Source organism: Methylobacterium aerolatum (genome assembly GCF_022179085.1).
Classification (GTDB): Bacteria; Pseudomonadota; Alphaproteobacteria; order Rhizobiales; family Beijerinckiaceae; genus Methylobacterium; species Methylobacterium aerolatum.
In genome coordinates this window covers 167,591-392,964 of the sequence record NZ_BPQE01000011.1, presented here as the reverse complement: position 1 = coordinate 392,964, position 225,374 = coordinate 167,591, and the positions used below count along the sequence as shown (strand labels likewise).

209 protein-coding genes, 2 tRNA genes and 1 pseudogene (2 of these 212 running past the window's edge) are annotated in these 225,374 nt (G+C 69.9%); 120 read left to right on the top strand and 92 right to left on the bottom strand.

Annotated elements, in window-relative coordinates; translation table 11 throughout:
* The 3 genes and pseudogenes from selB to MFF06_RS08690 all read right to left on the bottom strand — a co-directional run.
* On the bottom strand, positions 1–476 hold the beginning of the coding sequence (selB, locus tag MFF06_RS08700; RefSeq protein WP_238202911.1) for a selenocysteine-specific translation elongation factor. Its footprint begins 1,432 nt before the window's first position; only the first 476 of its 1,908 coding nucleotides appear in the window; its start codon is at positions 474–476; its stop codon lies beyond the left edge, outside the window.
* A gap of 64 nt (positions 477–540) precedes the next feature.
* Positions 541–1,917: pseudogene (locus MFF06_RS08695) on the bottom strand (ABC transporter substrate-binding protein).
* 273 nt (positions 1,918–2,190) lie between these two features.
* Positions 2,191–3,225 carry a catalase family peroxidase gene (locus MFF06_RS08690; protein WP_238202910.1) on the bottom strand — a complete coding sequence of 345 codons (1,035 nt, stop codon included), beginning with the start codon at positions 3,223–3,225 and terminating at the stop codon, positions 2,191–2,193.
* Positions 3,226–3,546: 321 nt separating this feature from the next.
* Here MFF06_RS08690 and MFF06_RS08685 point away from each other — a divergent pair, with 321 nt between their 5' ends.
* Both MFF06_RS08685 and MFF06_RS08680 read left to right on the top strand, forming a co-directional pair.
* Complete coding sequence (locus MFF06_RS08685) at positions 3,547–3,801, top strand: hypothetical protein (protein ID WP_238202908.1); 255 nt, start codon at positions 3,547–3,549, stop codon at positions 3,799–3,801.
* Positions 3,802–4,084: 283 nt separating this feature from the next.
* Entirely contained in the window at positions 4,085–5,251 is a 1,167-nt protein-coding gene (locus MFF06_RS08680; protein ID WP_238202906.1) for a YihY/virulence factor BrkB family protein, read from the top strand.
* A 4-nt stretch (positions 5,252–5,255) separates the two neighbouring features.
* Here MFF06_RS08680 and MFF06_RS08675 read toward each other — a convergent pair whose 3' ends face one another.
* Positions 5,256–6,167, bottom strand: coding sequence for a LysR family transcriptional regulator (locus MFF06_RS08675; RefSeq protein WP_238202904.1), 912 nt, complete (start codon positions 6,165–6,167; stop codon positions 5,256–5,258).
* A gap of 108 nt (positions 6,168–6,275) precedes the next feature.
* Here MFF06_RS08675 and kdgD point away from each other — a divergent pair, with 108 nt between their 5' ends.
* The 5 genes from kdgD (at position 6,276) to MFF06_RS08650 (ending at position 12,082) form a co-directional block, all read left to right on the top strand.
* On the top strand, positions 6,276–7,190 hold the full coding sequence (gene kdgD / locus MFF06_RS08670) for a 5-dehydro-4-deoxyglucarate dehydratase (RefSeq protein ID WP_238202902.1): 915 nt from the start codon (positions 6,276–6,278) through the stop codon (positions 7,188–7,190).
* A 97-nt stretch (positions 7,191–7,287) separates the two neighbouring features.
* On the top strand, positions 7,288–8,643 hold the full coding sequence (locus tag MFF06_RS08665; RefSeq protein ID WP_238202900.1) for an MFS transporter: 1,356 nt from the start codon (positions 7,288–7,290) through the stop codon (positions 8,641–8,643).
* A 120-nt stretch (positions 8,644–8,763) separates the two neighbouring features.
* Entirely contained in the window at positions 8,764–10,113 is a 1,350-nt protein-coding gene (gene gudD, locus MFF06_RS08660; RefSeq protein WP_238202898.1) for a glucarate dehydratase, read from the top strand.
* Positions 10,114–10,152: 39 nt separating this feature from the next.
* Entirely contained in the window at positions 10,153–11,730 is a 1,578-nt protein-coding gene (garD, locus tag MFF06_RS08655) for a galactarate dehydratase (protein WP_238202896.1), read from the top strand.
* A gap of 136 nt (positions 11,731–11,866) precedes the next feature.
* Positions 11,867–12,082 carry a hypothetical protein gene (locus MFF06_RS08650; RefSeq protein WP_238202894.1) on the top strand — a complete coding sequence of 72 codons (216 nt, stop codon included), beginning with the start codon at positions 11,867–11,869 and terminating at the stop codon, positions 12,080–12,082.
* Positions 12,083–12,242: 160 nt separating this feature from the next.
* On the opposite strand, the gene MFF06_RS08645 is transcribed toward MFF06_RS08650, so the two are convergent.
* From MFF06_RS08645 to aroA, 3 genes are all read right to left on the bottom strand, one after another.
* A tRNA-Lys gene (locus MFF06_RS08645) sits at positions 12,243–12,315 on the bottom strand.
* Between the two features lie 54 nt (positions 12,316–12,369).
* On the bottom strand, positions 12,370–13,008 hold the full coding sequence (gene cmk / locus MFF06_RS08640; RefSeq protein WP_238202892.1) for a (d)CMP kinase: 639 nt from the start codon (positions 13,006–13,008) through the stop codon (positions 12,370–12,372).
* A gap of 1 nt (position 13,009) precedes the next feature.
* Positions 13,010–14,359, bottom strand: a complete 1,350-nt coding sequence (gene aroA, locus MFF06_RS08635; RefSeq protein WP_238202890.1) for a 3-phosphoshikimate 1-carboxyvinyltransferase — start codon at positions 14,357–14,359, stop codon at positions 13,010–13,012.
* A 237-nt stretch (positions 14,360–14,596) separates the two neighbouring features.
* Between aroA and MFF06_RS08630 the strand changes: the two genes are divergently transcribed.
* The 4 genes from MFF06_RS08630 to MFF06_RS08615 all read left to right on the top strand — a co-directional run bounded on the left by MFF06_RS08630 (position 14,597) and on the right by MFF06_RS08615 (position 16,298).
* The gene (locus MFF06_RS08630; protein ID WP_238202889.1) at positions 14,597–14,974 is read left to right on the top strand and encodes a TIGR02300 family protein; all 378 of its coding nucleotides are present in this window, start codon (positions 14,597–14,599) and stop codon (positions 14,972–14,974) included.
* Positions 14,975–15,099: 125 nt separating this feature from the next.
* Positions 15,100–15,175 (top strand) — tRNA-Ala (locus tag MFF06_RS08625).
* Between the two features lie 182 nt (positions 15,176–15,357).
* On the top strand, positions 15,358–15,885 hold the full coding sequence (locus tag MFF06_RS08620; protein ID WP_238202888.1) for a hypothetical protein: 528 nt from the start codon (positions 15,358–15,360) through the stop codon (positions 15,883–15,885).
* A complete protein-coding gene (locus tag MFF06_RS08615; RefSeq protein ID WP_238202887.1) occupies positions 15,882–16,298 on the top strand; it encodes a DUF2147 domain-containing protein in 417 nt (138 codons plus the stop codon). Before MFF06_RS08620 ends, MFF06_RS08615 begins: the two co-directional genes overlap by 4 nt.
* A 125-nt stretch (positions 16,299–16,423) precedes the next feature.
* Here the strand turns inward: MFF06_RS08615 and alaS are convergent, their stop codons facing one another.
* A complete protein-coding gene (gene alaS, locus MFF06_RS08610; protein WP_238202886.1) occupies positions 16,424–19,087 on the bottom strand; it encodes an alanine--tRNA ligase in 2,664 nt (887 codons plus the stop codon).
* Positions 19,088–19,388: 301 nt separating this feature from the next.
* Between alaS and MFF06_RS08605 the strand changes: the two genes are divergently transcribed.
* The 4 genes from MFF06_RS08605 to MFF06_RS08590 all read left to right on the top strand — a co-directional run bounded on the left by MFF06_RS08605 (position 19,389) and on the right by MFF06_RS08590 (position 23,290).
* Positions 19,389–20,588, top strand: a complete 1,200-nt coding sequence (locus tag MFF06_RS08605; RefSeq protein ID WP_238202885.1) for a transglycosylase SLT domain-containing protein — start codon at positions 19,389–19,391, stop codon at positions 20,586–20,588.
* Between the two features lie 174 nt (positions 20,589–20,762).
* On the top strand, positions 20,763–21,305 hold the full coding sequence (locus tag MFF06_RS08600) for a response regulator (RefSeq protein WP_238202884.1): 543 nt from the start codon (positions 20,763–20,765) through the stop codon (positions 21,303–21,305).
* A 145-nt stretch (positions 21,306–21,450) separates the two neighbouring features.
* On the top strand, positions 21,451–22,371 hold the full coding sequence (locus MFF06_RS08595) for a transglutaminase family protein (RefSeq protein WP_238202882.1): 921 nt from the start codon (positions 21,451–21,453) through the stop codon (positions 22,369–22,371).
* Positions 22,372–22,471: 100 nt separating this feature from the next.
* A complete protein-coding gene (locus MFF06_RS08590) occupies positions 22,472–23,290 on the top strand; it encodes a transglutaminase-like domain-containing protein (RefSeq protein ID WP_238202880.1) in 819 nt (272 codons plus the stop codon).
* A 31-nt stretch (positions 23,291–23,321) separates the two neighbouring features.
* Here MFF06_RS08590 and MFF06_RS08585 read toward each other — a convergent pair whose 3' ends face one another.
* A complete protein-coding gene (locus tag MFF06_RS08585) occupies positions 23,322–23,915 on the bottom strand; it encodes a DUF3578 domain-containing protein (RefSeq protein ID WP_238202879.1) in 594 nt (197 codons plus the stop codon).
* A complete protein-coding gene (locus tag MFF06_RS08580; protein ID WP_238202878.1) occupies positions 23,912–25,051 on the bottom strand; it encodes an anhydro-N-acetylmuramic acid kinase in 1,140 nt (379 codons plus the stop codon). Before MFF06_RS08580 ends, MFF06_RS08585 begins: the two co-directional genes overlap by 4 nt.
* Before the next feature lie 116 nt (positions 25,052–25,167).
* Between MFF06_RS08580 and tyrS the strand changes: the two genes are divergently transcribed.
* Positions 25,168–26,436, top strand: coding sequence for a tyrosine--tRNA ligase (tyrS, locus tag MFF06_RS08575; protein ID WP_238202877.1), 1,269 nt, complete (start codon positions 25,168–25,170; stop codon positions 26,434–26,436).
* A gap of 186 nt (positions 26,437–26,622) precedes the next feature.
* On the opposite strand, the gene MFF06_RS08570 is transcribed toward tyrS, so the two are convergent.
* From MFF06_RS08570 to MFF06_RS08530, 9 genes are all read right to left on the bottom strand, one after another.
* The gene (locus MFF06_RS08570; protein ID WP_238202876.1) at positions 26,623–27,348 is read right to left on the bottom strand and encodes a hypothetical protein; all 726 of its coding nucleotides are present in this window, start codon (positions 27,346–27,348) and stop codon (positions 26,623–26,625) included.
* Positions 27,349–27,512: 164 nt separating this feature from the next.
* A complete protein-coding gene (gene tatC, locus MFF06_RS08565) occupies positions 27,513–28,313 on the bottom strand; it encodes a twin-arginine translocase subunit TatC (protein WP_238202875.1) in 801 nt (266 codons plus the stop codon).
* Positions 28,310–28,915, bottom strand: a complete 606-nt coding sequence (gene tatB / locus MFF06_RS08560; protein ID WP_238202874.1) for a Sec-independent protein translocase protein TatB — start codon at positions 28,913–28,915, stop codon at positions 28,310–28,312. Before tatB ends, tatC begins: the two co-directional genes overlap by 4 nt.
* Positions 28,916–29,010: 95 nt before the next feature.
* Positions 29,011–29,286 carry a twin-arginine translocase TatA/TatE family subunit gene (locus MFF06_RS08555; protein ID WP_238202872.1) on the bottom strand — a complete coding sequence of 92 codons (276 nt, stop codon included), beginning with the start codon at positions 29,284–29,286 and terminating at the stop codon, positions 29,011–29,013.
* Positions 29,287–29,439: 153 nt separating this feature from the next.
* Positions 29,440–30,447, bottom strand: a complete 1,008-nt coding sequence (gene nagZ, locus MFF06_RS08550) for a beta-N-acetylhexosaminidase (protein ID WP_238202871.1) — start codon at positions 30,445–30,447, stop codon at positions 29,440–29,442.
* 194 nt (positions 30,448–30,641) lie between these two features.
* On the bottom strand, positions 30,642–32,012 hold the full coding sequence (locus MFF06_RS08545) for an SPOR domain-containing protein (RefSeq protein WP_238202869.1): 1,371 nt from the start codon (positions 32,010–32,012) through the stop codon (positions 30,642–30,644).
* A 51-nt stretch (positions 32,013–32,063) separates the two neighbouring features.
* Complete coding sequence (argS, locus tag MFF06_RS08540; RefSeq protein ID WP_238202867.1) at positions 32,064–33,815, bottom strand: arginine--tRNA ligase; 1,752 nt, start codon at positions 33,813–33,815, stop codon at positions 32,064–32,066.
* Positions 33,816–34,102: 287 nt separating this feature from the next.
* On the bottom strand, positions 34,103–34,390 hold the full coding sequence (locus MFF06_RS08535) for a hypothetical protein (protein ID WP_238202865.1): 288 nt from the start codon (positions 34,388–34,390) through the stop codon (positions 34,103–34,105).
* 230 nt (positions 34,391–34,620) lie between these two features.
* Entirely contained in the window at positions 34,621–35,961 is a 1,341-nt protein-coding gene (locus MFF06_RS08530) for a glutamate--tRNA ligase (protein ID WP_238202864.1), read from the bottom strand.
* Positions 35,962–36,148: 187 nt separating this feature from the next.
* On the opposite strand from MFF06_RS08530, the gene MFF06_RS08525 reads away from it, so the two are divergent.
* The gene (locus MFF06_RS08525; protein ID WP_238202863.1) at positions 36,149–37,411 is read left to right on the top strand and encodes an NAD(P)/FAD-dependent oxidoreductase; all 1,263 of its coding nucleotides are present in this window, start codon (positions 36,149–36,151) and stop codon (positions 37,409–37,411) included.
* Between the two features lie 269 nt (positions 37,412–37,680).
* Here the strand turns inward: MFF06_RS08525 and MFF06_RS08520 are convergent, their stop codons facing one another.
* The 6 genes from MFF06_RS08520 to MFF06_RS08495 form a co-directional block, all read right to left on the bottom strand.
* Positions 37,681–38,157 carry a hypothetical protein gene (locus MFF06_RS08520; RefSeq protein ID WP_238202862.1) on the bottom strand — a complete coding sequence of 159 codons (477 nt, stop codon included), beginning with the start codon at positions 38,155–38,157 and terminating at the stop codon, positions 37,681–37,683.
* Positions 38,154–38,552 (bottom strand): collagen-like protein, encoded by a 399-nt coding sequence (locus MFF06_RS08515; RefSeq protein WP_238203104.1) that lies wholly within the window; start codon positions 38,550–38,552, stop codon positions 38,154–38,156. Before MFF06_RS08515 ends, MFF06_RS08520 begins: the two co-directional genes overlap by 4 nt.
* A 62-nt stretch (positions 38,553–38,614) precedes the next feature.
* Positions 38,615–39,034 carry an RNA polymerase-binding protein DksA gene (gene dksA, locus MFF06_RS08510; RefSeq protein WP_238202861.1) on the bottom strand — a complete coding sequence of 140 codons (420 nt, stop codon included), beginning with the start codon at positions 39,032–39,034 and terminating at the stop codon, positions 38,615–38,617.
* Positions 39,035–39,211: 177 nt separating this feature from the next.
* Positions 39,212–40,585 carry an MBOAT family O-acyltransferase gene (locus tag MFF06_RS08505; RefSeq protein WP_238202860.1) on the bottom strand — a complete coding sequence of 458 codons (1,374 nt, stop codon included), beginning with the start codon at positions 40,583–40,585 and terminating at the stop codon, positions 39,212–39,214.
* Positions 40,586–40,685: 100 nt separating this feature from the next.
* Positions 40,686–40,850 (bottom strand): Flp family type IVb pilin, encoded by a 165-nt coding sequence (locus MFF06_RS08500; RefSeq protein ID WP_238202859.1) that lies wholly within the window; start codon positions 40,848–40,850, stop codon positions 40,686–40,688.
* Between the two features lie 323 nt (positions 40,851–41,173).
* Complete coding sequence (locus tag MFF06_RS08495) at positions 41,174–42,418, bottom strand: Hsp70 family protein (protein WP_238202858.1); 1,245 nt, start codon at positions 42,416–42,418, stop codon at positions 41,174–41,176.
* A gap of 131 nt (positions 42,419–42,549) precedes the next feature.
* On the opposite strand from MFF06_RS08495, the gene MFF06_RS08490 reads away from it, so the two are divergent.
* On the top strand, positions 42,550–44,040 hold the full coding sequence (locus MFF06_RS08490) for a helicase HerA domain-containing protein (RefSeq protein WP_238202856.1): 1,491 nt from the start codon (positions 42,550–42,552) through the stop codon (positions 44,038–44,040).
* Positions 44,041–44,249: 209 nt separating this feature from the next.
* On the opposite strand, the gene MFF06_RS08485 is transcribed toward MFF06_RS08490, so the two are convergent.
* Complete coding sequence (locus MFF06_RS08485) at positions 44,250–44,678, bottom strand: flagellar assembly protein FliX (RefSeq protein WP_238202855.1); 429 nt, start codon at positions 44,676–44,678, stop codon at positions 44,250–44,252.
* 219 nt (positions 44,679–44,897) lie between these two features.
* Between MFF06_RS08485 and MFF06_RS08480 the strand changes: the two genes are divergently transcribed.
* From MFF06_RS08480 to MFF06_RS08470, 3 genes are read left to right on the top strand one after another with little or no spacing between them, the layout of a single operon-like run.
* Positions 44,898–46,037 carry a flagellar basal body P-ring protein FlgI gene (locus tag MFF06_RS08480; protein WP_370876629.1) on the top strand — a complete coding sequence of 380 codons (1,140 nt, stop codon included), beginning with the start codon at positions 44,898–44,900 and terminating at the stop codon, positions 46,035–46,037.
* A 10-nt stretch (positions 46,038–46,047) separates the two neighbouring features.
* On the top strand, positions 46,048–46,404 hold the full coding sequence (locus MFF06_RS08475) for a rod-binding protein (protein ID WP_238202853.1): 357 nt from the start codon (positions 46,048–46,050) through the stop codon (positions 46,402–46,404).
* Positions 46,391–46,861 carry a hypothetical protein gene (locus MFF06_RS08470; protein ID WP_238202851.1) on the top strand — a complete coding sequence of 157 codons (471 nt, stop codon included), beginning with the start codon at positions 46,391–46,393 and terminating at the stop codon, positions 46,859–46,861. Before MFF06_RS08475 ends, MFF06_RS08470 begins: the two co-directional genes overlap by 14 nt.
* A 179-nt stretch (positions 46,862–47,040) precedes the next feature.
* On the opposite strand, the gene MFF06_RS08465 is transcribed toward MFF06_RS08470, so the two are convergent.
* The 4 genes from MFF06_RS08465 to MFF06_RS08450 all read right to left on the bottom strand — a co-directional run bounded on the left by MFF06_RS08465 (position 47,041) and on the right by MFF06_RS08450 (position 52,361).
* Positions 47,041–47,301 (bottom strand): hypothetical protein, encoded by a 261-nt coding sequence (locus MFF06_RS08465; RefSeq protein WP_238202849.1) that lies wholly within the window; start codon positions 47,299–47,301, stop codon positions 47,041–47,043.
* A 207-nt stretch (positions 47,302–47,508) separates the two neighbouring features.
* Positions 47,509–49,053 (bottom strand): flagellin family protein, encoded by a 1,545-nt coding sequence (locus MFF06_RS08460; RefSeq protein ID WP_238202847.1) that lies wholly within the window; start codon positions 49,051–49,053, stop codon positions 47,509–47,511.
* On the bottom strand, positions 49,053–50,930 hold the full coding sequence (gene flgK / locus MFF06_RS08455) for a flagellar hook-associated protein FlgK (protein ID WP_238202845.1): 1,878 nt from the start codon (positions 50,928–50,930) through the stop codon (positions 49,053–49,055). The genes MFF06_RS08460 and flgK overlap by 1 nt, the downstream gene beginning before the upstream one ends.
* Positions 50,931–50,984: 54 nt before the next feature.
* Positions 50,985–52,361: a flagellar hook protein FlgE gene (locus tag MFF06_RS08450; protein WP_238202843.1), complete on the bottom strand. Its 1,377-nt coding sequence runs from the start codon at positions 52,359–52,361 to the stop codon at positions 50,985–50,987.
* 285 nt (positions 52,362–52,646) lie between these two features.
* Between MFF06_RS08450 and MFF06_RS08445 the strand changes: the two genes are divergently transcribed.
* Positions 52,647–53,114 carry a BLUF domain-containing protein gene (locus tag MFF06_RS08445; protein ID WP_238202841.1) on the top strand — a complete coding sequence of 156 codons (468 nt, stop codon included), beginning with the start codon at positions 52,647–52,649 and terminating at the stop codon, positions 53,112–53,114.
* Between the two features lie 6 nt (positions 53,115–53,120).
* Positions 53,121–53,582, top strand: a complete 462-nt coding sequence (locus MFF06_RS08440; RefSeq protein WP_238202839.1) for a response regulator — start codon at positions 53,121–53,123, stop codon at positions 53,580–53,582.
* Positions 53,583–53,649: 67 nt separating this feature from the next.
* On the opposite strand, the gene MFF06_RS08435 is transcribed toward MFF06_RS08440, so the two are convergent.
* A complete protein-coding gene (locus MFF06_RS08435) occupies positions 53,650–55,263 on the bottom strand; it encodes a peptide chain release factor 3 (RefSeq protein ID WP_238202837.1) in 1,614 nt (537 codons plus the stop codon).
* A gap of 182 nt (positions 55,264–55,445) precedes the next feature.
* Here MFF06_RS08435 and MFF06_RS08430 point away from each other — a divergent pair, with 182 nt between their 5' ends.
* Positions 55,446–56,978: a DUF1800 domain-containing protein gene (locus tag MFF06_RS08430; protein WP_238202836.1), complete on the top strand. Its 1,533-nt coding sequence runs from the start codon at positions 55,446–55,448 to the stop codon at positions 56,976–56,978.
* Positions 56,975–58,144, top strand: a complete 1,170-nt coding sequence (locus MFF06_RS08425) for a DUF1501 domain-containing protein (RefSeq protein ID WP_238202835.1) — start codon at positions 56,975–56,977, stop codon at positions 58,142–58,144. Before MFF06_RS08430 ends, MFF06_RS08425 begins: the two co-directional genes overlap by 4 nt.
* 114 nt (positions 58,145–58,258) lie before the next feature.
* Here MFF06_RS08425 and MFF06_RS08420 read toward each other — a convergent pair whose 3' ends face one another.
* A complete protein-coding gene (locus tag MFF06_RS08420) occupies positions 58,259–59,305 on the bottom strand; it encodes a threonine aldolase family protein (protein ID WP_238202834.1) in 1,047 nt (348 codons plus the stop codon).
* Positions 59,306–59,575: 270 nt separating this feature from the next.
* On the opposite strand from MFF06_RS08420, the gene rpsU reads away from it, so the two are divergent.
* Positions 59,576–59,908: a 30S ribosomal protein S21 gene (rpsU, locus tag MFF06_RS08415; protein ID WP_238202833.1), complete on the top strand. Its 333-nt coding sequence runs from the start codon at positions 59,576–59,578 to the stop codon at positions 59,906–59,908.
* A gap of 493 nt (positions 59,909–60,401) precedes the next feature.
* Here rpsU and MFF06_RS08410 read toward each other — a convergent pair whose 3' ends face one another.
* Complete coding sequence (locus MFF06_RS08410; RefSeq protein ID WP_238202832.1) at positions 60,402–61,418, bottom strand: hypothetical protein; 1,017 nt, start codon at positions 61,416–61,418, stop codon at positions 60,402–60,404.
* Positions 61,419–61,764: 346 nt separating this feature from the next.
* On the opposite strand from MFF06_RS08410, the gene MFF06_RS08405 reads away from it, so the two are divergent.
* From MFF06_RS08405 to MFF06_RS08385, 5 genes are all read left to right on the top strand, one after another.
* Complete coding sequence (locus tag MFF06_RS08405) at positions 61,765–63,171, top strand: ATP-binding protein (RefSeq protein WP_238203083.1); 1,407 nt, start codon at positions 61,765–61,767, stop codon at positions 63,169–63,171.
* Positions 63,168–63,842: a response regulator gene (locus MFF06_RS08400; RefSeq protein WP_238202831.1), complete on the top strand. Its 675-nt coding sequence runs from the start codon at positions 63,168–63,170 to the stop codon at positions 63,840–63,842. Before MFF06_RS08405 ends, MFF06_RS08400 begins: the two co-directional genes overlap by 4 nt.
* A gap of 112 nt (positions 63,843–63,954) precedes the next feature.
* On the top strand, positions 63,955–64,425 hold the full coding sequence (locus MFF06_RS08395) for a tellurite resistance TerB family protein (RefSeq protein ID WP_238202829.1): 471 nt from the start codon (positions 63,955–63,957) through the stop codon (positions 64,423–64,425).
* Entirely contained in the window at positions 64,422–64,820 is a 399-nt protein-coding gene (locus tag MFF06_RS08390) for a CidA/LrgA family protein (protein ID WP_238202827.1), read from the top strand. Before MFF06_RS08395 ends, MFF06_RS08390 begins: the two co-directional genes overlap by 4 nt.
* A 3-nt stretch (positions 64,821–64,823) precedes the next feature.
* Positions 64,824–65,540 carry an LrgB family protein gene (locus tag MFF06_RS08385; protein ID WP_238202825.1) on the top strand — a complete coding sequence of 239 codons (717 nt, stop codon included), beginning with the start codon at positions 64,824–64,826 and terminating at the stop codon, positions 65,538–65,540.
* Positions 65,541–65,546: 6 nt separating this feature from the next.
* Here the strand turns inward: MFF06_RS08385 and MFF06_RS08380 are convergent, their stop codons facing one another.
* Positions 65,547–66,644 carry an NAD(P)/FAD-dependent oxidoreductase gene (locus tag MFF06_RS08380; RefSeq protein ID WP_238202823.1) on the bottom strand — a complete coding sequence of 366 codons (1,098 nt, stop codon included), beginning with the start codon at positions 66,642–66,644 and terminating at the stop codon, positions 65,547–65,549.
* A gap of 365 nt (positions 66,645–67,009) precedes the next feature.
* Between MFF06_RS08380 and MFF06_RS08375 the strand changes: the two genes are divergently transcribed.
* The 3 genes from MFF06_RS08375 to MFF06_RS08365 all read left to right on the top strand — a co-directional run bounded on the left by MFF06_RS08375 (position 67,010) and on the right by MFF06_RS08365 (position 69,452).
* Positions 67,010–67,456, top strand: coding sequence for a Ros/MucR family transcriptional regulator (locus tag MFF06_RS08375; protein ID WP_238202821.1), 447 nt, complete (start codon positions 67,010–67,012; stop codon positions 67,454–67,456).
* 531 nt (positions 67,457–67,987) lie between these two features.
* Complete coding sequence (locus tag MFF06_RS08370; RefSeq protein ID WP_306421657.1) at positions 67,988–69,142, top strand: GGDEF domain-containing protein; 1,155 nt, start codon at positions 67,988–67,990, stop codon at positions 69,140–69,142.
* A gap of 103 nt (positions 69,143–69,245) precedes the next feature.
* Positions 69,246–69,452, top strand: a complete 207-nt coding sequence (locus MFF06_RS08365) for a SlyX family protein (protein WP_238202819.1) — start codon at positions 69,246–69,248, stop codon at positions 69,450–69,452.
* Between the two features lie 61 nt (positions 69,453–69,513).
* Here MFF06_RS08365 and MFF06_RS08360 read toward each other — a convergent pair whose 3' ends face one another.
* On the bottom strand, positions 69,514–70,302 hold the full coding sequence (locus MFF06_RS08360) for a class II glutamine amidotransferase (protein WP_238202817.1): 789 nt from the start codon (positions 70,300–70,302) through the stop codon (positions 69,514–69,516).
* 346 nt (positions 70,303–70,648) lie between these two features.
* On the opposite strand from MFF06_RS08360, the gene MFF06_RS08355 reads away from it, so the two are divergent.
* Entirely contained in the window at positions 70,649–71,026 is a 378-nt protein-coding gene (locus MFF06_RS08355; RefSeq protein ID WP_238202815.1) for a response regulator, read from the top strand.
* A gap of 30 nt (positions 71,027–71,056) precedes the next feature.
* On the opposite strand, the gene MFF06_RS08350 is transcribed toward MFF06_RS08355, so the two are convergent.
* The 4 genes from MFF06_RS08350 to MFF06_RS08335 form a co-directional block, all read right to left on the bottom strand.
* Complete coding sequence (locus tag MFF06_RS08350) at positions 71,057–72,781, bottom strand: DEAD/DEAH box helicase (RefSeq protein WP_238202813.1); 1,725 nt, start codon at positions 72,779–72,781, stop codon at positions 71,057–71,059.
* A gap of 231 nt (positions 72,782–73,012) precedes the next feature.
* Positions 73,013–73,249, bottom strand: coding sequence for a DUF6894 family protein (locus tag MFF06_RS08345; RefSeq protein ID WP_238202811.1), 237 nt, complete (start codon positions 73,247–73,249; stop codon positions 73,013–73,015).
* Between the two features lie 480 nt (positions 73,250–73,729).
* Positions 73,730–74,494, bottom strand: coding sequence for an FAD-binding oxidoreductase (locus MFF06_RS08340; protein ID WP_370876628.1), 765 nt, complete (start codon positions 74,492–74,494; stop codon positions 73,730–73,732).
* The gene (locus MFF06_RS08335; RefSeq protein ID WP_238202806.1) at positions 74,454–75,059 is read right to left on the bottom strand and encodes a sulfite oxidase-like oxidoreductase; all 606 of its coding nucleotides are present in this window, start codon (positions 75,057–75,059) and stop codon (positions 74,454–74,456) included. Before MFF06_RS08335 ends, MFF06_RS08340 begins: the two co-directional genes overlap by 41 nt.
* Positions 75,060–75,246: 187 nt before the next feature.
* Between MFF06_RS08335 and MFF06_RS08330 the strand changes: the two genes are divergently transcribed.
* Positions 75,247–75,555 (top strand): hypothetical protein, encoded by a 309-nt coding sequence (locus MFF06_RS08330; protein WP_238202804.1) that lies wholly within the window; start codon positions 75,247–75,249, stop codon positions 75,553–75,555.
* A gap of 57 nt (positions 75,556–75,612) precedes the next feature.
* On the opposite strand, the gene MFF06_RS08325 is transcribed toward MFF06_RS08330, so the two are convergent.
* From MFF06_RS08325 to MFF06_RS08315, 3 genes are all read right to left on the bottom strand, one after another.
* A complete protein-coding gene (locus MFF06_RS08325) occupies positions 75,613–76,557 on the bottom strand; it encodes a DMT family transporter (RefSeq protein ID WP_283207257.1) in 945 nt (314 codons plus the stop codon).
* The gene (gene infA / locus MFF06_RS08320) at positions 76,554–76,829 is read right to left on the bottom strand and encodes a translation initiation factor IF-1 (protein ID WP_012320343.1); all 276 of its coding nucleotides are present in this window, start codon (positions 76,827–76,829) and stop codon (positions 76,554–76,556) included. Before infA ends, MFF06_RS08325 begins: the two co-directional genes overlap by 4 nt.
* Before the next feature lie 191 nt (positions 76,830–77,020).
* On the bottom strand, positions 77,021–78,187 hold the full coding sequence (locus MFF06_RS08315) for a branched-chain amino acid ABC transporter substrate-binding protein (protein ID WP_238202802.1): 1,167 nt from the start codon (positions 78,185–78,187) through the stop codon (positions 77,021–77,023).
* 161 nt (positions 78,188–78,348) lie between these two features.
* Between MFF06_RS08315 and MFF06_RS08310 the strand changes: the two genes are divergently transcribed.
* The 3 genes from MFF06_RS08310 (at position 78,349) to MFF06_RS08300 (ending at position 82,972) form a co-directional block, all read left to right on the top strand.
* Positions 78,349–79,554, top strand: coding sequence for an amino acid aminotransferase (locus MFF06_RS08310; RefSeq protein ID WP_238202801.1), 1,206 nt, complete (start codon positions 78,349–78,351; stop codon positions 79,552–79,554).
* Positions 79,555–79,802: 248 nt separating this feature from the next.
* On the top strand, positions 79,803–81,434 hold the full coding sequence (locus MFF06_RS08305; protein ID WP_238202800.1) for an ABC1 kinase family protein: 1,632 nt from the start codon (positions 79,803–79,805) through the stop codon (positions 81,432–81,434).
* Positions 81,435–81,706: 272 nt separating this feature from the next.
* Positions 81,707–82,972 (top strand): sensor histidine kinase, encoded by a 1,266-nt coding sequence (locus tag MFF06_RS08300; protein ID WP_238202799.1) that lies wholly within the window; start codon positions 81,707–81,709, stop codon positions 82,970–82,972.
* Positions 82,973–83,238: 266 nt separating this feature from the next.
* Here the strand turns inward: MFF06_RS08300 and MFF06_RS08295 are convergent, their stop codons facing one another.
* On the bottom strand, positions 83,239–83,559 hold the full coding sequence (locus MFF06_RS08295; RefSeq protein ID WP_238202798.1) for an Hpt domain-containing protein: 321 nt from the start codon (positions 83,557–83,559) through the stop codon (positions 83,239–83,241).
* Positions 83,560–83,694: 135 nt separating this feature from the next.
* Between MFF06_RS08295 and MFF06_RS08290 the strand changes: the two genes are divergently transcribed.
* The 6 genes from MFF06_RS08290 (at position 83,695) to MFF06_RS08265 (ending at position 91,521) form a co-directional block, all read left to right on the top strand.
* Positions 83,695–85,152: a sensor histidine kinase gene (locus MFF06_RS08290; RefSeq protein ID WP_238202797.1), complete on the top strand. Its 1,458-nt coding sequence runs from the start codon at positions 83,695–83,697 to the stop codon at positions 85,150–85,152.
* Positions 85,137–86,513, top strand: a complete 1,377-nt coding sequence (locus MFF06_RS08285) for a sigma-54-dependent transcriptional regulator (protein WP_238202796.1) — start codon at positions 85,137–85,139, stop codon at positions 86,511–86,513. Before MFF06_RS08290 ends, MFF06_RS08285 begins: the two co-directional genes overlap by 16 nt.
* Before the next feature lie 136 nt (positions 86,514–86,649).
* The gene (locus MFF06_RS08280) at positions 86,650–87,978 is read left to right on the top strand and encodes an MFS transporter (protein ID WP_238202794.1); all 1,329 of its coding nucleotides are present in this window, start codon (positions 86,650–86,652) and stop codon (positions 87,976–87,978) included.
* A gap of 19 nt (positions 87,979–87,997) precedes the next feature.
* Positions 87,998–89,254, top strand: a complete 1,257-nt coding sequence (locus MFF06_RS08275; protein ID WP_238202792.1) for a metallophosphoesterase family protein — start codon at positions 87,998–88,000, stop codon at positions 89,252–89,254.
* Between the two features lie 40 nt (positions 89,255–89,294).
* Positions 89,295–90,560: an arsenic transporter gene (locus tag MFF06_RS08270; protein WP_238202791.1), complete on the top strand. Its 1,266-nt coding sequence runs from the start codon at positions 89,295–89,297 to the stop codon at positions 90,558–90,560.
* 37 nt (positions 90,561–90,597) lie between these two features.
* Complete coding sequence (locus tag MFF06_RS08265; RefSeq protein WP_238202789.1) at positions 90,598–91,521, top strand: DMT family transporter; 924 nt, start codon at positions 90,598–90,600, stop codon at positions 91,519–91,521.
* Between the two features lie 12 nt (positions 91,522–91,533).
* Here the strand turns inward: MFF06_RS08265 and MFF06_RS08260 are convergent, their stop codons facing one another.
* Positions 91,534–91,740, bottom strand: coding sequence for a hypothetical protein (locus MFF06_RS08260; RefSeq protein WP_238202787.1), 207 nt, complete (start codon positions 91,738–91,740; stop codon positions 91,534–91,536).
* Positions 91,741–91,901: 161 nt separating this feature from the next.
* On the opposite strand from MFF06_RS08260, the gene MFF06_RS08255 reads away from it, so the two are divergent.
* From MFF06_RS08255 to eda, 3 genes are all read left to right on the top strand, one after another.
* Complete coding sequence (locus MFF06_RS08255; protein WP_238202785.1) at positions 91,902–93,107, top strand: type II asparaginase; 1,206 nt, start codon at positions 91,902–91,904, stop codon at positions 93,105–93,107.
* A 286-nt stretch (positions 93,108–93,393) separates the two neighbouring features.
* Positions 93,394–95,217: a phosphogluconate dehydratase gene (gene edd, locus MFF06_RS08250; protein ID WP_238202784.1), complete on the top strand. Its 1,824-nt coding sequence runs from the start codon at positions 93,394–93,396 to the stop codon at positions 95,215–95,217.
* A 98-nt stretch (positions 95,218–95,315) separates the two neighbouring features.
* Entirely contained in the window at positions 95,316–95,939 is a 624-nt protein-coding gene (gene eda, locus MFF06_RS08245; RefSeq protein ID WP_238202782.1) for a bifunctional 4-hydroxy-2-oxoglutarate aldolase/2-dehydro-3-deoxy-phosphogluconate aldolase, read from the top strand.
* 67 nt (positions 95,940–96,006) lie between these two features.
* Here eda and MFF06_RS08240 read toward each other — a convergent pair whose 3' ends face one another.
* From MFF06_RS08240 to MFF06_RS08230, 3 genes are all read right to left on the bottom strand, one after another.
* On the bottom strand, positions 96,007–98,115 hold the full coding sequence (locus tag MFF06_RS08240) for an ABC transporter ATP-binding protein/permease (protein ID WP_238202780.1): 2,109 nt from the start codon (positions 98,113–98,115) through the stop codon (positions 96,007–96,009).
* Between the two features lie 192 nt (positions 98,116–98,307).
* A complete protein-coding gene (locus MFF06_RS08235) occupies positions 98,308–99,819 on the bottom strand; it encodes an NAD(P)/FAD-dependent oxidoreductase (protein ID WP_238202778.1) in 1,512 nt (503 codons plus the stop codon).
* A gap of 94 nt (positions 99,820–99,913) precedes the next feature.
* The gene (locus tag MFF06_RS08230; protein ID WP_238202776.1) at positions 99,914–101,128 is read right to left on the bottom strand and encodes a glycosyltransferase family 87 protein; all 1,215 of its coding nucleotides are present in this window, start codon (positions 101,126–101,128) and stop codon (positions 99,914–99,916) included.
* Between the two features lie 143 nt (positions 101,129–101,271).
* Here MFF06_RS08230 and MFF06_RS08225 point away from each other — a divergent pair, with 143 nt between their 5' ends.
* On the top strand, positions 101,272–103,047 hold the full coding sequence (locus MFF06_RS08225; RefSeq protein ID WP_238202774.1) for a hypothetical protein: 1,776 nt from the start codon (positions 101,272–101,274) through the stop codon (positions 103,045–103,047).
* A 57-nt stretch (positions 103,048–103,104) separates the two neighbouring features.
* Here MFF06_RS08225 and MFF06_RS08220 read toward each other — a convergent pair whose 3' ends face one another.
* The 8 genes from MFF06_RS08220 to MFF06_RS08185 form a co-directional block, all read right to left on the bottom strand.
* Positions 103,105–104,334, bottom strand: a complete 1,230-nt coding sequence (locus tag MFF06_RS08220) for a molybdopterin molybdotransferase MoeA (RefSeq protein WP_238202773.1) — start codon at positions 104,332–104,334, stop codon at positions 103,105–103,107.
* 10 nt (positions 104,335–104,344) lie between these two features.
* Positions 104,345–104,830, bottom strand: a complete 486-nt coding sequence (gene moaC / locus MFF06_RS08215; protein ID WP_238202771.1) for a cyclic pyranopterin monophosphate synthase MoaC — start codon at positions 104,828–104,830, stop codon at positions 104,345–104,347.
* 13 nt (positions 104,831–104,843) lie between these two features.
* Positions 104,844–105,710 (bottom strand): indole-3-glycerol phosphate synthase TrpC, encoded by an 867-nt coding sequence (gene trpC / locus MFF06_RS08210; RefSeq protein ID WP_238202770.1) that lies wholly within the window; start codon positions 105,708–105,710, stop codon positions 104,844–104,846.
* A complete protein-coding gene (gene trpD / locus MFF06_RS08205; protein WP_238202769.1) occupies positions 105,707–106,744 on the bottom strand; it encodes an anthranilate phosphoribosyltransferase in 1,038 nt (345 codons plus the stop codon). Before trpD ends, trpC begins: the two co-directional genes overlap by 4 nt.
* Before the next feature lie 30 nt (positions 106,745–106,774).
* Positions 106,775–107,389, bottom strand: coding sequence for an anthranilate synthase component II (locus MFF06_RS08200; protein WP_238202767.1), 615 nt, complete (start codon positions 107,387–107,389; stop codon positions 106,775–106,777).
* A 226-nt stretch (positions 107,390–107,615) separates the two neighbouring features.
* Positions 107,616–107,891: a CsbD family protein gene (locus MFF06_RS08195; RefSeq protein ID WP_306421656.1), complete on the bottom strand. Its 276-nt coding sequence runs from the start codon at positions 107,889–107,891 to the stop codon at positions 107,616–107,618.
* 269 nt (positions 107,892–108,160) lie between these two features.
* Positions 108,161–109,681 carry an anthranilate synthase component I gene (gene trpE / locus MFF06_RS08190; RefSeq protein ID WP_238202765.1) on the bottom strand — a complete coding sequence of 507 codons (1,521 nt, stop codon included), beginning with the start codon at positions 109,679–109,681 and terminating at the stop codon, positions 108,161–108,163.
* Positions 109,681–111,582 (bottom strand): peptidylprolyl isomerase, encoded by a 1,902-nt coding sequence (locus tag MFF06_RS08185; RefSeq protein ID WP_238202763.1) that lies wholly within the window; start codon positions 111,580–111,582, stop codon positions 109,681–109,683. Before MFF06_RS08185 ends, trpE begins: the two co-directional genes overlap by 1 nt.
* A 218-nt stretch (positions 111,583–111,800) precedes the next feature.
* Here MFF06_RS08185 and tpiA point away from each other — a divergent pair, with 218 nt between their 5' ends.
* The 6 genes from tpiA (at position 111,801) to MFF06_RS08155 (ending at position 118,163) form a co-directional block, all read left to right on the top strand.
* Positions 111,801–112,562, top strand: a complete 762-nt coding sequence (gene tpiA, locus MFF06_RS08180; RefSeq protein ID WP_238203077.1) for a triose-phosphate isomerase — start codon at positions 111,801–111,803, stop codon at positions 112,560–112,562.
* Positions 112,563–112,787: 225 nt separating this feature from the next.
* Positions 112,788–113,696 carry a polyphosphate kinase 2 gene (gene ppk2, locus MFF06_RS08175; RefSeq protein WP_238202761.1) on the top strand — a complete coding sequence of 303 codons (909 nt, stop codon included), beginning with the start codon at positions 112,788–112,790 and terminating at the stop codon, positions 113,694–113,696.
* A 180-nt stretch (positions 113,697–113,876) separates the two neighbouring features.
* Positions 113,877–114,299, top strand: coding sequence for a preprotein translocase subunit SecG (gene secG / locus MFF06_RS08170; protein ID WP_238202759.1), 423 nt, complete (start codon positions 113,877–113,879; stop codon positions 114,297–114,299).
* Between the two features lie 168 nt (positions 114,300–114,467).
* Positions 114,468–116,096: a CTP synthase gene (pyrG, locus tag MFF06_RS08165; RefSeq protein ID WP_238202757.1), complete on the top strand. Its 1,629-nt coding sequence runs from the start codon at positions 114,468–114,470 to the stop codon at positions 116,094–116,096.
* A gap of 53 nt (positions 116,097–116,149) precedes the next feature.
* On the top strand, positions 116,150–116,602 hold the full coding sequence (locus tag MFF06_RS08160; RefSeq protein ID WP_238202755.1) for a DNA polymerase III subunit chi: 453 nt from the start codon (positions 116,150–116,152) through the stop codon (positions 116,600–116,602).
* A gap of 7 nt (positions 116,603–116,609) precedes the next feature.
* Complete coding sequence (locus MFF06_RS08155) at positions 116,610–118,163, top strand: S10 family peptidase (protein WP_370876627.1); 1,554 nt, start codon at positions 116,610–116,612, stop codon at positions 118,161–118,163.
* 46 nt (positions 118,164–118,209) lie between these two features.
* On the opposite strand, the gene MFF06_RS08150 is transcribed toward MFF06_RS08155, so the two are convergent.
* The gene (locus MFF06_RS08150; protein WP_238202753.1) at positions 118,210–119,451 is read right to left on the bottom strand and encodes a lytic murein transglycosylase; all 1,242 of its coding nucleotides are present in this window, start codon (positions 119,449–119,451) and stop codon (positions 118,210–118,212) included.
* 124 nt (positions 119,452–119,575) lie between these two features.
* On the opposite strand from MFF06_RS08150, the gene MFF06_RS08145 reads away from it, so the two are divergent.
* Together MFF06_RS08145 and MFF06_RS08140 are read left to right on the top strand one after the other, a co-directional pair.
* Positions 119,576–120,091, top strand: a complete 516-nt coding sequence (locus MFF06_RS08145; protein ID WP_238202751.1) for an SRPBCC family protein — start codon at positions 119,576–119,578, stop codon at positions 120,089–120,091.
* A gap of 78 nt (positions 120,092–120,169) precedes the next feature.
* Positions 120,170–120,298: a TFIIS helical bundle-like domain containing protein gene (locus MFF06_RS08140; protein WP_238202749.1), complete on the top strand. Its 129-nt coding sequence runs from the start codon at positions 120,170–120,172 to the stop codon at positions 120,296–120,298.
* 159 nt (positions 120,299–120,457) lie between these two features.
* Here the strand turns inward: MFF06_RS08140 and MFF06_RS08135 are convergent, their stop codons facing one another.
* Complete coding sequence (locus MFF06_RS08135; protein ID WP_238202747.1) at positions 120,458–121,648, bottom strand: patatin-like phospholipase family protein; 1,191 nt, start codon at positions 121,646–121,648, stop codon at positions 120,458–120,460.
* 330 nt (positions 121,649–121,978) lie between these two features.
* Between MFF06_RS08135 and MFF06_RS08130 the strand changes: the two genes are divergently transcribed.
* From MFF06_RS08130 to MFF06_RS08110, 5 genes are all read left to right on the top strand, one after another.
* Entirely contained in the window at positions 121,979–122,509 is a 531-nt protein-coding gene (locus MFF06_RS08130; RefSeq protein ID WP_238202745.1) for a GcrA family cell cycle regulator, read from the top strand.
* A 669-nt stretch (positions 122,510–123,178) separates the two neighbouring features.
* Entirely contained in the window at positions 123,179–124,153 is a 975-nt protein-coding gene (cysK, locus tag MFF06_RS08125) for a cysteine synthase A (RefSeq protein WP_238202743.1), read from the top strand.
* Positions 124,154–124,257: 104 nt separating this feature from the next.
* A complete protein-coding gene (locus MFF06_RS08120) occupies positions 124,258–124,584 on the top strand; it encodes a hypothetical protein (RefSeq protein ID WP_238202742.1) in 327 nt (108 codons plus the stop codon).
* A complete protein-coding gene (locus MFF06_RS08115) occupies positions 124,584–124,895 on the top strand; it encodes a hypothetical protein (RefSeq protein ID WP_238202741.1) in 312 nt (103 codons plus the stop codon). The genes MFF06_RS08120 and MFF06_RS08115 overlap by 1 nt, the downstream gene beginning before the upstream one ends.
* Positions 124,892–125,038, top strand: a complete 147-nt coding sequence (locus tag MFF06_RS08110; RefSeq protein ID WP_238202740.1) for a hypothetical protein — start codon at positions 124,892–124,894, stop codon at positions 125,036–125,038. The genes MFF06_RS08115 and MFF06_RS08110 overlap by 4 nt, the downstream gene beginning before the upstream one ends.
* A gap of 234 nt (positions 125,039–125,272) precedes the next feature.
* Here MFF06_RS08110 and typA read toward each other — a convergent pair whose 3' ends face one another.
* Positions 125,273–127,099 (bottom strand): translational GTPase TypA, encoded by a 1,827-nt coding sequence (gene typA / locus MFF06_RS08105; RefSeq protein ID WP_238202739.1) that lies wholly within the window; start codon positions 127,097–127,099, stop codon positions 125,273–125,275.
* A gap of 278 nt (positions 127,100–127,377) precedes the next feature.
* On the opposite strand from typA, the gene MFF06_RS08100 reads away from it, so the two are divergent.
* Positions 127,378–130,023: an ABC transporter transmembrane domain-containing protein gene (locus MFF06_RS08100; protein ID WP_238202738.1), complete on the top strand. Its 2,646-nt coding sequence runs from the start codon at positions 127,378–127,380 to the stop codon at positions 130,021–130,023.
* 74 nt (positions 130,024–130,097) lie between these two features.
* Positions 130,098–131,507 (top strand): cytochrome P450, encoded by a 1,410-nt coding sequence (locus tag MFF06_RS08095; protein ID WP_238202737.1) that lies wholly within the window; start codon positions 130,098–130,100, stop codon positions 131,505–131,507.
* 167 nt (positions 131,508–131,674) lie between these two features.
* On the opposite strand, the gene minE is transcribed toward MFF06_RS08095, so the two are convergent.
* The 3 genes from minE to minC (MFF06_RS08080) are packed head-to-tail and all read right to left on the bottom strand — an operon-like array spanning position 131,675 to position 133,546.
* Positions 131,675–131,995, bottom strand: coding sequence for a cell division topological specificity factor MinE (gene minE, locus MFF06_RS08090; protein WP_238202736.1), 321 nt, complete (start codon positions 131,993–131,995; stop codon positions 131,675–131,677).
* On the bottom strand, positions 131,992–132,804 hold the full coding sequence (gene minD, locus MFF06_RS08085; RefSeq protein WP_238202735.1) for a septum site-determining protein MinD: 813 nt from the start codon (positions 132,802–132,804) through the stop codon (positions 131,992–131,994). Before minD ends, minE begins: the two co-directional genes overlap by 4 nt.
* Before the next feature lie 13 nt (positions 132,805–132,817).
* Positions 132,818–133,546, bottom strand: coding sequence for a septum site-determining protein MinC (minC, locus tag MFF06_RS08080; protein WP_238202733.1), 729 nt, complete (start codon positions 133,544–133,546; stop codon positions 132,818–132,820).
* 326 nt (positions 133,547–133,872) lie between these two features.
* On the opposite strand from minC (MFF06_RS08080), the gene MFF06_RS08075 reads away from it, so the two are divergent.
* From MFF06_RS08075 to MFF06_RS08065, 3 genes are all read left to right on the top strand, one after another.
* On the top strand, positions 133,873–134,718 hold the full coding sequence (locus tag MFF06_RS08075) for a formate/nitrite transporter family protein (protein WP_238202731.1): 846 nt from the start codon (positions 133,873–133,875) through the stop codon (positions 134,716–134,718).
* Positions 134,719–134,832: 114 nt separating this feature from the next.
* Positions 134,833–136,563: a bifunctional protein-serine/threonine kinase/phosphatase gene (locus MFF06_RS08070; RefSeq protein ID WP_238202729.1), complete on the top strand. Its 1,731-nt coding sequence runs from the start codon at positions 134,833–134,835 to the stop codon at positions 136,561–136,563.
* A gap of 180 nt (positions 136,564–136,743) precedes the next feature.
* The gene (locus MFF06_RS08065; protein WP_238202727.1) at positions 136,744–137,841 is read left to right on the top strand and encodes a hypothetical protein; all 1,098 of its coding nucleotides are present in this window, start codon (positions 136,744–136,746) and stop codon (positions 137,839–137,841) included.
* 141 nt (positions 137,842–137,982) lie between these two features.
* Here MFF06_RS08065 and minC (MFF06_RS08060) read toward each other — a convergent pair whose 3' ends face one another.
* Positions 137,983–138,699, bottom strand: a complete 717-nt coding sequence (gene minC, locus MFF06_RS08060; protein WP_238203073.1) for a septum site-determining protein MinC — start codon at positions 138,697–138,699, stop codon at positions 137,983–137,985.
* A 158-nt stretch (positions 138,700–138,857) separates the two neighbouring features.
* On the opposite strand from minC (MFF06_RS08060), the gene addA reads away from it, so the two are divergent.
* From addA to MFF06_RS08010, 10 genes are all read left to right on the top strand, one after another.
* Positions 138,858–142,352, top strand: coding sequence for a double-strand break repair helicase AddA (addA, locus tag MFF06_RS08055; protein ID WP_238202724.1), 3,495 nt, complete (start codon positions 138,858–138,860; stop codon positions 142,350–142,352).
* 177 nt (positions 142,353–142,529) lie between these two features.
* Positions 142,530–142,859, top strand: a complete 330-nt coding sequence (gene trxA / locus MFF06_RS08050) for a thioredoxin (protein ID WP_238202722.1) — start codon at positions 142,530–142,532, stop codon at positions 142,857–142,859.
* A 226-nt stretch (positions 142,860–143,085) separates the two neighbouring features.
* Positions 143,086–144,240, top strand: a complete 1,155-nt coding sequence (rseP, locus tag MFF06_RS08045) for an RIP metalloprotease RseP (RefSeq protein WP_238202720.1) — start codon at positions 143,086–143,088, stop codon at positions 144,238–144,240.
* Between the two features lie 414 nt (positions 144,241–144,654).
* Positions 144,655–147,219 carry an outer membrane protein assembly factor BamA gene (gene bamA, locus MFF06_RS08040; protein ID WP_238202718.1) on the top strand — a complete coding sequence of 855 codons (2,565 nt, stop codon included), beginning with the start codon at positions 144,655–144,657 and terminating at the stop codon, positions 147,217–147,219.
* A 359-nt stretch (positions 147,220–147,578) separates the two neighbouring features.
* Entirely contained in the window at positions 147,579–148,664 is a 1,086-nt protein-coding gene (lpxD, locus tag MFF06_RS08035; RefSeq protein ID WP_238202715.1) for a UDP-3-O-(3-hydroxymyristoyl)glucosamine N-acyltransferase, read from the top strand.
* Between the two features lie 148 nt (positions 148,665–148,812).
* Positions 148,813–149,277, top strand: a complete 465-nt coding sequence (fabZ, locus tag MFF06_RS08030; RefSeq protein WP_238202713.1) for a 3-hydroxyacyl-ACP dehydratase FabZ — start codon at positions 148,813–148,815, stop codon at positions 149,275–149,277.
* Positions 149,278–149,281: 4 nt separating this feature from the next.
* Positions 149,282–150,100, top strand: coding sequence for an acyl-ACP--UDP-N-acetylglucosamine O-acyltransferase (lpxA, locus tag MFF06_RS08025; protein WP_238202711.1), 819 nt, complete (start codon positions 149,282–149,284; stop codon positions 150,098–150,100).
* Positions 150,101–150,111: 11 nt separating this feature from the next.
* Complete coding sequence (locus MFF06_RS08020) at positions 150,112–150,975, top strand: LpxI family protein (RefSeq protein ID WP_238202708.1); 864 nt, start codon at positions 150,112–150,114, stop codon at positions 150,973–150,975.
* Positions 150,972–152,147, top strand: a complete 1,176-nt coding sequence (gene lpxB / locus MFF06_RS08015) for a lipid-A-disaccharide synthase (RefSeq protein WP_238202706.1) — start codon at positions 150,972–150,974, stop codon at positions 152,145–152,147. The genes MFF06_RS08020 and lpxB overlap by 4 nt, the downstream gene beginning before the upstream one ends.
* Positions 152,148–152,382: 235 nt before the next feature.
* Positions 152,383–152,826 carry a hypothetical protein gene (locus MFF06_RS08010; RefSeq protein WP_370876636.1) on the top strand — a complete coding sequence of 148 codons (444 nt, stop codon included), beginning with the start codon at positions 152,383–152,385 and terminating at the stop codon, positions 152,824–152,826.
* A gap of 6 nt (positions 152,827–152,832) precedes the next feature.
* On the opposite strand, the gene MFF06_RS08005 is transcribed toward MFF06_RS08010, so the two are convergent.
* Entirely contained in the window at positions 152,833–153,048 is a 216-nt protein-coding gene (locus MFF06_RS08005; RefSeq protein WP_238202704.1) for a hypothetical protein, read from the bottom strand.
* A gap of 189 nt (positions 153,049–153,237) precedes the next feature.
* Here MFF06_RS08005 and fae point away from each other — a divergent pair, with 189 nt between their 5' ends.
* Positions 153,238–153,777 (top strand): formaldehyde-activating enzyme, encoded by a 540-nt coding sequence (gene fae / locus MFF06_RS08000; protein ID WP_238202703.1) that lies wholly within the window; start codon positions 153,238–153,240, stop codon positions 153,775–153,777.
* 132 nt (positions 153,778–153,909) lie between these two features.
* Here fae and MFF06_RS07995 read toward each other — a convergent pair whose 3' ends face one another.
* Entirely contained in the window at positions 153,910–155,070 is a 1,161-nt protein-coding gene (locus MFF06_RS07995; RefSeq protein ID WP_238202701.1) for an alanine racemase, read from the bottom strand.
* A gap of 219 nt (positions 155,071–155,289) precedes the next feature.
* Here MFF06_RS07995 and MFF06_RS07990 point away from each other — a divergent pair, with 219 nt between their 5' ends.
* The 7 genes from MFF06_RS07990 (at position 155,290) to mutL (ending at position 162,604) form a co-directional block, all read left to right on the top strand.
* Positions 155,290–156,009 (top strand): ABC transporter ATP-binding protein, encoded by a 720-nt coding sequence (locus MFF06_RS07990; protein ID WP_370876625.1) that lies wholly within the window; start codon positions 155,290–155,292, stop codon positions 156,007–156,009.
* Positions 156,002–156,742 carry an ABC transporter ATP-binding protein gene (locus MFF06_RS07985; protein WP_238202698.1) on the top strand — a complete coding sequence of 247 codons (741 nt, stop codon included), beginning with the start codon at positions 156,002–156,004 and terminating at the stop codon, positions 156,740–156,742. Before MFF06_RS07990 ends, MFF06_RS07985 begins: the two co-directional genes overlap by 8 nt.
* A gap of 70 nt (positions 156,743–156,812) precedes the next feature.
* Complete coding sequence (locus MFF06_RS07980; RefSeq protein ID WP_238202696.1) at positions 156,813–158,033, top strand: ABC transporter substrate-binding protein; 1,221 nt, start codon at positions 156,813–156,815, stop codon at positions 158,031–158,033.
* A gap of 26 nt (positions 158,034–158,059) precedes the next feature.
* Positions 158,060–158,947, top strand: a complete 888-nt coding sequence (locus MFF06_RS07975) for a branched-chain amino acid ABC transporter permease (protein WP_238202695.1) — start codon at positions 158,060–158,062, stop codon at positions 158,945–158,947.
* A 20-nt stretch (positions 158,948–158,967) separates the two neighbouring features.
* The gene (locus tag MFF06_RS07970) at positions 158,968–159,954 is read left to right on the top strand and encodes a branched-chain amino acid ABC transporter permease (RefSeq protein ID WP_238202693.1); all 987 of its coding nucleotides are present in this window, start codon (positions 158,968–158,970) and stop codon (positions 159,952–159,954) included.
* Between the two features lie 296 nt (positions 159,955–160,250).
* The gene (locus tag MFF06_RS07965; protein ID WP_238202691.1) at positions 160,251–160,607 is read left to right on the top strand and encodes a hypothetical protein; all 357 of its coding nucleotides are present in this window, start codon (positions 160,251–160,253) and stop codon (positions 160,605–160,607) included.
* A 71-nt stretch (positions 160,608–160,678) separates the two neighbouring features.
* Positions 160,679–162,604 carry a DNA mismatch repair endonuclease MutL gene (gene mutL / locus MFF06_RS07960; RefSeq protein WP_238202690.1) on the top strand — a complete coding sequence of 642 codons (1,926 nt, stop codon included), beginning with the start codon at positions 160,679–160,681 and terminating at the stop codon, positions 162,602–162,604.
* A 310-nt stretch (positions 162,605–162,914) separates the two neighbouring features.
* On the opposite strand, the gene MFF06_RS07955 is transcribed toward mutL, so the two are convergent.
* A complete protein-coding gene (locus MFF06_RS07955) occupies positions 162,915–163,292 on the bottom strand; it encodes a 4a-hydroxytetrahydrobiopterin dehydratase (protein ID WP_238202688.1) in 378 nt (125 codons plus the stop codon).
* 304 nt (positions 163,293–163,596) lie between these two features.
* Here MFF06_RS07955 and MFF06_RS07950 point away from each other — a divergent pair, with 304 nt between their 5' ends.
* From MFF06_RS07950 to MFF06_RS07940, 3 genes are read left to right on the top strand one after another with little or no spacing between them, the layout of a single operon-like run.
* Positions 163,597–164,583 (top strand): ABC transporter substrate-binding protein, encoded by a 987-nt coding sequence (locus MFF06_RS07950; RefSeq protein ID WP_238202686.1) that lies wholly within the window; start codon positions 163,597–163,599, stop codon positions 164,581–164,583.
* Between the two features lie 21 nt (positions 164,584–164,604).
* Positions 164,605–165,348: an ABC transporter permease gene (locus tag MFF06_RS07945; RefSeq protein ID WP_238202685.1), complete on the top strand. Its 744-nt coding sequence runs from the start codon at positions 164,605–164,607 to the stop codon at positions 165,346–165,348.
* Positions 165,329–166,105 carry an ABC transporter ATP-binding protein gene (locus MFF06_RS07940; protein WP_238202683.1) on the top strand — a complete coding sequence of 259 codons (777 nt, stop codon included), beginning with the start codon at positions 165,329–165,331 and terminating at the stop codon, positions 166,103–166,105. The genes MFF06_RS07945 and MFF06_RS07940 overlap by 20 nt, the downstream gene beginning before the upstream one ends.
* 16 nt (positions 166,106–166,121) lie before the next feature.
* Here MFF06_RS07940 and MFF06_RS07935 read toward each other — a convergent pair whose 3' ends face one another.
* The gene (locus tag MFF06_RS07935; protein ID WP_306421655.1) at positions 166,122–168,014 is read right to left on the bottom strand and encodes an aq_1923 C-terminal domain; all 1,893 of its coding nucleotides are present in this window, start codon (positions 168,012–168,014) and stop codon (positions 166,122–166,124) included.
* Positions 168,015–168,208: 194 nt separating this feature from the next.
* Positions 168,209–168,535 (bottom strand): HesB/IscA family protein, encoded by a 327-nt coding sequence (locus tag MFF06_RS07930; protein ID WP_238202678.1) that lies wholly within the window; start codon positions 168,533–168,535, stop codon positions 168,209–168,211.
* A 202-nt stretch (positions 168,536–168,737) separates the two neighbouring features.
* Between MFF06_RS07930 and MFF06_RS07925 the strand changes: the two genes are divergently transcribed.
* The 4 genes from MFF06_RS07925 to MFF06_RS07910 all read left to right on the top strand — a co-directional run bounded on the left by MFF06_RS07925 (position 168,738) and on the right by MFF06_RS07910 (position 173,327).
* Positions 168,738–169,997: a deoxyguanosinetriphosphate triphosphohydrolase gene (locus tag MFF06_RS07925; protein WP_238202676.1), complete on the top strand. Its 1,260-nt coding sequence runs from the start codon at positions 168,738–168,740 to the stop codon at positions 169,995–169,997.
* A gap of 198 nt (positions 169,998–170,195) precedes the next feature.
* On the top strand, positions 170,196–171,038 hold the full coding sequence (trpA, locus tag MFF06_RS07920; protein ID WP_238202673.1) for a tryptophan synthase subunit alpha: 843 nt from the start codon (positions 170,196–170,198) through the stop codon (positions 171,036–171,038).
* Positions 171,039–171,095: 57 nt separating this feature from the next.
* A complete protein-coding gene (gene accD, locus MFF06_RS07915) occupies positions 171,096–171,995 on the top strand; it encodes an acetyl-CoA carboxylase, carboxyltransferase subunit beta (protein ID WP_238202671.1) in 900 nt (299 codons plus the stop codon).
* Positions 171,996–172,001: 6 nt separating this feature from the next.
* Positions 172,002–173,327: a bifunctional folylpolyglutamate synthase/dihydrofolate synthase gene (locus MFF06_RS07910; RefSeq protein ID WP_238202669.1), complete on the top strand. Its 1,326-nt coding sequence runs from the start codon at positions 172,002–172,004 to the stop codon at positions 173,325–173,327.
* Positions 173,328–173,365: 38 nt separating this feature from the next.
* On the opposite strand, the gene dxr is transcribed toward MFF06_RS07910, so the two are convergent.
* The 6 genes from dxr to MFF06_RS07880 form a co-directional block, all read right to left on the bottom strand.
* Positions 173,366–174,544 (bottom strand): 1-deoxy-D-xylulose-5-phosphate reductoisomerase, encoded by a 1,179-nt coding sequence (gene dxr / locus MFF06_RS07905; RefSeq protein WP_238202667.1) that lies wholly within the window; start codon positions 174,542–174,544, stop codon positions 173,366–173,368.
* 18 nt (positions 174,545–174,562) lie between these two features.
* Positions 174,563–175,444: a phosphatidate cytidylyltransferase gene (locus MFF06_RS07900; protein ID WP_238202665.1), complete on the bottom strand. Its 882-nt coding sequence runs from the start codon at positions 175,442–175,444 to the stop codon at positions 174,563–174,565.
* A 7-nt stretch (positions 175,445–175,451) separates the two neighbouring features.
* Positions 175,452–176,015: a ribosome recycling factor gene (gene frr / locus MFF06_RS07895; protein WP_238202663.1), complete on the bottom strand. Its 564-nt coding sequence runs from the start codon at positions 176,013–176,015 to the stop codon at positions 175,452–175,454.
* A gap of 549 nt (positions 176,016–176,564) precedes the next feature.
* Complete coding sequence (gene pyrH, locus MFF06_RS07890) at positions 176,565–177,287, bottom strand: UMP kinase (protein ID WP_238202661.1); 723 nt, start codon at positions 177,285–177,287, stop codon at positions 176,565–176,567.
* Between the two features lie 707 nt (positions 177,288–177,994).
* Positions 177,995–178,921 carry a translation elongation factor Ts gene (tsf, locus tag MFF06_RS07885; protein ID WP_238202659.1) on the bottom strand — a complete coding sequence of 309 codons (927 nt, stop codon included), beginning with the start codon at positions 178,919–178,921 and terminating at the stop codon, positions 177,995–177,997.
* A 127-nt stretch (positions 178,922–179,048) separates the two neighbouring features.
* On the bottom strand, positions 179,049–180,119 hold the full coding sequence (locus MFF06_RS07880; protein ID WP_238202657.1) for a 30S ribosomal protein S2: 1,071 nt from the start codon (positions 180,117–180,119) through the stop codon (positions 179,049–179,051).
* 241 nt (positions 180,120–180,360) lie between these two features.
* Between MFF06_RS07880 and MFF06_RS07875 the strand changes: the two genes are divergently transcribed.
* The gene (locus MFF06_RS07875) at positions 180,361–180,618 is read left to right on the top strand and encodes a CCDC90 family protein (protein WP_238202655.1); all 258 of its coding nucleotides are present in this window, start codon (positions 180,361–180,363) and stop codon (positions 180,616–180,618) included.
* On the opposite strand, the gene MFF06_RS07870 is transcribed toward MFF06_RS07875, so the two are convergent.
* The 7 genes from MFF06_RS07870 to MFF06_RS07840 all read right to left on the bottom strand — a co-directional run bounded on the left by MFF06_RS07870 (position 180,602) and on the right by MFF06_RS07840 (position 186,431).
* Positions 180,602–181,360 carry a pseudouridine synthase gene (locus tag MFF06_RS07870; protein WP_238202653.1) on the bottom strand — a complete coding sequence of 253 codons (759 nt, stop codon included), beginning with the start codon at positions 181,358–181,360 and terminating at the stop codon, positions 180,602–180,604. The two genes, MFF06_RS07875 and MFF06_RS07870, sit on opposite strands and share 17 nt — an antisense overlap.
* Complete coding sequence (locus tag MFF06_RS07865; protein ID WP_238202651.1) at positions 181,357–182,262, bottom strand: class I SAM-dependent methyltransferase; 906 nt, start codon at positions 182,260–182,262, stop codon at positions 181,357–181,359. The genes MFF06_RS07870 and MFF06_RS07865 overlap by 4 nt, the downstream gene beginning before the upstream one ends.
* Positions 182,263–182,577: 315 nt before the next feature.
* Entirely contained in the window at positions 182,578–183,567 is a 990-nt protein-coding gene (era, locus tag MFF06_RS07860; RefSeq protein WP_238202650.1) for a GTPase Era, read from the bottom strand.
* Entirely contained in the window at positions 183,564–184,331 is a 768-nt protein-coding gene (rnc, locus tag MFF06_RS07855; protein ID WP_238202649.1) for a ribonuclease III, read from the bottom strand. Before rnc ends, era begins: the two co-directional genes overlap by 4 nt.
* Positions 184,328–185,113: a signal peptidase I gene (gene lepB, locus MFF06_RS07850; RefSeq protein WP_238202648.1), complete on the bottom strand. Its 786-nt coding sequence runs from the start codon at positions 185,111–185,113 to the stop codon at positions 184,328–184,330. Before lepB ends, rnc begins: the two co-directional genes overlap by 4 nt.
* A gap of 165 nt (positions 185,114–185,278) precedes the next feature.
* On the bottom strand, positions 185,279–185,677 hold the full coding sequence (gene acpS / locus MFF06_RS07845; RefSeq protein ID WP_238202647.1) for a holo-ACP synthase: 399 nt from the start codon (positions 185,675–185,677) through the stop codon (positions 185,279–185,281).
* Positions 185,678–185,684: 7 nt separating this feature from the next.
* Positions 185,685–186,431 carry a pyridoxine 5'-phosphate synthase gene (locus MFF06_RS07840; protein WP_238202645.1) on the bottom strand — a complete coding sequence of 249 codons (747 nt, stop codon included), beginning with the start codon at positions 186,429–186,431 and terminating at the stop codon, positions 185,685–185,687.
* A gap of 343 nt (positions 186,432–186,774) precedes the next feature.
* Between MFF06_RS07840 and rpsF the strand changes: the two genes are divergently transcribed.
* From rpsF to MFF06_RS07790, 10 genes are all read left to right on the top strand, one after another.
* Positions 186,775–187,182, top strand: a complete 408-nt coding sequence (gene rpsF, locus MFF06_RS07835; RefSeq protein ID WP_238202643.1) for a 30S ribosomal protein S6 — start codon at positions 186,775–186,777, stop codon at positions 187,180–187,182.
* A gap of 2 nt (positions 187,183–187,184) precedes the next feature.
* Complete coding sequence (rpsR, locus tag MFF06_RS07830) at positions 187,185–187,436, top strand: 30S ribosomal protein S18 (protein ID WP_066921788.1); 252 nt, start codon at positions 187,185–187,187, stop codon at positions 187,434–187,436.
* 130 nt (positions 187,437–187,566) lie between these two features.
* Complete coding sequence (locus MFF06_RS07825) at positions 187,567–188,646, top strand: DUF2232 domain-containing protein (RefSeq protein WP_238202641.1); 1,080 nt, start codon at positions 187,567–187,569, stop codon at positions 188,644–188,646.
* Positions 188,647–188,688: 42 nt separating this feature from the next.
* Complete coding sequence (rplI, locus tag MFF06_RS07820; protein ID WP_238202639.1) at positions 188,689–189,261, top strand: 50S ribosomal protein L9; 573 nt, start codon at positions 188,689–188,691, stop codon at positions 189,259–189,261.
* Between the two features lie 239 nt (positions 189,262–189,500).
* The gene (locus MFF06_RS07815; RefSeq protein ID WP_238202637.1) at positions 189,501–190,988 is read left to right on the top strand and encodes a replicative DNA helicase; all 1,488 of its coding nucleotides are present in this window, start codon (positions 189,501–189,503) and stop codon (positions 190,986–190,988) included.
* Between the two features lie 294 nt (positions 190,989–191,282).
* Entirely contained in the window at positions 191,283–191,732 is a 450-nt protein-coding gene (locus MFF06_RS07810; RefSeq protein WP_238202635.1) for a cupin domain-containing protein, read from the top strand.
* A 10-nt stretch (positions 191,733–191,742) separates the two neighbouring features.
* A complete protein-coding gene (locus MFF06_RS07805; RefSeq protein WP_238202633.1) occupies positions 191,743–192,645 on the top strand; it encodes an SMP-30/gluconolactonase/LRE family protein in 903 nt (300 codons plus the stop codon).
* The gene (locus MFF06_RS07800) at positions 192,642–193,550 is read left to right on the top strand and encodes a VOC family protein (RefSeq protein WP_238202631.1); all 909 of its coding nucleotides are present in this window, start codon (positions 192,642–192,644) and stop codon (positions 193,548–193,550) included. The genes MFF06_RS07805 and MFF06_RS07800 overlap by 4 nt, the downstream gene beginning before the upstream one ends.
* An 85-nt stretch (positions 193,551–193,635) precedes the next feature.
* The gene (gene lgt / locus MFF06_RS07795) at positions 193,636–194,532 is read left to right on the top strand and encodes a prolipoprotein diacylglyceryl transferase (protein WP_238202630.1); all 897 of its coding nucleotides are present in this window, start codon (positions 193,636–193,638) and stop codon (positions 194,530–194,532) included.
* 19 nt (positions 194,533–194,551) lie between these two features.
* Positions 194,552–195,625 (top strand): class I SAM-dependent methyltransferase, encoded by a 1,074-nt coding sequence (locus tag MFF06_RS07790; protein WP_238202629.1) that lies wholly within the window; start codon positions 194,552–194,554, stop codon positions 195,623–195,625.
* 68 nt (positions 195,626–195,693) lie between these two features.
* Here the strand turns inward: MFF06_RS07790 and MFF06_RS07785 are convergent, their stop codons facing one another.
* Positions 195,694–195,879 (bottom strand): hypothetical protein, encoded by a 186-nt coding sequence (locus tag MFF06_RS07785; protein ID WP_238202628.1) that lies wholly within the window; start codon positions 195,877–195,879, stop codon positions 195,694–195,696.
* 134 nt (positions 195,880–196,013) lie between these two features.
* On the opposite strand from MFF06_RS07785, the gene pgeF reads away from it, so the two are divergent.
* The 3 genes from pgeF (at position 196,014) to MFF06_RS07770 (ending at position 198,906) form a co-directional block, all read left to right on the top strand.
* Positions 196,014–196,796 carry a peptidoglycan editing factor PgeF gene (gene pgeF, locus MFF06_RS07780; RefSeq protein ID WP_238202627.1) on the top strand — a complete coding sequence of 261 codons (783 nt, stop codon included), beginning with the start codon at positions 196,014–196,016 and terminating at the stop codon, positions 196,794–196,796.
* Positions 196,797–197,040: 244 nt separating this feature from the next.
* On the top strand, positions 197,041–197,958 hold the full coding sequence (locus MFF06_RS07775; protein ID WP_238202626.1) for an outer membrane protein: 918 nt from the start codon (positions 197,041–197,043) through the stop codon (positions 197,956–197,958).
* 189 nt (positions 197,959–198,147) lie between these two features.
* Positions 198,148–198,906 (top strand): DUF2076 domain-containing protein, encoded by a 759-nt coding sequence (locus tag MFF06_RS07770; protein ID WP_238202625.1) that lies wholly within the window; start codon positions 198,148–198,150, stop codon positions 198,904–198,906.
* A 95-nt stretch (positions 198,907–199,001) separates the two neighbouring features.
* On the opposite strand, the gene MFF06_RS07765 is transcribed toward MFF06_RS07770, so the two are convergent.
* Positions 199,002–199,820 (bottom strand): L,D-transpeptidase, encoded by an 819-nt coding sequence (locus MFF06_RS07765; RefSeq protein ID WP_238202623.1) that lies wholly within the window; start codon positions 199,818–199,820, stop codon positions 199,002–199,004.
* Between the two features lie 247 nt (positions 199,821–200,067).
* Between MFF06_RS07765 and MFF06_RS07760 the strand changes: the two genes are divergently transcribed.
* Positions 200,068–200,772, top strand: coding sequence for a protein phosphatase CheZ (locus tag MFF06_RS07760; protein ID WP_238202621.1), 705 nt, complete (start codon positions 200,068–200,070; stop codon positions 200,770–200,772).
* Positions 200,773–201,151: 379 nt separating this feature from the next.
* Here the strand turns inward: MFF06_RS07760 and MFF06_RS07755 are convergent, their stop codons facing one another.
* The gene (locus tag MFF06_RS07755; RefSeq protein ID WP_370876624.1) at positions 201,152–203,170 is read right to left on the bottom strand and encodes an ATP-binding protein; all 2,019 of its coding nucleotides are present in this window, start codon (positions 203,168–203,170) and stop codon (positions 201,152–201,154) included.
* A 181-nt stretch (positions 203,171–203,351) separates the two neighbouring features.
* Between MFF06_RS07755 and MFF06_RS07750 the strand changes: the two genes are divergently transcribed.
* From MFF06_RS07750 to MFF06_RS07715, 8 genes are all read left to right on the top strand, one after another.
* Positions 203,352–204,995 carry an FAD-dependent oxidoreductase gene (locus MFF06_RS07750; protein WP_238202619.1) on the top strand — a complete coding sequence of 548 codons (1,644 nt, stop codon included), beginning with the start codon at positions 203,352–203,354 and terminating at the stop codon, positions 204,993–204,995.
* 170 nt (positions 204,996–205,165) lie between these two features.
* On the top strand, positions 205,166–206,122 hold the full coding sequence (locus MFF06_RS07745; RefSeq protein WP_238202617.1) for a LysR family transcriptional regulator: 957 nt from the start codon (positions 205,166–205,168) through the stop codon (positions 206,120–206,122).
* A 197-nt stretch (positions 206,123–206,319) separates the two neighbouring features.
* On the top strand, positions 206,320–207,972 hold the full coding sequence (locus MFF06_RS07740) for an acetolactate synthase large subunit (RefSeq protein WP_238202615.1): 1,653 nt from the start codon (positions 206,320–206,322) through the stop codon (positions 207,970–207,972).
* 112 nt (positions 207,973–208,084) lie between these two features.
* Positions 208,085–209,269 (top strand): iron-containing alcohol dehydrogenase, encoded by a 1,185-nt coding sequence (locus MFF06_RS07735; RefSeq protein WP_238202614.1) that lies wholly within the window; start codon positions 208,085–208,087, stop codon positions 209,267–209,269.
* Positions 209,270–209,504: 235 nt separating this feature from the next.
* Complete coding sequence (locus MFF06_RS07730; RefSeq protein WP_238202612.1) at positions 209,505–210,326, top strand: poly(R)-hydroxyalkanoic acid synthase subunit PhaE; 822 nt, start codon at positions 209,505–209,507, stop codon at positions 210,324–210,326.
* Positions 210,327–210,384: 58 nt separating this feature from the next.
* Entirely contained in the window at positions 210,385–211,455 is a 1,071-nt protein-coding gene (phaC, locus tag MFF06_RS07725; RefSeq protein WP_370876635.1) for a class III poly(R)-hydroxyalkanoic acid synthase subunit PhaC, read from the top strand.
* 10 nt (positions 211,456–211,465) lie between these two features.
* Positions 211,466–213,463, top strand: coding sequence for an acyl CoA:acetate/3-ketoacid CoA transferase (locus MFF06_RS07720; protein WP_238203066.1), 1,998 nt, complete (start codon positions 211,466–211,468; stop codon positions 213,461–213,463).
* Complete coding sequence (locus tag MFF06_RS07715) at positions 213,456–214,931, top strand: NAD-dependent succinate-semialdehyde dehydrogenase (RefSeq protein ID WP_238202608.1); 1,476 nt, start codon at positions 213,456–213,458, stop codon at positions 214,929–214,931. Before MFF06_RS07720 ends, MFF06_RS07715 begins: the two co-directional genes overlap by 8 nt.
* A 144-nt stretch (positions 214,932–215,075) precedes the next feature.
* Here MFF06_RS07715 and MFF06_RS07710 read toward each other — a convergent pair whose 3' ends face one another.
* Positions 215,076–215,354 (bottom strand): hypothetical protein, encoded by a 279-nt coding sequence (locus tag MFF06_RS07710; RefSeq protein ID WP_238202606.1) that lies wholly within the window; start codon positions 215,352–215,354, stop codon positions 215,076–215,078.
* A gap of 264 nt (positions 215,355–215,618) precedes the next feature.
* Between MFF06_RS07710 and MFF06_RS07705 the strand changes: the two genes are divergently transcribed.
* Positions 215,619–216,590 (top strand): NUDIX hydrolase, encoded by a 972-nt coding sequence (locus tag MFF06_RS07705; RefSeq protein ID WP_238203064.1) that lies wholly within the window; start codon positions 215,619–215,621, stop codon positions 216,588–216,590.
* Between the two features lie 114 nt (positions 216,591–216,704).
* On the opposite strand, the gene panB is transcribed toward MFF06_RS07705, so the two are convergent.
* The 4 genes from panB to MFF06_RS07685 all read right to left on the bottom strand — a co-directional run bounded on the left by panB (position 216,705) and on the right by MFF06_RS07685 (position 220,135).
* Positions 216,705–217,523, bottom strand: coding sequence for a 3-methyl-2-oxobutanoate hydroxymethyltransferase (panB, locus tag MFF06_RS07700; protein WP_238202605.1), 819 nt, complete (start codon positions 217,521–217,523; stop codon positions 216,705–216,707).
* Positions 217,524–217,689: 166 nt separating this feature from the next.
* Positions 217,690–218,283, bottom strand: a complete 594-nt coding sequence (locus tag MFF06_RS07695; RefSeq protein ID WP_238202603.1) for a rhodanese-like domain-containing protein — start codon at positions 218,281–218,283, stop codon at positions 217,690–217,692.
* Between the two features lie 2 nt (positions 218,284–218,285).
* The gene (locus MFF06_RS07690) at positions 218,286–219,113 is read right to left on the bottom strand and encodes a quinoprotein dehydrogenase-associated SoxYZ-like carrier (protein WP_238202601.1); all 828 of its coding nucleotides are present in this window, start codon (positions 219,111–219,113) and stop codon (positions 218,286–218,288) included.
* A 41-nt stretch (positions 219,114–219,154) separates the two neighbouring features.
* A complete protein-coding gene (locus tag MFF06_RS07685; RefSeq protein WP_238202599.1) occupies positions 219,155–220,135 on the bottom strand; it encodes a quinoprotein relay system zinc metallohydrolase 2 in 981 nt (326 codons plus the stop codon).
* Positions 220,136–220,254: 119 nt separating this feature from the next.
* Between MFF06_RS07685 and MFF06_RS07680 the strand changes: the two genes are divergently transcribed.
* Complete coding sequence (locus MFF06_RS07680; RefSeq protein WP_238202597.1) at positions 220,255–220,833, top strand: TetR/AcrR family transcriptional regulator; 579 nt, start codon at positions 220,255–220,257, stop codon at positions 220,831–220,833.
* Here the strand turns inward: MFF06_RS07680 and queC are convergent.
* The 3 genes from queC to cobT all read right to left on the bottom strand — a co-directional run bounded on the left by queC (position 220,808) and on the right by cobT (position 223,056).
* On the bottom strand, positions 220,808–221,536 hold the full coding sequence (gene queC / locus MFF06_RS07675; protein ID WP_238202596.1) for a 7-cyano-7-deazaguanine synthase QueC: 729 nt from the start codon (positions 221,534–221,536) through the stop codon (positions 220,808–220,810). The two genes, MFF06_RS07680 and queC, sit on opposite strands and share 26 nt — an antisense overlap.
* A complete protein-coding gene (queD, locus tag MFF06_RS07670) occupies positions 221,526–221,882 on the bottom strand; it encodes a 6-carboxytetrahydropterin synthase QueD (RefSeq protein ID WP_238202594.1) in 357 nt (118 codons plus the stop codon). The genes queC and queD overlap by 11 nt, the downstream gene beginning before the upstream one ends.
* Before the next feature lie 157 nt (positions 221,883–222,039).
* Positions 222,040–223,056: a nicotinate-nucleotide--dimethylbenzimidazole phosphoribosyltransferase gene (cobT, locus tag MFF06_RS07665; protein WP_238202592.1), complete on the bottom strand. Its 1,017-nt coding sequence runs from the start codon at positions 223,054–223,056 to the stop codon at positions 222,040–222,042.
* Between the two features lie 107 nt (positions 223,057–223,163).
* On the opposite strand from cobT, the gene cobS reads away from it, so the two are divergent.
* Genes cobS through MFF06_RS07650 form a run of 3 tightly spaced genes read left to right on the top strand, consistent with a single transcriptional unit; the run spans position 223,164 to position 224,948 of the window.
* Positions 223,164–223,988 carry an adenosylcobinamide-GDP ribazoletransferase gene (cobS, locus tag MFF06_RS07660; protein WP_238202590.1) on the top strand — a complete coding sequence of 275 codons (825 nt, stop codon included), beginning with the start codon at positions 223,164–223,166 and terminating at the stop codon, positions 223,986–223,988.
* 58 nt (positions 223,989–224,046) lie between these two features.
* Positions 224,047–224,256 carry a DUF1289 domain-containing protein gene (locus MFF06_RS07655; RefSeq protein WP_238202588.1) on the top strand — a complete coding sequence of 70 codons (210 nt, stop codon included), beginning with the start codon at positions 224,047–224,049 and terminating at the stop codon, positions 224,254–224,256.
* On the top strand, positions 224,253–224,948 hold the full coding sequence (locus MFF06_RS07650; RefSeq protein ID WP_238202586.1) for a retropepsin-like aspartic protease family protein: 696 nt from the start codon (positions 224,253–224,255) through the stop codon (positions 224,946–224,948). The genes MFF06_RS07655 and MFF06_RS07650 overlap by 4 nt, the downstream gene beginning before the upstream one ends.
* A 53-nt stretch (positions 224,949–225,001) precedes the next feature.
* Here the strand turns inward: MFF06_RS07650 and dusA are convergent, their stop codons facing one another.
* On the bottom strand, positions 225,002–225,374 hold the 3' end of the coding sequence (dusA, locus tag MFF06_RS07645) for a tRNA dihydrouridine(20/20a) synthase DusA (protein WP_283207253.1). 659 nt of this gene lie beyond the right edge of the window; the window shows 373 of its 1,032 coding nt (coding positions 660–1,032); its start codon lies beyond the right edge, outside the window — the gene reads right to left on this strand; it ends in the stop codon at positions 225,002–225,004.

The window sequence follows — 225,374 nt, the reverse complement described above, 5'->3', positions numbered from 1 at the left end:
CGCTCCGCGATGGCGGCGATGCCGGCGCCGGTCAGTGCGGAGCAGGTGAGGATCGGCGCCGTGGCGAGGCCGGACCCCGCGAGTTCGCCGCGGATCTCCGCCTCGACGGCGGCGAGGCGCGCGCCTTCCACGCGGTCGCTCTTGGTGATCGCGACGAGGCCCCGGCGCAGGCCGAGGAGGTCGAGGATGGCAATGTGCTCGCGGGTCTGGGGCATGACGCCGTCATCGGCCGCGACGACGATCAGGGCGAAGCCGACGCCCGTCGCCCCGGCGACCATGGTGCGGACGAGCCGTTCGTGGCCGGGCACGTCCACGAAGCCGAGGCGGTGAGCGCCGAACCGCGCGTAGGCGAAGCCGAGATCGACGGTGATGCCCCGGGCCTTCTCCTCCGGCAACCGGTCGGCGTCGATGCCGGTGAGAGCCTTCACCAGGGAGGTCTTGCCGTGATCGATATGGCCGGCGGTCGCGACGATCATGCGGGCCTTCCGGCGCTCATGGATGGGGATGCGCGGCGCGGGATGTCCCGCGCCGCGCATTGCTTCAACCCTTGATGCGGGTCTCGGCGAGTTCCGACATGCAGGTGTCGTAGGGCGTGAAGTCCACGCGGTTCGACACCGCGAAGAGGGTGAACGGCGAATACAGGAACAAGGCCTTGGCCTTGTCCTGCAGGTAGCGTTCGACCTCCCGCACCACCTCTTCGGTCTGCGGCTCCAGCGGCGTGTGCAGGAGCTTGTCGTAGAGGGCATCGAACTCCGGATCCTCCGGGCCCTGACGCAGGGTTGCGTCCTTGCCGAAGAATTCCCGGTGCACGCAGGCGACCGGATATTGCGGCGTCCAGTCGAAGTACCACTCGAGCTTGACGTCGAACTCCTCCGGCGGCTCCTCCTTCGCGCTGACGAAGCGGACCCCGAGGCCGACCTTCGACAGGCATTGGCCGATAGCCTCGACCACGCCCTTCCAGGCCGGAGACGCGACGAACACGAGATCCCGCCCGCTCACGCCCGCCGCCTCCAGAGCCCGCTTGGCGGCCTCGGGATCGTGCGGGAACGGTGTCATGCCGGGATCCGCGCCGTAGCGGCCGGGCTGGATGAAGGCCGGGATCACCGTGCCGTAACCGTGCGCGCCGTGATCGAGCACGAACTGTCGGTCGATGGCGAGGTTGAGCGCCTTGCGGGCCTCCGGGTTGCGCCAGGGCGAATCCGGACGGTTCTCGTTAAAGACGCCCGTCAGGATCGTCTTCGCCTTCTTCGTCTGGATGCGGCCGTGCTCGCTCGCCGGGAAGGCGTGCGCTTCGGCCGGCGTCAGATCGAACACCACATCGACCCGGCCGTCACCGGCCGCCACCGACTTGATGCCCTCGTCCTTGCCGATCACGTTGTCGTAGACGATCCGCACCGTCGGCTTGCGGGCGGGATTCCAGTAGGTCTCGTTCGGCTCCATGACCACGCGGTCGGAGCGGGATTCGATCAGCGAGACGCCTTCGGTGAGCACGAACGGGCCAGTCCCCCACGGACCAGGCGCGTCGATCACTCACCAATGGCCTTCGGCCGATCCCGTCTTGGGATCCACGAAGCCCCACTCGTTCCAGAAGCGGGTGGAGGGCAGGTGCATCCCCCGGAGCTTCATGAGGGCGGCGGAGTCGCCGCCGGGGAAGCGCATGCGGATGGTGCGGTCGTCGACCGCCTCGCAGGTGACGTCCCGGGCGAAGTTCAGGAAGGCGCCCGGCGGGTGCGGGTTGGTCCACTCCTGAACCTTGTCGAAGCCGAGCTTGAACATGCCGGCGTTGAAGGGCTCGCCGTCCTGGTACACGGCCTCGCGCATCGTGAGTTCGAGCGTCTCGCCGTCAAGCCAGCGCCAGCTCTCGGCCAAACTCGGCTGGCCGATCCCGTCGTGATCGACGCGGTTGGCCTCTTCCATCGTATTCCAGGTGATGGACAGCCAGTTCACGGGCGATGGATCGACCACCGTCACCGTGTTGTGGGCTCCCCAGGGCTGACCGCCCCCGGGATCGCCCGTCGTCTTCGCCGTCATACGCGCTCCTCCATCGATGACCCGCATGGCGTGCGGGTCCGGCCGCCCTGAATGGGTGCCGGCGCGTGAAGGATAGTGCGCAAGCGCGTTGCCTCCAATCGAGTTCGCGGCCACGCGGGCCGCGAAACGACGCAGGCGCCCGGACGGATCGCCCGACCGCTACTGGGTGCGGCGGCCGAAGGAGACGGCGTAAGCCTGGACGCGGGCATCGATTAGCGGATCGTCCGAGACCTCGATCCCGTCGGTCAGGGCGTTCGGCATGAACAGCAACGCCTTCTCGGCCTCGGCACTGTCGGGCACGGCCTTGGTGATGCTCAGGGTGCCGAGGTCGAGGGTCTTGCGGCTGTCCGGCCAGGGCTTCGTGGCATCGTTGGTCGGGTCGCCCGGCTCGGCGAGTTGCGCCAGGACCTTAAACTTCGCTGGCGCCTTGGCGACGCGCGGGCCGATCTCGTCCATGAGGTAGTTCGCATCGCGCTTGGCGGCCTCGGCCTCGGGCAGAAGCTCCTCGCCGTCGACCGGCACGAACTTGAAGCGGAAGGGCTGGCGCTTGCCGTCCTTGTCCACGAGGATGAAGGCATTGACGCCGTTATAGGTCTGGCGGGCGAGGCTCGTCGGCGTCTTGGCGGTGCCGCCCGCCGTCGCGGCGGCCGGATGCGTGGCGACGAACCGCTCCAGCGGCGTGGGCTTCGCGGCATCCGGCCCGCTCTCGGACACCGCCTTCAGGAGATCGCGGAACTCCTCACCGGTGGCGACGGGGAAGTAGGCCAACGAGTTCACGACGACGTCCATGTCCGAACCGTCGGCCAGCTTGAACTTCAGGGCCATGCCGTGGGGGTTGGCGTTCTTCGCGCCGTCCGCGATGGTGGGCACGCCGGTCGCGTCGGAGAAGCGGATCGTCACCGGCACGGCCGGGCCCTGGAACAGCGAAGCCTTGCTCACCGCCGCCGCCTCCGGTGACGGGGTGAAGCTGCCCTCCAGCACCGCGCCCTTGGCGTGGTTGGCACGCTTGCCGGCATGCTTGCCGAACAGCTTGTTCATCACGTCGATGGTCTGCTCGGCCGTGGAGGCGTCCTGAGCGAGGACCGGTTGACCGAAGGCCCAGGCCAGCGCGGCGCCCGCGACGAGGGTGCGTCCGTAACGTGAGATCAAGGGTCGTTCCTTTCCCCGGTGAAGCGCGACAGGGCTACCGGGCATCCCTGCGCAGGGGAATGACCCGGGGGTGCGACAATCCTGCACGGATGAGTGGACCCGCCGTCGTGGCTGTCACGCAATCGTCGGGCCAGACTGTGACAACGGAATGTCGCTCGAAACAAGATGGCGGGCGCAGTCCGACGGACCGTGGACTGACAAGGCACTGCCCGTTGCATCCAAGCTCCATGTCCTGTGCCCGAAACGACTTGAGCACGACGATCGACGGTGCGTCCGCCGTCCTCCCCGTCGTCATGCGACCGTTGCCGGGCTCCCGGTGAGTCCACGGCCTAGCATCGGCGGGCCTGTGCGGTTATCAGCACCGGCATGGCCAAACGTGTGAAGTCGCTCCCCCAGGAGCGCGGGACGATCCTGTTCGATGTCCTCTTCGAGGACGGGAGCCGCGCCTCGAACCGGCGCATCCCCATGGAGCTCCTCGGCGGGCTGGATGGCGACGTCCCCGCCCACGAATTCATCGCGCAGCAGGAGGCCGAGATCGCCGAGAAGGCCGGGCGCCCGCCGCGGGTGATCCAGAGCCTGACCCGCTCCGCCAAGCCCGAGCCCAAGCAGCCGCGAAGCTGATCCGTCGCCGCGCGCATCCCCCGCGCGGCCGGTGAAGTCGCTGTTCGGATGATGTGACGTCGAGCCCCGGCGCGGCGGCCGATGATGCTTTGCGTTCGCCGACGCCGAGCATGCGGCGCACTGTGTCCGGCCAGTGAACGAACCTCCCTTTGTCAGGTTGGACCTTCGGCATCGTGTCGATGGCGAAACCGGCCGCCCTGGGGCGAGGGCGTCGGGCACGTTGCCGGGCTCCGTCGCGTGGCGACCACGGCGGGCGGTCATGTCACCTGTTCGGGAGAGCGCGATGATTTCCCCTCGACCCGATCGCGGATCGACCGAAACGCGCGCCGGGCGCGGCTCCCTCATTTGGACCCTCGCCATGGCCACGGCGCTCGTCGGGATCGTTGCCCTGCCGAGGCGCTCCGGCCCTCCGGTTCGGTCCCCGATGGGCGATGACGGGGGCGGCGAGGCGCGGCGAAGCTCCCCCTCCCACGGCGGAGCCGAGGCCCGTGCGGTCGCCGCCGCGCAGGCCGAGCGCGGGCGCCGGGCGAGGCGCCCCGCCGAGATCCCGGCGAAGGGCTGGAAGGACATCGCCCTGCGCACCTACCGCGATATCGGCGAGAACCGGATCCCGCTGGTGGCGGCCGGCGTGACCTTCTTCGCGCTGCTCGCGATCTTCCCGGCCATCGCCGCCCTCGTCTCGGTCTATGGCCTCATGGCCGATGCCTCGACCATCAACGAGCAACTGGGCAGCCTGCAGGGGATCCTGCCCCAAGGCGCCCTCGACATCCTGGGCGACCAAGTGAAGGCGCTGAACGAGAAGGGCGACGCGACGCTGGGCGTCAGCCTCCTCATCGGCGTGGCGCTCTCGGTGTGGAGCGCCAACGGCGGCATGAAGCACGTCTTCGATGCCCTGAACCTCGTCTACGACGAACGGGAGACGCGGGGCTTCGTGAAGCTCAACCTGATCACCCTGGCCTGCACCGCCGGGGCGCTGGCCTTCCTGATCCTGGCGCTCGCCGTCGTGGTCGTGCTGCCCATCGTCTTCGAAACCCTCGGCATCGCCGGCGAGGCGCGGTGGCTGGCATGGCTGCGCTGGCCCGCACTTCTCCTCGCGGTGCTCGCCGGGTTGGCGGTCCTCTACCGCTACGGACCGAGCCGGGACGCCCCGCGCTGGCACTGGGTGACCTGGGGCAGCGCCATCGCCGCCGTCCTCTGGATTGGCGGGTCCCTGCTGTTCTCGTGGTACGTCGCCCACTTCGGCAGCTACAACAAAACCTACGGGTCGCTCGGCGCCGCCATCGGCTTCATGACCTGGATCTGGATCTCGACGATCATCGTCCTGCTCGGCGCCCAGGTGAACGCCGAGATGGAGCACCAGACTTCCGAGGATACCACCGTCGGCACGCCCCGGCCGCTGGGAAGCCGAGGCGCAACCATGGCCGACACCGTGGGCGCGGCGGCGGAATAGGCGATCATCGGTCCGGCGATCGGTCGCCGGAGACGATGGCCGCCTTGAAGGTCGGCAGGCACGGGTTCGCGTTGTCCCGGCGCCAGGCCAGCAGGAGCTGGGGCCTCGATGCCTCCGGCGCCGCCAGGGGGCGCAGGGCCACGGCCGACAGGCTGATCCCCCGCGCGCTGTCGGGCACGACGGCGATGCCGATTCCCGCGCCGACGAGGGCGAGCATGGCGTGGAGCTGGTTCACCCGCTGCACCACCCGCGGCCGGATGCCGGCCGTGGCGAAGAGGTCGTCCAGCAGATCGATGAAGTAGCGGCCACCGCGCGGCGACCACGTGACGAGCGCCTCGCCGTCGAGGTCGGCGAGGCTCGGAGCCCTGCCCAGCGCCAGGGAATGGTCGCGGGGAACCGCCAGCAGCAGGTGCTCCTGCGCCAGGATGTTCGTTGCGAGCGGCGTCTTGGGATCGAGGAGCGCCGCCGTCGGCCGGAGAATCCCGACATCGATCCGGTTTTCCTCAAGGGCCTGGATCTGCTCGTCCGATACCATCTCTTCCAGCACGAGGTCGATCTCGGGCAGGGACGCACGGGTCAGGGAGACGATGCGGGGAAGCGCCCGGTAGGCCGACGAGGCGGTGAAGCCGAGGCGTATCGTCCCGCTCTCACCCCGCGCGGCACGGCGGGTCAGCCGGGCGGCGCTCTCCGCCGCCGCGATCACCCGGTACGCCTCCGTAAGGAACGTGCGTCCGGCGGGCGTCAGGCGCACGGCGCGGGTGGTGCGCTCCAACAGGCTCACGCCCAGCGTCTGCTCCAGCATCTGGATCTGACGCGAGAGGGGAGACTGCGTGAGGTTGAGCCGTGCCGCCGCCCGGCCGAAATGCATTTCCTCGGCGACGGCAACGAAACTGCGTGCGTGCCCCAGGTCGAACATTGATGCAGGATTGAGGATAATCCAGCCAAAATCAACGTTGGACGCATGGAAAGGGCGGTCCTATCCCGGATGCAACGCCGAAACGGCTGACGTCAGGGAGAGAAGCAGATGTCGCGGATGACCCCCGTGGAGATGGCGCGGACGCTCGGCTCCGGACTCCTGTCTTTCCCCGTCACGCATTTCAACGACGATTTCAGCGTCAACGAAGCGGCCTACCGCGACAACCTCTCCCGCCTCGCCGACTACAAGGTCTCCGGCCTCTTCGCCGCCGGCGGTACGGGCGAATTCTTCTCGTTGACCCCCGCCGAGATCGACCGCGTCGTCCGGGCCTGTGTCGAGGAAACCCGCGGCCGCACGCCGGTCATCGCCCCGGCGGGCCAGGGGACGGCGATGGCCCTCGACCTCGCCAAGGCCGCCGAAGCGGCGGGGGCCGACGGCATCCTGCTGCTGCCCCCGTACCTCGTGGGCTCGGAGCAGGCTGGCCTCGCGGCCCACGTCGAGGCGGTGTGCAAGGCGACCTCGCTTGGCGTCATCGTCTACAACCGCGCCAACGCGCAGCTCAACGAGACGACCCTGGCGGGCCTCTGCGAGCGCAACCCGAATCTCGTCGGCTTCAAGGACGGCGTCGGCGACGTGGAGCTGATGACCCGGGTCTATGCCGGCCTCGGCGACCGTCTCACCTATGTCGGCGGCCTGCCGACCGCCGAGACCTTCGCCCTCCCCTACCTTGAGATGGGCGTCACCACCTATTCCTCGGCGATCTTCAACTTCCTCCCCGAGTGGGCGCTCTCGTTCTACGACTCGGTGCGCCGCCGCGACCGCGACGCGGTCTACCGGGAACTGCGCGACTTCGTGCTGCCCTACATCGCGATCCGCAACCGGAAGCGCGGCTATGCGGTCTCGATCGTGAAGGCGGGCATGACCGCCGTCGGCCGCCATGCCGGCCCCGTCCGCCCGCCGCTGACCACCTTCGACGAGGCCGAACTCGCGGAGCTGAAGGCCCTGATCGGCCACCGCCGCTGACGTCCCGTCCGGTCCGACGACACGAACCGCCGAGCCAACGGCGGCACGATCGACCGCCCGGATTCAACCGGGCGGCGCTCAATCTGGGAGAACGACCATGAGTGCCTCCACGAGCGGCACGACGAGCGTCGCGCTCGCCGGTGCCGACACGTCCCGCCGCACCCGCGTCCGCCTGCTCATCGTGCTGATGCTGTTCGCGGCCACCACGATCAACTACGCCGACCGCGCCACCATCTCCATCGCCGGGCCGGACATGGCCAAGGAGCTCGGTCTCTCGCCGGTCCAGATGGGATACGTCTTCTCGGCCTTCGCGTGGTCCTACGTTCTGGCGCAGATTCCCGGCGGCTGGCTGCTCGACCGCTTCGGCGTGAAGTCCGTTTACGCCGCCGCCATCGCCCTGTGGTCGGGCTTCACGCTGGTGCAGGGAGCCGTGGGCTTCTTCACGGGCTTCACCGCCGTGGCGATGCTGTTCGCGCTGCGTCTCGCGGTGGGGCTCACTGAGGCGCCGGTCTTCCCCGCCAACGCCCGCATCGTGGCCGCGTGGTTCCCCACCAAGGAGCGCGGGATGGCCTCGGCCTTCTTCAACTCCGCCCAGTATTTCGCGACCGTGCTGTTCACGCCGCTGATGGCCTGGATCGTCCACAAGTTCGGCTGGCACCACGTCTTCACCAGCATGGGCCTGCTGGGCATCGCCTTCGCCGTGCTCTGGCTCCAGGTCATCGACGGGCCCAGGACGCATGCCTCGGTGAACGAGGCCGAGCGGGACTACATCGCGGCCGGCGGCGCCCTGCTGGAGATGGACGGGCGGAAAGGCGGGCAGCAGGCGAATACCGGCAAGACCCTGCGCGAGCTGCTCTCCAACCGGATGCTGCTCGGCATCTATATCGGTCAGTACTGCATCACGGTGCTGACCTACTTCTTCCTGACGTGGTTCCCGGTGTACCTCGTGAAAGAGCGTGGCCTCTCGATCCTCCAGGCCGGTTTCGCGGCGGTGCTGCCGGCGCTCTGCGGCTTCATCGGCGGCATCCTCGGCGGCGTGATTTCCGACATGCTTCTCCGTCGGGGCTTCTCCCTGACGGCCGCCCGCAAGATCCCGATCGTCGGCGGAATGCTGCTGTCGATGAGCATCATCGGCTGCAACTACGTGCAGGCGGACGCCGTGGTCGTCGGGCTGATGGCGCTGGCCTTCTTCGGCAAGGGCATCGGCGCGCTTGGCTGGGCGGTGGTGTCCGACACCTCGCCCAAGGAGAGCGGCGGCCTGTCCGGCGGCCTGTTCAACACCTTCGGCAACACCGCCGGCATCACCACGCCCATCGCCATCGGCTACATCGTCCAGACGACGGGGTCGTTCAACGGCGCCCTGATCTTCGTGGGCCTGAACGCCCTGGTGGCCTGCTTCTGCTACCTCGTGGTGGTCGGTGAGATCCGCCGCGTCGAACTGAAGAGCGTCTGACGCGCCCCCGGGCCGGCGCCCGACGCCGGCCCGGCTCCGCCTCCCCCATCCCCGCGCGCGCCGCGCGTCCGGCCGATCCCGGTCGCGGGATCACCGCCCCCCTCACCGCAGGAGGATGCCATGTCGTCCGATACCCGCCACGCCAGCCGCAACACGCCGACCGTCGTCGAGATGAGGGTCGTGCCGGTGGCCGGCCACGACAGCATGCTGCTCAACCTCTCCGGCGCCCACGGTCCGTTCTTCACCCGCAACCTCGTGGCGCTGACGGACTCGACCGGCGCCACCGGCCTCGGCGAGGTCCCCGGCGGAGAGGGCATCCGCAAGACCCTGGAGGACGCCCGCGACCTCGTCGTGGGCCAGCCCCTCGGCGCGTGGAACGCGGTGCTCAACGCCATGCGTACCCACTTCGCCGACCGGGATTCCGGCGGGCGCGGCCTCCAGACCTTCGACCTGCGCACCACCATCCACGCCGTCACGGCGGTGGAATCAGCCTTCCTCGACCTGCTGGGCCAGTTCCTGAACGTGCCGGTGGCTGCGCTCCTCGGCGAGGGCCAGCAGCGCGACGCGGTCGAGATGCTGGGCTACCTGTTCTACGTGGGCGACCGCCGCAAGACCGACCTCGGCTATCGCGAGCCGACCGCCCGCGACGGCTGGTTCCGGCTGCGCGACGAGGAGGCCCTCACCCCCGAGGCGGTGGCCCGGCTCGCGGAGGCGGCCTACGAGCAGTACGGCTTCAACGACTTCAAGCTGAAGGGCGGCGTCCTGCGCGGCGAGGAGGAAATCGCCGCCGTCACGGCGATCCACGAGCGCTTCCCGCAGGCCCGGGTCACCCTCGATCCGAACGGCGCGTGGTCGCTCGCCGAGGCGATCCGCCTGTGCAAGGGACAGGGCCATGTGCTGGCCTATGCCGAGGACCCCTGCGGCGCCGAAGGGGGCTTCTCCGGCCGCGAGATCATGGCCGAGTTCCGCCGGGCCACGGGCCTGCCGACCGCCACCAACATGATCGCCACCGACTGGCGGCAGATGAACCACGCGATCCAGCTCGGCGCCGTCGATATCCCCCTCGCCGACCCGCATTTCTGGACGATGGCCGGCTCCGTGCGTGTCGCGCAGCTCTGCCGGGACCATGGCCTGACCTGGGGCTCGCACTCGAACAACCATTTCGACGTGTCGCTCGCCATGTTCACCCATGTCGCCGCCGCCGCGCCGGGCCGTGTCACCGCCATCGACACCCACTGGATCTGGCAGGACGGCGAGCGTCTCACCAGGGAGCCGCTGGCGATTCGCGGCGGGCTCGTGACGGTACCGGAGAGGCCCGGCCTCGGCATCGAGCTCGATTGGGGGGCCGTCGAGGAGGCGAATGCCCTCTACCGCACCCACGGGCTCGGTGCCCGCGACGACGCGGCGGCGATGCAGTTCCTGATCCCGAACTGGACCTTCGACAACAGGAAGCCCTGCCTCGTCCGCTGAGCCGCATCCGCCCCCCGCCGTCCGACCCGGAGCCACAGCATGATCCTCAGCGCAGCCAAGCCCGTCGGCGGTGAGCGCGTCGCTCCGCCGGACTCACCCCGGACGATCCGCCTCCATGCCGAGGACAACGTGGCCATCGTGGTGAACGCCTTCGGCCTGCCGGCGGGTACCGCCTTCCCCGACGGGCCGACGCTCACCGAGTTCGTGCCCCAGGGCCACAAGGTGGCCCTGGAGGACATCCCGCGCGGTGGCCATGTCCGCCGGTACGGCGAGGTGGTGGGAATCGCGCTCCGCGACATCCCGCGGGGCTCATGGGTCGAGGAATCCTGCGTCGAGACGCCGACCGCGCCCGCCCTTGACGCCCTGGAGAAGGCGACGCGGGTGCCCGCGCCGCTGCCGCCCCTGGAGGGCTACACCTTCGAGGGCTTTCGCAACCCGGACGGCAGCGTCGGCACCAAGAACATCCTGGCGATCTCGACCAGCGTGCAATGCGTGACCGGCACCCTCGACGTGGCGATCCGCCGGATCCGGCAGGAGTTGCTCCCCCGCTATCCGAACGTGGACGACGTGATCGGCCTGACCCACGCCTACGGATGCGGCGTCGCGATCAACGCGCCCGAGGCGGTCATCCCCATCCGCACCCTCCAGAGCCTCGCCCGGAACCCGAACTTCGGCGGCGAGGTCATGGTCATCGGCCTCGGCTGCGAAAAACTCGTCTCCGAGCGCCTCGTGCCTCAGGGCGAGGGCGCGGCGGAAGACAGCGTCGTGCGGCTTCAGGACGAGCGGCACGAGGGCTTCGGCAGCATGATCGCCAGCATCATGACCATGGCCGAGGCCCGATTGGAGGTGCTGAACAGCCGGACGCGGGAGACCTGCCCCGCCTCCGAACTCGTGGTCGGCCTGCAATGCGGCGGCAGCGACGCCTTCTCGGGCGTGACCGCCAACCCGGCGCTCGGCTTCGCCGCCGACCTGCTCGTGCGCTGCGGCGCCACCGTGCTGTTCTCCGAGGTGACGGAGGTCCGCGACGCGATCCACCTCCTCACGCCGCGTGCGGCGACGCCCGCGGTGGCCGACGCCCTGATCCGCGAGATGGCGTGGTACGACGCCTATCTGGAGAAGGGCGGAGCGGACCGGCGCGCCAACCCCTCGCCGGGCAACAAGAAGGGCGGCCTCAACAACATCGTCGAGAAAGCCCTCGGCTCGGTCGCGAAGTCCGGGACCAGCGCCATCACCGGCGTCCTCGCTCCGGGCGAACGCGTGAAGGAGCGGGGCCTGATCTTCGCCGCCACGCCCGCGAGCGACTTCGTCTGCGGCACGCTGCAGCTCGCCTCCGGCATCACTGTGCAGGTGTTCTCCACCGGGCGCGGCACGCCCTACGGCCTCGCCCAGGCCCCCGTGATCAAAGTCGCCACCCGGACCGAACTCAGCCGGCGCTGGTCGGACCTGATCGACCTCGACGCCGGCCGCATCGCCACCGGCGACGCGAGCATCGAGGAGATGGGATGGGAGCTGTTCCTCCTCATCCTCGACGTCGCCAGCGGTCGCAGGCAGCCGTGGTCCGACCGCTGGGGTCTCTACAACGACCTCACGCTCTTCAACCCGGCGCCGATCACCTGAGATGACGCCCCGGCGATAACAACACTCAGCGACTGTCAAAAATTTTTGACAGAAGCCGTGTCATAAACTTTCAACACGCCTAGCTGCACGGCATCGTTCGGCGCCCGAGGGGCCGATGGGGGAGCGATGCCAGCCCATGATCGACGGCTTCACCAAGGCGCAGACGATGACCGACATCGCCTCGGTCATCGAGCGCGCCCGGCGCGAAGGGCGCGACCTCGCCACGGCCCTGCGGATCGCGCGGGCCACGCTGACCTACCTCAGCGGCCCGAATCCCACCGCCGACCAGCGCGCCGCCCTGCGCGACTTCGATCAGAGCATGGCCGCGATCGCGGCGGACGAGAAAGTCTGACCCGGCAATCGCCGACACAGGCGGCCGGCAAGCACGGATTCGTCAACGAGAGGCGAGTTCGTGAGCGTTTTCCGGGTTTGCGGGCTGGCTGAACTGCTCCGCTCCCGCTCGCGACGACGGCGCGGCGGTGGCGATCCGGCAGCGTTGGGAAAGGCTCAAGTGAGCGCGCTGGGACTCGAACCCAGGACCTACAGATTAAAAGTCCGTTGCTCTACCAACTGAGCTACGCGCTCGCGACACCCGCTGCGGGGTCGGCCGCACCGCAATAGGGGAGGCCGTCCGGGGGGTCAACCGACGGCGAGGCGGGCGCGCTCGATGATCGCACGGGCCTGGGCGAAGGCGGCGGCCGCATCGAGTTCGGTGGTGTCGAGTTGCACCGCATCGTCGGCCATCTTCAGGGGAGCCGCGCTGCGCGAGGAGTCGCGCGCATCGCGGGCCTCGATGTCGGCCAGGATGCCTTCGAGGGTCGCGGCCTCGCCGCGTCCGGCCAGCTCCCGGTGGCGGCGGCGGGCGCGCTCCAGGGCGGAGGCGGTGATGAACAGCTTCACGTCCGCCGCCGGGCAGACCACCGTGCCGATGTCCCGCCCATCGAGGACGGCCCCGGACGGGTCCGAGGCGAAGCGGCGCTGCCACGCGAGCAGGGCGGCCCGGACCTCCGGCACGGAGGAGACCCGCGACGCGGCTTCCCCCATGGCCCTGTCGCGCAGGCGCGGATCGGAAAGGCTCGCCGAGTCGAGGGTTTCGGCCGCGCGGGTGGCGGCGGCATGGTCGCCGAGGTCGATTCCCGCCTCCACGAGGGCGAAGGCCACGGCGCGGTAGAGCAGGCCGGTGTCGAGGTGCGGCAGGCCGTAATGGTCGGCGAGCTTGCGGGCGAGGGTTCCCTTGCCGGAGGCAGCAGGGCCGTCGATGGCGATGACGAGGGGCATGTCAGGCTCCGATCCGGCCGCCGAGGGCGCGCATCGTCGGCAGGAAGGAGGGGAAGCTCGTGGCGATCATCGCGCCGTCATCGATCCGCACCGCCTCGCGGCTGGCGAGGCCCAGGACGAGGAAGGACATGGCGATGCGGTGATCGAGGTGGGTGGCGACCGTCCCGCCGCCACGCGGGGCCGTGCCGTCGCCCTCGACCACCAAGTCGTCGCCCTCGATCCGGTGCGGGATGCCGTTCTCGGACAGGCCCGCCGCCACGGCAGCGAGGCGGTCCGATTCCTTCACCCGCAATTCGTGCAGGCCGTTCATCCGGGTGGTGCCCTCCGCGAAGGAGGCCGCCACGGCGAGGATCGGGTACTCGTCGATCATCGCCGGCGCCCGCTCGGCGGGAACATCGACGCCCGTGAGGCGGCTCGCCCGGACGCGCAGGTCGGCCACCGTCTCGCCGCCCTCCTCCCGTTCGTTGAGGCGCTCGATCGATGCGCCCATCTCCAGCAGCGTCGTGATGAGCCCCGTGCGCAGCGGGTTCATCATCACGCCCTCGATCGTCACGTCGGAGCCGGGGATGATCAGGGCCGCCACCAGCGGGAACGCCGCCGAGGAGGGATCGGCCGGCACGACGACATCGGTGCCGCGCAGGGTCGGCTGGCCCGTGAGCGCCACCGAGCGCCCGTGGCCCCCGGGACCGTGGGGCTCCACGCGGACCTCAGCGCCGAACAGGCGCAGCATCCGCTCCGTGTGATCGCGGGTGGCCGCCGCCTCGATCACCGTGGTGATGCCGGGGGCGTTGAGGCCGGCGAGGAGCACCGCCGACTTGATCTGCGCCGAGGCGGCCGGTGTCTCGTAGGTGATCGGAATCGCCTCGCGGGGGCCGCGGAGCGTCAAGGGCACCCGCCCGCCTTCCGCCTCGGACAGGACCTGCGTGCCCATGCGCGAGAGCGGATCGAGGATCCGGCGCATCGGCCGGGAGCGGAGCGAGGCGTCGCCGTCGAAGGTGGCCGTCACGGGTTGCCCGCCGACCACGCCCATCATCAACCGTGAGCCCGTGCCCGCATTGCCGAAATCGAGGACGTCCGCCGGATCGGTGAGGCCGCCGATGCCGACGCCGTCCACCGTCCACCGGCCTTCGCCGAGGCGCTCCACCGTGGCGCCGAGCGCCCGGGCGGCGGCGGCCGTGCGCAGGACGTCGTCACCCTCCAGCAGGCCCTCGACCCGCGTCCGTCCCTGGCTGAGAAGGCCGAGAATCATCGCCCTGTGGGAGATGGACTTGTCGCCCGGGGGGCGCAAGCGACCCCGGAGGGGCGCGCCCGGCGTCGCGGCGAGGGGCTCGGGTGTGAGGGCGTGCGACACGGGTCGGTCCGTCTTGTGTGCGGCGGTCAGCGGGCGGGGCGCAGGGGGCGTCGGCGGCGCGGTTAACACGGGCGTTCGCCGTCGTCATCCGTGCCGGTGGCCGCCTGGGCCCCGGATCGACGAAGCCGGCATCGATTTCGGCGCAACCGTCGTTTCGGCGGCTCAATTGACAGGCGCGACAGCCGCGACTAACCGAGCCGCTTCCCAAACACTGTCTCGACGACGAGGTGTCCCCCCGTGGCCCGACCGGAACTCGGCTTGAAACGCCAGTGCATGAGCTGCGGCGCGAAGTTTTACGACCTCGCCCGCGACCCCGCCACCTGCCCGAAATGCGGTGCGGTCTACCAGGCCGCCACCGGCCGCGCCGCCCCGCCCGCGCTGTCGCGCAGCACGGACGACGACGAGGACGAGACGGACGAGAAGGGCCCCGAGCTGGTCTCCCTCGATGAGGTCGAGGCCGCCGAGGACGAGGCTGATCCGACGCCGGACGACGACAGCTCCGATGACGGCGACACCAGCAGCGACGACGACACCTTCCTCGAAGAGGAGGATTCGGGTGACGACGACGTGTCTGATCTGATCGACGGCGACATCGAGAACGACGAGGAAAGCTGATCAGTCCGGTCGAGCTTCGCGAAAAAAGAGCTTGAGTCCGGCCGATGGGGCGCTTATAGAACCGCCCTCGTCGGCCGGTCGCCGGAACGACGAACCCCGCGGGTCCAGACCGCGGTGGAAGAAGTGGGGCCTTAGCTCAGCTGGGAGAGCGCTTCCATGGCATGGAAGAGGTCATCGGTTCGATCCCGTTAGGCTCCACCATTTCCCCTCCCCTTTCCGTTTTGGCGCCGCCGTCGCGCGGTGACGTCGCCGGCCGTTGCCGTCGGAGTGTCGCCCTGAGCCTCCTCGGCGCCGCCGCCCTCCTCCTTGGATCCGGCGCCGCCCGTGCGGAGGCCCCCGGCGTCCCGAAGCAGGCGGATGAGGACTCGGCCGGCATTGCCGCGATGGTGGAGGACCTCCGGGGCCGGATCGTTCGCTCGGACAGCGCCACGGCCGTGCTCGAACGCTGGTGCGCGGAAAAGGGCCTCGCGGGTCAGGCCCGGCTGGTTGCCCTGCGCGATACGTCCCTCGACAAGACGCCCACGGACGAACAGCGGGCACGCCTCGGCGTGACGCCCGGCGAGCCCGTGCGCTACCGCCATGTGCGGCTCGCCTGCGGCACGCGGGTCCTCTCGGAGGCCGACAACTGGTATGTGCCGAGCCGACTCACGCCGGAGATGAACGCAGCCCTGGATGGCACCGATACGCCCTTCGGGCGCGTGGTGCGTCCCCTTGCGCCGGTGCGCCGGGTGGTGGCCGTGCAGTCCTTCCCCCTGCCCCCGGCGCCCGCGGCGGACACACCCCTCGTGCGAGTGGATGCCGTCCTCGTGACGGGATCGGGCGCACCCTTCTGCGAAGTGGTGGAAACCTATCTCGGCGCGGCCCTTCCCGGTATCGGGGAGACCGACCAACCCAACGGAGACACGCCGTGACGCCCGCCCCGTTCCGCCTCGCCCTGCTCGCCGCGCTCATCGCTGCTCCGGCCGGCCAGACCCTTGCGGCGGGCAACGATCCGGCGGGCCTCTGGGTGACCGAAACCGGCCAGTCGAAGATCCGGATCGCGCCCTGCGGCGGCGGCTATTGCGGCACCATCGTCGCCGCACCGGGCAAGGCCCTCGACGACAAGAATCCCGATCCGGCCCAGCGCGGGCGCAGCGTGATCGGCGTGCAGATCCTCGACGCGCGCAATCCCGACAAGGATGGGTTCTCCGGATCGCTCTACAATCCGAACGACGGGAAGACCTATTCGGGTTCGATGCGCCTGAAGGATCCGACCCACCTCGAAGTGTCGGGCTGTGTCCTCGGCTTCGTCTGCAAGAGCCAGACCTGGACTCGGGGCAAGTAGCCGTCGCACCCGGTCGGTTCCCCGGCCGTCATCGCGCGCGTAGGGAACCTTGAGCCGCCACGGCCTATCAAGGCGTTCTCCGAAAGGGGCCGCCGCTCTTCAGCGGCGAGCCCCGACCCAGTCTCTCACGCCGCCTGACCCAACGCCTGCTCAATGGCGTCCAGCGCGGCCTGGGCGTTGGCGCCGTTGGGGCCGCCGGCCTGGGCCATGTCGCGGCGGCCGCCGCCGCCCTTGCCGCCCAGCGCCTCGGAGCCCGCCCGCACCAGGGCGACCGCATCGAACCGGCCGGTCAGATCCTCGGTGACGCCGACCACCAGCCCGGCCTTGCCGTCGGGCGCGACGCCGACGATGGCGACGATCCCGGAGCCGAGGCGGCTCTTGCCCTCGTCGGCGAGGCTCTTGAGATCGCGCATCTCGACCCCCTCGACCACGCGGGCCATCAGGTTGACGCCGCCGACCTCCTTCGGCGCATCGGCGTTCCCCGTAGCCCCGCCGCCCATGGCGAGCTTCTTGCGGGCCTCGGCCAGCTCACGCTCCAGGCGGCGGCGATCCTCCATCAGCGCGGCGAGGCGATCCGGCGCCTCCGTGGCGGGCGCCTTGAGGAGCCCGGCGAGGTTGGCGAGCGTCCGCGCCTCCTCGGCCCGGTGCCGGCGGGCGGCGTCGGCGGTCAAGGCCTCGATCCGGCGTACACCCGCACCGACCGCGCTCTCGCCGACGATGGTGATGGCACCGATATCGCCCGTGCGCCCCGCATGGGTGCCGCCGCAGAGCTCCACCGAGAACGCCTTGGCCCCCTCCCCGTCCGTGGGAAGGCCCATGGAGACGACGCGGACCTCGTCGCCGTACTTCTCGCCGAACAGGGCGCGGGCGCCCGAGGCGATGGCGTCGTCCACCGCCATCAGCTTGGTCACGACGGGCTCGTTCTGGAGCAGGACGGCGTTGGCGATGTCCTCGACCCGGGCGATCTCCTCGGCCTCGATCGGCTTCGGGTGGCTGATGTCGAAGCGCAGGCGCTCCGGGCTCACGAGGGAGCCCTTTTGCGCCACGTGATCGCCGAGCACCTGCCGCAGCGCCTCGTGCAGGAGGTGGGTGGCGGAGTGGTTGGCCCGGATCGCCCGGCGGCGGGCATGATCGACCTTCAGCTCCACCGGCTGGTCGAGGCGGAGGCTCCCCTCCTTCACCGTGACGGCGTGGACGAAGAGGTCGCCGAGCTTCTTCTGGGTGTCGGTGACCTGCGCCGCCAGCCCGGCGGCGGTGATCGATCCGGTGTCGCCCACCTGCCCGCCCGATTCCGCGTAGAAGGGGGTCTGGTTCACCACCGCGAAGCCGGATTGCCCGGCCTTCAGCTCGGCGGTCTCCGCGCCCTCGAACAGGAGGGCGGTGACGATGCCTTCGGCCGACTCGGTCTCGTAGCCGAGGAACTCGCTCGCGCCGACGCGCTCGCGCAGGCCGAACCAGACGGTCTCCGTGGCGGCATCGCCCGAGCCCTTCCAGGCCTCACGGGCGGCCTGCTTCTGCCGCTGCATCGCCGCCTGGAACGCCTCCGTGTCCACGCCGATACCCCGCGCCTTCAGGGCGTCCTGGGTCAGGTCGAGGGGGAACCCGTAGGTGTCGTAGAGGGTGAAGGCGGTCTCGCCGGAGAGGTTCTGCCCCGCCGTGAGGTCGCGGCTCTCCGCGTCGAGGATCGACAGGCCCCGCTCCAGGGTCCGGCGGAAGCGGGTCTCCTCGAGCTTCAGGGTTTCGGCGATCAGCCCCTCGGCCCGCATCAGTTCGGGGTAGGCTTGGCCCATCTCGCGGACCAGGGTCGGCACGAGGCGGAACATGGTGGGCTCGCGGGCACCGAGGATCTCGGCATGGCGCATCGCCCGCCGCATGATCCGGCGCAGCACGTAGCCGCGCCCCTCGTTGCCCGGCAGCACGCCGTCGGCCACGAGGAAGGCCGAGGCGCGCAGGTGGTCCGCGATCACCCGGTAGGAGGCGAGCGTGGCGGGCTCCGGCGCGCGGGACACCGCGTGCGCCACGGCCTCGATCAGCGCCTTGAACAGGTCGGTCTCGTAATTCGAAGTCACGCCCTGCAGGACGGCGGCCATCCGCTCCAGGCCCATGCCGGTGTCGATCGACGGGCGCGGCAGGGGCGAGCGCACCCCTGGCTCCGCCTGATCGTACTGCATGAACACGAGGTTCCAGAATTCGAGGAAGCGGTCGCCGTCCTCGTCGGGGCTGCCGGGCGGGCCGCCCCGCAGGGCCGAACCCTGGTCGATGAAGATCTCCGAGCACGGGCCGCAGGGCCCCGTGTCGCCCATCTGCCAGAAGTTGTCCGACGTGCCGATGCGGATGATCCGGCGGTCCGAGAACCCGGCGATCTTGCGCCACAGCCCGGCCGCGTCGTCGTCGTCCGCGTAGACAGTGACGAGCAGCTTCTCCGGCGACAGGCCGAACTCTTTGGTGATGAGGTTCCAGGCCAGCTCGATCGCGCGTTCCTTGAAGTAGTCGCCGAAGGAGAAGTTGCCGAGCATCTCGAAGAAGGTGTGGTGGCGCGCCGTGTACCCAACATTGTCGAGGTCGTTGTGCTTGCCCCCCGCGCGGACGCATTTCTGCGCCGTGGTGGCCTTGTCGTAGGGCCGCTTCTCCACACCGGTGAAGACGTTCTTGAACTGCACCATGCCGGCGTTCGTGAACATCAGGGTCGGATCGTTCTTCGGGACGAGGCCCGAGGACGGGACGACCGTGTGGCCGGCCTTGGCGAAGTAGTCGAGGAAGGTCGACCGGATCTCGTTAACGCCGCTCATCTGGCAGACTCTTCAGGCTTCTCTTGTCGCCGGGAGGGCGAACCGGGGGCCGCTCCCTCATCCGGTCCTCTTAAGGACGGAACAGGCGCGAGTCACGGCGCTATGTCGGCCCCATCCTCCGGGTCCGCAACGGGGCGTTCACCCTAACGAAGCGTTCACTCTCTTGGGCGAGTCTCGTGGCTGCCGCGAAAAGACCGTGGATTGCCCCAGGGCAGCACGAGCGCGGCCGTGTTGTCGCCACATCTGTCAAGCCACATCGAGGCCATGGGCGCCCTCCGGCGCGTGGAGATTCGGGATCACGATGCAGGGCCGCACGGTCGGATCGGCGAGGTCGGGAATCGCAATGGCCGGTGGCGCGAACCAGCGCCGGTTCGGCAAGGGCCGGAGCGACGCCGGCAGCCGCAGCGGTCCCCTGGCCGCACAGCCGATGATCGGCGCCTCCCACGGCAGCACCCCGGCCCTCGTCCGCTCCGTCCTCACGGTCACGCTCATCGCCGGGTCCCTCAGCGCCGTGCTGATCGGATCGGGGATCGACCTGCGCAAGGTCGGCCTGCCCCAGGCGGTCTCCACCGCCCAGGCCGCGACCGAGGTGCGGATGCCCGTGCCCCACATCGCCCGCGTCGCCCTCAGCGAGGACCTCGAGACCGCGCCGCTGCGCGCCTCGTCGAGCTTCGCCGCCGTCCACGACCTCGACACCGAACTGGGGTCGAGCGGTGTGGATCGCGTGTCCTACGACTTCCTGCTGTCGCAGAGCTCCACCGGCGACCCGAACGACATCCTCGAATTCGGGCCGATGAAGATTCGCCGCCACCTCGTGCAGACCATCGTGAAGGCGGCCCAGGCCGTGCAGACCGATCCGGTGCTGCTCATGGCCGTGGCGGACAAGGAATCGAGCTTCATCACCGCCGTCCAGGCCAAGACCTCCTCGGCCACCGGCCTGTACCAGTTCATCGAGCGGACGTGGCTCGGCGTCGTGCGCGACTTCGGCCCGAAATACGGCCTTGCGCGGGAAGCGGCCCTCGTGACGGCCGACGCCAACGACAAGCCCACCATCGCCGATCCGGCGGAGCGCGCCCGGGTGCTCGACCTGCGCCGCGACCCCTACCTCTCCGCCCTGATGGCCGGGGAGATGCTGAAGCGCGATGCGGCGAGCATCGCCCAGCGCATCGGCCGGGAGTTGACCCTGGGCGAGGTCTACCTCGCGCACTTCCTCGGGCCGGACGATGCCGGCGACTTCCTCGACAAGGTGGTCAACAAGCCGGCCGCCGCGGCCGCCGCCCTGCTCCCGGGCCCGGCGCGGGCCAACCGCTCCATCTTCTTCGCCGCGAACCGCTATGTCGGCCGGGGCCGCCACCGGAAGCCGGTGAGCCTGTCGGTGGCGCAGGTTCACGAGAAGTTCGAGACGATGATGCAGTCTCGCGGCTCGCGTTACCAGAACGTTCGCGCCATCTCGGGCATCATGGCCTATGCGGACGCCGATACTGCGGCCGTCGCCCAGTAAAACCGGCGCGATCAGGCGGGGAACAAGCCTTGCTGTCGCAACCCAAATGGCCCGAACGACTTAGAATCCCCGACGACTGCGCGCCAGCGCGGCAATGAACACGCGTCGGGGGATTTCTTGAGCAAGCCGGATCCTGATACGAATTCGGTGTTTACCGATACGCTGACCCCGGGGATGCCCCTCGATCAGATCGGGCAGACCCTCGCCTCCTTCTACGACGACCTGATCGCCGAGGGCGTTCCGCCACACCTCGCTGCCCTCGTGCGCCGGGTGCGCCAGGGGCAGGTCGATCCCGCTGCGGAAGGCGGACAGGCCGACCGCTTCCCCGCGGGCTCGCGGCCCGGCAACCTCGCCATCGTGGTCGAGGACGAGGAGGATGTGCGCCATCTCGCCGAGGCCTTGCTGGAGGAGACCCAGTTGGAGGTCATCGGCTGCGCCAGCGCGGAGGAAGCGCTCGACGTGCTCCAGAAGCGCGGCGGCGATGTCGCCCTGATCTTCGCCGACGTCCGGTTGGCGGGTCAGATGGACGGGCTGCAACTGGTCCGGGCCGTGGCGACCCTATGGCCGCGGACGCGGCTGGTGGTGACCTCGGGACAGGGTGTCCGCACTCCCGACCTGCCCAGGGATGCGGTGTTCATCGCCAAGCCCTGGCGCGCCGTCGACGTGCTGGTAGAAGCCGATTTGGCGACGAAGCACCCGGCGCCGCCGGTCTCCTGACCGCCTGTCGTCATCGGGCCCTTTGGCTCCCGCCGGACCCACCGCCGCGCCCGGCATGGCGTGCGATCCGCCCGGCGCCCCACCCAAGGCGCAGCCTTTGCATGGGCGGGGCACGACAACGCCGCCCGCATCGGGAAACGACCCTTTGCCCATCCTCGCCGTCCGCCACCGCACGGTCTACCGCTACAGGCGGCCTGTCTCGTTCGGTGAGCACCGGATCATGTTCCGCCCGCGGGACAGCTACGATCAGCGCCTCATCGAGGCGAGCCTGACGATCGATCCGGAACCCGCGTCCCTGCGCTGGATGTTCGACGTGTTCGGCAACTGCGTGGCGGTGGCCACCTTCCAGACCCGCGCCGACACGCTCACCTTCGACGCTCGGATCACCCTGGACCACACCCCGGAACACGCGCCGGTCTTTCCCCTCGCGCCGCACGCGGACCACTACCCCTTCGGCTATGGCGCCGAGGACATGCCCGACCTCGCCCGCTCCATCGAGCGGCAATGGGCAGATCCCCGCCACGAGGTCGATGCCTGGGCCCGCAGCTTCGTGCCCGGCGCGGGACGGATTCCGACGCAGGACCTGCTCGCCGCGATGACGAGGAGCGTGCGGGCGAACTTTACCTACGTCGCCCGCTCCGAGAAGGGCGTGCAGGAACCCCTCACGACCTTGCGCGCCAAGCGCGGCTCCTGCCGGGACTTCGCGGTGCTGATGATGGAGGGGGTTCGCGCCCTCGGCATGGCCGCGCGATTCGTCTCCGGCTACCTCTACAACCCGAGCAACGACCGCGCCCGGCACGTAGGCGGCGGCTCGACCCATGCCTGGCTTCAGGTCTACCTGCCCGGCGCAGGCTGGGTGGAGTTCGACCCCACCAACGGGATCGTCGGCAACCGCGACCTGATCCGGGTGGCGGTCGCCCGCGATCCGGCCCAGGCAGTGCCCCTCAGCGGAAGCTATTTCGGTCTGTCGAGCGACGATCTCGGCATGACGGTGGATGTCGATGTGGTGGATTTGTCCGACGAGGAGGCCCCCGTGCGACGGAACGTCCCCTACTTGCCGCGTTGATACGGACCGGTGCCGCCGCCCGCCCAGTGCTCGCGCACGGGTGGAAGCAGTCCGACTGGCACAAGTTTAGCGTCATGACGGCGAGTGGAAGGTGGGTGCAATGCGGATCAGAACCGGCTTCGACATCGCCTTCGATCTCCTTCAGCCGACACCGATGATCCTGATGCTGAGCGTGCATCCGACGCGGATGCACGACCTGCTCACTCCGCACGTCCTCACCTTCGACCCGTGGATTCCCACGCGGGAGTATCGCGACGATTTCGGCAACATCTGCCACCGCGTCATCGCACCCCAGGGCACCCTGACCGTCTCCGCCGATTTCGAGGTGAACGATTCGGGGCTGCCGGACGTGATCGAGCCGGGCGCACGGCAGATTCCCGTGCAGGACCTGCCGGATGAGGTGCTGATCTACCTCCTCGGCTCCCGCTACTGCGACACGGACAAGCTCTCGCAGACCGCTTGGTCGCTGTTCGGATCCTCGCCTGAAGGATGGGGGCGGGTCCAGGCCATCGTGGACTACGTCCACGAGCGCATCCGCTTCGATTACCAGCGCGCCGACGCCACGCGGACCGCCCATGACGGCTTCATGCAGCGCGAGGGCGTGTGCCGCGACTTCGCGCACCTCGCCATCACCTTCTGCCGCTGCATGAACATCCCGGCCCGCTACGCCACCGGCTATCTCGGCGATATCGGCGTGCCGAAGGATCCCGCGCCGATGGATTTTTCCGCGTGGTTCGAGGTCTTCCTTCAAGGGCCGCAGGGACCGGCGTGGTACACGTTCGATGCGCGGCACAACCGTCCGCGCATCGGCCGCATCGTCATGGCCAGGGGCCGGGACGCCACCGACGTCGCGATCTCCACGAACTTCGGCTACGCGCATCTCGCCCGGTTCGACGTGCATACGGACGAGGTGGTGTGACGGCGCCTGCCGCCGTCATCGCGCCGACCTCTCAGAACTCCAGCCCACCCCGCGCCTTCAACGCGCGGTAAGCGTCGATTCCCAACGCCAGGTCGCGTCGGAGGCGCCCCTCATCGCCGAGATCGGCGAGGCCGTAGCGCAGCCCCAGGATGTGGGCGACCTCGTAGCCCTCCGGCAGGTCGCCCGTCGTCCCGAGGTCGAGGGACGTGAGGGGCAGGCGGTCCGCGAAATCTCCTATGCGCTCCCGCAGGCGGTCCCCGCTCGCGCGCAGATGATTTAGGGCGCGCGGGCCGTGCTCGCGGTAGGCTGCCACCGTGCCCTGCGCGAGAGACAGATGCACCGCCTCCCGGTGCGTGGGGAAGAGATAGACGAGGTAGTAGCCCCGCGTGGCGCTGGTGGTGACGGCCGGATCGAAGATCGCGATCCAGGGGATGGCCGCCCAGTGGGCGCCGCGCCCCGGACTGCCTTTCACGAGGAACGGCCCGTCGAGGGCGGCGAGCGCCTGCCGCACCTCGTCCGGCGCTCCCTTTCGGATCACCGTGCCCAGGGGATGCCCACGCGGCGGATCGAGGCGCGCGAGGGGATATTCCTCGATGATCCGTCTGAGGGCGTAGCCGAGGCTCACGCCTCCGGCCGGGCGAGGCTGCCGCCGCCGATCGGCTCCCTGACGCCCGTGGTGGAGGGGAAAGTGATCGGAAGGTTCTTGAGCGAGCGCACGGCGAGGAAGGCGAAGGCCTGCGCCTCCAGATAGGCCGAGGACCAGCCGATGGCGTCGGCCGTCGTGATCTCGGAGCGCAGGTGGTAGTTCAACAGGCGCACCAGTTCTCCATTGCGGGCGCCGCCGCCCGCCACGATCCAGCGGGTCGGGATTTCCGGGGCGTGGTCGAGGGCGCGGGCCACCGCGCGGGCGGTGAAGGCCGTGAGCGTGGCCGCGCCGTCCTCGGTGGAGAGCTGGCCCGCCAGCTTGTGCGAGAACCAGTTCCGGTCGAGCGATTTCGGCGGCTTGCGAAAGAAGAACGGGTGCGTCAGCAGCCACGCGAGCAGCGGCTCGTCGGGGCGACCGCGCGCGGCAGTGCGGCCGCCATCGTCGAGGTTCTTGCCCTCGCGCTCCTGCATCCACTCGTCGATCAGGGCATTGCCCGGCCCGGTGTCGAAGGCGATGACGCCGCCCTTCGAATCGATCAGCGTCGCGTTGGCGACGCCGCCGATGTTGAGGATGCCCACGGGCCCGGTGAAGCCGGACGCCTCGGCCAGCGCCTTGTGGAACACCGGCACCAGGGGAGCCCCCTGCCCGCCCGCCTCCACATCGGCCCGGCGGAGGTCGGACACCACCGGGATCCCGAGCCGGTTGGCGAGGGCCTGCCCGTCACCGATCTGCACGGAGATGCGGTGGTCCGGCCGGTGGATCACCGTCTGGCCGTGGAAGCCGATGACGTCGATGTCGCCCGCCTCGAGACCATTCTCGGCGAGGAAGCGCTCCACTGCCTCGGCATGGGCCTCGGTGACGAACACCTCCGCCTCGGGCAGGCGGCCGGGGCGGTCGCCGGGCTGGACGATGGCCTCCGCATCCTTGGTGGCCACGCGCAGGAGGAGCTTCTCCTCGTCCGAATAGCCGCGATAGCCGGTGGGGCCGAGCGGTTCGAGGAAGTTGTTGTGGCTCTTGACGACATGCACGGTCTCGCCGTCGGTCTCGATCAGCGCGACATCGACCCCGTCGAGGGAGGTGCCGCTCATCAGGCCGATCGCCCGCGACATCGCCATGGAAAGCCCCCGTGTGTTTCTCGAACCGGCCTGCTAAGAGCCGGGCCGATCCCCTCTCCGGGGGGAGCTAGCACGCGGGCCGCACCCTGTCGCCCGCCCCGGACCCCGTGACATCCATGAGCGCCGACTTCACGCCCCACTCCGACTTCCTGCGGATCCTCACCGAGCGCGGCTACATCCATCAGGCCTCCGACATGGCCGGGATCGACGCCGCCGCCAAGGAAGGGCGGCTGACCACCTATGTGGGCTACGACTGCACGGCGCCCTCGCTGCATGTGGGCCACCTGCTCTCGATCATGATGCTGCATTGGCTGCAGGCCACCGGGGGCAAGCCGATCACGCTGATGGGCGGTGGGACCACGCGCGTCGGCGACCCGTCCGGCCGGGACGAGTCCCGCAAGATCCTCACCATCGAGCAGATCGACGCCAACAAGGCCGAGATCCGCAAGACCTTCGACCGGTTCCTGCGCTTCGGCGAGGGCGGCAGCGATGCCGTGATGGTCGACAATGCCGAGTGGCTGACCAAGCTCAATTACATCGAGATGCTGCGCGACATCGGCCGCCACTTCTCGGTGAACCGGATGCTGTCCATGGACAGCGTGCGCCTGCGCCTGGAACGCGACCAGGAACTGTCGTTCCTGGAGTTCAACTACATGATCCTCCAGTCCTACGACTTCGTGGAGTTGAACCGCCGCTACGGGACGATCCTGCAGATGGGCGGATCGGACCAGTGGGGCAACATCGTCAACGGCATCGACCTCGGCCGCCGCATGGGCACGCCGCAGCTCTACGCCCTGACCTGTCCCCTGCTCACGACCTCATCGGGCGCGAAGATGGGCAAGACCGCGGCCGGGGCCGTGTGGCTGAACCCGGAGATGCTGTCTCCTTACGATTACTGGCAGTTCTGGCGAAACACGGAGGATGCGGACGTCGCCCGCTTCCTGAAGCTGTTCACCCTGCTGCCGATGGACGAGATCGCCCGGCTCGCGGCCCTCGGCGGCGCCGAGATCAACGAGGCCAAGAAGGTGCTCGCCACCGAGGCGACGGCGCTGATGCACGGCCGCGAGGCGGGCGACGCCGCCGCCGAGACGGCGCGCAAGACCTTCGTGGAGGGCTCTCTGGCCGCCGACCTGCCGACCATCACCGTCCCGGCGAGCCTGCTCGAAGCAGGGCTCGGGGTCCTCACCGCCTTCGGGCCGGACCATGCCAAGCTCGTCCCCTCGACCAGCGAGGCCAGGCGGCAGATCAAGGGCGGCGGCCTGCGGGTGAACGATGTGCAGGTCACGGACGAGAAGGCGACCCTGCGCCCCTCCGACATGACGGCCGACGGGGTGATCAAGCTGTCCTTCGGCAAGAAGAAGCACGTCCTGCTGCGGGCGGAGTGACGCACCCGCGTCGTTGCGGGCGCGATCCAGGGTAGCGCCGGTTTCGGAGTTCACCGGCAGGGACATCGCGCTCCTCGTCGTTGCGAGCGTGAGCCGAAGCAATCCAGGGCAACGGGCCGTTCCCGAACGCGGCGCCTCCCTGGATTGCTCAGCGTTACTCGCAAAGACGGAGCGGCGGGGCTCGCCTCACCCCCGCCGGTGCGTGACCAGCGGGTCGCCGACGTATTCATGCGTTCCGATGTGCCCCATGCGGAACCAGGGGCAGAGATGGATCACCTTGCCCAGCGCCCGGATGTCGTCGCCGAAGGCGAGGTCCTCGCCGCGGAAGGCGTGTGCGGTGCGGCCGCCGGAGAAGAACGTTGTGAGGCCCGCGAGCGGGTTCGGCGGCGTGATCAGCCAGTCCGGATGGGCGCGGGCCAGATCCTCGAACACCTCCCGGCGGATCAGGATGAGGCCGGTGAGCGCGTGGTCGCCCACCATCACCTCGTCCGCGACGGCGAGGTCCGGCAGGATCTGCTGCACTCCGTGGACCGGCAGGAGGGCGGGATCGAGGTCGGGCTGGGCGCGGGCGACCTCGGCGATCCGGTGCCAATCGTAGATCTTCCGCGGGGCGACCGCGCTCAGCACGTCGCGCTCGCCATGCCCGAGCATCCGCATCAGATCCTCGACGCGCCAGCGCATGTCGGCGTCGATGAAGAGCAGGTGCGTCGCATTCGTCCGCTTCAGGAAGTAATCGACGGCGAGGTTGCGGGCCTGCGCGATCAGGGACGACGAGGTCGTGACAAAATGCATCTCCACTCGCCGCTGTTGCAGGGCGAGGCAGGAGCGCAGGAGGCTGTCCACGTATCCGGTCTTGACCTCGTCGCCATAGGCTGGCGTCGCGATGCAGATCGAGCGCGGTAGATATGGCATTTCCAGCATCGTCCCAACCCGGCAGACAGCTTCGACTGATACAACTGCCGGTGGAGTTCTGGACTAATCGGTGCCACTACTAAAATAGGTGGCACATAGTCCGCCGACACCTGTCCCAATGCTATACCGCAGGAAGGGTATCGGCGGATAGATCGATCGCGATCTTAGGGATCGAGCCCGTCGGCGATCCGCTGCGCCTTGCGCCGTGCCTCCACACGCGAGACCGAGAAAATCGAGGCCTCGTAGAGGAGCAGCATCGGCACGGCCAAGGACAGCTGCGAGATCACATCCGGCGGCGTCAGGATCGCGGCGGCGACGAAGACGAGGACGATGGCGTAGCGCCGCTTCTCGCGCAGGAACTTGCTGTCGATGATGCCGACCTGACCGAGCAAGGTGAGGATCACCGGCAACTGGAAGGCGAGGCCGAAGGCGAAGATCAGCGTCATGATGAGCGAGAGATACTCGTCCACCTTCGGCAGGAGCTTGATCGTCGGCTCGCCGGCGACGCCGACCTGCTGCAGCGACACCGAGAACTTGATGAGCAGCGGCATCGCCAGGAAGAACACCACCAGCGCACCGAGCAGGAAGAAGATCGGCGTGGCGACGAGGTACGGCAGGAAGGCCTTGCGCTCGTTGCGGTAGAGGCCCGGCGCCACGAAGGCGTAGATCTGCGTGGCGATCACCGGGAAGGCGAGGAAGGCCGCGCCGAACACGCTGAGCTTGATGTTGGTGAAGACCTGCTCAAGAAAGTGCGTCGCGATCAGTTCCGCGTTCTGGGCGCCCACCACGGAGACGTAGGGGTAAACTAGGATGTTGTAGATATCGCGCGCGAAGAAGAAGCAGGCGAAGAACATCACCACGAAGGCGATCAGAGATTTGATCAGCCGCGAGCGCAGTTCGATCAGGTGCTCGAGAAGCGGCGCCCGCGACGCCTCGATCTCGGCCTCGTCGGCCTCGGTGATCATTGTGCGGCGGTTCCGTTCCGGCTCGGCGCCGTGTCGGCGGCGGGCGTTCCGTAGGGGTCGTCCACCGAGCCCGGCACCGGCAGCGGCGCCTCACGCCCAGCCTGCCGTTCGGCCTTCAGGCGGGCGGTGGCATCGGCGAGGCTGCGTGGCTTGGATGCGGCGGGCTTGGAGACGGCGGGCTCGGCCGCAGGGGATGCACCCGCCGGAGCGGCGGCGGCGTCGGCCTCGGGCCAGGACGGCGCCGCGGGTGGCGGCTTGGGCGGCCCGTAGGTTTCGGCGGCTGGGGACGCGGGGCTCGCGGCTGCCGGGGTGGAGCGGCCCTCGACGGCCCCGCGCAACTCGTCGCGGATGGTCTGAACGGGATTGAAGGTCGAGGTGCCGCGCATCGTGTCGCGGATGCCGTCGACCTCCTTGCGCACCTCGTCGAGTTCCGCCTCGCGGATGGCCTCGTTGAACTGCATCTGGAACTCGCCGGCCATCCGGCGCAGCTTGGTGGTGACCTGCCCGACCGTGCGCAGCGCCTTCGGCAGGTCTTTCGGCCCGATGACGATGAGGGCGACACCGCCGATCAGCATCACCTCGCCCCAGCTCATGTCCAGCATGTCGTCGACGGTCCTGCCACGGTGGAGGTGGCCACGAGGGCCGGACTCTCACCGCCTCTACACGAGGGCGCGCCCCCTGGCTGCCCGGGAAAGGCTCAGAGCGTCTTGTTCTGGCCGCCCGGCAGATGGCTCGCCGGCACGGCGGTGCCGGGGCTGGTCTCGGCCGCGTGGGGAATGGTCCGCACCGGCTGCTGGGCGGGCGGCACGACCGGCTGGGCGGCCGTCGGCGTCTCGTCCTCGGCCATGCCCTTCTTAAAGGCTTTGATGCCCTTGGCCACGTCGCCCATCAGATCGGACACCTTACCGCGCCCGAACAGCAGCATCACGATGACCGCGACGACGACCCAGTGCCAAATGCTCATGCTACCCATGACGACCTCCTGCGCTCCGCCCGGCCCGAAGGCCACGGCCCGAGAGCGCTCCGTCCCTTGAGGAATTCACCGCGAACCTAGGGAGCGCGCCTCCCGAACACAAGCGGAAGCGCCGCGTCATCCCGGCCCGGAGGGTGAGAGGTTGGGGAAGTGTCAGGCCGCCTGGGCCAGGGCGGCGGCGAAGCGGGCGCGCGCCTCGGGAATATCGAGGGCGTCGTCGCCCCGCGCGAGATGCGAGAGCGCAGCCGCCGCGCGGCGGGCCGCCGCGCCGGTCAGCAGGGGCGTGCCCTCGCAGACGCCTTCCATCTCGGCCCGCTCGCCATTGCAGTGGAGGGCGATGTCGATCCCCGCCGCGAAGGCGGCCTCGGCCCGGCTGCGGAAGGGGCCGTCGAGGGCGTGCATCGACAGGTCGTCGGTCATCAGCAGGCCGTCGAACCCGATCTCGCCGCGGATCACCCCGGCGATGACGGCGGGCGATTGTGTCGCGGGCCGCTCGGGGTCGATGGCGGTGAAGACGACGTGGGCGCTCATCGCCATCGGCAGGTCGGCCAACGCGCGGAAGGGCGCGAAGTCGCGCGCGCGGAGCGAAGCGAGGTCCGCCTCCACCCGGGGCAGCGCCTTGTGGCTGTCGCAGGCGGCGCGGCCGTGGCCGGGCATGTGCTTCACCACCGGCAGGACGCCGCCCGCCATCAGGCCCTCGGCCACCGCCCGGCCGATTTCGACCACCGCCTCGGGGCTCGTGCCGTAGGCCCGGTCGCCGATGATGTCGTGCGAGCCCGGCGACGGCACGTCGAGGACCGGGGCGCAGTCGACGTTGATGCCGACCTCCGCGAGGTCGTGGGCGATCAGCCGCGCCCCGAGGCGGGCGATGGAGGCCGCCGCGCCGTTGAGGCGACCGAACCGCCCGCCGGCCGGATAGGACGGCCAATGGGGCGGCCCCATGCGCTGCACCCGGCCGCCCTCCTGATCGATGAGGATCGGCGCGTCGGCGCGGCCGACGCAGTCCCGCAGCGCCGCCGTCAGGGCGCGGACCTCGTCGGGCGTGCCGATGTTGCGCTTGAACAGGATGAAGCCCCAGGGCTGTGCGGCGCGGAAGAACGCCGCCTCCCCTGACGAGAGGCTGGTCCCGGCGCAGCCGAGAATCAGGGCGCGGATCGTCATCGCTCAGGCTTCCGGGGCGAATCGCATGGGGAGAGTTTCGGGCGTCGGCAGGCCGCCATCAAGGCGCAAGCCGCCCCGCGACGCCGGACGGAGCACGCCGGGCGGGACCTGTGGCCACCCGGACTCAGGATCCGGGCGGCGGAGCGGCGGCGGTCCTCGTCGGCCGCTCGCCATTTCTCAGGACAGAGGGTTCGTCAGTTCTTGGCGACGAAGCACTGGCCGCCTTCGCCCTGGAGGGCGCTGCAGAGGCTCGACGCCTCCTCCTTCGCCAATGGCCCGACGCGGACGCGGAAGATGGTCTTGCCGTTCACCTCGGCCTGACGGATCAGCTCCGGCTTGCCGGCGAGGCGGCTGTACTTGGCCTGCATCTGATGCAGGGCGGCGCGGGCGTCACCCGCCGAGTTGCGCACGCCGAGCTGGACCGAGTAGCCGCTCACCGGCGAGGTGGTGTCGATGGCCGCCGAAGTGGCTTGGGTCGTCTCCGGGCTCGCCTGGACCGGATCGTTGCCGAGGGACGCGACGCGCTGCGGCGCCTTTTTCACGGCCACCGGGGCCGGCGCAGGGGCAGCCTTGGGCTTGGCGGGAGCCTCCGCCGGGGTTTCGGTCGCGGGCATGACCGGGGTCGCCAGGGCGTCGGCCGAGCGGACCGGCTTCGCGGGCCGGGCGGGGGGCGGGGCCGCGTCGGCGGACGGCAGCACCATGGTCGGCACCGGCGACGGGGACGGCTCGGCCTCGGCGACGGGCGCGGGCGGCGGGGGCGGCGCGTCGGGCTTCACCGCGACGGTGCGGACGCGGCGGGGCTCGCCGAACGCCTCGAAGGGGCTGTTGCCGGGCGTCGTGGTGCCCTGGTTCGCGGGTGTGCCTCCGGCCGCGCGAGCCGCCTCGGCGACGTCCAGGGGCTGCTCCTCGCGGTTCACGATCTTGATCTGGCCGCTGTCCTTGCCGGTGGCGTTGCGGTCGTAGATCTGGCGGTTCTGGTCGGGGATCTCGACGCCGTCAGCCACCTTCGGGGCGACCTTCATCGGCGTCGCGTCGGCCTGGACGACCGGAACGCCGCCGCCGGAATGGCCACCCTGCATTCCCTTGTAGGTCAGCGCGCCGGTCACCGCGACGGCGACCACGGCGATACCCGCACCCACGGAGACGAGGCGGCTGCGCGGCGATTTCCGGCGCAGGGACCGGGCGTCGTCGTAGGGCTGCTCCGGCTCGGCATAGGCGAAGCCGCCCTCTCCGGCCGGGGCGGGAGCCTGATGCATGTCCCGCTCGACGGAGGCGAGGTACTGGTCGAAGGCATCGGCCGGGTTCGGCCGCACCGGCTCCTCGGCGGCGAAGCTCGGCTCCGGCCGGCGGTCCCAGCGGGCCTCCGGCTCGGGCGCGGCGCCGACGTAGTTGGCGCCGATCTCGTTGCGGGCATCGAGAAGCGCGCGGAACGGATCGTCCTGCCCCACGATCCGGGCCAGTTCCGCGAGGGGATCCCCCTTGGCACCCTGGCGCGCGGCGCCGTCGTGCCGCAGATCACGCGCAAGAGCTTCCAGATCGATCTGAGCGCGCGACGCGTTCGTCATGGCAGCTTCCTCAACCATTGGCGGACCGACCCCTCGCCGTCGCGATCCGGGCTAGCGCATCTCGTCCGGAGCGCTCACACCCAAAAGGCGGAGGCCGTCGGCCAACATGGATCGAACGGCCTCGAGGAGGGCCAACCTCGCCCACGTGGACATTCGATCGGTTGGATTAACAAACCGTAATTGCGGCAAGTCTTTGCCCTTATTCCAGAAACTATGTAGCGCCGAGGCGGATTCATAGAGATGGAAGGCGACTCGGTGGGGTTCGTGCGCCATCGCCGCCGATTCGATAATCCTCGGGTACTGCGCGAGCAGACGCATCATCTCGGCCTCGCCCGAATCGGTCAGGAGGGCGAGATCCGCCTCGGCGGCCACGGCCCGCGGCGACAGGTCGGCCCCCGGGAAGGCCTCCCGCGCCTGACGCTGCACCGACCGGGCGCGGGCGTGGGCGTACTGCACGTAGAAGACCGGGTTGTCCTTCGATTGCTCGACAACCTTGGCGAGGTCGAAATCGAGGGTCGCGTCGTTTTTGCGGAACAGCATCATGAAGCGGATCGCATCGCGACCGACCTCGTCGATCACGTCCCGGAGCGTCACGAACTCGCCGGCGCGCTTGCTCATCTTCACCGGCTCGCCGGCGCGCAGGAGCCGCACCAACTGGCACAATTTCACGTCGAGGACGGCCCTGCCGTCGCTCACGGCCTTCACCGCCGCCTGCATCCGCTTCACGTAGCCGCCGTGGTCGGCACCGAGCACGTCGATGATCTCCTCCGCGCCCCGGAGCACCTTGTCGCGGTGGTAGGCGATGTCGGCTGCGAAGTAGGTGAAGCTGCCGTCCGACTTCAGCAGCGGGCGGTCGGTGTCGTCACCGAAATCCTTGGTGCGGAACAGGGTTTGTTCCCGGTCCTCCCAATCCTCCGGCAACTGTCCCTTCGGCGGGGGCAGGCGCCCCTCGTAGACGAGGCCGCGCGTGCGCAGGTCGGCCAGCAGCGCGCCCACGGCGCCGCTGTCATGCAGCTGGCGCTCGGAGAAGAAGACGTCGTGCTGGATGCCGATGGCGGCGAGGTCGCCCCGGATCGTGTCCATCATCATGGCGACGGATACGTCCCGCACCACCGGCAGCCATTCGGCCTCCGGGCGGTCGAGGAGCGTCCGCCCATGCGATTGCGCGAGCGCCGCGCCGACGGGCTTCAGGTAGTCGCCCGGATACAGGCCCTCGCCGATGGCGAAGGGCTCGCCCAGCGCCTCCCGGTAGCGCTGGAACGCCGAGCGGGCCAGCACGTCCACCTGCGCGCCCGCGTCGTTGATGTAATATTCGCGCGTCACCTGGCGGCCGGCGGCTTCGAGCAGACTCGCCAGGGCATCACCGAACACAGCGCCACGGCCGTGCCCGACATGCATCGGCCCGGTCGGGTTTGCCGAGACGTACTCGACGTTGACCGGCCCGCCCGGCAGCGCGGCCCGCCCGAAGCCCTCGGGATCCGAGAGGGCGGCCCGGACGACCTCGTGGTAGACGCCCGGCTGCAAACGCAGGTTGATGAAGCCGGGCCCGGCCAGGGAGACCTCCGCCACGCGCGGGTCGGCACGCAGTTGCTCCGCGAGCGTCTCGCCCAAAGCCTTCGGGTTGGTCTTGGCCTCCTTGGCCAGGACCAGGGCGGCGTTGGTGGCGAGGTCGCCGTGCGAGGGGTCGCGGGGCGGCTCCACGACGACGCGGCCGAAATCCAGCCCGGCGGGCAGCGTGCCGTCCCGGGTCAGGACCTCCAGGGCCTCGCGCACACGGGCCTCGAACTGGGCGAAGATGTTCATTCCGGTCGGTCTCAAAGAGGCTTGGCCCGCCGCGCCGCGTGCGTCGGGACTGGTCATGCGGGGCAACACGGGGAGGAAGACCGCCCGGCCGTGCCATCCGCCGGAACGTCATGGCATGAGCGGCCCGGGAGGCCCGGCGTGCGCAACCGTCCCCGCCGCATAGCAAGGGCGGGCCTGCCTGTCACCGAGCGGGTGGGATCGGCCGCCCGGTACCGTCGCCGGAATCCTGCGCCGAAGCGCGCTACGGGGCCCTTGCCGGATCGCGGGGCTCGCCGCTCAGCTCGGAATCAGGCCGCCTCGGCATCGCGGCGCAGACCATGGGCCCGTCCCACGATGTCCCACAGGCGTTCACCGACGGCGAGGGCGATGGCGCGGCTGGACTCGCCCTCCGACCGGTGGCGGCACAATCCGGCGAGCACGTCGGCGAACCGCTGCTCGATCGTCGGAAGAAGCAGGTCGGCGGCCTCCGGCTCCACCGCCCTCAACACCTCCGCCAGATCGATATAGGCATCCTGCAGCAAGTGCAGCGTCAGACGCTCGACGGCGCCCTCGTCCTCCGGCGACAGATGCATCATTGCCGTTCGATCCAGCCTCCAAGGCAACGATCATCAATGTTCGATGGTTAACGACCTATTAAAATTTCAATTTAGACAGGCATCGAGAGGCCAAATGGCGTGACCGCACGGTACGATCGTTCCGAAGACAGTAAAAGGGAAGAGGGCTCTTGCCCTCAGATTGCATCGCGTCGTCGCCGTCGCCGGCGGAGACGATCCCGCGTGGTCAATCCGGTCGAATCGCGACCGCTCTACGCCTCGAGCCCCGACAAACGCGCCAGCGCCTTCTCGCGGCCGATCAGCGGGAGCAGCCCGGCGAGGTCCGGCCCGTGCTCCAGCCCGGTGAGGGCGAGGCGCAGGGGCATAAACAGGGCCTTGCCCTTGGCGCCCGTCGCCGCCTTGATCTCGCCGGTCCACGTCTTCCATGTCTGTCCGTCGAAGGGCTCCGGCGGCAGGCTGGCGCGGGCGGCCGCGGTGAAGGCCTCGTCCTCGATCCGGGGTGTGACCGGCCCCGACACGACCTTCCACCACTCGCCGGCCTGGGCCACGCGGGTCAGGTTCGCGCGCACGGCGAGCCAGAAGGCTTCGGCCTGCGCGTCCGGCACGCCGAGGGCCCGCAACCGCCCGGCCGCCTCGGCATAGGGCATGGCGTGGACGAGGCGGGCGTTCAGCCCGTCGAGTTCGGCCTCGTCGAACCGGGCGGGAGCCCGGGAAATCTCGGAGAGATCGACGAGGGACGCCAACTCGTCGAGCCCGTCCACCGCCCTGACCGCCTCGGCCGAGCCGGTGAGGACGGCCAGCGAGCGCACGGCGCCGGGCTCGAACCCCGCGTCCCGCAGCCCGCGCAGGGACAGGTGCCCGAGGCGCTTCGACAGTCCCTCCCCGTCCGCCGTGGTCAACAGGTTGTGGTGCCCGAAGATCGGCACTGCCGCTCCAAGGGCCTCGAAGATCTGCACCTGCACGCCGGTATTGGTGACGTGATCCTCGCCGCGGATGATGTGAGTGACGCCGAAGTCCTTGTCGTCCACCACGGACGGCAGGGTGTAGAGGTAGGTCCCGTCCGCGCGGATCAGGACCGGATCGGACAGCGAGGCGCAATCGACATGCGCCGGGCCGCGCACGAGGTCCTCCCAGGAGACGGTGCGCGCATCGAGCAGGAATCGCCAATGCGGACGGCGGCCCTCCGCTTCCAGGGTGGCGCGCTCCTCCGGTGAGAGCCTGAGCGCGGCGCGGTCGTAGATCGGCGGCTGGCCGCGCCCGAGCTGGCGCTTGCGCCGCCGATCGAGCTCCTCCGGCGTCTCGTAGCAGGGGTAGAGGCGGCCGGCGGCCTTCAGCTGGGCGGCGGCGGCATCGTGCTCCGCCTTCCTGTCGCTCTGCCGGGCGAACAGGTCCGGCGCGATACCCAGCCACGCCAGATCCTCAGCGATCGCCCGGGCGAACTCCTCGGTGGACCGGGCGGCATCCGTATCGTCGAGGCGCAACAGGAAGCGTCCGCCGTGGCGTCGAGCGTAGAGCGCGTTGAGCAGGGCCGGGCGGGCATTGCCGATGTGCAGGTAGCCGGTCGGCGAGGGAGCGAAGCGGACGAGGGTCATGGCGCGTCTCTAGCGCAAACCGGCGCGAATGTGCGCCGTTGCGGTGGAATTCAGAGGGGCGACTCACCAGTTCGTGCGTGCAGTGCAATAGAAAAGCGCCGTACCCCCGTTCGTAGCCCTACCCCGTGTCGCGTGAATCCGACAAAAGGCTTGCGAGGACTGTGAGCAGCGGGTTGGCATGACGGGGATGGCGGAAATCGCGGTTGTGGGGGGCGGCATGGTCGGGATCGCCTCCGCTATCGCACTGCGGGAGCGCGGTCTCGACGTGGTGCTGTGCGATCCCGGCGAGGCGCGTGCCCGCACCTCCTACGGCAATGCCGGAGTGATCAGCCGCGGTTCGATCCTGCCCATGGCCAGCCCCGCCCTCTGGAGCAAGCTCCCCGCCTACCTGCGCAACGCGGACAGGGCGCTGCGCCTCGATTATCGCCACCTGCCCCGGATCGCCCCCTACCTCGCGCATTTCCTCGCCAATGCCCGCGAATCGCGGTGGCGCGACTCGGCGAGCGCGCTGATCCCCCTGACCAGCGCCGCCTATCCCGCCCACGAACGGCTCGCGGCCAAGACGGGGACGAGCCATCGCCTCGTGCGCAACGGCTGGATCAAGGCCTACCGGACGGAGGAGGCGTTCCGGGGTGCCGCCCTTGAGCGGGAGATCCTGCGCGAGCACGGCGTGGCCTTCGATATCCTCGACGGGCACACCCTGCGTGAGCACGAGCCGGCCCTCGTCCGCCCATACGCGCGGGCCATGCTCCTGCCCGAGACGGGATCGGTCCGGGAGCCCGGCCGTCTCGTCGAGGCCTGCGAGGCCCTCTACGCGCGCATGGGCGGACAGCGGGTGCGCGCCAGCGTCAACCGGCTCTTTCCCGACGGCGACGGGTGGAGCGTCGTGCTGGACGACGGCACGTTCCGGGCGAAGAGGGTGGTGCTGGCCGCCGGCGCGGCCACGGGCGCCTTGACGAAGCCCCTGGGCTACCGCTTCGCCGTGGCCGCGGAGCGCGGCTACCATCGGCACTTCGCCCTGCGTCCCGAATCGCCGCCCCTCACCCGGCCGATCCTCGACACCGGCGCCGCCTCGATCCTGGCACCGATGGGCGAGAGCGGCATCCGGGTCCTGTCGGGGGTGGAACTGAGCGCCCGCCAGGCACCACCGGACTTCTCGCAGATCGCGGCGGCAAGCCGCGAGGCGGCGGGAACACTCGCCCTCGGCGGCCCCCTCGACAACGAGCCCTGGCTCGGCTCCCGCCCGGCGACGCCGGACGGGATGCCGGTGATCGGCTGGGCGCCGAAGCACGACGGCCTGATCTTCGCCTTCGGCCACGGCCATATCGGCCTCTCGACGGGGCCGATCACCGGGGAAATCGTCGCCGACCTCGCCACGGGGCGCCCGCCCTCCGTGCCGATCAACCCCTTTTCCGCCGACCGGCTGCTGCAATGGCCTCGTCTGGCCTAAGTCGGGGGCCAGGCGCCGGAGCCGATCCCGTCGGCTCACGCAGCACCGTCTTTGCGAGCGACAGCGAAGCAATCCAGGGCAGCGGGACGCCTCCGAACGGTGCGCGTCCCGGGATTGCTTCGCTGTCGCTCGCAAAGACGACGTGAGACTCATTGACGGGCGTGGCTTAACCCTTTGGCCACGGCTCTCGGCGCCTCGCAGGCTCAAGCCGCCTGCGACCGTTCCGGGACGAGATGCCGGAGACGACGCGGACCTGCCGCCGCCGGCCGTCAGCGCCAATCGTAGGGATTGAAGCGATCTAGGGCGACCTGGACCTTGCGCAGGAATTCCGGCTGCCGCTGGAGGCTCGCCTCGCGGGCGAGGGCGCGGAGGAAGGAGCGGGGACCGTGCTCCAGGTCGCGGCCCAGGCCGTCGTAGCGGTCGGAGGGGGTCACCTGCGAAGGGTTCGACGCCACGAGATACTCGATGGCGCAGACCGGCGGATCGATGCCCAGCCGATAGCAGATCCGCACGTGCTTGAACGGCTCGCCGGGCCGGTCCTCGACCCGGAAGCCCGCGAAGGCGAAGGCGCCGCGGCTCGCCTTCTCGGCATAGGCGATGGTCGATGCCACGGTGACGTAGCCGCCGGTGACGTGCGACCTCACGAGATCCACCGCCGCCCGGTCGGAGGGCACGAAGGGCTCGGCGGCGGCCGGGACCGTGAGGGCGGCGAGGAGCGAGGCGCCGAAGGCGAGAGAGCGGATCACGGCTTCCTCATGCAGACGGCCACGGGCACCGAATCCTTGGCGGGCTTGGCGTTCAGGTCGATACAGGCCACCGTCGCCACGCCGTCCGTGAGGCTGACGGAGGGCAGGACGGCGATGCCCCGGCAATAGGCGCCGATCAACTCCTCGTCCCTGCGGCAGGCGACGTCGAGGCGGATCTGCGTGTTGAGAGCGGGGCCGGGCGGGCCCTGCTCGCCCGAAGGACCGCGCTCGCCCGCGGGGCCGCGCTGCCCCGTCGCGCCGTTGAGGCCGGCGGGCCCCTGGGGACCGGCCGGTCCCTGCTCGCCCTTCGGTCCGGGCGGCCCGGCCGGGCCGGGCTTTGTTTCGCCGCAGGCACCGAGCGCGAGGATCATGGCGACGGCCAGAAGGCGTGTCATGGTGGTGTCCGGGGGGCTCGTCGAAAGGCGCGCCGGGCGCCGGCCACGGAGGAGAGGCGCGCTCAGTCGTCGCGGTAGACGCGCTCGCGGCGTTCGTGCCGCTCCTGGGCTTCCAGGGACAGGGTGGCGATCGGCCGCGCGTCGAGGCGCTTCAGGGAGATCGGCTCGCCGGTCTCCTCGCAATAGCCGTAGGACCCGTCCTCCAGGCGCGCGAGCGCGGCGTCGATCTTGCCGGTGAGCTTGCGCTGCCGGTCCCTCGCCCGCAGCTCGATGGAACGGTCGGTCTCGGAGGAGGCCCGGTCCGCGAGATCGGGGTGGTTCTCGTTCTCGCTCTGAAGCGCGGTCAGCGTGTCCTGGGCTTCGCGCAGGATCTCGCTTTTCCAATTGAGCAACTTGCGCCGGAAATATTCGCGCTGCCGTTCATTCATGAAGGGCTCGCTTTCAGACGGGACATAGCCGTCCTCCAGTGTCACCTTCGCCATGCGTGGCCCTCACTCGTGTAGGCTGGCCGGTGTGCGGCGCGAATTGAGTGCCGTATAGTCGACGCACGTCACGGCCACAACGCGGGTGATCCGCTCCCGGCGCCGATGTCGCCGCGTGCGGCACGGGAGCCACGGTCCAGGGCCTCGAACCCGATCCGGATTCGGACATTCCACGCCTCAGAACTGGAAGTAGATGAACTCAAGGTTGGCGTCGTCGCCGATCTTGAGGAGGACCGCGACGAAGAGCACCGCCGTCGCGACGGCGAGGCTGCGGCGCGGCGGCAGGCGGTGGACCAGGGTCCAGGCCGTGGGTCCGATCGTCGCGACCGCCGCCGCGATGGCGATGGCGCGCCATTTGACCTCGCCGCCCCACGGCGCGAAGCCGAGCATCGCCTTGTAGACGTACAGCGCCGCCTCGAGACTCGGTGCCCGGAACAGCACCCAGGTCAGGAGGACGAAGGTGAAGGTGAATACCGCGCCGAGGGCAGCCGGCAGCGCGAGGCCCGCCCGCCGGGCGAGGAGCCCGGCGCCGAGGCCGAGGCCGTGCACCGCCCCCCAGGCGAGGAAGGGCAGCCCTGCCCCGTGCCACAGGCCGCCGAGCGCCATCGTCGCGAATAGGGCGCCGACCTGCCGGGGAAGGCCGTGCCGGTTCCCGCCGAGGGGGATGTAGAGGTAGTCGCGCAGGAACCGCGACAGGGTCATGTGCCAGCGCCGCCAGAAGTCCCGGAGCGAGGCCGCCCGATAGGGCGCGTCGAAATTCTGCGGCAGGACGATGCCGAACATCAGCGCGATGCCGAGCGCCATGTCCGTATAGCCCGAGAAGTCGAAGTAGATCTGGAAGGTGAAGCCGAGCGCCGCCTGCCACGCCTCGGCCACGCTGACCGCCCCGCCCCGCGCCGCCGCCTGGAAGACCGGGTTGACGTAGGCCGCCAGCGGATCGCCGAGAAACACCTTCTTCGCGAGACCGAGGGCCAGCAGCATCAGCCCGCGGGCGAACCGCTCGGCCGCATCCGGGCGGTCGGCGGGCCGTGCGTCGAACTGGTGCATCACCTCGCTCCAGCGCACGAGCGGCCCGGCGAGCACCTGCGGGAAGAAGGCGATGTAGAGCGCGTACCTCACGAGGCCGAAGGGCGGCGCCCGGCCGGCCCGGAGGTCGGCGAGGTACATGATGTGGTGAAAGGTGAAGAACGAAATCCCGAGCGGCAGGGCGAGGCCGAGCCGGGGCGCCTCGAACCCGCCGACCTCACCGACGAGGCCGAAGAGGAAATCGAGATACTTGAACAGGCCGAGGAGGGCGAGGTTGGCCACGATTGCGGCGGGCACCAGCCAGCGCACCGCCCGGCGCGTGAACGCCCGCGCGATGAGCCAGTTCACGAGGATCGAGCCCGCCAGCAGCGGCACGAAGCGCAGGTCCCACCATCCGTAGAAGACGAAGGACAGGGCGACGAGGAGTGGCAACCGCCAGCCGGGAGCCGCCCGCGCCACCGCCCCGTGCAGGATCAGCGCGGCGGGCAGGAACGCCAGGAGGAAGACGAACGAATTGAACAACATGGGGCGGCGCGGCCGGGCCGCCTGTCTCGGTGCGGCGGGCCTTGTCCGCAATCGGGGCCGCCCCGTCAATCCGGCCGGTTGCCCCGCCGCGCGGGCGAGATCAGTTCAGTTGGCTCGCAATCGAGAAGAACTTGGCATTGAGGGCAGTGCCGACCACCTGCAACGCCCCGATGATGACGGCGGCGATCAGCGCGGCAATCATGCCGTACTCGATGGCCGTGGCGCCCGCCGCGTCTTCGCGAAACCGTGAAACTATCGCACGCATGGACTTTCTCCCAAATGTCCGGCCGTCAAGGTCCCGGCAGCCCATGCAGCCTTCCTCGTCCTCGCGCGCGGAGCGAAGCAATGACGAAGGGAGTGACGAACTTTCCGGCCGGCCCCTAAGATGAGATCATCCTAGCGATGCCGGATTTCGGCTTCGCTATTGCCTTCCTCGAATTGTCTTCGTTCTCGGCAGTCCCGTGACGGATTGCGTTTCGCCCGAGATCGACCCGAAGCACGAATGGCGGCTTTCGGATCTTCACACGGGCCGCCGTCGGCGGATACCATTCCGCGTCGTCTCGAGACGCCGGATGTCTTGCCGGCCGCTCACCTGAGTGCGGCGGCGGCGATGGTCAGGCCGAGGCCGACCGAGCCGAAGGTGTCGCCCGCGACGGTGCGGGCGGCCGGCAGGGCGGCGGTGAGCGCGGCATGGAGATGCGGCAACCGAGTCGAGCCGCCGGTGAGGAACAGGGCGTCGATGGACTCGGCGTGGAGGCCCGCCTGGGCGAGACATTCCCCGATCCTCGCGGTGACGGCACGGGCGAGGCCATCGGTCTGGGCCGCGAGCGCCGGTCCGTCGAGCTGCGCGGCGAGGCCACCCTCGATGAACCCGAGGCCGATCACGGCGGCGCCCTCGTCGGACGCCTCGATCTTGGCCGCCTCCACCAGTCCGGCGAGGGCATGGCCGCGCTCCTCCTCCACCGTGGTGCGCAGGCGCCCGACGAGATCGGGCCGGGCGCAGTTCCGCAGCACGTCGTCGATCTCGCGCAGGGTCTTGCCGTCGTACAGGCGGTTGATCGCCGACCATGTAGCGAGGTCGTGGTAGTAAGCACCGGGCACTGCGAGGTCCCCGCGCTTCATGGCACTGCCCATGCCCAGGAGCGGCATCACCGTGCCGAGGCTGAGGTGCCGGTCGAAATCGGTGCCGCCGATCCGAACGCCGTCATTGGCCAGGATGTCCGCTGCCCGGTCGACGCGCGTCCGGCGTTCCGGCGACAGCCGGACGATGGAGAAGTCCGAGGTGCCGCCACCGATATCGGCGATGAGGGCGATCTCCTCGGTCGTCACCTGCCGCTCGTAATCGAGGGCGGCGGCGATGGGCTCGTACTGGAAGGCGACCTCGCGAAATCCCACCTCGTTGGCGATGGCCCGCAGGGTGTCCTCCGCCCGCCGGTCGCCCTCGGCGTCGCCGTCCACGAAATGGACCGGTCGGCCGTGCATCACCGTGTCGAAGGAGGTGCCAGCGGCCGCCTCGGCGCGCTCCTTCACGAGGGAGAGATAGCGGGCGATGACGTCGCGCAGGCGCAGGCGCTCCCGGCCCAGCGGCGTCGCCTCGTCGATGAGGGGCGTGCCGAGCACGGATTTCAGCCCGCGCATCAGGCGGCCGGGCTTGCCCGCCACGTAGGCCGCCGTCGCGGCCCGGCCGATCCGCGGCGGATGGCGGGGCTCGAAGAAGATCGCGCTCGGCACGGTGAGGTGCTCGCCCTCCAGGGGCAGGAGCACCGGGCCGCCGGCCCCGCAATGGCCGAGGGTCGTGTTCGACGTGCCGAAGTCGAGGCCGCAGGCCGCCATCGGGAAATCCGGTCCAAAATCGGGTGGGGCGTGGCGAGTACCGAAGGTCGGGCCCGCGGTCCAGCTTTAGAGCCGTGGACAGGTGCATGCCGGACCCGCCTGCGGGGCGGGACTCGTGGTAAGAGGCCGCCATGCGCTGCGACATCGATCTCGGACTGACGGGCGGAAACCCGGCACTCCTCGACCTGACCGAACTGCTCGCCACGCGGCTCCTCGTGCAGGGCAATTCGGGCTCGGGCAAATCCCATCTGCTGCGCCGCCTGCTGGAGCAGAGCGCTCCTTACGTGCAGCAGGCGGTGATCGACCCCGAGGGCGATTTCGCGAGCCTCGCCGAGCGCTACGGGCATGTGGTCGTGGAGGCGGACGGCGACGACGCGGCGCTGCAACGCGTCGCGGCCCGGGTGCGGGTGCACCGGGTCTCGGTGGTGCTGACCCTCGATGGGCTCGACGCCGACGGTCAGATGCGCGCGGCCGCCGCCTTCCTCGGCGGCCTGTTCGATGCCGAGCGGGAGCATTGGTACCCGATGCTCGTCACCGTGGACGAGGCGCAGCTCTTCGCCCCCGCCGCGGCGGGCGAGGTGTCGGACGAGGCCCGCCGCCTGTCGCTGGGAGCCATGACGAACCTGATGTGCCGGGGCCGCAAGCGCGGGCTGGCCGGCGTCATCGCCACGCAACGCCTCGCCAAGCTCGCCAAGAACGTGGCCGCCGAGGCCTCGAACTTCCTGATGGGCCGGACCTTCCTCGATATCGACATGGCCCGCGCCGCCGACCTCCTCGGCATGGAACGGCGCCAAGCCGAGACCTTTCGCGACCTGCCGCGGGGCCAGTTCGTGGGGCTCGGTCCCGCCCTGTCGCGCCGCCCCGTCACCATCGCCGTGGGCAAGACCGAAACGGTCAGCCGCGCGGCGGCCCCGGGCCTCCTGCCCCTGCCCGATCCGGTGGAGGACGCCCGCGCCCTGATCCTGACGCCCGAGCCGCGGGGCGAGGCGCCGCCGGCCCGCCGGGCGCCCCGCCCGGCGCCGGTGCAGGATGTGCTCTCGCAACTCGCCGCCTACCGTCCCCCCGCCCCCGCCGAGGAGACGGAGGAGGATGCCCTGGACCCCGCCGAGCGCGAGGCGATCATCGCCGAGGTGCTGGCCTCCGTGCTCGCCGATGCGGATGCGGGCACCTGCACGCCCGCGACCCTCTATCAGGACTTCACCGTCCGCTGCCGCATCCGGCGTGTCAGAGGCGAGGCGCTGTCCCTGCCCGAGTTCAAGCGGCGCCTCGCCGTGACGCGGGCCGAGGCCGGGGGCGAGGTCAGCGACGGATCCGGCTGGGAACGGGCGCAGGAGATTGCGGCGAGCCTGCCCGACGATCTCGCCGGGCTGTTCCTCGTGGTCGCCCGCGCGGCGATCGAGGGGGCACCCTGCCCTACCGATTCAGCCCTGGCCGAGGCCTACGGCACCAGTTCCGGCGGCCGGGCGCGGCGGATGCTGGCCTTCCTCGAAGAGCGCGGCGTCATCGTCACCCGGCGGGACCTGCGCGGCGCCCCGATCATCGCGGTGCCGGACCTCGGCGCGGAGACGGCGCCGGGCGCGCCGCAACCGGCAGCGGGCGGGTTGCGGCGGCGGACGGGGTAGGCACGCCGCCTCCGCGTCATCGCCAGCGCGGCGAAGGATCGACGTCTGCGATCCCATGATCGGACCCGCGACGCGCTCTTCTGCCTTTCAAGTGGTGAAGTGGGCGGTGCCGGATCGAACGCGGCGGTCTTTCCCGCCCCCCTTCCCCGCAGGCGGATCGTGCCCGCGCTCGAGCGAGCGACGGGCGATCCAAAGAGACAAAAAGAAATCTATCCCCGCCGCCGTGCTTCAAGCTTGGCCAGTTCCACCGCCGCGCGCAGCTCGATCTCCGCCATCAGGCCATCGAGGCGCGGGTCGCCGGAGGAGCCGGATCGCTCGGCGAGACGGCCGGCGACGGCCCGCAGATCCTGCGCGCTGACCCGCCCTCCGAGGATCGCGGCCTTCAGCCGGTCGAGACCGTCGAGGAGGTCGTGGCCCCGCTGGGCGGCGCGGCGGCGGCGCTGCTGCGGCGTCTCCGTTTCGGCCTGCAGCAGGAGCACCGCGTCGAGGCCGGCGAGCGTCGCCGGTCCGGCGGGGGCGGAAGCGTGGGCGGGGCCCTCGGCGGCGGCGTCGAGGCTGAAGCCGCGGGCCCCCTCGGTCCGGCGTCCGGCCGAGACGCCGCTGGTCGTCCGGATCGGCTGGCGGTGATCGACGCGCATCGTCTCTTCAAGGACCGGGAGGATGAGGCAACTTTCCGCCCCGCAGGGTTAAGCGGCGGTAAACGGCCCGGCAGAAGCTGCCGGGTCGGCAGGAATTGAACCGGGGGCATCCACGCCGCCCGAAACGGTTGCTGTGATTTTTCAATTACTTAGCTCTCCGTCGCTGTTGGCACGGGGCTGGCGTGGAACGGGCCGGCCCCGCCACCCAGCGAAACCGGCATGCATTCCCGTCTCACGACGTCCCGCCTCCCCGCCCTCGTCTCGGCCCTCGTCGGCGCCGTGATGGCGCTCGTCGCCCTCGGCGGCCCGGCCCTCGCCCTGTCGCGGGTGAAGGATCTCGCCTCCATCGAGGGCGTGCGCCAGAACCAGCTCGTCGGCTACGGCATCGTGGTGGGCCTCAACGGCACCGGCGATACGCTGAACAACATCCCCTTCACCAAGCAGTCGCTCCAGGCGATGCTGGAGCGCCTCGGCGTCAACACCCGCGGCGCCACGATGCGCACGCAGAACCTGGCGGCGGTGATGGTGACGGCGAACCTGCCGCCCTTCGCCTCGCAGGGCACGCGGATCGACGTCACCGTCTCGTCGCTCGGCGACGCGAAGTCCCTCCAGGGCGGCACGCTCCTCGTGACGCCGCTGCTGGGCGCCGACGGCGAGGTCTACGCGCTGGCGCAGGGCTCCATCGCCATCGCGGGCTTCTCGGCGGAGGGCGACGCGGCCAAGATCACGCGCGGCGTGCCCACCAACGGCCGCATCTCCAACGGTGCCAACATCGAGCGCGAGATCGCCTTCAAGCTGAACGATGCGCGCTCGCTCCGCCTGTCGCTGCGCAACCCGGACTTCACCACCTCGAAGCGGATCGCGGCGGCCATCAACGACTTCATGGGCGCCGATACGGCCGAGCCCACGGACCCGGCGACCGTCACGATCCAGATCCCGGCCCGCTATCACGGCAACATGATGCGCCTCATCACCGAGGTGGAGCAGTTGAAGGTGGAGCCCGATCAGGCGGCCCGCGTGGTGGTGGACGAGCGCTCCGGCATCATCGTGATGGGCCGCGACGTGCGGGTCTCCACCGTCGCCATCGCCCAGGGCAACCTCACCGTCACCATCACCGAGCAGCCCCAGGTCAGCCAGCCGGCCCCGCTCTCGAACGGGCAGACCGCCGTCGTGCCGCGCACGGGAGTGAAGGTCGATACGGGGGACGGCAACAAGCTCGCCCTGGTCAAGGAAGGCGTCAGCCTGCGCGACCTCGTCGATGGCCTCAACGCGCTGGGCGTCGGCCCCCGCGACCTGATCTCCATCCTCCAGGCCATCAAGTCCGCCGGGGCGCTCCAGGCCGACATCGAACTCATGTGAGGGGAAAGCCATGATCCAGCTAGCAGCCATCGCGGCGAGCGCCGCCATCGGGGTCGGCAAGTCCATCGCCGGCAGCGTCGCGGAAGCGACCGCCACCGGATCGGTGGGCGACGCCAAAACGGCCAAGCTCAAGAAGACCGCGACCGACTTCGAGAAGATGTTTTTGGAGAACAGCCTCGACAAGATGACCCAATCCGAAGGAACGGACGGTCCCCTCGGTGAAAACGGCACGGGCGGTGGCGTTTATCGTTCGATGTTAACGAAAGAGTATGCGAACAAGATCGTACAAAGCGGGGGAGTTGGCATCAGCGACTCGGTGTTCCGGGAGATGATGAAGATGCAGGGAGCGACGAATGTCGGCGGCTGAGCCGTTTCGCATCGTGGATCGCGCCGGCGCGGAGGCGCTGGTGTCGGGCGTCCTGTCCAGCATGACGGCCCTTCAGGCCGTGCTCGACGCGGAGGCGGACCACGTCCGCGCCGGGCGCCTGAAGGCGGGTGTCGTCGCGGCCGAGCCGAAAGCGGCGCTGGCGGCCACCTACATGCGGCAACTGGAGGCCGCGAAGTCCAACGCCGTGGCTCTCGTCCGCTTCGATCCGAAGGGCGTCGAGCACCTGCGCGGCGCCCACGGCGCCTTCACCGCCGCCCTGGAGGCGAACCAGAAGGTTCTCGCCACCGCCCGCACCGTCTGTGAGGGATTGATCCGCAACCTTGCGGACGACATCGCCAAATCCCGCGCCCCCACGGGCTACGGTGCGACGATGGCCCCCTCGCCCTATGGACGGGGTGCACGCAGCGGGCCGCTGGTGATGTCCCGCTCGCTCTGACGCCGGGTTCGGTTCGGGGAATGGACTCCCGACTCCCCACCTTCGTTGTCAGGTGGATTGGCACAGGGGAGCGGGATCGTCCCGCGCGTGGCGTATTCCAGAATTGAGTCGCAGCGCTCGCGACGACAGCGCCGCGGGTGCCCTCGCCGCTCAGCCGTCCGTCGCGGGGCCTTTCTCGCTCACGCCGCGCGGCGATCGAGCTCGCGGTGCAGCCCGTCGATGTAGGTTTCGATCTGCGTCACGAAGCCGTCCAGCGCGGGGTCGCGGCGGCGCAGGCGGGCGAGGTCGCGCAGCATCGCGTCCAGGGCGAGCCGCCGGTTCTCGGGAGGGCCGAAGCCCCCGATATGCGAATCCACGATCTGTTCCGCCAGGACGATCGCGCCGATGCGGGGCCCGGCGCCGAGCCGGCGGATCTCCGCGATGGGATCGTGGTAGGACATGGACAGGACTCACGCGATGCCGTTGACGGCATTCCAAGCATCGCCACTGACGCCGAAAAAGCGGCGACACTATGATGCAAGGAACACTAGTGTTCCTCGCCCGGAAGGTCGAGGCAGGACTTCTATCCTCCAAGAGCCATGTGCTTCCCGGCGGGCTCCACGCCGCTGTCCTTGACCTCGGCTTGCCGCAATGGCCCGAACGATGGGTCAGGAAAGGTAATTCGTGAGGGACAACTTCGAGAGCGACGCCGTGATCTGGTAGCTCGCCTGAAGCCGGTTTTGGAGTTCGAGCAGCTTCGTCGCGACCTCCTCGGTCGAGGCTTGCTCGATCCCATCGACCGTGTCCTGAAGCGTGCTTTTCTGCGACGTGTTGGTGCTGGCCGCCGAGCTCATCCGGGCCGAGGCAAGGCTCAGGTCAGTCACGATGTCCTGCACGCTGGAGCCGGTGTTGCCCGCCGCCAGAAGGGGCGCGGCCTGCGCCGCCACGGCGGCGTAGGCCGAGGACGTCGCGGAGTTCGCGGGGATGCCGAGGGCGACGGTGGCGAGGCCGGCGAGCACCGAACGGATCGGCGCCTCGTTCGCGCGGACCCCGAGCTGGACGGAGGAACTCGAACCGACCTGAATGGTCTGCGTGGCGCGGGGATCGCCGCCCGAATCGTCGCCACGGTACCAGAGCACTGTGTTGGTGGCTGTGCCGGGCGTATAGCTCGGCACTGACCCCGTGAAAGTGATGCGCTCGGGCACGACGTTGCCCTTGGCTGAACCCGTGAAGAAGTTCTGGCTGGCCCGCGCGGTGGCATTCGCTGAGAGCGCTGGCGCCGCGGTATTCTGCAGCGCTGAGCTCAGGGCGGCCGAGAGGTTCGCCGTCGTGGTGGCGACGTCGGCGCCGATGGAGAACGTCCCGGAGGCCACCGCGCCCGTCGATTTCGATGCTGTCAGGGTGACGGTGGTGCTCCCCCCGCCGGGCATGCCGAGGGTAAACGTTAGCGTGTCGCCGTCGGATGGCTGAGCCGCCACGGTGACGGTGGAGGAGGCCGGGGCCGCAAGGTTCGTCACCGGTGCGAGCGCGGCGGGATTGCTGGAGCCAACGCTTTGGATCGTGAAGCCGAAGGGACCGGCAGGCGAAACGGCCTGGGCCGTCGTGTCCTCGGTGAGCGTGACGGCGGTGCCAGTGGTGGTCTGCGTCAGGCGGCCGTTGAGACCGGTTCCGAGATCGGCCTTGACTTGATCGTCCACCAGGGTCTTCAGCCCCGCCAGCGTGTTCCCGTTAGCATCGACGGTCCCGTAGAGGATCGTGTTCGTGTCGAGGACCGGCGCGGTGGTCCCGTCGCGGCCGCCGAACAGAAAGATAATGCCGTCCGATTGGTTGAGGGCATCGATCGCGGCACTGAAATTGTTCAGCGCCGTCGCCTTCACGGCCTGCGATCCGGCGGGCGAGCTCTGCAACCCGTTCTGCAACGCCGCCGCAGCGTTCGACGCGACGGTCACGACCTGCGTCATGCTGGTGGTGGCGAGCTTGGCGCGGGTCTGGGCCGTGTCGATCACGGCGGAGTAGCCGTCGAGGGCGCTGATCGACGCCTGGGCCGAGAGCGCGGCGGATCGGCCGGTCCCGAGTCCACCATAACTCTGGGCCGTCAGGCCGGTGCCGAGCTGCGTCGTGAGGTCGTTCAGCTGCGACTTCAGCGCGAGGAGCTGGGAGGTGGAGCGGCTCGTGGCATAGCTGCCGGCCGCGAAGGGGGCGATGGTCGTCATCAGATCTGCAGCAGCTGGTTGAGCATGTCGCGGGCGGCGGTCAGGACGCGGGCATTGGCACCGTAGGCCGTCTGAAGGGCGATGAGGTTCGACATCTCCTCGTCGATGTTGACCCCGGCGCTCGACGCGAAGCGGCTCTGGGCGGTTGAGAGGGCGACCTGCTGGGTATCGTTCATGGTCGCGGCGCTGGTGGAGGCCGAGCCCTGCGCCGCGATCACGTCGCGGGCGAAACCGGTGACGCTGGTTGTGTAGGGCGCCGCGATCCCGCCGATGCCGCTGGCCGAGGAGAAGGTGTGCTGCGCCGTGGTCAGTGTATTGAAGATCGACAGGGCGCGGGCGCCCGACGCGGTGGGATCCGTCGCGCTCGCGGCCGTGAGGGGGGCCGGATTGCTGACGAGCGCCCCGTTGACCGTGATCCGCTGGGCGAATCCGGTGATCTGTGCGCCCGACTCGAGGGAGCCGGTGTAGAGCTTGTTCGTCCCGTCGGTGAACAGGGCGATCTTGGGAAAGCCCGTCGTGAAGTCGCTCGCGCTCGTGGGCGCGGTGATGGTGGCGCTCGCGCCCTTCACGGCGGTACTGGCAGTGCCGGTTAGGGTCACGCTGGCCGTGGTGCCGGTGGCCGTGAGGGTCGGAACCGCGGGGTAGCCCTTGGCCGTGGCGGCGGCCGAGAGGGCGTTGAGCGCGGTCTGGATCGCGTTGGCGTAGGTCGCGGGGCCGCCGGAGATGTCGAAGGTCTGGGCGAAGCCCGTGGAATCGTTCGTCACGGAGGGATCGACCGTGGCGGTGGGCGAGGTCGAGGCGATCAGCGAGATGTTGCGCACGCTGCCATTCGACAGGGTCACGGGAATCGTCAGCGTGTTGCCGGCCTGGATGCCCGTCAGGTCGATGGCGGCGGAGTTGGCGGTCACGGTGCCCGTCACCGTGTTGTCGGTGAGCGAGCCGGCGAGGCCGCTCGCGAGGTCGTCGAGCTGGCGTTGGGCCTGGGGTAGGGTCGTGTCGCGCAGCTCCAGGCCGGCGGCGAGGCTGCCCGAGCGGAGGGCGCCCGGCGAGCCGAGGTCGATCTTGGCACCGCCCGGCGTCGTGGCCGTGATGGTGCCCACCGTCCGCTTCGTCGGGTCCGTCGAGTAGGCGGAGGTCGCATTGAGCGTGCCGCGCCCGTCGAAGGTGAGGGACGCGGCGCTGCCCCGGTCCACCAGCGTCACGCCGGAGCCGGTCAGGACCGTCGTCGTGCCGTCGCGCTGATCGACGGTCGAGATGTCCATGTAGCTCGCGAGGCTGTTCACCGCCTGGTCGCGCTGGTCCTGAAGGTCCGCGCGGGCGGTGTCGTCCAGGGTGTTCTGGATCTTGGAATTGAGGGTCGCGATATTCTTGAGGAGGGTGCTCGCCGCCGCCGTGTCGCTGCCGAGCTGCGCTTCGACGCCCGTTCGCAGGTCCTGCACGCTTCCTGCGGCGGCGTTGATCTGGCCGGCCAGTGCGGCGGCGTTGCTGAGCACCGCGGTGCGCGCGGCGGCCGAGTTCGGGCTCGCGGAGAGCTGCTGGAGCGAGTTGGTGAAGGTGTTCAGCGTGCCGTCGAGGGCCGTCGCGCTGCCGGGCGTGCCGTAGAGCTTGTCGATCTGGCTCGTGATGTCGGCGCGGGTCGCCGTGTAGGCGGCGCCGGCCGTCTCCGAGCGAAGCTGCTTGAGGGCCGCCGCATCGAAGTTGCGCGTGACGGCGCCGACCGCCACGCCGCTGTTGCCAGGCCCGGTGGGCACCGTGTCGATGGTCCGGCGGACATAGCCCGCCGTCCCGGCATTGGCGACGTTCTGCGAGACGACGCTGATCGCCGCCTGGGTCGCCTTGAGGCCCGCCGTCGCGGTCCACAGCGCGTTGAGACTCACCGCCGGGGCCCTTTCTGCATTCAGGATGGGGTTCAGGGTGCTCGGGCGCGCCCCTTACCGGATCACGTTGAGAAGGTCGGTCATCATCGTCTGGGCAGTCGACATGACCCGCGTGTTCGCAGAGTACGCCTGCTGGGTTACGATCATCTTCGAGAATTCCGTCGCAATGTCCGTATTGGACTGCTCGTTGCTCTCGCCGACGATCGTCGCTCCCGCCAGCCCCTGGAGCGGCGAGCCGGAATCGACCGTCTGGTAGTAGTGGCCGAAGGAATCGGCCTTCAGCCCGTTGGGGTTGTTGAAGCGCGCGAAGCCGACGTTGGCGAGCGTGAGCACCGAGCCGTTGGAATACGTGCCGTTGATGGTGCCGTCCTGTCCCACCGCCACGTTCTTGAGCGTGCCGGAGGTATAGCCGTCCTGCGTGAGCGTGTTCGTCGTCGCGGCGCCGGTAGTATCGGCGTAGGCGGTCAGCGCCCCCGCGCCGATATTGAGTTTCACGTTGCCGAGATTGGTCCCGCTCACCGTGAGGGCGTTGATCGTGGTGCCACCGACCGGGCTCTGGAGCTGGCCCGCCGACGAGAAGACGAAGGGGCTACCGACATTCGTCCAGGCGCTGTTGGTCGCCGTGGTGGTCGTGTCCGCCTGATAGTAGAGGTTCCACACCGAGGTAGGGTCGGCGGCCGAGGCGTCCTGCACCTTCGCCCAGCGGGTCGCCACGGTGACCGGGGCGCCGGAGGTGGTGTAGGCGGTCACCGTCGGACCGGCGATGCTGTTGCTGACGAAGTTCGGCGCGTCGGCGACGCCGACCTGCGTCGCGGGGCCCGGCGCGGCGGGCGTCACGACCGAGGAGGCGACGGCGGGCGTGTAGAGATCGGAGCCGGTCGTCGGCGAGGAGGAGGTGATCGGCGTCGCCGGCAGGTTGGCGGCGTAGTTGATCGTCTTCGTCGGCTGGGCGGGCAGGTTCGAGTTGCTGATCTTGATCAGCCCCGTCGTCGAGGCCTGACCCGTCGTCGGATCGATGTTCTGCCCGAGCAGGTAGTCGCCCGCCCCGTTGACGAGGTAGCCGTCCTTGTCGGGGGCGAAGTCGCCCCGGCGCGTGTAGGTGGTCTGCCCGCTGATGACCGGCTGGCCGCCCGCGTCGCTGGTCTTCTGCGCGACCGTGAAGAAGCCCTGCCCGTTGATCGCCATGTTGGTGGCGACCTGGGACGAGATCACGTTGCCCTGGATTGTGTTCGTGAGCTGCGCCTGTGCCAGCACCGTGCCCGACACCTCGCGCTTGGGCGTCTGTTCGGCCATCAGGTCGATGAAGGAGGTGTCGATCCGCTTGAAGCCGGTGGTCTGCGAGTTCGCGATGTTCCCGGAGATGTTGGCGATGGCGTACGACTGAGCCTGCAGGCCGGACACGGAGGTTTGCAGGGCGGAAAAGATGTCCATGGCGAAGGGTCCCCGGGACGCAACTGCCGGAGTTGCGCAACCGGCGTGCCAAGTCTTGGCGCGCGTTTCCCTAGGAGAAGACCTCCCCAATGACTGCCGACCCGGCAGGGTTGGCCGAGCATTTATCGCGCGGACGGCAAAAATTGCCGATTATCGGTCGGCTGGGACCGCCGTTTTTGCAGTCGCGGCCGACTCCGTTTACGTGCCGTTATGCTCGCTCCGCGATGATCCGGCCCGGATCGCGGCCTTCCCTCGGAAGCCGCCCATGCATCTGGACCCAGGGTCATGCGGCCGAAGCGAACGAGCCTCGTCCATATCATTTACTTCTCGCGGCTGGCCCTCGCCTCCGATCAGGCCAAGCGGTCGGCGCAGATCGACGACATCACGCGCGTCGCGCAGAAGAAGAACGAGTTCTCGGTGATCACGAGCTTCCTCCTCATCGAGGGGAACTTCGCCGCGCAGATCATCGAGGGCGAGCGCAGTTCCGTTCAGGAAACCTTCGAGCGGATCGGGGCCGACCAGCGCCACCGGGATGTCCAGATCTGCGAATGGCGCGAGATCGCCAAGCGGGAGTTCGTGAACTCCTTCAAGTGCGCGCAACGCTCGGCGGCAAACGACACCCTCTTCGCCAAGGCCGCCCTGCTGCCGATGTTCCAGCGCGGCACGCCCAAGGCGACGGCGATCCACAGCCTTGCGACGGCCCTCCAGGCCGATGCGATGTCCCGCCAGGGCATCGACCATCTTTTCGTTTGAGGTTCCATGAGCGAGCCGACCGACCACCCGCCGATCCTCGTCGTGGACGATCAGGAGAAGCTGCTCCGCCTCGTGGTGATGCTGCTGTCGCGCATCGGCTTCCCCGACGTCGACGGCGCCTCCAGCGGAGAGGAGGCCCTGGAGAAGCTGCGCTCGCGCCGCTATGCCCTGGTGATCTCCGACCTCGACATGGAGCCGATGGACGGGCTCACGCTGCTGCGGGAGATTCGCGGCGACGACGCGCTGATGAACACGCCCTTCATCCTGACCGAGGCGTCCTTCGACTTCGAGGACATCAACCTCGCCCACCAGGCCGGGGCCGACGCCTTCATCCTGAAGCCCTTCGACATCGCGGTGCTGAAGACGAAGCTGAAGCAGGTCATCAACCGCAAGCCGCGCAAGCGCGAGGCGCCCATCGCCGCCGAATCGACCCTGTCCCAGGATTTCCCGATGCTGGGGAAGTTCTGAGGCGCCGGACACCTCTCCCGATCATCGCGAGCGTCGGCGAAGCGATGGCTTCAGCGACGCCGCGCGGTCACTCCGCCTTCTTCTGGTAGTCCTTCACGTCGGTGAAGCGGACGGCCGGGTAGCGCTCCTCCTCGTAGCGAAGCGAGAAGGCCGTCGAGGCCATGAAGACCGGCGCGCCGTCGAGGTCGCTCGCCATGGCCGAGCCGTGGCTGTCGATGAACTTGTCGAGATCGACCGCCGAATCGGACGAGACCCATCGGCAGACGGTGAAGCGCGACGTCTCGTAATCCACGGGCAGGCCGTATTCCGCCTGGAGACGCTCCTTCAGCACGTCGAGCTGGAGCGCGCCGACCACGCCGACGATGGCTTGGCTGCCGTCGTAGGGCACGAAGACCTGCACGACGCCCTCCTCGCCCATCTGCTGAAGGGCTTCCTTCAGCTTCTTGGCCTTCATCGCGTCGGTAAGCTTGATCCGGCGCAGGATTTCCGGTGCGAAGCTCGGCACGCCGCGGAACACGATGTCCTCGCCCTCGGTCAGCGTGTCGCCGATGCGGAGCGTGCCGTGGTTGGGGATACCCACCACGTCGCCGGCATAGGCCTCGTCCGCGATGGCCCTGTCCTGGGCGAAGAAGAATTGCGGCGCCGAGAGCGAGATCGGCTTGCCCGTGCGCACGAGACGCGCCTTCATCCCGCGGTTGAGCTTGCCCGAGCAGACCCGCATGAAGGCGATGCGGTCCCGGTGGTTCGGGTCCATGTTCGCCTGGATCTTGAAGACGAAGCCGGTCATCCGGCCCTCGGTGGGCTCCACCCGGCGCTTGTCCGCGTCCTGGCCGCGCGGCGGCGGAGCGACCTTGGCGAGGCCGTCGATCAGATCGCGCACGCCGAAGTTGCGGAGCGCCGAACCGAAGAAGACCGGGGTCAGGTGCCCCTCGCGGAAGGCGTCGAGGTCGAACTCCTTGAGGCCGCCCTGGGCCAATTCGACCTCCTCGCGCCACGCATCCGCAGCGCCGTTCTCGGTGAGCAGCTCGTCGAACAGGGCATCCTCGGGGCCGGAGACGGCCACGGTCCCGGCATCCTCGGCCGCGTCGAGGCGGCGGACGCGGTTCGTGCCGAGCTCATACGTCCCGGAGAAGTTGCGGCCCGAGCCGATGGGCCACGTCACCGGGGCGGCGTCGAGGGCCAGCGTCTTCTCGATCTCGTCCAGCAGATCGAACGGATCGCGGGATTCGCGGTCGAGCTTGTTGACGAAGGTGACGATGGGGATGTCGCGCAGGCGGCAGACCTCGAACAGCTTGCGCGTGCGCGCCTCGATGCCCTTCGCGGCGTCGATCACCATCACGGCCGAGTCGACCGCGGTGAGGGTCCGGTAGGTATCCTCCGAGAAATCCTCGTGGCCCGGCGTATCGAGGAGGTTGAAGACGCAATCGCCATACTCGAACGTCATCACCGAGGTGACGACGGAGATGCCGCGCTCCTTCTCGATGCCCATCCAGTCCGAACGGGTCGAGACCCGGTTGCGCTTGGCCTTGACCTCGCCCGCGAGCTGGATCGCGCCCCCGAACAGCAGCAGCTTCTCGGTGAGCGTGGTCTTGCCCGCATCCGGGTGGGAGATGATGGCGAAGGTACGCCGCCGGGCCACCGGATCGGCCGGCGGCGCCTCGGTTCGGGTCTGCATCAACATGGAAAGGTCTTCGTCGCGCCTGTGCGGTCGGAGGCCGGTGTACCCTGCCCGACCCGGGCGGCCAAGGGCGGCGGGCGGCGGGCGGCGGTGCAAACAAGCGCAATGTTCGGGACATACGGGGGACATCGTCGGACCGCACGCTCCCCAACTCCCGCCACGCCGAAGGACCGGACTTGCCAACGATGCCGAGGTCTTCAGCCCTCCGCGCCCGTGCGCTCCCCTCCTCCGTTCTCCTGTTCGCCGCCCTTTTCGCGGCGACGGCATCCGTCGCCGCGCCCTCGCCCGCCGAGGATGCGGCCTTCCTCGATGCCCTGACCTGGGGCGTCTCGCCGTCCTCCTATGCCGAGTTGCAGGCCAAGGGACGGGAGCGCTGGCTCGCCGAGCAGTTGCATCCGGCGCCCGGCTCCGCGCTGTCCCCTGCGGCGCAGGCGGCCCTCGACGCGGTGACGCCGAAGGAGTCGGTGGTGGAGCGCGCGTTCTTCTTCGACGCCCTCGGCCGGGCCGCGAACGAGGAGCCGGACCCGGAGGCCAAGAAGAACGCACGGAGCGCCATCCGCGTCTTCCTTGCGGCGGCCGGGCAGCAGGCGACATCGGCGACGGTGCTGCGCGCCCTCTACGCGCCGGAGCAGATCCGCGAACGGCTGACATGGTTCTGGTTCAACCGGTTCAACGTCCACGCCGCGAAGGGGACGATCCGGGCGGAGATCGGCGACTACGTCGATACCGCGATCCGGCCGCACGCCCTGGGGCGGTTCCGCGATCTGCTGGAGGCGACGCTGCGGCACCCCGCCATGCTTCGCTACCTCGACAACGCGTCCAACGCCGCCGGGCATCTCAACGAGAACTATGCCCGCGAGATCATGGAGTTGCACACGATGGGCGTCGGGTCCGGCTACAGCCAGGCCGATGTGGAAGCCCTGGCGCGGATCCTGACCGGCGTCGGCGTCGTGCCCCGCCGGGAGCCGCCGAACCCGAAACGCGCCCGAACGGACGGCTTCGTGCGCGACGGCCTCTTCGAGTTCAACCCGAAGCGGCACGACGACGGCGACAAGGTCTTCCTCGGGCATACGATCAAGGGGCGCGGCCTCGGGGAGGTCGAGGAGGCCCTCGACCTCATCGCCCGCAACCCCGCCACCGCCCGCAACGTGACGCGAGCCCTGGCCACCTACTTCCTCGGTCGCCCGCCGGACGACGCCCTCGCCGCCCGCCTCGCGGAGACGTTCACGCGCACCGACGGGGACATTGCGGCGGTGATGGAGGCCCTCGCGCACAGCCCCGCCTTCACGGAGGCCGCCGCCGACCGCTTTAAGGACCCGATGCGCTTCGTCTTCTCGGCCCTGCGCATGGCCTACGACGGGCGGGTGATCCGCAACACCGGCCCGGTGCTGGGCTGGCTGAACCGCCTCGGCGAGGGGCTTTTCAACCGCACGACGCCGGACGGCTACCCGATCGATCGGGCCTCCTGGTCGGGGCCGGGACAGTTGGCGGTTCGCTTCGAGATCGCCCGGCAGATCGGCGGAGGGTCCGGCGGCCTGTTCAAGCCGCCCGGCGGCGAACAGCCGGACGAGCCGGCCTTCCCGCTGCTCGCCAACGGGCTGTTCTTCTCGACCCTGGAGCCGGCGCTGGGCCCCGCGACGCGGACCGTCCTCGCGCAGGCGATCTCCCCCCAGGACTGGAACACCCTCTACCTCGCTTCGCCGGAATTCGCCCGATGAACCGTCGCGACCTCCTCGCCCTCTCCGCAGGCCTCGGCCTGTCCACCGTCGCCGGCCGCGTCTGGGCGGCGCCGAAGGCCGACGCCCGGCTCCTCGTCGTGTTCCTGCGCGGTGCCTACGATGCTGCCAACGTGGTGATCCCGACGGGCAGCGACTTCTATTACCAATCGCGCCCCACACTCGCGGTGGCCAGGACGGACGCCCTCGCCCTCGACGGCGACTGGGGCCTGCACCCTGCCCTGCGCGAGACGATCCTGCCGCTCTATGCCAAGGGGCAAGCCGCCTTCGTCCCCTTCGCCGGAACCGACGACCTCACCCGCAGCCATTTCGAGACGCAGGACACAATCGAGCTCGGCCAGACCGTGGGCGCCTCCCGCGACTACAACTCGGGCTTCATGGCGCGCCTCGCCGCCGAACTCACGCGCGTACGGCCCATTGCCTTCACCGAGCAGTTGCCCCTGATCTTCCGGGGCCACGACTCGGTCCCGAACATGAGCGTCGCCGGGGTCGGCAAACCCGGGATCGACGACCGGCAGGCCAAGCTCATCGCGCAGATGTACCGCGACACGCCCCTGGCCGGGGCGGTGGCGGAGGGCTTTCGCGTCCGCGACGAGGTCTACCACACCGTCTCGAACCACGCCGATCAGGCCGACCGGGGGGCGACCTCGGCCAAGGGCTTCGAGCTGGCCGCCCGACGGATCGGCACGCTGATGCGCGAGACCTTCAACCTCGGCTTCGTGGATGTCGGCGGCTGGGACACGCACGTCAACCAGGGCGGCGCGAGGGGATACCTCGCCGACCGCATGGGCGAGCTCGGGCGCGGTATCGCCGGGTTCGTCGAGGAGATCGGGCCCGGCTGGTCCGACACGGTGGTCGTCGTGCTCTCCGAGTTCGGGCGGACCTTCCGCGAGAACGGCAATCGCGGCACCGATCACGGGCACGGCTCGGTCTACTGGGTGCTGGGCGGCGGCGTGCAGGGCGGGCGGCTCGTGGGACCACAGGTCCGCGTCAGCGAGGCGAGCCTGTTCCAGAATCGCGACTGGCCGGTGCTCACCGACTATCGCTCCCTCCTCGCGGGGCTGATCGGCCGTCTCTACGGGCTCGACCGCAACGCCCTGCGGCGGGTCTTCCCCGGCAACGACCCGGCCAATCTCGCGCTGATCTGATCGCCGTCAAAGCCACGCCGTGCTCGCGCGCCGAGCGAAGCGGCGCAACGGACCATCGCCGACGGTCGGGTCGTGCCTGGATGACCTCGCCGCGCTGCCAAGGACGCCCGGGCGTCAGGCCGCCACGGCGGCGAGCGCGTTCAGGTCGGCGATCAACTGGTCGATGCGCTCATCCCTGGCGTCCCAGGCGAACATGAAGCGCGCCCCGCCCCCGATGAAGGTGTAGAAGCGCCACCCCCTGGACCGCAGCCCCTCGGCCATGGCCGGAGGGAGGCTGAGGAACACGGCGTTCGCCTCCACCGGGAACAGCGCGCTCACCCCCGGCAGGCCGGACACCGCCGCCGCGAAGCGGGCCGCGCAGGCATTGCCGTGCTGGGCATTGCGCAGCCACGCGCCGCTCTCCAGCATCCCGACCCACGGGGCCGAAAGGAAGCGCATCTTCGAGGCGAGCTGGCCCGCCTGCTTGCAGCGGTAGCCGAAATCCTCCGCGAGCTTGGCATCGAAGAAGACCACGGCCTCCCCGGCATGCATCCCGTTCTTGGTGCCGCCGAAGCAGAGGACATCGACCCCCGAACGCCACGTCATGTCGGCGGCGCTGCAGCCGAGGCTGGCGCAGGCGTTGGCGAAGCGCGCCCCGTCCATGTGGAGGGCGAGGCCGAGACGACGGCACTCGGCGGACAGGGCGCGAATCTCCGACAGGGTGTAGACCTGTCCGGTCTCCGTCGGCTGGGTGATCGTCACCGCCCGGGGACGCGGGAAGTGGATGTCGCTCCGGTTGGTCGCGAGGCCGCGAATCGCCTGCGGCGTCAGCTTGCCGCCCTCGGTGCGCACCGTGAGCAGTTTCGATCCGTTGGAGAAGAATTCGGGCGCGCCGCACTCGTCCGTCTCGACATGGGCCGAATCGGCGCAGAGCACGCTGTGGTAGGACTGGCACAGGGAGGCCAGGGCCAGGGCGTTCGCCGCCGTGCCGTTGAAGGCAAAGAACACTTCGCACGGCGTCTCGAACAGGGTGCGGAAGGCATCGGCCGCCCGGGTGGTCCAGGCGTCTTCGCCATAGGCCGGAGCGTGGCCGGTATTCGCCGCCGCCATCGCCTCCCACGCCTCAGGGCAGATGCCGGAGTAGTTGTCGCTGGCGAATTGCTGGGCGTCGTCGAGGCTCATCGCGGTATGGTAACACCCGGACCCGGAACTCTGCCACGATGCTTCGGTTTCATCGACGCGCATCTGCCATACGTCCCGAGAAGGGCCTGTGCCGTCTTGGAACTCGGCGGCGCTTGGTGTAGAAGCTCCACCAAGGCGCGTTCCACCCGCCGATTCGTTGACCGATCGCGAGTGTCCCTCCCGGTTTTGTCCGGGCGAGGGACTTTGTCGGTTCACGAATCGGCGCGAGGTCGCGTATCCCGTGACTTAAGGCCCAAAGGATCGATTCCGTTGCAGGTACTCGTTCGCGACAATAACGTCGACCAAGCCCTCCGCGTCCTCAAGAAGAAGATGCAGCGTGAGGGCATCTTCCGCGAGATGAAGCAGCGCAAGGCTTACGAGAAGCCCTCGGTGCGCCGCGCCCGTGAGAAGGCCGAAGCCGTCCGCCGCGCCCGCAAGCAGGCCCGCAAGACCGCGATCCGCGAGGGCCTGATCGCCGCTCCGAAGCCGAAGCCCCGCGTCGCCGGCGCCGGCCGTCGCCCCGGCCTGCCCTCTGCTTCGCAGCCGCAGGCCAGCACCAACAACGCCGGCCAGTTCTCCGGCGCTCCGGCTACCGCTGCCTAAGCGTCTTCTCTCGCCTAGTGGCGGGGAATTGATCAGTATCACGAGGCCCGGCCGCGACAGCGGCTCGGGCCTTTTGGCGTTGGCGGGTTGGAAAGTTGATGCGGGCGATCGGTACGGCGAGCTTGCGGGTCTCTGAAACCGAGACCGGCCGCCGTTCCGGCAAAACCCTCAGCAGCGCACGTCGCGGTCATCATCGGGCGCCGAGGACCTGCCGGTGTCGCTGCGGACGCAGCGATGCGATCCCGTAAACGCCTCGTCCGAAGACGCGCCTGGCCGGATGCAGTCGTTGTCGAGGACGGGAGAAACGGGGGCGATCGGCGGAGAATGGTGGCTGTTCGCCCGGCTGACGAAGACCTCTCGACTCATGGCGAGGGCAGTCAGGCAATCTCGGTGGATGCGACGTCCGAGGGTGCTCTGCGGCGCCGTCAGTGGCGTCGCCGTCCCTGTACGAACGGCGGCACCTTCCGGGCGACGAGGTCGATCCGGCGGTTCGTCAGAATGCGTTGCGAACGGCGTCGCCCAAGGCGCTGACGCTTTCCTGGATCTTCCGGCCGGCGGGGGCCAGGGACGGCAGCTTGACGCCGAGGATGCTCGTCTCCTCCGGTTCCGCCGAGGCGACGGTCGTCTTGGCGGCAGTCATCTTCGCGGCGGCCGTCTGGGTCGCCTCCGGTTGATGGGCGGGGGCCGGTTTGGCGGCGGCAGCCGTCCTGTGCGGCTTGTCGGCGGCGGACCGAGCGGGCGCCTTTTTCTCAGCCGACGCCTCCCGGATTTTCGCGGGTTCGGCCTTGGGCTTGGCCGCCTCGGCGACGGGCTTGGGTGTCTCGGACTTGACCGCTTCGGCCTTGGGGGCTTCGACCTTCGGACGCGCGGCGGCCTGTGGCAGGGTGGCCTGGGGCGGTGCGGCGTCCTCGCGGGCGCGCACGGTCTCCCGCGGCGTCACGAGGGCGGCGGTGCGGGCCGGGGCCACCGGCTTAACCGCCGGCGGCGGCGACACCACCGCCACCGGCGTGGGAACGGGGATGCGGGCCTCGGGAGGCTTGGCGTCTACGATCTTCGGCTCGGGCGCCGCGGCCTGGACGACCCCGGCATCCGCGGCCTTGGCGACGAGCGGGGCGGCGGCGCCCGGAGCGGGCTTGCTCAACCCGGCCACCGGGCCGGGGCCGCCCGACAGGGTCGCGACCTTCACCGGCTCGATCTTCGCCGCAGCCACGGGCGGCGCGGCCTCGGCGGATGGCTTGACGGCGGAGGCGGCCACCACCGGCAGCCCGTCCTTCAAGTCGGGCCATTTCGAGGCGAGCCCGCCGTCGATCACGGGCGCGGCGGCGACGGCCACGGCGGGCATCTTGGCCGGCGGAGCGAGGATGTCGCCGATCACCGACGAGGCGGCCATGGCGAAGCCTGCCAAGGCCACGACGCCGACACCGGCGATCGCCAGGGGAACCATCGACCGGCGCGGTGCGGCGCGGCGGGCGGGGCGGGTCTCGGACTCGTTCAGGGCGAACTCGGACATCGTCTGCGATCTCGTCCCGGATGAACGGGAATCGCCGGTGGAGCGAACGGCGGCTTCCTGCCCGGCGTGGACGTCCCACGCTGTCCCGGATTGATCACCAATTGGGGAGGGACAATACGGCACAATGATGTCTGCGCCGCGCAAACCAGGCTCTGATCTTGTCCGGGCAAGTGGTTTCACGGTCATCCACAACAAATAACCCGCGGTGCTTAAGGAAACGTAGTCGCCGGGTGCTGGCACCGTGAAAATAACCCTTGCCGAGTGGGCGGTTGCGGATGGACATCCCGCCCGGCCGAGCTAAGCCATATCCGTGGAGACACATTCGACTTCCCCGCCTCCGGGCGCCATCGCGGCACCGAAGCCGGCCGCCCCCTGGGCGGGCTGGTCGACCCGCGCGCGGCTCATCGCCGTCGTGCTGCTAATCGATCTGGTGGCGGCCATCGTGTCGTGTGGCGCCATCGTGTTGAACGCTCGCTCGGCCGTGCGGGTGGAGACCCGCGCGTCCCTGGCGACGGTGGAATCCCTCGTGGCGGACACGATCCGCCTCGCGGAACGTGCCCCGCCGGAGACGCTGCTCCAGACCCTCGACGTCCGCTTCCGCACCCTGCGCCATGTCCGCGTCGCCGTGATCGACATGGAGGGCAACCGCGTCGGCGCCTCGACTCCCGAGCGCCGCCCGTCCCGCGAGGCGCCGACGTGGTTCGCGGACCTGATCATGCCGCCGATCGAGCGGCACAGCCTGCCGATCGCCCTGGCCGGGCGGACCCTCGGCACGGCGCAGATCACCACCCAGCCGATGGACGAGATCGACGAGATCTGGAGCTACGCCCGCGCCCTCTCGCTGATCACCCTGCTCATCAACGCGACGATCCTGGTGGCGCTCTACCTCGCGCTGGGCCGGATCCTCGCCCCGCTGCGGCGGCTCGGATCGGCGCTGCTGCAACTGGAGCACCACGATTACACGGCCCGGCTGGAGCCGCCCAAGACCCGCGAATTGGCGGTGATCGCCGAGCGGTTCAACCGCGTGGCCTCGGCCCTCGCCAAGGTGCGCTCGGCCAACGGCCGCCTGAACCAGAAGCTGCTGACCGCGCAGGACGACGAGCGGCGGCGCACCGCGCTCGAACTCCACGACGAGTTCGGGCCGTGCCTGTTCGCGCTGGAGGCCAACGCCGCCTCCATCGCGCGGATCGCCGCAGGGGGCGGCGAGGTCGACCGGAGTCGGCTCGCCTCGCGGGCGGCGGAGATCAGCACCATCGTCGGGCAGGTCCAGGGGGTGAACCGGGAGCTGCTGAACCGATTGCGGCCGCACGGTCTCGGCCAGGCGCCGCTCGCCACCTGCCTCGATCTGCTCCTGCGCAACTTCGGGGCGCGCTATCCCGGCACGGCCTTCACCGGACGGTTCGACGGCCTGGCCAAGGGCTACGACGACCTGATCGACCTCACGGTCTTCCGATGCATCCAGGAAAGCGCCACCAACGCCGTGCGCCATGGCGGCGCGACGCAGGTGGAGGCGATCGCCGAGGAGCGTGGGGGCTCGGTCCTCGTCGAAATCTGCGACAACGGTTCGGGAATCCCGGCGAACCACTCGCTCGGCCTCGGCTTGCCGGGGATGCGGGAGCGGGTCGAGGCCCTTCAGGGCACTTTCGCCCTTGACAATGCAGGCCCCGGCACGATCGTCCGCATTGCCATCCCGGTGCCGTCCGAGCGGAGCCGGGAGATCGGCGAAGACCCGAAAGCCGCGCAGAGCGCATGAACGCCATTGCTTCCCAGATCGCGCCTGCCACGACCCGCCTGCCGGTTCTGGTGATCGACGACCATCCGATCGTGCTTCAGGGCTGCCGCCGCGTCTTGGAGGATGCCGGCGTCGAGACCATCGCCGAAGCGACGACCGTAGTGGGCGGATACCGGATCTTCCACCGGTTGCGGCCGCCGGTGGTGATTTGCGACCTCACCTTCCAGGGCAACGGGCTCGCCGGCCTCGGGCTGATCCGGCGCATCCGCGCCGTCGCGCCGGCGACGCGGATCCTCGTCTTCAGCATGCACAACGATCCGGTGATCGTGGCGCGGGCCCTGGAGGCGGGGGCCCTGGGCTACGTGCTGAAGGATCATGCCTCGGCCGAGCTCTATGATGCCTTCGAGAAGGTCCGGCACGGCGAAGTCTACCTCGACCGTCGCCTCGCCACCGAGGTGGCGATGCTGCGTGCCGACGCGCGGCGCACCCCGGAATCGCAGCTGACCCCGCGCGAGCAGCAGATTCTCGCCCGCCTCGCGCAGGGCCGCTCCTACGGCGCCATCGCGGCCGACCTGTCGGTGAGCTACAAGACCGTCACCAACGCCTGCTCGCAGATGCGCCAGAAGCTCGGTGTCCGCACCCTGGCCGAACTGATCCACGTCGCGGTCACCCACGCCCAGCGCTCGGGCTGAGCACCGCCGCGATAGATGCAGCCACGCCACGGGTCGGCGCGGGATGAGTCCGGGCGCTTGACGCGAGCTTGACGGCACCGAATGGTGCTTCGCGGAGCGCCCCGGAGCGAACATGTCCCTGATCGCACGCGTGCGTGCCTACGCGGTCGACGTCCTCGGCATCGGCTCGGCCGATCAGCGCAAGGCCGTCGATGACACCCATCTTGCGGCCACGGCACTGCTGGTGCACGTCGCCCGGGTGGACGGGATCCTGGCCTTTGCCGAGAGTGAGCGCCTCGCCCGCCTCGTGGAGGGGCACTACGCCGAGGGTCCGGCGGCCGCCCGCGACCTGATCACCCGGGCCGCCGCCGTCGACATCGAGACCCGCGACGTGGCGAGCCTCGTGGAGATGCTGCCTCACGAGGCCGACAGCGCCGAGCGGAGCGAACTCCTGGCCATGGCATGGTCGGTGGCCGCCGCCGACGGCGTGGTGGACGAGTTCGAGGAGGCGCTGGTGGAGCGCCTGGGCCGCCTCCTCGGCTTCGACGAGCCGACCATCGCCGCGGCCCGCCGCACGGGGACGGCCGACGCGCCCGCCCCATGATCGCCAGCCTCGCCCTGATCCTGCTGGCCCAACTCCTCGGGGAGGCGCTGGCCCGTGGTCTCGGCCTGCCGGTACCCGGCCCGGTGATCGGTATGGGGCTGATGGTGCTGTTCCTGGTGGCGCGGGACGCGAAGGGCGGTCATCTCGCGCGCGTCCTGCCCGCGCCCCTCACGAACGGCACCCTGGAGACGATGGCCAAGGGCCTCCTCGTCAACCTCTCGCTGCTCTTCGTCCCGGCCGGGGTGGGCGTGGTGGGGCGGCTGGACCTGATCCGCACGCAGGGGCTCAAGCTCGGGATCATCCTCATCGTCTCGACGGCGCTCTCCCTGCTAACGACGGTGCTGGTGTTCCGCGCGGTGGCGAATCTCGTCGAGCGCCGGGGCCGGAACGACTGAGCGATGACCGGCGACTTCTCCCTCTGGGTCTACCTCGCCCGGACGCCGCTCCTGTGGCTCACGGTGACGCTGACCGCCTACGTCGCCGCCGACCGCATCGCCGTCGCCACGGGAAGGCACCCCCTCGCCAACCCCGTGCTGTTCTCCGTGGTGTTCGTCGCCGCCGTCCTGGCGATCTCGGACACTCCCTATCCGACCTATTTCGAGGGCGCGCAGTTCGTCCACTTCCTCCTCGGCCCGGCGACGGTGGTCTTGGCCTTCCCGCTCTACGAGCGGCGGGCGACGGTGATGCGGGCGTTGCTGCCGATGCTCGCCGCCCTGGCGGCCGGGGCGGCCATGACCCTGCTCGTGGTCATTGTCCTGGCCCGGCTCTTCTCGCTGCCGCAACCACTGGTGGTATCACTGGCTCCGAAATCGGTGACATCGGGCGTCGCCATGGGCATCGCGGAGACGCTGGGAGGCGATCCGACGCTCACCGCCATCCTCGTGATCCTCACCGGGATCATCGGGGCGATCCTCGTCACGCCGATGATGGAGCGCCTCGGCATCACCGACATGCGCGCCCGCGGTTTCGCGGCGGGTCTCGCCGCGCACGGGATCGGCACCGCGCGGGCCTTCCAGGTGAGCGAGGTGGCGGGCACCTTCGCCGGCATCGCCATGGGACTGAACGCCTTCCTCACGGCGATCCTCGCGCCGGTGGCGCTGCACCTCCTGCGTTGAGTCGGCTCACGCCTCCAGCCGGGCGGCGATAGCGTCGGCGAGCGACAGGCTGGAGGTCAGCCCGGGGCTCTCGATGCCGAAGAGATGGACGAGCCCCGGCAGGCCGTGCTCCGCCGGGCCTTCCACACGGAAATCCCGGGCGGGTTCGCCGGGCCCGCTGAGCTTCGGTCGCAACCCGGCGTAATCGGGTTGAAGCGCGCCCTCCGGAAGGCCCGGCCAGTAGCGCCGGATCGCCTCCGCGAAGACCGGCGCGCGGCCGGGATCGACCCGGTAATCCGGCTCGTCGAGCCATTCCACGTCCGGCCCGAACCGGACACGGCCGTTGAGATCGAGGGTGAGGTGGATCCCCAGTCCGCCGTCGATCCGCGGCGCCGGATAGATCAGGCGCGAGAAGGCGGGCTTGCCGGTGCAGCCGAAGTAGTTGCCCCTGGCGATATGGAGCGTCGGCACCGCCGCGGCAGGATACCCTTCGGTGCGGGCCGCCAGATCCGGCGCGCCGAAGCCGGCGGCGTTGATCACCGCATCGACGTCCATCACGCCCGGCTCGGCACCCCCGAAGGTCGCCTGCCAGCGGTCGCCCCCGCGGGCCAGCCGCTCGATGGGCGTGCGCAGGGCGAGCGCGCCCCCGTGATCCTCGATCTCGCCGAGGATGGCCAGCATCAAGGCATGGCTGTCGACGATGCCGGTACGGGGAGAATGCAAGGCGAGGCGGCATTCGAGGTTCGGTTCGAGCCGCCGTGCCTCTTCCCGATCGAGGAGCGCGAGGTCCGGGACGCCGTTGGCCTCGCCCTTGTCGCGCAGGGCGGCGATTGCCTCCGCCTCCCCGTCATCGGCGGCGACGATCAGCTTGCCGCAGGCCCGGTGCGGGATGCCGTGGCTCGCGCAGTATGCGTAGAGCCGCCGCGCGCCTTCCACGCAATGCTGCGCCCGGAGCGATCCGGCCGGGTAGTACATTCCCGCGTGGATCACCTCCGAGGAACGGGAGGAGATGCCCGTACCGAAGGCGTCGGCCGCCTCCGCCACGATGACCGCGTGGCCCCGCAAGGCCAGCGCCCGGCCAGCGGCCAGCCCGACGATTCCCGCTCCGACGACCAGAACGTCCATCCGGCGCCCTCATCCGATCCCGTCGCCACGGCAGCGCGACGCCATCGCCGCGTCAGTAGCGCCATTGCAGCGGCGCGACCACCGTCCTTCTGAAGCAGCCGCCGAGGGTTGGAAATCGTTTCAAACCGGCTCACTTGCCAGTCTCTGGGGCTGATTGCTCCTAAAGATGAGTTCAACCGACGGTTGACGCGGTAATGCAATCATAAGTAGTATAGGCAACAAGTCAGCAGAGGGTTCGGGGATGGCGGTTCACCACCGTCGAGGGGGACCCGACGACTTGGCTGACTAGGCTGAGAAAACCTCACCACGAATCGGACAGCCGTCTCAAAGGCCCATTGTGCGATGGTGAGACCAAGGACCCATCGATGAGCCAACACCCTACCGTCGAACTCGCGACCCGTATCCTCACGGCCTATGTCAGCCGCAATCGCGTTCCCGCAAACAACCTGCCGGAATTGTTGCAGGAGATCCATCAGGCGCTGGAGCAACTGGGCAAACCGCCGGAGCGTCGGCCGCAGCGGCCGAGCGCGTCCCAGATCGCCGCGTCCATCCGGCCGGATGCCATCACGAGTTTCGAGGACGGCAAGCCCTACAAGGCCCTGCGCCGTCACCTGACCCTCCGGGGCCTGACGCCGGAGGCGTACCGGGCGAAATGGGGGCTTCCCGTCGATTACCCGATGGTCTGCGCCTCCTATAGCGCCCGGCGGTCGGAGATTTCGCGGGAGATCAGCGTCGGCCAGCAGCAGCGGGCCAAGATCGCGCCGGTCATCGCCGCCCAGGCGGCCAACGACAGCGTCCAGGCCCTGCGCTGAGACGTTGTCCGGGATTTCCGGATCCTTTCGCATTACCGTCCTTGCGAGGTCGGCGATCCGGGTTTGACTGTCACGGCAGAGGCGGAGCCGACGATGGGTTCCTCGGCAAATTCGGCACGCCGCGATCGGCCACGTCTCTCGAAGGTCGCGGAAAGGCCCTCGCCGTCCTGAGCGAGGGCCTTTCCGGCCGCGCACCGCCTTCCCCGAAGGCCCGGCCGGAACAGCGGCGCCGGTCGCGTCCCGCCCAAGGTGAAGAACGGTAAAACGTCTGTGTCGTGACTCCGGCGGCCGGCCGAGGTCTCGGCGACACAATCCGTTCGCACGCGCATTGTGAGACAGTTTTGCCGAACTATCACCCGTCCACTGGGTGAAACGACGACCCGGCCACGGAATGGTGTCCGTCTTGTCACATTTCGTAAGAAAGAGACAAATCTTTCTTCTGTCGGGAACTTAAGCTTGGCTGTGAGTCCGGTCTATGGCATGACTTGAAAGCGGCCGTCGGTCGACCATTGCTGATGAGGTCGAAACGAAGTGCCCGCCCTCGATCCCGCAACGCTTCTGATGGTGAGTTGCGCGACGACATTCCTTGTCGGACTGCAATTCCTGATCACGTGGCGGCAGATGCCCTCGCGGCGGTGCCTCCAGCTGTGGGGAATCGCGCATCTCGTCGGATCCTGCGGCTCGGTCCTGCTCGCGCTCCGCAACGTCATTCCCGACTGGATCTCGATCGGCTTCGGCAACGTGGCGATGATCACCGCTTATGGCGTGATCTGGAGCGGCGTGCGGGCCTTCGAGAGACGCGATTCCCATGTAATCCCCGCCGTTCTGGTCTCCGGGATCTGGGGCGTCCTGTGCCTGATCCCGTCCTTCTACGGCTCGATCTCCCTGAGGGTGGCCGTCGCGTCGCTCGTGGCAGGCGTCTACTGCACGGCTGGGGCCTGGGAATTCTGGCGGGGGCGCACCGAGCCGCTGCCCTCCCGTCGCTACGCGATCGGGCTGCTCGCCATCTACGCGGTCTGTTACTTCGTGAGGATCCCGGCCACCTTCATGGCGCCTCTGGCGCCGGGGCAACAGCCTCTGACATCCCATTGGGTGGCGATCCTGTGCCTTGCCGCGATGTTGTTCTCCATCGCCTCGGCCTTCACCTTCATCAACATGAACAAGGAACGGGCCGAGCGGGAGCAAAGGCTGGCGGCCCGCACCGATCCCCTCCTCGGCATCGCGAACCGGCGCGCCTTCCTCGAAACGGCGGAGGAGATGCTGCTCCGGCGGGGGGAAGCTGCCCTGCTTCTCCTCGATCTCGACCGGTTCAAGGCCGTCAACGACCGCTTCGGCCACGAGGTCGGCGACGCGGTGCTCCTCGCCTTTTGCGCCGTGGCGGAGGGTGTGCTGCCCCCATCGGCGATGTTCGGCCGGCTCGGCGGGGAGGAGTTCGGCTGCATTCTGACGGGCGCCGACGCCGTGGATGCCATGCGGGTGGCCGAGCGAATTCGCCGGACCTTCGCCCGCATCGCGATGCCGGAACTGCCCGGCCTCCAGCTGAGCGTGAGCATCGGCATCGCCCGGACTTCGGGCGGCGGCAGCGTGGATCAACTGCTGCGCCACGCCGATACCGCCCTCTACGCCGCCAAGGCCCGGGGGCGGGACCGGATCGAGGTGGCCGAGCCGGCGCTGCGGGCGGCCTGACGGGGCCGGTTGATCCGCGATCCTCCTTGAGGCACTCGCTGTCCCGAAACGACCGTCGCCCTCGCCTACAGGGCGGGCGACCGCGAAGGATCCGGATTTGCCCTTGGAAGACGCCGACCGCCTCGCCCGCCTGGAGATGCGTCTCATGGAGCAGGAGGCGACCATCGATGACCTGAACAAGGCCGTCACCGGCCAATGGCAGCAGATCGACCGGCTGACGCGCCTCGTGGCCGCGCTTCGCGATCAGGTCGAGGAAGCCGCCGCCCGCGCGGCCTCGCGCGCGCCGGAGCCTCCGCCGCCGCACTATTGAGCGCCACCCTCCTGCGTGGCCCCACCCGCACCGGCGACGGGGCGGGCGCAGCGGGACGAGATCAGGCGGCCCGCCGGGCGGCGTTGACCGGCTCGGACACGGTGACGGATCCGCCTCGCTCCGCCCGCAGGGTGCAGCCCTTCGGCACCACCTGCCACCCGTCCTTGCAACCGTCGATCGGCTCGGAGACGACGACGATCCCGCCAGGACCGGAGCGGTAGTACAGGCTGGGCGGGCGCCCGTCCGAGGCCCAACGGTAGGCCGTGAGGCTCTCGCCGTCGGTGAGCACGGCGGTGAAGCGCAGGGCCTCGGTGACGGAGGCCGCCTTCATCAGGCCGCGCACCGTCTCGATGGTGCGCGCCATGGCGCCCAGGGGATCGTCCTTCAGCCCGTTGGCCAGGGCGAGGAGGAAGATCGCCTCCGAATCCGTGCTGCCGCGCCGCTGGTCGTAGAGCTCGTCGGGAATCAGGGCTTCGAGCCGCCGCTTGATCCGGCAATAGCCGCCGATCTGGCCGTTATGCATGAAGAGGTGGCGGCCATGGGCGAAGGGATGGCAGTTCGCCCGCGCCGTCGCCGTGCCGGTGGAAGCGCGGACATGGGCGAAGAAGGTTCGCGCCCTCACCTGACCGCAGAGATTGACGAGATTCTCGTCCGACCACGCGGGCGAGATGTCACGGTACACCCCTGGCTCCGGCCGCTCGCCGTACCAGCCTATTCCGAAACCGTCCCCATTCGTCTCGGTCTTCCCCTCATCCGCATGGAGGGATTGATGCACCAGGGAATGCGTCGGCGCGCAGACGAGGTCGGAAAGAAAGACCGGCTCACCGCTATAGGCGAGAAAGCGGCACATGATCGAAGGGTCATCCTCAAGTTCGAGTGGACCGTGGTGCCTGTGACCCGCGTCGGAACTTCGTTCGCCGGCGTATCATAGGGTTGTAACCGTCGCGCCATCCTAATGAACAGTTTCTTAACTACCGGGCTCCTGCGCATATTTCAGGCGTCACGCCCGTGTGAGGGGCGGCTTGACTGCAGGGCAGGCATCGGCCTGCCGCGGAGCCGGACTCTTGTCGCGAGAGTCATGCCGGGCCAGCATGGCCGAATCGGGGAATCAGTCGCGTCGGTCGGCTTTTTTCGCCCCTCGCGAGGCTCGAACCCCCACCCCAGCCACTCAGGAGCCCACCATGGATTGCGGACGCATGGACCGTCACACACCGATCGCCCTCGTGGTCGAGGACGACGCCGCTGTCCGTGACCTCGCGACCGCCGTCCTGGAGGAGAGCGACCTCGGCGTCATCGCCTGTGAGAGCGCGGAGGATGCGCTCTCCGTGCTGGAGAGCGGCGATGTCACCGTAGCCCTGCTGTTCGCGGATGTCCGACTGCCGGGCGCCATGGACGGCATGACCCTCGCCCGCGATGTCGGCCGGCGCTGGCCGGGCACCCAGGTCGTCGTAACCTCCGGCGCGGCCCACGAGGGCGCGCTGCCGGACCGAGCCGTGTTCATGCAGAAGCCCTGGCGTGCCCTCGACGTGCTGGTCCAGGCCGAGCGCGCCACCCTGAAGGCGAAGGCGGCCTGACACCTCCGGGGGGATGGCGAGGGCGCGGGCTCAGGCCCGGCTCTGCTTGAACCCGCCCTTCCCCGCCTGCCGCCGATGGCGGTCGGCACGGGGCGATTGGGTGCCCTTGCCGCCGGGATGCCCCTTGCGCGGCGCGGGCGCCTGCTCGGCCGGAAGGGCCTCGATCTGGATCTCCGGCGAACCGTTCCGGGCGAACGCCTCGGCGAAGCGGGCGGCGGCGCTGCCGCGCACCTCGAACTTGGTCTCCCGCTCGAAGATACGGATGGCGCCGATCTCCTGCCGGTCCAAGTTGCCGCGCCGGGTGAGCAGCGGCAGCAGCCGCCGCGGATCGGCATTGTCCCGGCGCCCAAGGTTGAGGCGGAACCACACCGCCGGACCCATCGCCGCGATGGCCTCGGGGTTCAGCGGATCGTAGGGCGCCCGCTCGGGACGGGAGCGGCCCTCCCCCGGATCGGTCACGTCCTCCGGCTCAGGCAGCCGCATCCGGTAGACCCGCGCGAGGAGGCCGGCCAGTTCCTCTGCACTCTTCTGGGCCAGCAGCATCTGCGCCAGGGCCGTATCCTCTTCGGACACGGGCTCGGCGATCATCGGGTCCGTGAGCATCCGCTCCGCGTCGAGGCCGCGGATCGTGTCGGCCGAGGGCGGTCCCGACCATTCCGGCGCGACCTTGGCGATGGCGAACATCTGCTCCGCCCGGCGACGGCGCGCGTTCGGCACGAGGAGCACGGACGTCCCCTTCCGGCCCGCGCGGCCGGTACGCCCGCTGCGGTGCTGCATCACCTCGGCGTCGTGCGGCAGGTCCGCGTGGATCACGAGGCTGAGTGAAGGCAGGTCGATGCCCCGGGCCGCGACGTCGGTGGCGACGCAGACCTTCACGCGTCCGTCGCGCAGGGCCTGGAGGGCGGCGTTGCGCTCGCCCTGCCCCATCTCCCCCGACAGGCCGACCGCCGAGAAGCCGCGCTCCGTGAGGTTGGCCTGGAGGTGCCGCACCGCGTTGCGGGTGTTGCAGAACACGATGGCCGTCGGCGCGTCGGCCTCGCGCAGAAGGTTGAGCACCACGTGCTCGATCTCCCGGGGCACGACGCGGATCGCTCGGTAGGCGATATCGGCATGGCCCCGCGTCTCGCCCTTGATGGCCAGCCGCAGCGCGTCGCGCTGGTAGCGCTCGGCCAGCGCTTCGATTCCCTTCGGCAGGGTGGCGGAGAACAGGTAGGTCGAACGCTCGGCCGGCGTGGCCGAGAGGATGAACTCGATATCGTCGCGGAAGCCGAGATCGAGCATCTCGTCCGCCTCGTCGAGCACGACGGCGCGCAGGTTCGAGAGGTTCAGCACCCGCCGTTCCAGATGGTCGCGCAGGCGGCCGGGCGTGCCGACGACGATCTGCGATCCATCCATCAGCCGCCGGGCCTCGCGGCGCGGGTCCATGCCGCCGACGCAGGCCGTGACGCGCCCCTTGGCCGGTCCGTAGAGCCATTCGAGCTCGCGCTGCACCTGGAGCGCCAGTTCGCGGGTCGGCGCGATGACAAGGGCCAGCGGCGCGGCGGGCTGCGGCAGTTCCTCGCCGTCACCGATCAGCGATCCGGCCATGGCGAGGCCGTAGGCCACCGTCTTGCCCGAGCCGGTCTGGGCGGAGACGAGGAGATCGCGTCCGCCTCCGGATGCGTCCAGGACGGCGGCCTGAACCGGGGTGGGCTCGGCATAGCCGCGTTCGGCCAGGGCCCGCGCGATGGGGGCGGGCAGGGTGGGAAAAGGCACGTCTGTTCCGTTTTTCGTCGAGAGGCGCGGCGCACTCGCGCGCAGGGAGACCGATCGCGGTCGCCCGTTCACAGCACGGCCTTCGTAACGGTTGCGCGCGGACCTGACCACTCCCGGCCCGGCATGGCCCCCCCGCAGGCGACGAGGTCTTGGAGCGCCTTACGAAACTCCCGGCCACGGGGAGTTCTCCCTTCAACCTCGACGGCGCAGCGGGAGGTTTGAGAAAGGCTCTTACTCCGAGAAATCCGAATCGAAGGACATCCGCATCCGCAGAAGCACGGCCCCGTCCCCCTCGCGGACCGCCAGGACATAGTCCTGCCGGGTGGGGCCGTCGGCCATGCCCTGCGCGATGCGCGTCATGATTCGCGCCGCTTGGCTGCGCGCGGCGCCGAGATCGGGAAGGTCGTAACCCTCCCGGTCCCGGATGAAGTGAGTGCCGTCGTGAAGATCGATGAAGAAGCGTGGCACGGGCAGCGGCGGGTTGATTGATTCGGGCGCGGACCGTAGACCTACGTGGTTTCTACGCAGTTACAGAACGCTGCGCCAGCCCGTCCAATCGTCGCACCGCGCCGGTCTTCGGGCCGCCGCGACAGTCAAGCTGAGCGCGGCGTCTCAATAAGATCGACCGAAATAAGGACGAGACACCGGACCATAACGGTCGTTCACCGGCCAAGTGTAAGGACGCTCGGGTCCAGCAACGTTCGTGGTCGCTTGGTAACTGGGCTTGAAGCCCTTCATCGGGCGGACAGTCTTCGACTGACTGCCACTTCCGGCGTCGCGGGCCGAGGCCGACGCCGCGAACCCGGCGACCCCCAGCGCGACGAGTGAGATCCGAGTGAACGTTCCGATCATCGCCGTCTCCCTTTCCGGCCTGCCGGCCAGCGGGAATCGAACGGCAGGAAATGGCGGGCGGTTCCCGCCACGACGACCGTCGATGCGACGTCCCGTTCAGGCTCCGAATCGCTCCGTGCGGATGATCCCCGCCGGCACGCCAGCCGCCACGATGAGATCGGCCGTCGGACTGACGAAGCGGTTCGAGCCGCAGAGGAAGACCTTGCCCGGCGCGCCGGTCCAATCGAGGGCCGCCGCGACCAGGGCGTCATCGACCCGGCGCCCGTCGCCCTCGCGCGTGGTGCGCAGGAAGAGCGAGAAGTGCGGCTCGTCCCGGTGCCGGGCCTCCAACTCGTCGAGGGCGATAGCCTCGGCGCGGCTGCGCACGGAGAAGATCAGCGCGGCGGGAATCTCCGGCGCGACCTCCGCCCGGCGGCGCAGCATGGCGAGCAACGGCACCACGCCCGAGCCGCCCCCCGCCAGCAGCAGCGGCCCGCCATCGGGCCCGTCCCAGGAGAATGAGCCGCCGATCGGCCCGCGCATCTCCAGACGGTCGCCGACCTCGGCGGTGTCGAAGAACCAGCCCGAGACCTCGCCGTCCGGCAAACCCTCCACCAGCAGTTCGAGGGTCCCGCTGCCATCGGGCGGGGAGGCGACGGAGTAGCTGCGGCTGGCGCGGTAACCGTCCTCCGCCGTCAGGCGCACGTCGACGTGCTGGCCCGCCCGCTGGCGGTCGGCGATGGCGCAGCGCAGCCGCACGCTCTTCACCGTCGGCGTGACGGGCGCGATGGCGGCGACCTCCGCCTCGTACCAGTGGAAGACGATGGGCGCGAAGGCGGCCTCAGTCGCCGATGTAGCGCTGCTCACGCCAGGGATCTCCATACATGTGGTAGCCGCGCAACTCCCAGTAGCCCGCCGTGTCGGCCTTCGTGAAGCGAAGCCCCTTCAGCCACTTGGCGCTCTTCCAGAAGTAGAGATGCGGCACGAAGAACCGGGCCGGGCCGCCGTGGTCGGCATGAATCGGCTGGCCGTCGTAGCGCAGGGCGATCATCGCCTTGCCGTCCGTCAGGTCGGCGACGGGGATGTTGGTGGAATAGTCGTCGTAGGACTCCGCCAAGAGGTACTCCGTCGGCGCCTCGATGCCGGCATCGGTGAGGAGGTCGTCGAAGGTCACGCCCTCCCAGGTCGTGTCGAACTTCGACCACTTGGTGACGCAGTGGATGTCGCCGTGCCACGTCGTCTGCGGAAGCGCCTGCATCGCCTCCCAGGACCACGTCTTGATCGGCCGGGACCCGTCGCGGAGGGTGAATTGCCAGGTGGCGAGATCGACGGACGGGTTCGGCCCGATCTGGAGGATCGGGAAATCCTGGGTCAGGTACTGGCCGGGCGGGAGCCGCGCGCCGGTCTCCGGCGGCTGCCTGCGCCCGGTGAAGCCGCGTGTGACCATGGTGTCCCTCTTCGCTCGGGGAGGGTTTCGGGCCGAGACGGCGATCCGTCAAGCGCCGCGCGAAAACCCGGATGCTCCGGTTTCCATTGCGTGCAATCAGTATTTTGCGCGCTGCCGAACAATCGCCTGAAATCTCGCCTGTGTTAGGCTGCACGCTTCGGCGCAACGAGTCATCACGGGAAGAGACATGCGGACGACCCTCGCCATGGCCGCCATCCTCAGCGGCCTCATCACCCTCGCGCCCGCCGCCCAGGCGCGGGACGGAATCGGCCCGGCCGGTGCCGCGGCCCTCGGCGCGATCGGCGGCCTCGCGATCGGCGGGGCGATCGCCTCCTCCAACAACAACGGCTACTACCCCGGCCAGCCGGTCTACCGCGCCCCGCCGCCGCCGGTCTACGTCGAGGAAGATTACGGCCCGGTCTGCCATTTCGAGCGCCGCCGCACCGTCGATGCCTACGGCGACGTCTACATCCGCCGCGTCCGCGTCTGCGAATAAGGTCCAGCCTACTTCGTCATGGCGGAGCGGGCGGTGCGCCTCCGCTCCGCGTGCCGCTCATGCCCGCGACGATGGCGGCGGAGTTCCTGGCGGAGGAGCCGCCGGTTTCAGGCGCTCGGCGCAGGCGATGCCGCCGAGCACGAGGGCCAGCGCGGCGGCCTCCGTCGGCCCGAAGGTCTCGCCGATCAGGAGCACGGCCAGCAACGCGCCGAACACCGGCACGAGGTTGACGAACAGCCCCGCCCGGTTGGGGCCGATGGCCGCGACGCCGCGCATGTAACACAGTTGCGCGAGGAGCGAGGGGCCGAGGCCGACATAGGCGATCATGGCCCATCCCTCGGCGCTCGGCCACACGGTGCGGCCGAGCGACCATTCCACAGCCAGGGGCGGCAGGGAGGTCAGCGTGGCGGCAATCGCCATGGAGGCGAAGAACGCGAGGGCCGACATCCTCGGCCGCCTCGGCAGCAGGACCGTATAGCCCGCGAAGATCAGGCAGGCGCCGAAGACCAGCACGTCGCCGCGGTTGAAGTCGAGGTCGGTGAACACGGCCATGCGGCCATGGCTCGCGGCCAGGGCCGCCCCGGCGAGGGTCAGCACCACGCCGAGCATCTGCCCGGCCGTCACCCGCGTCCCGAAGCACAACCGGTTGATCAGGATAACCAGAACCGGAACCGCGCCCTGGAACAGGGCGAGGTTGATCGCGCCGGTATAGTTTCCGGCGGCGTAGAACAGGCAGTTGAAGGCCGTGTAGCCGAGGCCGCCCATCAGCAGGATGAACGGCCAGTTGCGGCGGATGACCGGCCACTCGGCCCGCACCGGTGCCACCGCGAGGGGCAGCAGCACGAGGCTCGCCACGAGCCAGCGCAGGGTCGTGATGGCCTGAGGCGAGACATGCCCCGGAGCCCAGCGGCTGGTCACGGCATTGCCTGCCCAGAGGAGGGCGCTGACGGTCAGAAGGCCGTAAGCGGCCGCAGCGGCGCCTCCAGGGCGCCACACCGTCAGCGACGGCGGAACTGGCCGCCGCGCACCGGAGGGCGCGGACCCGAGGAGCGCTCGTCCTTGTGGCGGAACACAAGGCGGCCCTTCTCGAGGTCGTAGGGCGACATCTCGACGGTCACCCGGTCCCCGGCCAGGGTCTTGATGCGGTTCTTCTTCATCTTGCCCGCGGTGTACGCCACGATCTCGTGGCCCTGATCGAGCTGCACGCGGTAGCGCGCATCGGGCAGGATCTCGATCACGAGACCGTCGAACTGCATCAACTCTTCTTTAGCCATACACCCTCTCCAGTCGAACCGTCCGGCAGCAGGCGTTCCGGCAAAAAAGCGTTCGACATCCCGTGTCGTCTGGAAGACACCGGGGCGCGGCAATCCAATCCGCTGACACGGATCGCGGCTCTCCGGCGATGAAGCACGGATTTAGTCCCCGCCGAAGTCTGCCGCAAGTCGCGCGGGGCACCGCACACCGTTCAATTCGGTCGCGGGCTCACCGGAAGGGCCGGCCCGGCGAAGTCGAGGCGCCCGTCCGGCTGTCGCCGCCACACCCGCAGGGCGACCACGCGGTCGTCGCTCTCGTCGCCCTGCGCGTCGAAGGCGACCGGTCCGACCAGGGTTCTGAACGGCCCCGCCCGGAGGGCTTGGGCGAGCTTGCGTCCGTCCACCCGGCCGGTGCGCGGGTCCGGTGACGCCCCGCGCTCCAGGGCCTGGGCCAGGATCTGCACCGCCGCGTAGGCGCTCGCGGCGACGGTGGCGCCCTCCGGCGTCAGGGGCTGGACCTTGCCGTTGGGTGGGACGGGCAGGCGCGGCGCCTCGGGTGGGGCGGTCATCACGGTCCCCTCCCCCGGTGCGCCCACCGTGGCGAAGGCGGGATCGAGGAGGCCGTCTCCCGCGACGAGGGTCGCGCCGAGATGCGCCTCGCGGAGGGCGCGCACCAGGGTCGCCGCATCGGGCGCCATGCCGCCGAAATACACGGCCTCGACCTTCGCCTCGGCGAGGCGGCGGACCAGGGCCGTGAGATCGACGCTGCCCCGGTCGAAGGAATCTGCCACCGCCTCGCGCTGGCCGAGGCTCCGCAGGCGCTCGGCGGCGGCGTCGGCCATGGCACGGCCGAAACCCGTGCGGTCGTTCACGACGGCGATGGGCCGGTCGGCGAAGGTTCTCGCGAGATAGTCCGCGGCGGCGCGGGCCTGCTGCGGGTCGCTCGGGCCGAGGCGGAAGAGGTTCCACAGGCCCCGCCCGGTGAGGGAGCCGTAGGTCGCGCCGGGGGTCATGAAGACGGTGCCGGAGCGGGCATAGACCGGCGCCGCCGCCGCCACGGCGGAGGATTCGAACGGGCCGACGACGAAGGCGAAATTGTCCGCCGCGAAGCGCGCCGCCACGGCGGCGGCTTGGCGCGGTTCGCCGGAATCGTCCGCGGTCGTGAGGGCGTAGCGGCGTGGCCCGGCCCGGTTGAGATCGGCGACGGCCTGCTCGGCGCCGATCCGCAGCCCCTGGCCGAAGGCGGCGTCGGGCCCCGTCAACGGTGCGGACAGGCCGATCCGCACCGGGGCGGGGACCTCGGCCGACGCTCCGCCCCGGAGGCCGACGAAGGCGACGAGGCCGAAGGTCAACGCGGTGAGAAACGCCGGGAATCGCATGGGCCGCTTGTAGCAGGCCGCTACGAAAGTCTCTCCCGGAAGTGTTCGCGATGGGGTCGCGATCCGCTGCGATCTGCGCGATAAGGCGCCGACTCGACGGATGCCGCGGCGCATCATGGTCGCCCCGGCGGGTCACGACAGACCGTTCCGGGACCAAGACAATGACCTCGCTGTTCGCCGGCATCCAGGATGCGCCCCTCGACCCGATCATGCGCCTGTTCGAGGCGTTCAATGCCGATACCCGTCCGGGCAAGCTGAACCTCGCCATCGGCGTCTATACCGATGCCGAGGGCAAGGTGCCGCGCCTGCGCGCCGTGCAGGAGGCCGAGAAGCGCTGGATCGAGAAGGGTCTGCCCAAGACCTACCGGCCGATCGAGGGCACCAAGCCGTTCCGCGACGCCGTCCAGGCCCTGCTGTTCGGGGACGGCGCGCCGATCCTCTCCCAGAACCGGGCGGCGACGCTGCAGAGCGTCGGCGGCACCGGCGCCCTCAAGATCGGCGCGGACGTGCTGGCCAAGCTCCGGCCCGGCGCGACCGTCGCGGTGAGCGACCCGACCTGGGAGAACCACCGCGCCCTGTTCACGCAGGCCGGCTTCACCGTCACCGAGTATCCCTACTTCTCGGCGGATACGGGCGGCGTCGATTACCCGGCGATGCGCGCCGCCCTCGCGGCGCTGCCGGCCGGCTCCATCGTGGTCCTGCACGCCTGCTGCCACAACCCGACCGGCGCCGACCTGACGGCGGAGGAATGGGCCGACCTCGTGCCGTTCCTGCGCGAGAAGGGGCTGATCCCCTTCCTCGACATCGCCTACCAGGGCTTCGGCATCGATCTCGACGCGGACGCGGCCCCGGTGCGGCTCCTCGCGGAATCGGGCCAGGAATTCTTCGTTGCCTCGTCCTTCTCCAAGTCGTTCTCGCTCTACGGCGAGCGCGTCGGCGCCCTGACCGTCGTCGCCTCCGACCCGGCGATGCGCGCCAAGGTCGAGGCACTGGCCAAGCGCTTGGTGCGGTGGAGCTACTCCAACCCGGTGACGCACGGCGCCGCCATCGTCGAGATCGTCCTCACCGATCCGGCCCTCAAGGCCGACTGGGTGAAGGAACTCGGCGAGATGCGAGAGCGCATCAAGGAGATGCGCGTGCGCATGGCCGACAGCCTCCATCAGCGCCACCCGGATCGGGGCTTCGAGGCGATCAAGGCGCAGAAGGGCATGTTCTCGTATACCGGCCTCAGCCCGGAGGAGGCCGTGAAGCTCCGCGAGGAGCACGAGGTCTACGCCCTGGAGACGGGTCGCATCTGCGTGGCGGCCGTCAACACCCACAACATCGACCGCGTGCTCGACGCCATCGACGGCGCCGTGAAGGGCTGAGCGGCCACTCCGGCCGTCGTTGCGAGCGAAGCGCAGCGATCCAGGGCGGCGGGCGATCCGGATGCCCCGCATCGCCGGATCGCGTCGCTGCCGCTCGCAACGACGATGAGGATAAGAGGGTTGAGCGGCTTCAGCGCCGCACCCGCCGGTTGAAAGCCCTTTCCGGCGACCCCTGCGTAAGTAGGTCCCAAAAAAGTCCTTAAGATCGGGCTGCGGTGAGGCCCCACTCCAGGAATCCCGCCAGCCTCATGCTCAAGACAGCCTTCGTTGCCGCACGCGACCGCCAGCGGCTGTCGGAGATCGCTTCGATCCTGATCGGCTTCGGGGTAACGCGCGTCGTGGACCGCCTCGGTCTGCGCGCCCTCCCCCTGCTGCCCCGGCGCCAGCCGCGGGTCGACGTGACGCGCCTGTCGGAGCCCGAGCGGATGCGCCGGGCCATCGAGGCCCTGGGGCCGACCTTCATCAAGTTCGGCCAGATCCTGGCGAGCCGCCCGGACCTGCTCTCGCCCGCCTGGACGGAGGAGCTGCAGAAGCTCCATAGCCAGGTCCCGCCCGTGCCGTGGGAGCAGATCCGCCACCAGCTGGAGCAGGACCTCGGCGGCCCGGCGGCGGAGATCTTCGCCGAATTCAACACCGAGCCCCTGGCCTCGGCCTCGATCGCGCAGGTCTACCGGGCGCGGCTGCACACGGGTGAGGACGTCATCGTCAAGGTGGTGCGGCCGAACCTGCGCAAGATCATCGAGGCGGACCTGCGCCTGATGGCGCACGGCGCCCGGATCGTGGAGGCGGAATGGCCGGACATGGCCCGCTATCAGCCCCGCGAGCAGATGCGCCACCTCGCCGACGGCCTCAACGGCGAACTCGACCTGCTCAACGAGGCCCGCAACTGCGAGCAGCTCGCGCAGATCTTCGAGGGCCGTGACGACATCGTCTTCCCCAAGATCCACTGGGAGTACTGCTCCGAGCGGGTGCTGGTGCAGGACTTCATCAACGGCATCCCGCCCAACGACGAGGCCGCCCTGGAGGCGGCCGGGATCGACAAGAAGGCGCTCGCCCAGAAGGGCACCGACGCCTTCCTGCAGATGGCCCTGATCGAGGGCCAGTTCCACGCCGACCCGCACCCCGGCAACATGCTGGCGATGTCCGGCAACCGGATCGGCTTCATCGATTTCGGCATCATCGGCCGCCTGTCCCAGCGCCGCCGCAACCAGCTCCTCGTCCTGATCGGCGCCATGCTGAAGCAGGACGCGGACGGGCTGATGGCCGTGCTGCTCGACTGGACCGGCGCGAGCAACCCCGACCTGACCAAGCTCCAGGTCTCGGCCCAGGCGTTCGTGGAGAGCCACTCGTCGATCCCGCTGAACCTCGGCCTCGTGCTCACCGACTTCATGAACATGGCCCGCGAGAACGACCTCGCCATGCCGACCGACCTCGCGATCCTGTTCAAGGGCCTCGTGACGGCGGACGGCGTGATGCGCCACCTCGACCCCAACTTCGACCTCTTCGCCGCCGCCGCGCCCACCGTGCGTGCGAGCATGCGCTCGCAATTCTCCCTCGACGGTCTCAAGCAGAAGGCCGAGGCCCTCGGCGCGGGCCTCTACGGCGCCGCCTCCGAGTTGCCGACGCTGATCCACCTGATGCTGGTGCGCCTGAAGCAGGGCCGCGTCACCGTCGAGATCGAGATCAAGGGCCTCGACAAGGTCACGCGCGGCATCGAGCGGGCGGCGGCCCGTGTCGCCGTGGCCCTCGTGGTGGCCGCCTTCGCGACGCAGCTCGCCCCGCGCCTCATCGACCTCGGAACCCCGGTCTTCGTCTCGATCGGGCTGGTCGTTTTCATCCTCGGGATCGGTTGGCTGGTTTTGCTGATGCGAAATCGGTAAATGAATACTTTAATACAGTTTCACCTCGTCGTCGCTTTGTCGCGCCCGGCAAACTGCAAAGTTAGCTTGCGGGCGTCGGACGCTATGTTACCGTTCAATACCCCTCGAATCGCGCGGATGCGGGTGCGGTCTTCGACATGAGCGGCGGATCGGTCCGCCGCCGAAGCGCGCCTCCGCTCGTCATGGCCGACGTCCGTGATCGAGTGGGGTCTGCAAGAGAGATCACCCCGTTCAAAACGGGGGATCCGGTGCGGAGGTGACGGGGGCTTCGGATGAACACGCTGAGCGCGCTGTTGGAGCCGGACGAGCGCGAGGGACGCATCCGCTACCTCGAGGCTGAGAACGCGCGGCTGCGCAACCTCCTGACCCAGGCCACGGAACTCGCCAACGTCGAACTCGAGCGGAACAAGCGCCTCGGCCGCATCGTCGAGGCGGTGCGGACGGCGGCGGAGGAGACGGCGGTCCTCTACCGCCGGGACATCGAGGACGGCGCGGCCCGCCTTGCCACCGCGGAGGAGTTGAACGCGCAGCTGCGGGCCAGCGAGGAATTCAACCGCCGGATCCTCTGGACGACGACCGACTTCATCGCGGTCCTCGATCTCGACGGGCGACTCATCACCGTGAGCGAGAACGGCCCCTCGATCCTCGGCCTCGACAGCCCGGCCGCCGCGATCGGGAAGCCATGGCCGGACTTCTGGACCTGCTTGGAGGATGCCGCCGCCATCGGGAGCAGCCTCCACGCCGCCCGGCTCGGCGCGTCGAGCCGCTTCCAGGCCCGCCTGCAGGGGCGGAGGGCGACCACGTGGTGGGACATCGCGGTCACGCCGATCCACGGGGCGGACGAGCGGCCCGAGCGTATCCTCGCCGTGGCGCGGGACATCACCGAACTGAAGCGCACCGAGGACCGGCAAACCCTGCTGATGCAGGAACTTTCCCACCGGATGAAGAACACCCTGGCCCTGGTGCAGGCCGTCGCCGCGCAGACCCTTCGGAACGCGCCCTCCCTCGACAGCGCCGCTGAGTCCCTGTCCGCCCGGCTCCAGGCCCTGGCGAAGGCGCACGACGTGCTGCTGCAGGGATCCTTCGCCAGCGCCTCCCTCGTCGCGCTGGTCGAAACCTGCGTGCAACTCCACAGCGACGGCGAGCCGGGCCGATTCCGCGTCGCGGGGCCGGATGTCACCCTCAGCCCGCACCAGGGCATGACCCTCGCCCTGATGCTGCACGAACTCGCCACCAACGCCACGAAATACGGGTCCCTCTCGACGCCCGGCGGGCATGTGGAGATCGGCTGGACCGTCTTCGACGGGCCACAGGGCCAGGGGCCGCTCCTGCGGTTCTCCTGGGAGGAGGCGAACGGCCCGCCCGTCGTCCCGCCGACCCGGACGGGTTTCGGCTCGCGCCTGATCGCGCGGACCCTCGCCCACAGCTTCGGCGGCACGGTGCGCCTGGCCTATCCCGTGACGGGCGCCGTCCTTACCTTCGAGAGCGCGCTGCAATCGATCGTGACCGGGGAGCCCGCCGCGCGGAACGCGGGCTGAGGGGCCGCCGACGCCATGGAACGGGCCGTGTCGCCCGGAACGTCCGGTCGTCGTCGCTCCTCGGAGTCCCGCCGAAAAGGCCCTGGCGGCCCATGATGCTCTTCTCGTCATTGCGAGCGAAGCGAAGCAATCCAGGGCGATGGGCCGTTTCCGAACGGGGCGCATCCCTGGATGTCTTCGCATTGCTTGCAGATGCAAGGGGGCGAAGACCTTCCGGCCGGAAACTCAGGATAGGGAGCCCGCCGCCCCGGTGCCGCGGCGGGTCTTCAGACGTTCGCCAGCGCGGCCAGAGTCTCGTCGCGGAGGCGAGCGGCCTCGCGGAGATCCGGCGCGAAGTCGCCGCCGCGTTGCGTCGCGTATTCCAGGTTGCGGCACGCCTCGCTCAATGCGTCGAAGCCGAGCATCCCCGCCATGGACACGAGGGTATGCGCTTCGCGGCCCACCTCCGTTCCGTCACGGCCCGATCCCCGCAGCGCGGTCGAGAGAAGGTCCCGGAGCCGCCCGGTCAGACGATCCAGCTTCTCGCGGCCGATCGTGGCGCCGAGTTCGTCGCGAGTCGTGGTGTTGAGGATGAGGGAACCGGACACCCAATCTCCTTCGGCGAGCGTTGACTTTAACGCCGTCACCATGCCCCGCTGACGGGATGGCGCCAAGCCGGGCGCCCCCGGTTCGACGGTCCGAAACCGGAAGCCCGGCCCAGGCAGTGGCGGTGGAAGCCTGCGGTGAGGATCGACAGTCTGCGAGCGCGCCTGCTGGCCCTCTGGATCATGCTCCTCGCCTCCTGCGCGGCGACGGCGTACCTCCTGTACGGCCTCTACACCCAATCGACGACGGTGCAGGTCGCGGAGGCCGAGGTGGCGGCGACGCGGGGCTGCCGGGCCATCATCGACAGAATGACCGGCGAGCGCGGCCGCAGAGCGCCAGAGACCTCGCCGGAGCGGGCCACGGCCCTGGCGCTGGCGGGGCTGCCCGGCGTCGAGGGCGGGGTGTGGACGGCGGCGAAGGGGCCGGTGGCCTACGCCTTCCCCACCTACGAGGGCACGGGCCCGAAGACCGACGTTCCGGCGGCGGAGCGCTCCGCCATCGAGGAGATCAACGCGGAGGCCCTGCGGGTGGAACACGCGGTGACCCTGAGGCGGCCGAGCCGCACGCAGGTGCTCGTCCTGCAGAGCTGCCCCCTGCGGGTCTACGCGCCCGACGCCACGGCCTGGACCATGCTCCGAACCCACGTGAACGAAGGGCCGGCCTATTCGCGGCTGCTCGCGGGCTTCGGCTTCCTGGCGATCACGGTCGTCGGCTCGGCGGTCTTCCTCGGGCGGTTCCTGATCGGGTTCTCGCGGCGGATCGCCCGGCTGGAGGCGGCCCTGGCCGCGCCGGTCGCGGAGACCGAGGATCTGCCGCATCTCTCGGCCACCGGCGAGCCAGAACTGGACCGCTTGGTCGATGCCCTCAACGCCGCGGGCGAACGGCTGCGGGCGGCCCATGAGCGTGCCATGGGCGCCGAACGGCTCGCCGCCGTGGGGCGGCTCGCCGCCAACCTCGCCCACGAGGTGCGCAACCCCATCGCCGCCATGCGCCTGAAGGCCGAGAACGCCCTGGCCAGCGGCGATCCCGAACGGTCCGCCACGGCGCTGCGCGCGGTCCTCGGGCAGATCGCCCGGGTCGATGCCCTGCTGCGCGACCTCCTGAACCTCACACAGCCGCGGTCCATCGCCCGGTCGCCCACACCCGTGAGCGGCCTCCTGCGCGAATGCACGCAGTTGCACGAGGATTTTGCAAGGGCGAAGGGGGTGAGCGTCGCGGTGGAACCGGGCGATCTGCCCGGGGACGACCATCCCCACCTCGACCGCGCGCAGATCGCCCGCGCCCTGGACAACCTGATCCTGAACGGCATCCAGCATTGCCCGTCCGGCGGGCGCGTCGCCGTCGCGGCGGAGCGGGTCGTCCGCGACGGGGCGCTGCTGCTCGTGCTGCGCGTGTCCGATACGGGCAAGGGAGTGGATCCCGCCCTGCGCCCGCGAATCTTCGAGCCCTTCGCCACGTCCCGCCCCGAGGGTACCGGCCTCGGCCTGGCCATCGTGCGGGAGATCGCGCGCGCCCATCGCGGCGATGCCCGCCTCGTGACGCGGGAGGGCGAGGGTGCTGCCTTCCTCATGGAGTTGCCATGGCGACCGTCCTGATCGTCGACGACGACCCCGCCCTGCGTGACGGCCTTGCCGAAACCGTCGGCGACCTCGGGCATGTGCCTGTGGTGGCGGCGAGCGGCGAGGAGGGCTTGGCGCGCCTCGCGGCCGGGGACGTCAACGCCGTCCTGCTCGACCTCCGGATGCAGGGTGCCTTCGACGGCATGGCCACCCTCGCCCGCATCCGCGCCCGGCCGGAGCCGCCGCCCGTCACCGTGCTCACCGCCTTCGCCTCACCCGCCAACACGATCGAAGCGATGCGCCTCGGCGCCTATGATCACCTGACCAAGCCCGTGGGGCGGGCCGACCTCGCGGCGGTCCTCGACGGGATGCTCCAGCGCGCCAGGCCCGATCCGGTGCCGGAGGATCGCCGCCCGGCGGGTGGCCTCGTCGGCTCCAGCGCGGCGATGCGGCGGGTGCAGAAGACCATCGGCCTCGTGGCCGACAGTCCCGCCACGGTGCTGATCGGCGGCGAGACCGGGACCGGCAAGGAGGAGGTCGCCCGCGCGCTCCACGCCTTCTCGGGGCGGCGGGACAAACCCTTCGTGCCCATCGATTGCGCTGCCATCCCCGCGCATCTCCTGGAGACGGAACTGTTCGGCCATGTCCGGGGCGGCTTTCCCGGCGCCACGGCCGACCGGACCGGCGCCTTCGGCCGGGCCGCCGGGGGGACGCTATTCCTCGACGAGGTTGGCGACATGCCCGCCGCCATGCAGGCCAAGATCCTCCGGGTCATCCAGGACCGGATGATCGCGCCGATGGGCGGCACGCCCGCGCGGATCGACGTGCGCCTCGTGGCAGCCACCCACCACGACCTGCCCGCCCTCGTCGCGGAGGGCCGGTTCCGCGCCGATCTCTACTACCGTCTTGCGGTGGTTCCGATCCTGATCCCTCCCTTGCGCGAGCGGCTCGCCGACATCGTTCCGCTGGCGGAGCAATTCCTGGCCGCCCACGGGAAGCGGCTGAGCGCGGGCGCTGCCGCGCGCCTCCTCTCCTATCCCTGGCCGGGGAACGTCCGCGAGTTGCGCAACGTCATGGAACGGGCGGCCTTCCTCGGGCGGGGCGGCATGGTGGCTCCGGAGGAGATCGACCTGCCCGGTGGCCAGGGACAGGCGGAACCGGACGGGGAACCCGCCAGCGACCTGCCCGGCGCTGTGGCCGCGCTGGAGCGCCGGATGATCGCACGCGCCCTCGACGAGGAGGGCGGAAACCGCAGCCGGGCGGCCCGACGCCTCGGCATCCAGCGCCAGCTGCTCTACGCCAAGATCGATCGATACGGGCTGGGCGATGCCGTGACGGAGCCGTCCGAAAAGACGACAGACGATGTCGGCAAATCCGACAGCGAGGACGGGCTCTGATCGCCTTTGCCCAGTCGATCCGCCTATTGCCGTCCCCTGACAGACACTTGATCGAAGCTTTCGGAACTTGCACACCGCTGATGCGTCAAGCACCCGCTCGATCCGCGAGGGGCGGAAGCGAGCGGGGATCGACGAGATGGACGCGAGCAGCGCGCGGGCCGGGTCGCAGGGCGGCCGGGCCGGAGGGCCTACGACCAAGAGCCCGACGAAGAAGGCCCTGCGCGGCCTGGATGCCCTGAACTTCTTCCTCGCGGACGTCCGCGACGGCCTTGGTCCCTACCTCGCGATCTACCTCATCGCCGTGCGCGGCCCGGACCAGGGGTGGAACGAGGCGACGACGGGCCTCGTGATGACCATCGCGGGGATTCTTGGGTTGGTGGCCCAGACGCCGGCGGGCGCCTTCATCGATTCGACAAACCGCAAGCGTGCGGTGGTGATCGGCGGCGCCATCGCCGTGACGGCGAGCTGCCTCGTCCTGCCCTTCATCTCGAATTTCTACGCCGTCACCGCCACCCAATCGATCGCCCACGTGGCTGGCACGATCTTCCCGCCGGCGCTGGCCGCGATCACCCTCGGCGTGGTCGGGCCGAAGATGTTTTCCAAGCGCATCGGCCGGAACGAGGGCTTCAACCACGCAGGCAACGCCGTCTCGGCCGCCGTGGCGGGCGGCCTCGCCTACTTCTTCGGCCCGATCGTCGTGTTCTGGCTGATGGGAATCCTGGCGGCCCTGTCCATCGGCGCGATGCTGATGGTGCCCGCCGACGAGATCGACGACGACCTCGCGCGGGGGATGACGGCGGAGGAGGAGCAGGCCGGGGAGCAGCCCTCCGGTCTCGGAACGCTGTTCAAGAACCGCGCCCTCCTGCTCTTCGCGGTGCTCTGCGCCGTCTTCCACCTCGCCAACGCGGCGATGCTGACCTCCGTCGGCCAGTTGCTGACCCACGTCTCGGGGAAGGACCACGCCACGTCGCTCATCGCGGTCTGCATCGTCGCCGCGCAATGCGTGATGGTGCCGGTGGCGATGTTCGTCGGCGCGAAGGCGGATGCCATCGGGCGCAAGCCGATCTTCCTCGTGGCCTTCGGCATCCTGGCGGTACGTGGGGTGCTCTACACCTTATCCGACAATCCCTTCTGGCTCGTCGCCGTGCAATTGCTCGACGGCATCGGCGCGGGCGTCTACGGCGCCCTGTTCCCCATCGTCGTCGCCGACCTGACCCGGGGCGGCGGGCGCTTCAACGCGGCCCAGGGCGCGGTGGCCACGGCGCAGGGCATCGGCGCCTCCCTGAGCGCGACGCTGGCGGGCGTCATCATCGTCTCCGCCGGCTACTCGGCGGCCTTCCTGTGCCTAGCGGCCATCGCCGGGATCGGCTTCGCCCTGTACCTGATCTTCATGCCGGAGACCCGTGACGCGATCGACGGGACCTCCGCGAGCGGCGGGGTGCCCCGCACCGCCGCCGTGGCTTGATCCGCAGGACGCCGCGATCATGACCGCCGACGCACCGGGTTCGGCACGGCCCTTCCTGTTCCTGCATGTGGGCGACCAGCATCTCACGGTCGCCGGAGCGCGCAACGCCCACGACCTCGACGCCATCCTGGCGCAGGTCGCCGGCCTGCCGCAGGGCTCGTACGATTTCGTCTACCTGCCGGGCGACATCGCGGAGAACGGCCTCGCCTCCGAATACGCCCTCATCGACGCGGGGCTGCGGCGGCATCCGGCGCTGCCCCTCCATCTCATCCCCGGCGACCACGACCGCCAATACGGGACGATGGACGACTTCGACGCGTTCCACGGTGCACACATGGCTCCGCGCCACCCGCCCATCACCAACGACCTCGACCGGCCGCCCACCGGGCCGGAAGGCCCTCCGCCCCGCGAGGCGATCCGGCAGTACTACCACGCGGAAACCTACGGCGCCGTGCGGGCGGTGTTCCTCGACATGATCAGCGCGGGCTACGGCCAGAAGGGCCAGGGCCTCGATTTCCGGCTCGGCCGCGAGCAGATGGAATGGCTCTCGGGCGAGATCGATAACGCGCGGCGCGAGGCGAAGACCTGCGCGGTCTTCATGCACAGCTACCCGGAGGATCTGGAGAAGAAGGAGGCCGCCGAGGTGGCGGGCCTGTTCTGGAGCGAGCGGGTGCGCCTCGTGGAGATGGGGCACACCCACTACAACGAACTCGCCCATGACGGGCGCACCACCTACGCCGCCGCCCGCTCCGTGGGCCAGAACGAGGACGGCTCCGTCGGCTACGCGGTGGGGGCGCTCGACGGTGGTGAGGCGGCCTGGCGTTTCCGTGCCCTCGACCGGACCTGGCCCTTCGTGCTGATCACCGCCCCCGTGGATCGCCGCCTCGCCACGCGGTCGCAGCACCTGCACGCTGACGGGACCGTCGCGGTGCGGGCCATGGTGCTCTCGGACAAGGCTCCCACCGTCTGCCGCTGCCGCGCAGACGATGGCCCGTGGCGCCCCATGGCAGCCGCCGGACCGGACGGGCTGTTCGAGGGACGTGTGGAATGGTCCCTCGGGTCCCGGCGCCTCGAAGTGCAGGCGATCCATCCCGATTGGCCGGGCTTCGGGCCCGATTTCATCGACAGCGACGTGATCGAACCCGCCGGGCGCGCCGTTCCCGAGCCGGAGCGTCCGACCCGGCCGGGCAGCGACGCGTGCAGCCTCGGCGCATGGCTCGAAAAGGGCGTGCGCGGCGACCAACTCGGGCCCAACCGCGCCGGGCGCGACTGGTAATCCCCTCCTCCCTGTCCCCGACCGAAAGACCGATCCCGTGATGGGTGCCCTTCCCCTGACACCGAACGTCGCGACCTGGGCCATCGCCGCCCTGGCGACGATGGGCGTGATCCTGCGCCCCTTCTCCTGGCCGGAAGCGATCTGGGCCGTGCTCGGCGCGGCGCTGCTCGTCGTTCTGGGCCTGCTGCCCTGGGAGGTCGCCCTCGACGGGGTGAAGAAGGGGACGGACGTCTACCTCTTCCTCATCGGCATGATGCTGCTCGCCGAGATCGCCCGGAAGGAGAGCTTGTTCGATTGGCTTGCGAGCAAGGCGGTGCGGGCCGCCAAGGGCTCGGCCTCGCGCCTGTTCCTCCTGGTGTACATCGTCGGCACGGTGGTGACGGTGTTCCTGTCCAACGATGCCTGCGCCGTGGTGCTCACCCCCGCCGTCTATGCCGCCACCAAGGCGGCGAAGGCCGAGAACCCCCTGCCCTACCTGTTCATCTGCGCCTTCATCGCCAACGCGGCGAGCTTCGTGTTGCCGATTTCCAACCCGGCGAACCTCGTGGTCTTCGCCGAGAACATGCCGCCGCTGGGCGAGTGGCTGCGCCTGTTCGCCCTGCCCTCGGTGCTCGCCATCGTGACGACCTTCATCGTCCTTCGCATCACACAGAACTCGGCCCTCAAGCAGACCATCGAGGCCGACGTGGAGACGCAGGACCTCGGCACGGGCGGCAAGGTGGCGGGCCTGGGGATCATCCTCACCGGCGCCGTGCTGATCGGCGCCTCGGCCATCGGCATCGAACTCGGCCTGCCGACCTTCGTCGCCGGCCTCGCCACGACCCTCGTCGTCATCGCGATCAAGCGCGGCGGGCTCATGGAGGTCGCCAAGGACGTCTCGTGGAGCGTCCTCCCCCTCGTCGCCGGGCTGTTCGTGCTGGTGGAGGCGCTGGAGAAGACCGGGGTGCTGGCGATGCTGGCCGACACGCTGAAATCCTACGCGGCGGGCGATCCGATGGCGACGGCCTGGGCGGGCGGCGCGGCCGTGGCCTTCGGGTCCAACCTCGTGAACAACCTGCCGGCGGGCCTCTTGGCGGGGGCGGCGGTGCAGACCGCCCACGTCTCCCAGAAGGTGGCGGGCGCCATCCTCATCGGCGTCGATATCGGGCCGAACCTCTCGGTGACGGGCTCCCTCGCCACCATCCTGTGGCTCACGGCGATCCGCCGCGAGGGCCAGAACGTCTCGGCGGGTCAGTTCCTGAAGCTCGGCTTCCTCGTCATGCCGCCGGCCCTGATCCTTTCGCTCGCCGCGCTTCTCTACCTCTGAGCCTCCCGCAGACCTTCCGGACCGGAGAACACGCCGCGTGTCAGCCGCCCTGCTCTATCCCTTCATCATCGTCGCGGGATGCCTCCAGGCCCTCGGCAACTCCATGAACGCGCAGCTGCGCGGCAAGATGGTCAATCCCTGGCTCGCGGCCACGGTGTCGTTCCTGCCGATCGTGTTCGTCTTCACGACGCTGTTCTTCACGATGCCGACTCCCCTTCCGACCCTCGATACCCTGGGCAAGATGCCGTGGTACGCGCCGCTGGGCGGCGTGGCGGGGGCGGTGGCGGTGTTCGGCGGCCTCGCCTTCATCGACAAGGTGGGCGCCGGGCCGTTCAACGGCATGACCCTGACCGCGAACATCCTGACCTCCCTCGCCATGGACGCCTTCGGCCTGTTCGGCCTCCAGGCCGCGGGCTTCAAGCCGCTACCCTGGCTGGGCGGGCTGCTGATGGCCCTGGGCGTGATCTTCATCGCCAAGACCGGCGGCAAGCAGGACGGGGGAGACGAGAAGGGCCTCGGCGCCAAGCTGCTCTACCCGTTCATCATCGTGGCCGGAATGCTCATGGCCGTCGGCGTCGTGTGGAACGCGCAGCTGCGCGGCGCCCTCGAGAACCCCTGGCTCGCCGCCACGGTCTCCTTCGTGCCCGTGGTGTTCGTCTTCGCCTTCATCTTCCTGTTGCGGCCGACGCCGCTGCCGAACCGTCAGGACCTCGCCGGGGTGCGCTGGTGGATGCCGCTCGCCGGCCTCACCGGCGCGGTGGCCGTGTTCGCCGGTCTGCTCTTCGTGGACAAGGTCGGAGCCGGCGCCTTCAACGGCCTCCTCATCACCGCCAACCTGCTGACCTCCGTCGCCCTCGACCATTTCGGCTGGCTCGGGATGAAGCAGGTCCGCGCCGGGGCGCCGCGCCTCATCGGCGCGGCGATCATGGTGGCGGGAATCGTCCTCATCTCGGTGTTCTGACCGGGACGATGCCTACTCCGCCGGAGGCACCGCGGCGGCCTCCGCCGTTCCCGGCTCCGGCGGCGCCTTGCGCGAGAAATAATACAGGTCGACTGCACGCCAAAACGCGCCGCGCTCCTCAATGCTACGGCGTTGCAGGGCCGATTCCAACAGATCCATGGCGTCTCGGGCGATATCGCTTCGCTTCAGTTCGTCCATCAGATCGGTGAGATCGGACATTACCACCTCCACGCGTGTCTACGACATCATGAAACGCTCACGCTTGAAACTCGATCCGTCCGGCTCCGCTCGGGTTGCTTAAGGACAAGCCTACGTTACGATCCCGGCCGTCCATGACACCCCGAAACCAGGGATCTTTCATGCCATCGAGCCGTCGTCGTTTGCGCTCTTCGCTGTGCGCGGCGATCCTGCCCCTCGCTTGCTCCTTCGGCGTGGGCACGGCGCCCCTTGCGGCCAAGGAGACGAAATCCGCGCCGCCCACCAACGAGGCCCGCACGCCCGAGCCCGCCCTCACTCCGGCGACCAAGCCAACCGAATCCGCGGCTACGGCCAAGGCGGCCGAGGCGCCTGCCGCCACTCCCGCCGCCGCCGAGACCCGCAAGCCCAACGTGGTGATCCTGGCCACCGGCGGCACGATTGCCGGCGCCGGCGCCACCTCCGCCAACAGCGCCTCCTACGCCTCCGCGAAGCTCGCGGTGGACAAGCTCATCGCCGCCGTTCCCGAGATCACAACCGTGGCGAACGTGCGCGGTGAGCAGGTCTTCCAGATCGGCTCCGAGAGCTTCACCGACGCGAAGCTGATCCAGCTCGCCAAGCGCGTCTCGGCGCTGCTGAAGCAGGACGATGTGGACGGCGTCGTCATCACCCACGGGACCGACACCATCGAGGAGACGTCGTTCTTCCTCAACCTCGTCGTGCACAGCGACAAGCCGATCGTCGTGGTCGGCTCGATGCGGCCCTCGACGGCCCTGTCGGCGGACGGTGCCCTCAACCTCCTCGACGCGGTGACGGTCGCGGGCAGCAAGGAGGCGATCGGCAAGGGCGTCGTCGTTACGATGAACGACTACATCCAGAGCGGTCGCGACGTGACCAAGCGCGTCAACGTGGTGCCCAATGCCTTCTACAGCCAGTGGGGACCGCTCGGCATGATCGTGGAGGGCAAGTCCTACTATTACCGGACCCTCGCCAAGCGCCACAACATGTCCTCCGAGTTCGATATCGACTCGATCGACAGCCTGCCCCTCGTCGGCATCGTCTACGGCTCGGGCAACATGATTCCCGCCGTCTACGACGCGGAGGTCCAGGCGGGTGCCAAGGCCATCATCCACGCCGGGACCGGCAACGGCTCCGTGCCGGACTACCTCGTGGATAAGCTGCGCGACATCCGCGCCAAGGGCACGATCATCGTGCGTTCCGCCCGCGTGCCGGACGGTTACGTGGTGCGCAACGCCGAGCAGCCCGATGACAAGTACGATTGGGTCGTCTCGCACGACCTGAACCCGCAAAAGGCCAAGCTCCTGGCGGCCCTGGCCCTCACCAAGACCACCGACACCAAGGAGATCCAGCGGATCTTCTGGGAGTACTGAGCGAGCAGCGGCCCTGCCGCACTCGGCCCCGTCCCGGGGTACCCGCCACGGCGGGCCCCGGGATGGGGACGTGGGGGAAGCCATCGGCTTTTGGGTGGCCTTCGAGATCCGCGGGAGCGGACGGATCGCTCGCGGTGCCGGGCATACGCCCGATCGAGTCATCGCGAACGCTTCGATGACGGACGATTTGTCCGTGTTGTCTCACAGCGCCGTGCAAACGATGTAAACGTTTTCACTGTCCGATTTCTGGGTTATAGTCCCATCGCCTGCCGAAGGAGGACTACCCATGACCGAGCTTCATCCCGAGGTCGCGGCCGTCACCGCGCGGATCGTGGAGCGCTCGCGGGAAAGCCGCCGCGCCTATCTCGCCCTCATCGAGCGCGAGCGCGAGTCCGGCGTGCATCGACCGAAGCTCGCCTGCGGCAACCTCGCCCACGGCTTCGCGGCGGCGGGAGAGGACAAGGCGGCGATCCGGGCCGGGCGTTCGATGAACATCGGCATCGTCACCGCTTACAACGACATGCTCTCGGCGCATCAGCCGTACGGACGCTATCCCGACCAGATCAAGGTCTTCGCCCGGGAGCGGGGCGCCACGGCGCAGGTGGCGGGGGGCACACCGGCCATGTGCGACGGCGTCACCCAGGGGCAGCGCGGCATGGAACTGTCGCTGTTCTCGCGGGACACCATCGCCCTGTCGGCGGCGGTGGGGCTGAGCCACGGCATGTTCGACGGCGCGGCGCTGCTCGGCATCTGCGACAAGATCGTGCCGGGCCTGCTGATCGGTGCCCTGCGCTTCGGTCACCTGCCGACGATCCTGATCCCCGCCGGGCCGATGCCCTCCGGCCTCGCCAACAAGGAGAAGCAGCGTATCCGGCAGCTCTATGCCGAGGGCAAGGTGGGCCGCGAGGAACTGCTCGAATCCGAGTCCGCCTCCTACCACGGGGCCGGGACCTGCACCTTCTACGGCACGGCCAACTCAAACCAGATGATGATGGACATGATGGGCCTGCACATGCCGGGCGCCTCGTTCATCAACCCCGGCACGAAGCTGCGGCAGGCCGTGACCCGGGCGGCGATCCACCGCCTCACCGAGATCGGCGCCGACGGCAACGATTACCGGCCCCTGGGCCGCTGTGTCGATGAGAAGGCCATCGTGAACGCCGCGGTCGGGCTGCTCGCCACGGGCGGCTCGACCAACCACGCGATCCACCTCCCGGCCATCGCCCGCGCGGCGGGCATCGTGATCGACTGGGAGGACCTCGACCGGCTCTCCGCCGCCGTGCCGCTCATCTGCCGCGTCTACCCGAACGGCGCGGGCGACGTGAACCACTTCCACGCGGCCGGCGGCATCAGCTTCGTGATCGCGGCGCTGCTCGATGCGGGGATGCTGCACGACGACATCCTCACCGTGGCCGGGCAGAGCCTGCGCGATCACGCCCGCGACCCGAAGCTCGCGGGGGACGAGTTGGTCTTCGAGAATGCCGTGCCCGAGAGCCTCGACGACACGATGATCCGGCGGCCCCACAATGCCTTCCAGCCGGATGGCGGGATGCGGCTGGTCAAGGGCAACCTCGGCCGGGCGACCTTCAAGACCAGCGCCGTCGAAGAGCAGCGCCGGACCATCGAGGCTCCGGCCCGGGTCTTCGACGATCAGGACGACGTTCTGCAAGCGTTCAAGGCCGGCGAACTGGAACGGGACGTGGTCGTCGTGGTGCGGTTCCAGGGCCCCAAGGCCAACGGGATGCCGGAGCTGCACAAGCTCACCCCGCCCCTCGGCGTGCTCCAGGATCGCGGCTTCAAGGTCGCCCTTGTGACGGACGGACGGATGTCGGGCGCCTCGGGCAAGGTGCCCGCCGCGATCCACCTGACCCCGGAGGCTCTGGCGGGCGGCCCCATCGGCCGGATCCGCGACGGGGACATCGTGCGCCTCTCCGGCCCGGACGGACGACTGGAGGTACTGGTGGCGGAGGGCGACCTCGCCGCCCGCGATCCCGCCCCCGCCCCCCGACCGGACCACGGCACCGGCCGCGAACTCTTCGCCCTCATGCGCTCGGGCGCGGACGGCGCCGAACAGGGCGCCTCGGCCATGCTGGCGGCGGCCGGGCTCTGACGACCTGGCACCTCGGCGCGAACCCTTTGGCGCCGTCGTTGCGAAGGAAGCGATGACGGTCGGAACGGAACGACGGCAGGACTGAGCACGGAGCGACCATGACCCAACCCTTGAGCATCGACGCGCTGATGCGGTCCGTGCCCGTCATCCCGGTTCTGGTGATCGAGGAGGTGGCCCATGCCCGCCCGATCGCCGAGGCCCTGGTGAAGGGCGGCCTCACGGCCCTTGAGGTCACGCTGCGGACCCCGGCCGCCCTCGATGTGATCCGCGAGATGGCGCAGGTCGAGGGAGCGGTGGTCGGGGCCGGAACGGTCCTCAACCCGCGCGACCTCGACGCGGCGATGACGGCGGGGGCGACCTTCATCGTCTCGCCCGGCCTCACCGCGCCCCTCACCGAGGCCGCGAAGGCCAACGGCGTGGCCTATCTTCCGGGTGTGGCCACCGCCGCCGACATCATGCGCGGCCTCGACCATGGGCTCGACCGGTTCAAGTTCTTCCCGGCCGAGGCGGCGGGCGGGATCAAGGCGCTGAAAGCGCAGTCGGCGGTGTTCGGCCAAGTGCGGTTCTGCCCCACCGGCGGCATCACCGAGGCCACCGCGCCGGACTGGCTCGCCCTCCCCTCGGTGCTCTGCGTCGGCGGAAGCTGGGTGGTGAAGCCCGGCACGCCGGACGGCGCCGCCATCGAGGCGGCGGCCCGCGCGGCGGCGGGGCTGCGGGCGTAGGGAAAACCCCCTCCCCCAACGGGGAGGGTTGTCGTCCCCGGCTACCGGCTACCGGCTACCTGCCGCCTCACTCGGCCGGCATCGGCACCACGTCGCGGGGAACGAAGCGCTCGCCCTGCTTCTCCAGCACCACCTTGCGGTCGTGGAGGGCCTCCAGCGTCGAGCGGTGGCCGATGGAGACGATGGTCGTCTCCGGCAGCCGCCGCCGGAGCATCCGGTAGATCTCGGCCTCCGAGGGCTCGTCCAGGGACGCGGTGGATTCGTCGAGGAACAGCCAAGCCGGCTTCGCGAGGAGCGCCCGCGCGATGGCCAGACGCTGCTGCTCGCCGCCGGAGAGACGGCGCTCCCACACGTCGTCCTCGTCGAGCTTGTCCGCCAGATGGGGCAGCTGCGCGTCGATGAGCGCTTGGCGGATCTCGGCGTCGGCGAAGGTGCCGGTGTCGTTCGGATAGATCACCGCCGCGCGGAGCGTGCCGAGGGGGATGTAGGGCCGCTGCGGCAGCAGCAGGGCCGACTGCCCGGCGGGCACGTCGAGGCGGCCGCGCCCGAAGGGCCAGATCCCGGCGATGGCCCGGAACAGGGTCGACTTGCCCGAGCCCGACGGCCCCGTGACCAGGGTGGCGGCGCCCTTCGGCAGGTTGAACGATTCCGCCGACACGATCTCCCGGCCGTCGGGCAGGGACAGGCCGAGGCCGGTGGCCGTGACGCCGCCGGTGGTGGCGTTGCCCTGTGCGATGCCGCTGTCGGTGCCGGCGAGCGCCTCCGCCTTCGTCATCGCCCGGCGGAAGGAGCCGAGACGGATGGTGTTGGCCTTGTAGGCGGCGAGCGTGGTGTACGCGTCCACGAAGAAGGACAGGGAGGTCTGGACCTGCCCGAAGGCGTTGCCGGTCTGCTGGAGCGCGCCCAGCGTGATCTTCTTGGCGAAGAAGGAGGGCGCGGCGAGCAGGTAGGGGAAGATGACGCTCAACTGCCGGTAGCTGAAGGTGAAGGCGATCAGCTTGATCCGGCGGAAGATGATGTTGGTGTAGTTCGCCACCACGAGGCCGAACAGCCCGCCGAGGCGCGAAGCCTCGGCCTTCTCGCCGCGGAGCAGGGCGATCTGCTCCGAATAGATGCGGTTGCGGGCCAGCGAGAAGCGGAAATCGGCCTCGACCTTCTCCTGCCGGAAGTTCAGCCCGATGAGCGGGCGGCCGATCAGGTGGGTCAGCCACGTCCCGACGACGGCGTAGGAGATCACGAGCCAGACGAGGAAGCCGGGCACCACGACGTCGGTGAAGGGCAGGACGAAGTCCCGCGAGATCGTCCAGAGGATGACGATGAAGGAGACGAGCTGCGCCGCTTGGCTCAGGAGCCGGATGGACAGCGTCGTGGTCTGCCGGATGAAGGCATCGACGTCCGATTGGATACGCTGATCGGGGTTGTCCGCCTCCTCCTCCGTGAAGGGGATGCGGTAGTGGGTGCCCTCGCCGAGCCAGCGGCCCGTGAGGCTGTGGGTGAGCCACGTCCGCCAGCGGATCAGCAGCGACGAATCGACGAACAGGTCGAACATGCCGATGATCAGGTTCAGCGTGGCGAGGGGCACGAAGACCCACAGCAGCTGATGCCAGAACGCCTCGGCGTTGTACTCCTGCAGGGAGTTGTACATGTCGCGGTAGAAGAAGTTGAACCGCAGGTTCAGCGCAACGTCGGCGAAGTTCACGAAGATCGACAGGGCGACGAGATTGCGCCCGATGCGCCCCTCGGTGCTGCCGAACCAGCGGAAGAGCTTGATCTCCTTGGTCGGCGCATCGTGGTTGGCGAAATAGGGGTCGGCGATCAGCGTGATGGCGCGGATCGGCTCCAGATAGGAGATGATGAGCACGATTCCGGCGAACACGGCCGCGCCGGTCGCGGCGAAGGCCGGAGGCAGGAGCGCCGCGATGACCGGCGGCAGGATGCCGCCCGCCGCGAGGGTCTGCCCGATGGCCAGGATCAGGTAGCCGACGCCGTAGACCGAGACGAAGACCTTCAGATAGGCCGAGATTCCGTTTGAGGCGACGAAGATACCCGCCAGAGCGAATCCGGCCAGGGACACATAGAGCGGCGGGCTCGGAATGCCGGGAAAGGCCAGCAGCACCAACGCGCACAGCGCGGTTATCACGGCCTGGATACCGAGCCCGGTCCTGATCGCCCCCACACGCCTCTCCTCTCACGTCCGCGAACCGTCAGGGATGGTTCGGCCCCGCGCACATGGGCGCGGGACGTGGCGAGATAGCGGCAAGGGATTGGCCTGTCGCGTGAAACTTCGGACAGGTTGAGTTCCGGCGGTTTTGTCGCTGGCGCGGTTCCGCGGCCCCGCGCCTCGGGCGACCGTTTTCGGGCGACGCCCTCAGGCGACCTTGCGCGGCACCAGCCGCTCGCTGGTAAGGGCCTCCTCGGCCCCGGAGAACCCGGACTCGGTGTACTCCGCGTCCTCGTTCACCCGCCAGACGTCGTGGCGGCGTGCGCCCAGGCGGATGTTCTCGACGGTCAGCATGGCCGTCATCATCGCGTGGTCCTGGTTGTTGTACTTGTGCATCCCGTTGCGGCCGACGAGATGGAGCGTCGGAAAGTCCCGCTCGAGTTCGCGGCGCACCGTGGCGACGTGGTTGGCATAATCCTCGTCGTAGACCGGATACGCCTTCGGCTGCCGGACCACGCAGGCATCGACCACGTCCGCCGGATCGATCAGGCCGATCCGGCCGATCTCCTCGCGGGCCAGGGCCACGAGGTCCTCATCGGAGGAATTCCACAGCCCGTCGCCCTCGAAGCAGAAGTATTCGAGGCCGAGGCAGGTGTGCGCCTCGTCGGGGATCATCTCCGGCGACCACGAGCGGAAGTTCTGCACCCGGCCGACCTTCACCGAGGGGTCGTGGATGTAGATCCAGTTGTCGGGAAAGGTCTTGTCGGACTTCGCGATCAGCGCCACCGTCAGGAAGTCGCGATAGGCGAGGGAGCGGGCGTTGAAGGTGCTGAGCGGGCGCGGTCGGATGGCGTTCACGAGGTCGCGCACCGGGGCGGACGAGACGACGTGCCGGGCGGTGAAGGTCTCGCGGCTGCCGTCGCTGCGGCGGGCGGAGACCGTCCAGATGCCGGTGCCGGGCTCGTAACCGAGGGAATCGACCGTGCGGTCGAGGAGCACGCGGCCGCCCTGGGCCTGCGTCTTCGCGGCCGCGGCCTCCCACATCATGCCGGGACCCCGGCGGGGATAGCGGAAGGACTCGATCAGCGTCTTGATGACGGGACCCCCGGCCTTTCCCCCGGCCTTGCGGCGGCGCAGGCCGAGCGAGCGCTTGACCCCATCGATGATCGCCGCGCCGAGGTCGAGCCCCTTGATGCGCTGCGCCGCCCAGTCGGCCGAGATCGCGTCGCAGGAGAGGCCCCAGACCTTCTCCGTGTAGGTCTTGAAGAAGATCGAGAACAACCGCTCACCGAACTGGTTGCGCACCCACTGATGGAAGTTCTTCGGCTCCTTCACCGGCCGCGCGCGGGCGTAGAGGTAGGAGGCCACACAGGCCGCGCTGGTGGCCAGGCCGAGGTTCCTGAGGGCTTCGAAGGCCTTCAGCGGATAGGCATAGTACTTGCCGTTATAGTAGATCCGCGAAAGGCGCGGGCGCTCGATGAAGTCGTTCGGCAGGATCTCGTCCCACAGATCGACCACGGCCTTGGACTTCGAGAAGAAGCGGTGTCCGCCGATATCGAACAGGTAGCCGTTGTGCGAGACGGTCCGGGAGATGCCGCCCACCTGCTCGGCATGGCTTTCCAGCACGGTCACCTGCCGCCCCTGCTTCGACAGCAGGTAGGCGGCGGTCAGCCCGGCCGGGCCCGCGCCGATCACCAGAGTCTCGGTGTGGTGGCTCATCAATCGCTCCGGCCCGAATCGATCCGGTGGCGAGCCGGACGAGTGGACATTGTCCGTGCAGAGTTAAGACTTTGCTTTTCTAACGCGCGTCAGTTCAGCATTCGGCCAGCATCCGCGCATCCGCGGCACGGGCCGGCGCCGGCTTGTCCGAGAGCAGGCGGATCGCCTGGGCGACCATCGCGCTCGGCACGAGCACGCCGAGCACCGGCAGATCGAAGACGATCAGGATGCGGGCGATCGGCACGAGCAGCCATGCCGCCACCGTGGCGGGCGACGCGTCGGCCTCCCTGCCGAACAGCACGGGGGCCAGGGCGGGCGCCGCGATGGCGAGGTCGTAATGCGACACGTAGGGTTGCATCACCAGGGCCGCCAAGATGACCACCGCGGGAGCGCCCTTGCGCCCGATGCCCCGGCGCAGGGCGGCGATGCCCGCCCCGAGGGCGAACAGGCTCACCGCCCCCTGGATGGCCCAGGCAGCGGCCCCCGGCACGCCGGAGAAGCGTGCGGCGAAATAGGCCGTCACCGAGGTCTCGATCATCTTCGCGTTGAAGGCGGTGACGAAGGCGCTTTGGATCGGCAGCGTGACGGTGAGGAACCCCTGCCAGACCGCGACGCCGAAGGTCGCTGCGGACAGCGCGACCAGGACGAAGGTGACGGCGGCGCCTGCCAGGAGGCAGCGCCAGTAGCCGGCTCCGAGCAGCATCACCCCGAGGGCGCAGGCGAATTGCGGTTTGACGGACAGGACCGCCAGACCGATCCCGGCCACTACGGGACGGCGTTCCGCCTCGAACAGCACCAGGGTGGCGGCCAGGGCGAGGATACCGCCGAAATGGCCATACATCATCATCGCCACGGCCGGGGGCGACAGGCACACCGCCCAGAGCATTGCGCCGCCCGGCGTCCGCCGGATCACCAGCCGGGTCGCGAGGGCGAGGCAGGCGAGGTTGACGGCGGTCCAGACCAGCACCGCCGGGATGAACGGCAAGGCCGAGAAGGGGGCGAGCAGGAACAGCGTGTGCGGCGGATAGCTGAACAGGAGCATCGGATCGCGCCGGAGACCGAACAGCCCCATGACGGTCTCGGCATAGGCAGGCAGGTCGGTGAGCATGGCGCCCTGCCCCGCCAGCACGAGGCGCGGTGCCAGCCAGAAGTTCACGTAGTCCCGGCCGAGGGGAGCGCCGATCATCCAGCCCTGGAAATCCCAGGGGCGCATCGCCAGCCACGCCAGCAGCGACACCGCCGCCCCGGCACCGAGGATCGCTCGGTCGCGCACGGAGAGGGTGGGGACAGAGAGGGTGGAGACGGACATGGGCTGGCTCCGAATGGCACAACCCTAGGCAGCATGACCTTCCGGGTGGTTAACCCACTCCCCTCGCCCCGGCCTTGACGGAGTGTTCAGTCGCTTCCTTCACGGTGACGCGCCTTCGGCCGCCACCCTGGAGATCGTTCGCCATGCCGGAGCCGGCGCTCGCCATGCCCGCCTCACGGATCAACCCGACCGCGTTCCTGTGGCTGCTCGTCGCCATCGGCTTAGTGACCATGAACGCCCCCGCCGACATCTCGGCGACCCTGCACCACCTGCGCGTGCCGGACCCGGACGACGCGATGCGCCTCGTCGAGGTGCGCGATCTCGTCGATGGACAGGGCTGGTACGATCTCGTGCAGCGGCGATTCGGGCCGCCCGTGGGTATCCCGAGCCACTGGTCGCGCCTCGTCGATGCGCCGCTGGCAGGGTTGATCCTGACGCTGACGCCCCTGACCGGACGCCCCCTCGCGGAGGGCGCGGCGGCCCTGCTCTGGCCGGGCCTGCTGTTTTGCCTCTACGCCGTCGTCCTGTTCCGCGGCGTGCGCGCGACCTTCGGCGCCCGTTCCGCTCTGATCGCCCTCGTGGTTGCGACGCAGACGCTCGGCGTGACGATCCAATTCGCGGCCGGGCGGGTCGATCACCACGATATCCAGCTCATCGCGATCCTCGGCCTGGCGTTCGCGATGATCGGGGGCGGCGCGCGGGGCGGCGCGGTGGCCGGCGCCCTCGGGGCGCTCTCCCTGGCGGTCGGCCTCGAGGGGTTGCCGTTCCTCGCCGCCGCCGCCCTTTTCCTGGCGGCGGACTGGATCCTGCGCGGGCGCCCGGCGCTGGCCGCCTTCACGGCCTTCGGCGCTGCCCTCGGCCTGTGCGCGCCCGTGCTGTTCGGGGCGCAGGTCTCGCCCGCCCTCTGGGGCCGGACCGCCTGCGACGCCCTCTCCCCGCCCTGGCTGTTCCTCGCCGGCGGCGGCCTCGCCATCGGCCTCAGCTGCATGGCCCTCGACCGCCATCTTCAGCGGCGGACCTCCCGGTTCCTGGCCCTGACCGGCCTCGGAACCCTGCTGCTGGGCGGCTTCGCCCTGCTCTTCCCCGTCTGCCTCGGCGGCCCGTTCCCCGGCATGACGGCGCTGGTGCGGGACCACTGGCTCCTGAAGGTCAACGAGATGACCGACGCCGCGACCTTCGTCGCGCGCGGGCAGTGGGAGGCGCTGGCCTTCTATCCGGTCGTCCTCCTCGCCACCCTGGTGGCGACCCGCCTCGCCTTCCGCGGCCCGCACCGCCGATTCTGGGCGGTCGCCTCGGCGCTGCTGTGGCCGGGCCTCGTCCTCGGTCTGGAGGAGTTTCGCGGCCTCTACGTGGTCAGCGGCCTCGTCCCCCTGGTAGCCGGCCCCTTCATCGGCGAAGCGCTGCGGCGGGCCTCCATGCGGAGCCTCCCCTCGGTCGGCCGCATCGCCCTCGCCGCCGGGCTCGTCAGTACGGTGTGGATCGCACCCATCGCCCTCGGAGAAACCCTGTTCCCCGCCGCGCGGACGGCGAACGATCCTGCGGGCGCCACCGCCTGCCTGGGCGACGGCGCGCTGGCGCCCCTCGCCGCCTTGCCGCCCGGAACGGTGCTGGCCCCGATCTTCATGGGGCCGGCAATCCTGCTCCACACGCCGCACGCCGTCGTCGCGGCCCCGTACCACCGGGCGGTGCCGGAGATCGCCGCCGCCCTGCGCGGCCTCGGCGGCACCGAAGGCGACCTCCGCCGTGAGACGCGGACCCACGGCGTCCGCTACCTCGCCACCTGTGCCGGTCGCCCGGCGGACGACCTTCAAGCCGAGACTGCCTTCGCCACCCGCCTCACCCGGGGGGAGGCCAAGGCGGGCTGGCTGAAGCCGCTGACCGACGCCGGGCCGGTAAAGGTCTGGCAAGTCGCTCCATAAAGTCGCTTCGGTTCGAGCGGGGTGGCTGGCGCTCGTTACGACGGCGTGGGAGACCCGTCAGACGAGCCGACGGTCCAGGCGGATGATCCTGCAGGGGTCGCCCGCCTTCGCCGCCGGCGCGTGCGGCTCGCGGATCAGCAGGGCCTCCGAGCGGCCGAGGACGGCGAGCATTGAGGAATCCTGCCGGTTCTCCGGGTCCGCCACCGGCAATTCACCCGGCGCGAGGGTGAGGCTCGCGCGCATGTAATCCTGACGCCCGTCGTTGGCCGCGAGGTCGCGGCCGAGAAGCGCCGGCTCGCTGGCGTCGGCGCCCGCCTGCGGATCGCCGAGAAGGGCGCGGATCGCAGGGACGACGAAGAGCAGGCCGCAGACGATGGAGGAGACGGGATTGCCCGGCAGGCCGATTACCAGCATCGGCCCGAGGCGGCCATGCATCAATGGCTTGCCAGGCCGCAGCGCGACGCGCCAGAACCCGAGTTCCAGCCCCTCCCGGGCGAGCGCCGCCTGGACGAGATCGTGATCGCCCACCGAAGCCCCGCCGAGGGTGACGAGCAGGTCGGCCTTCGCCTCCCGCGCCCGGCGGAAGGCGGCTTCGAGGGCGGCTTGGTCGTCGGCGGCGATGCCGAGGTCGATGATCTCCGCGCCGGCCTCCTCGGCCAGGGCCGCGAGGGCGAGGCTGTTGGAGGCGACGATCTGGTCCCAGGCGGGGGCGGCGCCCGGCGCCACCAACTCGTCCCCCGTTGCGAGGATCGCCACACGCGGGCGGCGGCGCACGACGAGGTCGGGATGGCCCGCGGCGGCGGTCAGGGCGAGGCGCCGGGCGTCGAGGGTCAGCCCCTCGGTCAGCAGCGTCGCGCCCGTCTCAAAATCTAGCCCCTCCCGGCGGATGAAGCGGTTCGTCTCCACCGCCTCGCCGACATGGATCGACTCACCTTCGGCCCGAGCATCCTCCTGGATCAGGATCGCATCGGCGCCCTCGGGGACGGGGGCGCCGGTGAAGATCCGCACCGCCTCGCCCGGCCCGACGCGGCCGGTGAAGCCGTGGCCGGCCGCGCTCGTGCCGACGAGCCTCAGCGTGGCCCCCACCTGCCCCGCATCGGCCGCGCGGACGGCGTAGCCGTCCATGGCGGAGGCGCGGAAGGGCGGTTGGGTGCGCGTCGAGACGACGGGCGCCGCCAGCACCCGGCCGGCGGCGCGGGCGAGGGGGACAGTCTCGGCGGAGACGGGCTCCGCGACGCTCGCCAGGATCCTGGACAGGGCCTCGGCGACCGGGATCAGCCCGCTCATCGCCCCGCCCTCACGCCGGGTCCGCCCGGTAGGCGCCGGAGCGGCCGCCATCCTTGGCGAGCAGGCGGATCCCCTCGATGCGCATACCCCGGTCTACGGCCTTCACCATGTCGTAGACCGTGAGGCAGGCGAGCGAGACGGCCGTCAGCGCCTCCATCTCCACGCCGGTCGGCCCCTGGACGCGCACCTCCGCCGTGATCCGCAGGCCCGGCAGGGCCGCATCCTCCTCGCACTCCACCCGCACCTTGGAGAGGAGCAGGGGATGGCAGAGGGGAATCAATTCATGGGTGCGCTTGGCGGCCATGATGCCCGCGAGCCGCGCCGTGCCGATGACGTCGCCCTTCTTGGCATCGCCCTCGCGGATCAGCGCCAGGGTCTCCGGCAGCATGACGATGCAGCCCTCGGCGCGGGCGGTGCGCGTGGTGGCCGGCTTGTCGGTGACGTCGACCATGTTGGCCGCGCCCTGGGCGTCGAGGTGGGTGAGGCCGCCGCTCATGCGCCGCGCCCCCTCACGCCGTCTTCGCCTTCGCTGCGCCGCCGCCCTCGCCGAAGATGAGGGCGCGGGTCGCGGCCGCGACGTCCGCCTGCCGCATCAGGCTCTCCCCGACGAGCACGGTCCCGAGGCCGTGCCCGGCGAGGCGCTTCACGTCGGCATGATCGGCGATGCCGCTCTCCGCCACGGCGATCCGGTCGTGCGGGATGCCGGGCTTGAGGCGTAAGGCGTTGTCGAAGGAGACCTCGAAGGTCTTGAGGTTGCGGTTGTTCACGCCGACGAGGGCGGTGCCGAGCGGCAGGGCGCGAACGAGTTCGGCCTCGTCGTGGATTTCCGTCAGCACGTCCATGCCGAGGTCGTGGGCGGTCTCCACCAGGGCGAGTGCCTCGTCGTCGTCGAGGCAGGCCATGATGACGAGGATGCAGTCGGCCCCCCAGGCGCGCGCCTCGTAGACCTGATACGGCTCGAACATGAAGTCCTTGCGCAGGACCGGCAGGCGGCAGGCGGCGCGGGCCTCCATCAGGTAATCGGGCTTGCCCTGGAAGGAGGGCTCGTCGGTGAGCACGGAGAGGCAGGTCGCGCCCCCGGCCTCGTAGGCCGCCGCGAGCGTGGCCGGGTCGAAATCCGCCCGGATCAGCCCCTTCGAGGGCGATGCCTTCTTCACTTCCGCGATCAAGGCGGTGCGGCCCTCGGCGCGGTGGGCGCGGATGGCTTCGGCGAAGCCGCGGGGGGCATCGGCCTGAGCGGCGCGCTTCTCCAGCTTGGCCAGCGGCACGCGCAACTTCGCCTCGGCGATCTCGCGGCGTTTGTACGCCTCGATCCGGGCCAGCACGTTCGGCCGTTCGGGCGCCTCGGGCACCGCGTCTGGCGTGGGGGAGGTCATCGGCTCTCCTGCCGGTTCGAGCATGCCTGCGAGACGCGCACGAGCCGGGCGAGCGTGGCCCGGCCCGCTCCGGAATCGATCGCATCTTGCGCGCGGGCGACGCCTTCCGCCAGCGTGCCCGCCCTCTCTGCGACCACGAGGGCGGCGCCTGCGTTGACAACCGCGATGTCGCGGTAGGCGTTGCGTGCGCCGGCGAGCACCGCCTGCAGGGCCTGCGCGTTGTGCGCCGGATCGCCGCCGCGCAGCTCTTCGGGTGCGCGCAGCGCCAAGCCGACATCCCGCGGATCGAGGGTGAAGCGGCCGATCCGGCCGTCCTCCAGGGTCACGATCCCGGTGGGACCGGTGACCGTGATCTCATCGAGCCCGTCCGAGCCATGGACCGTCCACACGCGCGCGGACCCGAGTTCCGCCAACACGCGGGTCAGGGGTTCGGCGCGGGCACCGTCGGCGACGCCGAAGAGCTGCCGGGTGACGCCCGCCGGGTTGCACAGGGGGCCAAGCAGGTTGAAGATCGTTCGGACCGGCAACTCCGCCCGCACCGGCGCGACGTGCCGCATGGCGCCGTGATGGGTCTGCGCGAAGAGGAAGCACAGCCCGGCCTCCGCGAGGCAGCGTTCCTGCCCCGCCGGATCGAGCCCGAGGGCGACGCCGAGCGCCGCCAGCACGTCGGCGGCGCCGGAGCGCGAGGTGGCGGCGCGGTTGCCGTGCTTGGCCACCGGCACGCCGCAGGCGGCGACGAGGATCGCCGCGAGCGTCGAGACGTTCACGCTGCCCGAATGGTCACCGCCGGTGCCGACGACGTCGACGGCGTTCGCGGGCGCCGTGACACGAACCATCCGGGCACGCATCGCCTCCGCGGCGCCGACGATCTCCTCGATGACTTCGCCGCGCATCTTCAGGGCCACCAGGAAGGCGGCGGCCTGGACGGGCGTCACCTCGCCGGAGAGCAGCAGGTCGAAGGCCGCGCGCGCATCGGCCCGCCCGAGGGTCTGGCCCCCGGCGACCGTGGCGAGGAGCGGCTTGAAACTGTCCATAAGGTCCGTCCGCGGGGGCGTCCGCCCGGCTCAATGCACGCCGGAGGCGCGTGTGTCACGCGTCGCATTCCACTCCCGGGCGAGATCGAGGAAGTTCTTCACGATCTCCTGCCCGTGCTGCGAGCGGATGCTCTCCGGGTGGAACTGCACGCCGTGCACGGGGAGGCTGGTGTGCTGCAGCCCCATGATCAGCCCATCCGTCTCGGCGGTGACGGCCAGCGTCCCCGGGCATGAGGCGCGATCGACCACCAGCGAGTGGTAGCGCGTGGCCTCGAAGCTGTCGTTGAGGCCCCGGAACAGGCCGCTCGCCTTGTGGCGAATCGTCGAGACCTTGCCGTGCAGGGGCACGGGCGCGCGGACCACCTCGCCCCCGAAGGCCTGCCCGATGGCCTGAAGGCCGAGGCAGACGCCGAAGAGCGGAATGTCGCCCGACAGTTCGCGCACCACATCGAGGCAGATCCCCGCCTCGTTCGGGCTGCACGGCCCCGGAGACAGCACCACGGCATCCGGCGCCCGCTCGCGGATGTCGGCCACCGACAGCGCATCGTTGCGCGCCACCTCGATCGCGTCGCAGAGCGGACCGATCAGGTGCACGAGGTTGAAGGTGAAGCTGTCGTAGTTGTCGATGACGAGGACTTTGGGCATCGGGCACATCCGGAACTCGGCCCGGTGTGGCGTCTCGGGGCGGGCGGGTCAACTCGTGCCGATGAGCCATGCCGTCATTGCGAGCGAAGCGAAGCGATCCTGGGCTGCGGGCCGTGTTCGCCTCCCGCGTATCCCTGGATTGCTTCGGCTTACGCTCGTACCGACGACGGGACGCGGCGACGGTGCGAGGCGCAGACGCGCTACGCCCCGCACCGGCCCCCTCCCCTTACTTGTTGGTCGCGTTCTCGATCGTGTCCTTGACCTTGCCGCGCTCCTGCTGGGCCTGGCCCCGGAGCTTCTGGGCGCGGCCCTCGGCCTTCAGGTCCTCGTCCTCGGTGAGGTTGCCGACGCCGCGCTTGGCCGCGCCCACGGCCTCGTTGGTGAGGCCCTTGAGACGATCGACTGCGCCCGCCGTGGTGGGGGTGTCGTCGGCGAGCGCCGGGGTGGCCACCGCGAGGGTGAGGAGCGCGCCGGTCAAAGCGGCGACACGCATGCGGCTCATACCATTTCTCCTGATCCGGAATCGGGGGCGCGGTGATACCGGGCCTGCCCGCGGATGCAATGATGCGGACGTACCAGATCGGGCTCGGCGGGACTGGTAACTCGGTCGAGTTATGGTTCCGAGGGGGCGGCGGAAGCCCTTCTGCTCCTCGCGAAGCCTCGGAGTATCCCGCTCGCCGTGTCCGAACCGCCGACACGGCTGAGGGCGAACCCTTTTACGACATCATGGGACGAAGCAAAGAAATTTAAGAATTTTATCTCAAAGTCGCATCACTGCCCCCGCTTCGCCTGGGAGGCGAAGCGCACCGCTTCCTCGGCCGCGCGAAACAGGGCCTTGGCCTTGTTGACGCATTCCTGCTGCTCGGAGGCCGGATCGGAATCGTAGACGATGCCGGCGCCGGCCTGGACGTGCATCCGCCCGTCCTTCACCACCGCCGTGCGGAGGACGATGCAGGTGTCCATCTCGCCGCCCGCACCGAAATAGCCGATGCAGCCGGCATAGGGGCCGCGCTTGTCCTGCTCCAACTCGTCGATGATCTCCATGGCCCGCACCTTCGGTGCGCCCGAGACCGTACCTGCCGGAAAACCGGCGGCCAGCGCGTCGAGGGGATCGTGCTTCGGGTCGAGGTCGCCCTCGACGTTCGACACGATGTGCATGACGTGGCTGTAGCGCTCGATAAAGAACTGGTCGGTGACGCGCACGCTGCCGATCCGCGAGACGCGGCCGGTGTCGTTCCGCCCGAGGTCGAGAAGCATCAGGTGCTCGGCGCGCTCCTTCGGATCGGCGAGCAGTTCGTCGGCCAGCGCCTTGTCCTCGGCCGGCGTGGCGCCCCGGCGGCGGGTGCCGGCGATCGGGCGGATCGTCACGACGCCCTCACGGACCCGTACGAGGATCTCAGGGGACGAACAGACGATCTGGAAATCCTCGAAGTCGAGGTAGCAGAGGAACGGCGCCGGGTTGGTCCGCCGCAGGCTGCGGTAGAGGGCGAAGGCCGGGAGGGTGAAGGGCGCCTCGAACCGCTGTGACAGCACGACCTGGAAGACGTCGCCAGCGACGATGTACTCCTTGGCCCGCGCGACCATCGCCCCGAAGCGCTCGGGCGTGGTGTTGGAGACCGGCTCGGGTGCGGGCACGGAGGAGACGTCCATCCGCGCCTCGATCGGCAGGGGCGCCTCCAGGGCCTCGGCCACCCTGTCGAGCCGCACCTGGGCCTGCTCGAAGGCCACAGTGGCGGTGACGCCCGCCGCCGGGCGAACGGGGCTGACCACGGTGATGAGGTCGCGGATCGAGTCGAACACCACCATCACCTGGGGACGGACGAGGATCGCGTCCGGCACGCCCAGTGCGTCGGGGTTCGGCTCCGGCAGCCGCTCCATCGACCGGACCATGTCGTAGCCGAGATAGCCGAACAGGCCGGCGGCCATGGGAGGAAGGTCTTGGCCCTCCCCGTCGCCGATGGCGCTCTCCGCGATGAGGGCGCGAAGGCTCGCGAGCGGATGGCGCCCGTCCGCCTCGAAGCGGGTGAGGTCGCCGCCGCGGCTGAGGGAGGCCGCCCCGTCGCGGCACCGCCAGATCAGATCCGGATCGAGCCCGATCATCGAATAGCGGCCGCGCACCGCGCCGCCTTCGACGGATTCGAGCAGGAAGGCCGGGCCCGGATGGCGCGCGCGCAGCTTCAGGAAGGCCGCCACCGGCGTTTCGAGGTCGGCCACCAGCTGCACCGCGAGCAGGGTCGGGCGGCCGGCTTCGTAGGCGGCGCGGAAGGCCGCGAAATCCGAGGCGTCGGGCATCAGTATTCGCCGCCGAAGACCTTGCGGAGCGCCGCCTGATCGACCTTCACGCCGGCGTTCTTCTGAACGTCCGCGATGAACTCGCTCAGCACGTCGTCGGACAGGGCCGACTGGAAGTTCTGCGTGACGGTCTTGTCGCTCGGGCTGTCGGGCACGAAGGCCGGCATCGTCGCCGAGGTGACCTTGAACACCACGCGCGACCCGCCCGAGGCGGCACTGCCGGACTTGTCCTTGGGGGTGGCGAAGATCAGGTTCACCACGTCGCCCGTCAGCATGTCCTTTGGCTGGTTGCGCGCGAGGTCCGTCGTCTCCTGGAGGTTGGCACCGACCCGCTTGGCGACATCCTCGAAGGTTTCGCCCTTGTCGAGGGCCTCGACGAGTTCGCGGCCCTTGGCCTGGAGGCGCTTGGCCACCTCGGCGGCGGTCCAGCCGTCCTTCACCTTCGCCTTCACCTCGTCGAGGGGGCGGTCGTGGGCGGCGTCGATCTTGGTGACGTCGTACCAGAGGTAGCCGTTGGCCTTGGTGCGCAGGGGCTCATTGTCGCCGCCGATCTCGGCGCGGAACAGCGCGGGCAGGGTCGTGTCCGCATCGGGGATGGTGGTCACAGGTGTGCCGTCCGCCGCCTTGCCCTGGGCATCGACGCCGTCCACCGCGATGAGCGGGATCTGCCGGTCGGCCGCGATCTCGGCCAGGGTCTTACCCGCCGAGCGCTGGTCCTCGATGGCATCGCGGGTGCTCTCCACGCTGTCGCGGGCGCGCTGGAGGGCGAGGCCCTTGCGCACTTCGTCCGCCACCTCCTCGAAGGGCTTCACCGTGCCCGGCTCGATCTTGGTGACGCGCAGGAGCACCGTGCCGAAGCGGCCCTGAACCGGCTCGCTCACGCCGCCCTCGGGCAGGGCGAACGCCGCATCGCCGACGGTCTTGTCGAAGAGGCCGTCGCGGGTGAGCGTGCCCAGCGTCAGATCCTTCGGATCGGTGCCGCGGGCCTCGGCCACCTGCTCGAAGCTTTTGGTCCCGGCCTCGATCTCCTTGCGCGCCGCCTCGGCGGCGGCGGCATCGGGGAAGACGATCTGCTGGATGGTGCGCTTCTCGGGGGCGCCGTAGCGGTCCTTGTTGAGGTCGTAGGCCTTGCGAACGTCCTCCTCGGACACGGCTTCGGGCTTGGCGAGCTTCTCAGGATCGACGGCGAGGATGGTGGCCGAGCGGACCTCCGGCGCGAGGAACTGGCCCTTGTTGGCCGTGTACCACGTCTTCAGTTCGTCCTCGCTCGGCTCCGGGATCTGGCCCGCGTCGGTCGAGGTCAGGAACAGGAAGGAGGCACCGCGCCGCTCAGTCACGTAGCGGTGCACGGCCTCGCGCAGGGCCTCGGGCACATGGATCCCGCCGGATACGGCCTCGGCGAGTTGCAGCCGGGCGATCACCGAGCGCTGCTCGCGCACGAACATCGTCTCGTTCAGGCCCGCCCGCTGGAGGGTCTGGTAGAACAGCTGCGGATCGAACTTGCCGTCGGCGGTCTGGAACGACTTCTCCTCACGGATCGCCCGCAGCACGGCGCTGTCCGGGACGGCGAGGCCGAGGTCGCGGGTCTTCTGGTCGAGGGCCGCCTCGGTGATCAACTGGGACATCACCTGCCGGTCGAGGCCGAGCGCCCGGGCCTGATCCGGGGTCAGGGTCCGCTTCAGCTGCACCTGATAGCGCTGGAGCTGATTCTGGTAGGTCTCCCGCACCTTCTCGGCGGTGATCTTCGTGCTGCCCACCGTGGCGACGGCGTTGCTCGACCCGCCGCGGATCAGGTCCTCCACGCCGTAGATGCCCATGCCGAGCATGAGCAGCGAGAAGATGACCGTCATGACGATCTTTCCGAGCCAATGCTCGGAGGCGGCGCGAATGCCCTGCAGCATGATGTGTCTTAATATGAAGGTCGTCGAGAAGGCGGTGTTGCGGCCCGCGATAGACCATTCCCGCCGGGGAGCAAAGCGCGGCCCCGGCCGGGCCCACCGCCCCGTCCACGGCCGCCGGGACGATGCGGGCGGATCGGTAACCGCCTCATTTGCGCGCCCAAGCTTGCTCTGCTACGGCCCGGCCATCATCAGGCACGAGAAAGAATGGGGCGGTGAGGATGACGCTGGGCACGCGGCGGCCCCTGGTTGCCGGCAACTGGAAGATGAACGGCACCCGGGCCTCGATCCCGGTGGTGGAAGCCATCCGCGATGGGCTGACGCCGGACCTCGCCTCCCGGATCGACGCGTTGATCTGCCCGCCCTCGACGCTGATCAGCGCCTGCGTCGCCGCCGTTTCCGGCTCCTCCATCGCCATCGGCGGCCAGAACCTCCATGCGCGGGAAAACGGCGCCTTCACCGGCTCCATCTCCGCCGAGATGCTGGCGGACCTCGGCGCGACCTACGTCATCGTCGGCCACTCGGAGCGCCGGGCCTACCACCACGAGACCGACGACGGCGTGCACGCCAAGGCCCTCGGCGCCCGCCGGGCGGGCCTGTGCGGAATCATCTGCGTGGGTGAGACGATCGAGGAGCGCGAGCAGGGCCGCGCCCTCGACATCGTGCGGGCGCAGCTCGCCATCGGCCTGCCGAAGGGCGCCACCGCCGCCGACACGGTGATCGCCTACGAGCCGGTCTGGGCCATCGGCAGCGGCCGCACCCCGACCCCGAAGGATATCGCCGAGGTTCACGCCTCCTTACGCGAGATGCTCGACAAGCTCGCGGGCGAGGAAGCCCATAAGATCCGCATCCTGTACGGCGGGTCGGTGAAGCCGAGCAACGCCCGCGAGATCCTGTCCGTCGAGAACGTGGACGGCGCCCTCGTCGGCGGCGCGAGCCTCGTGGCCCAGGACTTTTTGGGGATCTGCGCGGCCTACGCGTAAGAGGTCACCCGGTCCAACCCCGTCATTGCGAGCACGGCGCCGCAATCCAGGGGAGTGGGACGTCTCAGGACGGAGTGGGTCCCTGGATCGCTCCGCTGTCACTCGCAACGACGGCGGAGCGGTTTGAACGTTGTGCCTTCTGCGACCGGCCTCCGGCCGGCCTTCGCATCCCTGTCACACTGAGTTGCTTTGGAGGGCGGGCGAAGCCTGACCGAAGAGCGACCCATGTCCGAGGATCTGAGCGCGGCCCATCCCGCCCTCGTCGAGATGATCCGGCGCGAGATCCTGGACAGCTACGACGAGGAGTTGGAGCAGGAGCTGGAGGACGGCCGCCTCGAGGAGATGGCGGGCGGCTCCCGGGGCCTCGACCGGCGGTTCTACTTCCGCGAGCTGCTGCGCCTGCAACACGAACTGGTTCGCCTGCAGGACTGGGTGCAGGCCGAGAAGCTGCGGGTCGTCGTGATCTTCGAGGGCCGCGATTCGGCCGGCAAGGGCGGGGTGATCAAGCGGATCACCCAGCGCCTCAACCCCCGCGTCTGCCGCGTCGCCGCCCTTCCTGCGCCGAGCGAGCGCGAGCGCAGCCAGTGGTATTTCCAGCGCTACGTCTCGCACCTGCCCGCCGGGGGCGAGATCGTGCTGTTCGACCGCTCCTGGTACAACCGGGCGGGCGTCGAGCGGGTGATGGGCTTCTGCGGCGAGGCGGAGGTGGAGGAGTTCTTCCGTTCCGTGCCGGAATTCGAGCGGATGCTGGTCCGCTCCGGCATCGTCCTGCTTAAGTACTGGTTCTCCATCACCGACGAGGAGCAAGCCCTGCGCTTTTCCATGCGGATCACCGATCCGCTGAAGCAGTGGAAGCTCTCGCCGATGGATGTCGAATCGCGGCGACGCTGGGAGGACTACACCCACGCCAAGGAGGAGATGCTGGCCCGCACCCATATCCCCGAGGCGCCGTGGTGGGTGGTGGAGGCCGTGGACAAGAAGCGCGCCAGGCTGAATTGCATCAGCCATTTGCTGGAGCAAATCCCGTATGCGGAGGTGGACCATCCCCCGGTCCTGCTGCCGGCACGGGTGCGCCACGCCGACTACATCCGCGCGCCGATCCCGGCCGAGATGATGGTGCCGGACCGGTACTGACCTTCTTTTCGCGGCGCGCCCGGGCACGGCGGCCCTGCCCGACGCGGTTGGCGGTTTCGCCCGAGTGGTGTATGGCCCACCGGACTCGATGGAGCGGCCTCGCGCGCCGCCCAGCGCCGCCCCGCGCCCTTGGCCTCGACCCAGACGGGTCGGTTGGGGCGAGCGAAGACCGGATCCCCGATGCAGACCGTCCTGATCGTCGTCCACCTGATTATCGTCCTCGCCCTCATCGCCGTGGTGCTGTTGCAGCGCTCGGAGGGCGGTCTCGGCCTCGGTGGTGGCGGAGGCGGCGGCGGTGTCGCGGGCTTCATGACCGGCCGCGGCCAGGCCAACGCCCTGACGCGGGCGACGGCGATCCTCGCGGCCCTGTTCTTCGTCACCAGCCTGACCCTGGCGGTCATGTCGCACCGCTCGGCGGCGCCGAAGTCGATCCTCGACACCGGCGCGCCCGCCAAGGCCGGCAGCCAGCAGGCTCCGGCCGGGGCCGACAACCTCCTCGACACGCTACGCAAGGCGCAGGACCGGACGCCGGAGACGGCGCCGGCCCAGCCCGCCACGCCGGCCCAGCCGTCCGGTCCGCCGACGGCGCCGCAGTCGCGCTGATCGCCCCGCGCGGGCCGTGAGACGGCCCGCGCCCCGCACTCAACCCGCACCGGGCCGCCCTCGGGTCTTCGACCGGAGGGGGTGCGCCGCGTGCAATCCCCAGTCATCGGCCGCGCGACGGGCTCCCCCGTTTGCAATCGCGGCCCTTTTCTCTATGGATCGAGGCCCATGACGCGGTACGTTTTCATCACCGGCGGCGTGGTCTCCTCCCTCGGCAAGGGTCTCGCCTCCGCAGCCCTCGCGGCCGTGCTCCAGGCCCGGGGCTACCGGGTGCGGATGCGCAAGCTCGACCCCTACCTGAACGTCGATCCGGGCACGATGAGCCCGACCCAGCACGGCGAGGTCTTCGTCACCGACGACGGCGCCGAGACCGACCTCGACCTCGGGCACTACGAGCGCTTCACCGGCGTGCCGGCGAGCCGGGCCGACAACATCACCACCGGCCGCATCTATCAGGACATCATCGCCAAGGAGCGCCGGGGCGACTACCTCGGCGCCACCATCCAGGTGATCCCGCACGTCACCAACGCCATCAAGGACTTCGTGCTGGAGGGCAACGACGCCTTCGATTTCGTGCTGGTGGAGATCGGCGGCACGGTGGGCGACATCGAGGGACTGCCCTTCTTCGAGGCGATCCGCCAGCTCGGCCAGGAACTGCCCCGGGGCACCACCGCCTTCGTCCACCTGACGCTGCTGCCCTACATCCCGAGCGCGGGTGAATTGAAGACCAAGCCGACCCAGCACTCCGTGAAGGAGCTGCGCTCCATCGGCATCCAGCCCGACATCCTCCTCTGCCGCTGCGACCGGCCGATCCCGGTCGAGGAGCGCCGCAAGCTCGCGCTGTTCTGCAACGTGCGCGAAACGGCGGTGATCGAGGCGCGGGACGTGGCCTCGATCTACGAGGTGCCCCTCTCCTACCGGACCGCCGGCCTCGACCGCGAGGTGCTCGGCCATTTCGGCCTGGAGCACGGCGACGAGCCGGATCTCGGCCGCTGGCGCACCATCGCCGAGCGGGTGCGCAACCCCGAAGGCGAGGTCTCCATCGCCATCGTCGGCAAGTACACCGGCCTGAAGGACGCCTACAAGTCGCTGATCGAGGCGCTCACCCACGGCGGCATCGACCACCGGGTGAAGGTGAACCTCGAATGGATCGAGGCCGAGGTTTTCGAGCGGGAGGACCCCGCCCCCTTCCTCGAAGGGTTGAACGGCATCCTCGTGCCCGGCGGGTTCGGCCAGCGCGGCGCCGAGGGCAAGATCCGCGCGGCGCGCTACGCCCGCGAGAAGAAGATTCCTTATCTCGGCATTTGCTTCGGGATGCAGATGGCGGTGATCGAGGCCGCGCGCTCGCTCGCCGGGATCGCGGACGCGAACTCCACCGAGTTCGGCGAGACGGCCGAGCCGGTGGTCGGCCTCCTGACCGAATGGCTGAAGGGCAATGAGCTGGAGCGCCGGGCGGCGGAGGGCGACCTCGGCGGCACCATGCGGCTCGGCGCCTACGAGGCCCATCTCGATCCCGAATCGAAGATCGCCGGCATCTACGGCCAGTCGCGCATCTCGGAGCGGCACCGCCATCGCTACGAGGTCAACATGGCCTACCGGGAGCGGTTGGAGGCGAAGGGCCTGCGCTTCTCCGGCCTCTCGCCCGACGGGCTCCTGCCCGAGACGGTGGAGCATGTCGGCCACCCGTGGTTCATCGGCGTGCAGTTTCACCCGGAGCTGAAGTCCCGCCCCTTCGAGCCGCACCCGCTGTTCAAGGGGTTCGTCGGCGCGGCGATCGAGCAAAGCCGGCTGGTGTGAGGGACGGTGTCGCGGCGTCTCGCAAAGACCCGTAGCGGCATTATCTCCCGACCGTGACCGACATTCTGTTCTATCACCTCCAGCACCAGCCCCTCGAACGGGTGCTGCCGACCCTCGTGGAGCGGTCGCTGGAGCGGGGGTGGCAGGCGGCAATCCAGGCGGCGAGCGAGGAGCGGCTGGCAGCGCTCGACGACCAGCTCTGGACCTACACGGACGAGAGCTTCCTGCCCCACGGCAGCGACCGGGAGCCGGATGCGGCCTCGCAACCCGTGGTGCTCACCCTTACGGATAAAAACCCGAACGGTTCCTCGATCCGCTTCCTCGTGGAGGGGGCCGACCTGCCCGCCGACGCGGGCACGTACGAGCGGATCTGCATCCTCTTCGACGGCACCGATCAGGAGGCGCTCCTGCGCGCCCGCGATCAATGGCGCCGTGCCAAGGAGGCGGGCCACACGGTCGCCTACTGGCAACAGGACGAATCCGGCCGCTGGACCAAGAAGGCATGACGCCCCGATGATGCTTCCCCGCGCCGCCGTGACGGCGACTCGCCTGGCGACCGCCCTCCTCCTGACGGTCGCCGTGCCCATCGCCAGCCTCGCACAGGACGCGGGCCGCGAGGCACCATCCCGGCCGCAGAGTGCGGGCCCCGAGGGACGGCGCCTCCCGCCCGATTCCACGACGTCGCACAGCGTCACGCTCCCCAACGGCCGCCAGCTCGATTTCAAGGCCACGGCCGGCGCCCTGCCGCTGGTGGACGAGAACGGCAAGCTCTCGGCGGAGATCGGTTTCGTCGCCTATACCCACGCGGCGGAGGACGGCCGGGACCGGCCCATCACCTTCGCCATCAACGGCGGCCCCGGCGCCGCCTCGGCCTTCCTCAACATCGGCGCGATCGGTCCCTGGCGGTTGCCCACCGGCGAAGACAGCATCAGCCCCTCGCAGCCCGTCGCCCTGGTGCCCAACGACGGGACGTGGCTCGAGTTCACGGATCTCGTCTTCCTCGATCCCATCGGCGCGGGCTACAGCCGGGCGGCGGACGGCGACGCCAAGAAGTACTGGTCCGTCGAGACCGATGCCTCGATCCTCGCCGCCGTGATCGCCCGCTACCTGCGGGTCAACGGGCGGATGGCGAGCCCGAAATTCTACGTCGGGGAGAGCTACGGCGGATTCCGCGGACCGCTTATTGCCGGGAAATTGCAGGACGAGATTGGGATCGGCCTCTCCGGCATGGTGCTGCTGTCGCCGGTGCTCGATTTCGCTTGGTTGCAGCGGCCCCGGACCGATCCGTGGTCCTACGTGCTGAAACTTCCGTCGCTGGCGGCGGGCGGTCTGGAGCGGGCGGGCAAGACGATCGACCCCGCATCCCTCGCCCCCGCCGAGAGCTACGCCACCGGCGCCTACTTCGCCGACCTCCTGAAGGGTCCCGGCGACGGGGAGGCCGTCGGGCGCATGTCGGACGAGATGGCCAAGCTCACCGGCCTGGACCGGGATTTCCTGCGCCGACAGGCGGCCCGGCCCGCCATCAACGGCGTGCAGCGCGAGGCCGAGCGCGGAAGCGGCCGGGTTTCAAGTGCCTACGACACGGGCATCACCGGCTGGGACCCGGAGCCCGACGCCCTGCACGGCGGCTTCGAGGATCCGCAATTGTCGGCCATCCACGCGCCGCTGACGAGCGCGATGATCGACCTCTACGGGCGCACCCTGAAGTGGCCCGTGCCGAACCAGCGCTACGAGTTGCTGAACGGCGCGGTCAACCGCGGCTGGACCTGGGGCTCGGGACGGCAGGCCCCGGAGGCGATGTCGGCGCTCAAGGGGGCGCTGTCCCTCGACGGCAAGCTGCGCGTGATGGTCGCCCACGGCTACACCGATCTTGTGACGCCCTACTTCGCCTCCAAGCTGCTGATCGCGCAGGTTCCGCCCTACGGCGGCGGCCGCCTCGACCTCAAGGTCTATCCGGGCGGGCACATGTTCTACTCCCGCGCCGCCTCGCGCGCGGCCTTCCGCCGGGATGCGGCGGCCCTGTACGCGGCCGCCCTCAAGGACCGGGAGGCGATGCCCGCCCAGTGAGACGGCCGGCCGGCGGGAGCGCCCGAGAAGCGCGCCGGGGCCTGCTCTATGGTTCGGCCCGGAGCCGATCCAGCGTCGGCCCGTTCGCGTAGCCGTCCGGCGGCAATCCGGCGCCGCGCTGGAAGACCCGCAGCGCCGCGCGGGTCTTCGGGCCGACCTTGCCGTCGATGGTGCCTGCGAGCAGCCCCTTGGCCACGAGGCGGGTTTGCAGGTCGCGGCGCTCGTCGTTGCTCAGCATCCGGTCGTCGCGGGGCCAATCCCGGGCAAAGCCCGGCCAGCCCCTCAGGCGATCGGATAGGTGCGCCACGGTGAGCGCATAGGAGAAGGCGGTGTTGTAGCGCAGGATCACCCCGAAGTTCGGCAGCAGGAGGAAGGCCGGGCCCCTCTCTCCGGCGGGCAGGAACAGGGTCGCGGCTTGGTCTTCGCCCAACCCCTCGCCGTTCACCGGCGTCACGCCGAGCGCCTTCCACTCCTTCAGGGGCCGGGCGGTCATCTCGTCGGCCAGGGACAGGTCGAAGCCCGGCGGGAGGATCGCCTCGCTTCCCCAGCGTTCCCCCTTCCGCCAGCCCTCGGCCACGAGGTAGTTGGCCGTGGACGCCAAGGCATCGGGCACCGAGCCCCACAGGTCACGGCGGCCGTCGCCGTCGAAATCGACCGCGCGCTTCAGGAAGACGCTCGGCATGAACTGTGTGTTGCCCAGGGCGCCGGCCCAGGAGCCCGTCAGCCGCTCCGGGCTCACATCCTTGGCCGCGAGGATCGTGAGAGCCGCCACGAGTTCGCCGCGCCAGTAACCCGGCCGGGTTTCGTCGCCACAGGCCAGCGTCGCCAGGGAGCGAATCGCGGGCCGGACGACGTTCGGGTCGTCGAGGACGGCTCCATAGTTCGATTCGACGCCCCAGAAGGCGACGAGGGTATAGCGATCGACGCCGTAGCGGGCCGCGATGGCGTCGAGGGTCGGCGCCCAGACGCCCAGGAGCCGCTGCCCTTCGGCGATCTTCGCATCGGTGACGCTGGCCTCGACATAGGCCCCGACCGGCCGCACGAACTCCGCTTGGTTCCGCGTCGCCGCCAGCACGCCCTCGTCGGAGGTCAGGTCCTGGAACTGTGCCTCCGCAAGGGCGCGGGGCACCCCCGCCGCCTCGGCCTCGGCGGCGATCTCCCGCAGGCAGTGGGCGAAGGGCGAAAGCGGCTCGGCCGAGACCGGCGGCGACGCGCAGCAGGCCAGGGCGCAGGCCAGGGCGGCCGGAACGCGGCGGCGGATTCGGAGCAGAGCGCTGAGGGACGTCATGGCCTCCGGTATCCCCGCTGACCCCGGCCGCGCAATCGCCGAAAGCCCCCTGACGGGTGGCGGCGGACGCGTGTTAGAGGTTGCCGACACCTTGCGCCGCACGGCGCGCCATCGTGAGTTGGATATGACGGTCGGGATTCGCGTCGTCCGGCTTCGCCGCCGGTGCTTGCCCGGCCTTGCCCTCCTCATCACCGGTCCGGCGCAGGCCCTGGAGGTGACGCGCAGCCGCGACATCGACGCTCCGCCCGCCGCCGTCTGGGCCATCGTCGGCGATTTCTGCGGCATTGGCCGCTGGCATCCGCAGGTGGAGCGCTGCCTTCTCTCGATGGACGAGGACGACGAGACAGCCCGCGTGCAGGTCCGCGGTCTCGTGGTGAAGGGGGGCCGGGGCACGATCGTCGAGGTCGAGACGGCCCGGAACGAGACCGGAAGGAGCTACAGTTACAGCTTCGTCCAGGGTCCGCTGCCCGTGGCGGCCTACAACGCCACGGTGATGGTGCAGCCGAACGGCGCGGGGTCGACGGTGATCTGGACGGGGACCTTCGACGCCGCCGGAGTGAGCGACGCCGAGGCGGTGGCCGACCTGACGCAGGTGTACGACGAGGGCCTCGCGGGTATCGCGAAGGAAGTGGGCCGCTGATGCGGGAACAGGTGCGCCGCCTCACCCGTTAATCGGCAAGCTGCGCCGTTTTGGCGCAGAGCGCCAGGGGAGCCGCCCATGAGCCTGATTGGACGCCTCGTCACGAAGATCCTCGGGACGGAAAACCGGCCCGTCGTCCGCGACGACCGCAACGCGAGCTCGGCCACGCCGCTGGGCCGCCTCGTCACGAAGATCCTCGGCAAGTAGTGCCCGAGCGAGACGCCCGGATCGCGAGATCCGGGCGTGGTCGCCGCGATGACGCTCGTGCAGTGACGCAGTCACTTCGTTGATGCGTGTTTGCACTATCTTATTGTTTTTGCACCAATTTTTTTAGTCTCGGCTGACGCCGCCGGCTGGATCGATGCACTAGCGGATCGCCTGCGCGACGGCTTCCTTGGTGATCGGCGCGGCGGGAACCGTGTGCTCCCACAGGTTGGCCGAGCGGCCCTTCTCCAGCCCGTCCTGATAGAGGGCTTGCATGTAGGCGGTGTTGAAGCCCTGGGCGGCCGGCGCCTTCGGGCCACGCTCATCGACGTAGGTGAGATTGAAGGCGATGTTGTTGGCCTTTGCCAGGGCGTAGGTTGCCGCCAGCGCCGCCCGCGAGCGCGCACGGCTCGCCGTGGTGAAGGACCGGCCGACGATGGCCAGCGTGTTGTCCTGAGTCACCTCGAAATCCGGTTCGAGGCGGCCGTTGATTACCACATAGATCTGCGCCTTGCCGGCGCTCCGCGGCAGCCGACCGTCCTTCAGGAGGAGGCTCTGGGGCAGCGTGAAGACAGGCGTCACCACCGATCCGTCGACGTGCATCTCCTGGAACCGCGAGGGTCCCGCAGTCACATCGATGAACTGTGGCGGGAACACTGCCGGAACGCTCGCGGAGGCCGCGAGGACGTCGCGGAACAGCTCCACGCGGTTCGGCGCGTCGCTGGCGGCGATGGCGCCCATGTTCCAGATCACGGCGCGCTGTGAATCGAGGTTCGTCGTGACGACGAGAAGGCGGCGCCCCTTGGCGTGCTCCTCGGCGATCGCCGCCAGAAGATCGGACGTCACGTAGCGGCCGATCAGGTCGCGCAGCCGCCCGTCCCCGAACAGGCCGGAGCCGAACAGGACGTTGGTGATGCTCGGCGCCTGGACCAGGGTCTCGGCCACGCCGCTCGTGTAGAATTCGGTGAGATAGGGGTCGTAGGCCGGGCCGAGGAAGGCGAAGGGTGCGATCAGTGCCCCGGTGGAGACGCCGGAGACCAGGGTGAACTCGGGCCGGGTCCCGGTCTGAGACCAGCCGTTGAGCACACCGGCTCCGTAGGCGCCGTCGCCGCCGCCGCCCGACAGGGCAAGATAGGAGAAGTTGGTAACCTTGCGGGTGGGGTTGGCCACCAGTTGGCTGATCGCCTCGACGGAGGCGTCCGAATAAACGCGAGCACCGGGGATCCCCGGCACCGATGCCTCGGCCGCCTGTTGCGCAGTGTAAGTCGTCCGAGGCATGGAGCCGCAGGCCGCCACCTGCGCCGCAACGCCGAGTGCGAGGATCAGGCTCGTGCCAGCTCGGCGGTAACCCATCAGCGACATCCCGATCGGGCGGCGCCGGACGCGGCCGCTGCGGTGTGGCCGGGCCGCGAAACACCGTTCCGCGAACCGTCCCCGGACAGTATCACGACCCCCGTCTCGGCAATGTTGCAGGACAGCAACGGCCGACCATTGCCGATCCAATCGTGGTGGACAGGCCGGGGAGGGCTGCCGAACCGGACCGTCCGGACCCTTGCATGGGCCGCGAACCGCGCGGTAGGCTCCCTCACGGCTCGGGGAGACACGGTGTCGCACTGGCTTGGCTCCCGCTGGCCGGCCCGGTGACGCACGCGCGCCGCAGGGTGAGGGGTCGGAGGGGGGACTATGGAAGCGGGTCTGAGCTGGACGGACGAGCGCGTCGCGCTTTTGCGCCGTCTCTGGGAGGATGGCCAGAGCGCCAGCAAGATCGCGGCGCAGCTCGGCGGGGTGACCCGCAATGCCGTCATCGGGAAGGTTCACCGCCTTGGCCTCGGAGGCCGGGTGAAGGGCGCCGAGGTCGATGCCGCGAGCGCCGTGAAGCCCGCCGAAGTCGAAAAGCCTGTCGCTGCGGCCCCCATTCCGGAACTCGTCGTGGCCGAGACCCACCGGCCCGCGCCCGAATTCCCGACCGCCGCCGTGCCGGCACGTCCGGCGGCAACGGAGGCTGCGGCAATCCCCGTCTCCCAGCGCGTGACCATCATGGACCTGCGGGAATCCATGTGCCGCTGGCCGCTTGGGGATCCGACCACGCCGGAATTCCGCTTCTGCGGAGCCCGGTCGATCACCGGCCTGCCCTACTGCACGCATCACGCCGAGATCGCCTACCAGCCCGCGGCCGAGCGCAAGCGGGACCGCCGGGCGGCGGGCTTCCGTTAGAGCCGTCGTCGATCGGGTCGAGCCACACTGTCGATGGCTCCCTCGTCGCCTTTGCGAACGCGGTGAGAAGCTGTCCAGGGGAGCGGACCGATCCGCAGGGGCCTGCCAACCCCGGATTGTTTCGCTGTCCTTCGTAAAGACGCAGAGGCGTGAGCCAGCTCTGTCGGGTGCGGCTTCACAGCGTTTTCGGCTTGATCCGGGTCGACTGCGTGATCGTCTTCGCGAGCGAAGCGAAGCCTTCCAGGGATCCGCCGCGTTCTGTCAGATCCCGCTGCCCGGGATTGCTCCGATGACGCTCTCCTAGACGGGGCGGCGTATGATCCAAGCTTCCCCACAATCGCGCTCGGTCGGCGTCTTTTCGAATTGGCTCGCCGCGCGCTCGCCTTTGACGGGGCGCCGGTACCCCTGACCCTGTTGCGGGGCCGGTGCGCCGGGGGGGGACCAGAGAATGAATTTCTGTCTCGGGCAATTCACCTACAATTATCTTCCAAATTGACGGCTCGACCCTCGGTTTCCTGAAAAGATTTGCCGGACAAGGCACTTACGGCGATTGCTCCTGCACGGGCGACGGTCTATCGCACCGATCCTGTCCGGTCACGTCGGTGTGACCCACATGGGTCGGACGCCGACGGGCCCCATGCCCTTACCGAACGCAACAGGAAGCACGCGATGGCCGATACCCACTCCGCGCCCGCCAAATCCGGCCATGGCCGTATCTACGGCTCGATCACCGAGACCATCGGCAACACGCCGCTCGTCCGTCTGAACCGCCTGCCCAAGGAGCACGGCGTCGATGCCGAAATCCTGCTCAAGCTCGAGTTCTTCAACCCGATCGCCAGCGTGAAGGACCGCATCGGCGTCAACATGATCGACGCCCTGGAAGCCTCGGGCAAGCTGAAGCCCGGCGGCACCCTGGTCGAGCCGACCTCCGGCAACACCGGCATCGCGCTGGCCTTCACCGCCGCCGCCCGCGGCTATCGCCTGATCCTCGTGATGCCGGAGACGATGTCGCTGGAGCGGCGCAAGATGCTCGCCTTCCTCGGCGCCGAGCTGGCCCTCACCCCTGGCCCGCAGGGCATGAAGGGCGCGATCGCCAAGGCCGAGGAGCTGCTGCGCGAGATCCCCGGTGCGGTGATGCCGCAGCAATTCTCGAACCCCGCCAACCCGGATATCCACCGCCGCACCACCGCCGAGGAGATCTGGTCGGATACCGGTGGCCAGCTCGATGCCTTCGTGGCGGGCGTCGGCACCGGCGGCACCGTCACCGGCGTCGCGGAGGTGCTGAAGCCGCGCCTTTCCGGCCTCAAGGTCTTCGCGGTGGAGCCGGTGGATTCGCCGGTCATCTCCGGTGGCCAGCCGGGCCCGCACAAGATCCAGGGCATCGGCGCGGGCTTCATCCCCGACAATCTGCACACCGACGTGCTCGACGGCGTGCTGAAGGTCTCGAACGAGACGGCCATCGAGACATCCCGGGCGCTCGCCAGACTCGAAGGCATTCCCGGCGGCATCTCGACGGGCGGCAACGTGGCGGCGGCGATCGAACTCGCCAAGCGTCCCGAGTTCCAGGGCAAGCGCATCGTGACGATCGCCTGCTCCTTCGCCGAGCGGTACATCTCCTCGGTGCTGTTCGAGAACATCGGCTGAGGCGACAGGGCGGTCCCGGGGAGACCCATCTCCGGGACCGCCGCGCAACGATCACCGGCCCTTCCCGTTGTCCCGCCGAGACGTGACACAGCGGGAGACCGGACATGACGGATGACAAGCAGCGCCCGTCGCTGAAGGAGTTCGACGCCTACGCCGACCGGAACGGCCAGGACCTCGGGCAGGACTCGCCCCTCGACGTCGGCCTGCCCCAGCGGACCCAATCGGACCTGCGACGCGACCCCGGCGGGGAAGCCGAGACCGCCCGCATCGCCTCGGGCCAGCCGCAGCAGGACGCGACGGACGCCACCGAAGCGGAGACGCCCCCGGAGAACCTGCGCCGCCTCAAGGGCGAGACCACGCCCTCGCCCGCAGCCACCGAGGCCATCGACCGGGCGACCGCCGCCGTCGGCCAGGACGACGGGCAGCGCTGATGTCCCGACCGACCAGCGATTCCGGCACCGTCACCCGCAAGCCCGACGACGCTGTTGGCTCACGGGGCAACGCAGCGGCGGCCGGTGGCCATCAATCTCCGCAGCAGGCGGCCATCACCGACATGGACGGCGGCGGCAAGGACGACGCGGCCCGCAACCGGGATTGGGGCACGGGCGAGCCCGGCGCATCGCCACCGGCGCTCGGCGGCTCGTCCGGCGGCCACTCCGATCAGAAGGCATCGCGGGGTCCGGAGGCCGACCGGACGGTGGCCGATAGCCTATCCCGCGCGGAACGGGAGAACGACCGATGAGCGAACGCGAGCGCGACGACGGCGAGAAGCCGAAGGCCAACATCGCCCCCGATGCGGTGAAAGACCCGAACGAGAAGACCGACGGCAAGCCGGGCGCGGGCTCTCAGGGCCAGAACGACGAAACCGATCCCGGCGGCAGCTGAAGGTTCGGCCTTCAAGTCGGCCCTGTGCCTGGAGGCGCCGCGCTCGAGAATTGTCCGTCGCCATGGACTGTCTCGGTGCGCTCGCAGTGACGGACAGGCCGTGGCACGAGCGGTTTAGGCAATCGGGAGTCCATTGCCTCCTCACGTGCCGAAAAAATAAGGGTAGCGCCGCGTCCCAGGACGCGGCGCTACCCTGTCGTCAATCGATACCGCTCGATGACGGCACTGCGAGCCTCAGGCGGCGGTGCCTTCCTTGGAGCGCTCGGCGCGCTTGCGATCGTTCGGGTCAAGGACCGTCTTGCGCAGGCGGATCGACTTCGGCGTGACCTCCATCAGCTCGTCGTCCTGAATCCAGGCCAGCGACTTCTCAAGGGTCATGCGGATCGGCGGGGTCAGGCGCACCGCCTCGTCCTTCGAGGTGGTGCGGATGTTGGTGAGCTTCTTGCCCTTGAGCACGTTCACCTCGAGATCGTTCTCGCGGTTGTGCTCGCCGACGATCATGCCCTGATACACCTTTGCGCCGGGCTCGATCATCATCGGGCCGCGATCTTCCAGGTTCCACATGGCGTAAGCCACCGCCTCGCCCTTGTCGTTCGAGATCAGCACGCCGTTGCGGCGGCCGGGGATCTCGCCCTTGAAGGGCTCGTAGGCCTTGAACAGGCGGTTCATGATCGCCGTGCCGCGCGTGTCGGTCATCAGCTCGCCCTGGTAGCCGATGAGGCCGCGGGTCGGAGCGTGGAAGACGAGGCGCAGGCGGTCACCGCCCGACGGCCGCATCTCGATCATCTCGGCCTTCCGCTCGGACATCTTCTGCACGACGACGCCGGAATGCTCCTCGTCCACGTCGACGACGACCTCTTCGACGGGCTCCAGCAGGTTGCCGTCCTCGTCCTTCTCGAACACCACGCGCGGACGCGACACGGCGATCTCGAAGCCCTCGCGGCGCATGGTCTCGATCAGGATCGCGAGCTGCAATTCGCCGCGGCCGGACACGTAGAACGAGTCCTTGTCCGCCGCCTCCTCGATCTTGAGCGTGACGTTGCCCTCGGCCTCCTTGAACAGGCGGTCGCGGATCATGCGGCTCGTCACCTTGTCACCCTCGGTGCCGGCGAGCGGCGAGTCGTTCACGATGAACGACATGGTGACGGTCGGCGGATCGATCGGCTGTGCCTGAATCGGGTCGGCGACGGAGGGATCGCAGAAGGTGTCGGCCACCGTGCCCTTCATGAGGCCGGCGATGGAGACGATGTCGCCCGCCTCGCCCACGTCGATCGGCGCGCGCTCCAGGCCGCGGAAGGCCAGGATCTTCGAGACGCGGCCGGTCTCCACCACCTTGCCCTCGCGGTCGAGGACCTTGATCGACTGGTTCGGCTTCACGGTGCCGGAGGCGATGCGGCCGGTGATGATGCGGCCGAGGAACGGGTTGGCCTCCAAAAGGGTGCCGAGCATCCGGAACGGACCCGGCTCGGTCTTGGCCGGCGGCACGTGCTTGAGCACGAGGTCGAAGAGCGGCGCGAGCCCCTCGGACGGGTCGGCATCGGGCGAGGCCCCCATCCAGCCGTTGCGGCCGGAGCCGTAGAGAATCGGGAAGTCGAGCTGCTCGTCGGTGGCATCGAGGGCGGCGAAGAGGTCGAACACCTCGTTCACGACCTCGTTGATGCGGGCATCCGGACGGTCAACCTTGTTGACGGCCACGATCGGGCGGAGGCCGATCTTCAGCGCCTTGCCGACCACGAACTTGGTCTGCGGCATCGGCCCCTCGGCGGCGTCCACGAGGACGATCACGCCGTCGACCATCGAGAGGATACGCTCCACCTCGCCGCCGAAATCGGCGTGGCCGGGGGTGTCCACCACGTTGACGCGGGTGTCCTTCCAGACGACCGAGGTGGCCTTCGCCAGGATCGTGATGCCACGCTCCTTCTCGAGGTCGTTCGAGTCCATGGCGCGTTCCTCGACGCGCTGGTTCTCACGGAAGGTGCCGGACTGCTGCAGCAGCTTGTCGACCAGGGTAGTCTTCCCGTGGTCGACGTGGGCGATGATGGCGATGTTGCGCAGGTCCATGGGCCGGGTTCACGCTCGGTGGCCCTGGCTGAGCCGGTGCGACGGACGACCGTGGGTCGTCCGCTCCGGGCCATGGGCGAATGTGTGGCGGTTGCGCTGCAATAGGCGGCTCAGCCCGTTCCGGCAACCCCATGGCGCAAAACCGTCGTGGGTGAGGCCGCCGTCCCGCGCGGACCCGGACGCTGCCTCCTTGGCATGCAACCGCTGGGGATATAGGCGATACGGCTTGCCGTTCGAGCGAACCGAGGCGCCTCGCATGACGCCGGCGAAGGGTCCCCATGCGCGAGCTTGAGCCGCGGCTGTTCCGGTACATTTGGCGCTACTCGAAGCGCGACCAGTTGACGATCTGCGCCTTCGTCCTGGCCTCCCTGCCCTTCTATTTCGCCTCCCTCGACCTGCCCAAGCGCATCGTCAACGACGCGATTACCGGCCGGGCCTTCGCCCATGGCGAGACGACGGCCACCTTCCTCGAGATCAAGATCGATTGGCCGTCCTTCCTCGGCGGGGGCCACACCGAACTGTTCGAAGGGTTTCAGGTGGGGCGGCTCGAATTGCTGCTCGGCCTGTCGCTGCTATTCCTGCTGCTCGTCGTCATCAATGGCGGCTTCAAGTTCTGGATCAACCTGCAGAAGGGGATCCTCGGCGAGCGGATGCTGCGCCGCCTGCGATTCCATCTCTTCGCCCTGATGCTGCGCTTCTCGCCCGAGGCGCAGCGAGAGGTGAAATCCTCCGAGACCGCCACGATCATCCGCGACGAGGTCGAGCCGATCGGCTCCTTCATCGGCGATGCCATCGTCGTCCCGGCGCAGCTCGGCACGCAGGCGCTCACGGCCCTGCTCTTCATCCTGATGCAGAACGTCTGGCTCGGGCTCGTCGCCGGGGCGATGGTCGGGGTGCAGATGACGGTGATTCCCCGCCTCCGCCGGGAGATCATCCGCCTCAGCCGGCGGCGGCAGATCGCCTCCCGCGCCTTCGCGGGGCGGGTGGCGGAGGTGCTGGACGGCCTCCCCGCCGTGGTCCTCAACAACACCGGGCGCTGGGAGCGCGCCGAGATCGGCGGGCGCCTGTACAACCTCTACGACCTCCGCCTGCGCATCTACCGGCGCAAATTCGCGGTGAAATACCTCAACAACTTCATCGCGCAGGTCACGCCGTTCCTGTTCTACGCCATCGGCGGCTTCTTCGCGCTGAAGGGCGAACTGGACATCGGCCAGCTCGTGGCGGTGCTCGCCGCCTACCGCGACCTGCCCCCGCCCCTGAAGGAGCTGATCGACTGGGATCAGCAGCGACTCGACGTCGAGGTGAAGTACGAGACCGTCGCCGCGCATTTCGGTCCCCGCCGTCTCCTGCCGCACCAGGATGACGACGGCCCCGCGCCGAGGCTCGGCTCGCCGCTCGCCACCGAGACGCTGACCCTGCGCGACCCCCGGGGCGGGTTGGCCATCGACGTGGCCGACGCGACCCTTCCCCTGCCGGCGCGGGCGGCCCTCGTGCCCCCCGGCCCCCTTGCCCAGGAATTCGCCTCCGTCGTCGCCGGGTTGCAGATCCCACGGGGCGGCACCGTGCGGATCGGCCCCTACGACATCGCCACCCTGCCGCGCTCCACCCACGCGACGCGGATCGCCTATGCCGGCATCACGCCCGTCCTCTTCCCGGGGTCGATCCGCGACAACCTCCTGTACGGGTTGCGGATCAAGCCGCAGGCGGAGCGCCGGGTCGATTTCACGAAGCACAGCAGCCAGGAGGCGCTGAAGACCGGCAACCCGATGGACAGCATCACCGATCCATGGATCGACTTCGGGACGCTGGGCGTGGCGGATGCGGACGCCCTCGACGAGCGGTTTGTCGACATCCTCAGCCATCTCGGCCTCGCGGACGACCTCTATCGCTACGGTCTCTCCGCCCTCAGTTCGGTAGTGACGGACTCACCCGGCGGCCAGCTCATGATCGCCGCCCGCGAGCGCCTGCGGGCGCATTTCGACGAGCAGGGCTTGGCCGGCCTCGTCATCCCCTTCAAGCGGGGTGCCTACAACGATCAAGCGACGCTGGGGGAGAACCTGCTCTTCGGCGTCCCCCGGGACCGCGCCCTGCTGGAACCCCGGCGCCTCGCGGCGCTGGAGCCGTTCCGCCAGGCCCTGGCAAGTGCCCGGTTGCTCGACGATCTCGACCGGATGGGCGTCGCCATCGCCCGCAACCTCGGCGAGATCTTCAAGGACGTGCCGCCCGGCCACCCCCTGTTCCGCCGGTTCTCGCTGATCACGCCCGAGGCGGTGCCCGATTACGCGGCGCGGCTGTCACGCCTCACGGAGAACGCCGCGCTCTCGGAGGAGGACAGCGTGGCCTTCCTGGCGCTCGCCCTCGCCTACGTGGAGCCCCGCCTGCGCTTCGGCCTCCTCGACACCGCCCTGCGCCGCCGGATCGTCGGCGCCCGGAGCATCGTGCAGGACGAGATGCAGGGGCCGGAGGACTACGACATCGAGACCTACGATTCGGGGCGGATCAATCCCCGCGCGAGCGTCCTCGACAACATCCTGTTCGGCCGCATCGACACCGCGCGCATGCACAGCGAGGCGATCATCCAGCGGGAGGTCCGCGCGGTCTTCCAGGAATTCGGCCTCGAGATGCGGATCCGCCGCCGGGGTCTGGAGCACGAGGTCGGCAACCGCGGGCAATTGCTGCCCGAGCGGGTGCGGGTGCGCCTCGGCCTCACGCGCGCGGTCCTGCGCAAGCCCGAGGTGCTGGTGGTGGACCGGGTGAGCGATCACTTGGAGGACGGTCTGGATACGCTCCTGTCGGTCATCGACCGGTTTCTGCCGGAGGCAAGCTTGGTCGCGTCTGTCTCCACCGAGGCGGAGGCGGCCCGGCTGCCCCAGGCGTTGCGCATCCAGCCGCTCGAAGCCCCGTTGCAGCGCGCCGCCGAGTGACGCCGGGCCGGGGGACGCGGCGCGCCGGCTTGCCCCGTTTACACGCGGACCCGCCTCGGCCATCAGATCGGCCGATGGATGTCACCCTCACGGACAGTACCCCCCGGGACCGATCCTCGGTGTCCGCGACGCGCCGGGTGCCGCCGCACCGGACGCCGCCCGAGCGCGACCTACCGATCCTCGCCTACCTGCGCTCCATCCGGGACAACGGCCTCCTCGGCTTCCCGCAGGCGGCCTACGAGGAGCCGGTCACCCGCCGGGGGCTCCTCGGCCGCACCAGCATCCTGCTGAATGAGCCCGAGGCGATCCGGCGCGTGCTGGTGGAGAACCAAGCCAACTACGCCCGCACGATCGGCACCCTGCGGATCCTCCGCCCCATCCTCGGGGACGGCCTGCTGATCAGCGAGGGCGCGGCGTGGCGGCATCAGCGCCGGGCCCTCGCCCCCGCCTTCACGCCCCGCGCCATCGACGGGCTGATGCCGCATATCGACCGCGCCGTCCGCGACGGCATCGACGCCCTCGGGCCGCAGGCGGCGCGGGGACCTGTCGACCTGTTCGCCACCTTCCACGCCCTCGCCCTCGACATCGCCGGCCGGAGCATGTTCTCCGTGGGGATGGACCGGCACGGCCCGGAGCTGCGGGCCTTCATCACGGGGTACGGCGCGCGGATCGGGCGTCCGCACATCTTCGACGTGCTCATGCCTCCCGGCTGGCCGGTGCCCCTCGACGGGCAGCGGGCGCGCTTCCGCCGCCGATGGATGACCTTCCTCGACACCGTGATCGCCGCCCGCGCTGGGACCCCGTCGGGGGAGCGGGGCGACCTCCTCGATCTCCTCGCCGCCAGCCGCCATCCCGAGACCGGGGCGCCCTTCACGCCGGAGGAGTTGCGCGACCAGGTGGCGACCATGATCCTCGCCGGGCACGAGACCACGGCGGGTACCCTGTTCTGGGCGAGCTACATGCTGGCCCTCTTTCCCGACATCCAGGAGCGGGTTGCGGCGGAGGCGCGGGGCGCCGACCTCGCCGATCCCACCGGGTGCCAGGGGGACGGGCGCCTCCCCCTCACCCGCGCGGTGATCGACGAGACCCTGCGCCTCTATCCGGCGGCCTTCGTCGTGGTGCGGCGGGCACTGGCCGCCGATACGGTCGCCGGGCAGCCGGTGAACAAGGGGGACATCGTGATGGTGAGCCCCTGGGTGCTGCACCGGCACCGGCAACTCTGGGATGACCCGGATGCGTTCGATCCGGACCGATTTCTGCCGGGGGCGCCGCCGCCTGCCCGGTTCGCCTACCTGCCCTTCGGCGCGGGCCCGCGCGTCTGCATCGGCGCGCAATTCGCCCTCGGCGAGGCGGTGCTGGCCCTGGCCCGCCTTTGCGCGGCCTTCCGCTTCGACCTCGTCGGCGCTGAGCCGATCCTGCCGGTGGCCGTCGTGACGACGCAGCCCGACCGGCCGGGGCCCTTCCGGCTCACCGCGCGGGCATAGCCGGAGCGAACGCCCGCGCGGCAGCGGATACCGCCGTCCTTGCGAGCATGGTGAAGCGATCCAGGGCAGCGGAACGCCTCACGACGCGGCGCCACCCTGGATCGCTTCGCCATGCCTGCGAGGACGTTGGAAGAACCCTCCCCCGCGAGGGGGAGGGCCAGGGCAGTCTACGCCGCCTTCTTGGAAGCCCGGTCGGCGACCTGGGCGATCTTGTTGGCGAGCTTCGCATCGAGCTTCGAGGAGGCACCGAGCGGCAGCTCGATGTCGAGGCCGAGCGTCGAGACGCCGACGCCGCGCTCCAGCGTGACCTTCACCTTGTCCGGCTCCACCGAGACGTGGTTGGCGATCACCGCCAGGATTTCCTCCCGGAGCTGGATCACGAGATCCGGGCGGCCGGTTTCGTTGCGCTCGTGGGCGAGGATCAGCTGAAGGCGATCCCGGGCGATGGCGCTGGAATTGCGCTTCTGGAAGATCCCGAGGATGCTCATGCCGCCCTCCGCAGAAGCTTGTCGAGGAAGGACTTGCGCTCCGTGGGGAGCACCATCGGCACATCCTCGCCCTTGAGCCGCCGGGCCGCGTCGGCGTAGGCGCGGGCGGGGGCGCAGAGGGGGTTGTTCAGGGTCACCGGGCAGCCGACGTTGGAGGCCCGCAGGACTTCCTGGCTCTCGGGGATGATCGCGAGCAGCGGGATCGAGAGGATCTCGAGCACGTCCTCGGTCTTCAGCATGTCGCCGCGGTCCGCGCGGGTCGGGTCGTAGCGGGTGAGGATCAGGTGCTTCTCCATCTCCTCGCCGCGCTCGGCCTTCGCCGTCTTGGAGTCGAGGAGGCCGATGATCCGGTCGGAGTCGCGCACCGAGGAGACCTCGGGGTTCGTGACGACGATGGCCACGTCGGCGTGGTGCATGGCGAGCTGGGCGCCGCGCTCGATGCCGGCGGGGCTGTCGCAGACCACCCAGTCGAACTTCGCACGCAGCTCGTCCATCACCCGGGCGACGCCGTCGTCGGTCAGGGCGTCCTTGTCCCGCGTCTGGGACGCCGGGAGGAGATGCAGACCGTCGAGGCGCTTGTCCTTGATGAGGGCCTGCGGGAGCTTGGCATCGCCGTTGACGACGTTGATGAGGTCGTAGACCACCCGGCGCTCGGCACCCATGACGAGGTCGAGGTTGCGCAGGCCGACGTCGAAATCGACGACGCACACGCTCTGTCCGCCCTGGGCCAGGGCCGCTCCGAGGGCTGCGGTGGTCGTCGTCTTGCCGACGCCGCCCTTGCCCGATGTGACGACGAGAACCTTTGCCACGGCTCGCTCTCCCTTAATCCAGCTTCGCTAGTTTCATCGTGCCGCCATCGAGCCAGACCTGGGCGGCCTTGCCGCGCAGGGCCGGACCCATGTCCTCCGCAGTCCGCACGAGGCGGTCGATCCCCAGCAGCTCGGGCTCGAACTTGCGGCAGTAAATGCGGGCGCGGGGGTTGCGGGCGGCGCCGGCGATGGCGCGCCCCCGCAGGGCGCCGTAGACGTGGATGGAGCCGCCGGCGAGAACCTCGGCCCCGGAGGAGACATGACCCATGACGGTCACGTCGCCGGTGGGATTGACGATGCTCTGGCCGGAGCGGACCGACCCCTCGACCGTGATCGAGGTGACCATCAGGGGCTCCGGCTCAGCCGGGAGCACCGGCAGCGCGACCTTGGCGCTGGGATGCCCGTCGATGAGGAGCGGCGGGAGCCCCTCCCCCGACGTATCCGAGCCTTCGATGCCGAGCACGCAGATGTTCCGGCCGCGCAGTTCGTCGAGGAGGCCCCGAAGGTCGTCCAGCGACGGCTGAAGCTCGGCGAGATCGAGGATGAGCGCCCGGCCCTTGAACAGGGTCGGAGACCGCTTGAGCGTCTTGTCGAGACCGGCGAGCCAGTCTCCGACAGGGGGCTCCGGCGTGAGCGCCAGGGCCTTGAAGGCGCGACCGCGGAAGCTCAGCGGCCGGAGGGTCACCCGCGCCTCGTCGGCGGCGGGATCAGTCAGTTTCGGCTCTGGTGAAGCTGCGCTCATGGCCGCCCGTTAACAGTCCTTACCAGACCATTGACGGCTGACATGGTTACCGAAGGGTTAAGGATATGATCCTTGTCGGCAAATTTTGCCGGGATCCTGGGATCGCCTGATGCAGGGGCCGATCCGGCCCTCGCCTGTGGCCGCGCGACGACAGATCCGCGCGGGAGCCGACCCGGGGCGACAATAGGCTCGGGACTTGCTTCGCGACCCTCGGCGCCTGGCGATCACGGCAGGAGGCGGCCGGTCCGGCCGCCGCTCGGACTTCCGTCAACGTCGATTGGAACCCGCAGCGCCTTCGGTCGCACGAGAACACTTCAGGAGATACGATGGCTTATCTGGCCCCCTCGGAATTCGCGGTGAAGATGGTCGATGCCGGCGAGGCAAAGGTCTTCATGTCGACGCGCGACACCATCATCCGCGCCTACATGGCGGGCGCGATCCTGGCCCTGGCCGCCGTCTTCGCGGTTACGATCACGCAGCAGACCGGCCAGCCGATCGTCGGTGCCGCCCTGTTCCCGGTGGGCTTCTGCATGCTCTACCTGCTGGGCTTCGACCTGTTGACCGGCGTCTTCGTGCTCGCCCCGCTGGCCCTCCTCGACAAGCGCCCCGGCGTGACGGTCGGCGGCGTGCTGCGGAACTGGGGCCTCGTCTTCGTCGGCAACTTCCTCGGCGCCCTGACGGTGGCCTTCATGATGGCCTGCGTCTTCACCTACGGCTTCACGAGCCCGCCCGATAAGACCGCCGAATTCATCTCCAACATCGGCGAGAAGCGCACGCTCGGCTACGCCGCCCACGGCTTCGGCGGCTGGATGACCCTGTTCCTGCGCGGGATGCTCTGCAACTGGATGGTCTCGACCGGCGTCGTCGGTGCGATGATCTCGACCCATGTGAGCGGCAAGGTGATCGCCATGTGGATGCCGATCATGCTGTTCTTCTTCATGACCTTCGAGCACTCCGTGGTGAACATGTTCCTGTTCCCGTCGGGCCTCATGCTCGGCGCGAAGTTCTCCATCATGGACTATCTCATCTGGAACGAGATCCCGACCGTGCTCGGCAACCTCGTCGGCGGCCTCGCCTTCACCGGCCTGACCCTCTACTCGACGCATGTCCGCACCGCGCCCAAGCGCACGATGCCGGGCTCGGCCGAGAACGTCCGCCGGATGGCCGCTTAAGTCAGAGGGATTCCAAGGGGACGAGTCCCTTCGGCGGGTCATTCCCAAGGGCTCCGCCCCTGGACCCCGCCAAGGGGCTTGCCCTTTGGGAACACCTGACATGACCGTCGTACGATGACGCCCACCCTCACCGTCACCATCGGTCAGCACAGCGAGCGCGGCCGCAAGGACGCGAACCAGGACTTCCACGGCGCCCTCGTTCCCGAGGGCGCCTCCTTGCGTCTGAAGGGCGTCGCCGCCCTCGTCGCGGACGGCATCAGCAGCTCCGATCTCGGGGCGCTGGCGAGCGAGACAGCCGTCAAGAGCTTCCTGTCCGACTACTACGCCACGCCGGACACGTGGTCGGTGCGCAGCGCGGGCAAGCGCGTGCTCGCCGCGACCAACTCCTGGCTCCACGCACAGACCCGTCACCGGGCCGAGCCGGGCGACCGCGACCGGGGCTGCGTCACGACGCTGAGCGCCCTCGTCCTGCGCTCGCGCACCGCGCATGTCTTCCACGCGGGCGATTCGCGGATCTGCCGGGTCGCGGGGCGATCCCTCGAACAGATCACCCAGGACCACAGGGTCGTCGTCTCGTCGGAGGAGAGTTTCCTCGGCCGGGCGCTCGGGGCCGACGCCCAGGTGGAGATCGAGTGCCACGCCGTGCCCGTGGAGGAGGGTGACGTCTTCGTCCTCACGACCGATGGCGTGCACGAGGTGCTGCGCCCCCGGGACATCGCGCTGGCCGTGACGGAAGCGGGGGACGATCTGCAGGGTGCGGCCCGGCGGATCGTCGATGCTGCCTACGATGCAGGCAGCGGCGACAATCTCACGGCACTGATCCTGCGCATCGACACCCTGCCGGTGGGCGAGCCGGACGAGGTGATCGGCCAAGTGGGCGAGTTGCCCCCCGCGCCCGTCCTCGAACCCCCGGCACGGTTCGACGGCTACGATGTGCAGCGCCGCCTCCATGCGGGGAGCCGGGGCCATGTCTACCTCGCCTCGGACCGGGAGACGGGCGACCTCGTCGCCCTCAAGGTGCCGGGCCTCGAACTGCGGGGCGACCCCGATTACCTGCGCCACTTCATGATGGAGGAGTGGATCGCCCGGCGCCTCGACAGCCCGCACGTCCTGAAGGCCCACCCCCGCACGGCGCCCCGGAGCCATCTCTACACGGTGATGCGCTACGTCGAGGGGCGCACCCTGGCCCAGTGGATGGCCGACAACCGCGAGCCCGAACTGGAGGCCGTGCGCCGCATTGTCGAGCAGGTTGCCCGCGGCCTCCAGGCGTTCCACCGCCGCGAGATGGTCCATGGCGACCTCCGCCCGGAGAACGTGATGATCGACGCCTCCGGAACGGTGCGGATCATCGATTTCGGCGCGACCCGCGTCGCCGGATTGTTGGAGCCGGGGGGCCGGGACGAGGCAGCCCTGCCCCAGGGCGCGATCCAGTACACCGCGCCGGAGTGCTTCCTCGGCGATCCGCCCTCGCCGGGCTCGGACATCTTCGCCCTGGGCGTGCTCGCCTACCAGATGCTCACCGGCCGCCTGCCCTACGGCGGCGAGGCGGCCCGCGCCCGGACCCGCCGCCGCCAGAGCCGCCTCCGCTACGTCTCGGCCCGCCATGCCCGGCCGATGCTGCCGCCGTGGATCGACGGCGCCCTCAAGCGGGCGACCCATCCCGACCCGGCCAAGCGCTACGAGGCCCTCTCGGAATTCGTGCACGACCTGCGCCATCCGAATCCCGCCTATTCCGGCGAGCGTGGCGTGCCGCTGATCGAGCGTGATCCGCTGGTGTTCTGGCGCAGCCTGTCCCTGGTGCTCGGGCTATGCGTGATCGTCCTCCTCGCTCTGCTGGCGCGGTAGGAAAGGGCGCAAGCGGTTCAGCGTCCGGCGCAAGCTGCTCGCCGCTTTTAGAAATCTGCAATGGCTGAGCGACTATGGTCGGGGAATATGCCCCCTGATCTCGATGGTCGATCGCCGGTCTTTCCCGCTTCGACGGCACGGGATCGTGGAAACCGAGCTTTCTCTGCAAGGATTCATGCCATGATCAAGCGATCTGCCACCGCCGCGATCACGCTGGCCTTGTTGTTCGGAAGCGGGGTCGCACCGGCTTGGTCGGGCGAGCGCAAGTTGTTCGAGAATATCCGGGGTTGGGAAATCGAGCGGAATGTCGGGCAACCGGGCGCCTACGCGTGCCAGATGTCCTACAGCTACCGCGACAAAGACGACGACGACGCCGAGAACGCGATCGTCATGTCCTTCGAGGACGGCAAGGTGAACCTCGTTCTCGGCTACGGAAACTGGGAATGGGACAAGGACGAGGCCGTTCAGGCGTCCTTCTCCGTGGACAAGCAGGTCCTCTACCCGAAGCAGGGCTGGGTGGGGGAGGCCAAGCTCCTCTGGTCGCAGCTGCCGGACGCGGTGATCCCCAAGCTGCTCAAGGGCAAGCAGATCATCCTGAAGTTCAGCGACGGCGCGGCCGACTTCAGCATTCCCGGCTTTGCCGATGCCTATGACGGCGTGAAGCGATGCAATGCGGCCGTTCCGACGGCGGGCCCGCAGGCGTCGGCGACGCCGGCCGAGGTGCCGAACCAGATCCGGCTGCAAGCCTACATGTTCGGCCTGATGATCCAGAAGGCGGCCGCGAGTTGCGCCGTGAGCACCACGGCGCCGCAGCGGGCCGCCGTCGATGCCAAGGTGAGCGCCCTGCGCGCCGAGTTCGCCACCATCGAGCCGATGATCCGCGAGGAGATGAGCAAGTCGGGCCCCACCCCCGACTGCCCGAAGGATGCCAGCAGCGTGGCGGTCTTCGACACGGAGTTGAAGTCCTATCTCGACCAGGGGCCGGAGGAGTTCGTCGCCTCCGCCGAAAAGCGCAGCGCCGAGCGCGCGGCGGTCAAGAAGGCGGAGGCCGAAGCCAAGGCCAAGGCCGAGGACGAGGCGAAGATGCGCGCCGAGATCGAGACCAAGATGAGGGCCGAGGCCGAGGCGAAGAGCAAGGCGGAGGCCGAGACCAAGGCCCGTGCCGACCTGGAGGCCCGCATCCGGGCGGAGGTCGAGGCCAAGCTGCGGGCCGAAGCCGAGGCGAAGGCGGTCAAGGTCGAGGCGGCGCCCAAGGCCGAGGCCGAGGCGAAGCCCTGAGCAAGCCCGGTCAGGCCCAACGCTTCTCCGTTATTGCTTAGCACTTCTTGCGTTTGGCGCGACGCGCTCTCCTCCCCACAAGGGGGAGGGAGCCCGCGCTTACCATCGACACATCGCGATCCAGGTCGAACTGAAAAAGCTCTACCGACTCGCGTCCAAAGCCGTGAGCCGCAGCGCGTCGTCCACGAGGCGCACCTCGACGGGCTGGCCGTGGAAGCTCGCATCGAGGTCGTCGGCGGCCCGGTAGAGGCCGTCGATGGCCACGAGTTCCGGCTCGAACCGGCGGCACCAGATCCGCGCGGCCGGATCGCCCGAGGCGCCCGCCACCGCCCGCCCGCGCAACACCCCGTAGATGTGGATGGAACCTCCGGCGATCACCTCGGCACCGGAGGCGACGGCGCCAAGCACGATCACGTCGCCGTCGAGGTGAAGGATCGTCTGGCCGGAGCGCACCGGCACGTCGAGGATCAGCGAGCGGGACGGCACGGTCCTGGCGGCGGGCTCCGGCTCCGGCGCGGGGGCATCGGGCATCGCCACCTCGCCGATAGGCCGCCCGCCGGAGAGGGAGGGCGGCAGTCCGTCGCCGGACATTCCGGGCGGCGCGCCCTCGATCCCGTGGACGGGGATCCGGCGGGCGCGCAGTTCGGCGAGGAGCTCGTCGAGATCCTCGCGGGTCAGCGAGAGGCCGGTGAGGTCGAGGATCGTCGGCCGCCCGTTGAAGAAGGCCGGCGCCCGCTGGCACAGGGCGTCGAGGTCGGCCAGCCACTCGGCCACGGGGGGAAGCGGCGCCAGCACCGTGGCCATGAAGGAGCGGCCGCGAAAGCGGATCGGCGGGCGGGCCTCGGCGGAATGGTTCATCGTCACGGGCGCATCGGATTCGTCTGCGGCGGAGCGCGCGCACGCATCCATGCGGCCGGGCGACCGGCCCCGCAATGCCGCCGCGGCACCACGGAGGCGCAAAGTGGCGCCGTCTGGTGTAGAAATCGACCGACCCGCAGGAAATCCCGGACCGATCCTTGGTCGACCGCTCCCTTGCCACGGCCTCCCCGGCCCCGCCCCGCCGCGCCCTCGTCGTCGATCCCCTGACCCGGGAGAACCAGCGCCGCGCCGCCGACCCCCGCGCCTCGGCCTGGGTCTCGGCCAATGCCGGAGCCGGCAAGACCAAGGTGCTCACCGACCGGGTGGTGCGGCTCCTCCTCGACGGCAATCCCCCTGGCCGCATCCTGTGCCTTACCTTCACGAAGGCCGCCGCCGCGAACATGGCGATCCGTGTGTTCGAGCGGCTCGGCCGGTGGGTGACGCTGCCCGACGCCGAACTCGCCGCCGACTTGACGGAGTTGACCGGCGAGGCCCCCTCGCCCGAGCGCCTGCGCATGGCCCGGCGGCTCTTCGCCCGCGCGGTGGAGACGCCCGGCGGCCTCAAGATCGAAACCCTGCACGCCCTGTGCGAGCGGCTGCTGCACATGTTCCCCTTCGAGGCGAACGTTCCCGCCCGCTTCGTCGTCCTCGACGAGACCGCCGCGCGGGAGATGTTCGCAATCGAGACCAACAACGTCCTGGCCGATGCGAACGGCGCGCAAGACTCCTCCCTCGGCCGCGCCCTTGCCCAGGTCACCGCCGAGGCTACGGGCGACACTCTGCGCGAGGCGATCCGCCTCGCCGTCCGGGCCCATGGCCGGATGGCGGACGGCGACGGCCTCGACGGTGCCTTCGTCCGGTTGCGGACCCGCCTCGGGCTCGCGGGCGGCGAGACGGCCGAGGCGATCGAGTCCGCGATCCTCGATTCCGGCCTCGATGATTTCGCGGCCTTGGCCGAGGCCCTGCGCACCGGCAAGGCGAAGGACGAGACGCTCGCCGAAACCATCCTGGAGGCCGCCGCGATCCGCGAGGCCACCGCCGGGCAACCGGACCGGAGCGAGGCGCTCACGGCCTACAAGGCGATCTTCTTCACCCAGAAGGACGAGCCGAAGGCCGATTCGAGCCTCGGCACCAAATCCGTCCCCGAGGGGGTCAAGCTCGCCCTGATCGCGGAGCGGGACCGCATCGACCCCCTCTTCGACCGGCTGCGCGCCGCCGACGCCCTCGCCCGCACGCAGGCCCTCTTCGCCCTCAGTGCGGAGATTCACCGCCGGGTCGAGGCGCAGAAGGCGCGCCTCGGCGCCCTCGACTTCGACGACCTGATCCGCCGGGCCCTCGACCTGCTCTCGCGGGTCGGGGCGGGCTGGGTGCTCTACAAGCTCGATCGCGGCATCGACCACGTGCTCGTGGACGAGGCGCAGGACACCAACCCGGACCAGTGGGCGATCCTGCGCGCCCTGACGCAGGAATTCGCGGCCGGGGCGGGCGCCCGGGAGGCCAACCGCACCCGCTTCGCCGTCGGGGACCCCAAACAGTCGATCTATGGATTCCAGGGCGCGGATCCGCGGGAATTCGCGGTGACCCGCTCCGCCTGGATCGGAGAATCCCGCGCGGCGGGGATCCCCTTCGCGGACGTGCCCCTGACCCTGTCCTTCCGCTCCACGGCGATGGTGCTGAGGGCCGTCGATGCGGTCTTCTCACTCCCGGCCCACAACGACGGTCTCTCCGAGGAGGACGAGCGGCGGACGGTCCACGCCAGCGCCCGTCCCCAGGCGGCGGGCGCCGTCGAGATGTGGGAGATCGCCGAGCCGGAGGTGACGGACGAAGTGGTGGCCTGGACGGCCCCGGTGGACACCCCCGATCCCGGCTCCCCGGCGCTGCGGGTCGCCCGCCGGGTAGCCTCCGCCGTGCGGTGCTGGATCCGCGAGGGCGACGCCACCGGCCGGATTTGGCGGCCCGGCGACATCCTGATCCTCGTCCGCAAGCGCGGCCCCGCCTTCGAGGAGGTGATCCGCGCGCTGAAGGGCCTCGGCGTGCCGGTGGCGGGCCAGGACCGCCTGGAGGTCTCGGCGCACATCGCCGTGGCCGACCTCGTCTCGGTGGGCCGCGCCGGGCTCCTGCCCGCGGACGACCTGACCCTCGCCACCGCCCTGAAGACGCCCCTTGTCGGCCTGACGGACGACGACCTCGTCCGCCTCGCTGCCCACCGGGAGGGGGAGGAGACGCTCCAGGACGCCATCCTCCGCCACAGCGCGGCGGGCGACGCCGCCGCGCAAACGGCCCTCGACGCCCTCGCCGCCTGGATCGACCTCGCCGGGGCGCTCGGCCCCTTCGGCTTCTACGCCCGCCTCCTGGGTCCGATGGGTGGCCGGGCGCGCCTCGTGTCCCGGCTCGGGGGCGAGGCGGGGGACGCCATCGACGTGTTCCTCGCCGCCGCCGCCCAGTTCGAGGGCGGCGAGGAGGCGCCCTCCCTCGGTGGCTTCCTCGCCCGCTACCTCGGCGCGGAGGCGGGCCACACGGTGAAGCGCGATCTGGAATCGGGCCGCGACGAGGTCCGCGTGATGACCGTCCACGGTTCGAAGGGCCTGGAGGCCCCCGTCGTGGTGATCCTCGACGGCTGCGAGGCCGTCGGCGGCGGCGACCCGGCGCTCATCCCGATGGGCGGGCCGGATCAGGCGATGCTGCCGGTCTGGGCGCTGAAGTCGCAGGATTGCGAGGCGACGGGGCAGGTCCGCGCCGCCCTCTCCCTCCGGGCGCGGCAGGAGCACAACCGTCTGCTCTACGTCGCCATGACCCGGGCGGCCGACAGGCTGGTCGTCGCGCCGTTCCGGGGCAAGATCCGCGAGACGGAGGCGGCGTGGTGCCGGATGATCCGCCTCGGGCTCGAAACGGGGATCGGGGCCGGGGAGGAGATCGAGACGGCCTACGGTCCGGCGCAGCTCTGGCGCGACGGCGCCGTCGCGGAGGGGGTCGCCCCCTCGCCCGGCGAAGCGGCGGGCGGCGCTTCCGAGCCCGCGTGGCTGCGCAGGCCCGTCGAGGCCGAGGCGGTGGCCGTCGCGCCACTGCACCCGTCGGGGATGCTCGATGCCGCCGACGGCGCGCGGCTGCCGCCGCCGCGCCTCGCCGACGCCGCCGCGCGCCGCCGCGGCCTGCTGGTCCACGCCCTGCTGCAGCATCTCCCCCGGCTGGAGCCCGGGTCCCGCCGGGAGGCCGGCCTCGCCTATCTGCGCTCGCGGGCACCCGGCCTCGGCGAGGGTGCGCTGCGCGGCATCCTCGGGTCGGTGATGCGCTTGATCGAGGATCCGGCCCTGGCCCCGCTCTTCGCGGGCGACGCCCTGGCCGAGGTGAGCCTCTCCGGCCGCGTGCTCGCCCGGGGCAACGAGGTGCCGGTCACGGGGCGGGTGGACCGCATCGCCGTCGCGGAAGGCACCGTGACGCTGGGCGACTTCAAGACCGGCCGCCCCCCGGATGACGGCGCGCCCCTGCCGGAATCGGAGGCGGCGCAGATCGCGCTCTACGCGCGGCTCCTGGCCAAGATCTATCCGGGGCGGCGGATCGTGCCGATGCTGGTCTGGACCTCGGGGCCGGTGATCCGCACCCTCTCGGAGGCCGAGGTCGCGGCGGCCCTCGACCGGGTCGGCATCGCGCAATGAGGGGCACGCGTTCGCAGGCGCCGCGCATGCCGGCGTTACCGTGCCGCCATGCACGGGAGGCCGGGCGCCTTGACCGTCCCGCCGGGCGTCGCCAAATCTGACCGGACCGCGCGGGCGAGAGCCCGCCCGCGGCTTCCGGGGACCCTTCCCCGGCGGCCCCACGCGAAAGGGTGTACGATGGCGACGGTGAAGGTTACCGACGCGAGCTTCGAGCAGGACGTCCTCAAGTCCGCCGAGCCCGTGGTCGTGGATTTCTGGGCCGAGTGGTGCGGCCCCTGTCGGCAGATCGGCCCGGCGCTCGAAGAGATCGCGACCGACATGCAGGGCAAGGTGAAGATCGCCAAGGTCAACGTCGACGAGAATCCCGGGATCGCCTCGCAGTACGGCATCCGCTCGATCCCGACGCTGCTCCTGTTCAAGAACGGCGAGCGTGTGGACCAGAAGGTCGGCGCCGCCCCGAAGGGCGACCTCTCGCGCTGGATCAGCGCCCAGACCGCCTCGGCCTGATCGCCGTCGCCGATCGGTGCCGCGTGTCGTATCCGGCGCGCGGCACCGGCTCCGCATCGGCCGCCCCCGCCGGTGCGATGGGGACAACGGGGACTTTCCGGGCCGCGGCAAGCCCGCGTGAAGCTCGGCCGCAGGATTGGATGGCTTCCAGGGAGCCTGATCTGATAAAGGATCGGCGCCGGGCCGTCACATCAGAAGACCCGCGCCGACGGCCGGGACGAGACGCATGGATTTCCTAAACGCGATGGGCGGAACCGCCGGCAGCTTCTTCGGCGCCGTGATCCCGTTCCTGTTCGTCCTCACCGTTGTCGTGTTCGTGCACGAGATGGGGCACTTCCTCGTGGGGCGCTGGTGCGGCGTCGGCATCCACGCCTTCTCCCTCGGTTTCGGCCCCGAGTTATTCGGCTTCAACGACCGGCGGGGCACCCGGTGGAAGCTGTGCGCCATCCCCCTGGGCGGCTACGTCAAGTTCCACGGCGATGCCAACGGCGCCAGCGTGCCCGACCCGGAGACGATCGCGCGGATGAGCCCGCAGGAGCGGGCGATCAGCTTCCCCACCCAGCCCGTCAGCAAGCGCGCGGCCATCGTCGCCGCCGGGCCCATCGCCAACTTCCTCCTCGCCATCGCCCTCTTCGCCGGGGCGATCTGGCTCGGCGGGCGCTACGAGTTGCCGGCGCGCGTCTCCTCTGTGGAGCCGAACAGCGTGGCCGACACCGCGGGCTTCAAGCCGGGCGACCTGATCACCGCCATCGACGGTCAGCCGGTTCGCGACTTCAACGCGATGTACCGCACCGTGACCGGCGCCGCCGGCACCTCCCTCGCCTTCACGGTTCAGCGGGACGACCGCGACATCACAATCAACGCCACGCCCGCCACCATCGACGAGCGCACCCCCTTCGGCCGCCACCGCATCGGCCGCCTCGGCATCCGGTCGCCGGCGGGCTCCGAGGCGAAGCTTGTCCACTACGACCTTGGGGATTCCCTCAGGCTCGGCGTCCACGAAACGTACTTCGTGGTGGAGCGGACCTTCTCCTACCTCGGCAAGCTCATCACCGGCCGGGAATCCGCCGACCAGCTCTCGGGTCCCATCGGCATCGCGCGGGTCTCGGGCGAGGTCGCCAAGAACGGCGGCGTCGGTGGCCTCGTCGGCCTGATCGCCCTGCTGTCCGTGTCGATCGGCCTGCTGAACCTCTTCCCCGTGCCCCTCCTCGACGGCGGGCACCTCCTCTTCTACGCCTTCGAGGTCGTCCGCGGCCGTCCGCTCAGCGAGCGGGCACAGGAGGTCGGCTTCCGCATCGGCCTCGCCCTGGTGCTCATGCTGATGCTGTTCGCGGCGTGGAACGACATCCTCAATCTCGGCGCATCCTGGAAGAACACCTGATCCCGTCATCACAGGACGCGGGAACGAGGAATAAAAGTTCAACCTGGGGATGGTAGCATCACACGGCTGCCGCATTCCCGCCTTCGGGGCGCCGGAAATGGCCCGCGAACCGCGGTAAACGCTGGGTTAACAGCATCCGCGCGGCTTTGCGAAAGTCGCGCGACGTCAGTGATTTACCCTTCATTCAGCATGATCTCGGCTTTCCCCGCGGGGGGCGCCCGGCATTAAGTGGCGCGAAGGCCACGTCTGCGCAAAATCCCCTGGTCTTGGTCTCCGACGCGTTTGCTTGGCAGGGGAATCCCGGTAAGAGCGAAGCTAGGACCGAAGCCACGCTTGGACCACGGTGACGGGATGGCCGACCAACGGCTGCCCACGCAGGCACGGCCTGCGGCCAGAGCAGAAACGGGCGATTGCATGATGTCGTTGACGGGCAAGCATCGGCGTAAGTCGATGCGCAAGACCATCGTCCTGATCTCTGCCGGGGCGGGGATGGTCCTGGGCGGCGCCGCCCAGGCGCAGCAGATCGTCGTGCAGGGCAACCAGCGCGTCGATGCCGATACGATCCGTTCCTACGTCACCGGTACCGCGTCGGGCTCCGCAGAGGAGGCGCGGCGCAACCTGCTGGCCAGCGGCATGTTCTCGGACGTGAAGGTGGCGCAGGCCGGCGGCCGCACCGTCGTCACCGTCCGCGAGAACAACCTGATCAACCGGGTGGTCTTCGAGGGCAACAAGAAGGTCGAGAAGTCGACCCTCGAGACCGTGGTCGAGTCCAAGGCGCGCGGCCCCTTCAGCGAGGCCACGATCAACGCCGATCTCGCCCGCATCCGGGACGTCTACAAGCGCTTCGGCCGCGGCACGGCGAAGGTCACCTACCGCACGGTCAACCTGCCCAACGGCCGCGTGGACGTGATCTACGACATCGACGAGGGCGACAAGACCGGCATCATCGCCATCAACTTCGTGGGCAACCAAGCCTATTCCGAGCGGACCCTGCGCGGGCTGATGAGCTCGTCGGAGATGAACTTCCTCTCGTTCATCAAGACCTCGGACGTCTACGATCCGGAGCGGATCAGCCAGGACCTCGAGCAGGTGCGCCGCTACTACCTGAAGAACGGCTATGCCGACTTCCAGGTGGTGAACGCCGATGCGCGCTACGTCGAGGGCGAGCAGTCCGGCTACGTCATCACGATCACCGTCAACGAGGGTAAGCCCTACGAGGTCGGCGCGGTGGCGGTGGATTCCCGTCTTCCCGGCCTCGATACGGAGCGCCTGCGCGAGAACCTGACGACGGCCGTGGGCGAGACCTACAACGCCGACGACGTCGAGCGCACCCTGAACAACCTCACCCGCGACGTGAACCGCGCCGGCTACCCCTTCGCCCAGGTCCGCCCGACGGGCCAGCGCGATCCGGCGACGCAGCGCGTCTCCCTCGGCTTCGTGGTCGAGGACGGCCCGCACGTCTACGTCGAGCGCATCAACGTCCGCGGCAACACCCGCACCCGCGACTACGTCATCCGCCGCGAGCTCGATTTCGCCGAGGGCGACGCCTACAACCGCGTGCTGACCGACCGCGCCGAGCGGCGCCTGAACGGCCTCGGCTTCTTCAAGAAGGTCCGCTTCTCGAACGAGCCCGGCTCCTCGCCCGACCGCGTGATCATCAACATCGATGTCGAGGATCAGCCCACGGGGTCGTTCTCGGTGGCCGGCGGCTACTCCACGCAGGACGGCATCATCGGCGAAGTCTCGGTCTCCGAGTCGAACTTCCTCGGTCGCGGCCAGTACGTCCGCCTTGCCGGTACCGGCGGCCAGTACTCCCGCGGCGTCGACTTCTCGTTCACCGAGCCGTACTTCCTGGGCTACCGCCTCGCGGCCGGCTTCGATGCCTTCTACAAGTACTCGGACCTGACCCGGTACTCGCGCTACGAGACGACCGTCTACGGCGGCCAGCTCCGCGTCGGCCTGCCCATCACCGAGGAGTTCGGCGTCACCCTCCGCTACTCGCTGTACAACACCGAGCTGAAGGTGCCGAACACCCTCAAGCGGCCCTACGACGACTGCTCGTTCCCCATCCCGGGCTACACCGTCCTGAACCCGGCGGGCGCCGTGGGTCCGGACGGCCGCAGCATCGCCGGCCAGGCCGCCTATCCGGGCTGTGCCTTCGACGGCGAAGCCTCGATCGCCATCAAGGGCTCGCAGGGCAACACCCTCACCTCGCTGGCCGGTCTGACGCTCGCCTACTCGACCCTCGACGTCATCGGTGCGCCGCGCAACGGCGTCTACGCCGAGTTGAAGCCCGACGTGGCCGGCCTCGGCGGCGACTCCAAGTTCTTCCGCGTCACCGCCGACGCCCGCTACTACAAGGAGCTGTACGAGGACGTCGTCGGCTTCGTCCGCTTCCAGGGCGGCCACATCGAGCCCCTCGATGGGCAGCCGCTGCGGGTGACCGACCAGTTCTTCCTCGGCCCGTCGCTGGTCCGCGGCTTCGCGCCGAACGGCATCGGCCCGCGCGACGTCGGCATCGCCGACTCCCGCTCGAACGCCATCGGCGGCTCGACCTATATCGGCGGCACCCTGGAAGTTCAGTTCCCGCTCTACGGTGTGCCGCGGGATCTCGGCCTGAAGGGCGCGCTGTTCGCCGACGCCGGTACGCTGTTCGGCTACAACGGCCGCAGGAACTTCGACGTCAACCGCGACGGCTTCATCAACGGCACGGCGCCGGGCGGCGCCTGCAACTTCAACACCTACACGATCGGCGTCGAGCCGGAGTGCGTGAACGTCCGCGACAAGAACGTGATCCGGTCGTCGATCGGCGCGTCCATCCTGTGGAATTCGCCGCTCGGACCGATCCGCTTCGACTACGCCTACGCCCTGTCGAAGGACGAGGGTGAGAAGGTCTACGTCCCGGCGCTCGGCAAGTACGGCCATATCGGCAAGGACCAGACGCAGGCGTTCCGCTTCTCCGGCGGCTCGCGCTTCTGATCCCGAGACACGACCCGGCCGGGCCCTTCCGGTCGGGTCGGCTTGCTCCGCAACCTTCTGTTCGAACCTCATCGCCGGCGGGACCGCTCAAGGGTCACGTCGGCGTTTTCTTTGTCGGTGGGCGGGCAAGGGCGACGGAACGCGGCCCCGGGGGATGATCCGGTCGCGATCCGGTGTATGAGCCCCGCAACGACTCGCACGCTCCGGCTTCGGACGACACGGGATCGAACCGGGACGGTCCGTCCCCCGCCACGGCAGGCCCGGATCGCGGCCTTCCCGCGGGGCCATGCCCCCGGTCTCGATCCGGTGCCGCCGAGCCCCGAGCGACCCCGAAGCCGGGATCCCACGCAGGCTCCGCCATGTCCGACACGCAGTTCTTCACACCCGGCGCCGGGGTGACCCTCGAAGAGGTCGCCGCCGCCGCGGGTGTCGCCCTCCCCGAGGGGGCCGACCCCGCGCGGGTCCTGACGGCCGCGTCACCCCTGGAGAGCGCGGGCGCGGACGACCTCGCCTACATGGACAACGCCCGCTACGGCGAGGCCCTCACCCGGACCCGTGCGGGCGCCTGCCTCGTCGGCCCGCGCTTCGCCGCGCGCTGCCCGGCGGGCACCGTGGCCATCGTCTGCCGCGATCCCTACCGAGCCTACGCGGCGCTGCTCGGCCGCCTGCATCCCGATGCCATGCGCCCCGGCCCGCAATTCGGCGGCCGAGGCCTCGCCTCGGGCGCTCACATCCATCCCGAAGCCCGGCTGGAGGAAGGCGTCACCGTCGATCCCGGCGCCGTGATCGGGCCGAACGCCGAGATCGGTTCCGGGACCGTGATCGGGCCGAACGCGGTGATCGGGCCGGGCGTGCGCATCGGCCGGGATTGCTCCATCGGCGCGGGGACCACCCTCAGCCACGCCCTGCTGGGCAACCGCGTCATCATCCATCCCGGCGCGAGGCTGGGCCAGGACGGCTTCGGCTTCGCCATGGGGGCGAGCCATCTCAAGGTGCCGCAGGTCGGCCGGGTGATCGTGCAGGACGACGTCGAGATCGGCGCCAACACCACCATCGACCGGGGCGCCTCCCGCGACACGGTGGTCGGCGAGGGGACGAAGATCGATAACCTCGTCCAGATCGCCCACAATGTGGTCATCGGCCGCCACTGTGTGATCGTGTCGGGGGTCGGCATCTCCGGCTCCACCACGCTAGAGGATTACGTGGTGCTCGGCGGGCAGGTCGGCGTGGTCGGTCACCTGCGCATCGGCCGCGGATCGCAGATCGCCGGCTCCTCGAACGTCAACCGCGACGTCCCGCCGGGCTCGCGCTGGGGCGGCACGCCGGCCAAGCCGGTGCGGGCGTGGTTCCGGGAGCTCACGACCCTGGCCCGCCTCGCCGAGCGCGCGGGGCAGGAGGGGAGCAAGGATGCGGGCGCCGGGGCGGGCAGAAGCGAGCCTGAGTGAGGCCCCAGGAAATCCGGCCGTTCCCCGGTGGGCGAAGGCCGGAGGCCCCGGCCCGTGATGCCTTTGGCCTTGCGTCTGCTCGCGTTTCTGCCGATGAGAGGCCGTCGTCGGCGGGTCGGCCGGCAGAGTGACGGGATGGCGCGGGACGATGAGCGGCGCGGAACAGGTGCTCGGCACGGCGGATATTCACAAGCTGCTGGAACTGCTGCCGCACCGCTATCCATTCCTGATGGTCGATAGGATCATCGAGATCGACCGCGACGAATCCTGCGTCGGCATCAAGAACGTCACCGCCAACGAGCCGCAGTTCATGGGGCACTTCCCCGGCCTGCCGGTCTTCCCCGGCGTGCTCATCATCGAGGGCATGGCCCAGACGGCGGGCGCGATCTGCTGCCGCCACATCATGACGGACGAACTGCGCACCAAGCAGGTGTTCTTCATGACGATCGACAAGTGCAAGTTCCGCAAGCCCGTCGTGCCGGGGGACCAGATCCGCTTCGAGATGCGCAAGCTCAACCAGCGGCGCACCATGTGGTGGTTCCGCGGCGAGGCGAAGGTGGACGGCGTGCTGGTGGCGGAGGCCGAGATCGGCGCCATGCTGGTGACGGAGTGAGGCGATGAGCGCGGCGACGATCCATCCGAGTGCCGTCGTCGAGTCGGGCGCCGAGATCGGCGACGACGTCCGCATCGGCCCGTTCTGCCATGTCGGGCCGGAGGTGGTGCTCGGGCCGGGCTGCGAGCTCGTCAGCCACGTGGTGGTGGCCGGGCGCACCCGCGTCGGCGCGCGGACGCGGATCTACCCCTTCGCCTCCATCGGCCACCCGCCACAGGACCTGAAATACCGCGGCGAGCCCTCGACCCTCGCGATCGGTGAGGAGTGCCTGATCCGCGAGGGCGTCACCATGAATCCCGGCACGGCCGGGGGCGGACTCGAAACGGTGATCGGCGACCGCTGCGCCTTCCTGGCCAACTCCCATGTGGGGCACGATTGCCGGGTGGGCTCCAACGTTGTCTTCTCGAACAACGTGATGCTCGCCGGGCATTGCAGCGTGGGGGATTACGCGATTCTCGGCGGCGGCGCGGCGGTGATCCAGTTCGCGCGGGTCGGCGCGCACGCCTTCGTGGGCGGACTCTCCGGCCTGGAGAACGACTGCATCCCGTACGGCATGGTGCTGGGCAACCGCGCCTACCTCTCCGGGCTCAACATCGTCGGCCTGCAGCGCCGGGGCTTCGCCCGCGAGGACATCCACACCCTGCGGCGCGCCTATCGCCTGCTCTTCGCGGCGGAGGGTACGCTAATGGAGCGCGTGGAGGACGTGGCGACGAGTTTCGAATCGAACGGCGCCGTGCAGGAGATCCTCGATTTCATCCGCGCCGGCGGCAAGCGGTCGATCTGCACGCCGCGCGAGGCGCCGCCCGTGGTCGGCGCCGCCTGATCCGTACCGCCATGGCCGAGGCCGCTTCGACGCGCGAGGGCACCCTCGTCCTCATCGCGGGGGCGGGCCGCCTGCCCGAACTCGTGGCCGCCTCCCTGGAGCGGGCGGGACGACCTTTCAGGCTGATCGCACTCCGGGGGTTCACGGGTCGCCCCCTCAAGGCCAAGGCGGACGCCACCGTCGATCTTCTCGACCTCGCGGCGACGCTCGCCCACCTCAAGGCGTGGTCCCCGGCCATCGTGGTGCCCGCGGGCAGCGTGGCGAGGCCGAGCGCGGCGGCGATCTTCAACGCCGGAGCCGCGTGGCGGAACCGGGAGGCGCTGCGGGACATCGCGGCGGGCGGCGACGACCGCCTGCTCCGGGCCGCCGTCGGCCTCGTCGAGGAGAACGGCCACCGGGTGCTCGGGGTCCACGAGGTCGCCCCCGATCTGCTCTGCCCGGAGGGCGCCCTGGGACTCGTGAAGGTCGATGCGGAGGCCGACGCCTCCATCCGCACCGGCCTCGCCGTGTTGGATGCTCTCTCGCCCTTCGATGTCGGTCAAGCCGTCGCCGTGGCGGGGGATCGGGTGCTCGCCGTCGAGGGGCCGGAGGGCACGGACAAGATGCTCGCCCGCGCCCGCGCGCTGGGTCGCAAGCCCTTCGGGAGGGGGCGCCCGAACGCCGGGACCGTGCTGGTGAAGGCACCCAAGGTCGGTCAGGACCTGCGGATCGACCTGCCGACGGTCGGCCCCCGGACGATCCGCAACGCCCATGCCGCCGGCTGCGCGGGCCTCGCCCTCAGGGCGGGCCGGACGCTCGTCATCGACCGGGCCGCCACCGCGGCGGAGGCGGACCGCCTCGGTCTCTTCGTGATCGGCTTCGGGGAGGCCGCGTGAACGCCCTGCGGATCTGGCTCGTCGCGGGTGAGGATTCGGGCGACCAGCTCGGCGCCAAGCTGATGCGGGCGCTGCGAGACGCCGCGCCCGGCGTCACCTTCGGCGGGGTCGGCGGCGAAGCCATGGCGGGCGAGGGCTTCGCCTCGCTCTTCCCCCTCGATGACGTGGCGGTGATGGGCTACCTGCCCGTCCTTGCCCGCGCCCGAACCCTGTTGCGGCGGATCCGCGAGACCTCGGCGGACGTGGTGGCCGCCCGGCCCGATCTCCTCGTCATCATCGACAGCCCCGGCTTCACCCATGCCGTCGCCAAGCGTGTCCGCAAGGCCGCCCCCGGCATCCCCATCGTCGATTACGTCTCGCCCAGCGTCTGGGCATGGCGCCCGTGGCGGGCGAAGGGGATGCGGCCCTTCATCGATCACGTCCTCGCCCTGCTCCCCTTTGAGCCGGAGGCGCACCTGCGCCTCGGCGGCCCGCCCTGCACCTATGTCGGCCACCCGCTGATCGAGCGGCTGGACGACCTGCGCCCCGGCAAGGCCGAGACGGCCCGGCGGGAGGCATCCCCCTACCCCCTCGTGGTCCTGCCGGGCTCGCGCCGCTCCGAGTTCGAGCGCCTGATGCCGGTCTTCGGCGAGACGCTGGCGCGGGTCGCGGGGCGGACGCCCGTCGAGGCGATCCTGCCCGCCGTTCCCCGCCACCGGGCGCGGATCGAGGCGCTGGCGGCAGGCTGGCGGGTGCCGGTGCGAATCGTCTCCCGCGAGGGCGACAAGTACGCCGCCTTCCGCGGTGCGCGGGCAGCGCTGGCGGCCTCCGGCACGGTCACCCTCGAACTGGCGCTGGCGGGCGTTCCGACGGTGGTGGCCTACAAGGTGTCCCGGATCGAGGAGGTGATCGCCCGTCGATTGATCCAGGTGCCGAGCATCGTGCTGCCGAACCTGATCCTCGGCCGGAACGCCATGCCGGAATTCGTGCAGGCGGACTGCACCCCGGATCGGCTCGCCGCCTCTCTGGAGCCGCTCCTGCGCGGCGGGCCCGAGCGGGAGGCACAGCGCGCGGCGCTCGACCGGATGGACGAATTGACGATCCTTCCCGACGGCGCGACCCCGAGCCGGGCGGCGGCAGAGGTCGTCCTCGCGGTGCTGGCGAAGTCCGGCGCGCCGGCCGGCGGGACGTGACGTGGACGCACCGGGACCCGTCCGGGGGTGGTGCGCAGGCCACAAGGGGCGCGGCGCGGCACCGGCCGGGCGGGATCGGCCCCCAAGAAGCTTGACCGGCGGCGGAGCACGGGTCCAATGCTACCCCTCACGGCGGCGGTCGACGCCCGAATGGTTCGGGACGGCCCGTATGCGAGGGGGATGGCGGATCGTGCGGCGGCTTCCGCGTCTCGCCAGGGCTATCCGGGAAAAGGCCATTCCGGCCTGGGCGATCCCGGTGCTGACGGTGCCGCTCCTGGCCGGCTGCACCGCGACGAGCTTTTCCTACATCTCGAAGGTTTATGTCGGCCTGCCGTCGCAGGTCGTCACCATCGGCTGCAAGGAGCCGTACGAGGTGTACGACAACCGGCAGATCCGCCGGGTGCTCATCGTGTCGAATGCCCTGCGCGAGATCACCGGCTGCAACCTGAACGACCTGCGGATCGACCCCGATCCCGATGCGAGCCGCGTCGGCCGCTTCCGCGCAGCCGCCCGCGCCTACCTGGACGAGACCGTCCGGGAGGAGTGCCGGATCACCGGCGAGACGGTATTCGACGACATGAAGTCCGAGTTCGCCTATTCCTGCGCTGCGCCGATCGAGGCGCGGGGCACGAAGGTGCCACGCCTGCCCGGCCGCCGCCCCGGTTTCACGACGCAGTAGCCGCCCTCACAGGTCCGGGTGCGGGAAGGTCCGCTCCGCCGCATCCCCCGCGGCGGCCAGCAGGGCGCGGGCGAAGGCGCGGGCCTCGGCACGCTCCAGGATCACCGCGGCGGTGAGGGGGTGTCCGGCGAGGTCCGGCAGGGTCAGTTCGAGGCGGACCCCATCGGGCACGGCGCTCGCCTGCAGGCTCCACTGTCCCTCGCGTGTCGGCTGGTCGGCCATCGCGGCATTCTCCTGTGCATGAAATCCGCCGCAACGGCCGTCGCGTTCCTCACTGCCCCGCCACGGGCAACGGCTCAAGCCGGGTGCGGCTGCGGACCCGGCCCCGTCATCATCCCGACGTCACCGGCGGTCCTCGGTTGACGTCCCGGAAGGGATGATGTCTCCCCGGGGGGTCAACGGAGACGCTTCATGTCAGAGATTTGGTTTCGCGCCGGCGAGGCGACGGTCCTCGCGGCGGAGGGTCAATACACCGATGCCATGCCCGAGGTGCTGATCGGCTCGGTCCGGGGCCCCGTGGGTCAGGCCTTCGCCTCCATGATGGGTCAGGCCGTCGGCCATACCCGCATGTTCGTGGTGCGCGACCTGAACCAGCTGGTGCGTCCGGCAACGATGATGACCAGCAAGGTGACGATCCAGAGCGCCGACTATGTCGAGCTCCTCGGCGGCGTGGTCCAGGCGGCCACCGGCGATGCCATCGTCGATTGCATCATCGAGGGCATCCTCCCGAAGGAGGGCCTGGACGACCTGTGCATGATCATCATGATCTGGCTCGATATCCGCTGCGCGGACGACGACAACCTCGACCGCAAGGATCTCTACCGGACCAACTACGAGGCGACGAAGCTCGCCATCGCCCGTGCCCTCAAGGGCGAGCCCACCGTCGACGAGTTGATCGCCAACCGGAAGACGGTGAAGCACTACGCGCTGGAAGACATCATCGAGTATTGATCGATCCGCACCCGGCATTGCGGGCGACGCGACGCCGTCCGGCGCTCCGGGTCCTCTCGGACCCTGGCGCCGTTGCGGATGGCTTTGCTCCGCTCGCAAAGACGGCCTGACGCGCGGCGGCGGGACAGAACTCTACCACCCGTTGATCCGCGGCCAGACCGCGCCGAGGCGGCCGTCCTTCTCGATCACGTGGTAGCGGTCGTACTGCGCGGCGGTGGCGCAGGCGTGGTTGGGCAGGATGCGCAGGCGGGTGCCGAGCGGCAGGTCGGGCAGGGTCCCGCCGGAGCCCGGACGCAGGGCGACGACGCCGTGCTCCTGGTTGGCCTGGGCGACGATGAGATCGGGGATCGGCGTGCCGTCCCGGTCGCAGACAAGGCCGTAGCCCTGGTCCACCGCCTGTCCGGCCGTCCCCCGGTCGCGGGACATGGCCATCCAGCCCGCATCGGTGATGATCCAGCCCCGGTCGGGCCGGTGGCCGATCACGGTGGTGAGCACCGAGACGGCGATGTCGTCCACCGCGCAGGAGCCGATCCCGGCCTGAACGAGATCGCCGAACATGAATACGCCGGCCCGGACCTCGGTGACGCCGCCGAGGTCCCGGGCGTGGCGGGCAGTGGGGGTGGAGCCGACGCTCACGACCGGACACGGCCACCCCTCCCCGCGCAGGGTTCCGGCGGCCTGGAGCGCGGCGGCACGCTCCGCCTCCGCCGCGCGGACCAGGGAATTGGGATCGGACAGGCCGTAGCTGTCGCCCGCATGGAGCAGCACGCCCCGCAGGTCGGGATCGGACCCGAGGGCGCGGCCGATGGCGAGGAGAAGGTCGGCATCGTGGGGCTTCACGCCGGAGCGATGCCCGTCCGGATCGACCTCGATCATCACCGGCAGCCGTTCGCCGGTGGCGCTGCACCAGGCCGCGACCGCCTGCGCCTGCGCCACGGAATCGAGGATCACCGCGAGGTCGGCGCCCCACCGGCGCCGGATGGCCCCCACCCGGTCGAGCTTGTGGGGCGCGATCCCCACGGCGTAGGTCAGATCGGTGACGCCGCGCTCGGCGAAATACTCGGCCTCCTTAAGTGTTGAGACCGTGGCCGGCCCCTGCGGGCTCGTCATCGCCCGGCGGGCCACGTCGATGGACTTGGCGGTCTTGAGATGGGGCCGGAAGGCAACGCCGAGGGCGGCGAGACGGCCCCTCAGGCCGTCGAGGTTGGCAAGAAGCTTCGCCTCGTCGAGGAGGAGGCAGGGCGTATCGAGGGCGTCGAGCCCGGCCTTGGCTGCGGTCTTGTCAATCGTCATCGCGCCGTCGATCCCATCCGGTACGTTCGTCCCGTTGCTTTAGTCCGCCGCGCCTGCCGGCGGAACGGTATCGGGGCATATCAGCGGGCGTGGATTGTTCGCTTCCCCGCGCAAATTCCGATGGACGTTGCGATGGGCGTTCGTTCATAGAACGACAAAGAACGGCGGGGAGGACCGCATTTGGGACGTGACGTGATCCTGGCAACCCAAGGGTTGACCATGGAATTCAAAGGTTTTCGCGCCGTCAACAATGTCGCGCTGCAAGTGGAGCGGGGCACCATTCACGCCCTCATCGGCCCCAACGGGGCCGGTAAGACCACCTGTTTCAATCTCCTCACCAAGTTCCTGATCCCGACAGCGGGGACGATCCGCTACAAGGACAAGGACATCACCGGACTGAAGCCGGCCGACGTGGCGCGGCTCGGCCTCGTCCGGTCCTTCCAGATCTCGGCGGTGTTCCCGCACTTCACGGTGATGGAGAACGTGCGCATCGCCCTGCAGCGGCGCCGCCACGGCGACTCCTTCGATTTCTGGCGTCCCGAAAAGGCCCTGCGGGTGCTCAACGCCGAGGCGCTGGAACTCGTGGAGGCGGTGGGCCTGTCGGACTACGCCGAGATCCCCGCGGTGGAACTCTCCTACGGCCGCAAGCGCGCCCTGGAGATCGCGACGACGCTTGCCCTCGATCCCGAGATGCTCCTCCTCGACGAGCCGATGGCCGGCATGGGTCACGAGGACGTGGACCGCACCGCCGAGCTGATCCGCCGGGTGGGGAAGGACCGCACGATCCTCATGGTCGAGCACAACCTCTCCGTGGTGGCCTCCCTCTCGGACCGCATCACCGTGCTTGCCCGCGGGCAGGTGCTCGCCGAAGGCGACTACGCCACCGTGTCCAAGGACCCGCGCGTGGTCGAGGCTTATATCGGGTCGGGTCATGCCTGAGGCTGCGCAGAAACTGTCTCCGGCCGCCGCCACGGCGCCCCTCCTCGCGGTGCGCGGGTTGCAAGGCTGGTACGGCGAGAGCCACGTGCTGCACGGCATCGACATCGATGTCCGCGCGGGCGAGGTGGTGACGCTCCTCGGCCGCAACGGTGCCGGCAAGACCACGACGCTCCGCGCGATCATCGGCATCCTCGGCCGTCGGCAGGGCTCCATCACCTACGAGGGCGTCGAGACCATCGGCATGGCCTCGCGCAAGATCGCCAAGCTCGGCCTCGGCTACGTGCCGGAGGAGCGGGGCATCTTCTCGTCCCTGTCGGTGCAGGAGAATCTGATGCTGCCGCCGCGGGTGAAGCCCGGCGGCATGACCGTCGCCGAGATCCACACCCTGTTCCCGAACCTCAAGGAGCGGGCGGGGAGCCAGGGCACCAAGCTGTCGGGCGGCGAGCAGCAGATGCTGGCGATCGGCCGCATCCTGCGGACGGGGGCGAAGACGATCCTCCTCGACGAGCCGACCGAGGGCCTCGCCCCGGTGATCGTCCAGCAGATCGGGCGGACGATCCAGAAGCTGAAGACGCAAGGGTACACCATCGTCCTCGTGGAGCAGAACTTTCGCTTCGCGCAGACCTTGGCCGACCGGCACTTCGTGATCGAGCAGGGGCGGGTCGTGGACCAGATCCCGAATGCCGACCTCGACGCGAACATCGACAAGCTTCACACCTATCTCGGCGTCTGACCGGGGCGGGACTTCCCTCTGTTCTCATGGCGCCGCGACGATGGAGCGGGGCCACCAAGGAGTCGAACGCATGAACGGACGTTTCCCGGTTGCCGCGGTCGCGGGCGCCCTCCTGGCCGGCGCCGCGCTGATCGCGCCGGCCTCCGCCCAGACGGCGGTGAAGATCGGCGTCCTCGGCGACCGCTCGGGCGCCTATTCCGACATCAGCGGCGAGGGCTCGGTCGTCGCCGCTCGCCTCGCCGTCGAGGATTTCAAGCCCGAGAGCCACGGGCTGAAGGTCGAGATCGTCTCGGCCGACCACCAGAACAAGCCCGATGTCGGCGCGGCCATCGCCCGGCAGTGGTACGACCGCGACAACGTCGACATGATCACCGACGGCGTCACCTCCTCCGTCGCCCTGGCGATCAGCCAGGTCACCAAGGAGAAGAACAAGGTCTTCATCGACACGGGCGCCGGCACCGCCGACCTCACGGGCTCGCAGTGCAGCCCGAACACCATCCACTGGGTCTACGACACGGTGGCGCTCGCCAACGGCACAGGCGGCGCGATGGTGAAGCGCGGCGGCAACACGTGGTTTTTCCTCACCGCCGACTACGTGTTCGGCCAGACGCTCCAGCGCGACACCACCAAGGTCATCGAAAAGAATGGCGGCAAGGTCGTCGGCTCGGTGAAGACGCCCTTCCCCACCGCCGACTTCTCCTCCTTCCTGCTCCAGGCCCAGGGGTCCGGCGCGAAGGTGATCGGCCTCGCCAACGCGGGCGCGGACACGATCAACTCGATCAAGCAGGCGGGCGAGTTCGGCATCACCGAGGGCGGCCAGTCGCTCGCCGGCCTCCTCGTCTTCTCCTCCGACGTGCATTCGCTCGGCACCAAGGTCGCCCAGGGCCTCGTGCTGACGGAGCCGTTCTACTGGGACCTGAACGACCAGACCCGCGCCTTCTCAGACCGCTTCAGCAAGCAGATGAAGGGCGGCTCCAAGCCGACCTCCAACCATGCCGGCGTCTACTCGGACGTGCTGCATTACCTGAAGGCCGTGGCCGAGCTGAAGTCGACCGCGGACGGCGTCGCCACCGTGAACAAGATGAAGGCCATGCCGACGGACGATCCGCTGTTCGGCAAGGGCGTGGTGCGGGCCGACGGCCGCAAGATCCACGACATGTACCTGTTCGAGGTCAAGAAGCCCTCCGAGTCGAAGGGCGAATGGGACCTGTACAAGAAGCTCGAGACCATCCCCGGCGACCAGGTCTTCCGCCCGCTCGGCGAAGGCGGCTGCCCGCTGGTGAAGGGCTGAGTGCGTAGGCGTCTGGGAGGCCAGCCATGACCACGATTTTCGGCGTGCCGACCCAGGCGCTGTTCGGCCAGTTGCTGCTCGGGCTGATCAACGGGTCGTTTTACGCGATCCTCTCGCTCGGGCTGGCGATCATCTTCGGCTTGTTGAACATCATCAACTTCGCCCACGGCGCGCTCTACATGATGGGCGCGTTCGTGGCCTGGATGCTGCTCACCTATTTCGGACTCGGCTACTGGTGGGCGCTTGGGCTGGCGCCCCTGGTGGTCGGCGTGTTCGGCGTCATCCTCGAACGGGTCCTGATCGCGCGACTCTACAAGCTCGACCACCTCTACGGCCTGCTCCTGACCTTCGGCCTCGCGCTGATCATCCAGGGGCTGTTCCGCAACCAGTACGGCGTGTCGGGCCTGCCCTACGCCATCCCGGCGGAACTCGCGGGCGGCCAGCGCCTGCCCTTCATGTTCCTGCCGAACTACCGGGCCTGGGTCGTCGTCGCGTCGCTTGCGGTGTGCATCGCCACCTGGCTGGTGATCGAGAAAACCAAGCTCGGCGCCTATCTGCGGGCCGCCACCGAGAACCCGACCCTGGTCCAGGCCTTCGGCGTGAACGTGCCCCTGTTCCTCACGCTGACCTACGGGTTCGGCGTGGCGCTGGCGGGCTTCGCCGGCGTGCTCGCGGCGCCGATCTACTCGGTGAACCCGAACATGGGTGCCGACATCATCATCGTGGTCTTCGCCGTCGTGGTGATCGGCGGCATGGGCTCGATCATCGGCTCGGTCATCACGGGCTTCGCGCTGGGACTCGTCGAGGGCCTGACCAAGGTGTTCTACCCGGAAGCGTCCTCGACGGTGATCTTCGTGATCATGGTCCTCGTGCTCCTCGTCAAACCCGCCGGCCTGTTCGGGCGCACGGCCTGATCGCGATCTGAGGCATTCCCATGGCCGACACCGCCGCCCTCGACGCCGCCCCGATCGCGGCCGCCCTGCCCGAGAGCCGGGACGACAAGGCGCTCCAGCGCAAGATCTTCGTCGGCATCGCGGTGCTGCTGGTCGCGGCTCCGATGGTGCTCTACCCCGTCTACCTGATGAAGGTGCTGTGCTTCGCGCTGTTCGCGCTGGCCTTCAACCTGCTCCTCGGCTACGGCGGCCTGCTCTCCTTCGGCCATGCGGCCTATTTCGGCATGGCGAGCTACCTCTCGGCCTACGGTGCCAAGGTCTGGGGCTTCAGCCCCGAGGTGGCGATCCTGCTGGGCACCCTCACCGCCGCCCTGCTCGGCCTCGTCTTCGGCGCGCTGGCGATCCGGCGGCAGGGCATCTACTTCTCGATGATCACCCTGGCCCTCGCGCAGATGGCGTTCTTCTTCGCCCTCCAGGCGAAGTTCACGGGCGGCGAGGACGGCATCCAGGCGGTGCCACGGGGCAACCTGTTCGGCGCGATCAGCCTCGCCGACGACCGGACGATGTATGCCCTCGTCGCGGTGATCTTCTTCTTCGGGATGCTCGCGATCTACCGCATCATCCACTCGCCCTTCGGGCAGGTGCTGAAGGCGATCCGCGATAACGAGAGCCGCGCCGTCTCGCTGGGTTACCGGGTGAACCAGTACAAGCTCGCCGTCTTCGTCCTGTCCGCGACGCTGGCGGGCCTCGCGGGCGCCACCAAGGCCATCGTGTTCCAGTTGGCCTCCCTCACCGACGTCCACTGGTCGATGTCGGGCGAGGTGGTGCTGATGACCCTCGTCGGCGGCATGGGCACCGTGTTCGGGCCCATCGTCGGCGCGCTGGTGATCGTCACCATGGAAACCTACCTCGCGCAGTTCGGCGCCTGGGTGACGGTGATCCAGGGCTGCGTCTTCGTGCTGTGCGTGCTCCTGTTCCGCGAAGGCGTCGTCGGCCTCATCGCCCGGAAGCTGCGCAGGCCTCTTTGATGGATGGCGGGCGGCGCCGGGATGGCGCCGCCGCCCCTCTTCCCTCGCCCCTCATTCGCTCCCTATCGACCGACCGCCGCTTGACGCGTGAGCACCCCGCCCTACCTGCCGAGCATAATGGCCAAGCTTTGAGCAAACGCTGGTGTTGCTTCGAAGCATCGCAGTAGAGTTCTCACACTCTCGAATTCTGTTCTGGCCTCGCCCGTGACTAGTTATGGCAGCGCGATAGACCGGCCGGATACCATTCGTTAACCAATCGATCTCCATCATCCCGGCATCAGTCGATGGGTGTCGAGATGTCCCGGACTTCTGCCTTCAGCATTGACGATCCCGCCCTGGATTGCCCGGTTTCGCCGGAGGCCGTCGGGCGCTTGGCCAAGGCCGATCCACGGGCGGTCAAGGAGCTCGTGGACGGCATTCCCGAATCGACGCGCGCCCGCCTCGCGGTCTGGCTGTACGGCCGCAGCCACACCCACGAGATCGGGGTGCGCGTCGCGGAGACCTGCGACGGCACGAGCCTGCGCCGGGCGGGCGGCCTGATCGGCAACGCCCTCTACGACCTCTCCCGCCGCCCCTACACGGCGCCGACCCACGGCACGCGCGCCACGGGCCCGGCCCGGATCAGCCTCGGCGGCACGCGGCGCAGCGCGTAACACACACCCTTCTCCGCCGACGCGGAGATGGCGCTGGAGCGGCGGTCCCGCTCCGGCTACCGTGCCGGGGCATGTCCACCGCCCCGCATTCGATCCGCCGCCTCGACCCGGTCCTCGTCGACCGCATCGCGGCGGGCGAGGTGGTCGAGCGTCCCGCATCGGCGACGAAGGAACTCGTCGAGAACGCCATCGACGCGGGCGCGCGGTCCGTCGAGATCACGATCGAGGGCGGCGGCAAGCGCCTGATCCGCGTCGTCGATGACGGGCGCGGCATGGGGCCCGACGACCTCGCCCTCGCGGTCGAGCGGCATGCCACCTCGAAATTGCCCGACGGCGACCTGTCGCGCATCGCCACCCTCGGCTTCCGGGGCGAGGCCCTCCCCTCCATCGGCGCGGTCTCGCGCCTGTCGATCACCTCGCGGCCCGACGGCGCGGCGGCCGGCGCGAGCCTCGTGGTCGATGCCGGGCGCAAGGGCGAGGTCATGCCCGCCGCCGGTGCACGGGGCACGCGGATCGAGGTGACGGACCTCTTCGCGGCGACGCCTGCCCGCCTGAAGTTCCTGAAATCGGACCGCGCCGAGACGGCGGCGGTGGGGGAGATCGTCCGCCGCCTCGCCGCCGCGCATCCGCAGATCCGCTTCTCCCTGCGTACGGAAGCCGGCCAGTCCCTCATCCTCCCCGCCGAGGAGGGCGAGGATCCGCTGCTGCGCCGCCTCGCCGGCGTGCTGGGGCCGGATTTCCCGGCCAATGCCCTGCCGGTCCACCTCGAACGCGAGGGCTTCGCCGTCAGCGGCCATGCCGGGTTGCCGACCTACCACCGGGGCACGGGGGCCTACGTCCACATGGTGGTCAACGGGCGCCCCGTGCGCGACCGGCTGCTGCTGGGCGCGGTGAAGGGCGCCTATGCCGACACGCTGTCCTCCGACCGTCATCCGGTGCTCGGCCTCGTCATCGCCTGCGCGCCCGACCAAGTGGACGTAAACGTCCATCCGGCCAAGACCGAGGTTCGCTTCCGCGAACCCGGCCTCGTGCGCGCCCTGGTGGTGAGCGCGATCCACGATGCCCTGCGCCGCGGCGGCGCCCGCTCCGCGACGACCGGCGGCTCGGCCACCCTCGACGCCCTGCGGCCCACCGCCTACGCGTCCTCCACCCCGGGCCTCAGGCGCCACACGGGCTTTGCCGCCCCCGGCCTGTTCCAGGCGCCGCCGCCGGTAGCGAGGGACTATCCCTCCCTCGCCGCCCCGGCGGGATACGCCCCGCCACGCCCCTCAGGCCCGTCCTTCGCCTTCGGCGAGGCGCCGCAGGCGGCCTACGATCCGGCCCCTGCCCTGCCGCCCCAGGCCGCCCCCGGCGCAGCCATGGACGATGGGCGGGAGGAGGAGCGTGAGCAGCATCCGCTGGGCGCGGCACGGGCGCAGATCCACGGGACCTATATCCTCGCCCAGACCCGAGACGGCCTCGTCATCGTGGACCAGCACGCGGCCCACGAACGCCTCGTCTACGAGAGGCTGAAAGCGCAGCGCGCGGCGGGCGGAATCGCCCGCCAGGGCCTGCTCATCCCCGATGTGGTGGAGATGGAGCCGGACGCCGCCGAGCGCCTCTGCGCCTGCGCCGCCGACCTCGAACGGCTGGGCCTCGCCCTCGAACCCTTCGGGCCGGGGGCGGTGCTGATCCGCGAGATCCCCGCCTTGCTCATCGGCGCCAGCATCCGCGACCTCGTCACGGACATCCTCGACGCCCTCGACGCGAGCGGCCTGGAGGACGGCGCCGCCCCGGCCACGGAGACCGGCCCCCTCGGCCGACGCCTCGACGCTGTGCTGTCCCGCATGAGCTGCCACGGCTCTGTCCGCGCCGGCCGCCGCCTGCGGCCCGAGGAGATGAACGCCCTCCTGCGCGAGATGGAGGAGACGCCCAATTCCGGCCAGTGCAACCACGGGCGTCCGACCTCGGTGGAGCTGAAGCTCGCCGACATCGAGCGACTGTTCGGGCGGCGGTGAAGCCGCAACCCGTCATCGTGGGCCAGAACCGAAGCAAGTCCGGGACGCGCGACGCCCCCAAGGATCTGGCTGCTCAGGTTCCGGCGACCCATGGAGCCCTCCCCGTCCTTGCGAGCGGAGCGAAGCGATCCAGGGATGCGCCACGTTCGGAAACGGCCCGGTGCCCCGGATCGCTTCGCTCGCAAGGACGGAGGGGGCGACGACCTTTTCGGTCGGGCACTGAGACCGCGCCCCCGCCGGGGATCGTCTCGCTGCCTTCGCAGGGACCGGGAAGGAATGCCGGTGAGGACCGGCAAACCTTCCCTCATCCTCACTTGTCGTACTTGATGTAGGCGAAGCGCGGATCGGTGGGGGTGCCCTCAAGGCCCTGCCCCTCCTGGCCCGGCTGCCAGGACACGACCTCCTCGATCTTCTTCGCCAGGGCGAAATCCTTGTCGGTGATGCCCTTGGCGGCGTGATTCATCAACCGCACCTCGACCCAGGCATAGGAGGCCGTGATGTCGGGGTGGTGCCACGCGGCCTCGGCGAGATGGCCGACGGTGTTGATCACCATCAGCGTGCCCTTCCAGCCCGCCGTCTTGTAGGTGCGGCGGATCCACCCGTCCTCCAGCCGCCATGCCGGCAACTCGGCCTTGAGCCGCGCCTCGATCGCCGCCTCGTCCATCGCCGTTTCCCGCCGCTCGGTCATGGAAGTCCCTCCTCGTTGAACGATGTTCGCCGTTGTGGGGCGGCCCCGGCGCGGGACAAGGCGGCAGTGCCTCCAGAGCGAGGCATCGGGCGATTTTCCGGTTTGGCCGGCCATGCGCACCGTGATTGGTGCGGAGGCACACGATGGGCCGTGGACGGGTCCCGTGCCGCGCCCTATGACCTTTTGGCAATGGCGCTCGTGCACGGCGGCGCTCAAGGCTCGGCGTTCCACCCCGCGCGACGGCGGGGCGAAGCGGACAGGGCGGAACGATCAAGCGGCCGGACCACCGGCGGAGGGAAGGCTCATGCTGTCACGGCGCGCGATGCTCGCCGCCGGCCTGCTCGGCGGCCTCGCGACCCGCTCTGCCCGAGCGGCCGACCTCCCGACGATCAAGCTCGGCTCCCTGCCCTTCGGCACCTCCACCTGGGAGGCGGCGGTCATCAAGGCGCGCGGCCTCGACACGGCCAACGGCTTCACCCTGCAGGCGACGAAGCTCGCCGGCAACGACGCGGCCCGGATCAGCTTCGTCGGCGGCCAGGTCGACACCATCATCGGCGACCTGCTCTGGGCCTCCCGCCTCGGCAACGAGGGCCAGGCCCTGCGCTTCATTCCCTACTCGACCTCCGAGGGCGCGGTGATGGTGCCCGCCGACAGCCCGATCAAGACCCTGAAGGACTTGGCGGGCAAGAAGCTCGGCGTCTCCGGCGGCCCCCTCGACAAGAACTGGCTGCTCCTCAAGGCCCAGGCCAAGGACGCCGCCGGCATCGATCTGGAGCGCGAGGCCGAGATCGCCTACGGCGCGCCGCCCCTCATCACCCTCAAGCTGGAACAGGGCGCCCTCGACGCCGCCCTCACCTACTGGACCTACTGCGCCCGCCTTGAGCCCAAGGGCTTCCGTCGCCTGGTCCGCGCCGAGGACATCATGCGGGCGCTGGGCACGAGCGGCGACGTCTCCCTCATCGGCTACCTGTTCCACGCCGCCACGGTGGCGGAAAAGCCCGCTGCGGTCGGCGGGTTCTACCGCGCCTCGCGCGCCGCCAAGGACATGCTGGCGAGCGACCCCACCACGTGGACCATCGTCCGCCCGCTGATGGACGCCCCCGACGACGCGACCTTCGAGGCGCTGAAGCGGGAGTTCCTGGCGGGAACTCCGCAGCGGTCCCTGGCGGTGGAGCGCGCCGACGCGGGCAAGCTCTACGCCGTGCTGGCGAAGCTCGGGGGCGAGCGGCTCGTCGGCACGGGGAGCGGCCTGCCGCCCGACCTCTATTACGACGGCTCCCGCGATGGGTGAGACCCCCGCACCGGCGGCGGCGTGCTGGCCCGCGTGCTGACCCGCCTCGTTTCCATCGCGATCCTCGTCGCCGCGTGGCAGGCCGCCGCGTGGGAGGCGCAATCTCGCCTCCTGCCCGCCCCCATGGCCGTGCTGGGCTTCATCGTGGCCGAGGCGAAGCGGGGCGACCTGCAGTACAACGTCGGCATTACGCTCCTGCGGGTCGCCATCGCCTTCGTCATCGCGATGGGCCTCGGCGTCGTCCTCGGCGTGGCGCTCGGCCGGTCCCGCAAGGTCGATCTCGCCCTCGACACGCCCCTGCTCGTCCTCCTCAACACGCCCGCCCTGGTCATCACCGTGCTGGCCTATGTCTGGGTCGGGCTCACCGACGCGGCGGCGATCCTCGCCGTGGTGCTGAACAAGCTGCCGAACGTCGCCGTGATCGTCCGCGAGGGCGCCCGCAACCTCGATCCCGGCCTGGAGGAGATGGCCCGCGCCTATCGCCTCGACCGCTGGACCTGGGTGCGGGACATCCTCGTGCCGCAGCTTCAGCCCTACGTCGTGGCCGCCGCGCGCTCGGGGCTGTCGCTCGCCTGGAAGATCGTGCTGGTGGTGGAGTTGCTCGGGCGGCCGGACGGCGTCGGCTTCGCCATCAATTTCTACTTCATCCAGAGCACCGACGTGGCAGCCATCATCGGCTACAGCCTCGTCTTCATGACGGTGATGATCGGCATCGACGTGCTCCTGTTCCAACGGTTGGAGGCCCATGTCCGCCGTTGGCGCTGAGCCCCCCGCCGCTGGCGCTGAGCCACCCGCCGCCGGCCGGGCGACGGTCCTGCGGGTCGCCATCGCCGGCAAGACCTACCGGCCGAAGGGCGCGGAGCCCGTCGAGGCGGTGCGCGGCCTGTCCTTCACGGTCGCGGAGGGCGAGATCGCCTGCCTGATCGGCCCCTCGGGCGCCGGCAAGAGCACGACCCTGCGCATCCTGCTCGGCCTCGATCAGGACTTCACCGGCGAGGTCTCCGGGGCCGGGGAGGCCGGCATCGTGTTCCAGGAACCGCGCCTGCTGCCCTGGCGGAGCGTGGAGCACAACGTGCGCCTCGGCCTCCCCCGGCGCGACCGGGGGCGCGACCTCGACGCCCTGTTCGAACGCCTCGGGCTAACGCCGTGGCGGCGGCGCTTCCCCAACGCCCTGTCCCTGGGGATGCAGCGCCGGGTATCCCTCGCCCGGGCGCTGGCCGCCGGACCGCGCGTCCTCGTGCTGGACGAGCCCTTCGTTTCCCTCGACGACACGGCGGCGGCGGAGCTGCGCGGCCTCGTCGTCGATACGGTGGATCTGTCCCGGATGAGCGTCCTGATGGTGACGCACAACGTCGCCGAGGCCATCGCGGTGGCGGACCGGCTGCTCCTCGTCTCGCGGCGCCCGGCGAGCCTCGTCGCCGACATCGCCCTCGACCGGCCCCGCCGCGCCCGCGACCGCGCCTGGGCCGACGCCACCCGCGCCGACCTCGCCGCGCGCTACCCCGAGGTCATCGCCGAATAGGAACGCCGCGCGGATCTCAGTTGGCCCGCGCCTCCACGTCGAGCCGGTCCAGCACGGCGCCGGGCGAGCGGGCGGTGCCGATGTCGATGAAGCCGAGGCCGGTCGGCTCCTTGGCCTTGGCCCGCAGGGTCAGCTTGCCGGGGTTCACCACGAACTGGCCCATCGCCGCGCCGATCTCCTTCGCCGCCGGGCCGTTGCCGAGGATGACGGGCACGCCGAGGACGCTCGCCGTGACGTATTCCTTGCGCAGCTCGTCGGGTTTGAGGCTCAGGTCCTTGGCCTGCGCCGCCAGGAACCGCTCGAACAGGCCGCTGTTCTCGACGGTGACATCGAGGGCCCGCGCCGAGCCGGAGAACATGAGCATGGTCTGGGCCGGGACGCTGCCGGAGAACAGCTCCGGCCCGATCCCGCCGAACTGGCCCGTGACCTTCACCCGGCCGATGTCCCGGCCGGACACGCTGACCTCGTTCAGGGTCACGGTGCGGGCGCTCTCGTCCCAGGCCGCGTCGGCGGCGACGTCGAGGTCGAGGTCGCCGTAGCCGTAGGCGGGCAAGGCGCCGATCAGCGGCTGCCCGGCGACGAGGCTCGCCGGCAGCGACAGGCCGGTCAGCGACAGGCGCGTCGAGCCCGGCGCGCCCGCGCCCGCCGGAACGGGCCCGAGGGAGGCTTCGCGCAGGGTGATCCGGTTGGTCGGCGGCGGCACCACCGCGAGGGGATCGCCCGCCTTCACGTCCGGGCGCGTCTCCACGACGCGCGATTTCACGAGGGGCCGCGCGGCGGCGTCCGCCTGCTTCTGGCTGGGCGTTTCGAGGGCGCCGCGCTTGGCGGGCGGCGGGTCGTCGGGCAGGTCGGTGACGAGATCCGTCAGGGTCAGCGTGCCGAGCCCGGCGGCGAGGTCGCGCATCTCCGACACCGAGGGGGTGCCGTCGGGATCGGCCGCGATCCGGCGCAGGGCGGCGATGAAGGGCGCCATGGCGGTGCCCGCAAGGCGGACCTTGCCGAGATGGGTCCGGGTGGCGCCGCCCGAAACGGTGAGGTCGTCGAGGGTGAGACCGGCCTCCGGCCCGCCCGAGGCGAAACCGATTCGCCCGATCTCGGTGAGGACCGGCGTGCCGCGCGACGAATCGCTGACGCTGAGGCTGCGCAGATCGAAGCCCCCGATGGCCGTGGCCGCCAGAAGGTCGGCGCCGGCCGACAGCGCGCCGCGCTTGACGGCCGGATCGGCCGCGGGGTCGGCACCCGGTGCCGCGATGTTGTCCAGTGCGCCATTCCAGCCGCCGGGCACCTGCCGGGCACCGATGTCCCGCCCATCGAACCGGGCGATCTTCACCGTCGTGCCGCGCTCGTAGGTGAAGGCGATGTCGGAAACCTGGAGCGACCCGTAGATCGGCAGGACCGGCCCCTTGCCGTCGCCCGCCTCGGCCGCGAGGCGGGCGAGCGCGGTGAGATCCACGTCGGTGATGCGGAGCGCGCCGTAGGTGCCGCCGCCCTTGGAGGCGGGATCGGGACTCCCGATGGTGAGGGTGGCTCCGGCGGCGACCAGTTCGCCGATCTTCCCCGCCCGGACGTTGCGCGCCATCACCTCCCGATAGGTGGTGGTCTGGCGGGTCTCCTTCGGGCCTGCGTAATCCGCGACGAGGACCGGGGCGGTGAGGCTCGACGCATCCAGCCGCGCGAGGCGGGCCGCCCAGGGCTCCGGCGATCCGGCGCGGAAGATCGCCGCCAGATCGTCCCGCGAGAGGCGCGTGCCGCTCGCCACGAGTTTCGGGATCCGCACGGTGGTCCCGCCGAGGGGGAAGGTCACGTCCGTGAGCGTGACGTCCTGAACGGCGGCGGCGCCCTCTTGCGCTATGACCGGAACGGTGACGACCGGCCCCGTCGCCAGGGCGAGGCCCAAGGTGGAGGCCACGGCGAGGGTTCTGGCTGCGAGAACCGTCCGAGGACGACGAGCCGCCGGGAAGATCATCAACTATTCCGGGTTGAAAGGCGAGAATACCGCTTTGGGTTGCCGTGTCCGGCGCTCCCAGACAATCCCGGGATGGTGGCGCGAGCGTGGCGGACGAGGGATGTCGCCCCCGTGCAACGCTCGCGTCGCCTCGCGTCCTACAGGGAGAAGGACGTGCCGCAGCCGCAGGAGGCGGTGGCGAGCGGGTTCTCGATCTTGAAGGACTGACCGATCAGGTCGTTCACGAAGTCGATGGTCGAGCCCGCCATGTATTGGACCGAGACCGGATCGACCACCACCGTCGCCCCGTCCCGCTCGATGGCGATGTCCTGCGCCTCGCGGTCGCGGGCGATGTCGAACGAGTAGGAGAAGCCCGAACAGCCGCCGCCGTTCACGCTGATGCGCAGGAGGGAGCCGGGGGGCTCGTCCCCCATGATCTCGTTGATGCGCTTGGCGGCGCGGGGGGTCAGGGTGATATCGGACATGGCTTCGGTTTCGGTCTCGGCCACAGGAACAACCGCGGCGGGCGAACGGAGCGATTGCGCCGGGCCCTCGCCGCTCCAAGATATGGGCGCCGCGGTCGCGCTGCAATGCGCCCGTCCGGAGCGGCGACGGATCATCGTCGCACCGCGCAGTCTCGCGGCAACCGGTATCCCGGTCGTCGGACTGCGCTGGAGAGGAGCGAGCGTGAGCGAAGGCAGACGGAGCAACGGCGAGCGCTGGCGGGCGCCTTACGCGACGGATCCCGCCGCCACCCGGGGTCGCCTCATCCCCGAGCCGGGCTCGCCCACCCGGAGCGACTTCCAGCGCGACCGCGACCGGATCATCCATTCCACCGCCTTCCGGCGCCTCAAGCACAAGACCCAGGTCTTCGTGCACCACGAGGGCGACCACTACCGCACGCGCCTGACCCACTCCCTCGAAGTCTCGCAGATCGCCCGGGCGCTGGCGCGAGCGCTGGGGCTGGACGAGGACCTCGCGGAGGCGCTGGCCCTGTCCCACGACCTCGGCCACACCTGCTTCGGCCATACCGGCGAGGATGCCCTGGACGCCTGCATGGCGCCCCATGGCGGGTTCGACCACAACGCCCAGACCCTGCGCATCGTCACCCGTCTGGAGCGCCGCTACGCCACCTTCGACGGGCTGAACCTGACCTGGGAGACGCTGGAAGGCTTGGTGAAGCACAACGGGCCCCTCCTCACGCCGGCGGGCGCGCCGACGCCGCGCTATGCCGCCCGGGGCATCCCCGCCGCGATCCTGGAATACGACGCGGTCCATCCCCTCGACCTCGCCGCCCATGCGGGACCGGAGGCGCAGGCGGCGGCGCTGGCCGACGACATCGCCTACGCCGCCCACGATCTCGACGACGGGCTGCGGGCGGGTCTGTTCGACCTTGCCGACCTGCGGGAGGTGCCCTTCCTCGCCGGACTCCTCGACGAGATCGAGCGCCTTCATCCGGGGCTCGAATCCGCGCGCGTCGTCCACGAGTTGGCCCGCCGGGTCATCACCCGCTTCGTGGAGGACGTGATCCGCGAGAGCGAGCGGCGGATCGCGCTGCTCGCCCCGGCCAGCGTCGCCGACATCCACGCCGCCGGGGCACCGGTGGTCGCCTTCTCGCCGGCCATCGAGGCCGCCGACGCCGAGGTGATGCGCTTCCTTTGGAAACGGATGTATCGCGACGCGAGCGTCGTCGCCGTGCGGGAGAAGGCGGCGGCCATCGTCACCGATCTCTTCGGTGCCTTCACCGCCGACCCGAAGCGGATGCCGGAGGAGTGGAGCGTCGGCCTGGAAGAAGCCTCCGCCTCCAGGATCGCCCGCCGGGTCGCGGACTACATCGCCGGCATGACCGACACCTACGCGGTGCTCGCCCACCGCAAGCTCTACGCCGTCACGCCGGATCTCATGCCCTCGCCGCCGAGCCGGGGGCTGCCGCTGACGGAGCCTTAGCGCCCTCATTGCAGGCGCCTCCGCCGTCCTCGCGAGCGAAAGCGCAGCGATCCAGTGGCGGGGGGCCGCTCTCCGACTCCGGCGCATCCGGGCATCGCTGCGCTTTCGCTCGCAATGACGGAGAGAAACCCGGGAAGCTTCCCGTAAGCCCAGGGATGGTGTAGCGCGATCCGCTTGCCCCCAGACCGAACCCCATCCATGACCAGTCCCGCCCCGAGCCGCATCGCCAACGCCTTCGCCAAGGCGCGTTCCGAGAACCGGGCCGCCCTCGTCACCTACGTGATGGCCGGCGATCCCGATCCGGAGACCTCGCTGGAGATGCTGCGCGCCCTGCCCAAGGCGGGCGCCGACATCCTCGAATTCGGGATGCCCTTTACGGACCCGATGGCCGACGGGCCGGCGATCCAGGCGGCGGGCCTGCGGGCGCTGAAGGGCGGACAGGGCGTGGCGCGCACCCTCGATCTCGTGCGCCGCTTCCGCGCGGAGAACGACACCACGCCGATCGTGCTGATGGGCTACTTCAACCCGGTCCACACCTACGGCGTCGACCGCTTCCTTACCGACGCGGTGGAAGCGGGCGTCGACGGGTTGATCGTGGTCGATCTGCCGCCGGAGGAGGATTCGGAGCTCTGCCTGCCCGCCCTGGAGCGGGGCCTCGCCTTCATCCGCCTCGCCACGCCGACCACCGACGACAAGCGCCTGCCGGCCGTCCTCGCGAACACGGCGGGCTTCGTCTACTATGTCTCGATCACCGGCATCACCGGCACGGCGACCCCGGATTTCGGCCGCGTGGCCGAGGCGGTGGACCGCATCCGCCGCCATACCGACCTGCCGATCGTCGTCGGCTTCGGCGTGAAGACCGGCGCCCACGCGGCGGCCATCGCCAAGGGCGCCGACGGCGTCGTGGTCGGCTCCGCTCTGGTGGACACGCTGTTCCGCACCCTCGACGGCGAGGGGCGGGCGACGGATCGATCCGTCCCGGCCGTGACGGCCCTGGTGCGGGAACTGGCCGAGGGCATCCGCTCGGCAAACCGGACCTGAACCCCCACTTCATCCACGGCGCCCCGGCGCCGACCCGAACGACGCAGGCGCATCAGCATGGTCGAACCGATGAACTGGATCTCGGAGGTCGTGCGCCCCCGGATCAAGACCCTGTTCAAGCGCGAGACCCCGGAGAACCTCTGGGTCAAGTGCCCCGACACCGGCCAGATGGTCTTCCATAAGGAAGTCGAGGCCAATTCCTGGGTGATTCCCGGCTCCGAGCACCATCTCAAGATGAGCGCCCCGGCGCGCCTCAAGATGATGTTCGACGGCGGCACCTGGATCGACGTGGCGCTGCCCGAGGTGGCGACCGACCCGCTGAAGTTCCGCGACGAGAAGCGCTACGTCGATCGCCTCAAGGACGCCCGCGCCAAGACCGGCCTGCAGGACGCGTTCAAGATCGGCTTCGGCCGGGTCGGCGGCATCCCGATGACCGTGGCCGCGCAGGAATTCGGCTTCATGGCCGGCTCCCTCGGCATGGCGGCGGGCGAGGCCTTCGTGCGCGGGGCGCAGACCGCCCTCGACAAGAAGACCCCCTACATCCTGTTCGCGGCCTCCGGCGGCGCCCGGATGCAGGAGGGCATCCTGTCCCTGATGCAGATGCCGCGCACCACGGTGGCCGTGCGCCGCCTGCGCGAGGCGCGCCTGCCTTACATCGTGGTGCTGACGAACCCGACGACGGGCGGCGTTACCGCCTCCTACGCCATGCTCGGCGACGTCCACCTCGCCGAGCCGGGGGCGCTGATCTGCTTCGCCGGTCCCCGGGTGATCGAGCAGACGATCCGCGAGAAGCTGCCCGACGGCTTCCAGCGGGCCGAGTACCTGCGGGAGCACGGGATGGTCGATCAGGTGGTCCATCGCCACCAGCTCAAGGAGACGATCACCCGCATCTGCGGCCTGCTCATGCAGGTACCTGTCACGGCTCCCGCCGCAGAGCCGGTCCCCGAAGTGGCCTGAGGCGCGATGGACTCCTCCGACGCCCTGCTGGCGCGCTTCCTCGCGCTGCATCCGCGCACGATCGATCTTTCGCTAGGGCGGATCGAGCGGCTGCTCGCGCGTCTGAACCACCCGGAGCGGCGGCTGCCCCCGGTGATCCACGTCGCCGGGACCAACGGCAAGGGCTCGACCATCGCCTTCATGCGGTCGATCCTGGAGGCGGGCGGACTCGCGGCCCATGTCTACACCTCGCCCCACCTCGTGCGCTTCCACGAGCGGATCCGTCTCGGCGCTATCGGCGGCGGGCGCTACGTGGACGAGGAGGTGCTGGCCAACGCCTTCAAGCGCTGCGAGGCGGCGAATGACGGCGAGCCCATCACCGTGTTCGAGATCACCACAGCGGCGGCCCTGCTGCTGTTCTCCGAGCACCCGGCGGACGTGCTCCTCCTGGAGGTGGGCCTCGGTGGGCGGGTGGATGCCACCAACGTCATCGCCGAACCGGCCTGCGCCGTGGTGACACCCATCGGGCGCGACCATGCCGAATACCTCGGCGACACGGTCGAGTCGGTGGCGACCGAGAAAGCCGGCATCTTCAAGCGCGGCTGCCCGGCGGTGATCGCCGTGCAGGATTACGCGGAGGCGGATTCGGTCCTCGTGCGCAAGGCGGAGGAGGTCGGCGCCGGGCCGATCTTCGTTGGCGGCCAGGACTTCTCCGTGCACGAGGAGCGCGGACGCCTCGTCTACCAGGACGAGAACGAGCTGTTCGATCTTCCGAAGCCCCGCCTCGCCGGCCGTCACCAGTTCACCAACGCCAGCACGGCCATCGCCGCGCTGCGGGCCGCCGGCTTCGGTGACATCGGCACGGACGCGCTGGAGAAGGGCCTGACCGGGGTCGAGTGGCCCGGCCGGTTGCAACGCCTCGGCCGGGGGCGCCTCGCCGCCCTCGTCCCGAACGGCGTCGAGCTCTGGCTCGACGGCGGACACAACACCGACGGCGGCCGGATCCTCGCCACCGCCATGGGCGACCTCGGTGAGCGCAGCGACGCACCCCTGGTGCTGATCGTCGGCCTCCTCGGGACCAAGGACGCCGACGGCTTCCTCAGCCATTTCGTCGGCCTCGCCCGGGCGCTGATCGCCGTGCCGATCCCCGGCCAGGTTGCGGCACGCCCGCCGGAGGAAGTCGCCGAGATCGCGGAGCGCGCCGGACTGTCCGCCCGCGTGGCACACAGCGTGGAAGCCGCCCTCACCTCGGTCGGCGACATCGCCTTCGAGCGCGCACCGCGGATCCTGATCTGCGGTTCGCTCTACCTCGCGGGGCAGGTCCTCGCGGCGAACGGGACGCCGCCGGCCTGAACCACCGGCGTCATCGCGAGCGCGGCGACGGTGGAGTCTTACTCCGCCGCCCGCATGGCCGGCAGCGCCTCGGCGCTCCAGGCGCGCACATGGGCATCGATGGCCAGCGCCTCCTCCACATCCGCCGGGGCCTTCGCGTAGACCGGGGCGAAGTGGGTGCAGGCGCGCTCCACGAGGTCGGCGATCCCGTAGAAGCCGATCCGCCCGGCAATGAAGGCGGCCACGGCCACCTCGTTGGCGGCGTTCATCACCGTCGGCGCCGCACGGCCCTCGGCCAGGGCCGCACGGGCGATCCGCAGGCAGGGGAAGCGCTCCTCGTCCGCCGCCTCGAAGGTCAGCGAGCCCAGCGCCACAAGATCGAGGGGCCGTCCCCGCTCGATGGTGAGGCGGTCACCGAGGCCGAGGCAGTGCGAGATCGGCACGCGCATGTCGGGCAGGGCCAGTTCCGCCGTCACCGCCCCATCGATCCAGTAGACCATGCCGTGGATCACCGATTGCGGGTGCACCACCACGTCGAGGCGCTCGGCCTCGATGCCGAACAGGTGGTGCGCCTCCACAAGCTCCAGCCCCTTGTTCATGAGGGAGGCGGAATCGATGTTGATCTTCATGCCCATCGACCACGTCGGGTGGGCGGCGGCCTCGGTGGGCGAGGCGGCGGCGATGCGCTCCCGGGTCCAGGTGCGGAAGGGGCCGCCCGAGGCAGTGATCATCAGCTTGCGCACGTCGTCCAGCGGGCGTCCGTGGAGGGCCTGGGCCAGGGCGTCGTGCTCGGAATCCATCGGCCAGATGGTGGCGCCGTAGCGCTTGGCATCGCGCATGAAGGCATCGCCCGCGCAGACGAGGCTCTCCTTGTTGGCGAGCGCCACGGTGCGCCCGAGCCGGAGGGCGGCATGGGTCGGCTTGAGCCCGGCGGCGCCGCTGACGGCGGCGACCACGATGTCGGCGTCGCGGGTGACGGCCTCCAGCACGGCCGCCTCGCCGGCGCCATTCGGGATGCCCGATCCCGACAGCGCCTCGGCCAGGGCCGGGCCGCCCGCGGGATCGGCGAGGGCGGCGAAGGAGGCGTTCAGGTCACGGGCGACCTTCGCCAGCGTCACGGGATCGCGCCCGCCCACCATCGCCCCGGCGCGGAACCGGTCCTTGTGCTGGGCGAGCAGGTCGGCGGTGGAGCGGCCGATGGAGCCGGTCGCCCCGAGAACGGTGACGGTCTGGGTCACGGGATGCACCTTCTAGCTTCAGCCCACCACGCCCTGCCCGCGCAGGATGAGATAGAGCCCGGCGAGCACAGCCACCGCGAAAAATCCGTCGAGCCGGTCCATCACCCCGCCGTGGCCAGGGATGATGCGGCTCGAATCCTTCACGCCATAGCAGCGCTTCAGCCACGATTCGTAGAAGTCGCCTGCTTGGCTGAGGAGCGACGCCAGGGCGCTCGCCCCCGCCACCACGGGCAGCGAGGCGCCGCGCGGCAACGTCATGCCCATCAGGTCGGCCCCGACCGAGACGAGGGTGCCCGCCGCCACGGCGCCGACGAGGCCGCCGAGCGCCCCGGACCACGTCTTGTTCGGCGAGACACGCGGCATGACCTTCGGCCCGCCGATGCGGCGTCCGACGAAGTAGGCCGTGATGTCCGTGGACCAGACCACGGCGAACATCCAGACCGGGCCGAGGAGCGCGAAGGTGGGATCGTCCCGCAGGACGGCCGGGACCGAGGCGATCACGGCCGCGCAGAGGATGCCGACGAGGACCCGCCAGCGTCCGGCGGCGCTCCGCGCCACCGTCGCGCAGGCGGCGGCGCCCAATAGCAGCACCGCGAGGCAGGCGAGCGCGGGGGCGCCCTGCTGAAGCGCGAGGATGAGGGCCGCGAGGGTGGAGGCGCCGAGCGCGATCAGCACCTCGCGGGGCTCGACCCGGCACATCACCACCCACTCGCCGAAGCCGACGATGCCGGCCACCAGCCAGATGGCGGCGAAGGCCCAGCCGCCCTGGACCAGCCCGGCGATGACGACGCCTCCGAGAACGAGCCCGGACGCGACGCGCAGCCACAATTCCCGCCGGGAGCGGCGGGGTGGCGGGGCTGTGGTCGCGGCCGGTGCCGCTGCGGCGGAGGCGTCGGTCACGCAGACCTCAAACCTGCATGATCTCCTTTTCCTTCGTGGCGAGCACACCGTCGATCTCGGCGATGTGCGAGTCGGTCGCCTTCTGCACGTCGCCGGCCTGGCGCTTCTCGTCGTCCTCGGAGATCAGGCTGTCCTTCAGGAGCTTCTTCAGATGGTCGAGCCCGTCGCGGCGGACGTGGCGGACGGCCACGCGGGCCTCCTCCGCGTACTTGTGCGCGACCTTCACCATCTCCTTGCGGCGCTGCTCGTTCATCTCGGGAATCCGCAGGCGGATGGTCTGGCCCTCGGTCTGCGGGTTGAGGCCGAGATCGGACTCGCGGATCGCTTTCTCCACGGCCGAGACCATGCTGCGGTCCCACACCGAGATCGAGAGAAGGCGCGGCTCCGGCACGCTCACCGTCGCTACCTGCGACATCGGCATCATCGATCCGTAGGCGTCGATCTGGATCGGATCGACCAGGGCGGGCGTCGCGCGGCCGGTGCGCAGGGACCCGAGGTCCTTGGACAGGGAGGCGACGGCACCCTGCATACGGCGCTTGATGTCGTTCAGATCGAAATCCGGAGTGGCCATGGCGTCAGGTCCCTACGGGCGTTGTGAATTCGGGATCGCGCAGCGCGGGGCGCGCGGGTCGCGGCCTCAATGGACGAATTTTTTCTCGCCCGCAAACGCCGGATGGCGGAGGGACGCGACCGGGCGAACTTTCGACACCGGTCCCATCCTGGCCGACCTCCCGAGAGCCTGGCCAAGGGCCTGCTCTCTCCCATCCATCGCCCCTCATCCCGAGGTGCGGCGAAGCCGCCTCGACGGAGGCCTCCGGAGAGCGCAGCGACTTCTGATGGGCTCCTTCGAAGCCTGCGCTGCGCTCCGGGACCTCAGTGTCTGGCCGAAAAGGTCCCGGCGGCCCGTCACGCTCTCCGCGTCTTTGCGAGCGAAGCGAAGACGGTGGGGCGACGACCTTTTCGGTCAAACACTCAGGATGAGGTCGGTGGCGGGACCGGCATTCCCCTAGCCGACTCGTGCGGTGACGCGCTCACTTCATTCACGTGTGTCTGCACTCGCTCATTGTTCTTGCATCAATTTTTCCAGTCCCGGCTGACGCTTCCCGACTGGATCGATGCACTAGGGAACGACGTGGGTGGAGGGCGCCTGCCCGGCCAGGATTGCCGCGATCGAGCTCGGCGCGTGCACGGAGCCCACCACGATGGACAGGCGGCTCTCCCGGGCCAGGGCGAAGGCGGCGGTGTCCATGACCTTGAGGTCGCGGGCGATGGCCTCGTCGTGGGTGATGCGGTCGTAGCGGGTGGCAGTCGGATCCTTCTTGGGATCGGCCGAGTACACGCCATCGACCTGGGTGGCCTTCAGCACCGCGTCGCAGCGCAGTTCCGCCGCGCGCAGCACCGCCGCCGTGTCTGTAGTGAAGTACGGGTTGCCGGTTCCGCCCGCGAGGACGACGACCTGCCCCTTGTCGAGGTGGTGCAGGGCGGGCTGGCGCGCATAGGTCTCGCAGATCGTCGGCATCGACACCGCCGACATGGTCCGGGCCTGGACGCCCGCCGCGTTGAGGGCGGTCTCGATGGCGAGGGAGTTCATCACCGTGGCCATCATGCCGAGGGAATCGCCGGTGGCCCGGTCGATCCAGCCGGCGGCGGAGATGCGCGCGCCGCGGATCATGTTGCCGCCGCCCACGACGATGGCGATCTCCATGCCCTGCTCGATGGTGCGGGCGACATCCTCCGCCATGGCGGCCAGCGTCGGCGGATGGAGCCAGTAACCGTCGGGGGCGGCTAGGGCCTCTCCGGAGAGCTTCACCAGCACACGGCGAAACGGCGTCGATCCGGGCATCTCGTGTCCTCGTGCCAGCCCGAAGCGCCGGGCGGCAGCTTCTACGTCAGAGGCCGGCTCGGCGTCGAGGCCCGAAACGCCGTGCACAGGCTTGCCCAGCGTCGATGCCGGGCCGAAGCGGCCTCGCGGTGAGGCGAGGCGAAACGAAAATCCACCGGACCGCGGGACGGCCCGGTGGAGGAGACCGGCCACCTGTGAGAGGTGGCGTCGATCAGTGGCTGGCGATGACGTCCACGACACCCATCGCGGTCATCACGAGGCCTGAAGCGAACAGGCCGATCATGAGGTAGCTGAGGCTTTTTGTGACCATGCCCAAAGTTAGCCGCGCAGCCCAACGATGGTCTGTGCGGCGCGGCACGGGCCGGCGTGGATTATCGGATCGCGCGGCGCGTCCGCGACGCCGGTTACAGCGAACGATGCTGTCGCGTGCGCCTTAAATCCCCGCATCGATTATCGAATTACGAGGAATGACTTCCGGACGGCCCAGGGACGTGCTGTCTCTATTTTCGGCAAAGGGTCGGCATGGGTATCAGTCGGTGACGGCAAAGGAGGCAAGAGAACACGCGGCCGGGAGCGTCCGGCCGCGCTCTCGCCGACGGTGCGGCGAGCCACGTGCCGCATCGCACGCCTTGGCCGGGACGCCGGAACGAAAAAGCCCGCCGGGGAAACCGGCGGGCTCGGTCGTCAAGGAGCGGTCCTCGACCGGATCAGGCGCGGCCGGCCTGCTGGGCCACCTCGGTCGCGAAGTCCGGGCCCTCTTCCTTCTCGATGCCCTCGCCCAGCGCGTAGCGGACGAAGCCCGTCAGGTTCACCGGGCCACCGACCTTGCCGGCGGCTTCCTTGAGGACCTGCGACACGGTCTTGGAACCGTCATGCACGAAGGGCTGCTCCAGGAGGGTGACCTCCTTGTAGTAGGACTTCAGGCCGCTCTCGATGATCTTCTGCATGACGTGATCCGGCTTGCCGGCGTTCTTCTCACGCAGGATGTTCGACTCGCGCTCGACGGTGGCGGCATCCACCCCGGAGGCATCGAGGGCGACCGGGTTCGTCGCGGCAACGTGCATGGCGATCTGGCGGCCGAGCGTCGAGAGGGCGGCGACATCGCCCTCGGACTCGAGGGCCACGAGCACGCCGATCTTGCCGAGGCCCTCGGAGATCTGGTTGTGCACGTAGCTCGCGATCACGCCCTTGCTCACTTCGAGCTTCGCGACGCGGCGCAGGTTCATGTTCTCGCCGATGGTGGCGATGAGGTTCTGCAGGTGGGCCGAGACGGTCTCGGACGAGCCCGGGAAGGTCGCGTTCTGCAGGCCCTCGAGGGTGCCGTCGGTGTTGAGGGCGATCTTGGCGGCCTCGCGGGCGAAGGCCTGGAAGCCGTCGTTGCGGGCGACGAAGTCGGTCTCGGAATTCACCTCGACCACGGCGGCGTGATGGCCGGCGGACTCAACGGCCACGAGGCCCTCGGCGGCAACGCGGCCGGCCTTCTTGGCGGCCTTGGCGAGGCCCTTCTTGCGCAGCCAATCGACGGCGGCCTCGATGTCACCCTGCGTCTCGTTGAGGGCGCCCTTGCAGTCCATCATGCCGGCGCCGGTCTTCTCGCGAAGCTCCTTCACCATTGCGGCGGTGATGTTGGCCATGGCCGGTTCCTTTCGTGCGGTACGGGTCGGTGGGATGAGAGAGGCCCGGCGCTCGGGGCGAGCGGCCGGGCCCGGTATGCAATTGAGTGCGACCGGCCGATGACGGTCGGTCGCGGGCTCGGTCGGATCAGGCCGCGGCGGCGGCCTCGACGAAGCCGCGGGCCTGCGAGACCCACGAATCGCGGTCGATGCGGCCGTTGAGCTTCAGGTCGGCATCGACCTTGGCGACCTCTTCCGGGGTCATCGCGGCGATCTGCCAGTAGTGGTAGATGCCGGCATCGTTGAGCTTCTGGACGATCTGCGGACCGGCGCCGTTCAGCTTGGTCAGGTCGTCCGGAGCGCCGCGCGGGGCGGCGAGCAGCTCGAAATGCTCGGTCGATTCGGCGAGCATCGCCACGTCGGCCGGGTCCAGCGAATCCGTCGCGACGGAGGCCGGGCCGGTGTCTTCGTTGGCGGGCAGCTCCTCGGCCATCGGCTCCTCGGAGGCGCCGAGATCCATGCCGGACGAGCCCTGCGCACGGGAGATGCCGTCGATGGCGGCCCGGGCGACGAGGTCGCAGTAGAGGGCGATGGCGCGGCCCGCGTCGTCGTTGGCCGGCACGACGTAGGTGATGCCGTCCGGGTTGCAGTTGGTGTCGACCACGGCGGCGACCGGGATGCCGAGGCGGTTCGCCTCCTTGATCGCCAGCTGCTCCTTGTTGGTGTCGATCACGAACAGCAGGTCCGGCACGCCGCCCATGTCCTTGATGCCGCCGAGCGCCTTCTCCAGCTTGTCCTTCTCACGGGACAGCATCAGGCGCTCCTTCTTGGTGAGGCCCGGACCGCCGGTCTCCAGCGTCTCGCTGACCTTCCGCAGGCGCGAGATCGAGCCAGAGATCGTCTTCCAGTTGGTCAGCGTGCCGCCGAGCCAGCGGGAGTTAACGAAGTACTGGGCCGAACGGCGGGCCGCCTCGGCGATGGTGTCGGCGGCCTGGCGCTTGGTGCCGACAAACAGCACGCGGCCGCCGCGGGCTACGGTGTCGCTCACGGCCTGGAGCGCCTGGTGCATCGCCGGCACGGTCTGCGCGAGGTCGATGATGTGGATGTTGTTGCGGGTGCCGAAGATGTACGGCTGCATCTTCGGGTTCCAGCGGTGCGACTGGTGTCCGAAGTGGGCGCCGGCTTCGAGAAGCTGACGCATGGAAAAGTCGACGGCCATGTGAAATTCTTTCTCCGGTTAAATCCGCCGCGGAGAGATGCGGCCGGCGTGATGCCGGCCACCGGATGGGCGCCATTGAGTCATGGGCCCGGCTCCGCGTGTGGGATGGCTCGGGCGGTTAGCAGACCAGGGGGGATGTGGCAAGTCCGAGCGCTTCGAGCCGCCGGATCCCACAGGCACTCCGGGATGCGGGCGCCGGGACGCTTGCAAGCCGCGCAAACGGCGGCACATATGAAGAACCATGACGACCGTCGCCTTCGACACCCTGCGCTTCGTTCGCACGCTTCGCGAGAAGGCCAAGCTCCCGGCCGAGCAGGCCGAAGGACTTGCGGATGCCATGGCCGAAGCGTTGCAGGGCGATCTCGTCACGAAGTCCGACCTTCGCGCAGAACTGGCGGAAACGCGATCGGAGATCATTCGCTGGGTCGCCGGTCTGATCGGGTTTCAGACCCTCGCGATCCTGGGAGCGGTGCTCGCCTTCGTTAAGGTTCTACACTGACCGGCGGCGCTGCCGCGAACACCGCGGCGATCCCCGCCGCATCGAGCACCCGGAACTCCCCGGCCGCCAGATCCTCGGGCATGTCGAGCGCGCCGACGCGGTCGCGATGCAGCGCCTCGACATGGTTGCCCAGCGCGGCGAACATCCGGCGGACCTGATGGTAGCGGCCCTCGGTGAGGGTGACGGCGCAATGGATGGCGTCCCGCGCCTCCATGGCCACCGGCAGGAGCGGCCTGTCCTCGCCCTCCAGCATGAGCGTCCCGGAGGCCAGCGCCGCCGCCTCGCTCCCGTCCAGCGGGCGGGCCAGCGTGACCTGATAGCGCTTGGCGACATTCGCCTTAGGCGAGATGATCCGGTGCAGCAGCGCTCCGTCGTCGGTGAGGAGGAGGAGGCCCGAAGTCTCCTTGTCGAGGCGTCCCACCGTCGAGAGCGGCGGCTCCCGGCGGCGCCAGCGCTCGGGCAGCAAACTGTAGACGAGGGGACCGGCCTCCTTGTGGGAGCAGGTCACACCGAGCGGCTTGTGCAGCATCAGGCACAGGCCCGGCAGGGGATCGAGGGGCTCGTCCTCCACGGTGAGGCGCGCGGGCAGGTCGGGATCGAGGGGAATGCGCCCGCCCGCATCGCCCAGCTCGGCGCCGTCGAGGCGGATCCCGCCCATGCGGGCGAGGCCCTGGATCTCCCGCCGGGACCCGTAGCCGAGGTTGGCGAGGAGCTTGTCGAGGCGGACCGACTTGGCACTCATTTGCGCGCCTCGAAAACCTTGTAGCCGCCCTCCTGCACCACCGTCGTCACGGTGCGGAACAGGTCCCGCAAGGGCGCCTCGTAGGGCAGGTGCGCGTTGGCCACGAGCCAGAGGGCGCCGCCGTTCCGCAGCGCCTCGGCGGCGCGCTGGATGAAGGTGATGCCGAGCGCCTGATCCTCGCCGCCGCCCTCGTGGAAGGGCGGGTTGCTCACGGCGAAATCGAGGCCCGGCGGCAGGGATTTCGCCGCGCGCAGGTCGGCCCAGAGAATCGTCGCCCGCGTGTCGGAGACGTTGCGCCGGGCCATCTCCACCGCCCGCCGGTCGGAATCGATCAGGGTGAGCGCGGTGACCGCCTCCGAGCCGAGCACCGCCCGGCCGAGCAGGCCGAGGCCGCAGCCGAGGTCGGCGCCCTTGCCCTTGAGGGCGGGGAGGCGCGCCATCAGCAGGGCCGTGCCGGGATCGAGCCGGTCCCAGGAGAAGATCCCCGGCTGCGTGCACAGGGCGAGGTTGTCGATATGGCGGGAGCCGCCGTCATGGATGGCCGCCTCCAGCCCCGCCGGCGCCGGGGGCCGGGCCGCGCGGCAGATCCGGTGGTGGCGACGCGGCTCGTCGGCGGGCTGGCAGCCGAACGCCACGAGTTCCTTGGCGAGGCGCGAGCCGCCCCGATCCTTCGGCGCCAGCGCGGTCAGGCGACCGCCGGGCGCGAGGGCGCGCAGGGCGTGGGCCAGTACGAAACGCCGCTCCAGCGTCCCCGCCGGGGCCAGGACGGTGACGCTCTCCAGCGTGCCGTCAGCCATGTCCTCCAGACGCGCGGAACCGGGGATCAGGGGAGAGACCTGGACCGCCGCCTCGGGGATGTCGGCGAGGTCGACGGGCGGCTGTCCGTAGACGGCATGGAACATGGGAAAGCGAAGGCCGAACGAGGAACGAAGGGAGACGTGAACCCCTCACGCAGCCAAGTGCGTCGACGCATCGCGAGGAATCGGGGGTGATCCCCTGATACACCGGCGGCGCCCCCGCTGCCCAGCCCGGCGGGCCGACACGATGCCCCGGGGCTCAGCCTTCAGGGTCCTGTCGATCCGCCGAACACTCGGCCGTCATTGCGAGCGCAGCGAAGCAATCCAGGGGCAGCGCACCAGCCTGAGGCGCCGGCATCCCTGGATTACTTCGCTACGCTCGCAAGGGCGATGCGCTGTCCGATCGGCCGAAGGCCCGCCTCATCCCCGCGGGAATTCGAGCCCCATTTCCCGGTAGCGGGCGGGATCGTCGGCCCAGTTCTCGCGGACCTTCACATGCAGGAACAGGTGGACGGTGGCCTCGGCCGCCTCCGCGATCTCGACGCGGGCCGCCTGACCGATGGAGCGGATCGTCTGGCCGTTGCGGCCGAGCACGATGGCCCGCTGGCTCTCCCGCTCGACGAAGATCGTCTGCTCGATCCGCACCGACCCGTCGGCCTTCACCTGCCACTGATCGGTCTCGACCGTGGAGCGGTAAGGCAGCTCCTCGTGCAGCCGGTCGTAGATTTTCTCGCGGGTGATCTCGGCGGCGAGCATCCGCAGCGGCGCGTCGGAGACCTGATCCTCGGGGTAAAGCCAGGGGCCCGGGGGCATCCGTGCGGCGAGCGCCTTGCGCAGGTCCTCGATGCCGTCGCCCTTCAGGGCCGAGATCATGAAGGTCTCGGCAAAGGGCGCCGCCTCGTTGAGCTTGGCCGCGAGCGCCAGGAGCCGCTCCCGGGGGATCAGGTCGATCTTGTTGAGGATCAGCAGTTTCTCGCGCCGGACCTCGCCGAGGCGGGCGAGGATCGCCTCGACCTCTTCGTCCACGCCCTTGCGGGCATCGACGAGCAGGCACACCGCGTCGGCATCCGCCGCGCCGCTCCAGGCCGAGTGGACCATCGCCCGGTCCAGGCGGCGCTTCGGCGCGAAGATGCCGGGCGTGTCCACCAAGACGATCTGGGCGCTGCCCTCGATCACGATGCCACGCACCAGGGCGCGGGTCGTCTGCACCTTGCGGGAGACGATGGAGACCTTCGTGCCGACGAGGCTGTTGAGGAGCGTCGACTTGCCGGCATTGGGAACGCCGATCAGGGCGGCGAAGCCCGCGCGGGAATCCGCCGGCGTTCCCGGCAGGCGGGTGGGAGACGTGGCCGCCGGGGCCGGGCCGCCCTCCGGGCCGTCGTCTCCGGGGATGTCGTCCTGATCGCTCATGTCGTCTCCGCGGCGCCGTCGCCCGCCGCACTGATGCCTTCGCGGGCGAGGAGATCGGCCGCCGCCGCCTGCTCCGCCACGCGCTTGGATGTGCCTTCGCCGAAGCCGGGTTCCAACCCCTCCACCTGCACCGCCATGCGGAAATGCGGGGCATGGTCGGGTCCGGTGCGCTCCACCACGTCGTAGGCGGGGATCGGCAGGCTCCGGCTCATCGCCCATTCCTGCAGGGTGGATTTCGCGTCGCGGCCCCGCGGGCTGGTGCCGGGCTCGGCGGGGCGGAAATGCGCCTCCACGATGGCCCGCGCGGCATCGAAGCCCGCATCGAGGTAGACCGCCCCGAGGATCGCTTCGCACACATCGGCGAGGATCGTCTGGTTGCGGCGCCCGCCGCCCATCACCTCGCCCTGGCCGAGGATGAGATGAGGCCCCACGCCCCAGTTCGCGGCGACGGCGGCGCAGGTCTCCCGGCGTACGAGGCCCGCGAGCTGCCGTGACAGGTCCCCCTCGTCGGCATCCGGCAGGGCGGCGTAGAGCCCTTCCGCCACGGCGAGGCCGAGAACACGGTCACCCAGGAATTCCAGGCGCTGGTAGCTGCCGTTGCGCCCCGCCGCCTTGCTCGTATGGGTCAGCGCCCGCGAGAGCAGGTCCTTGTCGGCGAAGGTGTGGCCGATCGTGGCCTCAAGCTCTCCCAGGGGCGGGCGAGGCTTGTGGGCGCGCCGGGATCGCGCCGAGACGCGCGGTGTCGGGGCCGCCTCGGTGCTCAATGGATCGTCGTGAACAGACGCGACCAGCGCGCATGGGCCGGCCAGTTCCAGATCTGCCAGGCCGGGGTCCCCTCATCGACGGAGAAGAAGATCATCTCCGCCCGCCCGACGAAGTTGGCGAAGGGCACGTAGCCGACATTCGCGAGGTCGCGCGAATCGGTGGAGTTGTCGCGGTTGTCGCCCATCATGAAGAAGTGGCCGGCGGGCACGGTGTAGAGCTCGGTCCGGTCCCAGAAGCCGTTGTCGCCGTCCCGCTCGATCACCCGGTGGGTGACGCCGCCGGGCAGGGTCTCCAGGTATTGCGGCACCTTGGCGACCTGGCCGTAGGAATCCACGGTCTCGTAATCGGCGATGCGCTCGCGCTTCACCGGCTGGCCATTGATGTTGAGAATGCCGTCGATCATCTGGATCTTGTCGCCCGGCAATCCGATCACGCGCTTGATGTAGTCGGTCGCGTTGTCCTTCGGCAGCTTGAACACGGCGATGTCGCCGCGCTTCGGCTCGGCGGCCCAGATACGCCCGTTCGCCTCGATCGGGATGTATTCCGAGAGCGGAAGCGAGAACTTTGAGTAGCCGTAGGAGTACTTCGAGACGAAGAGGTAATCGCCGATCAGCAAGGTCGGCACGAGGGAGCCCGAGGGGATGTTGAACGGCTGGAACAGCAGCGTGCGGACCACGAGCGCGATGAGGAGCGCCTGGATCGCGACCTTCAGGGTCTCGCGGATGCTCGCCCAGGTGCCGGTTTCCGCCGGCTTCGTGAGCGGCTTGCCCTCGTGATTCACGCGTGCGTCCCTATCGTCTCAGGCCGGGTTGCGGCCGGCCGCCGAGATGGCGGCCCGTCTGCGGCCTCGCGCGCCTTCCTCCGGGAGGAATGCGCCGCCATCGTGTCCGCCGGGTGCGGCGATCTAAACCATGCCGGAGCGCCGGGCAACGCACACGAGCCCCATCTAATCCCGCAAAGCCTCGATGATCACGAAGGCTTGCGCCAGCGGCGGGTCGTCGGTGAGCGAGACATGGACCCGCGCCGCGTGGCCCGGCGGCAGCAGGGCGGCGAGCCGTTCGGCCGCGCCGCCGGTCAGCCGGAGGGTCGGCTGGCCCGACGGCAGGTTCACCACCTCCATGTCCCGCCAGAACACGCCCTCGCTCAGCCCGGTCCCCAGCGCCTTGGCGCAGGCTTCCTTGGCGGCGAATCGGCGGGCGTAACCTTCCGCCCGCGCCTTGCGGCGGTCGCAGCGCGCCCGCTCGCCCTCGGTGAAGACCCGGTGGGTGAAGCGGTCGCCGTGCCGGGCCAGGGCCTTCTCGATGCGGCGGATGTCGCAGAGGTCGGAGCCGATGCCGAGAATCATCGGGCGGTCATCCGCGCGCCCGGTCCATGGCCGCGCGCATGGCGCGGATCGCCTGCGGCAGGCCGACGAAGATCGCGTCGGCGATGAGGGCGTGGCCGATGTTCAGCTCGCGCAGTTCGGGGAGCGCCGCCACCGGCCCGACGCTCGCAGTGGTGAGGCCGTGGCCGGCATGGATCTCGAGCCCGATCGCCGCGCCGTGCGCCGCCGCCCGGCGGATACGGGCAAGTTCATGGTCCACCGCGGCCTCGTCCCCGGCGAGCGCCGCCTCGCAATAGCTGCCGGTGTGCAGTTCCACGACGGGGGCGCCGAGCGCGCGCGCGGCTTCCATCACCGCCGGCTCGGGCTCCACGAACAGCGACACGCGGATCCCGGCCTCCGCCAGCGCGTGGATGCGGGGGGCGAGGTGGTCGCGGCCGCCGACGATGTCGAGCCCGCCCTCCGTCGTGCGCTCCTCACGCTTCTCCGGCACAAGGCAGGAGGCGTGCGGCTGCGTGGCGATGGCGAGCGCAACCATTTCGTCGGTGGCCGCCATCTCGAAGTTGAGGGAGACGGCGAGACTCGCCTTAAGGGCCGCGATGTCGGCGTCGCGGATGTGCCGCCGGTCCTCTCGCAGGTGCGCCGTGATCCCGTCCGCCCCCGCCTCGACGGCGAGGTGGGCGGCCCGCACCGGATCGGGATAGGGGCCGCCGCGGGCGTTGCGGACGGTGGCGACGTGATCGATGTTGACGCCGAGGCGGAGCGGTGGAACGGGCATGGATCACTTCGGTCGTGGATGACCCGCCTTACCTGTCGGCTCGGGGGCGCCACGGCAAGCCCGCCGGGCCGGATCGCCCCCGCGCCCTTGCATCGGACTAATAAACCGTCTATGCGCCCCGCTTCGCGTTCGCTCCGGCCGGGGGCTGAACGGACGGTGCCGCTCGCGGCATGAGGAGTTCGCTCCGTCGTCCCGTGTCTCCGCCTTCGATCAACCGCTCGGGCCTGACATACGGCTCGAAGGGCTTGGCGCCGAGCGACATGCGGAACGAACCGGCCCGAATGGCTCGCGCGGGGTATCCCGCGCAGGCGGACGGGCCTCCTTTGACCACGAAAGGCCCGGTATGCCTCTCTACGAGCACGTGCTCCTGGCGCGCCAGGACGTGACGTCCCAGCAGGTCGAGCAGATGATCGACACCTACAAGGGTGTGATCGAGCAGAACGGCGGACGTCTCGAGAAGATCGAGATGTGGGGTGTGAAGTCCCTCGCCTACCGCATCAAGAAGAACCGCAAGGCGCACTTCGCGCTCCTGAACATCGACGCGCCGCCCGCGGCGATCGCCGAGATGGAGCGCCAGATGCAGATCTCGGAAGACATCCTGCGCTTCATGACGGTGCGGGTCGAGGAACTCGACTCCGAGCCGTCCGCGATGATGCAGAAGCGCGATCGCGACGATCGCAAGGATCGCGAGCGCGGCCGTCGTCGTGACGACGAAGGCTTCGGTGGCGGCGGCTTCGGCGGGGAGAACTGATCATGGCTTTCGGTGCTGGTGGCGGCGGCGGCCGCCGTCCCTTCTTCCGTCGTCGGAAGACCTGCCCCTTCTCCGGCGCCAACGCGCCGAAGATCGACTACAAGGACGTGAAGCTGCTCTCACGCTACGTCTCGGAGCGCGGCAAGATCGTCCCGTCCCGCATCACGGCGGTGTCGGCCAAGAAGCAGCGTGAGCTCGCCCAGGCGATCAAGCGCTCCCGCTTCCTCGGCCTGCTCCCCTACGTGATCAAGTAGGACGCGCCATCGCCGGCCTGGCACTCCGCCGGGCCGGCCTTTCCTTCAGGACGGCATCCCCGTCCGATCGTTGGGGCAGGTCGCTTCGCCCCTAACCCCTCCCCTGGCGGGCGGCGGGACAGCGGAACCCATGACCCAGACCCTCCTCCTCGGCCTCGGCGCCGGCCTCGTCTCCGCCCTCCTCTTCGGCGTCCTGCTGAAGGCGAGCGCGCTGGCCATCGCGCTCTACCTCGTGGCCCCCCTCCCGATCCTGATCGTCGGCCTCGGCTGGAGCCACAGGGCCGCGCTGGCCGCCGTGGTCGCCGGGTGCGTGGCGCTGACGCTGTTCGTCGAGCCCTTCATGGGTCTCGCCTTCGCGGCCTACGTCGCCCTGCCCGCGTGGTGGCTCGCCTACCTCACCCTGCTCGGTCGCGACGTCGGCGGCAGCCTCGAATGGTACCCGACCGGACGGCTTCTGGGGTGGGTCGGCGCCACCGCCGCCCTCTCCTTCGTGGCCATGGCGGTGGTCTCCTCGCCCGATTACGCGGCGTTCGAGACGCAGCTGAACCGCCTGTCCCACGCCATCATGGACCCGCGCGGCACCAACCCGGCGCCCAAGGCCGGGCCGGACGTCGCGAACCGGGGCCAGGTCGAGCAGGATCAGGCCAAGCAGGACCAGGCAAAGCAGGACCAGGCAAAGCCCGACGGCGCGGCGCCCTCCCCCGCCGAGCAGGCGGCCCCCGCCGACAAGGTGGAGGTCAGCCGCGACGAGATGGCCGCAGCCTTCGCCAAGATCATTCCGGCGCTCGCCGCCCACGGGCTCGCGATGCTGCTGACGCTCTACCTCTGGGCCGCCGCCCGCATCGTTGCGGTGTCGGGCCGCCTGATGCGCCCCTGGCCGGACCTGCCCGCCACCCAGATGCCCCGCGCCTGCCTCGCGGCGCTCGCCGCCGCCGCCGTCCTCAGCCTCGCGCCGGGCTATGCCGGCGTCCTCGGCGTCGCCCTGGTGGGCTCCCTCAGCGCCGTCTTCGCGCTCCAGGGGCTCGCCGCCTTCCACGACCGCACGCGCGGGCGTCCCGCCCGGGGCATGATCCTCTTCGCCCTCTACGCGGTGGTGTTCATGACCCAGGGCGTCGCGCTTTTCGCCCTCACCGTCTTCGGCCTCGCCGATACCGCCCTCGACCGTCGCAGACCGAAGGGGCCGACGCCCCACAACCCTGCGACGCCGTGAACCCAGGGGCCGAACGGCCTCGAACCCTGAAGGAGAAAACCCATGGAAGTGATCCTGCTCGAACGCGTCGCCAAGCTCGGCCAGATGGGCGAGACCGTGAACGTCCGCCCGGGCTTCGCCCGCAACTTCCTCCTCGCCCGCGGCAAGGCCCTGCGCGCGACCGAGGGCAACAAGAAGCACTTCGAGGCCCAGCGCGCCCAGCTCGAGGCCCGCAACCTCGAGCGCAAGAAGGAGGCCGAGGGCGTCGCCGAGAAGCTCAACGGCAAGAGCTTCACCCTCATCCGCCAGTCCGGCGAGACCGGCGTGCTCTACGGTTCGGTCTCGACCCGCGACCTCGCCGAGATCGTCACGAAGGAGGGTTTCTCCGTTGATCGCGGCCAGATCGTCCTCAACCAGCCGATCAAGACGCTCGGCCTGTTCACGGTGCCGGTGACCCTGCACCCGGAGGTCGAGGTCGAGATCACGGTCAACGTCGCCCGCAGCCCCGAGGAGGCCGAGCGTCAGGCCCGCGGCGAAACGGTCATCGAGCGCGACTCGTTCAACCTCGACGACCTGGGCCTCGAGGTGGGCGCGGCGCTGGCCGAGTCGGGCGAGGAAGGCGGCGAGCAGGCCTGACCCCGGCCCTGCCCGGGACCGGGAAAGTGGTGAAAGCGGGGAAACCCGTTCACACCCCTTGACACGTTCCTAGTTTGTTCCAGCATGAGTGCCCGCCTGCCTTCGAGTCGGCGGGCATTCGTTTTTCAGGACACTCCCCGCGGGCGGACGGCGCCGAGCTAAGCTTGCGTCAACCACTCGGGGGGATGGTCCGCACGAGGTACGCGCCATCGGGGCGCCGGACGGGAGACCTTCTGCCGATGGCCCTGCCCAATGCGATCACCGCCAAGCTCGAAGCGGTGCAGGCGGAGTACCGCGTCGCCCCGCACAACATCGATGCGGAGCAGGCGCTGCTGGGCGCGATCCTGGTGAACAACGATGCGTTCTACCGCATCTCTGATTTCCTCCTCGCCGAACACTTCATGGAGGAGGCGCACCGGCAGATCTTCAGCGTCGCGGCCTCGCTGATCAAATCCGGCAAACTCGCCACGCCGATCACGATGAAGACCTATCTGGGCGATGCCGATTTCGGCGGCCAGACGGTGATCCAGTACCTCGCCCGCCTCGCCGCCGACGCGACGACGGTCATCAACGCCGCCGAGTACGGGCGCACGATCTACGACCTCGCCATCCGGCGGCGCCTGATCGCCATCGGCGAGGAACTCGTGAACGGCGCCTACGAGGCGCCGGTGGACCTCGCCCCCCGCGACCAGATCGAGGAGACCGAGCGGCGCCTCTACGAGCTCGCCGAGGCCGGCAAGTACGACGGCGGCTTCCAGAAGTTCTCGGACGCGCTCACCGCCGCCGTGGACATGGCCGCCAAGGCCTACCAGCGGGACGGGAAGCTCTCCGGCATCGCCACGGGCCTGAGCGACCTCGATTCCAAGATGGGCGGATTGCAGCCCTCCGACCTGATCATCCTCGCCGGCCGCCCGGCCATGGGAAAGACCTCGCTCGTCACCAACATCGCCTTCAACATCGCCAAGGCCTACAAGGGCGAGAAGAAGCCGGACGGGACGATCGAGACGGTCAACGGCGGCATCGTCGGGTTCTTCTCCCTCGAAATGTCGGCCGAGCAGCTCGCCACGCGTATCATCGCCGAGCAATCGGGCGTGCCCTCCTACAAGATCCGCCGCGGCGACATCCGGCCGGAGGAGTTCTACAAGATCACCGACGCCGCCCGGGACATGCAGACGATCCCGTTCTACATCGACCAGTCGGGCGGCATCTCCATCGCCCAGCTCGCCGCCCGCGCCCGGCGCCTCAAGCGCCAGAAGGGGCTCGACGTGCTCATCGTCGACTATCTTCAGCTCCTCGCCGGTTCGGGCAAGCGCAGCGACAACCGCGTGCAGGAGATGACCGAGATCACCACCGGCATGAAGGCGCTGGCCAAGGAGCTGTCGGTGCCGATCATCGCCCTGTCCCAGCTCTCCCGTCAGGTGGAGAACCGCGACGACAAGCGCCCCCAACTGTCGGACCTGCGCGAATCGGGCTCCATCGAGCAGGACGCGGACGTGGTGATGTTCGTGTTCCGTGAGGAATACTACGTCGGCAACAAGAAGCCGCGCGAGGGCACCGAGGAGTTCTTCGCCTGGGAAGCCGAAATGCAGCGCGTCCATGGCAAGGCCGAGGTGATCATCGGCAAACAGCGCCACGGCCCCACCGGCACGGTGGAGCTGCAATTCGACGCGAACATCACCCGGTTCTCGAACCTCGCCCAGGACGACCGCCTGCCCGAGCGGATGTAGGTTTTAGCTTTTTCGCGGGCTCGATCACCGCGCTGAACCGTCATTGCGAACGGTGTGAAGCAATCCAGGCTAACGGGCCCCTCCCGGATGTGGCGCCGCTGGATTGCTTCGCTTCGCTCGCAATGACGGAGTGTGCCTGTGAACGATCGTCCGAGCCGCCGCCGCGCCCTCGCCTGGGTGGCGGGAGGCGCAGCTTTGCCCCTCGCTCCCCCCTCCTCCGCGCAGGCGGCCGGCAACCCGCCGCCGCCCCCCACGTTGCCCAAACGTCCGCACAGCGCGGCACGAGGAGCGACGATGAGCGAGCCGAACCCTCCCGCAATGCCCTACTGGCACGTCTACACCGACGCGGAGGGGGTGAGCCGCCAGAAGAAATGCGCGCTGACACACTTCACGTTCGAGGGTGTCGATCCGCAGACCGCGCCGCAATGGAACGACAAGCAGGAGAAGAGCGAGGCGGCCGTCACCTTCACCGTCCTGCCCGTGGGCTGGGTCGGCCAATGGCACGAGAATCCGCGCCCACAGTGGATCGCGGTGCTCTCCGGCCGCTGGTTCGTGGAGACCATGGACGGCACCCGCGTCGAGATGGGTCCGGGCGAGCTGATGATGGGCGAGGATCAGGGCACGAAGGAGCGCGACGGCAAGAAGGGCCACCTCTCCGGCACGGTGGGCGACGAGCCCTGCACGATGATCGTCACCGGGCTCGATGTGACGCCGACGATCGATCAGCCAGGCCGCTTCAAGTAGGCCGGGGCCGATGGACGGGATCGAACTGACGCAGCCGGGCTTCAAGCGCCTCGTCCTGCCGAACGCCTCCCTCGACTTGCTCGCGCACGGATGCCGCTGGACCGAAGGCCCGGTCTGGTTCGGGGATCGGGACGAGTTGCTGTTCTCCGATCTGCCGAACAACCGCGTGATGCGGTGGAGCGAGACCGGCGGCCTCAGCGTCTACCGGCAGGGCGGCGACTTCGAGAACGGCCACACCCGCGACCGGGACGGGAGGCTTCTGTCCTGCTCGCACCGGGGCCGCCGCATCCACCGCACGGAACCGGACGGCAGCATCACCTCCCTGGTGGAGCGCTACGAGGGCAAGCGTCTCAACTCCCCCAACGACATCGTCTGCAAGTCCGACGGGACGATCTGGTTCACCGATCCGCATTACGGCATCCAGACCGATTACGAGGGCGGCAAGCAGGAGGCCGAGCGCCCGGCCGCCGTCTACCGGTTCGACCCGCGCGACGGCTCGCTCCGCGTGGTGGCCGACGACTTCCAGGGTCCGAACGGCCTGTGCTTCTCGCCCGACGAAAGGCGCCTGTACATCGTGGAGACCGGGCTGCAATTCGCCCCCGACCCCGTGCAGCACATCCGGGTCTTCGACGTGGACGAAGACGGGCGGCTCGGCGGCGGCGACGTGTTCGCCACGATCTCCCCGGGCAACGCGGACGGGATACGCTGCGACGAGGAGGGCAACCTCTGGTCGAGTGCCGGAGACGGCGTGCATTGCCTCGATCCGGGCGGCGAGCTGCTGGGCAAGATCGCGGTGCCCACCACGGTGGCGAACCTTACCTTCGGCGGCCGTCACCGCAGCCGCCTGTTCCTCTGCGCCGGCCAATCCGTCTACGCCATCTACACGAACACCCGCGGCGCGAGCCGCCCGTGAGCGGGATACGCGCCCTCCTCGGCTTCGAGCGGACGGTGGCCGACCTCGCCAGGACGGAGGCGTTCTATTGCGGAAGCCTCGATTTCGTCCGCGAGGGCGTCATCGGGGCGCTGCCGCCAGGGGAGGCCGAGATCCTGGGGCTCAGCGGGCGCGAGGTCCGATGCCTGACGCTGCGCCTGAACCGGCAATGGGTGCGCTTCCTTGAGGTCGATCCCCCCGGCGCGCCCTACCCGGCGGAGCGGGATGCGACCGATCCGATCTTCCAACATTTCGCAATTCCCGTCCGGGACATGGCAGCCGCCTTCGCGCGGATCGATGGCGTCGGTCGAGGGCCGATCAGCCGTGGGGGGCCGCAGGTGCTGCCCGCATCGTCGGGGGGGGTGAGCGCGTACAAGTTCCGCGACCCGGACGGGCATCCCCTTGAGTTGATCGCCTTTCCGGGCGGCCCGGCTGCCGCGCGCTCGGCGGAGGTGCCCGGCCTGTTCCTCGGGATCGATCACTCGGCGATCACCGTGACGGACCTCGACGCGGCCCTTCGTGTCCTGACCGGCCCGCTGGGGCTGACGATTGCCGGGCGTGGCCTCAACCGGGGCCCAGAACAGGGCCGCCTCGATGGGCTCGACGCTCCGGAGGTGGATGTGATCGCCCTCGCGCCGCCCGTTCCGGCCCCTCATGTCGAAGTCCTGCATTACCGGCGCCCCGAGCGGACCCGGTCGGCCGCGACGGCGGGACCGGCGGACCGGGGCAGTACGCGCTTCGTCGTCGAAGCCGAGGATCCCGGCGCCGTTGCCGCCGCCGTCCAGGAACTGGGCCTCTCCGTGACCCGCGCGGCCGAAGGCCGGGCCTGCTTCGTCACCGGGCCGGATGGACATGGGTTTCTCGTCAGAGGGCCAGGGCGGCCGTGACGGGACGGCGCCCGCCGCCTCGTGATCCGCTCCGGGGTTGACGCCGGGACCGGCCGGCGCCACTCCGCCCTCGGAGAACCCGCCGATGCCGCTCCTCGCCCTGCCCTTCCCGGCGATCGATCCCGTCGCCATCGCGATCGGGCCGATCACCATCAAATGGTACGCCCTCGCCTACATCGCCGGGCTGATCGGCGGGTGGATCTACGCCCGCCAACTGGTGAAGGCGGATTCGCTCTGGGGCGTGGTGAAGCGCCCGGTGCCGACGGATATCGACGATCTGGTCGTCTGGGTGGCGCTGGGCGTCGTGCTCGGCGGCCGCATCGGCTACGTGCTGTTCTACAATCTGCCGATGTATATCGCCGACCCGATCGAGATCCTGGCGATCCGCAACGGCGGCATGTCCTTCCACGGCGGCTTCCTCGGCGCGATCCTGGCCTTCCTGCTCTTCGCCCGCTCGCGGGGGCTGAACGGCTACACGCTCCTCGACATCGGCGCCGTGGTGGTGCCCATCGGCCTGTTCTTCGGGCGGATTGCCAATTTCGTGAATGGGGAGTTGTGGGGCCGGGTGGCGCCGGACTTTCCCTACGCCATCGTCTTTCCCACCGGTGGGCCACTGCCCCGGCATCCGAGCCAGCTCTACGAGGCGGCGACCGAGGGGCTGCTGCTTTTCATCGTGATGGCCGTGTACGTGCGCCGCCTCGGCTTCCGCAAGCCGGGCCTGCTCGGCGGGATCTTCGTCCTTGGTTACGGCCTCGCCCGCACCTTTTGCGAGTTCTTCCGCGAGCCCGACGCCCAGCTCGGCTTCCTGTTCGGCAACGGCCTCGGGCCGATGGGCGGGGGCGTGACGATGGGGATGCTGCTCTGCGTGCCTATGGTGGTGATCGGCCTGACCTACATCGTGCTGGCCGCCACGGGGCGGACGCGGCCGAAGCGGACGGCGGACGACGCCGCCCCCGCCCTGCCCGGCCGGGCGAAGGCGTGACCCGGGCGGGACCAAGCACATGACACCCCTCGGGCGTGAGATCGCGACGATCATCCGCGAGACCGGTCCCATCGGGATCGACCGCTACATGGCGCTGTGCCTCGGACACCCCGTTCACGGCTACTACCGGACCCGCGACCCCCTCGGCGCACGGGGTGATTTCACCACGGCCCCCGAAATCAGCCAGATGTTCGGGGAGCTCGTCGGCGCCTGGGCGGCCTGGATCCACCGCGCCTCGGGCGCGCCCGATCCACTCCTCCTGGCGGAACTCGGCCCCGGCCGCGGCACGCTGATGGGCGATGCGCTGCGGGCCTTGCGCGCCGCCGCGCCGGGCGTGCGCGTGGCCCCCCACCTCGTCGAGATGAGCCCGATCCTGCGGGCCGCGCAGGAGCGGCGGCTCGACCGAGCGGGTGCGACGTGGCACGACGACACCACCACCCTGCCCGACGGTCCGGCGATCATCGTCGCCAACGAGTTCTTCGATTGCCTGCCCGTCCGCCAGTTCGTGCGCATGGCGGGCGGCTGGCACGAACGGCTGGTCGGCCCCGGACCTGACGGATCCCTCGCCTTCGGCCTCGCGCCCGAGGCGACGCCGGGCTTCGCGGCGGACGCACCGCCCGGCGCGGTGCTGTCCGTGCCCGGCCCGGCCCTCGACCTCGTGCGGGCGCTCTCCCGGCGGATCCGCGCACAGGGCGGCGTGCTCCTCCTCATGGATTACGGCCATGCCCGGCCGGGCTTCGGCGATACGCTCCAGGCCCTGGCCGGCCATGCCTTCGCCGATCCCCTCGCCGCCCCCGGCGAGGCGGACCTGACGTGCCACGTCGATTTCGCGGCCCTGGCCAAGGCCGCCCGCGAGGCCGGCGCCGCCGTCCACGGCCCGACGCCGCAGGGCGAGTTCCTGGTGACGCTGGGCCTGCACGAGCGCGCCGCGCGACTGCGCCGGGACGCCGGAGCGGCCCAGGCCGCCGCGATCGATGCCGCCGTGTCGCGGCTCACCGACCCCCGGCCCGAGGGAATGGGCGCGCTGTTCAAGGTGATGGCGATCGCGCCGCCGGAACTGGGAGCGCTGCCGGGATTGGGTCGCGAGGGGTAGAGCCGTCTCCGGCATCCGCGGATCGTGCGGCTTCGCCCGCGACGACGTCGCGGGCGATCCGAAGACCCTCAGCTTTCGAAGGAGCCGAACCCGGTACCGGGCGAGGTCGCCGGCTTCGGCGGCGGGGTGTCCCCGTCCTTGGCGTCGCCCTTGGACGGCGGGGCCTTGTCTGTGCGGGCGGGGGGAACCGTCTTGTCCCACTTCGCGTGCGGCGTCTCATCCGCCGCCTGTCCGCCTTCGTCAGTCCGCAGCATGGCGATCTCTCCGTCAGTGGACGGGACCGAACTGGTCCCAGCCGGGAATGCGGCAGTGCACCATCGGTTCCGCATCGCCTTCCCGGCGGCAAAGGAGTATCGCCGCGCTTCATGACGTTCGTGAGGGCGAGACCGTGACCGCAGGCGAATTCCTCCAGGCGCCCGATCTCGCGGCGCACCCGGCGATCCGGCATGCCTTCTTCACCCGCCGGGGCGGCGTGTCGGAGGGGCTCTACGCCTCGCTGAACGGCGGTCTCGGGTCCGGCGACCGGCCGGAGCACGTGCGCGAGAACCGCGCGCGGATGGCGGAAGCGGTCGGCGTGGCGCCGGATCACCTGATGAGCCTGTATCAGGTGCATTCCGCCGAGGTCGTGACGGTGGAGGCGCCCGTCCGGATGGAGGACCGGCCCAAGGCGGATGGGATGGTGACGCGGGTGCCCGGCCTCGCCCTGGGTATCGCCACGGCCGATTGCGGGCCGATCCTGTTCGCGGACCCGCAGAACCGGGTGGTCGGCGCCGCCCATGCGGGCTGGAAGGGGGCGCTGACGGGGGTGATCGGCGCCACGGTGGCGGCGATGGAACGGCTCGGCGCCCGGCGGGAGGCCATCGTCGCCGTGCTCGGCCCCACCATCTCGCAGGCGAACTACGAGGTCGGGCCGGATTTCGTGGCGCGTTTCACGGCCGAGGCACCGGGGCGCGAGGGTTTCCTCGCTCCGGGAGAGCGGCCGGACCACGCGCGGTTCGACCTACCCGGATTCATCCTGGCGCGGCTGCGCGAGGAGGGCGTGGGACACGCATCCTCCCTCGGCCTGTGCACCTATGCCGATGCGGAGCGGTTCTACAGTTTTCGCCGCACCACGCACCGGGGCGAGCCCGATTACGGGCGGCTGATCTCGGCCATCGCCCTCGCGCCGTGAGGCGTTGACCGCCTCGTCCAGGGGGCGCGACATCCTGCCGCGAGGTCGCAGCGGAAAAAAGCGTAGCCGTGGGTGAACCTTGGCCATTCCCTGGCGTTTGGGGTGCAAGGTGTCGAGGAAAAGGACGGGTCGCCTCAAGGGGCCGCATCAGCGGTTGGCGACATCAGTCCAGCGAAAAGCGACCTCGAGACCGCTGGATCAACCAGTCCGATCCGCCTTGCGGATCACCAGTGAGGACCGACACATGAGACTCTTCCTGCGTGCAACCACGGCCCTCGTCGGCCTTGCCGCCGCCGCGACCGCCGCCTCGGCCGCCGACCTTCCGCGTCGCGCCGCCCCGCCGCCGGTCTTCACCCCGGTTCCGGTCTTCACCTGGACGGGCTTCTACGCCGGTTTCAACGCCGGTTACGGCTTCGACGCCTCCTCCGGCAACCGCGCCCCGACCGTGATCGGCGTTCCCGCCGGCGCCACCGTCCCCGGCAGCGTCTTCGCTAACGGCGTCGGCCCGACCACCGGCGTCGTCGCCTTCGGCAACAACCGCAACAACGAAGGCTTCGTTGGCGGTGGCCAGATCGGCTACAACTATCAGTTCACCCCGGGCTCCGGCATCGTCGTCGGTGTCGAGGCTGACGCCCAGTACGTCGACTTCGGTCGCCAGCGGAACCGCTTCGCGTTCGCCGCCCCGGCCGGCTCGACCATCGTCCCCGGCACCCTCGTCTACAACCCGAACGGCCTGTCGGGCCTCGACTACTTCGGCACCGTGCGCGGCCGCCTCGGCTACGCCTTCGACCGCACCCTCGTCTACGCCACGGGCGGCTTCGCCTACGGCTCGGGCGGCGGCCGTCAGTTCGGCACCGGCGTCTCCTCCAACGACTTCCAGACCGGTTGGACCGCCGGCGGCGGCGTCGAATACGCCCTCCCGACCGACTCCTTCCTGAACTTCTTCCGCTCCTCGGCCGTGACCCTGAAGGTGGAAGGTCTCTACGTGAACCTCGACCAGGATCGCCGCACGGGCGGCGCCTTCGCCACCACCGCCAACGGCACCACCTACACCATCAACTCCCCCGGCGTGGCCCTCGTGTCGGGTCCGGCCAACCTGCGCCGCTCGACCGAGTTCGCCGTCGTCCGCGCCGGCATCAACTACAAGTTCGGCACCTACTAGGACGTCAGGCGTCCCCAGCGCATCGGACGACGGGAAAGCCCGGCCTCGCGGCCGGGCTTTTCTCGTTTCGGCGCCCGGACACATGAAGAATCTGCAAGGCACCCCTGACAAAGCGTCGCCGCGCACCCATGTCCTGCTCAGGCCATGCGACGACGGCGCGGGCCGTGCGTTCGCCACCAGGAGGTTCTCATGAACAGCGAGGAACGGGAGATCATCTCCGGCATCTTCCAGCGTCTGCAGCAGGCCCAGAGCCAGCCCCGGGACGCCGATGCCGAGCGGTTCATCGCCGAAAAGCTCCGCGCACAGCCCTATGCGCCCTACGCGATGGCGCAGCTGATCTATGTGCAGGAGGAGGCGATCAAGAGCCTCAACGCGCAGCTGGACGAGGCGCGCCGCCAGGGCGCGTCGGCCCAGTCCTCCGGCGGAGGCGGCGGCTTCCTGTCGAGCATCTTCGGCGGCGGCGGCGGATCTCGCCAGGAGCCCCAGCCGGGATATGGCCAGCAGCAGCGTCCGCCCGCCGGATCGCCCTGGGGCGGCCAGCAGCCGGGCTATGCGCCTCAGCAGGGCTATCCGCAGCAGGGCGGCTACCCGCCGCAGCAGGGTGGACCGTGGGCCGGCCAGCAGGCGGCCCCGGCCCGGGGCGGCGGCTTCCTCGCCACGGCGCTGCCGATGGCGGCCGGCGCGGCGGGCGGCATGCTCCTCGGTAGCGCCCTGTCGAACGCCTTCGCGGGCGGCCATTCGAGCCTCGGCAGCGCCGCGGCGGCCGGACTGGGCGGTGGCGGCGAGACGGTCGTAAATAACTACTACGGCGACAGCGCCGGTAACGACGATCTCGGCTCGGCCCTCGGCGGCGGTGACGGCGGCCTGCAGGACGCCTCATGGAGCGACGGCGGCGGCGGCGATTTCGGCGGCGACCTCGGCGGCGGCGACGACAGCGACTGGAGCTGATCGGCCGCGCGGTGACGCGTGAATGACGAGGGGCCCGGCCGCGCGAGCGGCCGGGCCCTTTCCTGTGGTGGACGGTGCCTCGCGCCGGGCGCCCGTTACAGGACCTCGACCCGCGTCCCGACGGGGACCCGCTCGTAGAGGTCGATGACGTCCTCGTTCATCATGCGGATGCAACCCGAGGATACGTTCCGGCCGATCGTGTCGGGCTCGTTCGTGCCGTGGATCCGGTAGAGCGACGAACCCAGATACAGCGCCCGCGCGCCGAGGGGGTTGGCGGGGCCGCCCTCCATATGGCGGGGCAGGTCGGGGCGGCGGGCCAGCATCTCGGCGGGCGGGATCCAATCGGGCCATTCCGCCTTGCGGCTGACGGTCTTGAGGCCGCTCCAGGCGAAGCCCGGCCGGCCGACACCGATGCCGTAGCGGATGGCGCGGTGGCCCGGCTGCACGAGGAACAGATGCTTGGCGCCCGTGTCCACGACGATGGTACCCGGCCGCTGCGATCCCTCGAAGGCGACCTCCTGCCGGAGGAACTGCGGGTCCATGGCGCGGGCGATCCGCTCCTCCGGCGCGCGGGCATAGCCGTAGGCGCCGGGCATGGGAGAGGGCGAGGCCGCCGCGTAGGGCGCCGCCGAGGGCTCGCCGTAGGGCGGAATCGGATCACCGGCGACGGAGGCCGTCTGCCGCCGCGCCGGGACGTTCGGCCGGGGCCAGCCCTGTGCGGCCGCACCGCGGATCGCGCCCTCGGACCGTCCGGTGACGAGAAACTCGATCAGCCCGCCGCCGTACTGGCCCGTACCGCCCGCCTCGGCGTAGCGCGCCTGCTGGGCCGAGGCCGGCCCGCACCAAGCAGCCGCCAGCGCAGCGCCACCCATCAGTCCGGCCCACACCCGCCCCCGACTCCTCGACCGTTCCATGTCATCCACTCCGCGGCGGACTTTGCCTGTCCCCTCGGCGCGAACGATCCGTCCGGAACCGGCGAAATCGGTGAAGGAAGATGGTGAATCCGGGTTAGGGCGACACCCTTCCCTCGGTCGCAAAAAACTACGGTGAATCAACTCTCACTTGCGTCTTCCCCGTCACCGGGCGTCGCGCGGTGACGGTCCGCTAATGGTTGATGGGGCAATCTGCGCGTGAACGCACCCCTAGGCCGACGCTCGACCGATGAAGACACGCCGCTACCGCATCGAACAGAGCTTCGATCTGCCCGAAGCCATGCCGGCGGCGCCGGAGCAGGTCGGGCGCTCGGATGAGATCCTCAACGCCATCAACGACCTGCGCCGGATCATGCAATCCAGCGCCAGCGAGACGGTGGAAGCCTGCCGCAAGGAGTTGAGCGAAGCCTTCGCCATGCGCGGCGAACTCGACTCGATGAAGGACGCCATCGTCCGCACGAAATCCGACCTCGCCGCGCTCCACCACTCGGAGAGCAGCGGCAAGGGCATGAGGCGCGCCGCCGACGAACTCGACGCCGTGGTGGAGGCCACCGAGCGCGCAACGACGACGCTGCTCAACGTGGTCGAGGACGTGGAGAGCCGCGCCTCCATGCTGCGCTCCATGGCGCTCACGCCCGATGCGCGCCCGCACGTCGATGCCATCCTCGACCAAGTGATCCGCGCCTACGAGGCGTGCAACTTCCAGGATCTGACCGGTCAGCGCATCAGCAAGATCGTCCATGTCATGAAGTTCATCGAGGAGCACCTCGATCGGGTGATCTCGGCTTGGTCCGCCCTCGACAGCTTCCGCGATCTCCTCGCCGCGCCCCAAACCCCCGACGAGGACGACGAGGGCGCCCTCCTCAACGGGCCGAAGCTTCCGGACGACCCGGGCCACGTCGATCAGAGCGACATCGACGCCCTGTTCGATTAGGGCGCTCGTGTCGGGAACGCTGGAGCGCGTCTGCTCCACCCCCTCGTGCAGTGACGCACTCACCTCGTTCATGCGTGCCTGCCCTCGCTCATTGTTTTTGCATCAATTTTTCCAGTCTCGGCTGACACCTCCCACTGGATCGATGCACTAGGGGCGCGGAGCGAGCTTCCAGGGCAGCGGGACGTCTCGGGACGGCGCGGCTCACCGGATCGCGTCGCTGCGTTCGCGATGGCGAGCGCACGCAGTGATCTGCGCTCGACCGAGACCGCGTCAGCGTCGATCGCCCCCGATCCTGCGTCGAACGCATCCCCTGGCTGGTTCGCAGCCCGTTCGGACGTCGATCCGTCTCACCGCACCCGGCGCGTCGCCCGCCGCATCCTCACGCCGCCCGGCGCCGATGCGGCGCGAGCAGTCCGGGCAGGGCCTGGACGTCGAGGGGCTTGGCGAGGAACCCGTCGAAGCCGGCCGCCAGGGCCTGCGCCTCGTCCTCGCGGCTCGCGTTGGCCGTGAGGGCCAGCAGCGGCAGCCGGGCCGGGCCGTCCGCCTCGTCGGCGCGGATCTGCCGGGCGACGGCGTGGCCGTCGAGGCGGGGCATCCTGACGTCGATCAGCGCGAGGTCGAAGGGCCCGGAATCCCCGACACGGGCGAGGGCCTCCACGCCGTCCGGGGCGTGGACGACCTCGCATCCCAGGCGCTCCAGCGCCCGCCGGGCGAGAAGCGTGTTGATCGGATTGTCCTCGGCGAGCAGCACCCGCAAGCCCATGCTCCCCGGCGTCGGCGCGGCGACGGTCCGGGAGGGCGTCGGCGCGGGGGCGGTGGCCGTCAGTTGCTCCATCAGGGAGCGCATCCGCACCGGCTTGATGAGATAGCCGTCGAACCCCGCCGCGGCGGGCGCGCCGAAATCCCGCCGGTCGAAGGGCGAGAGCAGGACGAGGCAGCGGCCGACCCCGGCGGTCCGCGCCGCTTCGGCGAGGCGGCGGACAACCTCGTCACCCAGGCCCCGGTCGGCGATGACCGAATCGAGGCCCCCCCGCGAGAGCGCGGCGAGCCCCTCCTCCAGACCGGACACGACCTCGGTCGCCCCGCCTTCGCGGGCCAGCGCGGCGGCGAGGTAGGGCGCCTGGAACGGCGATCCGGCGACGATCAGGCAGCGGTGCCCCGCCAGACGCGGCGCCCGCTCGGCTTCCGCCTGCGCACCCGGCGCCACGGGCAGGGGCAGCACCGCCCGGAAGGTCGAGCCGGATCCGAGTGCGGACTCGGCCTCGATCCGCCCGCCCATCCGCGTGGCGAGGCGGCGGGTGATGGCGAGGCCCAGGCCCGTCCCCTCGTGGCGGTTCGCGGAGGCGTCCTCCCCCTGCTCGAACTCCTCGAACAGGCCCGGCAGGCGCTCCTCGGGGATGCCCGGACCGGTATCGGCCACGGTCAGCACGAGGCCGTCCGGCCCGTGGGACAGGGCGATGCCGACCCCGCCCCGCTCGGTGAACTTGATGGCGTTGCCGGCGAGGTTGAGGAGGATCTGCCGGAAGCGGTCGGCGTCGCCCACCAGGGCGGCGGGCACGCCGGCGCCGCCGTCGAAGGCGATCTCCAGCCCCTTGTCCTGCGCCCGCGGCGCCAGCAACTCAACCACGCCCTCGGCGACGGCGATGGCATCGAAGGGTTCGGCGGCGAGGTCGAGCCGCCCGGCCTCGATCCGCGAGAAATCGAGAATGCCGTCGATCAGGCCGAGCAGCGCCCGGCCGCTCGCCCGCACCGCCTCGACATAGGTTTTCTGCTCCGGGTCGAGCCCGGTGCCCAGCAGCAGATCGGTCATGCCGATGATGCCGTTCAGGGGCGTGCGCATCTCGTGGCTGACGGTCGCGAGGAACCGCGACTTAGCGACGCTCGCGCTCTCGGCCCGAGACAGGGCGGCGTCGAGGGCCTGGACCGCCTCCACGCGGGCCGTGACGTCCTGGCCCGCCCGCATCCACTGCATCGGCCCGTCGCCGGTCGTGACGGGGATCTCCACCACGTCGAACCAGCGGTCCCGGCCCCCGGCGTCGCGGATGCGGGTCTCGATCCGGTGAAGGCAGTCGTCCCGCTGCGCCACGGGCTCGCCCTCCAGGATCACGGGGTCGATCCGCTCGCCGATCAGGTCGGCGGCGTCCCGTCCCGTCAGCCGGGCATACCCCTCATCCGCAAAGGTGATGCGGCCATCGAGATCGCGCTGCACCACGAGGTCGGTGGTGGCCGCCACGAGGGCGCGATACCGCTCCTCGCTCTCGCTCGCGCGCCAGACGAGGTCGTGAAGGCTCTCGGCGTCGGCCTCAGCCGCCTTGCCGGCACGCATCCGCCACAGGCAGACACCCCCGATCCCCAGGGCGACGGCGGAGAAGGCCGCAGCCAGTTCGATGATCGGCATCCATCCCTCCGCACCCAGGATCGGCACGGGGACGTTGGCAGGTGAAACTGAAGGTCGAGTCAGGAAAAGGGCTTAACCGCAAGTTGCTGTGGACGGGCTCCGCGATCAATTTCCCTTGCCCCGCGATCCCTCAGCCTTTCCGAGCGTTGCCGGTGCGCATCGGCGGAACGGAGGGACGGGAATGACGGGCGAACGCTACGACGTGATCATCGTGGGTTCCGGCCCGGGCGGTGGGACGATGGCGTGGCGTCTGGCTCAGACTGGCAAACGGATCCTCTTGATCGAGCGCGGCGACTACCTGCGCCGGGAGCCGCGCAACTGGGACAGCCAGGCGGTGATCGTCGATGGAGCCTATCAGGCCAAGGAGACATGGTATTCCTCGGACGGCAAGAGCTTCCATCCCGGCCTGCACTACTACGTCGGGGGGAACTCGAAGTTCTACGGCTCGATCCTGTTCCGCCTCCGCGCCGAGGATTTCGGGGAGATCCGCCATCAGGACGGTCTTTCGCCGGCCTGGCCCGTCGGCTACGACGAGTTCGAGCCGTACTATCAGGCGGCCGAGGAGCTGTTCCACGTCCACGGCCTGCGCGGCGAGGACCCCACCGAGCCGTGGTCGGCCAAGCCCTACGCGCACCCGCCCGTCGCCCACGAGCCGCGCATCCAGAAGCTGTTCGACGACCTCAAGCGCGAGGGGCACCGGCCCTTCCACCTGCCGGTCGGCGTGCGTCTGGCGGAGCGGGACGGTCAGCCGCTTCCCACCTCGCCCTGCATCAAGTGCGAATCCTTCGACGGCTTCCCCTGCCCCACCAACGGCAAGTCCGACGCGCAGGTGATGTGCGTCGACCCGGCGCTGCGTGATTGCCCCAACCTCACCCTCTCCACCCGGACCTACGTGGAGCGCCTGATCACCAATGCCTCGGGCACCTGCGTGACCGGCGTGCTCGGCACCCGCGACGGCGAGCCCTTCACGGCGAGCGCCGACCTCGTGGTGGTGGCCTGCGGCGCGCTTTCCTCGGCCCTGCTGCTGCTGCGCTCGGCAACCGACCGGCACCCCGACGGTCTCGCCAACGAGTCCGGCCAGGTCGGGCGCAACTACATGCGCCACAACAACTCGACGGTGCTGGCGATCTCCAAGATCCCGAACCCGACGCGTTTCCAGAAGACGCTCGGCCTCAACGACTATTATTTCGGCGACCCGGACCCGAAGAGCGACTGGGCCTTCCCCCTCGGCCACATCCAAATGGTCGGCAAGTCGGATGGGGCGCAGGTCCACGGCGAGGGGCTGCCCGGTTTCCTGCAATGGTTCCCGGAGAAGCCCTTCGACTGGATCGCCCGCCACTCCATCGACTTCTGGCTGACCTCGGAGGATGTGCCGAAGCCCGAGAACCGGGTCTTTTACAAGGGCGGCGAGGTCCATCTCGACCTCACCGAGACGAACGCCGAAGCGCACCGGCGGCTTCGCCGCAAGCTCCAGGAGGTCTGTGACAAGACCGACATCCACCCGCACCTCTTCGACCGGTCGCTGTACCTCGGCAAGAATGTGCCCATCGGCGGCACCGCGCATCAGGCCGGAACCCTGCGCTTCGGCGACGACCGGGAGGGTTCGGTCCTCGACCGGGATTGCAAGGCGCATTGCCTCGACAATCTCTACGTGACCGATGCGAGCTTCTTCCCCTCCATCGGCGCCGTGAACCCGACCCTGACGATCATCGCCAACGCCCTGCGCGTCGCCGACCGGCTGATCGCCCGGATGGGCGCCCGCGACGTGATCCCGCCGCCCCGCCTGTTCGACCACACCGCGCCACGGGAGCCACTTCAGGCCTGAGGCGTCCCGCCGGGACGGCCGATCTGACCCATCGTGTTGCGGGCGACAGCGAAGCGTTCCAGGGATACGCCACGGCGGCAGACGTCCTGCTGCCCGGAATTGCTTCGCCTTCGGCCGCAAGGACGGAGAGCGGCTCGACGGCACGGCGGATTGAGGCGATTGGACGGGTCATGGCCATCGATCACATCGATCTCGCGCGGCTCGATCTGAACCTCCTCGTGGCCCTCGACGCGCTGCTGCAGGAGCGCAGCGTCACGCGGGCGGCGGCGCGGATCGGCATCGGGCAATCGGCGATGAGCGCGAGCCTTGCCCGCCTGCGCAGGCTGTTCGACGACGAGCTTTTCACCCGCGCGCCCGACGGGATGCGGCCGACGCCGAGGGCCCTTGCCCTGGCCGAGCCGCTGCGGGGCGTGCTCCGGGGCGTGCAGGATCTGGTGCATCGGGAGGGAAGCTTCGATCCGAGGACGATCGAGCGGACCTTCACGGTGAGCCTGCCGGACAGTCTCGAGATCCTCCTCGGCCCCCGCCTCATCGCCTACCTGCGGGCCGAGGCGCCGGGCATCCGCCTGCTCCTGCGCTCCGTTGAGGCGGTTCGGATCCTCGACGAACTCGACGCCGACCGGGTGGACCTCGCCCTCGGGTTCTTCAGCCGGGGGCAGGTCCACCACAAGCAGAGGCTGCTCTACCGGGACAGCTACGTCGTGCTGTTCAACGCGGCGCTCGTCGGGCTGGAGGCGCCGATCGGCCTTGAGGACTACCTGCGGTTCCCCCACGTCCTCACCTCCCTGCGGGAGACGGCCCACGGCGTGGTGGACGACGCCCTGGCGCTGATCGGCCGGTCGCGCGTGCTGGCGGTGACGACGCCCCGGTTCCTCGTGGTGCCGTTCCTCGTGCAGGCGTCCCCCGTCATCGCCACCATGCACGCGCGGCTCGCGACGGTCTTCGCCGGCTCCCTCGGGCTGAGCACCAGCCCCGTGCCGGTGGACCTCGACGAGGTCTCGATCTCCATGCTCTGGCACGCCTCCTACGACCGCGACCCCGCCCACCGCTGGCTGCGCGATCTCCTCGTCCGGCTGGCTGGCGAGGAGGCGATGCTCCTCCCCATGGGTTCCCCGCGCCCGGAATGAAGACCGGCGGCATCTGTGACCGTGCCGTCGCTCCGGCCCTTGACCCAGTGACGGGGGCGATTCTCTAACCGGATGGACCGGGGGAGGATTTCGTCTCCCCGACCGAGCCCGTCATCCGGGTCGCCATGGCAGACAGGCGACACCGAAAGCGTGCCGGATGCCGCCGTGCCGCCCTCGTCGCCCCAGCGGATGAAACGATGACCAAAGGATCGGACCTCCTCGTCGCGGCTTTGGAGAACGAAGGCGTCGATCGCATCTTCGGGATTCCGGGCGAGGAAAACCTCGATGTCGTGGAATCCCTGCGGACTTCGACGATCGAACTCGTCCTCACCCGGCACGAGCAGGCCGCCGCCTTCATGGCCGCGACCCACGGGCGCCTCACCGGCCGCCCCGGCGTGTGCCTGTCCACCCTGGGTCCGGGCGCCCTGAACTTCTCAACCGGGGCGGCCTACGCCCATCTCGGCGCCATGCCGATGATCATCATCACCGGCCAGAAGGGCATCCTGTCCTCGCGGCAGGCGAAGTTCCAGATCGTCGACGTGATCGGCTCGATGAGGCCGATCACCAAGATGGCCCGGCAGATCGTCTCGGCCTCGTCGATTCCCACCATCGTGCGCGACGCCTTCCGCGTCGCCATGGAGGAGCGGCCCGGACCCGTGCTGCTGGAACTGCCGGAGGACATCGCCTCCGAGGAGGGCGAGGCGCATCTCGTGCCCTCGCACCCGATCGACATCCCGGTGGCGCACCCGAAGGCGATCTCCCGCGCGGCGGAAATGATCCTGAAGGCCGAACGCCCGCTGATCATGCTCGGCGCCGCCGCGAGCCGCCCGCGCGCCACGGGCGAGCTCGGCGGCTTCGTCCTGCGGACGCAAATCCCGTTCTTCACCACCCAGATGGGCAAGGGCACCGTGGCGGGCGGCACCAAGCTCTACATGGGCACCGCCGCCCTCTCCGAGCGCGACTACGTCCACGAGGCCATCGACCGGGCCGATCTGATCATCGCCATCGGCCACGACACGATCGAGAAGCCGCCCTTCTTCATGGGCCAGAAGGACCAGAAGGTCGTCCACATCGGCTACATGCCCGCCAACGTCGAGGAGGTGTACTACCCCGACGCCGAGGTGGTGGGCGATCTCGGGCCTACCCTGAAGCTTCTGGCCGACGAGCTGGAGGGCAAGCTGCCGAACGCAGGGGCGCTGCTGCACCTGCGCGAGCACATCCTCAGCCACATCTCCGACCGGGCGACGGAGGACCGCTTCCCCATCACGCCGCAGCGCCTCGTCCACGACGTGCGCCGCGTGATCCCCGAGGATGGCATCGTCTGCCTCGACAACGGGATGTACAAGATCTGGTTCGCCCGGAACTACCGCACCTACGTCGCCAACACGCTGCTCCTCGACAACGCCCTCGCCACGATGGGCGCGGGGCTCCCCTCCGCGATGATGGCGGCGATGCTCCACCCGGACCGCCGCGTCATGGCCGTCTGCGGTGACGGCGGCTTCATGATGAACAGCCAGGAGATGGAGACCGCGGTACGCCTGCGGCTCAACCTCGTGGTGCTGATCCTCGACGATTCGGCCTACGGCATGATCCGATGGAAGCAGGCCGTGGATCACTTCAAGGATTTCGGCATGACGTTCCGCAATCCGGACTTCGTCCGTTACGCCGAATCCTACGGGGCCACCGGCCACCGGATCGAGGCGGTGGGCGACCTCGTGCCGACGCTGAACCGCGCCTTCGAAGCCGGCGGCGTCCACCTCGTGGCCGTGCCGATCGACTATTCCGAGAACACCCGCGTGCTCGTCGATGAGCTGCGCCAGAAGGTGAAGCCCCACGACGCGGCGGAGTGAGTTGGTCGCCTCGGGTTTGGCGTCCTCCGTCATTGCTTCGCTCCGCTCGCGATGACGGCGCGCGGATCGGCGAGCGTTCCATGATGCACGAGAGAAAAGGGGCGGCAGGCCGATGAATCCCTTCACCTTCCAGACCACACCGAACGTCCTGTTCGAGGCGGGCGCCGCCAGGAAGCTCCCGGAGATCGTGGCGGGCTACGGCGCGAGGCGCGTCATGCTCGTCACCGACAGGGGCGTCCGGGCGGCGGGGCTGACCCGATCCGCCGAGGAGGCGCTGGCCGGGGCCGGCATCGCGGTCGACGTCTACGAGGATGTCGTGGCCGACCCGCCCTCCACCGTGATCGAGGCCGCCGCCGCCCGCGCCCGCGACCTCGGCACCGACCTCGTCCTGTCCATCGGCGGCGGCTCGGCGCTGGATACGGCCAAGCTCGTCGCCTACCTCGCCAAGTCGGACGACAGGCTGGAGGACATCTACGGCGTCGGCCTCGCCAAGGGCGACCGGCTGCCGCTGATCCTGGCGCCGACCACCGCCGGGACCGGCTCGGAGGTGACGCCGATCTCCATCGTCACCACGCCCAGCACCGAGAAGAAGGGCGTCGTGGCCCCGAAGCTCCTGCCCGACTGGGCGGTGCTCGACCCCGAGCTGACGCTCGGCCTGCCCGCCCATGTCACCGCCGCCACCGGCATCGACGCGATGGTCCACGCCATCGAGGCGTTCACCAGCAAGAACAGGAAGAACCCGATCTCGGACCAGCTCGCCAAGCAGGCGCTGGCCCTGCTCTCGGCCAACATCCGCACCGCCTGCACGGACGGCACGAATGTCGAGGCGCGCTCCGGGATGCTCCTGGGGTCCATGCTCGCGGGCATGGCCTTCGCCAACGCGCCGGTGGCCGCCGTCCACGCGCTGGCCTATCCCGTCGGGGCGATCTTCCACGTGCCGCACGGGCTGTCGAACGCCCTGGTGCTGATGGGCGTGATGCGCTTCAACCTCAGCCACGCGCAGGCGCTCTACGCCGAACTCGCGCCGATCCTCGATCCCGCCGCCGCCGACCTGCCGGAGGCCGAGGCCGCCGCGCGGTTCGTGGAGTGCCTCCAGGCCATCTGCCACGATTGCAAGGTGCCGGCCTCGCTCAGCGAAGTCGGCGTCGCGCAAGGCGACCTGGGGCGCATGGCGACCGACGCCATGAAGCAGACGCGCCTCCTCGTGAACAACCCCCGCGAGGTCACCTACGACGACGCCTACAGGATCTACGCCGAAGCGCTGGGCCAGGGCGAGGCCCGCGCGGCGGCGCAGTGATGGCAACCGTGAGTCGAGGAACGATCATCCCACCCTTCGCCTCATCCTGAGGTGCGGCGAAGCCGCCGCGAAGGAGGGTTCCAGAGAGCGCTGCGCCTTCAAAACCGCTCCTTCGAGACCTCCGCTGCTCTCCCGCACCTCAGGATGAGGGAGAGTACGGGACTTGCCGGCTTCTCGATCAGGCTCACAGGATGAGGCCGAGACCGGAATGACCATCGGACGGGGAAGCGCGGGAATGGACCAGTTCGACGCGTTCAAGGCGATGGGCGAATTCTGGGCGCGGACCGGGCTCGCCTTCCTGGCCCCGCCCGGCCTGGGCAGCGGCGCAGCCTCCTGGGGCTCCTTTCCGCCGGCCTTCGACCTGGGCGGCGTCACCGAGGCGCAGGCCTCCCTCGCCCGCGCCTGGGCGTCGGCCTCGACCCTGTCACAGACCCTGGCGAGCGCGATGCAGACCGCCAGCGTCGCGGACGATCCCACGGCCGGCGCCGTCCTGGCCCGCATCTTCGATCCCCAGGCGTGGCTCGGCGGCACCGCCGATTTCGGCGCGGCCCTGAACCGGATGTCGGAGGGGCCGCAATTCGCCAACCTCTGGCAGACGGAACGGCGCGTCGCCGCCCTGGTCTCGGCCTTCGCCGCCCTGCGTCAGGCCCAGTCGCGCCACCAGACGGTGATGCTCGACGCCTGGACAAGGGCGGCGGGCACCTTCGCCCGCGAGGCGAATGCCCGCGCCGGGCGGGGCGAGGGCTATGCCTCGGGCCGGGAGATGATGCAGCACTGGATCGAGACTGCCAACGGCGTCCTCCTGGAGGTCCAGCGCTCGGACGCGTTCCTCGCCAGCCAGCGCGACGTGCTGAAGGCGGCCACCGACCTGCGCCTCGCGCAGCAGGACGTGGCGAACTTCCTGAGCGATCTCTACGGCCAGCCGACGCGGGCCGAACTGGACGACGTCCACCGGAGCCTCACCGAATTGCGACGGGAGGTCCGGGCCCTCAAGAAGGACAGGCGCGCCGCCGCGCGCCGGGCCAAGACGGCGGCAGGGGAGGAAAGCCATGGCTGACGCATCCGACGGCGCCCCGCATGGCACCGCAGCGCCCCTCGACCTCACCCCCGCCGAGATGCTGGCCGAGGTCGGCGAGTTCGGGCGCAGGATGGCGGAGGGCGCCAAGCTCTTCGCCACCGTCCGGGACGACGAGGTGCAGATCGCCACGACGCCGAAGGATCTGGTCTGGAGCCAGGACAAGGTGCGGCTGTACCGCTACCGGCCGCTGGCCGAGAGCAGGGGCCTGCCCCCGGTGCTGATCGTCTACGGGCTGATCGGCCGCTACACGATGGCGGACCTGCAGGAGGACCGCTCCCTGGTCCGCAACCTCCTCGCCCTCGGCCTCGACCTCTACGTGGTCGATTGGGGCAATCCTGGCCGGGCGGACCGCTTCGTGACCATCGACGACTACGTCGACGGCTACCTCGCGGAGTGCATCGACGTCATCGCCGCCGCGACGAAGCGGGAGCGGGTGAACCTCCTCGGCATCTGCGAGGGTGGGGTGTTCACGACCTGCTACGCGGCCCTCTACCCCGAGACCGTCAACGCCATGGTGCTGACGATCACGCCGATCGACTTCCACGCCGACACGGTGGAGAACCGGGCGGGCCACGGTTTCATCAACGTTTGGGTCCGGTCCCTCTCGGGAGAGGACATCGACCGGTTGATCGCCGCGCAGGGCTCCCTGCCCGGCGAATTCATGGGCTCGGTCTTCTCCATGATGACGCCGATGCGCACCATGACGAAGTACAACCTCGACCTCCTCGACGCGCTGGGCGACCGCAAGAAGTTCCTCAACTTCCTGCGGATGGAGAAATGGATTGCCGACCGGCCGGACCATCCCGGCGAGGCGGCCAAGCAGTGGCTGAAGGACCTCTACCAAGACAACAAACTCGTCCGGAGCGCCTTCGAACTCGGCGGCCGGACGGTGGACTTGAAGCGGATCACCTGCCCGGTCCTGAACGTCTTCGCGCAGGACGACCACATCATCCCGCCCGCCACCTCGCAGGCCCTGCGCGGGAAGATCGGCACGGAGGACTACACCGAACTCGGCCTGCCGGGCGGCCATGTCGGCGTCTTCGTCGGCGGCAAGGCGCAGAAGCTCCTCGGCACGGGCATCGCCGACTGGATCGCCGCCCGTGGCTGACGGTCAGCGCATGCCCTCCGGCCTCAAGAACAAGATCGTCACCGCCGACGAGGCGGTGGCCATCGTGCGGGACGGCGACATGGTCGCGGTCTCGGGATTCGTCGGCATCGGCACGCCGGACGAGCTGATCCTGGCGCTGGCCAAGCGGTTCAGCGAGGGCCAAGGCCCCCGCGACCTCGGCCTGATGTTCGCCGCAGCCCCCGGCGACGGCAAGGATCGCGGCCTCAACCGGCTGGCCCTGCCGGGCCTGATCCGCCGGGTGGTCGGCGGCCACTGGTCCCTCGTGCCGAAGCTCGGCGCCATGGCGATCGAGGGGACGATCGAGGCCTACAACCTGCCGCTGGGCGTGGTCTCGCACCTCTACCGCGACATCGCCGCCAAGACCGCAGGCCACATCACCAAGGTGGGGCTCCACACCTTCGTCGATCCGCGAAAAGGCGGCGGCAAGCTCAACGACAGGACCACCGAGGATCTCGTCAGCCTGATCGACCTGCACGGCGAGCCGTGGCTGCACTATAGGACCTTCCCGGTGAACGTCGCGCTGATCCGCGGCACCACCGCCGACCCGGCGGGCAACATCACCATGGAGCGCGAGGCGCTGACGCTGGACAACCTCGCCGCCGCCATGGCGGCGAAGAATTCCGGCGGCTTCGTCATCGCGCAGGTGGAGCGCATCGCGGAGAACGGGTCGCTGGCCCCGCGCGAGGTGACGGTGCCGGGCGTGCTCGTGGATTGCGTGGTGCTCTCGAAGCCCGACAACCACCATCAGACCTACGCCACGCCCTACAATCACGCCTTCACCGGCCGCCAGCGCGTGCCGCTGGATCGGATCGGGACTCTGCCGCTGGACATCCGAAAGGTGATCGCCCGGCGCTGCGCCTTCGAGCTGCCGATGGGCGGCGTCGTCAACCTCGGGATCGGCGTGCCGGAGGGCGTCGCCAAGGTGGCGGCCGAGGAGCGGGTGCTGAAATATCTGACGCTGACCGCCGAGCCCGGCGTGATCGGCGGCCTGCCGCAGGGCGGGCTCGATTTCGGGGCCGCGCTGAACCCGTCGGCGGTGCTGCACCAGAACCAGCAATTCGACTTCTACGACGGCGGCGGCCTCGACCTCGCTTGCCTCGGCCTCGCGGAGACGGACGCCGAGGGCAACGTCAACGTCAGCCGGTTCGGCACCAAGCTGGCGGGCGCGGGCGGCTTCATCAACATCTCGCAGAACGCCAAGCGCCTCGTCTTCGCGGGGAGCTTCACGGCGGGGGGCCTCGATATCGGCCTGACGGACGGCACGCTGCGCATCCTCAAGGAGGGGCGCTCGAAGAAGTTCGTGCGCGCGGTGGAGCAGGTGACCTTCTCCGGCGCCTACGCCGCCGAGCGCGGCCAGCCGGTCCTGTACGTGACGGAGCGCTGCGTCTTCCGGCGCACGGCGGAGGGCGTGGAACTGGTCGAGGTGGCACCGGGCATCGACATCGACCGGGACATCCTCGCCCACATGGATTTCGCGCCCATCGTGCGCGACCCCGTGCCGATGGATCCGCGCCTGTTCCGCGAGGAGGCGATGGGGCTGGAGCACTGGCTGCTCGGCATGAGCCTGTCGGAGCGACTGTCCTACGACTCCGAGCGCAACACGTTGTTCGCGAACTACGAGGGTTTCCAAGTCCGGACGGTGGAGGATGTCGATCTCGTCAGACGGGAATTCGAAAGAACCTGCCAACAGATCGGCAAGCGCGTCCACCTGATCGCGAACTACGACGGCTTCGAACTTGATCCCGCCGTGGCCGAAGCCTACTTCTCGATGATCGCCTATCTGGAAAGCCGCTACTACGCCACGGCCTCGCGGTACACGACGAGTGCCTTCATGCGCCTCAAGCTCGGCGCCTCCCTGCAATCGCGGGATCTTGCGCCCCACGTGTTCGAGACGCGCGCGGAGGCGCAGGCCCGCAGCACGGCCCGGAGCGCGCCCCCGCGGGCGCCGACGCAGCCGTCACCGCCCAAGGAACCGTTGGATGCCTGAGACCGGTGGTCGCCTCAGCCTGAAGAACCCTGAGCTTCTCGTCGAAGCCTGCCTGATCGGCGGGGAATGGTCGCAATCCGGCTCGGGCCGGATCGACGTCACCAACCCGGCCACGGGCGCGGTGATCGCGCGGGTGCCGAATGCCGGCGCCGAGGAGACGAGGCGCGCGATCGAGGCGGCCCATGCCGCCTATCCGGCGTGGCGCGCCAAGACCGCCAACGAGCGCGCCGTGCTCCTGCGCAAGCTTGCCGCCGTCATCACCGAGAACCAGGAGGATCTGGCGCAGATCCTCACCGCCGAGCAGGGCAAGTCGCTGACCGAGGCGCGGGGCGAGGTCGGCATGTCGGCGGCCTACGTGCTGTGGTTTGCGGAGGAGGCCCGCCGGGTCTACGGCGAGACGATCCCCTCCCCCTGGGCGGACCGGAAGATCCTCGTCACCAAGGAGCCGGTGGGCGTCGTGGCGGCGATCACGCCGTGGAACTTCCCCTCGTCCATGATCGCCCGCAAGCTCGCTCCCGCGCTGGCCGCCGGCTGCCCCATCGTGATCAAGCCCGCAACGCAGACGCCGCTCTCCGGCCTCGCCTGGGGCAAGCTCTGCCAGATGGCCGGCATCCCGGACGGTGTCGTCTCGATCCTCACCGGCCCGGCCCGCGCCATCGGCGGCGAACTGACGGGCAACCCGCTGGTGCGGAAGGTGACGTTCACCGGCTCCACCGAGGTCGGCAAGGTGCTGCTCCAGCAATCGGCCGGCACGGTGAAGAAGGTCTCGATGGAACTGGGCGGCAACGCGCCCTTCATCGTGTTCGACGACGCGGACCTCGACCGGGCGGTAGCGGGCGCCATGCTCGCGAAGTTCCGCAACTCCGGCCAGACCTGCATTTGCACCAACCGCTTCCTCGTTCAGGACGGCATCTACGACGCCTTCGCCGACAGGATGGCCGAGGCGGCGAACAAGCTGAAGGTCGGTGACGGCACGCAGGAGGGTGTGGCCCAGGGCCCGCTCATCGACATGGCGGCCGTAGAGAAGACCGAGGCGCATATCCGCGACGCCGTCGAGAAGGGCGGCAAGGTGATCGCGGGCGGCCACCGCCACGCGCTCGGCGGCCAGTTCTTCGAGCCGACCGTCGTGGTGAACGCCACCCCGGCGATGGCCGTGGCCCGCGAGGAGACCTTCGGTCCCCTCGCCCCGCTCTTCCGCTTCAAGGACGAGGCGGAGGCGATCCGGCTGGCCAACGACACCGAGTACGGCCTCGCCTGCTACTTCTACACCCGCGACCTCGGCCGGGCCTTCCGCGTCTCCGAGGCGCTGGAATACGGCATGGTCGGCGTCAATGAGGGGATCATCACCACCGAGGTGGCGCCCTTCGGCGGCGTGAAGGAATCGGGGCTCGGCCGCGAGGGCGGTCGCCTCGGGATCGAGGACTATCTCGAGGTGAAGTACGTCTGCCTCGGCGGCCTCGGGGCCTGAAACCTCTCCGTCATGGCGAGTGAGAGCGCAGCGATCCAGGGCAGCGGGACGCCCCGAGCCGTGGCGCCGCCCTGAGCTGCGTCGCTCCGCTCGCAATGACCGTGAAGGCCCGGTCGATGGACAACGCCGAAAAACCGGCCTCGTTTACGAGACGGCCTCCTCCCGCGCCGGGGTCACCGCGCCTTCGGCCTGCTGCACGAGGCGTGCGGCGCGGGCGGTGAGGAACCAACACCCCGGCTCGGAGGCGCGGTCGCGCCCCCGGTCACGGGTCCGCAGGAGGCCGCGCCGGACCAGCGAGCGCACCGTCCGCATTTCGCTGTGATCGGGCATGGGGAGTGGCCCCTCCATGTGGAGGCGACGCAGCATCGTCCGCTGCGCGGGGGTCAGTTGCCACCAGAGGCTCGGCGTCGTGCGTTCAGGCATCTTGAGATTTGAATCAATCTAGATTCGCGGTCGAACGCAACCCGACCTTCGTCTAAATTCGCTGACACGTTTGCATGGTCGCGGCCCGGGCCCGACGGGCCGGGCCCCGCGATATCCCAGGCCCGAATGCCCCGGGATGCCGCGCCGCGTTGACGGGCGGGGCTTCCTCACCGCAAAACCCCGGCGCGGCCCCGCGCAGTGTTTCGAGGCGGGCGGAAGGCGGTCACCGGGCGGATGGCTCTGGCGGAGGACAGGGAGACGGTGATGGGAGCCGGGCAGCAGCCCGTGCCCGACCGTTCGGCCGTCGGCCTCGTCGCCGTGATCGTCGCGGCGACGGAGGGCGAGCCCCGCGCCTTGACCGTCCGCGTGCCGGGCCAAGCCTCCTGCAGGGGCGACGGCCTGCCCGCCGGCCCTTTGGTGCCGGAGCACGCCACCCTAGAGAAGGGTCTCCGGGCCTGGGTGGAACGCCAGACGAACCAGCGCCTCGGCTACGTGGAGCAACTCTACACCTTCGGCGACCGGGATCGCTCCGGGGGAGAGGGAGAGCCCGCCGCCCACGCCCTGTCGGTGGCCTACCTCGCCCTGGTGCGGGAGGAGCGTCCGGCCGGCCTCGCGGAGGCGTCCTGGCACAACTGGTACCGCTACCTGCCCTACGAGGATTTCCGCCGTGGTCGCCCGGCTGCCCTCGATGCCATCGAGCCTCGCCTCACCGCCTGGGCCGAGGACGCCGCCGACACGGCCCTCCGCCAGCGCCGGTTCGACCGCCTCGGCCTCACCTTCGGCCTGAACGGCGGCACTTGGAACGAAGAGCGGGTACTCGAACGCTACGAGTTGCTGTTCGAGGCGGGGCTGATTCCCGAATCGCGGGGCAATCCGGGGCCGGGCCGGGCGGGCGACCCCACCGGCGTGCCCATGGCCTTCGACCACCGCAGGGTCCTGGCGACGGCGATCGGCCGCCTGCGCGGCAAGATCAAGTACCGCCCCGTGGTGTTCGAGTTGATGCCCCCGGCCTTCACTCTGCTCCAGTTGCAGCGGACCGTCGAAGCCCTGTCGGGCATCCAGTTGCACAAGCAGAACTTCCGCCGCCTGGTGGCGCAACAGGGGCTGGTGGAAGAAACGGAGAGCCTGACGAGCGGCTCAGCCGGGCGCCCGGCCCGCCTCGTGCGCTTCCGCCGGGAGGTGCTTCTGGAGCGTCCGGCGCCGGGCCTCAGGCTCCCGGCCAGGCGGGTGGGTTAGAGCGTTTTCGGTTTGACCTAGGTCTCAGCGTTCCAATGACACGTGCGGGCTCCCTCCCCCTTGCGGGGAGGAGAGCGCGGCGCGCAGGTCCGTCTCAGTTCGACGGGAACGGCTCTAACCGTAGGTCTGGTCGGCTCCGGGGAAGGATCCGTCACGCACGCCGTCCGCGTACGCCTTCACCGCCTCCTCGATATGCGCCCGGAGCGAGCCGAACTGGCGCACGAATTTCGGCGTCCTCTCGGAAAGGCCGAGCATGTCCTCCAGCACGAGGATCTGCCCGTCGCAGACCGAGGAGGCACCGATGCCGATGGTGGCGGCGGTGACCTTCGGTGAGGTGGCGATGGCCCGCGCCACCGGCTCCACGATGCCCTCTAGCACGATGGCGAAGGCCCCGGCCTCGGAGATGGCGCGGGCATCCTCGATCAGGCGCCGCTCGTCGTCCGGCGCCCGGCCCTGGACCTTGAACCCGCCCATCACGTTGATCGCCTGCGGCGTGAGGCCGATATGGCCCATCACCGGCACGCCGCGCTGGACGAGGAAGGCCACCGTCTCGGCGAAATGCGCGCCGCCCTCCAGCTTGATCGCCCCGGCGCCGGTCTCCTTCAGGACGCGGGAGGCATTGAGGAAGGCCTGTTCCCGGCTCGCCTCATAGGAACCGAAGGGCATGTCGACCACGACCAGCGCCCGTGACGTGCCGCGGATCACCGCCTGCGCCTGGAGAATCATCATCTCCAGGGTGACGGGGATGGTCGATTCCATCCCGTGCATCACCATGCCGAGGGAATCGCCGACGAGGATGAAGTCGCAGAAGGCGTCGACGATGCCGGCCGTGTGCGCGTGGTAGGCGGTCAGCGCGACGATCTTGCGCCCCTCGGCCTTGCGCTTCCCCATATCCACCGCCCGGAGGCGACGGGATTGGACGACCTGGGACATGACGCGCTCCCCACACTTGCGACTTGGCCTAACACGGGCAAGCGCCATCGTCCCAGGGGAGCCGCGTGCCGGAAGCGGCCGGATGTCAGGTCGACCTGAGAACGGCGCCCGCCGCCGATCCGCCGCTCGCTGCCTCGACGCGACGTGGAGACGTTTCAGCAGCCCGTCAACGCTCCGCGACCTCGCCCCTCTTCCACTCCGCGTCCTCGGTGATGGTCTTCGTCTCGTGCTCGTCCTGCCAACCCTCGACGCCGAGGGGGAACCAGTGGACGCCCGTGTAGCCCTTTTCCACGAGGCGCTTGCCCGCGTTCCAGCTGCCCCAGCACTCCACGTGGCAGAACACCACGATCGGCTTGGCCTTGTCGCCGCCGGTCAGGCTCTCGACGCGGGCGTAGAACAGGGCCTCGCGCTCCGGGGCCAGGGGCACGGCGCCAGCATTCGGCAGCCACACGGCGCCGGGGATGGAGGGATGGACCGGCAGCCACAGGCGGCCCTCGGGGAAGTTTGCAGGCTTCTTCTCCCGCATGGCGACGTCGATCAGGACCGGCTTGACCGGTCCTTCGAGGAGCTTGGCCACCTGCTCGCCGTCCACAACCTGGGCGCCCTTCAGCGTCGGCGGGGTGTAGCCGCGCTGCGGGCCGGTGTAGAGGCCCGGCGGCTCGGGGACGTTGACCGGCGAATCCGCAGGCTCGGCCGCCGCAAGGCAGAGGGACGCCGCCGCGATGGCGGCCCCCCGCGCTAGGATCATCCCGCGCCGCATGGTCAGTTGGTCGGGCTCGGAGCGGTGAAGCTCTTGGTCCAGCTCCCGCCCTGGTTGTCGCTGGCGGCGACCTGGATCGGCTTGCCGTCCGGCTTGAAGCCGAAGTTGATCACCGGGTTCGAGGCGATGGAGATGTCGCCCGTCATGGTGAAGATCTTCTGGTCTCCCGCCGAAACGGTCAGCTTGTCGATGTAGCGGGCGGGCGTGTAGTCGCGGGTGACCTGATTCATCTGCATCCCCGAGAAGTTCGGGTGGCGGATCATCAGCGTCGCCTCGACGGGCTTGCCGGGCTGCGCGTCGGCGAACTTCATGCGCATGTCGCCCATGCCCTTCATCGCCTCCTCGTCGCTCATGCCCATCGGGGCCGAGCAGCCGCCGGAGGCTTTCACGAACTGCTTCGCCTCGTAGAGCTTCCCGTCCGTGGTCTCCACCACGGCGTGCATGTCGGTGTAGTTGTTCACGCGCACGCGCAGCTTCAGCTCGTTGGTGTCGGCGGCGGGGCCGAACTCGAACTTGGCGGCGTAGGGTGCCGGGTTGTCGTCGATGATCAGCGAGACCGCCTTGATCTTGTCCCGGTCGGGCATCGTGAGGGTGATCGGCACGAGCGCCGCATCCTCGGCGCGCTTGGGCGCATCGAGCTTCACCAGGGTATCGGTGGGCGAAATGGTGCGGTCGCCGAAGATCGACTTGGCGATCTCCTGCCAGCGGGCGTTGCGCTCCTGGTCGGTGTCGGACGCGCCGGCGGCGTAGGCGGCGGGCGCCGCGCCGAGGGCGGCGGCCGAGAGCGTCAGGCCCACGGCGAGGGGGAAGGCGGCGAAGGTGGGGCGCATGGCGTGATCTCCCTGGTGTTCGTGTTTCACAAAATGACGGATCAGTCCCATTCGAGTTCCTGGTACGCCACGGTTACGTTGCGACGATTGTAGTGCTCGAACAGCTTCCAATGGCTGCTCTGGTCCTGCGCGACGGTGTCCACGGCCTTGTCGATCGGCACGTCCTTGGCGATGGCCGCCTTGGTCTGGTCCCTCAACGCCGTCAGGTAGGTGGCCAGCGCCTCGACCGCCGGGACGGTCTCGACGGTGACCGGGCCGTGGCCGGGCACCGCCCGCGCCGCGCCCATCGCCTTCACCCTATCCAGTTCCTTCAGCCAGCCCTTGAGGCTGCCGTCGAGGGAGGGGATCCGCTCCACGAAGAGCAGGTCCGCCGGGAAGAGCAGGCCGGAGAGCGAATCCCTCATCGAGAGGTCGCTCGTGGTGTGCGCCGGCCCGTGGGCGGTGAAGCGCAGCGTGCGGTCACCGAGATCGACCTCGGCGGTGTCGGCCACGCTCATTTTCGGGTAGACGACCGGACCGGTCTTCTCCTCACCGAACAGGTCGATGAGCCGCTTGCGGTAGAACTCCCCCCGCGCGTCCAGCGCCTCCTTCAGCTTGGCGTGGCCGATGAAGACCGGCTTGTCGGCCGTGAAGGCGCCGGCGCCGAAGGCGTGGTCCGGATGGACGTGGGTCAGCACCACATGGGTGATCGGCTTGGTCGTGCGCTTCGCGATCTCGCCGCGCAGCCATTGCCCGTCGGCGAGGCTGCCACCGGATTCCGTGACGAGCACGCCGTTCCGGCCGACGATGAAGCCGATATTGGCGATGGCGTCGAGGTTTGCGGCATCCGCATCGGCGATGAGACCCTTGCGGATGAAGGTGCCGGGGGCGACCTCTTCGAGGGTGAAGGATTCGGCATAGGCGCGAGGGGTGAGGCCCGCCGTGGCGGCACAGCACAGGCAGAGGCCGCCGAACAGCGCATGGCGCCGCGACAGGCCGCGGGCCCCGCCGTCGATCCTCGGATGAACGGCCTTTGCCGCCATGCCGAAACCTCCCGTCTTTTCTTTCGACCGATCAGTAGGTAGATTTCGGGCGCCGTCAAGCCAAGACGCCATCACGTCGATTTGTGGGCTATACTGTCAGAACGGGATAGGACGCCGCCATGCGGGACACCCGCGCCGAATTGCTGATGCAGGCGGAGACCCTGGTGCGGAGCCGGGGCTATGCCGGTTTCAGCTATGCCGACCTCGCCGAGGCGGTGGGCATCCGCAAGGCGAGCATCCACCACCATTTTCCCACGAAGGTCGATCTGGCTGCCGCCCTCGTGGCGGCCTACGACGTCCGGTATGCGGACGGCATGGCGGCAATCCGGGCCGGGACGCCGGACGGGCCCGGGCGGATCGTCGCCTACGGTCGCTTCTACCTCGGCGGGGTCGAGCAGGGCCTCGGATGCCTCTGCGCGGCGCTGGCGATCGAGGGCGAGGCCCTTCCCGAGCGCCTGCGCGGCGATATCGCCGCCTTCTTCCGCCGCCATCTGGCGTGGCTGGAGGAGGTGCTGCGGGAGGGCGTCGCCGACGGCAGCCTGCGCCCGGACATCGATCCCTCCCGGCACGGCCGGTTCATCTTGGCGACGCTGGAGGGGGCGCTGCTGATGGAGAGGCTCTTCGCGAGCCCGGCGTCCTTCGGCGACACCCTCGGCGCCCTGGTGGAGAGCCTTACGCCGCCTCCTCGGTCGCCGTGAAGCGGGCGTACCCCTCGGCCCGGAGGCGGCAGGCGGGGCAGGTGCCGCAGCCGTAGCCCCAGGCATGGCGCTCTCCGCGCTCCCCGAGGTAGCAGGTGTGGCTGTCACCGATGATCAGGTCCACCAGCGCCCGCCCGCCCAGCGATTGGGCGAGGCCCCAGGTCTGCGCCTTGTCGATCCACATCAGGGGCGTGTGCAGGACGAAGCGCCGCTCCATCCCCAGATTGAGGGCGACCTGAAGCGCCTTGATCGTGTCGTCCCGGCAATCGGGATATCCCGAATAGTCGGTCTCGCACATGCCGCCGACGATGTGGCGGATACCCCGCCGGTAGGCGAGCGCGGCGGCGAAGGTCAGGAAAACGAGGTTGCGTCCCGGCACGAAGGTGTTGGGCAGGCCCGACGCCTCGAAGCCGATCTCCGCCTCGCGGGTCAGGGCCGTGTCGGAGATGGCGCCCAGCGCATCGAGGGACACGGTATGGTCCTCGCCGAGGCGGCGGCCCCAGGCGGGCTCGATGCGGCCGAGCCCGGCCCGCAGGGTGTCCCGGCACGCGAGTTCGATCCGGTGGCGCTGGCCGTAGTCGAAGCCGAGCGTCTCGACACGGGCGAAGCGGTCGAGCGCCCAGGCGAGGCAGGTCGCGGAATCCTGCCCGCCCGAGAACAGGACCAGGGCCGCGTCGTCGCCGGGGATCGCGTCAGTCGCCATCGTACTCCGCCCAGGACATCGGCGTCTCCATCACCTTCACCCGGGCGAGGCCGGGCAGGTCCGGCTTCAGCCGATGCCAGATCCAGGCCGCGATGTTCTCGGCGGTGGGATTTTCGAGGCCCTCGATCTCGTTGAGGCAATGGTGATCGAGCCGCAGCAGCAGCGGGCCGAAGATCGATTCGATGTCGTAGAAATCGATTACCCAGCCGGTCGTCTCGTCCACCTTCCCCGCCACGGTCAGCTCGACCCGGTAGGAATGCCCGTGCATCCGGTGGCAGCGATGCGTGATGGGCACGTTCGGCAGGCGGTGCGCCGCCTCGAAGGTGAAGGCTTGGGTAATGTTCATGGACACGTCGGTGCACTCAACGTCGGCGGCTTCGCGACGTCATCGCGAGCGCAGCGAAGCGACCCAGGGCAGCGTGACGGTCTGAATTGTCGCGTATCCCTGGATTGCTTCGCTGCGCTCGCAATGACGGTGGCGGCGAACTCTCGCGCGGACGGTATCAATCCCCGCTTCGCCCCGAAACCCCCGCCTGCGCGAAGGTGGCCATGCCCGTGTGGCAGGCGAGTGCGCCCTTGATGACCCCCATCGCCACCGCCGCGCCGGAGCCCTCGCCGAGGCGCATCCCGAGCGAGAGCACGGGTGCGAGGCCGAGGCGCTCCAGCACCTCCGCGTGGGCGCCCTCGGCGGAGACATGGCCCGCGACGCAATGGTCGAGGGCCGAGGCGTCGAGGGCGTGGAGCACGGCCGCGGCGGCGGTCGAAACGTAGCCGTCGATCACCACCGGGACCTTCTGCAACCGCGCGGCCAGGATGGCCCCGGCCATGGCCGCGATCTCCCGGCCGCCGAGGCGTCGCATCACCTCAAGCGGATCGTCGAGATGGCCCCGGTGGCAGGCGAGGGCCGCCTCCACTGCCGCGACCTTGCGCGCCAGCCCCTCGCCATCGACGCCGGTGCCGCGCCCGACCCAATGGGACGCCTCGCCCCCGAACAGCGCGGCGTAGAGGGAGGCGGCGACGGTGGTGTTGCCGATGCCCATCTCGCCGATGCCGAGGCAATCGGTGCCCGCCGCCACGGCCTCCATGCCGAAGGCCATGGTGGCGACGCAGGCGCGCTCGTCGAGGGCCGGGCCCTCGGTGATGTCCCCGGTGGGCACGTCGAGGGCGAGGTCGAACACCTTGAAGCCGAGGCCGTAGGCGGCACAGAGCTGGTTGATGGCCGCGCCCCCGGCAGCGAAGTTGTCGAGCATCTGCCGGTTCACGGCATCGGGGAAGGCCGAGACGCCCTTCCTCGTCACGCCGTGGCTTCCGGCGAAGACGCAGACCAGCGGCCGGGCGAAACTCGGCGGCGCCTTGCCCTGCCACGTGGCGAGCCACGTCACGAGGTCCTCCAGGCGCCCGAGCGCCCCGGCGGGCTTCGTCAGGCTCGCGTCGCGGGCGGCGACGCCCGCGGCGGCCTCGGCGTCGGCCTCCGGCATGGTGCGGAGAAGATTACGGATATCGTCGAAGGGGCCGCCCATCGCTGCCTCGATCCTGTGGGTTGCGCCATTCCGGCTGCACGGGGACGGGTAGAGCCCGCTATGAAGGACGTGCCGGTGTCTTCGATCCGGCGCGCGGGGCCGTGGCGATGGACAGGCAGACCGGCGGCGAAGCCGAAGGGCCAGGGCGCGAGGCCCTGCACGATCTCGCCGCGTGCCTGCGCTTCTACTCCCGCCTGCCGGTACCGCAACTCCCCGGCGAGCCCGATCCCCACCGCAGCCCGGACTTCACCCGCCTGCCCCGGATGCTGCCCCTGGCGGGCGCCCTCCTGTCCCTCCCGGCGGCGCTGATCCTCGTCTCGGGCTTCGGGGCCGGGCTGGGGCCGTTCCTCTCCGCGACGCTGGCCGTGGCGGTCATGGCGACCACCACCGGCGGCCTGCACGAGGACGGGCTGTCGGATTTCGCGGACGGGCTCGGCGGCGGGAGCGACCGGGCGAAGATGCTCGCCATCATGCGCGACAGCCGCATCGGCTCCTACGGGGCGCTGGCGCTGTTCCTGGCGCTGGCCCTGCGCGTGGGCGCGCTCGCGACGCTCCTCGACCGGACCGGCCTCGCCGCCGCCACCGCCCTGGTCTTCGCGGCCGCCGTGTCGCGCGTGGCGGCCCTGCTGCCCATGGTCCTGTTGCCCCCGGCCCGGTCCGACGGCCTGTCGGCGGCGGTGGGGCGCCCCGGCCGCGCGGCCCTGGTGACGGCCGCCGTGACGGTGCTGTTCCTCGCCGCGCTGGCCCTGCCGCTCGGCCTGTCCGCGGCGGGCCTCATCGCGATGGCGGTGCTCGCCGGCCTCGCGGCGCTCGCCGTCACGGGCCTCGCCGCCCGCCGCCTCGGCGGGCAAACCGGCGACGTGATCGGCGCCTGCCAGCAGGCCGCCGAGATCCTGGCGCTGCTCGGGCTGGTCAGCGCGGTCGCACCGTGAGGCGACGTGGCGGTTCCGCCTTGCGCCGGCCACGATCGATTTGGCAAAGCGGGACATCATGAGCCTTCCACCCGCCAAAGCCTCCAGCCCGTGCACGAAGGTCTGCATCCTCGATGCGGAGACCGGCCTGTGCCGGGGTTGCGGACGCACCCGCGACGAGATCGGCGCCTGGGGATCCCTGCGGGAGGCCGACCGCCGCGCGATCATGGCGACGCTGGAGGCCCGGCTGCGCACCGCCTATCCGGGGCAGGAACGGCCCACGGCATGATCTATCTCGGCCTCGGCGCCTTGGCCCTCGTCATCGCCGCCCTGATGCTGGCGCCGGAGGGCGACGGATCGGGCGGAGGGATGAGCCCCGACATGCTGGCGAACCTCGCCTATACCGGTGCGATCCTCGCCCTCGTGGCGGCGGGCTTCTGGCGGCAGATCCGCGCCGCGCCGGTGCGGAGCCTGCAAGCGCTGGCCGCCTGGGTGCTGATCGGAGCGGCCCTCGTCCTCGGCTACAGCTACCGCGACCGCATCGAGGGCGTGTCGGCGCGGGTGATGGGCGATCTGCGCCCCGGTTCGGCCGTGAGCGGCCCCGGCGGGACCGTGACGGTCACGCGGCGCTCGGACGGGACGTTCCGGGTGGAGGGGCGCATCGACGGACGCGCGCAGGACTTCCTGTTCGATACGGGGGCGAGCAGCGTCGTCCTGACCGCCGAGGGCGCCGCCGCCCTCGGGTTCCGGCCCAAGCCGGAGGAGTTCACGGCCCGGGTCTGGACGGCGAACGGCCCCACCAGTGCCGCGCCGATCCAGCTCGAAACGCTCTCGGTGGGCACCATCACCGAGCGCAACGTCAACGCCATGGTGGCGAGGCCCGGCGCATTGGCGGGCAACCTGCTCGGCCAGACCTTCCTCGACCGGCTCGGCAGCTACGAGGTGCGCGGCGACCGCCTGATCCTCACGCCGAAGCGGTAGGGCCTCCGCCCGCCTTCCCGTCGTAGCAAGCGCAACGACGGCGGCGGCGAACGTCAGGCCGCGACCCGCGCGTCGCCGCGATCCCGCGAGACGAGGTTCACCGCCGCGCGCAGGGTATCGAGCCCGGCCTCCGGCCGCATCCCGTGCGTGGAGAGATGGCGCCGGAAGGCGCGGGCGCCGGGGCGGCCGTTGAACAAGCCGAGCATGTGCCGGGTCACGGCATGGAGGCGCTCGCCCGATTCGAGCACACCCGCGATGTAGGGCTCGAAGGCCGCCACCGCCGCGAACGGGTCGGCGGCTGGCGCCGGGACCCCGAACAGCAGCGGATCGACCCCGAGCAGGAGCGCTGGCTCCATGTAGGCCGCGCGGCCGACCATGGCGCCGTCGACCTCGGCGAGGCGCGCCTCGACCTCCGCCAACGTCTTC

Excerpts from the sequence above, each read along its gene's own strand:
- MFF06_RS08690 (WP_238202910.1), bottom strand. The coding sequence starts at position 3,225 with ATGCCCGGTAGCCCTGTCGCGCTTCACCGGGGAAAGGAACGACCCTTG.
- MFF06_RS08685 (WP_238202908.1), top strand. The coding sequence starts at position 3,547 with ATGGCCAAACGTGTGAAGTCGCTCCCCCAGGAGCGCGGGACGATCCTG.
- MFF06_RS08680 (WP_238202906.1), top strand. The coding sequence starts at position 4,085 with ATGATTTCCCCTCGACCCGATCGCGGATCGACCGAAACGCGCGCCGGG.
- MFF06_RS08675 (WP_238202904.1), bottom strand. The coding sequence starts at position 6,167 with ATGTTCGACCTGGGGCACGCACGCAGTTTCGTTGCCGTCGCCGAGGAA.
- kdgD (WP_238202902.1), top strand. The coding sequence starts at position 6,276 with ATGTCGCGGATGACCCCCGTGGAGATGGCGCGGACGCTCGGCTCCGGA.
- MFF06_RS08665 (WP_238202900.1), top strand. The coding sequence starts at position 7,288 with ATGAGTGCCTCCACGAGCGGCACGACGAGCGTCGCGCTCGCCGGTGCC.
- gudD (WP_238202898.1), top strand. The coding sequence starts at position 8,764 with ATGTCGTCCGATACCCGCCACGCCAGCCGCAACACGCCGACCGTCGTC.
- garD (WP_238202896.1), top strand. The coding sequence starts at position 10,153 with ATGATCCTCAGCGCAGCCAAGCCCGTCGGCGGTGAGCGCGTCGCTCCG.
- MFF06_RS08650 (WP_238202894.1), top strand. The coding sequence starts at position 11,867 with ATGATCGACGGCTTCACCAAGGCGCAGACGATGACCGACATCGCCTCG.
- cmk (WP_238202892.1), bottom strand. The coding sequence starts at position 13,008 with ATGCCCCTCGTCATCGCCATCGACGGCCCTGCTGCCTCCGGCAAGGGA.
- MFF06_RS08620 (WP_238202888.1), top strand. The coding sequence starts at position 15,358 with ATGGTGGAGGACCTCCGGGGCCGGATCGTTCGCTCGGACAGCGCCACG.
- alaS (WP_238202886.1), bottom strand. The coding sequence starts at position 19,087 with ATGAGCGGCGTTAACGAGATCCGGTCGACCTTCCTCGACTACTTCGCC.
- MFF06_RS08605 (WP_238202885.1), top strand. The coding sequence starts at position 19,389 with ATGCAGGGCCGCACGGTCGGATCGGCGAGGTCGGGAATCGCAATGGCC.
- MFF06_RS08600 (WP_238202884.1), top strand. The coding sequence starts at position 20,763 with ATGCCCCTCGATCAGATCGGGCAGACCCTCGCCTCCTTCTACGACGAC.
- MFF06_RS08590 (WP_238202880.1), top strand. The coding sequence starts at position 22,472 with ATGCGGATCAGAACCGGCTTCGACATCGCCTTCGATCTCCTTCAGCCG.
- MFF06_RS08580 (WP_238202878.1), bottom strand. The coding sequence starts at position 25,051 with ATGGCGATGTCGCGGGCGATCGGCCTGATGAGCGGCACCTCCCTCGAC.
- tyrS (WP_238202877.1), top strand. The coding sequence starts at position 25,168 with ATGAGCGCCGACTTCACGCCCCACTCCGACTTCCTGCGGATCCTCACC.
- MFF06_RS08570 (WP_238202876.1), bottom strand. The coding sequence starts at position 27,348 with ATGCCATATCTACCGCGCTCGATCTGCATCGCGACGCCAGCCTATGGC.
- tatC (WP_238202875.1), bottom strand. The coding sequence starts at position 28,313 with ATGATCACCGAGGCCGACGAGGCCGAGATCGAGGCGTCGCGGGCGCCG.
- tatB (WP_238202874.1), bottom strand. The coding sequence starts at position 28,915 with ATGCTGGACATGAGCTGGGGCGAGGTGATGCTGATCGGCGGTGTCGCC.
- MFF06_RS08555 (WP_238202872.1), bottom strand. The coding sequence starts at position 29,286 with ATGGGTAGCATGAGCATTTGGCACTGGGTCGTCGTCGCGGTCATCGTG.
- nagZ (WP_238202871.1), bottom strand. The coding sequence starts at position 30,447 with ATGACGATCCGCGCCCTGATTCTCGGCTGCGCCGGGACCAGCCTCTCG.
- MFF06_RS08545 (WP_238202869.1), bottom strand. The coding sequence starts at position 32,012 with ATGACGAACGCGTCGCGCGCTCAGATCGATCTGGAAGCTCTTGCGCGT.
- argS (WP_238202867.1), bottom strand. The coding sequence starts at position 33,815 with ATGAACATCTTCGCCCAGTTCGAGGCCCGTGTGCGCGAGGCCCTGGAG.
- MFF06_RS08535 (WP_238202865.1), bottom strand. The coding sequence starts at position 34,390 with ATGATGCATCTGTCGCCGGAGGACGAGGGCGCCGTCGAGCGTCTGACG.
- MFF06_RS08530 (WP_238202864.1), bottom strand. The coding sequence starts at position 35,961 with ATGACCCTCGTCCGCTTCGCTCCCTCGCCGACCGGCTACCTGCACATC.
- MFF06_RS08525 (WP_238202863.1), top strand. The coding sequence starts at position 36,149 with ATGGCGGAAATCGCGGTTGTGGGGGGCGGCATGGTCGGGATCGCCTCC.
- MFF06_RS08515 (WP_238203104.1), bottom strand. The coding sequence starts at position 38,552 with ATGACACGCCTTCTGGCCGTCGCCATGATCCTCGCGCTCGGTGCCTGC.
- dksA (WP_238202861.1), bottom strand. The coding sequence starts at position 39,034 with ATGGCGAAGGTGACACTGGAGGACGGCTATGTCCCGTCTGAAAGCGAG.
- MFF06_RS08505 (WP_238202860.1), bottom strand. The coding sequence starts at position 40,585 with ATGTTGTTCAATTCGTTCGTCTTCCTCCTGGCGTTCCTGCCCGCCGCG.
- MFF06_RS08500 (WP_238202859.1), bottom strand. The coding sequence starts at position 40,850 with ATGCGTGCGATAGTTTCACGGTTTCGCGAAGACGCGGCGGGCGCCACG.
- MFF06_RS08495 (WP_238202858.1), bottom strand. The coding sequence starts at position 42,418 with ATGGCGGCCTGCGGCCTCGACTTCGGCACGTCGAACACGACCCTCGGC.
- MFF06_RS08490 (WP_238202856.1), top strand. The coding sequence starts at position 42,550 with ATGCGCTGCGACATCGATCTCGGACTGACGGGCGGAAACCCGGCACTC.
- MFF06_RS08485 (WP_238202855.1), bottom strand. The coding sequence starts at position 44,678 with ATGCGCGTCGATCACCGCCAGCCGATCCGGACGACCAGCGGCGTCTCG.
- MFF06_RS08480 (WP_370876629.1), top strand. The coding sequence starts at position 44,898 with ATGCATTCCCGTCTCACGACGTCCCGCCTCCCCGCCCTCGTCTCGGCC.
- MFF06_RS08475 (WP_238202853.1), top strand. The coding sequence starts at position 46,048 with ATGATCCAGCTAGCAGCCATCGCGGCGAGCGCCGCCATCGGGGTCGGC.
- MFF06_RS08470 (WP_238202851.1), top strand. The coding sequence starts at position 46,391 with ATGTCGGCGGCTGAGCCGTTTCGCATCGTGGATCGCGCCGGCGCGGAG.
- MFF06_RS08465 (WP_238202849.1), bottom strand. The coding sequence starts at position 47,301 with ATGTCCTACCACGATCCCATCGCGGAGATCCGCCGGCTCGGCGCCGGG.
- MFF06_RS08460 (WP_238202847.1), bottom strand. The coding sequence starts at position 49,053 with ATGACGACCATCGCCCCCTTCGCGGCCGGCAGCTATGCCACGAGCCGC.
- MFF06_RS08450 (WP_238202843.1), bottom strand. The coding sequence starts at position 52,361 with ATGGACATCTTTTCCGCCCTGCAAACCTCCGTGTCCGGCCTGCAGGCT.
- MFF06_RS08445 (WP_238202841.1), top strand. The coding sequence starts at position 52,647 with ATGCGGCCGAAGCGAACGAGCCTCGTCCATATCATTTACTTCTCGCGG.
- MFF06_RS08440 (WP_238202839.1), top strand. The coding sequence starts at position 53,121 with ATGAGCGAGCCGACCGACCACCCGCCGATCCTCGTCGTGGACGATCAG.
- MFF06_RS08435 (WP_238202837.1), bottom strand. The coding sequence starts at position 55,263 with ATGTTGATGCAGACCCGAACCGAGGCGCCGCCGGCCGATCCGGTGGCC.
- MFF06_RS08430 (WP_238202836.1), top strand. The coding sequence starts at position 55,446 with ATGCCGAGGTCTTCAGCCCTCCGCGCCCGTGCGCTCCCCTCCTCCGTT.
- MFF06_RS08425 (WP_238202835.1), top strand. The coding sequence starts at position 56,975 with ATGAACCGTCGCGACCTCCTCGCCCTCTCCGCAGGCCTCGGCCTGTCC.
- MFF06_RS08420 (WP_238202834.1), bottom strand. The coding sequence starts at position 59,305 with ATGAGCCTCGACGACGCCCAGCAATTCGCCAGCGACAACTACTCCGGC.
- MFF06_RS08410 (WP_238202832.1), bottom strand. The coding sequence starts at position 61,418 with ATGTCCGAGTTCGCCCTGAACGAGTCCGAGACCCGCCCCGCCCGCCGC.
- MFF06_RS08400 (WP_238202831.1), top strand. The coding sequence starts at position 63,168 with ATGAACGCCATTGCTTCCCAGATCGCGCCTGCCACGACCCGCCTGCCG.
- MFF06_RS08395 (WP_238202829.1), top strand. The coding sequence starts at position 63,955 with ATGTCCCTGATCGCACGCGTGCGTGCCTACGCGGTCGACGTCCTCGGC.
- MFF06_RS08390 (WP_238202827.1), top strand. The coding sequence starts at position 64,422 with ATGATCGCCAGCCTCGCCCTGATCCTGCTGGCCCAACTCCTCGGGGAG.
- MFF06_RS08385 (WP_238202825.1), top strand. The coding sequence starts at position 64,824 with ATGACCGGCGACTTCTCCCTCTGGGTCTACCTCGCCCGGACGCCGCTC.
- MFF06_RS08380 (WP_238202823.1), bottom strand. The coding sequence starts at position 66,644 with ATGGACGTTCTGGTCGTCGGAGCGGGAATCGTCGGGCTGGCCGCTGGC.
- MFF06_RS08375 (WP_238202821.1), top strand. The coding sequence starts at position 67,010 with ATGAGCCAACACCCTACCGTCGAACTCGCGACCCGTATCCTCACGGCC.
- MFF06_RS08360 (WP_238202817.1), bottom strand. The coding sequence starts at position 70,302 with ATGTGCCGCTTTCTCGCCTATAGCGGTGAGCCGGTCTTTCTTTCCGAC.
- MFF06_RS08355 (WP_238202815.1), top strand. The coding sequence starts at position 70,649 with ATGGACCGTCACACACCGATCGCCCTCGTGGTCGAGGACGACGCCGCT.
- MFF06_RS08340 (WP_370876628.1), bottom strand. The coding sequence starts at position 74,494 with ATGGAGATCCCTGGCGTGAGCAGCGCTACATCGGCGACTGAGGCCGCC.
- MFF06_RS08335 (WP_238202806.1), bottom strand. The coding sequence starts at position 75,059 with ATGGTCACACGCGGCTTCACCGGGCGCAGGCAGCCGCCGGAGACCGGC.
- MFF06_RS08330 (WP_238202804.1), top strand. The coding sequence starts at position 75,247 with ATGCGGACGACCCTCGCCATGGCCGCCATCCTCAGCGGCCTCATCACC.
- infA (WP_012320343.1), bottom strand. The coding sequence starts at position 76,829 with ATGGCTAAAGAAGAGTTGATGCAGTTCGACGGTCTCGTGATCGAGATC.
- MFF06_RS08315 (WP_238202802.1), bottom strand. The coding sequence starts at position 78,187 with ATGCGATTCCCGGCGTTTCTCACCGCGTTGACCTTCGGCCTCGTCGCC.
- MFF06_RS08310 (WP_238202801.1), top strand. The coding sequence starts at position 78,349 with ATGACCTCGCTGTTCGCCGGCATCCAGGATGCGCCCCTCGACCCGATC.
- MFF06_RS08305 (WP_238202800.1), top strand. The coding sequence starts at position 79,803 with ATGCTCAAGACAGCCTTCGTTGCCGCACGCGACCGCCAGCGGCTGTCG.
- MFF06_RS08300 (WP_238202799.1), top strand. The coding sequence starts at position 81,707 with ATGAACACGCTGAGCGCGCTGTTGGAGCCGGACGAGCGCGAGGGACGC.
- MFF06_RS08285 (WP_238202796.1), top strand. The coding sequence starts at position 85,137 with ATGGCGACCGTCCTGATCGTCGACGACGACCCCGCCCTGCGTGACGGC.
- MFF06_RS08280 (WP_238202794.1), top strand. The coding sequence starts at position 86,650 with ATGGACGCGAGCAGCGCGCGGGCCGGGTCGCAGGGCGGCCGGGCCGGA.
- MFF06_RS08275 (WP_238202792.1), top strand. The coding sequence starts at position 87,998 with ATGACCGCCGACGCACCGGGTTCGGCACGGCCCTTCCTGTTCCTGCAT.
- MFF06_RS08270 (WP_238202791.1), top strand. The coding sequence starts at position 89,295 with ATGGGTGCCCTTCCCCTGACACCGAACGTCGCGACCTGGGCCATCGCC.
- MFF06_RS08260 (WP_238202787.1), bottom strand. The coding sequence starts at position 91,740 with ATGTCCGATCTCACCGATCTGATGGACGAACTGAAGCGAAGCGATATC.
- edd (WP_238202784.1), top strand. The coding sequence starts at position 93,394 with ATGACCGAGCTTCATCCCGAGGTCGCGGCCGTCACCGCGCGGATCGTG.
- eda (WP_238202782.1), top strand. The coding sequence starts at position 95,316 with ATGACCCAACCCTTGAGCATCGACGCGCTGATGCGGTCCGTGCCCGTC.
- MFF06_RS08235 (WP_238202778.1), bottom strand. The coding sequence starts at position 99,819 with ATGAGCCACCACACCGAGACTCTGGTGATCGGCGCGGGCCCGGCCGGG.
- MFF06_RS08230 (WP_238202776.1), bottom strand. The coding sequence starts at position 101,128 with ATGTCCGTCTCCACCCTCTCTGTCCCCACCCTCTCCGTGCGCGACCGA.
- MFF06_RS08225 (WP_238202774.1), top strand. The coding sequence starts at position 101,272 with ATGCCGGAGCCGGCGCTCGCCATGCCCGCCTCACGGATCAACCCGACC.
- MFF06_RS08220 (WP_238202773.1), bottom strand. The coding sequence starts at position 104,334 with ATGAGCGGGCTGATCCCGGTCGCCGAGGCCCTGTCCAGGATCCTGGCG.
- moaC (WP_238202771.1), bottom strand. The coding sequence starts at position 104,830 with ATGAGCGGCGGCCTCACCCACCTCGACGCCCAGGGCGCGGCCAACATG.
- trpC (WP_238202770.1), bottom strand. The coding sequence starts at position 105,710 with ATGACCTCCCCCACGCCAGACGCGGTGCCCGAGGCGCCCGAACGGCCG.
- trpD (WP_238202769.1), bottom strand. The coding sequence starts at position 106,744 with ATGGACAGTTTCAAGCCGCTCCTCGCCACGGTCGCCGGGGGCCAGACC.
- MFF06_RS08200 (WP_238202767.1), bottom strand. The coding sequence starts at position 107,389 with ATGCCCAAAGTCCTCGTCATCGACAACTACGACAGCTTCACCTTCAAC.
- MFF06_RS08195 (WP_306421656.1), bottom strand. The coding sequence starts at position 107,891 with ATGAGCCGCATGCGTGTCGCCGCTTTGACCGGCGCGCTCCTCACCCTC.
- trpE (WP_238202765.1), bottom strand. The coding sequence starts at position 109,681 with ATGCCCGACGCCTCGGATTTCGCGGCCTTCCGCGCCGCCTACGAAGCC.
- MFF06_RS08185 (WP_238202763.1), bottom strand. The coding sequence starts at position 111,582 with ATGCTGCAGGGCATTCGCGCCGCCTCCGAGCATTGGCTCGGAAAGATC.
- tpiA (WP_238203077.1), top strand. The coding sequence starts at position 111,801 with ATGACGCTGGGCACGCGGCGGCCCCTGGTTGCCGGCAACTGGAAGATG.
- ppk2 (WP_238202761.1), top strand. The coding sequence starts at position 112,788 with ATGTCCGAGGATCTGAGCGCGGCCCATCCCGCCCTCGTCGAGATGATC.
- secG (WP_238202759.1), top strand. The coding sequence starts at position 113,877 with ATGCAGACCGTCCTGATCGTCGTCCACCTGATTATCGTCCTCGCCCTC.
- pyrG (WP_238202757.1), top strand. The coding sequence starts at position 114,468 with ATGACGCGGTACGTTTTCATCACCGGCGGCGTGGTCTCCTCCCTCGGC.
- MFF06_RS08155 (WP_370876627.1), top strand. The coding sequence starts at position 116,610 with ATGATGCTTCCCCGCGCCGCCGTGACGGCGACTCGCCTGGCGACCGCC.
- MFF06_RS08150 (WP_238202753.1), bottom strand. The coding sequence starts at position 119,451 with ATGACGTCCCTCAGCGCTCTGCTCCGAATCCGCCGCCGCGTTCCGGCC.
- MFF06_RS08145 (WP_238202751.1), top strand. The coding sequence starts at position 119,576 with ATGACGGTCGGGATTCGCGTCGTCCGGCTTCGCCGCCGGTGCTTGCCC.
- MFF06_RS08140 (WP_238202749.1), top strand. The coding sequence starts at position 120,170 with ATGAGCCTGATTGGACGCCTCGTCACGAAGATCCTCGGGACGGAAAAC.
- MFF06_RS08135 (WP_238202747.1), bottom strand. The coding sequence starts at position 121,648 with ATGGGTTACCGCCGAGCTGGCACGAGCCTGATCCTCGCACTCGGCGTT.
- MFF06_RS08130 (WP_238202745.1), top strand. The coding sequence starts at position 121,979 with ATGGAAGCGGGTCTGAGCTGGACGGACGAGCGCGTCGCGCTTTTGCGC.
- cysK (WP_238202743.1), top strand. The coding sequence starts at position 123,179 with ATGGCCGATACCCACTCCGCGCCCGCCAAATCCGGCCATGGCCGTATC.
- MFF06_RS08120 (WP_238202742.1), top strand. The coding sequence starts at position 124,258 with ATGACGGATGACAAGCAGCGCCCGTCGCTGAAGGAGTTCGACGCCTAC.
- MFF06_RS08115 (WP_238202741.1), top strand. The coding sequence starts at position 124,584 with ATGTCCCGACCGACCAGCGATTCCGGCACCGTCACCCGCAAGCCCGAC.
- MFF06_RS08110 (WP_238202740.1), top strand. The coding sequence starts at position 124,892 with ATGAGCGAACGCGAGCGCGACGACGGCGAGAAGCCGAAGGCCAACATC.
- typA (WP_238202739.1), bottom strand. The coding sequence starts at position 127,099 with ATGGACCTGCGCAACATCGCCATCATCGCCCACGTCGACCACGGGAAG.
- MFF06_RS08100 (WP_238202738.1), top strand. The coding sequence starts at position 127,378 with ATGCGCGAGCTTGAGCCGCGGCTGTTCCGGTACATTTGGCGCTACTCG.
- MFF06_RS08095 (WP_238202737.1), top strand. The coding sequence starts at position 130,098 with ATGGATGTCACCCTCACGGACAGTACCCCCCGGGACCGATCCTCGGTG.
- minE (WP_238202736.1), bottom strand. The coding sequence starts at position 131,995 with ATGAGCATCCTCGGGATCTTCCAGAAGCGCAATTCCAGCGCCATCGCC.
- minC (WP_238202733.1), bottom strand. The coding sequence starts at position 133,546 with ATGAGCGCAGCTTCACCAGAGCCGAAACTGACTGATCCCGCCGCCGAC.
- MFF06_RS08075 (WP_238202731.1), top strand. The coding sequence starts at position 133,873 with ATGGCTTATCTGGCCCCCTCGGAATTCGCGGTGAAGATGGTCGATGCC.
- MFF06_RS08070 (WP_238202729.1), top strand. The coding sequence starts at position 134,833 with ATGACGCCCACCCTCACCGTCACCATCGGTCAGCACAGCGAGCGCGGC.
- MFF06_RS08065 (WP_238202727.1), top strand. The coding sequence starts at position 136,744 with ATGATCAAGCGATCTGCCACCGCCGCGATCACGCTGGCCTTGTTGTTC.
- minC (WP_238203073.1), bottom strand. The coding sequence starts at position 138,699 with ATGAACCATTCCGCCGAGGCCCGCCCGCCGATCCGCTTTCGCGGCCGC.
- trxA (WP_238202722.1), top strand. The coding sequence starts at position 142,530 with ATGGCGACGGTGAAGGTTACCGACGCGAGCTTCGAGCAGGACGTCCTC.
- rseP (WP_238202720.1), top strand. The coding sequence starts at position 143,086 with ATGGATTTCCTAAACGCGATGGGCGGAACCGCCGGCAGCTTCTTCGGC.
- bamA (WP_238202718.1), top strand. The coding sequence starts at position 144,655 with ATGATGTCGTTGACGGGCAAGCATCGGCGTAAGTCGATGCGCAAGACC.
- lpxD (WP_238202715.1), top strand. The coding sequence starts at position 147,579 with ATGTCCGACACGCAGTTCTTCACACCCGGCGCCGGGGTGACCCTCGAA.
- fabZ (WP_238202713.1), top strand. The coding sequence starts at position 148,813 with ATGAGCGGCGCGGAACAGGTGCTCGGCACGGCGGATATTCACAAGCTG.
- lpxA (WP_238202711.1), top strand. The coding sequence starts at position 149,282 with ATGAGCGCGGCGACGATCCATCCGAGTGCCGTCGTCGAGTCGGGCGCC.
- MFF06_RS08020 (WP_238202708.1), top strand. The coding sequence starts at position 150,112 with ATGGCCGAGGCCGCTTCGACGCGCGAGGGCACCCTCGTCCTCATCGCG.
- MFF06_RS08005 (WP_238202704.1), bottom strand. The coding sequence starts at position 153,048 with ATGGCCGACCAGCCGACACGCGAGGGACAGTGGAGCCTGCAGGCGAGC.
- fae (WP_238202703.1), top strand. The coding sequence starts at position 153,238 with ATGTCAGAGATTTGGTTTCGCGCCGGCGAGGCGACGGTCCTCGCGGCG.
- MFF06_RS07995 (WP_238202701.1), bottom strand. The coding sequence starts at position 155,070 with ATGACGATTGACAAGACCGCAGCCAAGGCCGGGCTCGACGCCCTCGAT.
- MFF06_RS07990 (WP_370876625.1), top strand. The coding sequence starts at position 155,290 with ATGGAATTCAAAGGTTTTCGCGCCGTCAACAATGTCGCGCTGCAAGTG.
- MFF06_RS07985 (WP_238202698.1), top strand. The coding sequence starts at position 156,002 with ATGCCTGAGGCTGCGCAGAAACTGTCTCCGGCCGCCGCCACGGCGCCC.
- MFF06_RS07980 (WP_238202696.1), top strand. The coding sequence starts at position 156,813 with ATGAACGGACGTTTCCCGGTTGCCGCGGTCGCGGGCGCCCTCCTGGCC.
- MFF06_RS07975 (WP_238202695.1), top strand. The coding sequence starts at position 158,060 with ATGACCACGATTTTCGGCGTGCCGACCCAGGCGCTGTTCGGCCAGTTG.
- MFF06_RS07970 (WP_238202693.1), top strand. The coding sequence starts at position 158,968 with ATGGCCGACACCGCCGCCCTCGACGCCGCCCCGATCGCGGCCGCCCTG.
- MFF06_RS07965 (WP_238202691.1), top strand. The coding sequence starts at position 160,251 with ATGTCCCGGACTTCTGCCTTCAGCATTGACGATCCCGCCCTGGATTGC.
- mutL (WP_238202690.1), top strand. The coding sequence starts at position 160,679 with ATGTCCACCGCCCCGCATTCGATCCGCCGCCTCGACCCGGTCCTCGTC.
- MFF06_RS07955 (WP_238202688.1), bottom strand. The coding sequence starts at position 163,292 with ATGACCGAGCGGCGGGAAACGGCGATGGACGAGGCGGCGATCGAGGCG.
- MFF06_RS07950 (WP_238202686.1), top strand. The coding sequence starts at position 163,597 with ATGCTGTCACGGCGCGCGATGCTCGCCGCCGGCCTGCTCGGCGGCCTC.
- MFF06_RS07940 (WP_238202683.1), top strand. The coding sequence starts at position 165,329 with ATGTCCGCCGTTGGCGCTGAGCCCCCCGCCGCTGGCGCTGAGCCACCC.
- MFF06_RS07930 (WP_238202678.1), bottom strand. The coding sequence starts at position 168,535 with ATGTCCGATATCACCCTGACCCCCCGCGCCGCCAAGCGCATCAACGAG.
- trpA (WP_238202673.1), top strand. The coding sequence starts at position 170,196 with ATGACCAGTCCCGCCCCGAGCCGCATCGCCAACGCCTTCGCCAAGGCG.
- accD (WP_238202671.1), top strand. The coding sequence starts at position 171,096 with ATGGTCGAACCGATGAACTGGATCTCGGAGGTCGTGCGCCCCCGGATC.
- MFF06_RS07910 (WP_238202669.1), top strand. The coding sequence starts at position 172,002 with ATGGACTCCTCCGACGCCCTGCTGGCGCGCTTCCTCGCGCTGCATCCG.
- frr (WP_238202663.1), bottom strand. The coding sequence starts at position 176,015 with ATGGCCACTCCGGATTTCGATCTGAACGACATCAAGCGCCGTATGCAG.
- pyrH (WP_238202661.1), bottom strand. The coding sequence starts at position 177,287 with ATGCCCGGATCGACGCCGTTTCGCCGTGTGCTGGTGAAGCTCTCCGGA.
- tsf (WP_238202659.1), bottom strand. The coding sequence starts at position 178,921 with ATGGCCAACATCACCGCCGCAATGGTGAAGGAGCTTCGCGAGAAGACC.
- MFF06_RS07880 (WP_238202657.1), bottom strand. The coding sequence starts at position 180,119 with ATGGCCGTCGACTTTTCCATGCGTCAGCTTCTCGAAGCCGGCGCCCAC.
- MFF06_RS07875 (WP_238202655.1), top strand. The coding sequence starts at position 180,361 with ATGACGACCGTCGCCTTCGACACCCTGCGCTTCGTTCGCACGCTTCGC.
- MFF06_RS07870 (WP_238202653.1), bottom strand. The coding sequence starts at position 181,360 with ATGAGTGCCAAGTCGGTCCGCCTCGACAAGCTCCTCGCCAACCTCGGC.
- MFF06_RS07865 (WP_238202651.1), bottom strand. The coding sequence starts at position 182,262 with ATGTTCCATGCCGTCTACGGACAGCCGCCCGTCGACCTCGCCGACATC.
- era (WP_238202650.1), bottom strand. The coding sequence starts at position 183,567 with ATGAGCGATCAGGACGACATCCCCGGAGACGACGGCCCGGAGGGCGGC.
- acpS (WP_238202647.1), bottom strand. The coding sequence starts at position 185,677 with ATGATTCTCGGCATCGGCTCCGACCTCTGCGACATCCGCCGCATCGAG.
- MFF06_RS07840 (WP_238202645.1), bottom strand. The coding sequence starts at position 186,431 with ATGCCCGTTCCACCGCTCCGCCTCGGCGTCAACATCGATCACGTCGCC.
- rpsF (WP_238202643.1), top strand. The coding sequence starts at position 186,775 with ATGCCTCTCTACGAGCACGTGCTCCTGGCGCGCCAGGACGTGACGTCC.
- rpsR (WP_066921788.1), top strand. The coding sequence starts at position 187,185 with ATGGCTTTCGGTGCTGGTGGCGGCGGCGGCCGCCGTCCCTTCTTCCGT.
- MFF06_RS07825 (WP_238202641.1), top strand. The coding sequence starts at position 187,567 with ATGACCCAGACCCTCCTCCTCGGCCTCGGCGCCGGCCTCGTCTCCGCC.
- rplI (WP_238202639.1), top strand. The coding sequence starts at position 188,689 with ATGGAAGTGATCCTGCTCGAACGCGTCGCCAAGCTCGGCCAGATGGGC.
- MFF06_RS07815 (WP_238202637.1), top strand. The coding sequence starts at position 189,501 with ATGGCCCTGCCCAATGCGATCACCGCCAAGCTCGAAGCGGTGCAGGCG.
- MFF06_RS07810 (WP_238202635.1), top strand. The coding sequence starts at position 191,283 with ATGAGCGAGCCGAACCCTCCCGCAATGCCCTACTGGCACGTCTACACC.
- MFF06_RS07805 (WP_238202633.1), top strand. The coding sequence starts at position 191,743 with ATGGACGGGATCGAACTGACGCAGCCGGGCTTCAAGCGCCTCGTCCTG.
- lgt (WP_238202630.1), top strand. The coding sequence starts at position 193,636 with ATGCCGCTCCTCGCCCTGCCCTTCCCGGCGATCGATCCCGTCGCCATC.
- MFF06_RS07790 (WP_238202629.1), top strand. The coding sequence starts at position 194,552 with ATGACACCCCTCGGGCGTGAGATCGCGACGATCATCCGCGAGACCGGT.
- MFF06_RS07785 (WP_238202628.1), bottom strand. The coding sequence starts at position 195,879 with ATGCTGCGGACTGACGAAGGCGGACAGGCGGCGGATGAGACGCCGCAC.
- MFF06_RS07775 (WP_238202626.1), top strand. The coding sequence starts at position 197,041 with ATGAGACTCTTCCTGCGTGCAACCACGGCCCTCGTCGGCCTTGCCGCC.
- MFF06_RS07770 (WP_238202625.1), top strand. The coding sequence starts at position 198,148 with ATGAACAGCGAGGAACGGGAGATCATCTCCGGCATCTTCCAGCGTCTG.
- MFF06_RS07765 (WP_238202623.1), bottom strand. The coding sequence starts at position 199,820 with ATGGAACGGTCGAGGAGTCGGGGGCGGGTGTGGGCCGGACTGATGGGT.
- MFF06_RS07760 (WP_238202621.1), top strand. The coding sequence starts at position 200,068 with ATGAAGACACGCCGCTACCGCATCGAACAGAGCTTCGATCTGCCCGAA.
- MFF06_RS07755 (WP_370876624.1), bottom strand. The coding sequence starts at position 203,170 with ATGCCGATCATCGAACTGGCTGCGGCCTTCTCCGCCGTCGCCCTGGGG.
- MFF06_RS07750 (WP_238202619.1), top strand. The coding sequence starts at position 203,352 with ATGACGGGCGAACGCTACGACGTGATCATCGTGGGTTCCGGCCCGGGC.
- MFF06_RS07745 (WP_238202617.1), top strand. The coding sequence starts at position 205,166 with ATGGCCATCGATCACATCGATCTCGCGCGGCTCGATCTGAACCTCCTC.
- MFF06_RS07740 (WP_238202615.1), top strand. The coding sequence starts at position 206,320 with ATGACCAAAGGATCGGACCTCCTCGTCGCGGCTTTGGAGAACGAAGGC.
- MFF06_RS07735 (WP_238202614.1), top strand. The coding sequence starts at position 208,085 with ATGAATCCCTTCACCTTCCAGACCACACCGAACGTCCTGTTCGAGGCG.
- MFF06_RS07730 (WP_238202612.1), top strand. The coding sequence starts at position 209,505 with ATGGACCAGTTCGACGCGTTCAAGGCGATGGGCGAATTCTGGGCGCGG.
- phaC (WP_370876635.1), top strand. The coding sequence starts at position 210,385 with ATGCTGGCCGAGGTCGGCGAGTTCGGGCGCAGGATGGCGGAGGGCGCC.
- MFF06_RS07720 (WP_238203066.1), top strand. The coding sequence starts at position 211,466 with ATGCCCTCCGGCCTCAAGAACAAGATCGTCACCGCCGACGAGGCGGTG.
- MFF06_RS07715 (WP_238202608.1), top strand. The coding sequence starts at position 213,456 with ATGCCTGAGACCGGTGGTCGCCTCAGCCTGAAGAACCCTGAGCTTCTC.
- MFF06_RS07710 (WP_238202606.1), bottom strand. The coding sequence starts at position 215,354 with ATGCCTGAACGCACGACGCCGAGCCTCTGGTGGCAACTGACCCCCGCG.
- MFF06_RS07705 (WP_238203064.1), top strand. The coding sequence starts at position 215,619 with ATGGGAGCCGGGCAGCAGCCCGTGCCCGACCGTTCGGCCGTCGGCCTC.
- panB (WP_238202605.1), bottom strand. The coding sequence starts at position 217,523 with ATGTCCCAGGTCGTCCAATCCCGTCGCCTCCGGGCGGTGGATATGGGG.
- MFF06_RS07695 (WP_238202603.1), bottom strand. The coding sequence starts at position 218,283 with ATGCGGCGCGGGATGATCCTAGCGCGGGGGGCCGCCATCGCGGCGGCG.
- MFF06_RS07690 (WP_238202601.1), bottom strand. The coding sequence starts at position 219,113 with ATGCGCCCCACCTTCGCCGCCTTCCCCCTCGCCGTGGGCCTGACGCTC.
- MFF06_RS07685 (WP_238202599.1), bottom strand. The coding sequence starts at position 220,135 with ATGGCGGCAAAGGCCGTTCATCCGAGGATCGACGGCGGGGCCCGCGGC.
- MFF06_RS07680 (WP_238202597.1), top strand. The coding sequence starts at position 220,255 with ATGCGGGACACCCGCGCCGAATTGCTGATGCAGGCGGAGACCCTGGTG.
- queC (WP_238202596.1), bottom strand. The coding sequence starts at position 221,536 with ATGGCGACTGACGCGATCCCCGGCGACGACGCGGCCCTGGTCCTGTTC.
- queD (WP_238202594.1), bottom strand. The coding sequence starts at position 221,882 with ATGAACATTACCCAAGCCTTCACCTTCGAGGCGGCGCACCGCCTGCCG.
- cobT (WP_238202592.1), bottom strand. The coding sequence starts at position 223,056 with ATGGGCGGCCCCTTCGACGATATCCGTAATCTTCTCCGCACCATGCCG.
- cobS (WP_238202590.1), top strand. The coding sequence starts at position 223,164 with ATGGACAGGCAGACCGGCGGCGAAGCCGAAGGGCCAGGGCGCGAGGCC.
- MFF06_RS07655 (WP_238202588.1), top strand. The coding sequence starts at position 224,047 with ATGAGCCTTCCACCCGCCAAAGCCTCCAGCCCGTGCACGAAGGTCTGC.
- MFF06_RS07650 (WP_238202586.1), top strand. The coding sequence starts at position 224,253 with ATGATCTATCTCGGCCTCGGCGCCTTGGCCCTCGTCATCGCCGCCCTG.